The following is a 230,686-nucleotide window of genomic DNA, read 5'->3' as shown; positions in this document are numbered from 1 at the left end:
ATAGTTATTATTACTACAATTACAGTAAAAATACCGATTGGGTAAAAGCAGTTACCCGCAACGGTTATGTAAACGATAATAACTTATCTATTTCGGGTGGTGGCGAAAAAGCCAGGTATTTTGCCTCAGTAGGTTATACCGGGCAGAGAGGAACCATCATCGGTACAGGCTTGGATAGGCTGAATACCCGCGTGAACCTGGATTATATTGTGTCCAGCCGCATACACTTTACTACCTACCTGGCTTATACGCATAGTTCCACACAGGCCAACTTTGCCAGCTCCAAATCAGATAACATCTTGGGCGAGGCTTATTTAAAAATGCCCAACATGAGTATTTACGAATACAATGAAAATGGTGTTTTAACCCCTAATTATTTCTCGCCAGCATCCAACATTCAGGGGCAGTATACTTATTACGGGCTTGGTTCAAGCGGTGTATCTATCTACAACCCGGTAGCTATGGCCAATTCGGCTATCAACAAAACGGTAGATGACCGGGTTACCCCGCACTTTAATTTAAGCTATAGCATTATTCCGAATATACTAACCGCTACATCGGATGTGCAGTTTGATGTGGATAACAGTAAAAACAACCAGTTTCTGCCGCAAACTGCTACAGGTCGGCCTATTACGGAAACGTCAGTGAACCGGGCTTATAACTATGATTACGATGTTTTTAATGTACAATCGAAAACCAACTTTATTTATACCCCAAGACTGAATGAAAAACATACTTTCCAGGGTTTATTATCACTTCAAACGTATGATAATAAGATTGTAACCCAATCGGTACAAACGGCTAATACGGCATCTACTACGTTGCAAGACCCTTCAACTCCTTCACGTATTCAAAACAGTGATTTGGGTATAGCTTCCGGTACTACCGAAACCCGTTCGGTTGCAGCATTGATTAACGGTCAATATAGCTTTTTGGACCGTTACATTCTTAATGTAGGTTTACGTGGTGACGGTAACTCACGTTTTGGCGCCAACCACCGGTATGGTCTTTTCCCTTCTGTATCAGCCCGGTACCGGTTTTCAGGCGAGCCTTTCATGAAAAGATTTGATAACTGGCTGGATGATTTAAGTTTCAGGGCCAGTTACGGGCAAAGCGGCAACGCACCGAAGTACGATTACCTGTTTTACAATACCTATACTAACTATGCTTATAACTACATGGGACTGTCGGGTGTGTATCCGGCAAACATCCAGCTGGATAACCTGCGTTGGGAAACTATAGTAGGTACCAACCTGGGTTTTAACCTGATTATGTTCAAAAACCGGGTGAACATTGATATGGAATTTTACCGAAACCGTACCAAAAACTTGTTTACAGATAACTTACAGATATCATCGTTTAATGGTTATAACTCCGTAAGCCTTAACGTGGGCACTATGGATAACCAAGGCTTTGAGTTCAGCATTTTCACCACGCCGTACAAATCCAAGAAGCTGGTTATTGATTTCAACTTTAACATTGCGCACAACTACAATGTGTTGCGTTCTATTTCGCCCTATTATCCTAACTCAAGCGGCAACACAACCCTTAATGGTAATTACCTAAGCTTGTTACAAGTGGGCAACCCGTTGGGCTCTTTTTACGGTTACAAATATAAAGGTGTATATAAAGATGCAGCAGCCACTATTGCTAAAGACAAAAATGGCAATCCAATTATCAGCCCGGATGGTACGCCGGTGCAGATGCGTTTCAATTATCCATCAACCAATTACATTTTCCAGCCTGGCGATGCTCAGTATGAAGACATTAACCACGATGGTAATATTGATGCTAAAGACGTAGTGTACTTAGGTAATGGTAACCCTAAAGTTACCGGTGGTTTTGGTCCAACCTTTACTTACAATGGCAACCTGAAGTTAACAGCTTTCTTTAACTACCGATTGGGCGGACAAATTATCAATCAAACTAAAATGCAAACAACCAACATGTACAGTTTCAATAACCAAAGTACGGCTGTTTTACGCAGGTGGCAAAACATAGGCGATGTAACCGATATGCCGCGAGCTTTATACAACAGTGGTTATAACTGGTTGGGATCAGACCGCTATGTGGAAGACGGTTCATTTTTGCGGGTGCGTTCCATTACCCTGCGCTATACGCTGGCCCAAAGGGTAGCCCGCCAATTAGGGTTGAAAAACATAAGCGCTTATGTAACTGCCGAAAACTTGTACACTTTCACTAAGTACACTGGGCAGGACCCGGAAGTAGCTTCCAGAGGTAACGGCATATTCTCATTGGTGCAGGATAACTCAACAACCCCACCTGCCAAAATATTCACTTTGGGTTTAACGGCAACACTTTAATCACGGAGGAGTAACTATGCAAATACATAAACTTTTTAAAACGATACTGATAACCGTACTGGCTCTATCATTCTGCTCCTGCAACAAATACCTGGATTTAAAGCCTCAGGATGGACTTACCCGGCAGGATTTCTGGCAATCAAAAGAGCAGATACAATCGGCAGTGATTGGTATTTATTCTTCAATGCTTTCAGCACAAGGGGATAGGGCTTTGCCCGAATACTTATTCATGTGGGGTGAGCTACGTGCCGACATGATTGCGCCTTATCAGGGTGGAACCTCCAATGATGAGCTGAATATCATCAGTGATAATGTTTTGGCGAGTAATGGTATTACCAACTGGCGGGTATTTTACCGAATCATCAATTATTGTAACACCGTGCTTGATTACGCACCGGGCGTATTAAAGGTTGATAATACCTTAACTCAAGCACAATTAAACGCCTATTTATCGGAAGCATTGGCTATTCGTAGCCTGATGTACTTTTATTTGGTGCGCACTTTTGGCGATGTTCCGCTAAAGCTGAAATCCACTTCATCTGATAATGATTTGGTGCAGCTTGCCAAAACATCACAGCAGGATGTACTTAAGCAAGTTGTTACCGATTTGAATACGGCCGAAGGTTACGCTTTACCTACTTACGGCAACAGCATTACTGACCGTGGGCGTATCACCAAGTTTACCATCAATACCTTACAGGCCGATGTGTACTTGTGGATGGATCAGTACGAGAACTGCATTACTGCTTGTGATAAAGTTATTAATTCAGGGCGATATGGTTTAATTACGGGTGATGCCGGCTGGTTTGTGAACTTGTTTGTAAACGGTAACTCTAACGAAGGCATTTTTGAGTTGCAGTACGATTCCCAAGTGCTGAACCCTTTTTACAACATGTTCCTAACTACCAAGCGCCGCTACCTGGCAGAACCGAACATTATAGAAGATTTTTATGGGGTGGATTTAAGCGACGACAACAACCGCGACATCAGAGGTGTTGACGTAGCCGTACATATTGCCGATTTAACGATATGGAAATATGTGGGCCTTACTGCTACTACATTGCGCACGCAAGATATATCATACGCGCACTGGATGGTGTACCGGTATGCCGATGTTCTATTGATGAAGGCCGAAGCTTGTGCCAACTCCGGCAAAGGCCAAACTACGCTTGATATTATCAGTCAGATCCGGAGAAGAGCTCATGCTTTAGATAACTCGGCCGTGAACAGTAGCATTTCAGGCACCTCCATGAATGTGGATCCTACGGATGTAGGTGGCTTAACCGATTATATTCTGGCCGAGCGGGCACGGGAGTTTGCTTTTGAAGGTAAACGCTGGTTTGATGTTTTGCGCAATGCCAAACGTAATAATTATGCACGGCTGGATTTATTGCTGAACATGGCTGCCCGCAGTGTACCTGCCGATAACCAGCAGGCCGCTATCAATAAGTTTAAAGATGCCAGGAGCCATTACCTGCCTATTTATCAATACGAACTAACTACTGACCCTAACTTGGTTCAGAATCCATTCTATAAATAAATAACAATCATAAAATACTTGTTATGATGAAAAAGTTTATTTCAAAATTCTGCTTGTCGGCCATTATAGTGATGGCAGCCGTTGCAGTAACCTGTTTTTACAGCTGTAAGCGCGAGCATTTTGTAACCTCCACAACCAGCGATGTAAACATGTTCTCGTACTTTGATAAGTACCCCGACCAGTTTTCCATGTTTCAGCAAATACTGGATAAGGCGGGCTACAGTGGCTTTCTGAATGCTTACGGAACTTACACCTGCTTTGCCCCTACCAATGACGGGGTTAAAGCATACCTGAAAGCAGCCGGAAAATCATCAGTAGCTGACATTGATGTGAATACCGCCAAAAACATGGTGAAAATAGCGCTGATACAGGATACCATCAGTACCCAGATGTTTACCGACGGTAAACTGCGCACCGCTACCATGTATGGGCAGTATTTGATTACAGGAGCTACGTTTGTTAATGGCGTGGCTAGCACAACGGTTAATAAGCAAGCCAACATTGTACAATCCAACATCAGGGTAGGTAATGGCATTATACACGCCATTGATAATGTACTGTTGCCGGCTTCCTTAACCCTGGCTAAAATGGTGGAGCAAAATCCTAAGTACGCCATTTTTACGCAAGCCTTAAAAAGCACTGGCTTTTATGATACGCTTAATGTAGATGCTTCGGCCAACACCAATATCAATCGTAAATACGTAACGCTTATTGCCCAAACCGATTCCGTGTTTAATGCGGCAGGTATAGGTAGCTATAATGATCTGGTGAAAAAATATTCGACCACCGGCAATCCTAAAAACCCAAGTGATAGTTTGTACCTGTTTGTGGCTTACCGGATTTTGCCGGAACTGAATTACCTAGCCGACATCATCAGTGCACAATCACACATTACATTGGCGCCACAAGAGGTAATTACCGATCAGCTATCGGGTACTACCATTCTGCTAAATAATGATACTTTTAATGGCGTGCTTGAGCCGGGCGTAGCATTAGATAGAGCAATGAGCGATAACTCGGCGACTAACGGGGTACTACATTCGGTAAAGAGCAATTTCCGCATTAAGGTACGTAAGCCATCGCCGGTTTATTTTGATCTAGGCGATCAGCCTGAAATACGCAAACTGACTTCAGTATTCAGAAAAGCAGGTAAAAGCGTACAGTTTACCGCAGGGCAACTGGCCGATGTAACCTGGAATGCCGATGTAATTACCTATACAGCTGTAGCTAGCACTGATGCCAATTTTTATTATTGGGATGACCTGTTAACTTTTAACAGCTTACGAACCGCCGCCACTACCATGAACTACATTGACTTTAAAACGCCTACACTTATTAAAGGTCGGTACAAGGTTTGGGTAGATTTTAGGTCCAGCGCGGGTGGTAGTAATATTCAGGTGCAGTTTGATGGACAGCCTTTGCCTAACATCGTCAACTTCCCGGATAACTTGCCTAGCACAACCGATTCGGGTCCGGTGCTGGAATCAAAAGGATATAAGCGTTATGCTACCGCGCAGGTTAACGGAACCGCTCCAACCAATAACAAAATGGTGGGCAGGTTGGCCGGTGTAATTGATGTAACCTCTACCGACAGGCACCATATCAAATTTGTAGCCATCGGCAATACCAAAGGCGCTGTTACCATTGATATGGTAGAATTCCGGCCAATTGATATGGATCAGGAAAAGCCCACCTTCGGTCGTGATGGTACCATTACTCCATAAATATTATTCTACCTGTACAACATCTGATTAATACATCAATGAGCAAACTATTTAAATATACCATACTGATTACCGTACTGTCTGTAGCGTTTACCGCATGTAAAAAGCAGTGGGACAAGCGCGACACGGTAACCGACCCGCAACTTAATGTATCGCTAATGGAGCAAATACAAGCTCACACTGATTTGAGTGTATTTGCCGGATATTTAACCAAAACAGGATACGATAAGCTGTTAAATTCAACTAAAACCTTTACTGTTTGGGCACCCAACAACCAAGCTATGCAAGCGGTTGACCAATCTCTGCTGACCGATACAGCCAAGCTGCGCCAGTTTGTGGCCAACCACATCACCACCCAAATTTACTTAACCAATGCGCCGCAGCCATCATTGCGCATTCATACTTTGATTGGTAAAAACGTAACCTTTACTGCCTCAAAGGTGGAGGATGCCAATATTGTGAAAGCCAACCAATATGTGCGGAATGGAGTGCTGCACATTATTGATAAGGGGCTAATACCCAAACAAAGCATCTGGGAGTTCATTAATGGGCTTACTTCGATAGGTTTAAAACAAAAAGCTTACCTGCAATCGCAAAATTATACCGTTGTAGATACCAGCCAAGCTACCATAACCGGTGTTGATCCTGTTACCGGTAAGCCGGTGCTTAAACCCGGCACAGGTGTAATTAGCAAAAACCATTATTTTGACAATGTAGCCGATTTAAGTAATGAGGATAAGCTGTACACCTACATTGTATTAACTGATAATGCTTATGATACAGAACGCAGCAAAGTAACTAAGTATTTTGCCACCAGTACAGCCGATAGTACTTACAACCTGTCATCATTTAACGTACTGAAAGATTTAACGTTTAATAACGCATTAACTACAGCACAGCTTACTGATACCGTACTCTCGGTAAATAATGTAAAAGTGCCGGTTAATAAAAGCAATATTGTACAAACTTATAATGCCAGCAACGGCATTGTATATGTTATGAATAATGTGCCTTTCCGGGTACAGGATAAAATTACACCCATTTACATTCAGGGCGAAAACCCAAGCTACTTTTCACGTACCGATAAGGCCGGTGATATATTCTATCGCATTAAAAAAGATAACAAAGGGGTAACGTTTAATGATATATACATTTTTGGCGGTGGTGCCAACGGGACTTTACCAGCACAGTTTTATGCTGCTTATCTGCCTAAAAACTTGTACTCATGCCAGTATAAGGTGTATTGGCGAGCTATAAACGATGTGCAGACTACAGCTATTTCACAGCAGTTGGCCTTTAATACTGTAACGGCAGCAACCTTTCCCTATACCAACGTGAACCCGCTGGTTTATGATGATGTTTTGCTGGGTAACTATACCCTGAGCAAATTTGGTACTATACCCATGTATTTGATTGGGGCGAATGCTACCGCTTCGGGTACCAACAGTCTGATACTTGATTATATTAAACTGGTACCGGTATTATAACAACTTAAACCTTCATTATGCTAATTTTTACCAATAAGACTTTTCTTTTACTGCTTTTTGGCCTGCTGATAGGTAGCACGGTAAAGGCGCAGGTACCAGATAGCGTGGCCCGGTACAAGGCCGATTCTTTGCAGAAAGCCAGAGGTCCTAAAGTATCAGGTATCATCAGAGATGCAGCAACCGGTAAACCTGTATCAGGTATCAATATTAATATATTTGAGTACACGGCTGCCATCAGTGATGAACGCGGACGATTTACCATCGGCGTGCCCGATTACAACGCAGTGCTGATGGTATCAGGGCAGGGGTATCAACAAAAGGAGGTACCTGTAAAAGGGCAGGAAACGTTACCCGATATTTGGTTGTATGAAGATACTTATAACTCGGTTTACGATGTTGCTACTTTGCCGCTGAAAACAACCCCCATCAACCAGTTAGTTAATTCTGTTTCTACCATTAACACCCAGGGTGCATGGGAAACCGCAGCCGAAATACCCGATACCTATTTACAAGGTAAAGTGGCCGGTTTGAACGCTATACGCCGGTCGGGTACACCTAACATTGGCGCTAATTTATTTTTGCGTGGCTATAATTCTTTATATGGTACCAACATGCCTTTGGTGGTGGTAGATGGGATGATCTATGATGTAACACACTACGGTCGTTCGCTTATTGGCGGGCATATCACCAATCCGTTAGGGGATATTGATATACACGATGTAGATAACATCACTGTAATCAAAGATGCTGCTTCGGTATATGGTACTAAAGCCGCTAACGGTGTAATAGTAATTACCACCGGCCACAGCCAAGACTTAGCCACTAAAATTGATTTGGGGATATACAGCAGCTATAATTATGTGCCGCATACTATGTTTTACCCTGTGATGCAGGCAAGCGATTACCGCACGTATCTATCTGAAGTGCTGAATACCAGTGGTATGTCGCCTACTCAAATTGCTGCTCAGCCTTACATGAACGATAACCTGAGCAATCCTGATTATTACACCTATCACAATAATACTAACTGGCAAAAACAAGTATTTAAAAACGGTTATAACCAGAACTATAACTTGCGTGTAGCTGGTGGTGATAACATAGCCAAGTACGTGTTATCAGTAGGGTATGGTAATAACAAAGGTATTAGCCAGGCTACCGATTTGAGCCGCTACACTACACGGTTTAACGCCGATTTGAACATTAGCCGGCATTTTACCGTGAACACCAATTTATCATTCAGTTATAACGAGCAAAACCTGCGCGATCAAGGCGTATACCCGAAAACTAACCCTTTATATGTAGGACTTATTAAATCGCCGCTGCTCAGGGCTAACGAGGTGAACAATCAGGGAATTGAATCGCCGAACATTAGTGATTCGGATATTTTTGGGGTGAGCAATCCTATTGCTATTAATGATAATGTACAGGCACTAAGCAAAAACTATCGCTTTTTTGGTAACATCAACTTCCGGTATCAGATTAACAAATATCTGGTAGCCCAAACACTGATTGGTGTAACATCCGACAAGATTCGTGAAAATACCTTTATACCCCGCGCTGGTATTGTAAATGATACATTAAACAATGCCATTGCCGATAGTCGCTTAGGCAGCCGGGTACAACGGTTGTACACTTTGTATAATGATACCCGTGTAACTTACGATCGGGTGTTCAGTCGCATTCATCATTTAACAGCCAGTGTGGGCAGCCGCTTTAATCAAACCAGCAGTAATGAACTGTATGCGCTGGGGTATAATTCAGCCATCGATCAGTTGGTAACCGTAGGTACCGGAGCTCCATCTTTGCGGGCAGCCGGAGGCGATATTGGTAAGTACCGCTGGTTCAATAATTATCTGAGTGCTGATTACCAGTTATTGGGCAAATACTTCCTTAACTACAGTATGGCGGTTGATGCCTCCTCCCGGTTTGGCTCTACCGTAGCTAACGCACTTACTATTGATGGGGTGAAAATGGCGGTGTTGCCTTCGGTTGCGGCAGGCTGGCTGATTTCATCTGAAAAATTTATGTCGAACGTCAGGTTTATTGAGCTGCTTAAACTGCGCGCCAGCTATGGCTTAACCGGTAATGATGATATTGGCAATTATGCCGCACGGCAGTTTTATGTGTCACAAAACCTGTTAGGGTTACAAGGCTTGGTAAGAGGTAATATCGGCAACTCCAGTTTGCAATGGGAGGTAAACCGGAAACTGGATATTGGTTTAGATGCTTCTCTTTTAAAGGAACGGTTAACCATTACAGCCGATGTATTCAGGAACACTACTTCTAAAATGATTACGTATGACCCTACAGCGGCGGCTACCGGCTTCACTTATGCGGTATATAACAATGGTAACATGCAGAATACTGGTGTTGAACTGAGCGTGAATGGACGATTAATTAACAAAAATAGCTTCAAGTGGGATTTAGGTGTTAACCTGGCTACTTACCGTAATAAAGTCACTAAGTTTCCGGGTACCAGCATGCAAACTACTTACGCAGGTGCTAACATACTTACCCAAGTGGGCATGCCAGCCAACGTATTTTATGGTTATAAAACCAACGGTGTGTACCAGTCGGATGCGGAAGCTGCGGGTGCAGGGCTTTCGGTGCGTACTTCTACCGGCAGCTTAATTGCGCTGAAAGGTGGTGATATGCGCTTTGTGGACATGAATGGCGACAAGGTAATTGACAGTCAGGATATGCAGGTAATTGGTAATCCAAACCCAAAACTTACCGGAGGCTTATCTACCGATGTAACTTATAAACGTTTTACCCTAAGTGCTTTAGTAACCTTTGTGAGCGGCAACCAAATCTATAATTATACCCGTCGCATACTGGAATCAGAAAATGGTACACAAAACCAAACGTTGGCCGTACTGAACCGCTGGCGTGCCGATGGGCAGGTAACCAACATGCCTAAAGCCGTTTACGGCGACCCAGCAGGGAACTCCCGTTTCTCCGACCGGTGGATTGAAAACGGTTCATACATCCGTCTCAGAACAGTTTCTTTGATGTATAACGTGCCGGTTAAAGCTAAAACTTTCAAATACATTAAAATATATGCCACCGGCAACAACCTGCTCACCTTTACCAAATACCTAGGCTATGATCCAGAATTCAGTGCTGGCGATAGTCCGCTAATGCAAGGTATTGATGCCGGTTTCGAGCCTCAAATCAGAACGGTACAGTTAGGCGCACGCCTGGGGATATAATGTTTTGACCACTAGACACAACGTAATGAAAAAATATATACCAAAACTATACTTGAAAATAGGCCTGTTAAGTTTGGGCTTGTTCACTTTTTCCTGCAAAAAGGCGCTTGATGTAAAGCCTGAAGATCAGGTAGATGTCACTAACCACTACCGCAACGTTTACGATGCCAATGCTGCTGTAATTGGTATCTACGGCAAGCTGTTAAATATTGCCGAACAATACGTGGTTTTAAATGAACTACGTGCCGATTTAATGGATGTAACTACCAATGCCGACCGGTACTTGCAGGAAATAAATACCCACACCGTATCGGCCGATAACCCCTGGGCTGATCCTCGTCCGTTTTACAACGTCATCATCAACTGTAATGATGCGCTGAAAAATTTCGACATCATGTTGGCGGATAAGAAAATGACGACCAATGATTATGCGCAACGCTACGCTGATGTAGGGGCTATCCGTTCATGGTTGTATTTGCAGCTGGGCATTCATTATGGTACAGTACCTTATGTTACCGATGCCTTAACCAGTGTTGATGATTTAAAAGACCAAAGCAAGTTTCCGCGTATTACTTTTGATCAGTTGCTGGATAAGTTAATCACCTTTACTGCTGGCTTGCCTTATCTGGACCCTTATACCAGTACTACCGCCGTAACTGGTGCTACCAATACTTCATTGGTAACTACCGTTGATGGTTATAATACCAGCTACTTTTTTATCAATAAGCGTTGCTTGCTGGGCGATTTATACCTGTGGAAAGGTAATTACACGCAGGCGGCTACCAATTACCGCAATGTGCTGGAAACCGGTACCCGTAATGCAACATCGGGCAGTGTAGGGTATTATTCTATTTTTAAAATACCGTTTTCGGATGTAGTAACCAACAATGATAATAGTGTGGGTTATTTACGTTACCGTGAGCAAGATATTAATGCACTAGTAGATAATAATTCGCAAGGTTGGCGGGCTATGTTTGCCCGCTCGCAGGATGCTATATTTGGTTACGAATGGATATGGACTCTGTATTTTGATAAGAATTTTGTTCCCCAAGATCCTTTTATTGATTTGTTTTCCAACCAAGGCGGCCGTTATCTGGTAAAACCATCACAACTGGCATTGGATAACTGGAATGCGCAAACGCAGCTTAATGGTTTTCCTTACGATCAGCGTGGCAAATTCACTGTCAGGAGTATAAACGGCCAGCCGGTAATTATGAAATACTTGTACACCTATCTGGATCCTTTAAGCTTTGTGCCTACCAAAGTGCTGGAAAAAAACGGGCGCTGGTTTTTATACCGGGCTGCTACCTTAAACCTGCGTTTTGCCGAAGCTGCTAATCGTGATAACTATTCGAAACTGGCTTATGCTTTTGTGAATACCGGCATCCAGGCCACTTATACACCTGCCGGAACAGTACCAACTGATGTAACGAACATTATGCAAACCATGCTTCCGGCACCGTATGATTTTGACGCACGCTTTGGAAATGCACCGTCGTACCGGGCGCCATGGTATCAGCAGGTGGGTACCCGTACCCGGGCCTATCTGCAACCGTTACCGGCTACGCTGCAAACTGATATGATAGGAATGGAAAATGCCATTATTGATGAAGCTGGATTAGAACTGGCTTATGAAGGTAACCGCTGGCCCGACCTGCTCCGCATAGCCCGCCGTCGCAACGACCCTTCTTTTCTGGCCGAAAAGGTATATCAGAAACTTTTAAAAGACGGCAATCCGGCTGCGGGTACTGTACGGGCAAAGTTGATGAATCCGGCCAACTGGTATTTGCCACTAAACTTTTAATTGAACGTTGAAATGCTTTACACAATACCGGTTTTAAACTTAAAAAAGTATTTGGCAGCAGCTGTAGTAACCACAACGCTGGTAAGCAGCTGTTTGGTTAGCTCCGCCCAAAAACAGATGGAAAATCTGGATCGCGGTTTAATTGCCGTTAACGAGGGACAAGGCAAGGTGTTTTTAAGCTGGCGTATGCTGGGAACTGAGCTTGATAATATAGCTTACAACCTATATCACCAAACCGGCAACCGGCAAGCGATAAAATTAAATCCGCAACCACTTACCGGTGGTACCAACTTTACGGAAGCCGGTGTGGATAGCACCCAAAGCAACACTTGGTTTGTAAAGGCTGTGGTGAACGGGCATGAAGAAGCCGCTGGTAAGCCTTGCATGTTGAAGGCCAATGCTACAGCGCAGCCTTACCTCAGCGTGCCTTTGCGCACACCGCAAGGCTACACACCTAATGATGCTTCAGTAGGTGACCTGGATGGTGATGGTGAGTACGAGATTGTAATTCATCAAACTGGCAGGGGTAGAGATAATTCACAATCGGGGTTAACCGATCCGTCTATTTTACAGGCTTACAAGCTGGATGGTACTTTTTTGTGGCAGATTAATTTGGGGCACAACATTCGCGAAGGCGCACACTATACGCAGTTTATGGTATATGATCTGGATGGTGATGGTATTGCTGAAATTGCCTGTAAAACAGCCGACGGAACTATAGATGGCCGGGGCAAAGTGATAGGTGATTCCACCAAGCGTTATGCCAATAACCAAGGGCGAATTTTAGAGGGGCCTGAATACTTTACCATATTTGATGGCCGTACAGGTGCTGCATTGGCTACTACCGATTATATCCCAGCCCGGGGCGATATCAGCAAATGGGGTGGCAAGGGGGGTAACGGCGGTAATGATAGTTACGGCAATCGTGTTGACCGATTTTTGGCTTGCATCGCTTATCTGGATGGCATACACCCCAGCGTGGTGATGTGCCGGGGCTATTACGGTCGTACTGTTTTAGCCGCCTGGGATTGGCAAAACCATAAATTAACTTCAAGGTGGGTGTTTGATACGCACGATATGGATAATCCTTACTCAGGTATGGGGAACCATAACCTGACGGTGGCTGATGTGGATGGCGATGGCAAAGACGAAATTGTTTACGGCTCTATGTGTGTGGATGATAATGGCAAAGGTTTATACACTACCGGCTTAAGGCATGGTGATGCCGTGCATGTAAGTGATCTGGATCCATCGCGCCCTGGTTTGGAAGTGTTTGGCGTACATGAACTGGAGGATGGTGCTAAGGGTATAGGTACTGCGTTTTTTGATGCTAAAACCGGTGAGATTTTGTGGAAAGGCGATATGGATATGGATGTAGGCCGCGGTCTTTCGGCTGATATCGACCCACGATATGCAGGCGTTGAAAACTGGGGTGGTACAGAAGGATTAAAAACCTGTAAAGGTGAAAAAATAGGCATATCACCACGGTCGGTGAACTTTGCCGTATGGTGGGATGGTGATTTGTTGCGTGAATTGCTGGATGGCAATAAAGTTTACAAATGGGATTATACCACCAGTGTAATGAACCCGCTTTTAACCGCCACAGGCTGTTTAGCCAACAATGGCAGTAAATCTACCCCAGCTTTAAGTGCCGATTTATTTGGCGACTGGCGCGAAGAAGTAGTACTCAGAACTCAGGACAATCAGGCTTTGCATATTTACACCACTACTATACCCACCACCTATCGCTTTCGTACCCTCATGCACGATCCGCAATACCGGGTAAGTATTGCCTGGCAAAATGTTGGCTACAACCAGCCGCCTTACACCAGTTTCTTTTTGGGCGATGGCATGAAAAAGCCTGCCAAACCTAACATCACCTTGGTTAAGAAAAAATAACAACAAAATAAAAGTTGAATAAACAAGCGCTTGTCTGCGTACATTACCTGTACTTTCATCAGTAAGCCAGTTTAGGATGCTTAAACAATAACTTCGTCATTTACTTATGATAAAAATACCATACAAACTGCTGGCTTTAGCAGCCATCGTTGGCATTTGGGCATTTGCTGCTCAGCCTAAGCCCACCCTGTTTCTGATTGGCGATTCAACGGTGCACAATAACGATAAGGTGCAGTGGGGCTGGGGCACCATGATTAAATCGTTGTTCGATACTTCCAGAATCAATATCAGCAATAATGCTATGGCCGGGCGCAGTACCCGAACCTTTGTTAAAGAGGGGCGATGGCACAAGGTAGATTCACTGCTAAAACCCGGCGATTTTGTGATGATGCAGTTTGGCCATAATGAAGGCAGTGTACCCGATACTACCAAAGCTGGTTACCGCGGCGTGTTGAAAGGTACTGGTGATGAGGTTAAAGAGTTAACTTGGCCCAATGGTACGCATGAGACGGTGCATAGTTATGGCTGGTACATCCGCCAGTTTATTCGTGATGTGAAAGCTAAGCATGCCACGCCAGTAGTGCTCTCCATGATACCGAGAAATGAGTTTAGAGAAGGCAAAGTGTTGCGAGCCGATAAAGATTATGGTTTGTGGGCCAGAGAAGTAGCTCAGCAGGAAGGTGCTTACTTTGTTGATTTAAATCAAATTACTGCCGATAAGTACGACCAATGGGGAGCCGATTCGGTGAAAAGGTTTTTCCCTGGCGATCATACGCATACCAACCAAGCCGGTGCTTTAGTTAATGCCGAATCGGTAGTGGCGGGATTAAAGGCAAATACCAAAATTGATTTAGTCAAATACTTGAAAAAATAATACCATGAATAAACTTCGTAATTACATTAGCTGGCCTGCCTTGCTTTTAGCTTTAGTTATAGGCTCCTCTTTCGTTTTGTTAAAACCCAAACCTAAGCCTACTTTGTATTTGATAGGCGATTCAACCGTAAAAAACGGCAAAGGTAAAGGTGATGGCGGTTTATGGGGATGGGGCAGTTACTTGGTTAATTATTTCGATACCACCAAAATCGCGGTTGAAAATGATGCACTGGGAGGTACCAGCAGTCGTACGTTCCAAACTCAAGGCTTGTGGGATAAGGTGCTGGTAAAAGTTAAACCTGGCGATTACGTGATAATGCAGTTCGGGCACAATGATTCCAGTCCGCTGGATGATACGGCTCGTGCTCGCGGCACCATTAGAGGCGTTGGCGAAGAACAGAAAGAAATTTATAACCCCATTCGTAAAATTCAGGAAGTGGTACACAGCTATGGCTGGTACATGCGCAAATTTGTAAATGATGCCAAGGAGAAAGGCGCTACGGTAATTATCTGTTCGCCTATACCACGCAATAGCTGGAAAGAAGGTAAGATTAACCGTAACAATGTGGATAGCTACGGCCAATGGTCAGCTCAGGTAGCACAGCAAACCGGCGTTTACTTTATCGACCTTAACCAGCTCATAGCCGACACTTACGACAAAGAAGGTGAAGATAAGGTAAAGTCTGCTTATTTCGGCTCTAAAGATGCTACTCATACTATTGAAGCCGGTGCTATATTAAATGCCCAAAGCGTGGTAGCAGGCATTGTAAAAACGAAAGGATTGAAATTAGCTAAATACTTAAAAGATTAAAGTAACTAGCTGAAAATATTAGTTAGTTATTTTATATAGTGCTATAACCTGCTTAATAGGTTATAGCACTGCTGTTATTAACAACGTACTGAGGTTTATTGCCGGTTGCTGATTTTACATCAGTGAATTTCACTTGTTCGGCATTGTTAATTTTAACCTTTGCATTTTCCGGAACAGTAATGTTGGTAAACGTTACATTTCGTAATTGATGACCAGGATCTGTAAACCCGTTGATATCAATAACTGGTTCTTTTACTACTGCTTTTGATAAATCGATATTTCTAAAAATAAAGTTTTCAAAAGTAGGAGCTTCCGGCGCTGGTGCACCATCGTTATTATAGTTTACTGCCGAAAAGACGGTGATTTGAAGCAACTGGCAATCCGTAACAGTTATATTTTTAACATAGCCGCCACGTTCTTTAGTGCCTTTAATCTGCAAGCCATGCAATAAGGCGCCTGCATGGCAATCCTGCACTAAAACATTACTTACTCCGCCCGACATTTCACTGCCGATAGAAATACCATGACCTTTGGTAAAATCGCAATCCATAATTCTCACATTTCTGGTGGGTTTTCCAATTACATTTCCTTCCGGGTTCTTGCCCGATTTGATGGCAATACAATCATCGCCGGTAGAGAAGGTGCAATTCAGTATATAACTGTCGTCAGATGAATCTGGATCCAATCCGTCGCCATTACGGGCAGTACTTACTATGTTTAGGTCATGGCAGGTTACGCCTTTGCTGTAAATGTAATGTATAGTCCAGCAGGGAGAATCCTGTATCTGCAAGCCTTGTATTTCTACATTATGGCAGTTCATTAAGCAAATTAAACGCCCCCGGCTGCGGATGCCGTTCTTTTCAATCATGGCTCTACCTAACGCGCTTCCACCACCACTAATGGTACCTTCACCTTTAACAGAAAGCTGTTCTACCGCGTATCCACCTTTGTTATTCATCACCCCCGCGTTAAGCAAGCTAGCATAAGTCTTCATTTCCCAACCTTCAAAACGGTTGTTGTAAAAAGGGAGATAATCCGCTTCATTAACGCTGCCTTTTAATACGCCACCCTTAGCTATTTCGAGAGTCATATGGCTTTTTAAAAATAAGGCTCCGCTCAAAAAAGTACCTTGCGGTATCAAAACCGTACCACCCTTGGGGCAGGCATCAATAGCTTTTTGAATAGACTGGGTGTTGATGGTGGTGCCATCGCCTTTAGCATCAAAATCTGTTACGTTTAATATCTTTCCTGTAAATGCTGTTTTAAACTTAACTGTACTACCAAAAGATAGTAGCTTCCCCTGGTTATCTTCAAACCGAATAATGCAGTTGTAAGCTTTGGTAGGTTGCAGGTCATGAAGCGTATAATTGCATTGGGTAGATGTTGCAACCTCTTTTCCATTCAATATAATGTGATATTGGCTGATGTTTAACTGACGTTCAGGTTTATCCCAAATCAGCGTGGCTGAGGTTGCTGATAACGTTCCGGGAGCTACCAGAAGCTGTTTGGTCTTGATTGCTGCCGAAGCAGAACTCAAGGCATGGATAAGTATAGCAACAAGAGCAAGCTTTTTTCTCATCGTTTTCAGTAAGGTTGAGTAATGATAAAGGAATATTTAATTGCCATCGGGCTTTATGGCAGTGCTTTTAGGGCTTAAGGGTAAACTAAAAGTTTCTACCGGATCGGGTTGTGATGGGTTGAAAGTAGGTGCATTAATAATGTACTTTTCAATACCCAAATGGTTAGCTTTGATGCCTTCCAACACGCATTTAGCCAGTTCATAAGCACCATACCCGTTAAAGTGCGTATCATCAGCCAATGGTTTATCTTGACCTGGAAAAGTATAAGCTGGATAATATACAAAGGCTTTTGTAGATTTTTCAACCCCCAAGGCATCATAAAATTGGGTAGACATAGCATTTAAATCAATTAAAGCCACCTTTTCTTCGCTGGCTACTTTACGGGCCGCCGCCGGGTAGTCGCCTAAGGTGTTTATGGTTTTACCTTCTGGACTGAAAGACCGGCGTGCCGTTGAAGTCACAATAACCGGAATACCCTGGCGTTCGCGTACTTTGTTGATAAACAGTTTGAACCTTTGTGTATAAGAACCATAGGCTCCATCTTCGGGGCCTTTTTCTTTTTGATCGTTATGGCCAAACTCAATAAATAGGTAATCGCCGGGTTTAATTAAGCTTAGAATTTTATCTAAACGATGGCTACCTAAAAAGCTGCCTAGTGATAAACCAGATTCGGCATGGTCGGCAATGGCTACACCTGGTTTAAAAAAGCGGGTAATCATTTGCCCCCATGAAGCCCAGGGTTCGTCATCCTGATCAACCACGGTAGAATTACCAGCCAGGTATATTGTAGTTTGGTTATCGGCTTTTTCTATTTCAATAGCATCTACACAGGGTTTGGTATCGCTAAATTCTAATGTTAGTTTATCATCCCAATCCAGCTTACCTATTTCACGAGGTTTGAGGCTTACACGGCCTCCGGTACTAATTTGCGGCTTACGAATGTTAACAATAAAGCTTACCTTTTTAATCTGCTCTTTTTGTGTAGCTACCTTCTCCAGCATCAGCCGGCGCGATTCAGCTTTTACCGTAGTTAAACTGGTTCCATTAATATCTCCTAAAGTTAAAGTGACTCGGTAATTACCCTCTGGTACATTAACCGAAAAATAGAACGGCTTATCTGAGGTTACAAAATCAGTTGTTAATTCTGCTTTACCTTTCCGGTTCACCGCAGTAGGTTTGGTATCAAAATCATACCCATAACCAGTGGTGTTGTTGTATGCAGTAGTGGTTGTAACCTGTTTATAACCTTTAGGTGCTTGCTGGTTGCTCAAATTGAATTTTATAGGAAATTCAGATTGTACCTGAGCTATGGCAGTACCTACGGCAAAAGCTAATCCTAAACTGGCGGCGACAAACTTTTTGTAAAAGCAAATCATGTTTATTTAGTAATAATTAAGGTTAAAAGCATTTTACGTGCAGGGTATAATTGGGTTCGGAAGCATTTAAAGGTAGGCAGGTTGTCTTGTAATAGTATCCTGCACCATCCTGCGTAAATAGTTATCCTACTTATGGTTGAGCATCAAGCCCAACTATTATTGCTGGGCATAAGTATTGCTTTAAATACTGGCAATAAGTTTGTTAAAGTCGGTAGCGGTAACTTTAAAAACAGTACCGTGGCGAATGCCTTGTGGTAAAGAAAGCTGGTCGGAGATGTCAGTCCAGGTCTTTAAATCATCCGAAGTTAAAGCCCCGTAACGATGATCGCGGTAACGATCAAAATACACAATCCACTTTCCTTTTATTTGAATAGCCGTAGGGCCTTCAGCCCAGTAGTTGCCGGTTATTGCTTTTTCGGGTTTGTTGTAAGGCCCGGTTAGTTTATTGGCATAAGCCAGTTTGATGTTTTTCTGTACCGGTGTGCGGGTTTCATCCTTGAAAAACATCACAAATTGTTTTTTATCAGACACAATGGTGGCATCAATCACGTTGTAACCTGGTTCGTAAAGTAGTTGGGCCTGGCTGTACGTTTTAAAGTCTTTGGTGGTAACATAATAAAGTCGGTGGTTGTATTTAGCTTCGGCGGTGGTATCAACCAGCGGGAACCGGCCGGTTATGGTAGTGGCCCAATAAATTATGTAGGTTTTTGAACCGGCATCGTAATTAATTTCGGGTGCCCAGCAGTTACGTGCCTGAGGCTCATGTGCCATTACAGGTAGAAACTGCTGTTCCGACCAGTGTACCAAATCCGGCGAACTGGCATAGCCAATACCTTTATCGTTCCAGCTTACAGTCCAAACCATATGATAAAGCCCGTCTGCACCTTTCATAATGCAAGGGTCGCGCATCAGTTTATCTTTAGCTACTGCGGGCTGTAAAAAAGAGCTATCATTTTTTAAAGTTTCCCACTTTAGCCCGTCATAACTGTAAGCTAAATGCAGTCCGTCAGTTCCACCACCTTTAAAGTAGCCAAACAAATACACATCGTGGGTAGCTTTGGGTTGGGCATGGGGGGTAAGCCCGGTTAAAATTAGTAGTAAAATGACAAGTATATTTTTCGCCATAAATGGGTTGGTTAGGTATTAACAACTAGATACAGTTACCGCAAGTAATAAAAGGCTACTGCTGCTCAAAGCAGGTGCTGCATTTTATTCTTTTGAATAACAATAAATTTTAAGAATACTTTAGTATAACTGGTTAGGTAAAGATCAATTATTTCAATTAATCAAGTGTCCTGCTGTATCCTGTAAGGGCAGAGAATGGCTAATTAGAAATCAGCTATATCGAAATAAAATCGTGTAGTAGGAAGGGAGCTTGTAAACTTTATTGGTAGATTGTTATCTAGTACTATTTTGCTTCTTATGATTAATACTAAAAGGTGTGTAATTATCATCAAAGATTCTTTTTTGATGAAGCACTTGAACTTTTTGATCTGGAATGTATGGTAAATTGAGGTTTGAGATCTATAAAAAAGAGAGGCATAGTATTTATACCAATTGATACAATTATCCTTGTTGAGAATTGTCACTTGCAGCATCAACTATTTTTCTGATTTCGACATCAAGCTTTTTAGCACTTTCCTGCAGCATTGCAGTTAGTTGCTTTATCTCCTTATCCGATTCCATATCCTGCAACAATGCAGCCAATCCGAGTATATTAGCTAATGGTGCTCGTACCAAATGAGATTGTGCGAGCGCTACTATTCGAAGTCTTTCTTGACTTAACAGCCTTTCAGCATCTGATTTTGCTTTCTTCAGCAGCAACTCTGCTTCATACTTCTTCCGGTCAACTACTTTGTAGATAACCGCACAAACCTGCATTTCTTTACTATTACCTGCAGTGAAAACAGATGCGCTGAACAAGCAGGAAAAATTCACATCTTCTTTTTGTATTTGGAAGCTGATTTCATTAACTTCATGATGCATTCTGAGCAAAGGCAGCACAAAAAGCTGATAGTAAAATCGGCCTCCATTGTCTAGTAAGCTGACAAATGTGGTAGTTGTCAGCTCCTCCTGCGTTATCTTCAGCCAGTTTAGTAGGGTTTTATTACCGTGCAAGATAGTTCCATCTATTCTAAAGGTTAGCAATCCGCATGGAGCATGGTTACATAAAGAATCATTATGTTCTAAAAAACGGTTATCCCCCATAGTAATAAGAACTCTTTCGGATTAGTTAAGACCAATATACTTGCCGAGCAATTCTATTGTTTCTTCCGGCTCACTTAGATGCGGACAATGACCAGTTGCCTTCATGATATATAACGTATTAAGAGGGATATTTTTGTGCATGTATTCGCCTATGGTCAATGGTGCCAAGATATCGTCAGAGCACTGCAACGTAAGGCTCGGGATAGTAATTTTGGGCAGGTCTTCGCGACTGTCAGAAAGAAACGTAACGCGGGCAAACTCACGTGCAATGTCAGGATCGGTGGCACAGAAGTTAGCGGTTAATTCTTCGCCCAATTCTGGCCGGTCAGCATTAGCCATAACTTGCGGAGCTAATGCACTTGACCATCCTAAGTAATTGCTATCCATTATTGCCAAAAGAGCTTCCAGATCCGCCCTTTCCATGCCGCCGGTATATTCACCATCGTTAATATAGCAGGGTGATGGTGCTACAAAAATCAGCTTGTCAAAATAATCCGGACACTTAATAGCTGCTCTAATACCGATCATTCCGGCTACGGAGTGTCCTACAAAAATAATATTCTTAAGGTTGAGTACTTCAAATATCTCTAATATGTCTTTTGCATATCCATCCAGAGATGCATATCGTTCTGAATCATATGCAGACAGATCAGAATTTCCGCAGCCTACAAAATCGAACAAGATAAGCTTGTAATTTGATTCAAAAGGCTTCATTACATGTCGCCATACGTTTTGATCACATCCAAAACCATGAGCAAAAACTATTACTTTCTCTCCTTGCCCAGTTATACGGACATTATTTCGCTGTACTATGTTTATCATTATGATGCCAATGCTGTTTACGGATAACATTCGAAATAGTTCTCTTCAATTAATAGTCACGTGGATTCAGATGAAATTATATTTCTATTTTTTGCCAAATTAAAGTGACAAATTAGCAGTAAAGAAAATAGCAACTTAGCAATAAAGTTCATAAGTTGCTGATACATATTAACTTCCATTTTGTATCGGCTTAGCTAATAAAATCAAAGCTGATTTGTATATAAGTTCATGGTCATGAAAGCAGATGCCCCATGATGGATAACCAATAACCTGCTGATATTAACTAAAAGTCTTTTACGATATGAATGATATTAAGCGCCTGCTCTGGCCAACTCTTGTTGTGCTGTTACTGGGTTCGGGTATGATAAAAGCCGAGCCATTTACCATAATTAACGCACAAACTAAAGTTTCTATCATTTATGCTGTAGATGATGGTAAAATAGATTCGATAGCAGCGCACTTATTGGCAGCAGATATCCAACGCGTTTCAGGCTATTTGCCTAGGGTGTACACTGATGTAACTAAGGCCCAAGGACAGGTAATTATTATTGGCAGTGTGCATTCCGCACTCATCCGTTCCCTGCACGATAGCTATTTTGACCAACTGAAAGGCCGATGGGAATGTTACAGCCTGAAAGTAAAAGCAAAACCTTTTAAGAACATCACAAATGCACTGGTTATTGTTGGTAGCGATTACCGGGGCACGGCCTACGGCGTGTTTGATATTTCAAGCCGTATTGGAGTTACGCCCTGGTACTGGTGGGCTGATGTACAACCGGAACGTAAAAGGACTGTTCTATTAAACATTAACCCTTACACATCACAGCCACCATCGGTAAAATACCGTGGCATATTTATTAACGATGAAGATTGGGGGCTGCAACCCTGGGCCGCTAAAACCTTTGAACCTGAAACCGGCGATATTGGCCCAAAAACTTATGCTAAAGTATTTGAGTTGCTGTTGCGTTTAAGGGCTAACCTGATTTGGCCGGCTATGCACCCCAGCACCAAGCCTTTTTATTACTATCCTGAAAATTTAAAAGTGGCCGAAGATTATCAGATTGTTATTGGCTCCTCACATGCTGAACCAATGCTGCGCAACAATGTAGGGGAGTGGAATGAAAAAACAATGGGTAGTTTCAATTATGTAACCAATCAGCAAAAGGTAGATGATTACTGGGCCTCGCGGGTAAAAGAAAGTAGCCACCTAAATGCTATTTACACCATAGGTATGAGGGGCGTGCATGATAGTGGCATAGAAGGCGTAAAAACCATAGCCGAAACGGTGCCCTTGCTGGAACGTATTATGAAAAACCAGCGCATGATGCTAAAAACTTATATTAACCCAGATATAAAGCAGGTGCCTCAGGCTTTTACAGCTTACAAAGAAGTGCTGGATGTGTATGACGGCGGTTTGCAGGTACCGGAAGACGTTACTTTGGTTTGGCCCGATGATAATTATGGCTACATACAAAGGTTAGATAATGAAGCGGAAAGCAGGCGCACTGGTGGCTCGGGCGTGTACTATCACTTATCCTATTGGGGCCGTCCACACGATTATTTATGGCTGAGTACCACCAGTCCGGCTTTGATACAAGAAGAAATGACTAAAGCGTATACCTTACAAGCCCGCAACATTTGGGTAGCTAACGTGGGGGATATTAAACCTGCCGAATATAATATTCAACTTTTTATGGATATGGCTTATCATATACAGCCTTTTTACCAAAGTGAATATACGAAAACGCATTTGCAGCAATGGGTAGCAGCTAACATTGATCGGCCCAATGCCGCTACCGTAACAAATATTTTATGGAAATACTACCAACTGGCGTTTGAACGTAAGCCCGAGTTTATGGGCTGGAGCCAAACCGAACCTACTACACCAGTAAAATTTACGGCTTATAATGCCACTGCTTTTAGTGACCAAGCTCAACAGAGAATAGCCGCTTACACCAAGCTGGAAGAAAGCGTAAAGGCTATAAAACCCCATATTTCTGTTGATAGGCAAGATAGCTATTATCAGTTGGTTTACTACCCGGTTGTTGCCGCTTCATGTATGAATAAAAAGTTTTTGTACCGTGACAAAGCTTATTTATATGCACAACAAGGCAGACTAAGTACCCGAACTTATGATTCTTTATCAAAAGCGGCTTACCAGCAAATTGTTAACGAAACTGCATATTATAATACGCAACTGGCTGTCGGTAAATGGGCTCATATCATGTCCATGAACCCCAGAAACCTGCCGGTTTACCAAATGCCGGAGTTGAATCATACTATAGTCCATCATTCTACAGCGTTGCAAGTACTGCCTGAGGGTGCAAATACTGATTCGTTAAATCACCATCAACCCGCCTCATTGCCGATGTTTGATAAATGGGTAAAGCAAGTACACTTTATCGATTTGTTTTTGAGTAAGGATACCATCGTTAACTATACAGTAAAAACTTCTGCACCGTGGATTAAAGTTTCAAAACGCAATGGTACTTTACTGCCACAAGGCAACGCTAGCGAGTGCCACTTATGGGTGGATGTGGATTGGCAAGCTGTACCAGCGGCAGCAAATCTGAACGGTACAATCACCATTAGTGATAGCAGGCAAGTGGTATCAACAATAGCTGTTCAGGCCCGTAATTTGCAAACGCCCGAATTAAGTAATTACAAGGGCTTTGCAGAACATGATGGCTATATTTCCATTTATGCTAAAAATTACCAAGCCATACAGCAAAGCGGTAATCAACATTGGAAACTGATAACCAGCCCGAGTGCTACCGAACAATCGGTACAAGCTTTGCCCTTGCAGTTCAATGCAGCTGGGATGGAGAATATGAGTGAGGCAGCTATCAAAAGCAGGCCAGTAGTGGCTTACAACTTCTATACGTTTGATAGTTCACCAGCCGAAGTAAAGGTATATACCTTACCAACTTTTCCGCTTAACAAAAACTTTAAAATGCGTTATGCTGTAAGTGTAGATGATGGCCCGGTATCAATTTTTGATTTTAAAACAGTAGGGCGTAGTGAGGAGTGGAAACAGAATGTGCTGAGTAACTCTACTATGCGTTCAATGCACATATCTGCCTTAAAGCTCGGTAAACACGTGCTGCGTATTTATATGATAGATCCCGGTGTTGTTTTGGATCGTATACTGATCAATCTAAATAATTCTAAACCGTTTTATGGCCTGCTTCCGGAAACCAGATTGAAGTAGCGGATAACAAAGTTTACCTTCTTCTATGGGTTACCCTGGCAGGACGGAGCAGGATGCTATTGGCTTAGTCATCTGCTAACTTAGCCATCCTGTTAACGCCACTTAGTTTGTGGCACCGATTATAAACCAATAGTTGATTCATTTTTTACGGATTACTGCATTGTGCAGTTAAGATGTGACGAGACAGTGTTTTGCTGGCTGGTTTACGTGCGTGTTTTTTGTTGAAGTGCTATGGCTATGGAAAAACATCGGGCATAATAAGGCATAAACCAAATTGAACCACAATACACTTATGGGAAAAATAGTAAGGATATTGCCAATGCTGTTGCTCATGCTGAGAATAACAGTCTTGGCCCAGCCAATAATGGAAACCGGCGGTCAGAAAATGCCTGATGAATGGATTGATAAAGATACCGGTCATAAAATAATGCGTTTGGTACGGCGCGAGGGTACTAACGGTAGCTTTTATTTTAACAACAATCCTTTCTTCCCGCAAAAAGGTGGCAAAGGCGATTTAATGGCTTTTTATGGTAGTACAGCCAACGGTAACCAACTATTCACGGTAAACTTAAAAACGCTGAAAACACACCAGCTCAGTAACAAAGCCAGAATATTTGGTGAGATGGCTTGCCCTAAAACGCGTGAAGCTTTTTACCAAAGCGGAGATAGCGTATTTGCCGTGAATGTAGATAATTATAAAACCCGGTTTATTTACGCATTTGCTCCTGATTTTAAAGGACGTGTAGGTACGGTAAATGCAGATGGTACTTACCTGGCTTGCGTAAAATCTACCGGCAACCAGGAACGTGAAATATTGGCTAAATATCCTGAAAAGCGTGATTTTTTCGATCGGATTTATGATGCTCATATTCAGCACACGCTTTATATATTGAGTGTAAAAGACAAAGGCCTGAAGCAAATACATCAGGAGAATGAATGGACCAACCACTTGTTGTTTTCACCCACCAACCCTGATCTGTTATCATACTGCCATGAGGGGCCTTGGGAAAAGGTAGACCGGATCTGGAATATCAATATCAAAACCGGCCAAAATGAACTACTGCATAAACGCACTATGGTGAACGAAATAGCCGGTCATGAGTTTTTCTCTCCTTTGGGTAATACAGAATGGTTTGATTTGCAGAAACCTAAAGGGCAAACCTTCTTTTTGGCTGGTATTAACCTGAAAACTCATCAGGAGAACCGGGTGTATGAAATGGACAGGAATGAGTGGTCGATACATTTTAATGTAAGCAAAGATGAGCAAACCTTTTGTGGCGATGGTGGCGATCCTGGCCAGGTAGCTAAAGCACCTGATGGCAGGTGGATATACCTCTTCAAACCCGATGGCAGCCGCTTTAAATCGGAAAAGTTAGTGAATATGAAAAATCATAACTACAAAATGGAACCCAACGTGCATTTCTCACCCGATGAGAAATGGATCATTTTCAGGGCTAACTTTGAAGGCAGTGGGCAGGTATATGCGGTAGAAGTGGCTAAACACCAGTAAGAATTAAACTATGTCGGTACTCATTAATAAATTAAAACTTGCTTCTGTAACGCTGCTGTCTGTTTACAGTTTCAGTGCATCTGCGCAAATAGTATGGCCTACTGCCACACACCAAACCAAACCTTGGGCACGCTGGTGGTGGGAAGGTAGTGCTGTAAACAAAAAAGATTTAACCTGGAATATGGAAAGCTACCGGGCTGCTGGTTTAGGGGGCTTGGAAATTACTCCTATTTACGGTGTTAAAGGGCACGAAAGCGAGTTTATTCCATTTTTGTCATCACAGTGGATGGATATGCTGCAATATACCTTACAAGAAGGTAAAAGATTGGATATGGGCATTGACTTGGCCAATGCAACCGGCTGGCCTTTTGGTGGCCCCTGGGTAACCGATGAAGATGCTAGTAAAGAGCTGTTTTGGAAAACTTACGATCTGAAAAGCGGAGAGCGGTTGCAAGAAGATATAACGTTTGTGCAGCAACCCCTCATACGATCAGACGGTGTTGCGCCTAAAATTACTGATTTAGTAGAGCCTATTAGCGCTAATAAAAACCTACAACTGATGGCGCTAGATCAGGTACGGTTTGAGAAGCGTTTGCCGCTCAATATTCTGATGGCCTATAATGATAAAGGCGAAGCCATAAACTTAACTGATAAAGTAAATACCAATGGTACTTTAGATTGGACTGCACCTGCCGGAAGCAATTGGCATCTGTATGCGCTATTCATGGGTTGGCATGGTAAAATGGTGGAGCGCGCTGCACCGGGTGGAGAAGGCTATGTAATCGACCACTTTTCTAAACCTGCTTTAAACCGGTATCTGAACCGTTTTGATGAGGCATTTAAAGGTAGAAACATCAATGGTATACGCGCATTCTTCAATGATTCTTACGAAGTGGATGATGCTCGTGGTCAATCTAACTTTACGCCCGAATTTTTTAACGAGTTTTTGAAGCGGAGGGGGTATGATTTGCGTAACCATCTGCCTGCCTTGTTTGGCAAAGCTGATAAAGAAATCAACAACCGAGTACTGTGTGACTACCGCGAAACAGTATCTGAGCTGTTGCTGGATAACTTTACTAAACCATGGCAGGCTTGGGGTAAATCTAAAGGTGCTCTCATTCGCAATCAATCGCATGGTTCACCATCCAATATACTGGATTTGTATGCCGCTATTGATATTCCTGAGACAGAAGGTACCGATATACTTCGGTTTAAGTTTGCTACCTCAGCAGCTCACGTGAACGGTAAACCGCTGGCCTCTTCCGAGTCGGCAACTTGGCTTAATGACCATTTCTTATCTTCCTTGGGTGATGTAAAGCAGGTAATTGATAAATATTTTATTGGTGGCGTAAACCACATCTTTTATCATGGAGTAAGCTATTCGCCACAAAATGCACCCTGGCCGGGTTGGCTATTTTATGCAGCGGTGCATTTTAACCAAACCAATCCTTTCTGGCCACAGTTTTCTACTTTGAATAATTACATCACTCGTTGCCAATCCTTCTTGCAGCAAGGTAAACCCAACAACGATGTACTGATTTATTACCCATTGTTTGATAGTTTCTCGGAGGCAGGCCCGGCTTTGCTGAAACACTACGATGCCTTGAAGCCAGATTTTAACGGCACGGGCTTCGCTGATGTATCTGATGAAATGCTGCAAAAAGGTTATACGTTCGATTTTATATCTGATAAGCAACTGTTAGCTACCCAGCTCTCCGGCAACCAATTGCTTACTGGCGGCGTAAGTTACAAAACTGTGCTGCTGCCCGACTGCGAATATATTCCCTTAGCTACGTTTACCAAACTAATGGATATGGCTAAAGCGGGTGCCACTATAGCCTTTTATAAAAAGCTGCCTTCAGATGTTCCGGGCTATAACCAACTGACCGAACGAAGAAAATCACTGCAAGCCTTCTTATTAGCTTTAAATTTTAATGCATCAGGTAATGGGGTAAAAACTGCTGTAATAGGTAAAGGCCGCATAGTAATGGCTGATAATGCAACGGCGCTGCTTAATGCAGCGAATATCAAGCGTGAAAGCATGACGGATAACGGTTTGCAGTTTGTGCGCCGCCAATATCCGAAAGGTTACTACTATTTTATAGCCAACCAGAGCGACAAAGCGGTAGAAAGTTGGGTGCCTTTAGCGGTAAAGGCTACTAGCATAGCGTTGTTTGATCCAATGCAAAAACAGTATGGTTTAGCAAAAGCCCGCACCCATGCAGGTGGTGGTACTGAGGTGTATCTGCAACTGCAACCCGGAGAAAGCTGTATACTGCAAACATCAAACAGTACTGTAACAGGTAACCAGTTTGTGTATTATAAGCCAACTGGTAATTCAACCGAGCTAAACGGTAGCTGGATTATTCAGTTCATGAGTGGCGGGCCAACATTGCCGCCAGTTGTCAAAACCAATAATTTAAAATCGTGGACGGAACTGGGCGGTGAAGAAACTAAAATCTTTTCAGGTATGGCTAGCTACACCACTACGTTTGCCAAGCCTAAACAGAATGCTGCTATGTGGCAGCTGGATTTGGGCAAAGTACATGAAAGTGCCGATGTGTACTTGAATGGTGTTAAGCTAGCAACATTGTTAGGTCCAAAATATGCAGTTAATGTACCTGCTGCACTATTGAAATCAGTGAACCGGTTAGAGATTAAAGTAACTAACTTAATGGCTAACCGCATTATTGATATGGATAAAAAGAAAATATCTTATAAAATTTTCTACAACACCAACTTTCAAGCACACTTTAAAGAAAATCGTGGCGATGATGGGCTATTTACCGCTGCCAAGTGGGAGCCTCAACCATCAGGCTTGGTTGGTAAAGTAACCTTAACACCTTTGGCTCAGGTAGCGGTGCGTTAATGTGGATAGAAAAACTTTTAAAATCAAGCAGCCTATAAAGTAGTAAATGCTGCTTTACAGGTTGTTGTGTAAGATACAATATTATGAAACTATCAATAGGCTTATTTTTAATGGGGTGCTTAGTGGCGCAAAGCTTACAAGCACAGTTTAAGGCTGATTGGGTGCAAAAAGTAGGTGCTCATGCTATTCCTGAAAAAACTAAGTTGTATTATGTGAATGATAACGGCATTAAAGCTGATGATAGCACAATCGTAAACACGCAAGCTATACAAAAAACAATTGATCGTTGTGCGACCAATGGCGGAGGTATAGTTACTTTCAAGCCGGGCAAATACCTGACTGGTTCGCTGTTTGTAAAAAGCAATGTAACGCTTGATATACCTGAACAGGTAACTTTATTGGGTAGTCAGAACTTGGCTGATTATCCGGAAATAAATACCCGAGTGGCTGGTATTGAGATGAAATGGCCGGCGGCTTTAATCAATATTGCAGGGCAAAAAAATGCTGCCATTACGGGCAAAGGGTTAGTTAATGCACAAGGCAAACCGTTTTGGGATAAGTACTGGAACATGCGCAAAGAATATGATGCCAAAGGCTTACGCTGGATTGTAGATTATGATGCCCAGCGTCCGCGCACGTTGCTGGTATCTAATTCCAGTAATATCACCATTAAAAATATCACCCTACAGCAAGCTGGTTTCTGGACAGTGCAACTGCTGTACTCCAGCTATGTTACGGTAGATGGTATTACCATACGCAACAATATTGGCGGGCATGGGCCTAGTACGGATGGGGTAGATATTGATTCATCTACTTATATACTGGTGCAAAACTGCGATATAGATTGTAACGATGATGATTTCTGCTTGAAGGCTGGTCGTGATTGGGATGGCTTGCGGGTAAATAAGCCTACCGAATACGTGGTAATTCGTAAATGCATATCTCGCGCCGGGGCCGGGCTGGTAACTTTAGGTAGTGAAACTTCGGGCGGTATCAGGCACGTACTGGCTACCGATCTGGTAAGTAACGGAACCAGTAACGGGTTAAATATCAAGTCGGCTACTACGCGTGGCGGTACTATCGAAGATATTCACTTTCAAAATGTCACGATGAATGGGGTAGGCACCGCCTTTCAGATTACCATGAACTGGAACCCAAGCTATAGCTATTCCAAGTTGCCCGAAGGTTATAACGAAGCCACCATGCCTGAACACTGGAAAAAAATGTTGCACCCGGTTGAACCTCCTGAGAGAGGCATTCCGCATTTTAAAGATGTTTACGTCAGCAATGTCAAAGTTAACGGTGCTAAAAAAGCGGTAAATGCTATCGGCTTGCAGCAATCGCCATTAACAGGATTTCACTTTAATAATGTAGACATTGAAGCAGCTACTGCTGGGGATATTCAACAAGCTAATGGCTGGACGTGGCAGCAGGTAACTATTAAAGCTAAAGATAATTCACTGCTCAAAGTACCATATTAGCTTAAAGCCGGAAGTAAGATACATAATGTTGTTGATAATGAATTATACTGAAAAATACTTTTATTAGAAAGAGTCTGCTGAGCAGGATACTACAGGATGCAGAAGTTAGCCCTATTGTTTAACATAGCGAATCGGATTCTTTCCACTGCTTTCCGGTCACCAATTATTACTGAAGTTAAAGTATTGCTAATGTTTTACCGGCTTACGGTAGGTACCCAGCTTTGTTACGCAGCTAATAGGCTACTGTACAAAAATGGTAAGCTTGCAGGTAGGCAAAGCTAGAGCAACGCTGAAATTATCACAAAGGCTAATATAAAATTGATGAAGAAACTTGTTACCCGTACTCTCGTAGGTTTACTGTTGTTGGCTGTTGCTATATCTACTAATGCACAGCAAAAGTTGCCATCTAAAGCTAAAGTACTAAAAGCTATGGAGCAGGCCAATGAATACTTTATGAAAAAGTGGCCTGATCCAGGTATGCCCGTAACGGTTAAAGGCGTTACCCGCACTAGCAACTTATGGACGCGAGCTGTATATTATGAAGGGTTGATGGCTTTGTACAAAGTTGACAAGCAACAACAATTTTATGATTATGCGGTATATTGGGGAACTAAGCATCAATGGAACCCCCGCGATAAAGTAGAAACCCGGAATGCTGATAACCAGTGCTGCGGCCAAACGTACATTGATTTATACTTGCTTGATAAGCAGCCCGAGCGTATTAAAGGCATTAAGCAGAGTATTGACAATATGGTGAACAGCGATAAAAAGGATGATTGGAACTGGATTGATGCCCTGCAAATGGCCATGCCAGTTTATGCACAATTAGGCGAGGTGTATCATGATAATCGTTATTATGAAAAAATGTACGACATCTATAGCTATTCTAAAAACAGTCATGGTAGTAATGGTTTGTACAACACGACTGAACATTTATGGTGGCGCGATAAGGACTTTGTTCCACCTTACAAGGAGCCTAACGGACAAAGCTGTTACTGGTCGAGAGGGAATGGCTGGGTAGTAGCTGCAATGGTGCGCGTGCTGGAAATTATGCCTAAAGATGCACCACACCGTGAGGAATACCTGAAAACATATAAGGAGATGGTTGATGCGCTCATCCCGTTACAACGTAATGATGGATACTGGAATGTAAGCCTGAAAGATTCAACACATTTTGGCGGTAAAGAATTATCAGGTACGGCTCTGTTTACTTATGGCATAGCTTGGGGTATTAATCATCATGTGCTGAATAAAAAGACGTATCTACCGGTAGTTACCCAAGCTTGGAATGCTATGGTGAAAGATTGTTTGCACCCGGATGGTATGCTGGGCTATGTGCAGGGAACCGGCAAAGAACCTAAAGATGGGCAACCTGTAAGTTATGATAATGTTCCTGATTTTGAAGATTATGGCTTAGGGTGCTTTTTACTGGCCGGTAGCGAAATTTATTCATTAAGTAAATAATGTATAAAAGATTTTATATCGCCCTGCTACTGTTATTGGCTGTTGAAATTACCGGACAAGCCAAAGTAGTAGAAACGAAAGATAACCAGGTATTCACTTTCAGTACAGGTTCGGAAAAGGTAAAGCTTGAGTTTTGTTCAGATGTGATGTTCAGGGTACGGGTGAGCCGTAATGGCAATTTTGAGCTGGATGAACACCTAATGCAGGAACAATACAATTGGCCTATAGTAGCTGTTAAAGCGAATAATCAAAAGGGTACTACTACGCTCACTACAGCTAAGCTACAAGTAAAAGTTACGCAGGCGCCTTTTAAAATCAATGTTTTCACTCTAACCGGGCAGCTCATATCGGCAGATAAAGCCGGGTACCTGCGCAAAGGCGATACCGTAGGTTGCAGTAAGCAGCTATTAGCTGACGAACATTTTTTTGGATTTGGTGAACGTATGGATTTCATCGACCAGCGTAATAAATTGCTGAAATTAAATGTAGGTCGGGGTAAAAGTAAAAACAACCAGTTAGGGGCGTACGATATAAACCAGGCTAATTACTGTCCGGTACCCTTTTTTATGAGTACCAAAGGATATGGTATATTTCTGCACAATTCATTTGCAACCGAGTGGGATATGGGCAATAGCAGTGATAATACCTACAGCTTTAAAGCGGTTGATGGGGAACTGGACTACTATTTTATTTATGGTCCTGATTTTCCTGCTGTGCTGAAAAGTTATTTATCAGTAACTGGAAAATCCCCGTTAATACCACGTTTTGCTTTTGGTTTACATATGGGTACCTACAGTGGCGGCACCTGGGGGCATGAAGAGCAAACTTCCGACCGGTATGTGATTGCATTAGCTCGCAGGATGCGAGAAATGGGCATTCCGGTTGATCTGCTTTTTTTGGATTCAACCTGGCGGCTATTTGGCAAAACCGGTGGTAAAGGCGCTACCTCGTTCGAGTGGCGAGAAACCTTTAAAAACCCTAAAGGTATGTTTGATAGCTTGTATGCCATGCATTACAAAATGGTAGGTTTGCACATTAGGGGGCGCTTTGATAATGCAAGAAATCTGAACTTGCTGGAGCAAGCTCAGGCTAAAGGTTTTACTTATCCTGAAGGTAACCATCCTGGCGAGTTTGTTAATTTTTTTGATCAAAAAGCGGTTGATTGGTGGTGGAGTAATGGCGTAATGCGGGTAGGAGAAGTAGGTGCCAAGTTTTTGAAAACTGATGAGGGCAGTGCTTTTGGTGCATTAGCCAACGAGAGTGAGAAGGTTGGGCCCACTGGTAAAACCGTGGAAAAGCTACATAATGTATTCCCTATAGCTTACGCGAAAGCTCCATTTCTAAAATTTCAACAGTTTAACGGTTTTCGCGGACTAAATCAAACCCGGGAGGGCTATGCCGGCATACAACGGTACCCTTACATATTCGCCGGCGACTGGCCCAGTGAATGGCAATACTTTGCCCCGGTTATTAAAGCTGGCATTAACATTGGCTTATCGGGCGTAGGTTATTGGGGGCATTGCATGGGCGGCTTTGAACATCAGGCCGATCCGGAGCTGTATATCCGCTGGGTGCAATTTGGTATGTTCAGCCCCATAGCTATGGTTTTCGGTATGGATCATCCTGGCTATAAAGAGCCCTGGAACTATGGCGATAGTGCATTGGTAAACTTTAAAATGTACGATAGATTACGTTACCAGTTGGTGCCATACATTTATAGTGCTGCCTTTAAGCAATATCAAACTGGTGTGCCTTTAATGCGCGCCTTGGTAATGGATTATCAGCATAACCCCAATGTTTATGATATTGGCGATCAATATTTATTTGGCGATAACCTAATGATATGCCCGGTTACGGTAAAAGGGGCGCAAACCCGTATCATTTACCTGCCCGAAGGTAATTGGTATAACTATTGGACTGGCGAGCAGTACACCGGCAAACAGTATATTCATATTCTAACCCCTTTGCTGCAACTGCCCGTTTTTGTTAAAGCAGGTAGTATTATCCCGATGCAGCCCGAAATGAACTACATGAATGAAAAGCCTGTTGATGTAATTACGTTGGATATATTTCCTGGCCCATCAGGCAATTTTAAGTTGTATGAAGATGATGGCTTAAGCTTGAACTACCAGCAAGGTAACTATGCAATAACTAACATAACACAGTTGTCGAACAGCAAACAAGTCTTTACACTTCGTGTTTCGAAACCTGTAGGAGCATTTGTTCCAGAAAAGCATCAGTATATAGCTAAAATACATTGGACGGGTAAGCTGCCCACAATTATAGCTGAGAATGGAGAGAGTCTCAACAAACTATCTTCCCAAAACTTAGCTGGCAGTGCCGGTTGGTATTACGATGAAGATATGCATGTGCTGTATGTTAGAACTAAATACACTAACCAGCAGGATATAGTAATACAGTGTACTATGTAAGAAGAGTTAAAATTAATAATTATACGTTGGTTACTTTATAAATGAAGTTGAGCAAAGACAGTACGAAGTCCTTTTTAAAAGAGGGCTTCCTTTTTTAATAAGCATGTTTATGAAAGAATCAAACTAAGGCTCGGCTAAGTATTAGATTAAGTGAATTTCATTCTGTGAAACTATTCTTTAACTATATAGAAATATTGTATGGTAATAAAAAAAATACATCACATTTTGTAACTTATTTAGCTGCAAATCAGTAAATAGGCCTATTTTAGTCTGACTTTAACTTGTGTAAGCACAATAAATATGTTGTTTAAATAAATCTTTTCAACAAATCGTGTTTGCATCAACCTGAACTTTATTACTGAATGAAGCGACTTTTACTTACCTGTTTGATTTGTGCTTACTATGTGCTGGCCTTAGCACAAACAGCTCCTAAAATTTTTTATACAACTCCGCAAACCTTAACTATTGGAACCAATGTAACGATCTCACCTACTAATTCTGGTGGTACTATCCCTACAGTTACTTATGGTAGTACTACTACCTTTGCTGGTAATAGTTCCGGATATTCTTCTGATGGAACAAGTACCGGAGCAGGATTTTATAATCCGGCAGGTATAGCTGCAGATGCAAACGGAAACATTTATGTAACTGACCAAGGGAGTAATCGTATTCGGAAAATTACGCCTGCTGGTGTAGTGAGTACTATTGCTGGTGGAAGTTATAACGGATTTGCCGATGGTACAGGTACAGCAGCCCTTTTTAATAATCCATGTGGTATTGCCGTTGATGGTAATGGTAACTTGTTTGTGGCTGACCGATATAATAACCGTATTCGTAAAGTTACACCGGCGGGTGTAGTAAGTACGTTTGCTGGTAATGGTAATTCAGTATCAGCTGATGGTACAGGTACAGCTGCGGGCTTATATTATCCTTACGGTATTACTGTTGATGCTAATAACAATCTTTTTGTAACTGAACAGTTAGGAAGCAAAATCAGGAAAATTACGCCGGCAGGCGTAGTAACAACAATTGCGGGTTCTGGTAGTACAGCCAGCATCAATGGTACCGGAACCAGTGCCAGTTTCTACTATCCTACAGGTATAGCTATTGATGGTAATGGTAATTTATTTGTAGCCGACAATGGAAGCAACCAAATTCGTAAAGTTACACCTGCAGGTGTAGTTACCACTTTAGCAGGTTCTGGAACATATGGCTTTGCCAATGGTACAGGTACAGCCGCTAACTTTTCATCTCCAACAGGCATTTCAATAGATGGAACTGGAAATTTGTATGTGGCTGATCAGTGGAATTACATGATTCGGATGATTACACCTGCTGGTGTAGTAAGTACATTAGCAGGTAGTACCACAGCAGGTTATATTAACGGAGTAGGAGGGGGCGCAAGTTTTTATCGGCCTATGGGGGTTGCTGTTTTGGGAGATAAGCTTTATGTTGCCGATTACAGCAATAACCTTATCAGGGCTGTAGCTATCACCGGGTATGCTATTGATCAAACTTTGCCTCAGGGCCTAAGCTTTGATAACCAAACCGGAATCATAAATGGATCTCCCACAGTTGTTTCTGCAGCTGCCAATTACACGATTACTGGGCTAAATGCCTATGGTAGCAGCAGTGCAAAAATTAGCATTGCTAGTGTTATTCCGACGGTAGCCCCAACTGCTATTGCATTTACGCCAACATCGGCCCCAATTGGTTATACACTTACTATCACTGGTACTAATTTGTTGGGTGTTACAGCCGTAAATATCGGTGGTAAACCAGCCACAACGTTTGCAGCCCAATCATCAACAACAATCGTTGCAACAGTGCCAAGCGGGGCAACGTCAGGCAATATTACCATTACTAATTCTTATGGTACTGCTACGTTAACCGGGTTTACTAGCGTTGCAGCTCCCGCTATCAGCTACGAAAGTCCGCAAAGTTATATCACAGGAACAACAATAATACCATTAAAGCCTACCAGTAGTGGTAGTGATGTGCCAAATGGGTTTTATGGGCAGGTATCTACTTTTGCCGGCAGTGGCAATGTAGGTTCGAGTAATGGCATTGGAGCTGCTGCTAGTTTTAATTACCCCGCAGGGCTAGCTAAAGATGCCAGTGGTAATATTTATGTGGCAGATCAAAGTAATAATTATATTCGAAAAATAACCCCTGACGGTCTAGTAAGTACTTTTGCAACAGGTTTTAATAATCCTGCTGGTTTAACCTTTGATGCAGCAGGAAATTTGTATGTTGCTGAAAGTGGTAGTCATCAAATCCGTAAGGTAACATCGACAGGTGTAGTTTCTGTCTTCGCCGGAAAAGGTTATCAAGGTAATAACAACGGAACGGGTACAGGTGCAGGTTTCAATTATCCTTCGGGTATTGTTGCTGATGCATCCGGTAACTTGTATGTGGCTGACGCAAGTAATTATTTAATACGTAAAATAACCCCAGCCGGTATAGTTACTACTTTTGCGGGTTCGGGAACCTATGGTTCAGTTGATGGTACAGGTACCAGTGCGAGTTTTTCTAATCCTTCAAGTATAGCTATTGATGGTTCTGGAAACTTGTATGTTGCTGACAATGGAACCCGTAATATTAGAAAAATAACGCCTGATGGTGTAGTGAGTACTATTGTAAAAAGCATAATCTCTTCAGGATACTCCAATGCGCCAATTAGCCTAACGGCAGATGCAGCAGGCAACTTATACATCACCAATACAACAGTAGTTCAAAAGATTGCATCAGATGGTGCATTAACCGTTATAGCAGGAAATATAACTAGTTCTATTGTTTCTTCGGCAGATGGGGTAGGTAGTGCAGCTAATTTTAGTTATGCATCGGGTATTACAATTGATGGTTTAGGTAATTTATATGTTGCTGATCGGTATGCACAAAAAATTAAAAAAGTTAATATAGTTGGCTACACAATATCGTCTGATTTACCTGATGGCTTAACAATGGATAATACAGGAACGATAACCGGCATACCTGTTAAACCATCAGTAGCTAGAGATTATGTTGTAACCGCTACCAACTTAGCGGGTAATAGTAATAGCAATATTAATATTGCTATTACTATACCACCAGTAGCACCAACAATCAGCAGTGTTACGCCTTCATCGCCGGCATCGGGTAGTGCCATCATTATAAATGGTAATAATTTTTTAGGATCAACAGGAGTAACTATAGGTGCAGCATCGGTGCCTTTTAATATTATATCGCCTAATAAGTTATCGGCTGTTGTGAATACTACTATAGCAGGAGACATTAAAGTAACTAATTCTTATGGCTCAGCAAACTATACCGACTTTAGCATTGCCTCTAGCCCTATTATCAGTTATACGACACCGCAAACTTATACAGTTGGTACAGCTATTAATAAGTTAATACCCAATAATAGTGGCAGCGTTATACCCAATACTGCTTATTCACAAACTACAACTTTAGCAGGTAGTGGGGCAACAGGAAATGCTAATGGTGCTGGAACTGCAGCAACATTTAATAATGTACGAAATGCTGTAGCTGATGTTGATGGCAATGTTTATGTAACTGATGCCGGCAATAACCTAATCCGGAAAATTACGCCTGCAGGCGTGGTTTCTACTTTTGCTGGTAGTGGCAGTCAGGGTATGTTTAATGGACAAGGTACATCGGCTAGCTTTAATGGTCCGCAAGGTATAGCTATTGATGGTGGCGGTAATTTGTATGTAGCCGATCAGTCCAATAGAGTTATTCGCAAAATTACAGCTGCGGGAAAAGTTACTACATTCGTGGGATCTGGTAATTACAATTCAACTGATGGCGTAGGAACTGCTGCCAGCTTTGCAGGTCCGATAGGATTATCTATAGATGGATTGGGGAATTTATATGTTACTGAAGAAGCTTTTTACAATAAAATTCGGAAAATTACGCCCGATGGTGTAGTTACAACGCTTGCTGGTGGAAATACAGGATCAACAAACGGTAAAGGTACTGCTGCCAGCTTTTATGGCCCACTTGGTCTTGCTTGCGATGCTTCAGGCAACATATATGTTGCTGATAGCTATAATAACCAAATACGTAAAATTACACCAACAGGTGAGGTTACCACTTTTGCCGGTAGTACAACATCAGGTAAAGTAGATGGTGCCGGTGCTACTGCTAGCTTTAATCATCCTGCTGGGGTAAGTTGTGATAGTTATGGAAACGTTTATGTGGCTGATCAATACAATAACCTAATCCGTAAAATAACACCTACTGGAGATGTTTCTACATTGGCAGGCTCGGGTGGAACCAAGCTGGTAGATGGTGTTGGCAGTGAAGCTGGCTTTAGTAGCCCAGCTGGTTTAGTAGCTGATGGGCAAGGAAATTTAATTATAGTAGATGCCGGTCATAACGTTATTCGTAAAGTAGCTATTACCGGTTACACAATTAAGCCGGCTTTACCCAAAGGGTTAAATTTTGATGGTGCTACAGGTACTATTAGCGGTACACCAACAGTTTCGTCATCAGCAATCACTTACACAGCTAGTGGAATAAATACAGCTGGCATAAGTAATAGTGATATTGCTATAGAAATAAAAATACCGGAACAGGCACCAGCTGTTACTGCATTTAGCCCTGTTGCTGCTGGTACTGGTAATATTCTGACTATAACTGGAACTAATTTTACTGATGCTACTGCTGTGGAAATTGGTGGGATTGCGGCAACTAATTACTATGTAGTTTCACCAACCATTATTAAAGCTATAGTAGCACCAGGTTCAACCGGTACTTCTGTAAAGGTAACAAATGCCTATGGTAATAATGGTTTAACGGGCTTTACCTTTAATAGTGCACCTAATATTTCCTATAAAGGGCCACAAACCTACCAAGCAGGTGTGGCTATAACACCATTAACTGTAACCAACAATGGAAGTATTGTTCCTGAGGCATTATATAGGCAAACCACTACTTTTGCCGGCAGTACAGAAACGTCATCTTCATCAATCATTAATCAGCCATCTGCTGTAGTGCAGGATGCATCAGGTAATTTGTATTCGGCAGATAATTACGTAATCCATAAAATAACGCCAGCAGGAGTTGTAACTGTCTTTGCTGGAAGTGGTGCATACGGTAATACTAATGGTACGGGTACATCTGCCAGCTTTGGTTCAATACAAGGAATGACTATAGATAAAGATGGAAATATTTATGTGTCTGATCAAAGCTATAATCAAATCAGAAAAATAACTCCTACAGGCGTAGTTACCACATTAACTAATAATACCAATTATGGATCAGATGACGGCAAACTTGTAAATGCCAGTTTCAATTATCCACAAGGAATGGCTATCGATGATGCCGGTAATTTGTATATAGCTGATGGTTATAATAACAAAATTCGTAAAATAAGTACAGATGGTATAGTATCAACCTTTGCAGGTACAGGTAGTGCCGGTGCAGCTAATGGTCCAGCTAATGCAGCTACCTTTAATTATCCGCAAAGTGTAGCTATTGATAATTACGGTAACTTCTATATAGCTGATAAGAGTAACCACTTAATTCGTAAAATTACACCAGCGAGTATTGTATCAACTTTGGCAGGATCTGGTTTAACTGGTAAAGCTGATGGCAAAGGTACAGCAGCCAGCTTTAATAATCCAACAGGTATAACTATAGATTTTACCGGCAATATTTATGTAGCTGATGCCGGCAATCACTTAATTCGAAAAATTACCCCAGCAGGTGAAGTAACAACTTTGGCTGGAACTGGTGTTGCTGCTCTGGTTAACAGAACAGGAACAGAGGCTAGCTTTAATAATCCGGTTAACGTTTTGGCTAATGCTGCAGGCAACCTGTATGTAGCTGATAAAGGCAATAATGCCATCCGCAAAATTTCATTAACAGGGTATGCAGTATCGCCTGCATTGCCAGCTGGTTTAGCTTTAAATGGTCTAGGTACCATCAGCGGCACACCAACAACTATCTCAGCTGCTGTTAACTATTCCATAACTGCGAGCAATATGATTGGCACCAGTACAGCACAGCTGAATATTGAAGTAGGTGTGCCACCTACAGCTCCAACCATAGCCTGCATATTGCCAACAAAAGCGAATGCAGGTACTGTTATCACTTTTACCGGAACAAGCTTTGCTGGTGTAACTGGTGTTAGCATAGGTGGTGTATCAGCATTGTCATATACTGTGCTGTCACCAACTAGTATAATAGCTGTTCCGGCACCAACGGCTACATCAGGTAGTGTTAGTGTAACAAATGCTTATGGAAGTGCTACAGCAGATGGGTTTACTTTTATTGGACCGCCGCAAATTAGTTATAGCAGTATTCCTGCACTTACCGCCGGTACAACAATAAAGCCAATAACACCTACCAATAATGGTACTGTTATACCTGCCAATAGCTTTGGAAAGGTAAACACTGTAGCTGGTACAGGCAGTTCAGGTTCATTAAATGGATTAGCTAGTGCAGCTACGTTCTATTATCCTTTTGGTGTGACAACAGATGTTTCGGGTAATATTTATGTAACTGATAGAAATAACAGTCTGATTAGGAAAATTGATGCTAATGGTAATGTTACTACATTGGCAGGTACTGGTAGTACAGGAGCCGTTAATGGAACAGGTACAGCCGCTAGCTTTAATTTTCCTAATGGCATAGTAAGTGATTATGTTGGCAACTTATATGTAGCTGATGGTAATAATAATTTAATACGTAAAATTACCTTAGCAGGTGTAGTTACCACTTTTGCTGGTAATGGAGCCGCAACATCAATAGATGGAGTAGGTCTAGCAGCAAGCTTCTATAACCCAACAGGTATTACAATAGATGTGGCAGGTAATTTATACGTTACTGATTCAGGTTCTGGAAAAATTCGTAAAATAACTCCAGATGGTACTGTTACTACTGTAACTGGTAATGGTAGTTCAGGGTTAATTAATAATACAGGTAGTAGTAGCTTTAACGGTCTGAGTGGTATTGCCACAGATATCAAAGGCAACCTTTATGTTGCTGATACTTATAACAACTTAATACGTAAAGTTAGTGCAACTGGCGTAGTTACTGTTTTTGCTGGTAGTGGAACCTATAGTCATGTAGATGGCGTCGGTACGTCAGCCGGTTTAGCCTATCCAAGAGGTGTAGTTGTTGACGCTTCTGGTAATCTTTTTATAACTGAGTTGAATAATTATGTAAGGATGATTACTCCCGATGGTGTGGTAAGTACCATTGCTGGTAACGGTCAAGAAGGAACAAAAGATGGTGTTGGTAATGCTGCCTCGTTTTACTTTCCTGCATTATTATGTTTGGATCAGACTGTAATGTGATTGTAGCAGATAACGCATCTCATTTAATTAGGAAAGTATCTGTAAGTGGTTATACTATAACTCCGGCACTGCCAGCAGGTTTAAACTTTGACAGTGCAACAGGAACTATTAGTGGTACACCAACTATTATTACTCCGGCGGCTAACTATACCATTACTGCAAACAACTATGCTGGTACCAGTACCACAACCGTTAGTATAGGTGTAAAGGCACTAAGCTTACCTAATATTGCTTACAATATTCCACAGCAATATGTTGTAAATAAAGTCATAACGCCATTAGTGCCAGCTAATACAGGTGGTACAATACCTGCTAACTCGTATGGTGAGGTAAGTACTTTTATGACTAATACAACAGTAAACCTAGATAATATAGGTAACATGGTTGTTGATACTTATGGTAACTTTTATGCAATAGATAACACCGGAAATGCAATTAAGAAAATTACACCTAATGGTGCAGTTTCTACTTTTGCTTCAATCAATAACTTATTAGACATTGCTATTGATCCATCTAATAATATCTATGTAGCTGCTGGAAGCTACTCTATTCAGAAAATTACGCCAGCAGGGGCAATAACTAAGTTAACTGAAAGTTACGGGACAGTTGTAAACGGAGTCGCTAAATTTAAAATTGTTCATGCTATTACTGTGGATAAAAATGGTAATGTTTATGTAAGTGACCCAGGTAATAAAATTATCTGGAAAGTAACATCATCAGGTATAATGAGTGCATTAGCTGGCAACTCAACTAACACAGGTGCTGATGCAGATGGAGTTGGCAGTGCAGCTAATTTTAATAATCCTCAAGCTATCACTGTAGATAATGCCGGAAATGTATATGTAGCAGAGGGATACACTAATGCAATCAGAAAAATTACACCTGATGGTGGGGTAACAACTTTGGTCGATAAAATATCAGGAGTTTATAAAACTGGAGTTTACTATTCTGTTAACGACATGACTATCGATCAACTTGGTAATTTGTATGTTGTAGATAATAGTTATCACATCGTTAGAAAGATTACTCCAGATGGCAAAGTTAGCACTTTGGTTGGTAGTGGTAACGCAAGCTATGTAGATGGAGTGGGTACAGCTGCAAGTTTTAAAGGTGCATACGGACTGACAATAGACATTTCTGGAAACTTGTTTGTTATTGATAGTTATCCTAATAATGGAAGTACAATAGAACGCAGGTTAAGAAAAATAACGTTAGGTGGTTATGTAATCAACCCAGCCTTACCAGCGGGCTTAAGCTTTGAGGGCACTACTGGTACCATTAGTGGTACACCAACTACGTTTACCTCGGCTCAAGATTATACAGTAACGGCTTACAATCTTGCAGGTAGTAATTCGGCTAAAGTTAATATTGCTGTAACTAATCCAAATATCAACTTTGCTGCCCTGCTCCCAGCAACGTATGGAGATGCAGATATAGCATTAACCGCAAAGAGCGATAATGCTGCTGCACCAATTACCTACGTTGCTGATAATACCCAAGTAGCCACTATTGTAAACGGTAATTTGCATATTATGGGAGCTGGAACCGTGAATGTTACAGCCTCACAAATCGGAACCGCAGATGTTACACAAAGCTTAACTATAGCTAAAAAAGAGCTTATAGTAACAGCTAACGATCAAACGCGTGCTTATGGTAAGTCCGACCCTGACTTTACAGTAGGCTATAGCGGTTTTGTAAATAATGATGATGTTAGCCAGTTAGCAACGTTGCCATCAGTAACTACAACGGCTACCGCAACCAGCGATGCTGGTACATACAGCCTGGTGCCAAGTGGAGCAAGTGCTAACAACTACAGCTTTGTTTACCATAACGGTACGCTTACCATTATGCCTGCTGTTACCAACTTCAAAGTATCGGCTACTAGTGTTACCTGTAAAGGTGAAAATAATGGTATAATTAATATCAATGCCATACAAACTGCTGCTTACACAGCCATATTAACCGGAAATGGAAATAATAAATCTTACTCATTTAACACAGATTTAAGTATTGATAAACTATCACCTGGAACGTATAATGTATGTATCACGAACGCGGCTTTGAATGCTTACCAGCAATGTTTTAATCTAACCATTACTGAGCCTAAAGATTTAACTGTTTATTCAACCGTTAACAAGCTAACTAACACTATTAATTTAATTTTGAATGGTAGCTCATCATATACTGTGCAACTGAACGGTACTGTGTACAGAACATCTAACAGTTCACTAACCTTACCATTAGATAAAGGAAATAACAAAATATCTGTAAGTACCGACAAGCCATGTCAGGGCATTATCGAACAAATCATCAATCCATCTGATAACACAACACCTTATCCAAATCCTTTCCAGAACGTGCTTTACATTAATCTGGGTGAAAATACAGTAGCCAACTGTGCAGTGAAAATTTACAATGTAGCGAATGGTTCATTACAGTCGGCAGCACAATTCAATAATCAATCAGGGGTAATCAGTTTAGATGTATCCAGATTAATGCTGGGCATATATTCGCTGCACTTGATGATGGATGGAAAAGAAACCGTTTACAAGATTATTAAACAATGAAAAGAATATTAGCTACAATAAGCATAATGACCTTATTGACCGGATATGGGTGCAGTGGAGGAGGCGGTAAGGATAATCCCGAACCTATTGTTGTTGCAGTACCCGAAAAAGCCGTTTTGATCTCGCCTATACAGAATGAGCTACGTCAGCAAGGTACAGTTATTTCCGCATCGCAAAGTACAGTTACCTTAAAGTGGAATAGTGCAGCTAACACGGATACTTATGAAGTGAGTTTAAAAAATCTGGAAACTGGAAGTAGCAGTACGCAAACAACAAATAATACGCAACTGGACATGACATTGCAACGTAATGCGCCTTACTCATGGTCGGTGAAATCCAAATCAACTAAGAGTACCTCAACTGCGCAAAGTGACACCTGGAAGTTTTATAATTCTGGCCTTGGAACTCTAAGTTATGCACCTTTTCCGGCTGAACTGGTTAGCCCTAGCCTGAATAGTAGTATAACTGCAACGGATGGTAAAATCACCTTGACTTGGAGTGGTAGCGACGTTGACAACGACATTGTAGGATATGACGTGTATCTGGATATTAAAGCAAGCCCCAACTTGTTAAAAAGTAATGTGTCTGATACCATTATTGGTAATATAGTGGTAACTTCGGGCACTATTTATTACTGGAAGGTAGTTACTAAAGATAGCAAAGGCAATACCTCGCAATCGGCCACTTATACATTTACGGTGAAGTAAGTTAGTACCCTTGAAAGCCTAAGTTTAAAGATATTTTCAATAACATGTAATAAAAGCGTTACTCTGTAAGCTGCTTAGTTTGGTTTACTTAATATAAGGTTAACCTTAATCTATCTTAAAATAAACATAACTAGGCTTATTTTGCTGGTACGATGGAATCAGCAAGCATGTCTCAACCAGTGACATTGGATAGGGTAGAAGTTATATTCAAAGAGAACTATACGCCTTTACTTAGTTACGTAAACTCCATAGTAAAAGATCAGGAACAATCAAAAGATGTGATTTCTGATCTTTTTCTGCATTTATGGCAACAAAAGGATCAGCTTCAGATTAATCACATTAAACCTTACTTATTTCGTGCTGCCCGTAATGGTGCCTTGAAAATGGTAACTTTATCCAATAGGTCTTTACAATTATCAGAAGATACATTTAATGTACCTGCCGACATTTATAATCCTTTAGAAAAGATCGTTGTCAAGCAATCCATAAAAATAGTTGAAAGCTTGATTAACCAACTATCTCCTTTACGCAAGGAAATGATTGAGTTGAGACTATTGGGCTTGAAGAATCAGGAGATTGCCAGAGTACTGGATATTACAGAAAAAAAGGTAGAGTATAATATGCGTGAAGCTATTGAACAACTGGGGCATGCTATTCATCATAGCCGTTTGGATAAGGCTACGGTAGCAGGTGGTTTAATGGTGCTTAACCTATTGTTTACAATAATGTAATAATTTCTTTTGGTGTAAAAGGCTGTGCTATTACTCTTGAGTAAAACTATATTTCAGCATAGCCATACTATGACCAACAGACGAAACTTTATTAAAGAACTAGGATTTACGAGTGCTGCTATAGCCATACCTGGCAGCCTATTGCAAGCAGCACCCGAAACACATACCGAAAAGCAGGATTTAACCAATCTCACCCTCAAAGGCCGGGTGCACTACAATGGAAAAGGGATTAAAGGAGTAGCTGTAACAGATGGTATTAACATTACCCAAACCGACAGCAACGGGCATTATAGCTTGTTAAGTAATAAAACAGCTGAGTTTGTTTATATCAGTTTGCCGGCAGGTTACGCTTTTTCGCAACAAAATGGGTTAGTGCAGTTTTTTAAACGCATTGATAAGCAGCAAGGTATTTTTAATGCCGATTTTCAATTAGAAAAACTGAGTACAAGTGATAATAAACATGTGTTCATTGTATGGTCCGATCCGCAAATAATCTCTAAAAAGGATGCAGCTGTTTTAGTAGAGCAAGCCGCACCCGACCTGCGCGATTTAGCTAAATCATACCCGGCAGGTACACCCATTCATGCAGTAGGCTGTGGCGATTTGGTTTGGGATCATTTTGAACTCCTCGATGATTATAAGCATGCGGTAGAAATTAGTGGCATACCGTTTTTTAACCTTATTGGTAATCATGACATGGACCTGGATGCGCGCACCGATGATTACTCAGCCAAAACCTTCAAAAGCAATTTCGGGCCTACTTACTATTCCTACAATCGTGGTAATGTTCATTATGTAGTGCTGGATGATGTTTTCTTCATCGGAACAGCCAAAAAATATATTGGTTATATTACCGAAACACAGTTGCAATGGCTGGAGCAGGATTTAGCATACGTAAAGCCAGGTAGTACCGTAATTGTATCGTTACATATACCGACTAACACTGGCAGTCAGCGCCGGAACAAAGAGAAGGAAGAAGAACTGGGTGGTGTAGTATCTAACCGCGAGCAATTGTATAAAATACTAGCTCCTTACAAAGTTCACATCATGTCTGGCCATACGCACATGAACGAAAAATGGGAACGTGATAATATGATAGAGCACGTACATGGTACAGTATGCGGTGCCTGGTGGACAGGACCCATCTGCAGTGATGGTACACCCGAAGGTTACGCTGTGTACGAAGTAAATGGTGATGAAGTACAATGGTACTATAAATCAACAGGAAAGCCTAAAGATTACCAGTTGAAAGTGTATGAAAAAGGGCGACTTAAAAATGCGCCCGATGCTGTAGTAGCCAATGTATGGAACTGGGACCCGCAATGGAAAATACAGTGGTATGAAGATGGTGCTTTAAAAGGTACTATGCAGCAAAAAGCTGAATTTGACCCTTGGGCCTTGGAATTGTACGAAGGGCCTGAATTGCCTAAAAAACACAAGTTTGTTGATCCAACTTTGACGGACCATCTGTTTTTTGCCACACCATCAGCAGGTGCAAAAAAAGTTAAGGTGACTGCTACCGACCGCTTTGGTAAAAATTACAGTCAGGAAATAGACGTTTAAAGAGGTACTACTTTGATGAAAAAGCCGGAATGTATCCGGCTTTTTGCATTCATAAGGTCTTTAATAAAATCTTAACAAATACTTAATCATTTCTTTTGGTGAAAACCGGCTCATGTTGCTCTTCTCTATAAAATAAAGCACGTGAACTGGGAAATACTTTTAAAGTATATTAATAAAGAAGCTACTGCTGCCGAATACAAGCAGGTAGAACGTTGGCTTCAGGCACAAACCGAAAATCAGCATTTATTACAATACCTAAGTCGCCGGCAGGAACAGTTAAATGCCCCATTGAAGCAAGAACATATTCATGAACAATGGGTACGTTTGGTAGACAGGATACTGGAAGTTTCGCCAAGCAATAACAGAGTAAAATCGATAAAGCCTTATCGTTTCATTGGTTTAGCAGCTAGCTTGCTGCTCTTGTCTGTACTGGGTTTGCTGTATGTTCAACAGCCGCCTGTAAAATCAAAGCTTGAAAACTTTACTTTACAAACACCGGCTTACCAACGCGGGCAGGTTACCTTACCTGATGGTACACAGATTTATCTGGCGCCTAATACCCATATAGCATATAATAGTGATTTTGGTAAAGCTAAGCGCGAGTTACACTTAGTAGGCGAAGCCTTCTTTAAGGTAAAGCATAATCCCCACAAACCTTTCATTGTTTACACCGGAAGTAAGGTTTCGGTAACTGTGCTGGGTACTGCATTTAACGTTTATGCACGCCAGTCCGCTGCTGCTGAGGTTAAAGTGGCAACTGGGTTGGTAGGTGTTAAATATCGTAACCGAACACAACTTTTAAAGCCAGGTCAGCAGTTAAGTTTTACAGCCAATAGTTCAGTTGCCACCATTCAACCTGTGCTTGTAAAAGATGCTAGTTCTCTCCAGAGCGAAACCCTGATTTTCAATAACAGCAATGCTACTGAAATTGCTGAAAAGCTGCAACGGTGGTACAATGTTCAGGTTACGCTATCAGCTTCGGCACACAACGCTTCGCGCTTCAGTGGTGAAATTAAAGATGATGGCATTGGCAGTACACTGCAAGCTATCAGCTATGCCACTGGTCTGCACTACCACTATAAAAACTCACATACGCTCACACTTTTCTAATTTAAAATGAACTATTCGAAAACTTTACTGCATTTATTGGCAGTATGCTTTTTTGCGCTGATAATGGCGGGCTCCTCGCGAATACAGGCACAAAGTCGTGTAAACACACAGCTTAACTTTAACCAGAGGCAGTTAACCCTGCAAGCCATTATTGATCGGCTTAAAACCAGTTATGGTTATAAAGTATCGTTTGATGCTGGTGTAAACCGTGCTAAAACCATAACCCTTTCATCCGAAAATATTTCTTTTGATGAATTGATACTCATCCTGCAACAGCAGGCAGGAGTGGGCCTCAGAAACATGGATGGTAATCTGGTAATCAAACAACTGGATATGATTACGGCCAGTGGTACTCTAGTATCAGCAGATGATAAGTTGCCCTTAGCCGGTGTAAATATTACGGATGCAAGCAAGAAATTTCTGGGTTCAACTAATGCTGGTGGTAAGTTTTCTATCGTAGTACCTCGCGGAAGCAAAGTGAATTTTGCCATGATTGGCTTTGAGCAACAGGGCGTAACTTTTGATAAGAATACCGCAGGTATCACCCTGTCATTAACTGCATCCAATACCGGATTGAATGAGGTAGTAGTTACTGCATTAGGTATTAAACGTGAGGAGAAAGCCTTAGGCTATGCTACTACGGTGGTAAAGGGTGAACAGCTTACCCAAGCCTTATCCAACAACTGGACCGATGCCTTGTCTGGAAAAGTAGCAGGTTTAAATATAATCCGTTCTAACGGCGGACCAACCGGCTCGAATCGTATTGTGTTACGCGGTGAAAGTAACTTGACCGGTGCTAATGAAGCTTTGATTGTGGTAGATGGTGTAGTCATTAATAATGGCAGCGGGCGCTCAACAGGTTCGGGTAGCGGTGGGTATCTGGATTCAGATTCTCCGGTTGATTTTGGCAGCGGACTAAGTGACATCAACCCCGAAGATATTGAAAGCGTATCGGTACTGAAAGGCCCAGGTGCAGCCGCCTTGTACGGGCAGCGTGGTGCTAACGGAGCCATCATTATTACGACCAAGTCGGGCAAATCTAAAGATGGCAAAATTAGTGTGACTATCAACTCCAATACTGCTTTTGAGCAAATTAACCGCTGGCCTGATTACCAGTATGAATATGGCCAGGGTACAGATGGCGCCAATTATTATTCGTTTGGTGCTACGGCTGATGGTGCCAGTACACGCAGTACCAGTTCGGCCTGGGGGCCTAAATTTAACGGACAAAGCTTTTTTCAGTATGATCCGGTTACGCATACCGGCGGCACAACCCGTACACCTTGGGTAACTTATCCGAATGCACGCAAAGATTTTTTCAATACCGGAAGAACGTTTACCAATAGTGTAAGCTTAAGTGGCGGTACCGAAAAAACATCGGTACGCTTCTCAGCCACTAATGTGAATAACACCTGGATTATTCCGAATACGGGTTACAAACGTAATACGGTTGCCTTGGCAGTTGATCAGAAGGTAAGTGAGAAGCTGCAAATATCTACCCGCATTAACTACACCAGCAAAACCAGCGATAACTTACCGGCAACGGGTTATAATAATCAGTCGTTGATGTACTGGAATATGTTTTGGGAACCCAATGCTGATATCAATTGGTTGAAAGATTATTGGTTACCAGGGCAAACCAATGTAAAGCAGAGCTATCCTTTCAGTAGCTACCCAGATAATCCGTATTTGATTGCTTATGAAATGTTAAACAAATTGAATCGGAACGGTTTGACGGGCAACATACAAGCTACCTACAATTTTACCAAGCACCTGAACCTGATGGTGCGTACCTCGCTTGATTTTGGTTATCAGCAAACTTCTATACAAAGGCCGTATGATACCGAAAAGTTTTTGAAGGGTATGTACCGCACACAAAACACATTTTCACAAGAAATTACCAACGACTTTTTGCTGCGCTACAATAACAAAATCGGCAAAGATGTAACGGTAACTGTAACCGCCGGTGGCAGTATGTTGAAAAATCGCTACAATCGTGACGAATTGCGTGCCGATTCTTTATTGTATCCGGGGATTTACACCTTGGCTAATAAGGCTGGTGTACTCAATGCATTGCCTTACAAAAGCCAGTATGCACTCAATAGCTTTTATGGGGTGTTATCTGCCAGTTATAAAGACAAATTATTTGTGGATGTAACCGGCCGTAACGATTGGAACAGCGTACTGGCGTCTCCAACATCGTCAGATAATGTTTCTTTCTTTTATCCGTCGGTAAGTGCCAGTGCTATTTTATCTGAAATATTCAGTTTGCCAAAAAGTATTTCATATGCTAAAATACGAGGATCAATCGCTGGGGTAGGTAGTGGCGGAACTGACCCTTATCGCACGGCCTACTCTTACTCGCCCATTAGTAGTTTTCCAGGTGGCTTAGCCAACCCTACTACTTTGGCCAATACCAATCTGAAATCGTTATTTACCACTAGTTATGAAATAGGTACCGAATGGCGATTGTTTGGTAGTCGGTTAGGTTTCGATATTGCTCTGTATCAGAATAATACTAAAGATCAGATATTAACCGCCACGGTCGATCGTTCGTCGGGTGTTAATTCGGCCTACGTAAATGCCGGTGCGGTACAGAATAAAGGTATTGAGATTGCTGCCAATGGTACGCCTGTTAAAACCAGAAACTTTACTTGGAGCATCAACGGAACCTTTACTGCTAACCGTAATAAAGTAAAATCACTAACCGATAGTTTAACCAGTTTAACCCTTCAGCAAGGCCCGGGTGGACGGGGCTCTATCATCGCTATGGTAGGCGGTTCTATGGGCGATTTATATGGTCGTAGTTACCAGTGTGCGCCTGATGGACAAATCATTTACCAGAATGGGTATCCTTTACTAACTACCGATCTACAGTATATAGGCAACATATACCCGAAGTTTAAACCTAGTTTAAACAACCAGTTTACGTATAAAAACTTCAGTTTAGGTATTTTGGTTGATGCACAATTTGGTGCAGTTGCCTATTCGCTAACTTCAGCTGTATTGGCTGAACAAGGTAAAACCAAGAACACGTTGCCCGGGCGCTATAATGGTATAATAGGCAATGGTGTTATTCGTAATGCTGATGGTACCTATCGGCCTAATGATGTAGTGGCTCAGGATTTAACTAACTATTATACTACGCACTACGGTCGTGATAACGTTGAAGGAACTACCTATTCAACTGATTTTGTTAAACTGCGTGAAGTCCATTTTAATTACACCTTTACACCCAAAAAGCTACGCCGAATAGGCCTAACCCGTTTAACGGTTGGTGTTTATGGCCGCGATTTGCTCATGTTCACCAAATGGCCAGCCTTCGATCCTGAATTTGGTACCCTTAGTGATAATTACGGAACGCCCGGCGCTCAAGGCACATCTTATGTTACTCAAGGTTTTGAACTGGGGCAACTTCCTTCTACCCGAACCTTTGGCTTTAACCTAACCGTAGGCATTTAATCAAATAATGATGAAAAAGTATATTTATAGTTTACTAGTGTTGATAGCGGCTGTTTCCATGAGCTCGTGCAAAAAAAATTTTCAGGAAATCAACACTAATCCTAACACCAGCGATCATGCCTTGCCACAGGCGTTATTGGCTCCGGCTATTACGAACGTAGTGTCGGCTAATATGAGCCGTAGCCGTACCATTACTAATGAACTTATGCAGGTAACCATTGATCAGGGTGATACCGAAGGTAAAATATTCAGGTATGATATTTTGCCTTCACAAGCCGACTATTTATGGAACAGCTGGTATTTGCAACTACCTAATTTCAATGATGTGTACACTGGCGGAGTGGCTACCTTAAGTCCAACTTATCAGGGTATCGCACTTATTTGCCAGGCTTGGGTGTTTTCCATGTTAACAGACACTTACGGCGATGTGCCTTACTTCAATGCCAGCCAGGCCAAAGATGGCAACTTCACACCTGCGTTTGATAAGCAGAAAGATATTTATACCGATATTTTCAACAAACTGGAGCAAGCCAACAAATTATTAACCGGCAGTGCTAATGTACTATCCTCAAGTGACCCGATTTACCAGGGTAATGCAGCTAACTGGCGCAAGTTTGGAAATTCATTATATCTGCGCTTGCTACTTCGTGTATCAGCAAAAGCGGAGATGAATGCCCCGGCTAAAATCAAACAAATGGTGGATACTAGCCCGTCTACTTATCCGATCATGACCAGTAATGCTGAATCAGCTATATTAAAATGGACAGGTACAGCTCCTTATGTATCTCCTTTTGCTACCCTACGTAATGCCGACTGGTACACGCCTAAGTTAACCAGCTTTTTTGTGGATAATTTGAATGACTGGAGCGATCCGCGCATTGGTAAGTGGGCTACCCAATATCAGGGCGATTATGCAGGTATTCCAAGCGGATATCCGGTAGGGCAGGCACCCGAAGGCAAATCAACCCTGCCTACTTCATTGCAGCCTGAAGCTTTGTTAGGTAATATCTTAAATTATCCCGAGTTGCAATTTGCTCTGGCCGAAGCAGCCGCTAAAGGCTGGATTACTTCTAAATCGGCACAAAGCTACTACGAAACAGGAGCCACTAATGCCATTACCTTGTGGGGCTATACGCCACCTACCGGATACCTGGGCTTTCAGCTGATTAAGTGGAACGATAGTTATTCTTTAGAACAGAAAATGGAACTTATTCACCTGCAAAAATACTACACACTGTTTTTTACGGATCTGGAATCTTGGTTTGAGTATCGCCGTACCGGACACCCTTATTTACCTAAGGGAGCAGGTTTAAGGAACAATGGTATAATGCCGGCTCGTTTAAATTACCCAGTTTACATACAATCAACCAATGCGGTAAACTACAACGCCGCTGTAGCCTTGCAAGGACCAGATGTAATCAGCACACAGGTATGGTGGCAAAAACCATAATTACCAACATTTTGAATAACTTTTTATGAAAACAAAAATATACCCAATCCTATTGGTGTTGCTACTGGCAGTAATTAGTGCGTGTAAAAAACATGATTTTGCCGAAGGTGCTTTAAGTCCAATTATAGCCGTAAGCGATATGCGTAGTTTGTACAAAGGCACCGATGTAACCTTAACAAAGGAAAACATGCAGGGGGCTCATCAAATTGTAGGCATCGTAATTTCTAACCCAGATTCAGGCAACGTACCGCAGGGTATTGTTGTGTTGCAAAACTTCAGAAGACAAGTAATACGTGGAATTTCTATTCCGTTGGGCGACAAAGCGGCTAGCTATCATTCTGGTGATTCGCTGATGATTGATGTGGAAGGTGCTGTATTAAAAAAAGTAAGTGGCGCTATGCAACTTACCGGCTTAACAGAAGCTAATATTCATAAAATATCATCGGCCAATACGGTTACTGTACAAGCGGTATCCAGCTATACTATTAAAAGTAATCCTGATTCTTATGAAAATACTTTGGTGCAAATCAAATCAGCAACAGTATCACCTGCACCTAAAGTTGGTGATACTGTTGCGGGTGAAAGATACCTGGTAAATGGTGCGGATAGTGTTGTGTTACATACCGAAGCTGCAGCAAGTTTTGCTAAGGCGGCTTTACCTAGCAGCGCTACCTTTGCTGGCATTTTGTTAGTTAATCAGGATGCAACAGGCAATGCTATTTTACAGGTGTGGCCACGTACGGGTGCCGATATCACCAACAAAACGGTACCGATTGATCCGACTGATTTGGGTAAAGCTCCGGTAGTTATTACCGGCTATATCAACGATACTAAAGGTGCCGATGGTAATTATGAGTACTTCCAGTTCAGAGCTACCCGCACCATTGATTTTTCAAAAACGCCCATGGCGGTAGTAACCTGTACTAATGCGGGCACGGCAACCCCTAACGCTGGCGATGCGCCTGGTGCCGGATGGGCAACCGGCGGTGGCCGAACTTACAAGTTTAATCTGACCACAGGTGTAGTAAACAAAGGCGACTTCTTTTATGTAGGCGGTAGCAACAAAAAAATTAACGGGCCTAATACAACAGATATTAGCTCAGCTAAGTGGATACGATCTATCGCTTACGTAACTAATGATGGTGACGGCTTTGGTAGCATGAGCTCCGGTTTATTGCCGAATAGTGGTAACGCTGGTGGTATTGCCATATTTGCCGGTACCAGTGTTACTGAAGCTTCGATACCAGTTGATGTGGTGTTTTTTGGTGGCACAGGAGCAACTACCATTTACAATGCTACAACCAATAAAGGTTATCGCATACCCGACAATGATCATTATCATCCGGTTGACCCAACTACTAATGGAGCACAGCCGTTCGCTTACCAGGGTTCCAATACCTATGTAATTCCACATAGTACGCCTGCAGATGCCGGTATCTTTGTAAAACTGGGTGGGGCCTTTGATGCCACTACAAAAAACTGGACTACAGCCAGAAAATATACTTTTTTAACCCTTTCATCTACATCAGCGTTGACTGATATTGAAACAGGGAGCGATGTGACTACTGTAAAATAAAGTTATACATCGCGCAATCAGATATATTCACAAAGCCGTGAAGCCAATGCCCTAAGGTGCTGGCTTTACGGCTTTGTGGTATTTATTGCATTTGTAAAAATTATACTACTGTATAGTAAAGGAGTAAAGGTTAACCTGGTTATAACAATTCCGTAACATGTACTTTCCACTTTTACCGATACGCTGCTCATTACCCAAGTGCACGATTTATCATGAGAATAAACATTGGTACGTTTATAATAGCTGTTTTGGCAAGCATAACCATGCAGGCGCAAACTGTTGCTCCTAAAACCAGCTATGCTATACCAGCAAGCGAGGCTGCACAGCCTTTTTTATTTTCGGTAAACACTTTAACTGCAAGTGCACCGTTTTGGAACCTGAACTATTCGGGAAGTTGCGGAGAGCGCGTTGCCGGGCCATTTGGTTATGATGGTACTACCCAGCAATTTGCTTTGAAAGGATATATGGGTGATCGGTTTACCTTGTATGCCAATGCTGCATTGGGGTTTTCACGTTCAGGAAATGCTGCCAGCGCACAGCAAGCTGAGGTCATGCGTGATTTTATTGGTGGCAAACAGATTTTCGGTCCTCGTGTAGGTTTAAGTTTTGGGGTAAGCCGAGATTGGTCGAATGTAAAAGCTATTTTTAGCCGCATTACTACCTCTTTTGATGCTGCTTCGTGGCGCTTTATTGGCAATGCACGTTTTGAAAAAGCATTTGCCAGCAATCGGGACGATATTGATTTAGTAAGTAGCATAGGCTTCCATCATCGGTTGGTGGGTACGCTATATGGCGGGTTAGAGGCGGTGGGTGAAGACCTGGAAGGCTTTTGGGAAGCTGACGAGGCAGAAGGTGGCGCTAAGTTGTTGATTGGCCCGTCGTTAAATCTGGTGCCGGCTTATTCCAGGTTCTCTTTTTCCGTTTGTGGCGGACCTGTATTTTATGCTACCCACAGCCAGGTAGTACCTTCCGACGCTATCCGCGATGTGGGTACACCGGCTGCACAAAACGGATTTACTTTAAGAGCGGCAGTTAATTTTAATCTGCATTAAACAGTGTTAAAGCACTACATTAGAAAAGGTTTATGAAAGTTTACAGAATATCTATTATCCTAATAGGGCTTATTATTAACTGCCATGTGTTTGCACAGCTACCTGGTAAGCAAAAGCAAACCGGGCAGGTACTGCTACCCAATGGCTGGAAGCTTAGCCCGGCTGGAAGGTCGTTGCCTTTAGGCGATTTGCCATTGAACTTGCAGCTAAGTCCATCGGGCAAGTTGCTAGCTGTTACCAACAATGGGCAGAGCACGCAATCCATTCAGCTAATTGATCCGCAACATGAAAAAGTACTGGATGAAAAAGAAATTGGCAAAGCGTGGTATGGTTTAGCCTTTAGCCATGATGAAAAGCACTTATATGCCTCTGGGGGCAATGATAACTGCATTTTAGATTATGATTTAAGAAATAATAAGCTCAAAAATCCTGATACTATAAGCTTAGGGTTGCCCTGGCCTCAAAACAAAATATGTCCAACCGGTATAGCTATCACTCATGATGATAGCCGTTTGTACACGGTTACTAAAGAGGATAGTAGCATTTATATTATTGACCTGCCAGCACGTAAAGTTCTGAATAAAATTCAGTTGCCTACTATAGCTTACAGCTGTGTTTTGTCTCCTGATGAGCAAACTTTATATGTATCGTTATGGGGAGGTAATCAGGTAATCGTATTGAATACTTCATCACAAGAGATTACTTCTGCGGTTAATGTAGGGAGCCATCCTAACGAACTGTTGTTGAACAAAAAAGGTTTGTTGTTATACGTAGCTAATGCAAATGACAATTCGGTTTCTATTATCAATACAGCTACGAATAAGGTGATCGAAACTTTGTCAACCACTTTGTATCCTACAGTACTTACCGGCTCAACCACAAACGGGCTAGCGCTGTCAGCTAATGAAAAAACACTTTATATTGCCAATGCCGATAATAATTGCTTGGCTGTTTTTGATGTATCACAAGTTGGCAACAGTAAAAGTCAGGGTTTTATTCCCGTAGGATGGTATCCAACCAACGTGAAGGTATTAGGTAATAAAATTATGGTTAGTAATGGAAAAGGAATGTCTTCGTTACCTAATCCTGAAGGACCACAACCTATATCGAAAGCCGATAATAGTGGCTACCAGACAGGCAGTACAGCCAACAACCGTTTGCAATATATTGCTGGTTTGTTTAAAGGGTCGTTATCCTTTATTGATGCGCCTAACGCCGATCAGTTGAAAGACTACACGAAACAGGTTTATGCCAATACCCCATTTAATGACCGGAAAGCTGCCCAGGCAGAAGGCGAGGCGGGTAATCCCATACCCCGTCGGCAGGGGGAGAAATCACCCATCAAGCATGTGTTTTACATTATCAAAGAAAATCGTACTTACGATCAGGTGCTTGGAGATATGAAAAAAGGCAATGGCGATAAATCCTTATGCTTGTTTGGCGATGAAGTAACACCAAATCATCATGCTATAGCAAATGAGTTTGTGCTGATGGATAACTTTTATGTAAATGCTGAAGTAAGTGCCGACGGGCATAACTGGAGCATGGCCGCCTACGCTACGGATGTGGTAGAGAAAACTTGGCCTACCAGTTATGGCAAGCGTGGTGGTACAACTGACTTTGAAGGAGGCCGTAAGGCTACCTACCCGCGAGATGGATTTATTTGGGATTACTGTAAGCGGGCTGGTGTAACTTACCGTAGCTATGGTGAGTTTGCTGATTATGGTAAAGCCCATTTAAAATCACTGCAAGGCCATGTATGTGCCCAATCGCCGGGCTTTGATCTGGATATCAAAGATCAGGTGAGGGTAGATGCCTGGCAGCATGATTTTGATTCGTTGGTGAATGTTAATGCTGTTCCGCAGTTCAGCACCTTACGTATCTCTAACGATCATACCAGCGGACAAAGAAAAGGTAAGTACACCCCAACTGCTGCAGTAGCTGATAATGATTTGGCTATCGGGCGTATTCTGGAACACTTGGCGCAGAGCCCTGTATGGAAAGAAACAGTGGTGTTCATTTTAGAAGATGATGCGCAGAATGGTCCCGATCATATAGATGCTCACCGTTCGCCGGTATTTGTAGCAGGCCCTTATGTAAAGCGCAATGCCGTAGTACATAGCATGTACTCTACATCAGGCGTACTCAGAACCATTGAGTTGATACTGGGTTTGCCCCCTATGAGCCAGTATGATGCTGCAGCACTACCACTATATGAGTGCTTTACCAGCAAAGCCGATTATACGCCGTACAAATGCAAGCCAGCGCGAATAGATTTGGATTTCCGCAACGTGGCTGTTAACAAAAGTAGTAAGCGTTCAGAATTGTTTAATTTCAATAAAGAGGATGCAGCGCCTGATTTAGATTTAAATGAGGTGATCTGGAAATCGGTTAAGGGCGAAAGTTCAGTAATGCCAGCTCCTAAGCGCAGTGCATTTGTGTTATTGGAAAAGAAGAAAAAAGATGATGACGATTAATAGCTATACACTTTTAAACACCAGTACAATTTCTTCTAACAGTATGGTTCAGGATTAAGCCTTTATTTAAATTATTTCTGATTTCCGGCAGTGGTGTTTAGATATATCTCTGCCGGAAATTAAGTGAGTTAAGCTGATTTATATTCTGCGGAAAGCTCGTTAATTAGCCTGGTGATAATTTGCTCTGTTGTACCCCGGCTGGCTCTTCCGGCAGATTGACCTGCCCACATGGCAATCATATCTTTTAATTGATGTTGTTGTGCGTAGGTTCTGATGGGCCCTATCAGTTGGTTTTGGAAAGTATAGTAGGGAATAGAAAGCCCTTTTGCTTCCATTCGTCGCATAAATTCATTGTGTATGCCCCGCGCCCATCGACCAGAAAAAGCCTGTGTAAGTATTGTAGAAGTCTCTTGAGATTGAAGCACCGCCTTTTTATAGGTTTCGCTGGCAGCACTTTCATCGGCTGTAATAAACAAACTACCTACCTGTACACCCGATGCACCCAGTGTAAAAGCAGCTTTTATAGTTCGTGCATCATAAATGCCGCCCGCCGCCAATAATGGTAAGCTTACTTGATCGGCTACTTGGGGTAAAAGCGATAATAAGCCTACCTGTGGTACAGGTTCGTTAATCAAGAAGGTGCCCCGGTGCCCACCGGCTTCTAAACCTTGTACGGTAATAATATCAATGCCATCTTGCATCAGTTGTTGTGCTTCTGCAACGCTGGTTGCCGTACCAATCAGGATGGTGCCTTTGTTTTTAAAAGCAGTTATAGTATCGCTATTTAACTGCCCGAATGTAAAACTTACTACCTTGATATCTTCATCAAGCAATACTTGAAACAAATCCTCATAGTAGTAAAACTGAAAGCTGTCTACATCTTTCCGCTCAAACGGAATGCTATATTCTTGGCACAGCTCGGCAAGAAAGTTTTGCATAAGGTCCAGCTCTTCTTTATTTACAGTTTCGGCAGGAGGATGAGCAAATAGGTTAACAGCAAAGGAATGTCTGGTTAAAGATTTGGTAGTTTTAATAAGTTCCAATGTACGTTCGGGTGATAACCCGCCTACGGGTAATGAACCCAACGCGCCAGTATTAGCAACAGCCGCCACCATAGCAGGTGTGGTAACCCCCAGCATAGGAGCCTGTACAATTGGGTAGCTGATATTGAGCAAACGTTTTAAATTTTCCATAGGTAATCTGTATGAAGCACAAGTTCGGTTCTTTTCATGACATTAAGTATATTCAGTATAGGTAATGTATGGCTAAGTACATTGAAAAGCAGTAGAGGGTTATAACACTATGCCTTAAAAAGGTCGTTATTGCTTATGCGGGAATGTCTGGTTGATACTTTCTAATAATTATCATTGAACATAGGCAAAAAAGCCTCAACTATCTGCATAAAGGTATTGATTTACATATACTTTATATTTTAACTGCGGCCAAGCTCAATTTAAGTTGATTTTGGTCGCTGTTTAAAATAAGATAGGTTGTTTGTTGTTGAAGGAGGCATAGTGGTCAGCTAAATCTATTGAAGAAGAAGTGTTACTTTTGCAGAATAAACGATAGAAATACTTGCGCAACAATACTCTAAATAGAATTACTTATTTTTCGGATAAATCGGTAAATGATATTCCCTTACCTGAGCGCTTTACTTTTCCTTTTTATTACGAACCGCATCCGTTAACAAAGATAGCTGCTGCCGAACTACAAGATTATCTGGAAAGCCAAACTGATCTTGATCATAACTTCGGCCTTGTCAGCAATCAGGAAGGAATAGTTATCGGGAAGATGTTCGGTGTTTTGGTGGTGCAGGACATGAAAGGAAAATTAGGTTATCTAACAGCTTTCTCGGGCAAGCTGGCTGGCTCAAATGATCATCCTAGGTTTGTTCCGCCAGTGTTTGATATGCTGGTTGAAAATAGCTTTTTCCTTAAAGAGCAAGAGGTCATCAGTGCCATCAACACGCAGTTAGAAAAGATAGAGGCAGACGAAAACTACAGGCGTCTTAAGCTTGATTTTGAACAACTTTCGGTTCAATCCTTAAAGGAAATATCAGCTTTTAAAAAACAATTAAAAAGTAATAAAAACAACCGAAAGAAGCTCCGTGAAGAGCAGAAGAATAACATGGGGCACTCTGAATATGCTCAGTTTGAGGCCTATCTGATTAAACATAGTTTGCACGATAAACACCAGCTTAATGTTTTAACTAACCAGTGGGCTCAACTTTTAGAAGAAACGCAAGTACAATTAGTGCAAGTTGAAGCCAGCATAGAAGCATTAAAGGATGAGCGAAAACAAAGATCTGCCGCATTACAGAAGCAACTTTTTGAGCAATATGTATTTTTAAATAAAGAAGGTAAAAGCAAAAGTTTACAAGAAATTTTTAGTGTAACCGCTTTTGGTAAACCCCCAGCAGGGGCGGGCGAATGTGCAACGCCCAAGCTGTTGCAATTTGCATTTGCTAATGGGTATAAGCCGCTGGCTATGGCCGAATTTTGGTGGGGAGAGTCACCTAAATCTGAGATCAGGAAGCATAAACAATTTTACCCGGCCTGTACCGGTAAATGCAAACCTATTTTGGGGCATATGCTGGAAGGTATGCTTGTGGATGAAAATCCATTTTTACAAAATCCGGCAGAAAACTGCAGGTTGGAAGTTGTTTATGAAGATGAATGTTTAGTGTTAGTCAACAAACCTGCTGGTTTACGTTCTGTTCCGGGTATTGATATTCAAGATTCGGTATATATCAGGCTGAAATATGCATGGAAAAATATTGAGCCGCTTATTATTCATCGGCTGGATATGGGTACTTCAGGATTGTTAATAGTAGCTAAAACCCCGGAAGTACACAAGCATATTCAAAGGCAGTTTCTGCAACGTACCGTAAGTAAACGTTACACCGCACTACTTTCTAAAATATTAGATCAGGAAGAAGGAGAAGTTAAGCTTCCTTTACGGACTGATTTATATAACCGTCCACGACAACTGGTTTGTTTTGAACACGGAAAAAATAGTATCACGAAGTGGAAAGTAGTTGAAAGGAATGAAGGTATAATCAAAATTCACTTTTGGCCACTTACAGGCAGAACACATCAGTTGCGTATGCACTCGGCACATGAGCTAGGACTTAATGCACCAATTGTTGGAGATGATCTTTATGGTACGCCTTCTGAGCGGTTGTACCTGCATGCTGCCCAGATTGAATTTGTGCACCCCAAAACCAAAGAAAGAATCAGCTTTGAAGTCGTGGAAAACTTTTAATAGTTGACCTGTTTTACTGGCCAGTAACTACCACACCCTTTAGCTGTAACAAGGTAAGCTCCAGTATTACGTTATCTATTTGAATGGCTTTTATGGGTATAACAACTATTTGCATAGTGTTGACCACATTCGAGAAACTAGGTACTGAGCCTTTGATTTTTAAATGTTCTAGTAGAGATGTTGTTAGGGGTATTTAGTACCTTAATAGTTACATCTGTACTTTACTTATAAATGAACCATCGTTACTAATGAGCAAACAAGCTTTCTTGAAGCTGTGATGTGAGAATTTTGCTGGCCGATGAACCTTGTTTTAGAGAGGAGATTATGGTCAGAAATCATTAGCATTCAATTGGAATTCAAGCCTAATTGATATCGTGCATTCTATTTTTTAGTATAAGATATGCAGTAGTAATTTAAAATCATACAGGTTTTAAAGCATTACTTGAACATACTGTATTTGGGTATTTTGACCGAATTGTATATGAAGAAGGCACATGTATTCTTATAAGTGGAGAAGAGTGTAAGTCAAAGTAACAGAAGCAGTGAGCTATAAGAACCAACATTACCATACTGTGATTTTTATAATACAATTTGCTCCCCCAACAAGTTGAGTAAAGCAGAGCTTTTTTACAGGTTAAAGTTGATTTTGTGTGCTCTATTATTAAATATAGCTTCGCGTACAAGGAGTCACATTTACATAATAATATTATAACTTTATGATAAATGTAGGCTGTTTGTTATAGCCAGTTGCAAGTTGAGAAAAACTAAAAAGAGCTAGACATATAAATTAATGTGCCTTCTTTATTCTTAAAAGGAGAGTGTCTGAAAATAAGAACTTTAAAGAATAAATTATTGCTTATAAAATAATGATAAAAGTATCTTTTATCTTTTTTATGCGTACAAGTAGCAATACAAATAAGCTTTAGTAAGGTTTGTTTAATTATAAAAACGTTTAGTATTTCTCTTATTGCAATTCTTAGCCTAAATGAAAATAATATTTTTTACCAATCAGCTAGCGGCTTTGCCTTTGCTGAGTTATTTTCATACTAAAGGGTGGCTCAAAGCTGTGATACATCCTCATAGACAAAAAGCTTCTGATTTCCAGATTGAAGATTTCTGCTGTTCTGCTGCTATCCCTTTTCACTATGTAGGAAAGGCTGAATTCCACGAATTGATTACAGATTTATTTGATGTAATAGCACCTGATCTGGCTGTTATGTTTGGCTTTTCTTACCATATACCGGAGTGTCTGTTTACACGTCCGCGCTTAGGCTTTTACAATATACATTTCAGTATGTTACCTGCTTATAGAGGGCCTAATCCTATTTTTTGGCAAATTAAGAACGGGGAAACTGTAGGTGGGGTAAGCATTCACCAGGTTGATAGCGGATGGGATACTGGGCCAATTGTTATGCAGCAGCAAGTATCCTTTATACCAGGCGAAACCTGGGGTATTTGCAATAGCAGACATAGTGCTGTTGCCTATAATTTAATGGTGCAACTGGCAGATCAGTTGCAGTACGGCCTACCGCTGCCGCAAATTAGTATTCCTGAGCAGCAGGCCACCTACTACAGCAAACCTGCGGTTGAAGAGTTCGCAATTGACTGGCAAACAAGCACAGCTACACAAATTGAAAATTTAGTGAATGCCTGTAATCCGAACGTGGGTGGAGCCATAGCTTCTTTAAAGCACCAGATGGTACGCATATTGGAAGTATCGCCAGTGGATGCTGTTGCCGATGCAGCAACCCCACCGGGTACCGTTGTGCATTCTGATCAGAGTGGCATGTATGTGTCTTGTGTAGATCGTAAAATATTACGCATCAATATATTGAAGCTTAATGAGGGCTTCATGACAGGCTTTAAGTTAGCCGCGTTGGGCATACAACCGGGCGACGTTTTCGAAAATGCCCGTCTTGTTTTAACTGCCAAAGAGCAAATTATTTAACCAATTATATAACAAAACTAATTCTAATTATCTATGGATGTTGAAGCTTATATTGGAGAAATCAGGATGTTTGCAGGTAATTATGCACCCGAAGGGTGGGCATTCTGTAATGGACAAATAATGTCTATTTCGAGTAACGATATTTTGTTTACTCTACTCGGCACAACTTATGGAGGGGATGGCGTGAGTACCTTTGCTCTGCCTGATTTACAAGGCCGTGTGCCGGTACACAATGGCACAGGTGTGGGTTTGAATCCTATCGCTTTGGGAGAAGCAGGCGGTGTAACATCAGTAAGCATTACTACAGCGAACGTGCCGCCCCATACACACCTTGTGAACGCTGCAAATGAAGCAGGAACAACGAGTACGCCGGGTTCTAACTTAATTTCTAATTCAGCAGGCCGGGCTGTGTATGTACAGGGTTCATCATCGCCGGATCTCTCGGCTATGAGTAGCCAATCAGTAAGCCCGGCAGGTGTGACTAACATCAATGAATCGATCATGCAGCCGTACCGGGCAATATCGTTCATCATTGCTTTGACTGGCGTATTCCCTACTAACAATAGCTAATTAAACCAACATTTAACAACATATTATCATGGGTGATAATTTTCTTGGTGAAATCAGAATATTTCCATACAACAAAATTCCAAGGGGTTGGGCTGCCTGCGATGGCACGATCATGCCTATACAAAATAATCAGGCATTATTTTCATTAATAACTGCCCAATTTGGCGGCGACGGAAGGGTGAATTTTGCCCTACCCGATTTACGCGGACGTGTTCCGTTGTGCGCAGGAGCGGTACCCAATACCAATTCGGCACTTACTTATACACAGGGTAACCCGGGTGGAGCCAACAGTACTACATTAACTATTAATAACATGCCAGCTCATTCACATAATGTTTATGTAGTAAATAATCCCGCAAATCAATCGGCTGTAGAAGGTAATTTCTTATCAGAGCCAGCTGGTTCTGATAACGAGTTTTTACCTGTTTCCAGTGTACAAGGTTCGTTAGTAGCTATGTCTTCAAGCATGATATCACCTTCCCCTGGGGGCGGCAACCCGGTAAGTAATATGCAACCTTACCGTGGCCTTGTGTTCGCTATTGCAGTAGTTGGTATTTACCCTCCGCAACCTTAATTAATGCTTAACCTAACTGTAAATATTAAAAAAGATACAAACTTTCTATGGATGCTTATATAGGAGAAATCAGAATATTTTGTGGAACATTTGCGCCTCGAGGATGGCAATTTTGCTGGGGGCAGCAAATGAATATCCAGCAAAATGCAGCATTGTATGCCGTTATTGGCTTTGTTTATGGTGGTAATGGACAAACCACTTTTAACTTACCTGATTTAAGGGGCAGTGTACCTCTAGGAACAGGCACAGGAGCTGGTTTGCCTACTTTTAACATTGGGGCAGCTGGTGGGAACACTAATTATACCCTATACAATGTTCCGGTTCACACCCACACCCTAAATGGAGCTAACGTGCCGGGTTCAGAAACTGATGTGGAAGGTAATCTACTCGGTAATAGCTCACCCAGGTCAAATACTTGGAAGTATTCTAATCAGGTACCATCTGCAACGCTGGCTCCAAATACTTTGAGCCCAGCTGGCAGCTCGCAGCCCACTCCGGTAAGCAATATGCAACCTTACCTAGCTATGAATTACATCATTTGTGTGTCAGACGGGATATTTCCTGTAAGGTCATAATTATTTGGCACAAAAAGCTATCGTTATGGCGGATAGCTTTTCGTGCTTTCTACTTATCCTGGTTCCGCTATAAATGTGATTTACTGTAATTACAATATATGAAGATAAAGCTTTACTTATTTTTGTTTTCCGTTCTGTTATCTGTTTCGGCAGTTGCCCAAAGTATAATTTATAAAGATTGCTACGAAGGCACTAGTGCAGGAGGATATCCAAATGGGGCAACACTGACCTATAGTAGTACAACAAAAGATTATACCAGTACTAATGTTAAAGATCCAATTACTGCAACTAGTTATCATTACCGTCTTTATTATAGTGTAGATAGGTGGTATTTGGATTATATTCCTGCTAACGGGAGTCAAAATTTTTATTACAACGTCACTACTAATTCTACTACACCGCCAATTTCCTCACCTACAGCACCCAACGGCTGGATTGAAACAAACGCGGGTTGTGGTACGGCTAAAAAACCAGCTACCAACTTAACTTTAGGTAGCGGCGCAACAGTAGTAACGCCCACTGTTACTACAACGGCAGTTACTATTTATGCCAGTACAACCGCAACGTTAGGGGGTAACGTAACAGTAGATGGCGGCGCTACCGTAAAAGGGCGTGGCGTTGTGTATGGCACTTCAGCCAATCCTGTAATTGGTGGTTCCGGCGTTACGCAGATTGCTGATGCAAGCGGAGGTACCGGAACGTTTTCAGCATCTGCAACAGGCCTTATCAGCGCAACCACTTACCATGTACGTGCTTACGCCATAAATAGTGCTGGAACAAGTTACGGCAGCGATGTAACGTTTACTACTCAATCTGTAGATGCTACCTTGTCTAATTTAGCCATAGGCGCAACTACAATCTCACCGACGTTTACATCAGGTACCACGAGTTATACAGCCATGGTTAGCAATTCAGTTGATTATGTTACCATAACGCCAACAGCAACCAATGCTAATGCAACAATAAAAGTTAACGGATCAACCACAAAATCAGGCTATTCATCCAGCTATATGCCAGTGGCTGTAGGGTCTAATTCTATTCCTGTAGTGGTAACCGCACAAGATGGTTCTACTACTAAAACTTATACGCTGACTGTGATCCGCGCTGGCAGTTCAGTGGCAACGCTGAATGCCTTGTCAATCAGCTCTGGAACTTTATCGCCAACGTTTAGCTCCGGCACGCAAAGCTATGCCGCTTCGGTTGTTAATGCTACAACATCTATAACACTAACGCCAACTACAACTAATGCTAATGCCACTGTATCTGTTAATGGTACAACTGTAGCATCAGGAACAGCTTCAGGTGCTATTCCACTGGCAGTAGGAGCAAACACTATTCAAGTAACTACTATTGCTCAAGATAATGTAACCAGCCAAACTTATACGGTTACGGTAACCCGTGCTGGCAGTTCAGTAGCTACTTTGTCAAACTTATCTATAAATCCGGGCACGCTCTCTCCAATATTTGCCTCCAGCACGACCAACTATACGGCCGGTGTGAACAATTCGGTAAACAGTGTTACCGTAACACCCACCACAACCGATGCAAATGCAACTGTATCGGTAAATGGGATAGCAGTAACTTCTGGTACTGCTTCAAGTGCAATCCCTCTGGCTGTAGGAGCCAACACTATCCAAGCTGTAACTACCGCACAGGATGGATCTACTACCCAAACTTATAACCTGACCGTTACAAGAGCATCGGCATCAGCAATTACAACCTCAGTAACAACGCTGCCAGGTTTCAATTCATGCTATGGCAATGCCTCCGCAGCACAATCTTTTACGGTAAAGGGTAGCAATTTAACCTCGGATGTCACCGTTACATCTCCCGCAGGTTTCGAGGTAGCTCAAACTTCGGGTGGTCCGTATCAAACTAGTTTAACGCTAACGCAAAGTAATGGTGCAATAAGCACAACACTGTATGTTCGTATGGCTGCTGTAGCCAGCAGTCCTGCACCTGGCAATATTATGCTGAGTGCAACTAGTGCAACCACACAGAATGTAGCCGTGAGCGGGGCGCAGAATGCCCGGCCAACTATCAATTTGAGTTCAGTAACACGGGTAACCAGCGCATCTACATCCTTTAGTCTGCCTTATACCGCTACAACCGGTTCTCCTGATCTGTACTCGATATTTACCGGTAAAAGTAATCCCATGAGCGGCTTTATGACGATTAATAATGCCAAGTTAACCAGTTCGCCAATCACGATTGCCATGCCAGCCGGAACGGTAGAAGGTAAGTATGATTTTTACTTAACCGCAACAAACAGCAGTACAGGTTGTATCTCGTACAGTAATAGCTTTATTGTTACTGTAACCAGCAGCGACGCTACTTTAGCCTCGTTGACCACTAGCCAGGGTACTTTGTCTCCAACATTTGCTTCCGGTACCACTAGCTATACGACTAGTGTAGATAATTCGGTAAGCAGTATTACCTTAAAGCCATCCACAACAAATGCCAATGCTACAGTAACTATTAATGGTACAACAGTGCAATCAGGAACAGCATCAAGCGCTATTCCGCTAGCAGTAGGGGCAAATACTATTCAGACAAAAGTAACCGCACAGGATGGCTCTACCAACCAAACGTACAATCTAACTGTAAACAGGGCAGCGGCGTCAGTAATTACCACATCGGTAGCAACGTTGCCGGCTTTCGGTTCATGTTACGCCAATGCCTCTACAGCGCAATTTTTTACGGTAAAGGGCGGTAATCTAGTTTCTGATATTACCGTTACGCCTCCTGCCGGTTTTGAGATATCTCAAACTTCGGGTGGTCCGTATCAGACCAGTTTAATACTTACGCAAACTAACGGTACGGTAAGTGCAACGCTGTATACCCGTATGGCTGCTTCAGCTAGCAGCCCTTCGCCTGGCAATATTACTTTATCTGCAACTGGCGCAACAACGCAAAACGTAGCGTTAAGTGGTACACAAAATCCTCGGCCTACTATAGATTTTGGTTCGATAAGCTCGGTTAACAGATCAGCTACTTCCTTTAGTGTACCATATACGGCTACTACCGGTTCACCGGACTTATATTCAATTATTACAGGCAGCAAAGCTATGAGCGGCTTTACAGCTGTCAGCAATGCCAAGTTAGGTTCTTCACCTATTGTAGTTGCCATGCCTGCCGGAACTGCGGCTGGAGTGTATGATTTTTATTTAACGGTAACTAACAGTAGTACCGATTGTATTTCGTACAGTAATTATTTTTCGATTGCTGTGGTAAGTTCAGACGCTACCTTGTCTAGCCTGAACTCTCCTCAACTTACACTTTCACCTGCATTTAACGCTGCTACCACCAGCTATACCTCATCAGTGAGTAATTCAACTAGTCTGATCGGCCTCATCGCAGGACTCAATGATGGTAATGCAACGATGAAAGTAAACGGTTCAACCGCAAAATCACAAGCAGCAAACTATATTTCATTAGCGGTAGGTACCAATACTATTCCTATAGTGGTAACCGCGCAGGATGGTGTGACTACCAAAACTTATACGCTGACGATTAATCGTGCGGCTAGTTCAGTGGCAACGCTGAATGCCTTGTCAATCAGCTCGGGTAATTTGTCTCCAGTTTTTAATTCAAACACACAAAGCTATGCGGCTTCGGTTAGTAACGCGACGACCTCAATAGCAATCAAACCTACAGCAACTGATGCTACTGCCACTATATCTGTTAATAGTACACCAGTAATCTCTGGTACGGCGTCAAGCGCCATTCCGCTGGCTGTTGGTTCCAACACCATCCAAGTTGTAGTAACGGCACAAGACGGTAGTACGCAGAAAGCTTATACATTGACTGTGATGCGTGCTGGCAGTTCAGTGGCAACGCTGAATGCCTTGTCAATCAGCTCTGGAACTTTATCGCCAACGTTTAACTCCGGCACGCAAAGCTATGCCGCTTCGGTTGTTAATGCTACAACATCTGTAACATTAACACCGACCACAACTGATGCCAATGCCACTGTATCTGTTAATGGTACAACTGTAACATTAGGAACAGCTTCAGGTGCCATTCCACTGGCTGTTGGCAACAATACCATTCAGGTAGTTGTAACTGCACAGGATGGAATTACGCAGCAGGCTTACACGGTGAATGTAACCCGCATCGGCAGCTCGGTAGCTACTTTATCTAATTTATCGATCAGCTCAGGTACACTGTCTCCGACATTTGCTTCAGGCACTACCAGCTATAATGCTAATGTGGAAAATTCGGTAAGCAGTATTACTTTGAAGCCAAATACAACCGATGACAATGCTATAGTAACTGTTAACGGTACAACAGTGCAGTCTGGAACAGCATCAGGTGCTATCCCATTGGCTGTAGGGGCGAATACTATACAGGTAGTAACCACCGCGCAAGATGGTGCAACCAGTAAAACCTATACGTTAAATGTAACCAGGAATACCGCAACACCTGTAATTACATTTTTTGCTTTGCGGATACAACAGTATGGCGATGCGCCGGACTTTGCCTTAGCAGCCACGAGTACGAACACGTCAACACCAATCACGTACACCAGCAGCAACCCTGCCGTAGCAACGATTACCCCCGACAATAAGTTGCACACTGTAGGTGCCGGATCGGCCGTAATTACGGCTTCGCAGGCAGCCGATGCTACACATGCCGCCGCTGCAAGCGTGCAACAAACCTATATTGCTGTTCCACTTTCTGTTACAGTAACGGTCAACCCGCAGACGAAAGTATATGGTCAGGCAGATCCTGCCTTAACTTATCAGCTTACCAGTGGCAAGCTAGTGGGTGAGGATACCTTCACGGGCTCATTAACGCGCAACGCTGGAGAGAATGTTGCTGCTTATGCTATTCATCAAGGAACGCTGACGCTGGGCAGTAACTATAACTTAACTTTCAAAGAGGCTAATTTAACCATCACGCCGGCTGCCATCACTATAGCCGCCAACCCACAAGCCAAAGTTTACGGCCAGGCAGATCCTTCCCTAACGTATCAGATTACCAGTGGTAAACTGGTGAGCAGCCAGGATGCTTTCATCGGTTCATTAACGCGTGATGCGGGTGAGAATGCAGGCACTTATGCTATCCAACAAGGTACGTTAGTTCTTAATAATAACTATACGCTGAGCTACAATAGTGCTAACCTGATTATCAATAAGGCCGGTTTAATCATCACTGCCGATAATCAGACTAAAGTTTATGGTGCAGCCAACCCAACGCTGACGGCGAACTATCTGGGTTTTGTAGGTGGTGATGATGCATCAATCGTAACTACGCAGCCCGTACTAGCTACAACGGCAACCACTACATCACCAGTAGGCACGTATCCAATCACTGTAAGCGGTGCTATTGCAGCTAACTATACGCCTATCTATCATGCAGGCACGCTGACTATAACTGCAGGCCAACCCGCCATCACCTTTGCTACTTTGCCAGTTAAAAATTACGGCGATGCTGATTTTGCAGCAGGTGCTACAAGTACGGGTAGTACGGCTTTAACTTACAGTAGTGATAACACGGCTGTAGCCACTGTTGTAGATGGCAATATCCATATTGTAGGCGCAGGTACAGCTAATATTACGGCTATGCAGGTTGCTGATGCTAACAACAGTGCTGCTAAAAGTGTGGTACAAACGTTAACTGTAAACAAAGCAGCTATCACTTTAACAGCGAATGCACAAAATAAAAATTATGGTGATGCAGACCCAGCATTAACTTACAAAATTACATCAGGTGCACTTATAGGTCAAGATGCTTTCACTGGTAGTTTAACCCGTAATGCAGGTGAGAACATAGGCACTTATGCTATTCAGCAAGGAACACTGGGCCTGAGCAGCAACTATAACTTAACGTACAACACTGCTAACTTAACCATCACCCCGGCTGCTATCACGATAACTGCTAATCCGCAGACGAAAGTATATGGTCAGGCAGATCCGTCTTTAACCTACAATATTACCTCAGGTACTTTAGTAGGCCAGGATAAGTTTACAGGTTCACTGGTTCGTGATGCTGGTGAAAATGCAGGTACTTATGCAATTAAGCAAGGTACGTTAGCGCTGAATAATAACTACACGCTAAACTATAGAGGTGCTAACCTGACAATTGATAAGGCTAGTTTAACTATCGTAGCGGACAACCAGACTAAAGTTTACGGCGCAATCAATCCAACCTTAACTACCAGCTATCAGGGTTTTGTAGGTGGTGATGACGCATCAATCGTGACTACACAGCCTGTGTTGTCTACAACGGCAATTACTACGTCACCATTGGGTACGTACCCGATTAGTGTAAGCGGTGTAGTTATTCCTAATTATACGCCTATTTACCAGGCAGGTACCTTAACGGTTACTGCAGGGCAGCCAACCATCACGTTTGCCGCATTGCCAACTAAAACATATGGCGATGCAGACTTTACAGCGAATGCTACGAGCACTGGTAGTGCAGCTCTGACTTACAGTAGTGATAACGTGGCTGTAGCGACTGTTACAGACGGTAATATCCACATCGTAGGTGCAGGTACAGCTAACATTACTGCAACACAAGCTGCTGATGCTAATAACAGTGCCGCTAAAAGTGTAACACAAGCATTAACTGTAACTAAAGCAGCAATTACTTTAACAGCCAATGCACAAAGTAAAACTTATGGCGATGCAGATCCAAGCTTGACTTACCAGGTGACTTCGGGAAGTCTGATTGGCTCAGATGCTTTCAGCGGTTCATTAACCCGTAGTGCTGGAGAGAATGTAGGTTCTTATGCTATTCAGCAAGGTACCTTAGCATTAAGCAATAATTATAAGCTGACTTATACCGGAGCAAATCTGAATATTGGTGCTAAAGCCATAACGATTACTGCTGATGTAAAAGCTAAAACCTACGGTGATACTGATCCGGCATTAACTTATAAAACCACTCTGGGTACACTAGTAGGTAGTGACACCTTTACTGGCAGCTTAACCCGTGCAGCTGGTGAAAATACAGGTACGTACGCTATAAGCCAGGGAACTTTAGCTGTTAGCACAAATTATGTATTAACCTATGTAGGGGCTGGTTTAACAATTAATAAAGCTGGCTTAACTATTACAGCAGAAAATAAGACCAAAATTTATGGTCAAGCTAATCCGAATCTGACAGTAAGTTACAATGGTTTTGTAAATGGCGACGATGCCTCAAAGCTTACTACTCAACCTATGGCTACCACAACAGCAGTCAACAGTTCGCCAGCAGGTACTTATGCTATCACTGCAAATGGTGCTGCTTCCACTAACTATGTAGTTACTTATGTGCCAGGTACATTAACTGTACAAGCTGCTCAACCTGCTATCACACTGGCCACGTTGCCTGCTAAAACCTATGGAGATGGCGATTTTAGTGCAGGCGCAACAAGTACCAATGCAGTAACACCAATTACTTACACCAGCACCAATACTGCGGTAGCTACTATTGTAAGTGGTAAGGTTCATATTATCAGTGCCGGTACAACAACCATAACGGCTTCACAAGCAACTGATGCTAACCACGTAGCAGCTGCAGACGTAAGTCAGTTATTAACAGTAAGTCCAGCGGCTATTACTGTAACAGCTAATGCGCAAAGCAAAACTTACGGTACAACCGATCCGACTTTAACTTACAAAATTACTTCCGGTACGCTGGTAGGTTCAGATGCCTTTAGCGGTTCACTAACCCGTGATGCTGGAGAGAGTGTAGGCAGCTACGCCATTAAACAAGGCTCGCTGGCATTGAATGGAAATTATGCATTAACCTATACAGGTGCAAACCTGATTATCGGTAAAGCAATTCTGACTATTGCAGCAGATAATAAAACCAAAGTTTATGGTGAGGCTAATCCGGCACTGACCGTAACTTATAATGGTTTCATTAACGGCGACAATGCAAGCCAGTTAGCATCTGCGGCAACTGCATCAACTATAGCCACTACAGCATCAGGTGCTGGTACGTATGATATCCAGGTAAACGGGGCGGTAAGTAACAACTATACCATTGTGTACAATAAAGGTACACTAACCGTAACACCTGCTCTATTAACGGTAACCGCAAATAACCAAACCAAATTATACGGAACGGCTAACCCTGCGTTAACTGTAAGTTATAGCGGTTTTGTAAATGGCGATGATGCAAGCAAATTGTCTGTTCAGCCTGTAGCAAATACTTTAGCTACAACCAACTCAATTGCAGGTACCTATGCTATTACACCATCAAGTGGAGTAAGCGCTAATTACAGCTTTATGTATGTGAACGGTATATTGACAGTTATGCCAACCGAACGTACGTTAACCTTCAATTCATTAAGTGAAAAAACTTATGGAGATAGCGATTTCAATCCTGGTGCCACTGCTAATACAGGTGAAGTTGTACTGTATAGCAGCAGTAATACTTCAGTAGCTACCATAGTAAATGGTAAAATTCATATTGTAGGTGCGGGTGTTTCTACTATAACGGCAACCTTGGCTGCTAATGGTAATTACACTAACATGCCATCAGTAACACACACCTTGATAGTGAACAAAGCGCCGCAAATTATCAATTTTGCTATTATACCTAACCAGTTAAAGGGTGTACAATACAGTCTGTCGGCAGTAACAGCCAGTTCAGGATTACCAGTAACTTTGGTTACTTCAGATCCGGTAATTGCATCTGTTAACGGTCAAACCTTAAGTGCAAACAGATTAGGCAGTATAACCATTACGGCCACCCAGGAGGGTAATGCCAATTACCTGCCGGCAACTACTGTAAAGCAAACCTTCGAAGTGGTAGATGCTTCGGGTAGTGAGGTGCTTGTTCGTCAGGCAGTATCACCTAATGGCGACGGTATTAATGATGTGCTTTACATAGAAGGTATTAATGAGCACCCTGTTAATCGGGTAACAGTTATCAACCGCAATGGCGTAAAAATATTTGATACCCAGAATTACAATAATGCAAGCAATGCATTTGATGGGCATTCAAATATAACCGGAGCCATGCAGCAGGCTGGTACCTACTTCTATCTGCTGGAGTATACGGTAAATGGAGAAGGCAGAAGAAAAACAGGTTGGTTTATACTTAAATACTAAAGGCAGCTACAGAATTAAGGAAAACAAAAACAATGACAAAAAAACAAAGCGTCATAAAAGTAATGACTACAATTAACAATATATTCAATTGGAAGGTTGCCGGCCTTGTGCTTGTTCTGCTGAGCTGTATGCTTCAGTCGAAAGCTCAGCAACTGTTTACCTATACGCAATATATGAACAACCTGACCCCGATTAACCATACTTATTCGTTGCTGGATGAGCAGGGTTCGGTTTCAGCTATATACCGCAAGCAATGGGCGGGGATCGAAGGATCCCCATCTACCTTTCTTTTCAGCAGTGCCTTTCCACTACAACGTATTGGAGCAGCCGCAGGTATAACTGTTATGGACGATAAGTTTGCTGTTGAGCATCAAACAGAGATTAATGCTTACTTTGCCAAATCAGTGCGGTTATCAGAAAAGGGCTATCTGGCTGTATCCATGGATGCAGGAGTGCGGAGATATGTAGCTAGTTATTCGTCTGTAGCTCCTGATGATCCGATGTTTTTGTATAGTGACGTTCGGGAGACACGGCCAAACTTGGGTTTTGGTGTAATGTACTACAGCGATAACTATTACTTAGGCGTTTCGGTACCGCAATTCAATTTACGTTCATTAGGTGTAGCTTCAGCGGAAAAGAATACCTACTTCCGTAATCATTATTATGTCCAGGGCGCCTATCTTTCGGGGCAGCAAGGTGATGATTTTCGGGTTAAACCAGCCTTTTTGTTTCAGGCTACTAAAGGCGTTCCGGCAACCGCAGATGTTTCTACAACGGTTTACATAAAAAGTATATTAGGAATAGGCGCCAATTACCGAACCAACAACGAGATGGCTGGGATATTAAGCGTTCAGGTAGATGGCTTGCGTTTAGGTTATGCTTATCAATTTGGTACGGCTAACAACAACATTAGTCAGTTTACCTTTGCCACCCACGAAATTATGCTTACGTATAGTTTTGGATCAAGAGGTAATAATAGCCATAAACTACTTTAAAGAGAAACAAAGACTTCTTAGGATAGACAATTGTCTATCCTAAGAAGTTGTTCTCGAACTTGCAAAGCTGCCTTCTGTCTTCGTGGCTTTATTAAGAAAATAGACCTCTTCTCTATGGCAAGGAAGCAACCTTATTTTCCCTCTGTCTTCGTGCTAAAAAGTTTTAGAATCCTGAATATGCAAGATATTATAAATAGCTTGCCTTGCTTTTATCCAGTGCCTGTTCGTAGTAACACTTACAAAACTGATCTCTTATCCAATAGTCCTAATCCGATAGGTTATTTGGTGTTGCTTGTTGTGAATTAGCTAACCAGTTATTGTACCAGGTGTAATATATATCTTTGGTGAATCTGCTTCAAATTTGTTTTTATCTTCACATAGGGTGCCGAAAAAGCAATGTTGTATTGCTCCACTTTTAGATAGCACTATAAAATTCCGGAGCTGATCTGATATGCTGGACAAAAAAGTCGGTACGGCTTACTTTATGTATCTTATGATTATTCATGTTTCTGTTGGCTTTGTTCAAAGTAACCAGCTTTCATGACTTGCTTGAAACGCGCCGTATCAGCCATGACACTATCATAATTGGTACAGAAGTGATGGATGTCAGTAGTAAAAAGCGAGCTTTAACCGGATATACATTGAGTTCCTTTTTACTTTCGTCAGGAGTCTCTAAGCCTCCAATGGATGTAAAGGCGTCAATCTGCATCATTAAGCAAATGAAGCGTGCCTTAAAATAATGAGTGCGGAATCTGTATGCTCTTCCAAGCTTAGGTAACAGGCCATATTGTAGTAAGCAGCAGTCTTTTTATCCAGAAAGTCGTTTAGTATATAAATTTATATTTGAGAGTAGTTGAATTTTATTTCATTTCAGTCTTACATTATTTTGATTAAAATATTCACTATTTTAATCACCTAATATGAATACCTTAACTTTATCTGCGGCAAAGGTTAACTTTGCTTATATTCCGGCGATTAACTTTGCATTTCAACAAAACCATGTTCCTGTTATTCGAGAATTTACGCTTCAGAACCAAAGCGATCAGAACGGGACGAATGTAGGCATTGAAATTACTACAGAACATGATTTTGCCGATGTATGGAAATATAACATTGACTTTTTGAGTCGTGGTGAGACTTATGAATTTAAATCAATACTCTTAAACGTTTCATCTAAATACCTTGCTTACCTTACTGAACGTATAGCTAGCAGAATCACTATTACTATTAATACGGAAGATGATTTGGTTTTTCAGGAAAGCTATCCGGTTGATTTGCTAGCCTACGATCAATGGAGTGGCATTAGTTTGCTGCCTCAAATGTTGGCATGTAACCCCTCCTAAAAACCGGACTGCTTAGAGGACGAAAAGTCTTAACTTTAAACAGTCAATAATGAAGAACTCTATTATCACCGAAGCACAGACCCCGCAAGGCCATCAAAGAGTATGAAGGAGGCCGTGAGCTAACTGATATCTGCCGGGAACTCGGCATTCACAAATCGACCTTTTATAACTGGCGAAAGAAGTATGCCGGCATGGACAGCCAGGAACTGAAACGGCTCAAAGAGCTGGAAGAAGAGAACCGTAAGCTGAAACACATGTATGCAGAACTGGCGCTGGATAATAAGATGCTGAAGGACGTGCTCTCAAAAAAGTTCTAAAGCCCTGCCAGCGCAAGGACATGGTTGCTTACTTACTGGAAGGTTACAGCGTAAGCATCAGCAGGGCTTGCCGGGTAGTCAAGCTGCCCAAATCCATGTTTTATTACAGAAACGTTCGTGATGATTCTGAAACTATAAATAAGTTAGTGGAACTCGCTGAAAAGCACCCTACCGAAGGCCAAGACCTGTATTACAGCCGCATTCGCCAGCAAGGTTTTCAGTGGAATTACAAGCGCGTGCGCAGAGTATATTTGCTTTTGGGCATGAATAAGCGCCGTAAGGTACGCAGACGTGTACCGGCAAGAGTCAGGGTACCGCTGATAGTGCCTGAGCAAGCCGGTCAAACTTGGTCAATGGATTTTATGTGTGATGTACTGGTGAACAAAAGAAGGTTCCGTACGCTCAACATTATCGATGATTACAATAGAGAGGTTATCGCGATTGAAGCTGCCCATACAATGCCAGCAACCAGGGTAACACAGATATTGGAGCGAAGCATTCATGAGCAAGGTAAACCCAGTTGCATCAGGGTAGATAATGGCCCTGAATTCATCAGTAAAGAGTTCAAAGACTGGTGTGCGAGTAAAGGCATTGAGGTACAATATACGCAGCCGGGCAAGCCTATGCAAAATGGATACATCGAACGCTTTAACCGAACCTTTCGGGAGAATATACTCGATGCTTACTTATTTGAAGACATCAACCAGGTACAGATTTTAGCCGATGAATGGATGGAAGATTACAATTACAGCAGGCCGCATGAAGCACTGGGAGGTATAACGCCAGACCTGTACAAGCGGCTAAACTGTGGGGATATTGAAAACTCTGGCGAGTTTCCAACATCCCCACAGTTACAACAACAATAAAACTATTTTTGAATCATTAAGTCTATAAAACACCAGTCCGAACTAAGGGAGGGTTACAATAATGGTTTATGGTTTAAAGGAATTATATAGTTAGCTTGTATATCGTCATTCTAATACAAGTTCTTAAATATTATTATTTATAGAGATAAAACAAATTGTTATCATAATTTAGCGTTATGCGTAAACACGATTTATACCTGGCGTAACTACGAGTGGCAATGACCGGACAAAGATTTTAATATTTAAACTGTAGCTGTCGTTAAATTTTTGTCTGGTATGTGCAAACGTGGATAACATTTTACAACACATTTGACGAATTGTATGAAAAAAATTTAAAACGGAAGAATTAGAAAAGTTTTCCAAGGGGCTAAATATTTACGTATTGAAAAGGATTTTGAGCACCTTTCTTAATATAATTTTCTAGTGATTTATTATTATATTTCATTCTAATGTCAATGGGAGCAACTTGATCAAAGAATTCAAATCTCCCATCATCACACTTTGTCCACCCCTCTATAGTATAAACCTCTCTTACTAATCCTTTGTATGCTGCTATTGCGTATTTAACTTTTTTTCGGTTCAAACCTACTTTCCATTTATGCCGTGTAGCGTAGTATAAATCAATCTCACTCATATTTCTCACATAAAGTCGATTAATCTTAATGATGATTGCAGGCTCATCAATAGTGATCGGTTTTGCATCATAGTGTTGAACCATCTCGTCAATACTTTTTAAGCCACGTTCCCAAGCATCATGCCCCAACACTTTGTTACTTAAGTTTTCTAACCCTAATAGGTCAATGCAAGCTGATTCAATTTCAAATGCTTGCTCTTCGGTTAAATTATGTCTTAAAATGTAACGCTCAACATTATCGTTACCAATATCTTTGATTAACGTTAGCTTATCATTGTTCGTTGCATCTTCTATTTCGCAATTTATGTGATTAAATACACGATTTCCTTTGCCTTTTCCAATATAGAAAATAGTGTTGTTTCTTGGGTCTTTTAAAAGATAGACGTAATAACCAATTTTTTCGGCTACTGCTTGAGAAAATTCTTTATGCATTTGATTAATCATTGATTGAGAATTATTAAACTGTTTTTTTCTTAAGAGTTACCACCAATCAATCAATTGATATACAAGTTGTCCAACTAATCAGCAGCTTTAAGTATTTCAATATGGCAGCATTTACATCATCGTAAACCTGCTTAGTTTAACGGACTTTTGATATTGAATAGATCATAATAACGGATAGCATATACTTTACCTACCGCGTTGCTGCTTCTTATTCCTTTGCGTTTGTTTAATCTTTAGTTGCTGCTGGATTAGCGTTTCTTTCTTCTGCTGCCGCTGTCCCATCGCCATGTAGTTAACAAAATCACTTTGCTTATTGGCATCGGTGGTTATTTTTTCAAGTAATTGCGGTTCATGTTGTTGTAACGTGTAGCCAGCGTTGAATGCTGCCGCTACCCGTTTTTCTTCTTCCTGCTCGGTCATATCAAAATGTCTTCTTAGCGTGTTTCTCCAAGTAACGGTCAATGGAATGAGTGTTGTACAAGATATGCTTTTCGGAAAGCTTGGTAAACTCAATGCTGCCATCATCTCGCAAATTTTGTAAAGTGGTGCGGCTGCTAATGCGTAGTTTTTTCATCGCCTCGGAAGCGTCAATCCATTTATCTTCCTTGTTGTCCGTTTGGGCTTTAACCTGCGCAACAACCCTTTTGATTAATTCTTCAAAGGCGGTGTCTTCAAGGCAGATGAATTTGGTTTCGATTGCCATACTCTGGTTTAAGTAATGGCAAGATACAATTTTTACCGATTGGTACAACAAAGTGAAATGTTGTACCATTGTTGTACCAATAAAAGAAAAAGGCTCTTAGATTTTCATCTAAAAGCCTGATCTTCTGAGTGGTATCAGCTGGAATCGAACCAGCGACACAAGGATTTTCAGTCCTTTGCTCTACCAACTGAGCTATGATACCGTTCCCGTGTTTTGGGACTGCAAATGTAGTGTGTTTTTTGAATAATGGAAATTTATTTTGAAAAAATGTTAGGGATTAAAATGGTATTAAGCTTAACTAGTTGATATACAATTTAAAATATTTTGCTATTAAAGCATTTTTAATTGTAGTAAAGCTTGACGTAGACTGTCCAGCCGTTCGGGCTCCATATTTTTAGCTGGAATGCTTAGCACGGTAGTCATAGAATCAATATTGCCTTTCGGGTCATTATAGGTTTGTACAATAATGTCATTTGCCTGTGTTTTGATGCGTAGTAGGCCAGAATGGGCAGTGCCCCAATAATCTAAATCAGAAAACCGGTTGAGTTTAAAAGAGTAATATTCTTGCTTGCCGTTGTTATAGGTTTTGCGAAAACGTAAAAAACAATCATTAGTAATGCTGATGTCCCACTTTTTCAGTTGGGCTTCGGTGGAGTAGTCATAAGCCTGATCTAAGCAACCATTGCTCCACGTTAAGCATTGCTGTTTGTCGGTATAGCATTGAAAAGCATAGCTACTGATACCACCGGTAATCAAAAATAGTATAATACCGACAGAACGGATGGAAGTGAAAGCTGATTTTAACATGACAAGCAAAGTGGAACCCTAAATTAAAAAATCATAAATTTGTTTATGCAATTTTCTAAAAATTCAAGGATTTGGATTTATCAGTCAGGTTGTGAGTTAACGCCTGCCGAAACCAGCCAGATACAGCAGCAGTTAGATAGCTTTACCCAAGATTGGACTGCACATAACCATCAATTGAAAGCTACAGGTATCGTGCATTACAATCGCTTTATTATTTTAGTGGTTGATGAAAGTCAGGCGGACGCCAGTGGCTGTTCTATCGATAAATCTGTCCGCTTCTTGAAAGAATTGGAGCAGAAATACAATACAAATTTGTTTGATCGTTTTGATATGGCTTATCGTGACGGCGATCGCATTTTGTCGGCCTCACGTGCTAAGTTCGAGAACTTGATTAAAGAAGGTAAAATAACGCCTGATACCATCGTTTTTAACAATACTATACAAACCTTGAGTGAACTGGAGAACAAGTGGGAGGTGCCCTTTAAAGAAAGCTGGCATGCCCAATTGTTTGGCAGCCTGATGCCTGCTTAAGTAGTGTTAATAAAAAAAGCCGGTTAATACATAATAACCGGCTTTTTTTAATGCAAAATAATTCAGCTTTATGCAATATAGCTTTCCAACATTTTAAAGCCTTGCTGCGTGGTTAATTCTACTTGGTTAATAGTATTGGGTAATAAAACGCAGTCTCCCATTTTTACATTACAGCTGGTGTCATTATAATTAATAGTGAATTCACCTTCCAGGCAAACGTAAATTACAAATGAATCCAGTGTTGAATAGTTTTTAGTAGTGTTTTCGGTAAAGTCCAGTACGTTAGTAGTAAAGTATGGGCATTGTACCAGTGGCACATCCTGATTTTTTTGTGGCTGGTAATCGGTACGATAGTTCGGGTACTTTTTGTAGTCGATGGCTGCTAAAGCTTCTTCGGTATGCAGTTCACGCTTTTGGCCTTTATCATCTACACGGTCAAAATCATAAATCCGGTAAGTTATATCTGAAGTTTGCTGTATCTCTGCAATTAGTAATCCTTTACCAATAGTATGTACGCGGCCTGCTGGTAAAAAGAATACATCCCCAGCTTTTACCTGTTCACGGTTTAAAATATCGGTTAGATGTCCGCTGTTCAGTTTATCTACATAAATCTGCTCGCTTACTTCCTGGTTGAAACCTGCAATTAATGAAGAGCCCGGATCGGCTTCAATCACGTACCACATCTCTGTTTTACCCATCGAGTTATGACGTTTTTTAGCCAACTCGTCATTAGGGTGTACCTGTATAGATAAATCTTCGGCAGCATCAATAAACTTAACCAATAGGGGGAAGGTATTGCCAAAGCGCTCATAATTGGCTTCACCCACCAGTTCGCCTTTATATTGTTCTACCAAATCAGCTAAAGATTGGCCAGCCAATGGTCCATCAGCTACTACCGATACATCTGATTTAACACCAGAAATTTCCCAGGTTTCGCCGCAGTTCGGCAGATCGCCAAAATCTTTATGCAAATAGGTTTTGATCTTCTGACCACCCCATATTTTATCTTTATAAATGGTTTTGAATTTGAAAGGATAAAGTGTTGACATGACTTATTTGTATTGTAGCGGAAGCTAAATTATGGTTAATGCATCAGGTAAACAAAAAAAGCGCATTCTTGTTGAAGAATGCGCTTTTTTATTAAGGTTAAAACAATACTTATTTACCCAGCTTTGCTTTCAGATTTTCATTGATAGCTTCTAAAAACTCTTCAGTGTACAGGTAATCGGTACCGTGTTCTACTTTAGGTTTAATAGTAATCGCTAAGTCTTTAGTCATTTTGCCGCTTTCTACAGTTTCAATACAAACCTGCTCTAAAGCATGGCAAAAATCAATCAACTCTTGGTTGCCGTCTAATTTGCCACGGAACTCTAAACCACGGGTCCAGGCAAAGATAGAGGCAATTGGGTTAGTTGAGGTTGGACGACCAGCTTGGTGCTCGCGGTAGTGGCGGGTTACCGTACCGTGTGCAGCTTCAGCTTCCATTACAGTACCATCAGGAGTAACCAGGGTAGAAGTCATTAAACCTAATGAACCAAAGCCTTGGGCTACAGTATCTGATTGTACGTCGCCATCATAGTTTTTACAAGCCCATACAAAGTTACCATTCCATTTCAAGGCACTAGCTACCATGTCGTCAATCAAACGGTGCTCATAAGTGATACCTGCTTCATCGAACTTAGTTTTGTACTCAGTTTGGTATAATTCTTCAAAGATATCTTTAAAGCGGCCATCATACTTTTTCAGGATGGTGTTTTTGGTGGATAGGTATAAAGGCCAGCCTTTCATCAGGGCTTGGTTAAAGCAGGCATGTGCAAAACCGCGGATAGATTCATCAGTATTGTACATAGCTAATGCTACGCCATCGCCTTTAAAATTATACACGTCAAAAGATTGTGCTTCGCCGCCATCTTCAGGTGTAAAGGTAATAGTCAGTTTGCCTTTGCCTTTAGTTACGAAATCAGTAGCACGGTACTGGTCGCCGAAAGCATGGCGGCCAATGCAGATAGGTGCAGTCCAATTAGGCACCAGGCGGGGTACGTTGCTCATTACAATCGGTTCGCGAAAAACAGTACCATCCAGAATGTTACGGATAGTGCCGTTTGGCGATTTCCACATTTGCTTCAGGTTAAATTCTTTTACCCGGGCCTCGTCAGGAGTAATGGTAGCACATTTAATACCTACACCATATTGTTTAATGGCGTTAGCGGCATCAATAGTTACCTGGTCATTGGTTTCATCACGGTACTCAATACCTAAATCGTAGTACTTAACATCCAGATCCAGGTACGGAAAAATCAATTTATCTTTGATAAATTGCCAGATGATGCGGGTCATCTCATCGCCATCCAGCTCAACTACCGGATTTTCTACTTTAATTTTTGACATATCGGGTTTATTGTAGTTCGATTATAAAACTTTCAAATATATAAAATTTGGCTATTGTGAAATTTAATTAATCATTGCGCAGCTATTTTACAAAAAAGAAAATAACAGACAAACAAGTTAAAAATTACAACGTACAAAATGGTTTTAAAAACAATACATTATTGCAATTAAAACAGCAGAAAGTTTCATCTATACTATTGCCGTATTGGTCGAGCCTTCCGCTATTTTAATTGTGAACGTATAAGCAAAAGTATATCTTTAGGGCGGTTGATATGATGAAAAAAGTACACATTTTTTTATTTATTGGTTTAATTGGAATTCTTAGCAGTTGCAAGCAAGATCCGGCGGTAATACCGGCCAACCTGCAAAATGCAGATTTAGTAGGTAAGTGGTATTTAAAGAGCATTGATGTGCAAAGCGTAACTGGCGTTAATGTGCCATCAACCGTTAGCTATTCTACTGGTTTAACTACTGATGATTATTTTGAGTTTAAATCTACTAACAATGCGGCTACTTATTCCTCAAGCATCATTGGTAAATCATACCAGGGTTATTACTCAGCTAACTCAAGCGTATCACCGCAGAAATTAACTTTTAAAAGCGGTGATTTTTTAGTTAGCTTCAATATTAAAACGCTGACTAAAGATTCATTGATTATTTATCAGGCATCATCTTCTACATCAGATACGGTAACTACTACAGTAACCAATTATTATAACTACGCCCATTAACATTAATAAACGTTTTTAAGCTGATTGTCTCTTGAAAAAAATAAGTATAACGTTAATCATTTGTTTGGTATCCGTACTGGCCAAAGCCCAGCTGGGGTTCAATTACGCGCAGTATGATTTGGGTATTTCGGGTACCTTTAATCGGGCTTATACCGATGCAGAAACTATAAAAAGCACCCATTCGGCCAATCTGCATTTTACTTACAATTATACGCCCTATTTAAATTACATCGCTGAAGTACAATTGGGTAAGCTGGCTGGTGGCGATTCTGTGAATACCTTATCGGGCAGGCAGTTTAATAATCATTATGTATCAGTTACCTTCAGGGCGCAGTTACAGGCTGGCGAAATCATGGATTACTCGAACAGCCGTTTCCTCAACGCTTTGAAAAGTTTGTATGTAAGTTCAGGGGTAGGAGTTATTTACAATAACATGCATGATATTCACCGCAGTTCATTGTATATTGATGGCTACACCACTACTGGCTTAAACACCAGCAGTGAGTTATTGATTCCGGCTAAAATAGGTTATGAATTTAAATTGTACAACAGCTATAATGAGCCTGCTATTAAGCTAGATATTGGTTATCAGTACAATTTTATAATGGGCGACCAGCTGGATGGTATGAAGGTTGGCGTGCGTAATGATGGTTTTGGGCAGTTCGTAATTGGTTTAAAGTTTGGTGTAGGCGGTATTACTTCCTACCGAAAAGATATTCCTTACATGCAATAATACAGCTAAGCTTAGTTGAAAAACGGCAGGGTTAAAACTTTGGCAAGGTTTTGTATGTATTTATAATACAAAACACATGCTCATGAAAAACGACGATACTTTCTATCCAGGTTTTAATGATGAAAATCTGGACAGAGATAAAAAAATGAAAGATGATTTGGACGGCAACCCTGCTGCTCATGATTTAAAATATGACCCGGATACCGATAGCTACGAAATACAGGTAGAAAGTGATGATCCAGATTATGATCCACCAGCATTATTTGATACGGCAGCGCCAAGTGGCAGCGATTTTGATTCCAGCTATGATGAGGCCAACCCTTACGATACTTTAGGCGAATACGATAAAAATCGATCGTTGGAAACAGATGCTGACCAGTTAGGTATGCACATTGACGATGGTAAAATTACCGAACTGGATCCGGTTGATGAAATGCTGGCTCGTACTCCCGAAGATGATCGCGATGACTTGGATGAAGAAGGTTATCCTAAAAACGACAGCGACATTAATGGTGCCGATAAGGATGTTAACGGATCTGACGATAACGAATATCTGAAATAATTTAAGTGCCTATCATTAATACTTATAACGTAATCTTTAATGATAAGCATTGTTCTTTTAAAAAGCGGTTTAATCCAATTCCAGGTTAAATCGCTTTTTTAATTCTACCAGTTGCGGGTTTTTAGCAGCCATATGCTGAAACTTTTCTAAAGCAGTATAAGGCTTTCTAACTACCGTTTGTTCGTCAATGCGGGTGTTTACCTCAATGCTAAAGTTGCGTAACTTGGTGCGCAAATGGTTCATTAATCCCGGCTTTTCATCTCTGAATACAGTTTCCTGTGTGCGGTTGCTTACTATAATTTCAAAAATATGAGGTTGTAGCATCACCGGCGTACTGGAAGTTAAGATGGTTACTAAAGTGGCTTTTCCATCTGCTTTAACCTGTGCCGCATATTCTTGCCAAAGTTTCAGGAAGCTATCTAGAGTATAGGTTTCCTGGTCATTACCCCTAATGTATGGGTCTTCTTCCTCCGCTTCAGCAATTAAAGCCCCAAAGGCGCCACCCTTTAATGAGGGGCTTTGCGATGGACTGGATAATGATATTTTAGGTACTACTGGTGGAGCTGGCTTAGCTGCAACAGGTTGTGGAGACGCCGATGGTAGTGTAGTGCCATGATAAGAAATGGCATGCTCATTAACTACCAAGTTGGCTGCTTCGTTAGTAGGTTGCGAAGCTGCCGCGTAAGTACCATTCGTTACTACTGGAGTTGCTGGTGTGGTTAGCTTCGGAATATCTATACTAACCGGTGGTGTTTTAACCAGTTCAGGAGTAGGCGGAGCTACTGGCTGTGGCTCAGTTTTTTTTTTTACCTCATCTTTGGGTATATTGTCGGTGTTAGTTGACAGTGCAGCTAAATTCAAGGCTGATTGTAAATGGCATATTTTCAATAAAGCCAATTCAACCTGCAAACGCTGGTTTTTACTTAAGCGATAATTCAAATCACACTGGTTGGCAATATTCATGGCCGATAGTAAAAACGACATAGTAGCCTGCTGCGCTTGTTGCATATACTTTTGCCGAATACCCTCACTTACTTCCAGTAATTTCAGGGTAGCAGTATCTTTACCTACCAATAAGTTGCGCAAGTGACCTGATAAACCTGTAATAAAATGGCTGCCATCAAAGCCCTTAGCTAAAATTTCATCAAATAGCAGCAGGGTTTTAGCTGTATTTTCATTTAGCAGGCTGTCGGTGATGTTAAAGTAATAATCGTAATCTAAAATGTTCAGGTTGTCAATTACTGACCGATAAGTTACCTTACCGCCCGAAAAGCTTACAATTTGGTCGAACATCGACAAGGCATCACGCAAGCCACCATCAGCCTTTTGGGCGATAATGTGTAGCCCATCCGGTTCGTAGCTGATATTTTCTTTTTGCGCTATAGAGGCTAGATGATTAGCCATATCATCTACCTTAATGCGGTTAAAATCAAAAATCTGACAGCGCGATAAAATAGTAGGTAGTATTTTATGTTTTTCGGTAGTAGCCAGAATGAAAATGGTATAGTGTGGTGGTTCTTCCAGCGTTTTCAAAAAAGCGTTAAAAGCTGCCTGCGATAGCATGTGTACCTCATCAATGATATAAACCTTGTAGCGGCCAGCTTGTGGCGGTATGCGCACTTGGTCAATCAGGCTACGAATATCATCAACCGAGTTGTTAGAAGCCGCATCCAGTTCATGAACATTAAAAGAGTTGCCATTCTGAAAAGCACGACATGAATCACACTGGCCACATGCTTCACCATTAGGCTGCAAATTTTGACAGTTGATGGTTTTAGCCAGAATACGCGCACATGTTGTTTTACCCACCCCGCGTGGCCCGCAGAACAAAAATGCCTGCGCCAATTGATTATTTTTAATAGCGTTTTTTAGGGTATTAGTCACATGTTGCTGACCAACAACGCTTTCAAAAGTAACCGGGCGGTATTTACGAGCCGAAACAATAAAATTATCCACAGCAACTAAGTTAGGTAAAAACGGCGAAAGGGTAAAGGCTTGGTGTGGAAACTTGCAGTGAAATGATGTGCCTAATTGGGTATTAGTAATTTAAAAATTATAAGCTATTTATAAATAAATAGCTTATAATTTTTAAGTGTGATTTACATTAGCTTATTCCCGAAGTTGGTACTGTTTTTCTGTACGGACCATCAATACCAAATTTAAAGTTGAACTCTTTTACATCGTTATTACCAAAGCTGAATAGCAAAGAGGCTTATACAAACACTGATGATAAAAAGAATATTATTGTGAAGAATTTGAATATATAATAAACTTTTTAAATCAATAAAAAAAATTTCGAAAAGAACCCCCAGGACTTTCATAATTATGAGTATAGCTCCTTATATTTTAACTTGATTTTGCTCCATGTATGAAGTAATGTAGCTTTTTACTTCAGCTTTTTTAACAGGATCAACAATCATATCATACAGTGGAGTTAGCCTTATAATATCTATAAACAAAGCCTTATCTTCCGTGCAGGTTGGAAACCAATCATTAGATCTAATAAGTGTTCTTTTATCAGTTACCACTTTGTTAACTTTTGATGGGTCACCACCTATAGCTTCGTAAACGAGCTTTGGTTCAGAAATAGCGTTTACTTCTGCCGGTTTAAGCGGATCTGCATAGCCAGACATAAAGCCAAAAACTTGTTTCAATGCGTAGGTAAACCCTACTATTGATGAATGTAGCTTGTCGTTATCAGATGATTTTGCCTGAAAATAAACATTGAGCTTTTCTCCTAGTACAATGCCGGATAAGATGTGAGTACCATATTTTTTTACCAGGTTTTCGGGTGTTAAATTCTGTACATCAACGCTGAATTCAGATGTTAAATAGCCTTCACCATTATCCCAATAAGTTCTAATACTTTTCCAGTTCATTGCGTAAACGTTCTGTGCATAGATATATTTATTTGAAATAGCGTCCTGGCCTGGAAATACTGTAGTAATTGAATTCTTAAAAAGCTTCATGCCTTCGGTCTCCTTTAAATTCATAGAAATTTTTCTTGAATAGTCTTCAGCATTTTCTGCATACAATGATGTAAAGCCACTTGAAGTAGAGCTGCTAAAATCGATGCGTCCGGGGTAAGCTGTGGCGTAGGCTGAGGTATTAATTACCTGCGCCCTAACTGAGCTCGTATCAGCATATTTACCGATTATATTATATCCATATCCTAAAAAATTAAACTTGCCAGTTCCTTGCTGAACAGGTGCAGAAGAAAAGGACTTTGGCCCTGTAATGGTAAAGTTCATTTCTTTAATAGTTTCCGGAACAGGATTTTCAGGATTCGAATTATTGGATTTTTTGCAAGATGCAAATAGTCCTATCGCAGCTAGCAAAAGTAGTTTTTTACTCATGGTTTAAGTTAAGATGTGCTAAGTTATGTAAAAGCCGTTAATGAATTAACCCATAGTTGTAATTAGGTAACTTTTAGTTAGGAAGTAGTTTTAAGGAGAGATTTAATGATTGCAGAACTCTGTTCCGTCATTTTCTTCTGCCTTCTTCAACGACATTCTTCTTATTGACTTCTTAAGAATGAATCCTTATGTACTATTCCATTGCAATTGAATTGCATTTGAGAGGTTATAACGGATTGTTCCTGCTGCGCGAGATTTGGGCACAATATGCCGTTATAGCGATCATCTCTACTTTGCTAGCCATAAGTAAGTAGCATTGGAATACCTCATCTTGGATGCTAAACTATTTATCACGGCGTTCATTTGCGGTTTACATCTTTCGCCTCTTGGCACTTATTGCTGGTATTTCGCAATTGTACTGCTGATTAGCTTTGGAACTGTTGTTGGTGGCTTCCGCTAGGCGTAGGCTTTGCATTCCTAATCTTAATGCTACCTAGAGCAAACGGATTGTACGAGTAAAATCAATAACCTGCAATTAAATGAACTCACCAAGCTCGGTTGCACTACTATCTATTAGGAAAAGGTGTCGAGCAAAAACATAGAGAAACCAGAGCTCAAAAAAAGTATTAGAGAATGTTATTGAAGTGATAATATAGTAATAAAGGAGAATGGCCTCTTGTAAATAAAGTTCAAAGTCAAGTGTTGAAAATAATTAAATATAGGCATTCTGGTGGATAAATAAGATGTATATGTAATTGTAAGATAGTTTTTGGTGAGATGATTGGCCTTGTGGTTTATTTTATTAAAATAATGGCTTTGTTTGTCTAGAAAATGCCTGGTAATTATATTTTATATTAAAATATTGTAAGTTATTGAAAATAATTTAGGTAATTAGGTTTATAATGGCAATGTTCTTAATCTATTAAGGTTTTAAAATAATTGCTACTTGAAACTATACTCCCTTACCCTATAAACTATGAAATATTTTATACCCATCACTGCGGCTATGCTGACCGTATCAGGCATGGCTACAGCACAAAACAGGCCATTAAACGGCGAAGGTCATAATTCCGACACCCACCCATCAGCTACTATTACTTCCTTTACACAAAACTTAAAGAAGTTTGAAGGTTATTTTAACTTTTACTACGATGAACGTAGCGGCAAGGTTTATTTAGAAGTGAATAACTTTGACAAAGACTTTCTGTATTTCAGTTCACTGGTGGATGGGGTGGGTAATGGTGGTCCCGAACGCGGGCAGGCATCATCGGTAATTACCCGGTTTGTAAAAGTTGGCCCTAAAATATTTTTAGTGCAGCCGGTAGAAAACTATCGAGCTGTGAAGGGCAACGAGGACGAGAAAAAAGCAGTAGACAATGCTTTTGCGAAATCAGTAGTTTTTGGTTTTGCACCCGTAGCTATTGAAGGTGATCATGTACTATTAGATTTAACTCCTTTTTTGCTGCGCGATAGCCAGCATATTGGCGAGGGTTTAGGCTCAGGTCGTGGTAACCTGGGCAGTGCCATTGCTGCGGGTAGCCGAGGCAATGCCAGTGTAGCAGCAGGTGGTGGTTACCGGTTTGATGAAACACGGTCGGCCGTTTATATGGGTAATACTAAAAACTTTCCTAAAAACTCAGAATTTGAAGCGCTGATTACTTTTGCGGGTAATGGTGGTGGAGGTAGCCGCCGGGGTGGGGGCATTGCGCCCGACCCAAGTTCGGTAACGGTACGTATGCACCAGGCTTTTGTAGAGCTACCAGATGATAACTTTAAACCACGCAAATTTGATCCGCGGTCAGGTTTCAACCAGTTTTCTTATTATGATTTTTCGGCACCCATGTCGGAGCCTTTAATGAAGCGTTTTACTGCCCGGCACCGTCTGCAAAAAAAGAACCCCGGCGCAGCTATGAGCGAACCGGTAGAACCTATTGTGTATTATATTGACCGGGGGGCGCCACCGCTCATTAAAAAGGCGTTGATTGAAGGTGGTTCCTGGTGGAACCAGGCTTTTGAATCTGCCGGTTATAAAAATGCTTTTCAGGTAAAAGAGCTACCCGAAGGTGCCGACCCGATGGATATTCGTTACAACGTAGTGAACTGGGTAAACCGATCGGGCAGTCCGGAGCGGGCTTTCTCTTATGGTTCATCCTATACAGACCCACGTACCGGCGAAATTATTAAAGGTGTAGTGACCTTAGGTTCTGACCGGCACCGGCAGGATTACCTAATTGCCGAGGGTTTGCTGCAACCATATGAAGATGGCAAACCAGTAACCGACAAAATGGAAAAGATGGCACTGGCCCGAATCCGGCAGTTATCGGCTCACGAAATTGGTCATACGTTGGGGTTATACCATAACTTTACTTCCAGTACGCATGAACGGGCTTCAGTAATGGATTACCCTTTCCCGCGGTTTTCCTTAAAAGCTGACGGAACTATCGATGTATCTAATGCTTATGCTACTGGTATAGGTGCCTGGGATAAGCGGGCCATTACGTGGGGATATGCTGAATTTCCAAAAGGGACTGATGAGAATACTGCTCTAGACCAAATCATGAAAGAAACCTTGGCACAAGGTCATATCTTTATTCCCGATATTGGTGGAGGTGTGCATCCGATGTCGCACCAGTGGGATGATGGCGTAAATGCGGTTGACCAGATGAATAAATTAATGGCCGTTCGCCGGCACGTACTGGATAACTTCTCAGAAAAAGCTATTAGGCAAGATGCACCTATGGCTACGTTGGAAGAAGTGTTGGTGCCAATGTATTTGCTGCACCGTTACCAGATTGAAGCCGTATCCAACTCATTGGGTGGTTTATACTTTACCCATGCCTTGAAAAACGATGGTGAAATTGTAACCAAAATGGTGGAGCCTGCCGAACAATGGCGAGCATTTGACGCACTCATGAGCACCATTACACCTGAAGCATTAGCTTTGCCTGAAGCGCTGATTGCCAAAATTCCGCCGAGGCCAGTAGGTTACCCAGCATCGGTAGAAACCTTTGGGGGCCATACGGGCGTAACGTTCGATCCAATTAGTGCTGCCGAAACTGCAGCGGGTACTACTTTATCATATATGCTGGATGCTAATCGTGCAGCTCGCCTGATTGAGTACAACGCGCGCGACAGCCGTCAGCCGGGTTTATTAGCCGTATTGGATAAACTGATTGACCAAACCTGGAAAGCGCCATTGCAGCCCGGTTATAAAGGAGAATTGCAGATTTTGGTGGATAATATAACCTTAAAGTATCTGCTAGAGCTGGCCGCAAATACCCGCGCTGGTGAGAATGTGCGTGGCGAGACTTTGCTAAAGATTAATGATTTGCAGCAATGGATGAACAGCCGCTTGGCTAGTTCGGCACCAAAACAAAAAGCAGCCATGTATTTTGCTTTATCGCAAATAGAGGAGTTTCACAAAAATCCAGAAAAGTTTCAACCTGCTGAACCGTTGGAAATGCCACCTGGCGCACCAATTGGTATGCCAAGTAATGAATTTGAGTTTTAAGATACAAATTAAACAAGAAAGTGTCTTTTGTTTAGTAAAAAGGCACTTTCTTGTTAATAGGTTACCCAATTAGTGAACTTTAACTTGTTGTGCAATCAGGTAAGAAGTGATATAATTTTTTACTTCTAATTTCTTAGTGGGATCGCTAATGAGCTCATACAAAGGGACTAATCCATTTTCGCCAATATCAATAAAGACTGAATTGTCTATAGTAGTGCTTGAATGCCAATCAACAATACTTACATTGGTATTATCATCAAGCTTGTTTACTTTTATTTTAGTAACATCTGCTCCTAAAGCTTCATAAACAACTTTAGGAGAGGAAATAGTTTTTAATCTCTCATCAGTTACAGCATCAATACTGCCCGAAAACAGGCCAAATACTTTTTGAAGTGCATAAGTAAAGCCTGCTGTTTCTGATATTTTGCGATCAGAGGCAGTGGATACAGCCTGATAATAGACATTGAACTTAGCGCCAAGTATAACATCTGACAAAACATGTGTGCCGTACTTTTTAATTAAGCTAGCAGCACTCAACGTGCTTAGATCTCGACTGAAATCAAGTGTTAGATAGTTCTTTAATAGGTCGTAATTTTCCATGTACCTCAGCCTTTTTCTTTGAATGACTTGCGAGAAGCTGCCATAAACGTACTTTCGAGATAAGGCATCTGAATCAGGAAAAGGAATCGTAATAGAGCCTTTAAACAACTTTAAGCCTTTGGTAGCTGTTAGCCAATAAGATGTTTGTTGTGCAAAGTTTTCCGCATTTTCAGTATGAAAAGCTTCCGCATACGATGACGAGGCAAGATTGATTATAAAACGATCTGGATTGTTAGTGATATAAGCATCTACATTAAGTGCTTGGTGACGTACAGCGCTGGTATCTGCATATTTTCCGGTTACATCATATCCGTAACCTAGTAGATTGTAGGTGCTGCTGCCTTGTATGCCAGGATAGTTTGCAAGAACCTTTGGGCCAATAACGGTTATTTTAGATTCAGGAATACTAGTAGTGGTGGTAGGTAAAAGTGTTTTCAATGGGTTTATTACAAGCGTAGCATGAGCATAGCAGTAGTAATGCAGTTAAATTTCTTTTCATTGTATTGCTCAAAGGTTAATTGAGGACTAATGTAGTTAAAACCTTAATAAAGCTTTGCAACAAACTAGATTAGTTTTCCTGAGTATTAAATACAACGCGGAAAGTACTGCCGTTACCAGGCTGGCTATCCACGGTAATTTGTCCTCCTTGCGATTCAATTTGGGTTTTAATCAGGTATAAACCAACACCTCTTGCACTTAAGGATGGATGAAAGGTGGCATACAAGCCAAATACTTTATGGCCATACAGTTCTAAATCCATTCCAAGTCCGTTGTCTTGACATTCTAAAACAATCCTGCCATCTTCGTTGCGGTACGATCTGAATTGTACCTGCAAATTTTTTGCTGGATCACGGTATCGGATAGCATTGGATAGTAGGTGCTGAAAAATGCTATTCATGTACAACTGTGAAAAGTAAACAGCCGGAACTTCAAAGTGCTGCATAACTTCTGCTTGTATTTGCTGAAGTTGAAAATTTTGCGCTTCTGTAACTTGGTCGGCAACCGTGGCAAAGCTCACCAGCTCCTGACTGATACTTTGTTCCTGTGCTTCCATTACGTTGGCCAAATCATCAAGCGTAATGGTAAGTGCTTGCGTTACACGTTTGCTTTTCAGCATCAAGTCTTTGTTGTCATGATCTATATGGTCAACCTCAATCATTTCTGCTAGTGCAGACAGGTTGCTGGTATGATTGCGGATGTTATGAGAAAGCACATAACTGAAATTTTGCAACTGCCGGGTTTTTTCTTGCGTAGCTTTTAAGGCGCGGCTCAGTTCAAGCTCATGCTTTTTATACTGATCAATATCCATCAGCGTTCCTCTAAGCTTTACTACTTTGCCCTGCTGATTATAAACCGGTTCGCCGATGTGTCTTATCCATAAAGTTTTATTTTGTGCCGTAATGGCAATCGCTTCTAAATCCCATTTGCAGCCGTTTTCTAAAGCATTTTCTACAGCCTGGCTGAGCAAATGATTATAGGGTTCCGGATAGTAAGAAAAAACGTTTTTTATATTAACGTCGGCATCAGTAGGTACTTCTAAAATATCATACACTGTTTTTGACCAGCTACGCTTTCCGGTAACTACATCCCATTCCCAGCCGCCCACACAGGCAATACGGCCCGCTTCTGTAAGCAAAAACTCGCTGGCCAATAAACGTTCTTCGGTTCTTTTACGTTTGGCAATTTCAATTTTTAAATCTTTAACTGAACGTAAGTTTAAGAGCAGCGGGAAAACGCGGTTTAGAGCATAGGCTGCAAAAACAGAGACAATAGCTGTTGCTAAACGCAATATGGCGCTTAGCCGGTAGGCTGGCCACCAAAAAATAACTGCATCTATCAGGTGTGTAAGGCCGCACAACAAAACAAAAGCCAGAAAAAGAAGCGTAATACCTTGAAAAGGTACATCCTTTCTTCTAATTATGAGCCGTACAAGCAAAATCGGAATAGCAAAATAGGCAGCCCAAATACCCAGATCAGACAAGATGTACAACCAGCCATGAAAGTCGGTCCAATTTCCGCAATGCCAGCGCGCCGGGAAATCATGAGTGTCAAATAGCTTACTGAAAAAGTCGGTAATCTGCTGTGCAACGGGCTGTGCAGCACCAGTACCCGCTTGCCGGCTTTGGCATAGCGGTCCGCATGTTGAAGGCGATATAGAGGTATTAGTATGAAGTAATACCGGTTGAGTACTGGCTGAAAACGACATAAGTAGAGTGCAATTATACTAAAGCAATTCAATCACTTTTTCCCGGCTCGGTACATCACTTTCCTGTTTCATAAAGTGTTGAAAACGTAATTAGTGTAATTAACAAGATGTAAGCATAGGTTTATACTGCTATAACAAGCTATTTGTTACCTGTAGTATATTCCTAAAAGTTGTTTTTGTGTTTGTTGATAGATGTAAGTGCAATAGGGACAATTAAAAATGAAGCCCTAAACCGGTTTGTGCTAAAAACTCATGAAACTTTTGATACAATAATTTAAACTCCTGAATAACTTCTAAACCGGCTGGGGTTACCTCTGCCCAACCGCCGCCCTTACCACCTCGGTGCGAAATCACAACTGGTGCTTTTAGGTGGGTATTCATGTGGTCAATAAGTTGCCAAGCCTGCCGGTATGACATGCCCATCTGCATAGCTGCTTGCCGTATAGAACCGCTTTGTTGTATGCGTTCTAATAATTCAATACGGCCAGGGCCCAAAGTAGGGCCACCCTCTGTTTCCACCCAAATTCTGCCGTTCAGTTTTAATTCCATAATAGCGTTTGTAAATAGGCATTTACAGGTGTGCAATATTATTATAACTAAAGCACTATTAACAATTAAATACAGATTAGTTTAAAAGCATGTTGATTTAATGTTTCTGAGGTAGTAAGCAGATCTGGTCCATAATGTTTACAACTAAAAAAGAATAGTAATGAGTTGTTTTATAAGGTAAATCAATTACCTTCGTTACATACTTGCACGGGGTGCTTTTAACTGCTGGTTAAAGGCTGAGATAATACCCGATAAACCTGATACGGATAATACCGGCGTAGGGATGCATGGGCTTTATGGTTTTTCAGCATTGCTGTTTATGCATAATAGGCCTTGTTTCTGTACCAGTATTGGCGGGCAGAGGCAAGGCTTTTTTCATGTTTAATTTAAAAGCATATGCTACCTGAAAGAAACAACTTCGGCCTGATTACCGAAAACCTGGCCAACTGGCAAGGCCGCAAAGAATGGTTTTTTAACCGCGAACACACCGATACTTACGAACAATGGTACGAAGGACGCTATAAACGCGCTGAAGTATGGCAAAAAAAGGTAATGGCTCAACTGTTGGGTAAAGACCCGCGAGTTAAAGAACTGCTGGAGTTTGGCTGTGGTACTACTCGCTTTACACGGTGGTGGCATGAAATAGGTATCGAAGCTACAGGCGGCGACCTATCGCCTTTTATGCTGGGCCAGGCTGTTCACTTGTTTAAAGGCGATTTGGTGAATGCCGATTCGCACTTTATGCCTTTTAAAGATCATACGTTTGATGCTGTAGCCTTTATTACCACGTTTGAGTATTACCGTAACCCCGTACAGGTAATACGTGAGGCTGCCCGCGTGGGTAAACATGGTATTGCCTTTGGCATGATGAACCGAAATTCGCCTAAGGTGCTACGCAGGCGTGTTCAGCAGGTGTTTGGTAAAAACCCTTTCTATGTAACAGCTACTTTTTATACCCCGGCTATGCTGATTGAAAAGATTGACGAAGCGCTGAAAGGGCGGCAGTATAGCTTGGAGTGGACTTGCACCGGCTTGCCGGAGTGGTTTCCGGTGCAGCAATGGAGCGTACCCGTGGGCGATTTTTTTGGTTTATATGTTAAACTGCTCGACTAAGGTTTATTTATGTCATTATCCGGAAAAATAAACAATGGTGGTTTTGAGCAAATTATTCTGCCACGCTGCGGGTATGAACGCCAGTTGGTAAAAAGTGGACCAGCCTTTGGGGTAGATGTATCAGTAATTGATTTAGGTAGTGGCATGGGGCTGGCCCTCACCAGCGATCCACTGTCATTAATCCCGTCTTTAGGTTTGCAGGAATCAGCCTGGCTATCTGTACACCTGATGGCTAATGATATGGCCACTACGGGTTTTGCGCCTATGTACGCGCAAATGGTACTGAACCTGCCACCTACCTTAAGTGAGCAGGATTTCGAGGTTTATTGGAATTACATTCACCAGTATTGCGTAGGGATTGGTGTGGCTATTACAGGCGGGCATACGGGCAGTATTGAAGGGCAAAACTCTACCATTGCCGGTGGCGGAACCATGTTGCTTACTGCGCCCATTCAACAAATATTATTAAGTAAAAAGGCAGAAGCCGGTAACGTAATTATTGTAACCAAAACCTGCGCATTATCATCGTCAGCCATACTAGCTATGAGTTTTCATGAAACCGTAAAAAATAAGCTGGGTGCCGAAGTTTATAATAGTGGTTGTGAGCTGTTTTATCAAACCTCATCTCTACCCGATGCACGAGTTGCTGCAGGAACAGAAATTCGCTATGCTGAAGTAATAGCCATGCATGATGTAACCGAAGGTGGCGTATTAGGTGCTATTTACGAAATGGCTATAGCTTCAGAACTAGGTGTTCGGGTTGATAATGAGCGTTTACCCATGAGTGCTATATCACAACAAATCTGTAATTTATTTGAAATTGATGCTCGGTTCTGCGTGGGGGCAGGTGCTATGGTGATGGCAGTGAAGAAAGAATACGGCGAAATAGTTGTGCAGCGCTTACAGAGCAATAGTATTCAGGCTACCATAGTAGGCGAGTTTACCGAAAAAGAACAAAGTCATAAATTGGTAGAAGAAGGAGTAGAAAACGATATGCCTTACCTGAGTACAGACCCTTACTGGGCGGCATTTTTTACTGCTTACAAAAATGGATGGAAATAATGGATAGTAGTTATCAAATATCTGGTGGCATTTACCTGGTACTTAATCCTGCTATGGAAAGCAAGCTGCTATTAGCCAAGCTTAAATCTGCCTTAAGTGTTGGTTTGCAAGTGGTGCAAATCTGGAATAACTGGCAGCCCGGTACCGATAAATTGGCATTAGTTAAGGCTATCGGCGAGTTGTGCAATAGCCACCGAGTCCCGGTATTAATTAATGAGGAATGGCAACTGGTTATGCAATCTCCCTTTCTGCAAGGTGTACATTTTGACGATGTTCCGGCAGATTATGCAGCCATACAGCAAGCCATTAATAAGCCCTTTTTGGCGGGTATCACCTGTTCTTCCAACTTGAATAAAGTACTTTGGGCTGATGAACATCAGTTAAATTATGTGTCTTTTTGCTCCATGTTTCCTTCACCTTCTGCCGGGAGTTGCGACATCGTAATGCCATCCATCGTGAAAAAGGCACGTACACTAACTACCCTCCCCATTTTTGTTTCCGGAGGCATTACACCCGAAAACTTACTAGCACTTAAAAAAGAAACGCCGTTTAATGGCGTAGCCGTTATCTCCGGTATATTAAGCGCCGATGATCCTGCACAACAAGTTAAACATTATCAAAATGCTTTAAGCATGTAACATTAATATATTATGCGATTAAAAACCATTGAAAAACTTTGCTGCCCATTTGATAAAAATGATCTGAGTTTACAGATACTGGCTAAAGATACTGAGCAAAATATTTTGGAAGGCATATTAAGCTGTACCCAGTGCCTGCGTAAATACCCTATTGTGTATGGAGTGCCTATTATGTCGCCGGATGAATACCGGCAAATTAAACTGGAACAACCTGTTCTGGAAAGATGGAAGCTGGAATATGGTATTACCGATACTCAGTTGCTGCCCAGCCATTGATAATAGCTGAAGCATTATAGAGCTACATACCGCCATTATGCTTATTATTGGCGGTTAATTTGGATATATGTTTTTTCAAAACATCGTATTAGCTATCAGGAAAAACAAGCTGCTGTATTATGCTAAAAACTTTTTACAGCAGCGCATTCCAGCTATGGGGTACGAAAAAGCTGTGCAAAAAAAGCAAGCAGTCATTCAGCTTTACGATGAAGCGTATATAACTGACCGCGTTAACTACTATAACAAGCTAAACCAGTTTATGCTGCTGGGTAAACAGGCTGTTGCTTTGCGTGAAATATGGAAGATTAAAAGTCCCAAAGCGTACCGTTTTGATACAATGGCATATACGCGTTACTTCAATCCAAGCCTTAAAGCGAACTTTACTTTTGGTGATGTAATTACCACACCTACTATACCTACGTTGCAAAAGAGCAGACCCGTTGCAAGTAATAACCAGAATGCAATTTTGTTAAAGCTGGATAAAAAGCGACACTTCTTTTTCATACATGATCGTAAAACTTTTGTAGAAAAGAAAAACATGATGATTGGTCGGGCTTCGGTGGTGCAACCACACCGGATTAGGTTTATGGAGATGTACTATAATCATCCGTTGTGCGATTTGGGGCAGGTAAACCGCGAAGGAGGGAATGCAGAATGGCTGAAACCTAAAATCTCTATTACTGCACACTTAGATTACAAGTTTATTTTAAGTTTGGAAGGACATGATGTAGCCACTAACCTGAAATGGATTATGTCGTCTAATTCCATTGCCGTAATGCCTAAACCTAAGTACGAAACCTGGTTTATGGAAGGAAGGCTGATCGGCAATCATCATTATATCCAGATTAAAGATGATTATTCAGATTTGGAGGAACGATTACAATATTATTTAAATCACCCGAATGAAGCTGAAGCTATTATAGTAAATGCACATCAGTATATAGAGCAGTTTTTCAATACCACACAGGAGGATTTAATTTCACTGCTAGTATTACAAAAGTATTTTAAGCTTACCGGACAAGTGGAATAACAGATTAGCAAAGCCGCTTTATAGATTAATTACTGATGCACTTACAGCATCGCTTGCACTAAATTATCAATGTTCATGAGTGTTCGCACTTATAAAATTACTACCTTAATTGGATAAGTAGAAATACTTAAGTTAAGCTAACGGCCATTTGAATGTTACAGCGTTCGTAAGGCGTAGCATGACCAACTACTTTTTGGAAGCCTAATTTATGATATAAGCTGATGGCTGGCTTTAAAATGGTATTACTTTCCAAATATATTTTTGTAGCTCCCAACACTCGCGCTTTGCTTAATGCAGCTTGACCTAGCAGCCAGCCAATGTTTTTGCCTTGTGCTTTGGGCGATACCGCCATTTTTACCAATTCAAAATCATAAGTCGGATCGTCCATTTTTAGTAAGGCGCATACACCTACAGGTTCATCATGGTACAAAGCCACAAAAATGTACCCGCCTGGTTGCAAAATGTAGCTCTCCGGATTATCCAAAGCTTTGTAATCTGCGGCCTCCATTTTAAAGTATTGAGATATCCATTCTTCATTTAAACTTTTAAAAGCCTGTGCATAGCGAGGCTCATAGTTTACAATTTGAACGTGCTGGCTTTCGCGCTGCTTTTGCTGTTCTTTTACCCGCTGTAATAAGCTTTTCTGTTCCAATAAAAATTCCCACTCTTCAATAGCCTTCCACAAGTTATGGGTAGCCTGTGCCGAAACTTCTTCTACGGCATTATTTACATCAGTATACTGGTTTTGGATTTTTTCGGTAATTGCCAAGCCCTTTTCCGATAAACAAACCAGATTACGCCGGCCATCGGCAATGTCTTTCTTTTCTATAATTAATTGTTGTTTCACCATTTCGCCTACAATTTTACTTACCGAAGGGTGGGAGTGCCTTATTTCTTTGGCAATAGTAGTAATGGTTTTTTCTTCTCCTTGCGACAGTGCATAAAAAACCGGAAACCATTTGGGCTGCATTTCAATGTTATAAAGTTTATAAATCTGAGCAGCATCTTCTGTGATGGTTTCAGTCAGCATTCTTAATCGGCTACCTATAGCTACCTTACCTACTTTCTCGAAAAAAGACATATGAAGCAAATTACGTAATTAATTACACAATTATATACATTAAGAATTTATAAAGCAAATAAAAGACGGTTAAGGACTGGCATTTAAGACATTTATATTATTTACTGTAAAAATGTATCTTACGGAAGTATAATTTTTAATACATGATTCCTGCTTCTGTACACGATCAAAAACCAGCTATCCGCAACCACATTAAATCGGTAATAGGAGGATCTATAGGTAATTTGGTAGAATGGTATGATTGGTACGTGTACTCGGTATTTGCCTTATATTTTGCTGGTACATTTTTTCCGAAGGAAGATGAAACGGCACAACTGCTTAATACAGCCGGCATTTTTGCCATTGGTTTTTTAATGCGACCGGTAGGTGGCTGGCTGATGGGTACTTATGCTGATCGTAAAGGGCGTAAGGCTGCTCTTACTCTATCTGTATTCATGATGAGTGGAGGCTCGTTGCTGATTACACTAGTGCCTGGATATAACCATATTGGTATTGCTGCACCTGTTATTTTAGTACTGGCCCGTATGCTGCAAGGTTTAAGTATAGGGGGAGAATATGGTACAGCCGCTACCTATTTGAGCGAAATAGCGCCACCCAACCGACGCGGACTGTACTCCAGTTTTCAATACGTTACTTCTATCATGGGGCAGTTGGTAGCTTTGGGTATTTTACTGGTGTTACAACGCTGGCTACTTACCCCGCAGCAGCTTGCCGATTGGGGCTGGCGTATTCCGTTTGGGCTGGGAGCAGTGCTGGCTTTATCAGCAATTTACCTGCGGCGTAGTATGATAGAAACAGAATCTTTTACTCACGAAACGGTAGCCGAACAAGCGCGAGGTACCCTTCGCGAGTTGCGGAAATACAAGCGTGAGGTAGCTATTATCATCGGCTTTACTATCGGGCTAACAGTTTCTTTTTATACCCTGACTACTTACGTGCAAAAGTTCTTGGTAAATACGGCCGGTTTTAGTAAAAATGAATCAACTCTAATCACTATAGTGAGCTTGTTAGTTTTTATGCTAGCTCAGCCACTGGCCGGTTTGCTGGGTGATTATATAGGTCGTAAACGCCTCATGATTATTTATGGTGTGCTGGCTCTGGTTACCACATTTCCTATTCTGAATACGTTAAGCCATACCCATCAGGTCTGGATAGCTACTATACTCATTATAGCTGCACTTTTAATATTAAGCCTGAGTACCTCTATATCGGCTATTATCAAAGCTGAGCTGTTTCCGGTTAACGTACGTTCATTAGGTGTTAGTTTCCCGTATGCGCTGGCAGTAGCCTTGTTTGGTGGTACTGCCGAATATGTGGCTTTATGGTTTAAAAAACTGGAATACAGCTCCGGGTTTTACTGGTATATAACAGGTTGTATTGCGGTGTCATTGCTGGTAAGTATCATAATGCCGAATACCGAAAAGCACTCAAAAATGCAGGAGTAGTGGGTAGCTGAACTTTATTTTGAGCAAACAATATAACCGATTAAGCGCTTTTATTATAAAACATTGATTTTATGGCTTCAGAACAAACCACTCCTATTAATGAGGAAGAAAACGAAAAAGCAGCAACACGCAACCCTAATGATACTAACTTAGGGCCTACAAATGATAATAAAGATGCAGGTGAAATGGAGGCTTGGCAAAGAGCCTATGATGCTTCAGTGCCTTCATCAGAACTGAACCTGGACAGCGGCGACTTTGCTGGTGGCCCTGTTGGTGAAGACGATAAAGACAAGCAGGACAGGCCAAATTTAAAACAATAGTTGTTTTGAAAAGCCCACAAAAAAAGCTTAGTGCATTGCACTAAGCTTTTTTTATAAAACTAATTACAGTAAGGTTATACACTAAGCCATGAACTTCTTGACAACAGCAAAAAGCTCACTAAGCTCAAAGGGTTTTTTTAAGTAGGCGTCAGCCATGCCAGCTTCTGCAACTTCTTTAATGTTACTTACAGCCGATACAATAACTACCGGAATGTGACTGGTTGCAGGATTAGTTTTAAGTTCTTTACTCAATTGCTGGCCATTAGCATCACTTTTCCAATCGGTAAGCCAGTTATCCAACAAAATTAAATCAGGCTTAATTTCATCCAAACTCTTTAAAATTCTGGCATTATCTGAGGCTACAACCTCAATTTTTTCATGCTGTAAAGCATAAACAATGGTATCTCTAATATCTTTATCGTCCTCAACCAGTAAAACTTTCTTAGCCATAACGCTGTCAACGCAATAAAATGTATCTTCAAACTACTACTATTCAGTCAATTGTTATATACCTTTTGGTTTTATAATTGACTGGATTTAAAGCATAACAAACAATAAGGGCGCTTTTGTTTTACAAATTCTATTAAAAAATAGCAGTCAGCTAAAGTATAAGTGAATTTAGGCTGCTTATCTGGCTTGCTAAACCAAGCGGGTTAGCTTTTTAATTTTTGCCGGTTTGGAAAGTAATACGGGCGAGATGCGGACAAAATACCGATAATGTACGGCTTCCTGGTGCTTTTGCCAGCTTTCTTCATCTTTCCATTCTTCAATAATCAAATATCGGCAACGTTCATTGTTATATTGGTAAAGTTCATATTTCAAGCAGCCTTCTTCCAGCAAAGAGGTTTCTACCAGCTTTTTTAACTCCTGCTCAAATGTTTCCTCTGCATCTAAATTACAATGTAATATGCCCACCAACTTGATACTCATAACACCAATATTATATGTTGATATATAACCTTGTGTTCAGGCAATTGTTCAAAAATCTTGTTCGAATTACCAGGTTATTAGGGCAACTGGTAACAAGCTCGGCAACGGGGTTCGTAAGTATCCATTTCGCCCAGTAAAACACGGCTGTTATCAGATACCAACCGATAGGAATATAAAGCAGGGTTGCCACATTTTACACACACGGCATGTACCTTGGTTACTGATTCAGCCATGGCAATAATAGCCGGCATTGGGCCAAAGGGTTTACCCAAATAGTCCATGTCCAGGCCAGCTACAATTACTCGCACACCTTTGTTGGCTAGGGTATTGCAAACATAAGGTAACTCATCATCAAAAAACTGAGCTTCATCAATACCTACTACCTGCACATGGCTACCTAGCAGCAAAATAGCCGATGCGTTATCAACTGGTGTAGAAGGGATACTAATTTGATTGTGCGATACAATGTCAGTTTCGTGGTAACGGGTATCAGTTTGCGGTTTGAAAATTTCTACAGCCAGTTTGGCAATTTGGGCACGTCGTAGCCTGCGAATTAATTCTTCGGTTTTACCCGAAAACATAGATCCGCAAATAACTTCGATACTTCCACCATGTTCGCTTTTCCGCTTAAATACATCTTCACTAAACAGCATGCACAAAAAATTAACAGCCGACTAATATCAGAATTATATCTTACTTTTGAATAGGGACATTTTCAACAACCGAGTGTATGAAACAACAGGAGATACTAAAAAAGATAGGTGATATTATCAAAGATCTGAACGAGCAATACGAATTTCTGCAATCTCAGGAAGGGATGTTTAATGAGCTGGAACTAGAGTTGTTTTCGGCTAATGCTCATTTTTTAGTTGATCATACCAAGATATTGAAAAGGCTGAACGTAGGTGTCGAACCTGCGTTAGTCGCAAATAAGGAAGAAACTGTACAGCAACCAGCCCCTGAACCTTTTCAGGCACCAGCAGAACCGGAAGTACAAGAATCTGAGCCGGAAGCAGAATCGGTTGAGCCTTTTAGTGCACCATTGCCTTTCATAATGGAGCCTGCAGTTACCTTTGATCCAGAACCTGTACCTGAGTTGACTATAAACGAGCAACCTCCGGCAGAAGATCCTATTTCTGCTGCACCAGAGCCTCTAGAAAAACCTGTATTAGCAGAGGTCATAGCACCTCAGGAAGTTTCAACACCTGAAGAAGTACCAGTAACTTCTGCATCGCCAGCACCTCAGGAAGCAGTAATGCCTGAAGAAACACCTGCACCTGAAATTGCTGTAGCGCAAAACCAACCTGATACTTTCTCATACATCAGGCAAACGCCCGAAGTAAGTTCGGCTGAGCATACTTTTAGTATCAGCAGCCATAGTGAAGATGCTTATGAAGAACCTGCTGCCTTAACTGCACCTGAACCGGCATCTGCAACCGCTTCAGAATCCACAACGTCTGGTGAAGAAGCCGAACAGCCTGTATTAACTTTAAATCAGAAGCTTTCAGCTCAGCTACGCCCATCGGTTAGCAAACCCGAAAGTCAGAGTACAAGCGCACAGCCTGCTATAAGCGATATTAAATCGGCTATCAACCTGAATGATAAAATGTTGTTTGTGAAAGATCTATTCAATGGCTATAGTTTATCGTATAGCGAGGCCGTTGACTTGGTTAACCGTTGTAAAAGTTTTGATGATGCCGATCGCTTTCTGAAAACCAACTATGCTGTAAAAAATCATTGGGCTGATAAGCCGGCTACTACTGATAAGTTTTACGCCATACTGCGTAGACGGTTCCCTCAATAAAATAAGAGTAAATACTTGAAATTGCGTTTATGTTAACACCTTATCAGTTTTAAATAGTTGTGTGTAACTGATGATTGTTAACTATACTGAACAAGGCTGGGAAATTATAACGCAACGTGCTCATGGCTTGTTGGCTGCTCAGGTAGCTATGCACTGGTCGGTAGCCGAACGCCCCCAACGCTGGACGGAAACCCTGCTGGCTATAGCCGAGCACGATGATGCCCAGACTGAATTGCAATCCGATGATTTGCTGACGCCGCAAGGTGGACCGGTAAATTTCAGCATGAAGTTGTTTGAACCGGAGCATTGCCAACGGCTGGCCGATTTTGCTTTATCCAAAAGCCGGTATATTGCCCTGTTAACCTCTATGCACATGGTGTTTTTGTATAAAAAGGAAGGAAACACTAACCCTTTAGTAAAGCCTTTTTTGCAAGAACAACAACGTTTACAAAAACAATGGTGTAAGGAATTAAAGATTGGTAAACCCGAAGCCGAACGCGTTTATCATTTACTGGAATGGTGTGATGCATTTTCTTTGTTATTGTGTCAGCATGAAGTACAGCCTGAGCAGCGTACTATTGAGGTAAGCCAGGGGCCATCACAAAAGCATTATCAACTACAGCAAACTTCTACAGGTAACTTAACTGTACAACCATGGCCGTTTGAGGAGGATACTTTTGAGCTACATATAGAAAAAAGGCTGATTAAGCAGCTACAGTTTAAAAGCAATGAGGAATTTAAGCAGTTGTTTTTAGAAGCTGAGGTTCAGGAAAAAACGTGGCAATTAGCCAAGAAGTAGAGCTGCTGTTATAAGCCCAGTACTTGCTTTAACTTCATATAGCCCGCTTTGCTTACCGGCACTTTAGCTCCAGATTTTAGCGTGGCCAGATGCGAGTCTTTCTCATAAGGATCAATACGGGTAATTTGTGGTACACTGATAATGAAGGAACGATGCACGCGTACAAACTGCCTGGCATCCAGTGTTTGTTCAAAAAAGCTCATCGTTTTATTCTTCAGAAACGAGCCTTCGGGCGTATGGATGTTTACATAATCATCATCAGCAGCTAAGTACTCAACATCCTGCACCGGAATAATTTTTACTTTGGTGCCGGTTTTTACCACAATCCGTTCATGCTGTGCCGGTGATTGTGCTACGGCTTCCAATAAATTTTCAGTTTGATTTTGCGGTGATGTTGCTGCAGTTTGGGCCAGGTACTTTTCAATAGCTTTATTAAAGCGCTCGCGGCTAAAAGGCTTTAATAAATAATCTACCGCATGGGTTTCAAAAGCTTTAATAGCATATTCATCAAAAGCAGTAGTAAATATTACCTGCGGAGGCTGTTCTACCAATTCCAGCATTTCAAATCCATTAATTTTGGGCATTTGTACATCTAGAAAAATTAGGTCGGGCTGATGTTGCATGATGGCTTTTATCCCTTCAAACCCATCGCCGCATTCCTGTAAAACCTGTATTTGGCTAAAAGGCATTAGGTATTCTTGTACTACCATTCGGGCTAAAGGTTCGTCATCAATAATTAGTATGCGTTTCATGCCTGTGGAATCTTAATCAGGATGGTAAATATATCATCATTTATGAAAGTTTCCACTAAATCATTACGTCCAAAAAGTAAATACAGGCGGCGCTGTATGCCGCTTAAACCAAAACCAGTACCCTGCCGAGGGCGAGCCGTTTGCGGATCGTAAGGGTTTTGCACCATTACAACCAAATAGTTATCTTCTGTTTCCGCGCGTATGCTGACTGTTACTTCTCCAGTGGTATCATACAAGCCAAATTTGATAGCGTTCTCCACTAAGGGCTGTAATAAAAGCGGCGGCAGCATAGCTTGCTTGCATTTATCATCACAGCTAACTTCAGTTTTAAGTCGGTGGCCAAAACGTACCTTTTCAATATCCAAATATAAGTTCAAGTGTTGCAATTCTTCCTGTAAGCTCACTTGTTGCTGATCGTCTTTTTTCAACGTGCCCCGCAAAAAGTCAGAAAGCTGATGGATCATCTTACGGGCTTCGTCGGGCTTAAAACCAATTAGCGCATTAATGGAGTTTAGGCTGTTAAATAAAAAGTGGGGTTGCAGTTGCTGGCGCAGATTATATAGTTCTGCGTCGCGGGCTAAACGTTCCGCTTCCGCTTTACGTTTTTCCTGCTCTTTTTGGTCTTTTTGCGCATACCATAGTACACTCAGCATGGCCATCCAGCCTATAGCCAAAAAGTCGGTGAAAAAGCGGAGAGAGAGTGATTGTATCACAAACGTTCGGTAAGCATCGCCTATGCCAAACATAGGTAAGCTGTAGCGTACAGCAACAGTACATAAACCAGCTAGGGTAATACACCCAATCAGCAGGTTTAAATAACTGCCTTTGCCCGGCTGATAATACCGTAAATTGTTGTTGATAAGCCAGCAGGCTGCAGCTAAGGGGATGGTGCTAGAAACACTATCAATAATAGCCACATACCATATAAACCCAAAACTATGTATAACATACACCTGTAGTATAGCCCAAGCTAACCCTCCAATTAAAAAGGCTAAGCCAAGTTTGGAAAATACAGTGTTTGATGATGCAGCCATAACGGTCAGTCGGGTAATGGTTGGGTTGAGCGGTTGAATACGGATGATTATAAAAGCCGGGTGTGACGTTCAACGGGTAAGATTGATACGTTTGCCAGATTTTATAAGTAGTGTAATATCAGCTTAACAAAAGTGATAATACTCATGATGATTAATGACCAGTTCATAATCAGGTGGTTTTGAGGTTAAAAGCTACGTATATCAATACCAGCGAATACAGAAATACCTTTCAGGATCAAAATTTTATCGCTGTTGTGTGCTGCCGGGTTGGGCAAGCGTTTATCATCAATGCTGGCAAATACAGCAGCAATATCTGAAGTTACCTGCCAGTGTGAGGGTACCAGCATTTTAACACCGCCAAACAACTGGGTGATATCTATGATGACACTGCCATTGATGTCGGCTTTGGTAAAATCTAGCTCACAGCCACCAAAAATGTTAGTAATTACTCCACCTTTAAAATCTTTAGAGAGAATCACTTTTTTTACACTACCAAATACAGCAGTAGCCTCAATATAATCATCGCCGGGGTGGGAGGCCGGAGGTACGGTAAAGTTTTCTTCCTTAGTATCTGACGCAGTAAAGTTTTCATCTTTTACCACGTAATCGGCTTGTATAGGGTCGGGAGCATACTTGATGTTTTTTGATTTACCGAATTTTGTGGGATGATTTCGACGTAAAATAACCCATATTCCTACAGCTATAATTCCAATCGGCCACATGAAATCACTTACATCAATGCTAGGGAAAATGTCATCTAATAAGTTAGCACTACCAATGAGTACTAAAACAAACCAGCTGACATTCCTGAAGTTATTCTTTGCGCCTATATATATACCTAACACAATCAGGAACACAGGCCAGGTAAATAGCCAGTGTGGAAAAAAGAATAAGTCTAACTGCCGAAGCAATAAAATACCGCCTACAGCCACTAAGATAAGTCCGGCCAGTGCTTTGCTATTTTGGCGCGGAGGGGTAGAGTATGATGGAATGCTCATGATGTACGTGCGAATTAATAAGTCAAATCTAATATAATGTGGAGCTTGCGCCTACAGTAATCAGGTGGCCGGAACGGAGAAGTCGGTAAACGAAGGAATTTTTTCGGTGAAAAAGTTGTGTAGGTGAGTAGTTGTGTGCTATACGGCATTTGCCGATATTGAACGCACCTTTTACTTTTATCACTATGGCAGCTAAACAAAATGCTCCGGGCAAAGCCGTAATTGCAGTTATACTACTTTTAATTACTATTACCATATCGGGTTTAGTATACCTGCGTTTTTTGCAGCCAAACGTTGGGCCAGCTCCTCAAATACATATAGTAAGTAATGCTGCTATGCTGGAGCGTGGCAGGTATCTGGCTAACCATGTTATGGTTTGTATGGATTGCCATAGTACCAGAAATTTTGATGAATTTGCCGGACCCATGGTGGCTGGCACATTGGGGCAGGGCGGGGGCGAGTTCGGGCATGCTATGGGTTTTCCCGGAACCTTTTTTGCACCTAACATTACACCGTTCAATTTGAAAAATTGGTCAGATGGTGAAATTTTCAGAACAATAACTACCGGAGTTACCAAGCTGGGAGAGCCTATTTTTCCCGTGATGCCTTACCATTCATACGGGCAGGTAGATTCTTGTGATGTAATTGCGGTAATTGCTTATCTGCGTCGACTGGCTTCTATTGATAATTTGGTGCCGGTATCAAAAGCTGATTTTCCAGTTAGCCTTTTAGTTCGGGCTGAACCGCAAACAGCGCACCTACACCCAAAGCCAGATTCAACTAATCGTGTAACTTATGGTAAATATTTGGTAACAGCTGCTGGCTGCCAAGATTGCCACACTCAGGTAAACGATATTGGAAAGCCCATTGTTGGATTGGAATTTGCCGGCGGACGGCAGTTTAACATATCGGGTGGTAGTATTTGTTCAAGTAACCTTACTCCAGACGAAAATACAGGTTTAGGTTTGTGGACAGAACAAACTTTTATCAATCGGTTTATACAATACAGAAGTTCTGCTATTGCTTATCGGCCGGTAGCTCCCGGAGATTTTAACACCGTAATGCCTTGGACAATGTATGCTGGAATGAAGGATGATGACCTAAAGGCAATTTTTGCTTTTCTGAAAACTTTAAGGCCGAAACAAAATCAAATAAGAAAATTCAGGCCTAAGGAAGCTGGCATGTAAATAAAAAAGCCTGCTTCAGGAAGCAGGCTTTTTTATTAAACTTCTGGTTCTTGCTGGCTTAAACAATGAAAGCTGCCTAAACCCCAGATAATATCGGTAGAATCAATGCCTACTACTTTACGGTGTGGAAAGCATTGCTGTAATATTTCTAAAGCTTTATCATCATGAGAGCAACGGTAGGTGGGGACAATTACGGCTGCGTTGCTGATGTAGAAATTAGCATAGGATGCCGGCAAGCGCTGATCTTCATGAATCACCGGATCTGGCATAGGTAACTCCACAACATTCAACTGCTTGCCGTTTAGCAAACGCATAGTTTTCAGCGCTTGCAGGTTCTCTTGCAGGATATGGTAATTTTCATCGTTCTTGTTTTCTTCAACTACGGTTACTACAGTATCCTCGTTTATAAAGCGGGTAATATCATCAATGTGCCCGTCAGTATCATCACCTACAATACCATCACCCAGCCAAAGCACTTGTTCAATGCCATAGAAATTTTGCAAATACTGCTCAATCTGCTGCTGGTTAAGGTGCGGATTACGGTTGGGGTTCAGTAAGCAAGCCGTAGTGGTAAGTACGGTGCCTTTTCCGTTAAAATCAACGGAGCCGCCTTCCATTACAATGCCCGGATGGTAGACGGGTAAGTTAAACTGTTGGGCAATACGGGTAGGTATTACATCATCCAAATCAAACGGTGGATACTTGCCACCCCAAGCGTTATAACCCCAATCAACCACTACCTTCTTTTTGTCTTTCTCATTCAATAAAAATGCCGGGCCATGATCGCGGCACCAAGCATCATTAGTTGGAAATTCAAAAAACTGAATGTTGTGCAGGTTAGCACCAGCCTCATGTAAATGCTGTTCGGCAAAAGCCTGCATTTGCTTATCGGCTATGTTAATACGCACCAGTTCGCCTTTGGCTACTTCTTTAATAAACTCACAGTAGCGGGCATAAATAGTTTCAATTTTACCCGGCCATGAAGCTTCTTTATGCGGCCAACTTAGCCAAGTGGCCGTATGCGGCGCCCACTCAGCCGGAAAGGTATAACCTTGCTGAGCCGGCGTATGATCAAAATTAGTCATTATCAATCAGGCGTTTAGTAACAGGAGCATAGGAGTCAATTCTTCTGTCGCGCAGAAAAGGCCAATGGGTACGGTAATGGTCGGTTTTATCCAGATCCAGTTCTACAACGGTAGTTTGCTCATCATGATGATCGCCCTGGAACATCACTTTGCCAAACGGGTTAGACACAAATGAACCACCCCAGAATTTTAATCCAGCTTCTTCACCCACACGGTTTACACTTACTACATGCACACCGTTAGCTACAGCATGTGAACGTTGTATGGTTTGCCAAGCATTGTACTGTTCGGTATTCGTATCTACATCTTGCGTAGAGGCCCAACCAATAGCAGTAGGATAGAATAAAATTTCAGCGCCCATTAAAGCTGTAATGCGAGATGCTTCAGGGTACCATTGGTCCCAACAAATTAATACGCCTATAGTGGCAAATTTAGTTTTGAATACTTTGTAGCCTAAATCGCCTGGGGTAAAGTAAAATTTCTCGTAAAAGCCCGGATCGTCCGGAATGTGCATTTTGCGGTATTTGCCCAGGTAAGTACCATCAGCATCCAATATGGCGGTAGTATTATGATAAACACCTTGTGTGCGCTTTTCAAAAAGCGAAGCGATAATAACTACGCCTAACTCGGCCGCTACTTTCGAAAGCTCATCTGTTGACAGGCCCGGAATAGTTTCAGCCAGCTTGAAATTGTCATAATCTTCTACATCGCAAAAATACAGGGAAGTAAATAGCTCCTGTAAACAAATAATTTGTGCGCCTTGCTGTGCAGCCTCACGCACTTTGCTTATAGCTTTTTGTAAATTTTGCTGTTTATCAGCTGTACAGCTCATCTGTACCAAACCTACTTGTACTTTACTCATCCGTTTAAAATTTGCGCAAAAATATGTATTTTAAATGAGTACCAAAGTGCTGCAAGCAGTATAGTTAATCACTGGAAAGTCAGTAATTAATACTATCCATCAGGTTGTTTCTCAAGCGTGCTCAAAGGTGCTAGATAACATAATATTACCTCTTTCATTTACTGTTCTGTGGTAGTATCAAATCGGCATAATTGTTAACTGCTTTATTAACATCCTTACTCACTCTAAACTTTTTCATTTCCTCATCAGGGTAGGTATCTAATAATGGCAGTAGTTCTTTGGCAGGTACATCTTGTGCCAGCCAAAGCTTTTCTTCTTCCGGACTTAGGATAACCGGCATGCGGTTGTGTAACTCGCCTACAGTTTGATTAGGAGTGGTGGTAATAATACTGAAACTCCTGTACCATTGCTGATCTTGCGGGTTATGCCAATGGCTATACAGGCCGGCAAAAGCAAATACATCACGGTCGGTGAGTTCAAAACGGTAAGGCTGTTTTTGACCTGCTTCTGTTTTCCATTCGTAAAAGCCATCTACCAATACCAGGCAGCGTTTACCTTTATTCATTAGCGGCTTAAAGCTGGGAAGTTCAGTAATAGTTTCAGCTTTGGCGTTAAACATTTTGTAGCCTATTTTTACATCCTTGGCCCAATGCGGAACCAAACCAAAGTGGTATTGCTGAATACCTTGAGGCTGGTCGGCTGTAATAATAGCCGAGTTCATGCCCGGTGCCGTATTGTATGATGGTGCAAACGGGTCAATTACTTTCACTTCATATGTTTTGGCTATTTCTTGGTCTGCTTTGCTAAGGGAAAATCGGGCGCACATAGATATTTGTAGTTAGAGCTTGATCAAATAACAAGAATGCAGGTTTATTGATTGCACTTTTTGCTGTACAACTAACATATAGTACTACACGGGCACGTTCCTTACAATTAAGCATTTGCTAAAATTGCATTAAAAAAGTGCTGAAAACCATAGGGTAGCTGCACACCTTGTGCTTACATTGCTCCTGTAATTACCTTTCGGTGTTCCATTCCCCAATCTGTAAGATTGTCAATAATGGTCTGCAATGTTCGGCCATATTCCGTTAGTTGATATTGAACCGTTACAGGTTGAGTATCTAAAACCGTTCGCTTTACCAGCTTATTCATCTCCAGTTCTTTTAATTCCTTACTCAACATTTTGTTAGATATGCCATTCACATCGTTCAAAATATCAGAGAATCTTCTTTGATTATAGTAGCAAATAGACGAAATAATAGAAATTTTCCATTTTCCGCTCAGTACGTCCATGGCATCGTGAACAGCCATAATCTCTTTTTTATGTTCTTTGTGACATCCGTTTTCAACCATAAGTTACTTAGTTACTCAAATGTTACTGTTACTTTTCGTTACAAAGTTACTAAAATTAATAACTCTGTTTTAAGTTTGCTTCGTAAATGATAAACAATAGAACAATGAATTTTACAAACAAAAATGTAGTAATAACAGGCGGCAGCACCGGAATTGGATTAGCAACTGCCAAAGCATTTATTGACGCAGGAGCAAATGTTTGGATTACAGGCAGAAGTGCTGACAACTTGCAAAAAGCAGCCGAAGAAATTAATAGTCCGAAATTAACAACGGTTGTTTCTGACACTTCAAATTTGGCAGGCATTGCAGTTTTAGAAAAAGCAATTGCAGACAGCGGAAACACATTAGATGTTCTTTTCCTGAATGCAGGAACATTTGTATTTTCACCGATTGGACAAACAACAGAGGCAGATTTTGATGTTCAGTTCAATACCAATGTAAAGGGGGCTTACTTCACTCTACAAAAATTACTTCCGCATTTGGCAAACGCATCTGCCGTGGTATTTAATTCATCCGTTGTAGCAACCGCCTCGAATGCAGGAGCCAGTGTATATTCTGCTACCAAAGGCGCATTAAATAAAATAGCCCAAATTGCAGCAAACGAATTAGCAGACAGAAAAATCCGTGTAAACATTGTTAGTCCCGGGCCAACTGCAACACCAGGTTTTGACAAAGCTGTTCCGGTAGGCGCCAAAGAAATGGCTACTGCCGCTACAGCGCTACAAAGAATGGGCAACCCTGATGAAATTGCAAAAGCAGTATTATTTTTGGCTTCTGATGATGCAAGCTTTATTACCGGAACAGAACTTTTGGTTGATGGCGGTTACATCAATTATGCGTTGAAATAAGTTATCGAAAGTTTGATAATCAAATAGTAGTCGATTCATAAAACTACATTGCTCAACTTCTGAAAAAATAGAAGCCGCCTAAACCATTTTAGGCGGCTTCTATTTTTTTAATGGTTCCGATGGGATAACACTCGAACCACTTGTTGGAGGATTTGAAGCTCCTGAGTGATTTAATAGCCACTTAGTTAGGCGCAAATCAGATGGACAAATGTTTTTATCTTTACACTAGAACTCAACACGAGATGAAATTCACAATAACTTTTGCTACAAAAATATTTAAAGTAGAAAGTAAAAAATTATAAAAGACTGGCATACCATATTTCAGATTATTTCACTTTAGGTTAATATCAAGCGAAAGGAACTAGACGGTTATTTAAGATAGAGGACATTTCGGGTTATGGCTTTTTATTTTTTCATATGAGGAAGATGATCCAGATCTTGAATGCATAGAGATGGGCCTGAATACAAAACCAAAACGAGGTGATTGGGCAAAAGCCATTATTAGTATTTGTTGAATTTCACAATCGACTAATTATGTAGATTTTTAATTTAGCAGCCGGTACTCCTGCGGTGTATAACCCACGCGCTGTTTGAACAACCTTGTAAAATGTTGCGGGTACTTAAAGCCCAGTTCGTAGGCAATTTCACTCACAGATTTATTCATGTCAAACACTCTCTCTTTGGCCACATCTATCACTTTTAATTGAATGTATTCCTGAGTAGATCTGCCGGTTTCTTTCTTCACCAAGTCACCAAAATAGTTCGGTGATAAGTGTAGGGCTTCGGCGCAATAAGCTACGGAAGGCAAGCCTTCGTTCTGCGGTTTATCAGATGCGAAATAGCCATTCAATAAGTATTCAAACCGTTCCAGAATCCCTTTGTTGGCATTGTCGCGCGTAATGAACTGGCGGTCGTAAAAACGGATGCAATAATTAAGCAGCAACTCGATGTTGGATGCGATCAGTCTTTTGCTGTGCCTGTCTATATTTTGGTCGAGCTCATACTCGATCTTTGAGAAACAGTCAGTCACCATAATCTTCTCTTTATCCGACAGATGAAGCGCTTCATTTACATCATACGAAAAGAATGAATAATCATGCATGTGTTTGCCCAGCGGCGTGCCATTGGTCAGGTCGGGATGAAAGAGCAATACCCAGCCTTTCGGAGCAAATACGTCTACGCCGGATTGCACACCTAACACCTGCCCGGGTGCTACAAATATAAGACTTCCTTCCTGGTAGTCATAGTGACTTCTTCCATAACGCAACTGACCATAGTTTAATTCTTTCAAACCCACCGCATACAAACCAAAGTTGAATGCCCCCGCGGGCATCGGTTGCGCTTTCGAGAGGTCGATCACTGTAACCAATGGATGTTTAGTAGTTACGCCCCGCAGGGTATTATATTGCGCGATGCTATCAATCTTTACAATCTCTTCCATACCCTATTTTTTAACACTACGAAATTACAAATTCAGACAAGCCTTTTGGATATCGGCCTTCCCCATCAGTAATATTGGTAGGAAAACCCGTAATCTGTATACAAAATGGCTTGCCCTTTCTCTCCAATTTTGCAACATAAAATTTATCTATAATGAAAACACGACAATTAGGAACCTCAAGATTAGCAGTGTCCGAACTGGGTTTCGGCTGCATGGGATTAAGCCATGGTTATGGTCCGGCAACCAATGAAAACGATGCCATTGCACTCATTCAGAAAGCTTATGAATCTGGCATTACTTTTTTTGATACCGCAGAAGTGTATGGACAAGGCGCCAATGAACAGTTGGTAGGAAAAGCATTGCACGACATACGTGATCAGGTCATCATCGCTACCAAGTTTGGCTTTAAGAACGGCAGGAATACAGATGGTTTGAATAGCCGGCCGGAACGTATCAGGCAGGTGGCGGAAAACTCGCTCCGGTATCTGCAAACCGATTACATCGACTTGTTTTACCAGCACCGCGTAGACCCGGATGTGCCTGTCGAAGACGTTGCCGGAACCGTAAAGGATCTGATTGCCGAAGGCAAAGTAAAGCACTTTGGTATGAGTGAAGCCGGCGTGCAAAGTATACGCAGAGCGCATGCCGTACAACCCGTAGCAGCCTTGCAAAGCGAGTACTCTATGTTCTGGCGCGAACCGGAAAAAGAAATAATGCCGTTGCTTGAAGAATTGGGCATTGGCTTCGTTCCGTTTAGCCCGTTGGGCAAAGGGTTCTTGACAGGTAAGATGAATGCGGATACGGAATTTGACAAAACCGATTGGAGAAACGTGATGCCTCGTTTTAGTAAAGAAAACCGCAAAGCGAATCAAACCATTGTTGAACTGGTAACAAAGATTGCGGCAGAACATAATGCAACGCCAGCGCAGATTGCACTAGCATGGCTGTTGGCGCAAAAGCCATGGATTGCACCGATTCCGGGAACTACAAAAATGACTCGCCTGGAAGAAAATATAGGCGGTGTAAACGTTGCCTTAAGCGATGATGATTTAACCCATATCCATAAGGCTTTGGGCAATATAAGCCTTCAGGGAGAACGCTATCCCGCAAGCCTGGCAAATTTGCAAGGCAAATAACAAGTCATAATCCCAGCATAAATTTGTAAAAAAACTGCAATCAAATTGATATAAAGTGACGAACATAACATTAAATAACAGCATAAAAATGCCGCTGCTTGGTTTTGGCACTTATTTGCTTCGAGATGGTGTTGAGTGTGAGCAGTCTGTGCTGCATGCTTTGAATGTTGGCTACAGACTGATCGATACCGCTGCAGCATATAACAATGAGGAATCGGTGGGCAGAGCGATTAGAAAAAGCAAAACGCGACTGTGAAGCAGCGCTAAAGAAATTGGGGCTCGACTATATTGATCTGTACTTGAGCCATCTCCCGCAGGGAGACATATATTCCTCTTGGACAGCCATGGAAGCATTATATCAAGAAGGTAAAGTACGCGCTATAGGTGTAAGTAATTTCAATATGAATCAGATTCAGAATTTACTTAAGCAGCATAGTGTGATACCAGCAGTCAATCAAGTGGAGACACATCCATTTTTCCAAAAAACAGAAATGCAGAAAGCTTTGAAATCTCAAGGCATCCAGTTGGAGTCATGGGCTCCCTTTGCTCAGGGTAAAAACAATCTTTTTAATCATGAACTTTTAAAAGTGCTTTCAAGCAAATATAATAGGAGTATTGCCCAGGTGGTCTTGCGATGGTTAATTCAAAAAGAAGTCGTGGTTATTCCGAAATCAGCAAGTAGGAAAAGGATAAATGAAAATTTCGATGTAGTTGATTTTGAGTTGTCTTCCGATGACATGACAACTATCAAATCGCTAGATAAGGGTAGTGGACTAATTCATCATGTATAAAACTTGAACCAACATGAATTAAAAATTAGCACAGTATGCATATACAAACTCAGACTGTTAATAAAGAACAAAAGCCCTTGAAAATCAATGATTTTCAAGGGCTTTTCCATCTGTGATCCCGCTGGGACTCGAACCCAGGACCCCAACATTAAAAGTGTTATGCTCTACCGGCTGAGCTACGGAATCATTCAATTTTTAATTTTGTATTTAACCTGCCGTGTGGTTAAACATGTTTACTTTATCGCTCAGCGCTGCTCTCTACTTTTAAAGTGAAAAGCCTTCCGTTGCCAGAAGGCTTTCTGATCTTTCAGTGATCCCGCTGGGACTCGAACCCAGGACCCCAACATTAAAAGTGTTATGCTCTACCGGCTGAGCTACGGAATCAACTTATTCGTTTCCGATAAAGTGGTGCAAATATAGAGTTTATTGTATTTGACTGCAAAAGTTTTTCAATAATTTTTTCAATAATCAGTAATCTATTGGCTATCAATGACCTATTGTTGTAGGATGGCTATCCGGCCTTTATCGCCAGCTAAAAGCACTAATTTGCCGCGCTTAGCTTTCTGGCAAGTATTGTAGCTTTCTTGGTCTATCTGCCGCCATGTTTGACCGTTATCAGTACTCCAGTTAGTGCCTGAGGTACCGGTAGCCAGAAAGGTTTCCTGACCCAAGTATTCAACACCCGACTGGTAACCAGCAGGTACTGACTTGGCTAAACTTATCTGTGTAACTGCTGGTAGTGAAATGTAACAAGCTACCGAATCTGTAAGTTTAGGGCTGGCGTAATTGCCTCCTACAATTATAGCGGAACGGCTGCCAAATGCAACAGAAAATGCTCCGGTGCTGGCTTGGCCATGTGTAATAGGTAAGTTGGTGTACGTCCATTTAGCGGTATTTAGTGGAGTGGCAAGCAGGCGTGCTGTAGCGCCACCTGTTACTACGTACAAGTTGTTCTTGTTAACCCTGATGCAGGTTCCACTCGCGGCAAAAGCAGCTTCGTTGGGCATGGCGGTAGGCTGAACGGCAAAGGGTGCCCAGCTTTGACCACCGTTAATGGTTTGTAGCAGCAGGAATTTGCCGTTAATTGGATCGCCTAGTATGTAGCCATGTTGGGGATCGGCAAAGGTCATGGCATCCAGGAAGTAGGCTTTATCTGGGTTACGATAACAAACGTTCCAGCTTTCGCCACCATCAATAGTTTTTAATATTACGGCAGGCGTACCTGAGCTCATAATAATAGCTTCACGGGCCGAAAAAGCTTCTATATCTCGAAAGTCGCTTTGTTCAAAGCCTTTTACCTGACGCCACTGCCAGGTTTGACCACCATTGGTACTAATAGCTACATGGCCTTTACTACCGCTTGCCCAAGCAACCCGATCATCAACAACCGAAAGCCCCCTAATGCTGCAAGGCTGGCCTTGTTCTACAACCCGGATCGATTGTGCTAAGGCCAGCTGCATACTCAGCAGCAGAATTAGCCATACAAAAGCATGTTTCATTTCCCTTTTATTTAACCCGGGTGAAAACTTCAGTTCGGCCTAGTAGAGATACGCCGATGTAGCCGCGTATTTTAAGCTGGTTGCCATTCAGCGTCATTTTGCAGCTGTAAGTTTTGCCGCTTTTAGGGTCGTAAATGGTGCCGTCTTCGTAGGTGTTATCGTTGTCGGCCTTGAAGCTTTTTAGTATTTCCAGGTTGAGTATAGGGCGTGAGCGTAAACTGGCATTCGGGTTTTTGATATCGGTTTTAGGCTTGCCGGTTTCATCATTCGGTACTTTAATCCAAGCTAATTTACCGAAATACAAGTTGCCTTTTTTGTAGATAAGTATCTGACCCTCACCACTAGGGTTAATCCATTTACCCAGAATATCATCTGCACGTTGAGCATAGGTAGCTTTAAGCATGAACAGACTGCAAAGCAGCAGCAAAATACCTGATTTTTTAAGCATAAGTAGTTGTTATAAATCGTTTATATGCCGAAAGTATCAGGTAATAAGCACTATAGCAAATGGCTGTACAATTTTATTTTTTTATTTGATGACATTTACAGCAAACTACTATATTTGCAGCCTCAATCAAGCTGCTTGAAATTTTAAGCAGTTTTGATAAGAGCCCAGGTGGCGAAATTGGTAAACGTTGCGGTCTCAGAAGCCGTTGAGAATTGTCTCTTGAGAGTTCGAGTCTCTCCCTGGGCACACCACCACTTAAAAAAATATAGATCTTGGTTGACAGGATTTCAAAATAAAATAGCACTTGTGAATAGTGCTATTTTATTTTGCATACAGCGGTAGTAAATAACCTTACTGCCAGTCCTGCATCCATATCCTGTAAAAGCCCAGGTGGCGAAATTGGTAGACGCACCATCTTGAGGGGGTGGTATCCGTAAGGTTGTACGAGTTCGAATCTCGTCCTGGGCACAAATCCAAATATCTATTATTGAAATACTGCACGTTCAGCTGAGCCGGATAGTATGAATTGCGCTTATTAGGACTTAAAGACGTTGTGATGTGGCTTGTAAGAAGTTAATAAATGGCGGAGTACTAATAATCTTTTGCACTGTTATGTTCGCACCATATTTGGTAAAATGATTTTCATCTAGCATATAAGGATCATTATTAATGGATAAGCTAGGTACAGATTTGTAATTGTAAATATCTATATAAGAGTTAGTCAGCTTATGAAGCAGAAGTTTATTTGTTTTTAAAGCATTAGCATCTAGGTATTGAGTACGATTAATTATATTGTACTCACATTCTCTAGCAACAATAACCGAGTAGGGTATTCTGTACGTTTCGTTTTGACCAACTATCACTGTGGGAATGTGATAATTTTTAAATACTTGAATTGTCTTTTTTAAGTCTGAAATTAATGCTTCTTGTTGATCTTCTGGCACTTTAACCCAATTGGCTGATATAATGACACCATCAATTTTTTTATAATGCAAAGGAAAATATTCATTAAATATGAAATTCATCATATCACTGCATTGTGTTTCCCCATTTGGTTTGTATATCGGTAAGCACCCACTTGAAGCTGCTTTCATAATGTGAATACCCATTTTAGAAAGGCTAGCTTCTAATGATTGAGCTATATCAGCCGCATGACTATCTCCTAGTAGCATTACATTCCTTTTATTTGAATCAATTTTTAAGCAGTCTGATTGGTTGTAATCTTTGGAAAAAGTTGATTGTTTACTAATAAAGCATTTTCCCAAATAGAACAAATCAACTGTTTCCTTCGAATGTGCTCTTTTATAGTTTGACAATGCAAGGGTTTTTGCCTTGTACATTGATTTGTTTGCCGGAACAATTGATAAAAATCTTGTCCCTAACACTAAGATTGAAAGAGCTACTAGAACAACTTTGCTAGTATTAAAATTAACAGTTTCAACATATTTATAAGAAATATATGCTGCTATAAGTGATATTAATACCATTAAACTGATTGAAGTTACAGTCATTTCAACACCCAAATATTGAGCTATGACAAATACAGGCCAATGCCATAAGTATAAGGAGTAGGATACTTTGCCAATAAACTGTATTAGCTTAGTTTTAAGAACAAGTATATCATTTGAGTTAGCAGAAATTATTAAAAAAGTAGCTATAACTGGAATCAAGGTGTACGGGCCTGGCCAAAGTAATTCGCTCTTTAATAAGTAAAAGCAAAAAAATATAGTAATATACCCCAATATTGCAACATAACGTTTGTATTAAAGCCTTGAAATTTTTCTTCAGCAAAAAAGGCAATTCCGCCAAACATCATTTCCCACGATCTACTTGGTAATAAATAAAACGATGCTGTAGCCTTATGTTGCGTATATAAAAATGATAATACTATAATGCTAATTGTAGATAAAATAAAGAATGTCCAGTATTGAGGCTTTTTCTTGAAAAGTTTACTTAGGATTAGTAACGCTATAGGATAAAGCATGTAGAATTGCCATTCTACAGATAAAGACCAAGTATGTAAAAAAATATTAGTGTTTGAAGCAGGATCAAAGTAGCCAGAACTCTTCCAATATAATATGTTTGATAAGAATATTAGACTAGCTGTTCCATACTTTTCATTTAATTTATAATCTTCAGGAAAATAGAAAAAGAAGCATATTATAGTAATAGTAAGTATTACTATTAATAGTGCAGGTACAATTCTTTTTATTCGTTTACTATAAAAATCTATAAAAGAGAAAGTACTTTTATCTATGCTGTTAATTATGATTCGGCTCATTAAGTAACCAGAAATGACAAAAAAAACATCAACTCCTGAAAAGCCTCCGGCAAAAAAAGGAACATTATAATGAAACAATAATACACCTAAAATTGCGACAGCTCTTAGTGCGTTGATGTCATATCTGAAATTATTGGAAACTTTAACCTTATCTAGAACTTCAACCGTCTGCATATTTTAAAAGCTTAGAGTAAATTTGCTTTTAAATGGCTTATACGGATGACTTACTTTATCTGTTCAACATATCTATAACAAATCTGGATCAGTGCCGCCTGTATTAGGGCGGGTTATTTTGCTCAAATCGTATTGCAAGCCGTCACTTTGTTCGTGACCTTTAATTAAACCTTTTTTGTATAAACCTTGCAATACTTCTTCTGCATGCTGGTTTAATGCCGTTGCGTTTTCCTGCGTTTCAAATTCGGCAAGCTTAGTGGCTACTTCCGGTGCGTTACCTGCACCCAGTTGTGATAGGGCAAATAATACTTTATCCTGCCAGCTGGCTTCAGCATGGTAAGCCTCGGGTGGAAATACCGGTTTAAATTCTTCGTTAAATGCTTGGTCTGCTTTGTTCATGGTTAATAGCATAACCCAGAACCCGGATGAAATGTTTACGATATCAGGCAGCTAAGTATTTGCCTGTATTTTGCAGAGGAGAGTAGAAGGAGTATCGTGCGCGCAGAAACGCTATTGCACATCCTGTGCTTTGAAACGTTGCTGGTAGTACCATTCTACCACACAAGCTGTGTCTTGCCAGGTTAATTGGCCATCAGCAGCTACCTGGGCTATCATTACTGCTAAGCTGTGCAGAAAGGCATTCTTAATATTACCATCCAGCGCTTGCAGGGTTTGGGTTGCACAAGTAACAATCTCGTCAGAAGTTTGAGCACCGGCGCAGTTATCGGCTAATTTAAGTTGGGTAAGCAGGGTAGGTAAGGCTTGGCGCAGGGCGGTTTTGATCTTGTCGTCGAGGTTGCCGGGGATGAGGGCAGTCAAAATATCTGCAGCAGGCGAATCTACAAAGGTTTTAATGTTTTCAGTTACGGTAACGCCAGTGTGAATGGCAGCTTGTAATTCGGCCGGAATATGGCTGAAGAAGTTTTGAATGAATTTGACAATTTTTTGAAGCCAATTAGGTAAGCGCATATTATTTTTTGAATTTAAGTTTGAGTGTTTGATAGAATTTCATGGCCCAAATGGATGCCCGGAACAGCCACGACAAAGCCGTAGCACAGCCCACAATGCAGCCGGCGCAGGATGAAATGGCCGCGATGAGTTTAAGCGTTTCATCGGTGAGCAGCATGCCCCTTACCGCAATCAGGTAGCTGGTAACGGCAGACAGGATGCCTACATGAGGCTTGTAGTTGAAATAATTGTACAAATACTTAATGGTATGTTGCATAGGATATATGTTTAATAGGAAAATGCACCAGAAACGGCAACAGCGTAGATGCTATTAGATTGCCGACATAGAACAGCAGGAGTTGTTTTTAAGAAGAACAGAATAAAGAAGGCGTTAGCTAAAATTTAGCTTTGTTAGAGAAAGTAATGATAAACGTTACTCTTAAAGTATAGAGTTAGGCAGAATAGATAGAAAACACGTATGTACAACTGCAATAATATGCAAAATTTTGAAAGGCTATCTGGAGCAGAAAGGTAATTGACTGTTGGTAAGAGTCTTTAGAAATATGTTAGTGTAGCATTTACAAAAGAAAAGCGTGTTATATAGAACTTTTATAATAAATTGTTTAATTGATTAGCCCATACTACATAGCCATTATAAGATAGGTGAACATGGTCGCCACAGTCATACAAAGGGTTCAATCTATTGGATTGTAGGAAAAGACTATAAAGATCAATAAAGGTATGGTTGTTGTTTAGGCAATATTGCTTAAGTATCTTGTTAAGTTGCTCATCTTTTTCCAACATAGACTTACCATGTTTGCTTTTGGTGCTGCTTGGAAAGATACTTGTGATGTACACTTTAGAACAGGTAAATTTTTCAGCTATTTGAATAATATGATTTGCTACTTCCTTAGGCGACTTATCTCTGCTCAAATCGTTATGTCCAATTTCAATAAACACTTTAGCAGGGTTACATTCACTTACCTTTTCTACTCGTTGTAAAACACCTTCGGTGGTGTCACCAGCAATACCTTCTTTTACTACTGGCTTATTTAAAAGGGATAAAGGGAAAAAATCAGTGTGGCTATCACCAATTATTACAGTTGAGCCTGCTTTTACCGGGAGTAATCTGTACAAACTGGCTTTAATTTCTTTATCGGTTATTTTAGGCTGGCTATTAGTTGTTTTGGAAACCCGAGCACTTTGTAATTTATAATATAGTTTTATAGTAACTATAGCTAATACAAGGTTAATAATCAAAGAAGCAGTTAGTACGTATTTGCTCATTTTAAAATAATGTAGTAAGGAATGTATCTGCTTAAGAAAACTTTCTTGCTAAGTAAGCTTAGTTTGACATAGCTAAAAAAGTATAACATCCGCTTTATTTACGAATTATACAAGCAGTATGTTACTATCGATAATGTTTAACTTTGATAGCACTGCCTGGCATCGTAGCCCATAGTGCAATACCTTTAAAGCCAACTTGAGGTTCGATGTATTGCTTCCCACCACCAATTATAGTAATGCCTTTAAAAGCTCGAGGGGGGCGGGTTGTATTAGCAGCTAATACGCCCGGTGTAAGGGTAATGCTATTCATCAGGCGTAAGCATTGGTTAAAATAACTTTAAATTGTACCCATTGTGCCGATACGGCATAAGCTACTGCTGGGTTAAAAGCCGGATTACCATTCCCATATCCGCTATTATCAACCAAGGGCTGGGTGTTTATTTCAAAATGCACAAAGTTGCCGGTTGTAGTTAAATAGCCATTAATCCAATCGCTATCGGTAGTAGGTTGGTTATCATTGTCAGTCCATCGCATTTGTATGCTGAGCCGGTCGGGATTACTACCGCCCGAACCATCACTCACTATAAAACTATCCGGCACATTTTTGTTGGTAGCACTACCGCCCGCTTGGCTTTTGTTAAATAGCGTAAACCCAATGTAATCAATTTTATTAATTACATTAGCATTCGGGAATGCCCTTACCGGAGCCGAAGTTACAGAGCCAGAAGTGTATCCGCTGGATATAATTACATCGGTTCCGCTCAGTTCCAGTCCCGAAAATACTGCACCATTCTCTTTTTTCCAGCAGTCGGCTACATTGGTAACCAAAGGTATGGCATAGGCCGTTCCGCCAATATTACTGCCATCGCTGGCGGCGCTGATATGCGGACTGCCTGCTTGCAGCGTAAAATCGTATTTAGCACTATTGTTGAACAATGGCGATGCATTAATACTATGCTGGTTGTAGTTGGGGTAATTGGTCTGATGAGTACTCAATGTTTGCGCCGTACCACTACCTATTTTAATAGGTCCCATCAGATTGTTATAGTCGAATGTTATTGGACTAGCAACTGTATTTACCTGAGTAGAGGCATTTGTATAGCAGTTTTGAAAATTGGTTACAGCACCTACTGTAGCCACATTTATATAAATAGATCCATATGAATTATAAATGTTTGAGGCTGTTGTATCAGATACCTGGCAGTTATTTAAACTTCCTTGTGTTGGAATGCTTATTGTATTGTTATATCTAATCTTGCAGTTATAAATAGCATGATTGATGGTCAAGTTAGAATAGTTTTCAAACCTTAGACTATATATGGAAAAGTTGTAGTTAGTATATGTAAGTACAAAACTATTAGAACCATTTCCCCTAAGTACTACTTCACCATCACCTACAATTTTGGAATAACCTGATGAGTTAATGCCTCTTAGGGATGCGCTTATGGCTTCTTCATAAGTACCCGTACCAATAATTATAGTACAGGCCGATGTAGTGTATGAGTTTGCTGCCAGGGTTAAGCCTGCTTGCACGGTTGCTTTAGGTAAATCGGGTGTTAAGCCGCTATTACTATCGTTACCGGCTTTAGAAATGTAAATGGATTGTCCAACGATGGCGTTGTACCTGAAATTATTGGCCATGTTTAAAAAGTGATAAGGTTTAAGCTAATTTGATATAAGCCGACGCCAGGGTAGCTCCGGTGCTATAAGTTATGCGCCAACTTACCCAGGTTCCCGCCGGTATGCTAATGTTTTTTGAGCCATCGGTGGGTAGCGGTAAAGTCGGTGTTGTATAATGTGCCCCACCATCTAAACTATACTGAATAGCGCTAGCTCCTGATAAAATGATGGATTGCACCTGTGTAGCGGCTTCGTAATAATCGTTATACTCTCGGACCGGGGTGGTAAAGCTCAAGGTAAAAGCTCGGGCAGCCGTGAGTTGCTGTTGTACATAATCCCAAGTGGCTATAAAAGTCCAAGCGCCCCAATTGGCTTGGGTATCATCTTTCGCTCGTTCAACCTTGTAAACCATTTTGCCGCTTTCAATGTCCCACTGCGTAGCTTCCATGCGGCCGGTGCCCAGTGTGCGGTCAACAATGGCAGTACCAATCCAGAATGCACCCGGATCATGTGCCGTGTTACTCACCACCTGCGGGAAGTCCGAATGTTTGTACATCAGGTTAAACATATTTACGCCGCGTTCTTTCCACAGGTTGCTAGTGTAAGATACATCACTATCCGATTGCAGTTCAACAAAATTGGGTGCATTAGCAGTAATCTGCTTTTGCAGAGGGGAGAGGTCGACGGTAGGTGCCAGCGGAAACGGACAGATGATAGCCTCATCCAAATAAAAGGTAGCTGGTGTAGCTATTGTAGTACTTGACGGATTGATACGGAATTCATAATGAAAACCTTTTTCTGCTGTAAATGGCAGTAAAAAGTATTGCAGTTGGTTAGCAACCGTAAAATCGGTGGCTCTAACAGTTAAACCAGCCTGGGTTATCTGTTTGTCACCTACGTCTTTTACTATTTCAATATACAATCCGCTATCTGCTTTTGAGGTATTATCCGACACTTTCATCCCGATCACGATAGTGCAAGGGCCATTTTCCAGATAAACGTAAGGCCCGTAAACATAAAAACCGCCGTTTTGAATAAGACCAGCCGGAAAAACCATATAGCAATCTTTATTGGCCGTACTATCAGTAACTACCTGTACTTCCGACCGAAAGAATAAGCGTTTGAAGTTCATTCGGTAGCCAACCCGGCCAGGGGTATCTATACTGGTGCCAAACTGTACAGCATCCCCTTCCGAATACCATTTGCCGTTCATTACCTTATCGGCATAAATTTTATCAATGTTCACGTTGCTAATAAAAGCAACACTGTACGTAGAATACACCTTGCTGGTACCATCCAAGTTGCGCTGTACATCGGCCAGGCGGTAAGTGTCAATCGGTATGATAGCAGGGTCCCAATTGGTGTTACCATTGCCGGTTACTTTACCATACGTTTGCCTAACCGGATCATAATAAATTGCATCCATTCGGGTGAACTGGCCTGTTACCGGTGGCCCATCTAATGAAATTTGACCCATAGGTAAGTTGACGGCTAAAGCGTTGTAGTTAATTACAAAACCATCAATATAAGCTATATTGCCATCTGTCCGTATGTGGCCTATTTCAGTTACCCCATCGGGCAGCGTAGCTTTGGCTGTCAAGGCTGTGTACACTCCGCCCGATTGTACCGGATTAACGCTGTTCAGCGTTGGCATAGTGTCCGACTGCACTGTAATAGCTTTCCAACCTCTGGCCAGATTGCCTATGTTAACAATACTTTTCAGCAGGTAAAAGGCCGCTTCGCTAATGACATATACTTGGGTAACATTCTCTTTAAGCTGATCGGTTAAGGTAACAAAATCGGTAAGCAGCGTGCTTAGGTTGGTTGTAACCCGACCACCACCCCGCATAAAATTGGCATCAACGGCAGATAAGGTTTTATTTGCGTGTTCCCAGATGTCTGGAGTTTCTCTCATGATAAAAAGTTAGCTAAATGATAAGGTTCTGTTGTTAAAGGCGTTGGTCGCGTTAGAACGCATTACGGTAATGGTGTCGGCGTAGCCCGCTGCATTTGTAATTGTTACTTCATCCAAAAACTGGAAGGCCCCGAAGACAGCATCTACCCCATCTTGCGCAACTGCTGTAGGCCGGCCCAAACTGCTACTCAGTAAATAGTAAGTGTAGCCCGTGGCGGTTACGCCGTTGAAGCTGCGTGCTTTGCTGGTTTGAAACTCGCTATTACCCGAAGTGCCGGTATTTAAAACCGATTGTATCTGGGCTGCTGTTAAGCTGGTATCAGCAAAAAACGCTAAACACCCGCGCCCCTGAAAGCTGATGCTAATGTTATCACTAATCGTATCATTACCCGTCGGAAAAACCACTTGCGAGCCTGAAATAACCAATCCGCTTTTAGGCTTTTGCAGAGTTACGTAATCTGATCTATTAGCAGCAATATTATTAACGCTTTGTGTATCAGAAAAAATATCTGCGCCGGGCAGTACCGTACTAAAAATACTGCTGGTAACACCTTGCGGCAAAGTTTGTGAAGCATTAGGTGTAGGATATTTGTATTTGGCAGCCATTTGCGCTTTGACACCTTTGTCTACTACTAAACCCTTGCTGGTTGAGGTGGGAGCGAGGTAAGGCGTACTGCCATTAGTTTGAAATAAAGTCCATTGTACGCTGATGGTAGGGCCTACTAATAATTTGCTGTCCAAGTCCAAGGTGAGTTTTTTATCGTTATCTATAATCAAGCCTTTACCTATATCTTTCGGCTGGATACCTGATCGATTAAAAACCTCATTAATAGCTGCAACCAAGTTACTCTTATCAGTAGTTTGCAGATTATTTAGGTTACCCAGGGTTTCTTCATCCGGAATCATGGATGTGCCTATGCCCCAATCGCCATTTGCTTTGGGCCCGAATATGTACCAGGAATTGATATTAATATAAAAGTCGCCGTCGGTACCTGTATTTTGGTTAGAGGGGTTGGATGGACCACTGAGTACGCTTTTGCCATTAGTTCCGGCTGCGCCAGTATCACCTCTGGGGCCAGGGCCACCAGCCGGCCCATTCAGCATCGTAAAAGCTGGCTGCCAGCCTGATTCAGTTTTCTGGTAGAAAGTACCGTTTAAGGTGTTGATGTAAGTATCACCAATATCGCCAGCATTGGTTAAGGGTTGCCCCTTACCATACAGTACACTATTTGCCGTTGTGCTGCTGGCGGTGGCAGTAATTTGATAGGGTATTATCCAAGTGCCATTTACCTTTTGATAAAACACCTGCTTAACCGGGTCAATTATTACATCGCCATTATTACCCTGATTAGCTTGTGGTACACTGCTGGAAAAATTCAGCGTACTGCCTAGTGCGCTACTATCAGTAAGGCTTTTGGTAATAAACTGTAGCAGTGTGGCAAAAGAATACCGGTAATCGGCCCCATTGCTGACGAGTACGGAAACATTATCAGCGCTTATACTGAAGATTTCGTTGAGTTCACTTATTTTTAAATCAGTAGGCATCAGTCAGGAAGTTGTTAAGTGTGTTTAGGTTTACCGCATCATTATTGCCAGATGGATAATTAAAATCAGTACGGTCAATGCCGCGAATGCGTGGGCCAGCTTGGCGGGCGCTTTTGTTTTTACTGTTAAAAAACCATAAAGGGTAGTCGGCCTGCTTATCAAGCAGAAACTTCTCTACTTCGTTTACATGGGCATTGGCTATACTGCGTTGTTGCTGTACCAGCTTTACAATGGCAGAAGCACTTAAAGGCTCTGCATTATCATATCGCTTTATTACTGGTCCGGTTGGCGTATAGTGCACGGCATTGCTTTCAATAAAGCGGGCGAAAGTGAAGTAAACCATTGCCGGTGTTAAACCTTCATAGATAATTTCATAACCTTGCGGATCGGTATAGGTGCAGCCTTTATACAGGTCCTGATACTTGGGTGGCATGTTATCACTTAATATACCATCGGCTGTAAACCATTTAATTAATTCGTAATATAAAGCGTGGCCCAAAAAGGGTTTCAGGTCAAGTTCCTGTGCTTTTTTAATGAATACTTTAAGTCGCTCTGGTTTAATGTTGACAGAAATATCTTCATATTGCTGAAAGATAGAAGGCGCAATGATTCCCCACCCGCTCGCAGGAGTAACGTTGTTGTTTAACTCAATCATGATAGTTGATTATTAAAGGATAGCTATAGAACGCTGACCATCGCCTCGGCTTCAGCTTGTTTAAAGCCATAGGCATGTACCAGAATAGCCATTTTGTTAGCAGGCGGAATGCTGGATAGCAAAATTTGGTTGATACTGGTGCCGGCACTTATACCTGCGCTGTCATCTGCTACATTGCTGGGTACGGGTACAATGTTCCAATTGTTGGATGGATTTAAGTTTTGATAGAAGTTGCTGAACAGTTCAGCAAAAACCTCACTGAGTTCTAAACGGTCGGCTTGTGTATTGTCATTAAACTCGCATATCGCTTCTTTCTTTTCACCGCCATTACTTAAGCCAGATGATTTTTCGGCATTCACTAATTCTTTAGGTACTGAAAAGCCTTTGATAATGCGTGCTTCTACTGATTTTTCGGTTGTTTCAAATAGCTTATCATTGTTTTGAATGCTGTAGGGTTTAAACTCAGGTTTTGATGCTTCATCTTCATACTCAATAACGATGATTTTCTGCGAACTTTTAGCACCTTGAAACGTACCTAAGTCTTTTTCTAACTGTGATGGTACGTTTGCACTTTTATTAGCATCACTGTCAGGCGAACTGTTGTCGGCTTCTTCCCGGCGAGCTTGCATGAACAACATGGTAGAGGGCAGGAAACCGGTGGTTACTTCACGGTTGTTAAAAGTTTTGATGCCGGCTTCAGTTTCAAAATCTTCCCACACACTGTCAGCTTCTATCAAGGGGTAATCGTCCACTTCAGGGTTAAAGTAGTAAAGCTGACCTTTGTATTTGTCCCAGCCGCCAGCTTTTAGTACTTGGGCATCAATTACCTCCGGATCAGGGTTGTATTTATCCAGAAAGGTGATTTTGGAACGCATAATGCTTTTCCAGGTTTTACGGCTCCAGTCAGAATACAAGGCAAATTGCTCAGCTGTGTCGGCACAATCGGTATTGCCCATCCGTATGTCCTCAAACTTTACGTAGTTGGCTGAAGCTATCTGGTAGTTTGCATTGTAATTGACATGAATGCCAAATCCGCTGAATAAAGCTTTATCAGTAGCTACGGCTTTCAATAATTTAGCCAAGGTTAAACCTTGAGGGTTGATAACTTGTCTGCCCAGATTACTTTCTTCAAAACCATTGCCGCCTATAAATTTAGCTCTTTTACTCCAGCAATCTTTAGCCGTGGGGGAACCGCCCACCAGTTCCAGCATACGTTGCGGATAGGCATTATCCACATCGTAATTCAGTATGCCGTAAGTTTGGTTCGGCCTTACTTTAATACGACGTTCAATTTGTGGTAAGTAGGTTTTCATTTAATGTGCTTGGTGTTTTGTGTAACGGGTTGCGGGAATTAATTCAATGCGGGTAAGTAAGATGATTAGTTCGTAATTGTTGATGGATATACCCGCAACCCGTTGCACAAAACCCGCTACTAATTTAAACTGCTAAAGCTTCTAAAGCAGCCAGTGTACTGGCGTAAGTAACAGGGCCGGATTCATGAGCAATAGCTAAGGCACGTGGCGGGTAAGGTTCGCGCAATTTATCCGGGTTGGTAAGTTTAAGTTTGTAACCGCCTTCTACGGTTTCATCAGCTGCATTACGCTCGGCATCGGTAAGTACCAGGCCGTTTACGGCACCGAACAACTCTATTGCCGAATCTCCTGATTTGTAGTTGTTAATAACAATAGCTTTAACTCGCCCGTAGCCCATAGCACGCAGTTGTGCCTTTACAGCTACAGACAAACCGGCAATGTTAAAATCAATTTCTTCGGTATAACGTGGACCTACCTGCGTTTTAGCCAGTTTGGAAGTAGCATTGAAGCTGTTGTTGGTACCTTCAAATTTGTAGACTTTAGCACTGCTGGTAGCTGTTAAGTCGGTAATGACAAGCGGATTGTTAGTGTCATAAGTAAGTGCAATATCATCAGCGTTAAAAATGTAGATAACATCTTCAATACCTGAAGTAACCGGCTCAGCAGCACTCAGGCTAAAGCCCGCAGTAATTTTGTTGTATATAGACATGAAAATTAATAATTGAATAAGAGATGATTGGAGTGATTGATTCTTTATTTAGAAAAGGGATGGTATAAGTGAAAGAAAGCAGAATGGTAGGTTTAGGCTGATAGATTATTTCAATCAATCTTTCCTTCACTTATTTTACATCGGCTTATCAGGCAGATAGATAAAACAGCTCGTTAGCGAATTTGAAGTTTACAGCGGCTTTCATACGGGCTTTCATGCGTACTACGTTATCATTGGTATAAGGCTTCATGTACACGGTTGATAGCTCAGATGTATCACCCAATAAATCTACACCCAGAAAAAGGTTGGAACTACGGGCACCTAAAATGGTATTGGCCTGCCAGTGGTTCATGAGTTGTAATGGAATACCCAAGTAATCCATTTTCTTTTTATCGGTGAAGGCATTTAATACATTAGTAGCTTTGTTAGCCTGTGCCTGCGCGTAAGCATAACCTACGTGTAAAGGAATTTGCAGGTTAAAATCATCCTGAATACGATCGGCTGGGTCCAGTTGCGAAAAAACGCCGCTCAGTACATCCAGCACGTTGCTGGCATTGATGTAGCTTACTGTAGCTGCAGTTGAAGTACCGGTAAATGCTGCTGCTTTGCGGGTGTTTACCTCATTGTAGTTGCGTATCAGCTTAAAACTAGTGGCACTGACTACTTTTATAAAGTAAGATTGTCCTGCCACATCAATAGCTGGCGTACTGTTGGTAATATCTTTGCTGGTGCCGGTTATATTGGTTAGGGTAACTACATCGCCATCAGCTAGTGTAGCGGTGCTAGATACGGTAACTACACCATTGCTATCAATAGAAGTTGCCGACATAGAGGTGGACGATTTACCTAAGCCTACTTTGTAAACTCCTGATGCGCCTGCAATGCTGGGCAGCAAGCCGGTAAACGCGGCACTGAACGAAGCTTCTTTCGTAGCCGATTTGCCTAGCCAGTATAAGCGCTCATTAGCAATTTGTATTTTGGTTAGGTAGCGTTGCACCATAAAGTCTGAAAGGTCAACTACGCCTTCATAATCGCCGAAGGCACCTGGGGCCAGGCTTTGGGCTTCCCAGCTTTGCACCAGTTTGTCCCATTGTTCCTGTTTCATAAATTCGTATGCCACCGGGTCAAGATAGCTTTCGTTTTGCAGAGCGGTAGTTCCCTGATCGTTAAACATGCCTGAGGGATCTTGCAGTTTAACATCATCATCCACATCCAGAATGATTTTGCGCGATTTTACATCATTGATAACCGTGAGTAATCCGCGTTTTACAGAATCGGCTTCCAGCAGGGTGCTGGCCATAAATCCGGCTAAAGCTTCGCCGGCATAAGTGTTGTTGGTAAAGGTGAATTGAGGCATTTAGATTGGGTTGCGTGTGTGCTATGGCCAAAGGCCGGTATAAGTTTTATTGGATAAGGTTTTAGGTTGAAGTGTTCAGGTTGAAATATAGGTTACAGGCTGATTATTTTGCCGCTTGATATAAAGGCTTATTTTTTACCATGAACTGCATGTTTTACCGCATTTTTGGCTAAGTCAGATTGTGGCGCGAAAAAAGGCTGAGCTTCAGCTTTGGCCTTATTGCTGCGTTTGGAGCCTTCGGGCGTAAAGGTAGATTTGATTTCGTTTTTAATTTCATGACGGGTTTGCTTTAAGTGTGCGTTGGCTGTTTCCAATGCAGTTCGTGCTTCATTAAGCAGCGCATTTTGCGCATGTATTTTTGCTCGTAAAGCAGCTATGCTATTTTTTACCTCGTGCGATTTTACTTTGCCTTTCAGCTTACTTTCAGGCATATCTTCATCGTCGTCTTCAGCAGCCAGTTTGGCAGGAGCTACCGTTTGTACTTTGCCTGCTTGTGTAGTTAATTGTTGGCCGTCGGCTGTGGTGTACACATCGTCAACTGCGGGTTCGGTCATGTCTTCATCCTGGTAAACTTCGGTGCCGGCATCCAAATCGCCGGTGTGGTGAATAGGGCCTTTGTCGGTCATGGTTTGTTTGTTCATTACTTTTTTAAAAAAGTTCATCATCTTATCCAGCACAGTGGTGGTTTTCTGAATAAGGTCGGTGTTGTGCATGTTCATTGCTTGTTGAGGTGAATTATGAGGAGAAATTAAAATTTTATTAATGCAGCGCTGGTAAACAGCCGGAGCGGTGCTGGTACATTTTTTAAGTTGTGCGCTGTTGGTAACTGTGGCTTGATAATCTTCTATCTGATCAATAAAGCCTAAGGCAAGTGCCTGGTCGGCCGTCATCCAGGTGACGGCGTTGATGAGGCTGTGAATGGTTACTTCATCCAGCCCGGTTTTGTCTATATAAATTTGTGCCAGGCGCGATTGTACGGTGTTGAGCATCTGAATATCTTTCAGCAACTCATCGGCATTACCACCGCTATCAACCAGTGGTTTGTGTATCATGAGTAGCGCGTATTTGCTCATTACAATGGTATGCCCACCCATGGCTACAATAGAGGCAGCCGATGCAGCCAGCGCATCAATGTAAGTAGTAACATGACCTGTATATTTTTTAAGCAAATCGTAAATAGCAATGGCATCAAATGCGGAGCCTCCGGCCGAGCTGATATGCAGCTCTACATCCTGACCGCCGGCTGCTTCAAGCTGTTGCCGAATGCTGGCTGATGACAGGCTGCCGGAGCCTATAGCATCCTGATCGGTATCATAAAGATAAATGGGATAGGGCATGTGAAAGTTTTTATAAATTATTAGGTTACTGGTAATTAGGTTGTAGAATGATTTTACCAATATGGTTAATGAAAAATGCGATAAGGTTTAGATTATACTTAGTATGGAAGGAAATCTTTTGCCGATGTAATTTGCCGGATGGCTTTGGTTTGAAAGAACAATTCAAATATCAGAACTCTTTTTGAATGTTTTGGTGGCGCTGATTTGTCAGTAGTTTTTCAATGCTATCACTGATGTTGAAAGTTATGCTGATTGGCATAGTTCAAAGTTGCAAAAAGGTTTTTATATTAATGGTGACACTGGTTTGTCAGTATCCAGAGAAAAGCTGTTGAGGGCGCGCCAAATGGTGCGTTCATCTTTCCCGAACTTAACTTCAGCCTCCAACACGGCTTTGTTTTTATTAAGATTTCGGGTTTGCATCTGGGCTTGTATCCACAAATAAATTTCGCGGTAAACAAAAACTTTTTCGGTAATGAAGCCGGCTTTATACATTTCCATAAAGGTGCCGTTATCAAACAAGGTATTAGCGAGTTGAATGTTCATAAAATGTGCTTTATACTTTTGCAGTTCTTTGTGAGAATTAGGTTGAGTGTTTTATTTACGTTAGTGGATGTTCTTTCTTTTTGTATAAGAAGAAATGAACCAAAGAAAAACTTGAGGCTACGTTATGTTGCTATGTAAAGCTGTGCTGTAGCTAATTTCTACTACCCGCAACATTCCTGATGCCGCGGAAGAAAGGGTATTGGTGGTTCTGTGTTTAAAAATTTAGTTCCAACAATCATGCGTCATTGCAAGCGCTAGCGTGGCAATCTCTGAACTATGCCTGAACAGTTGACCTAATCCGCGCAGAGATGGCTTCGTACCTCGCCATGACGCGGTGGGAAGACTAGTAAGAAAGCAAACAGTGCGTAGGGCTGGCAGAAAAGCGGGCTAGCGTAGGGCTGGTGGGTAGAAGCTTTTTCTGCCTTGGCCTTTTTGGTTCTTTTGTGACTAAGACAAAAGTAACTAGGCCACTGCGGCCATGAGCAGACGAACATTAATATAAGTACAGCCTGAAATTACAGGAGTCACACAACACAAAAGAACTCTTGGCTCCTGGACTCTTGTTTCTTGGCTCTATAAACCTACAGATTCACTCTATTAACTGTTTGCGCCAGGATATTTTGTTGGTTGTTGATGTCTTTTACATCTACATAAATAGGAGGGAAGTTGTTGAGCATCTGGTAAGCCAGGGTATTAGCCAGATCTTTCTGGTCATTTACGGGTTGACTGTAATAGCGGTTAGCATTGCCGCCATCGGTAAAAATACCACCTATGGCATACCCCCGGCTTGGATTAGGGATGGAAAAATCGCGGCCACCATAAGCTACGTTAATGGCGCTAACCAAATTACGGGCCCAGGGGTTGCGCATGGCTTCTGAAACCACAACAGCTTCGCCCGAACGCAAGTAAGCATTGGTATTATCATGCCGGCTGTAACCAGACAGTAAAGCGCCACGCCCGTCAGACAGGTACTGGCCGCCCTGGGCAAAGCCTGGTTTTTGTTTCAGGATAGAAGCCAGGTTGCTGGCGCCGGCTGCAGCTACAATGGCTGTTTCGGCAATAGCTTTAGGTACGCCTATAATAGGAAGTCTGGCATCAGAACTCCAAATGCCCATAATAGCTTGTTTGGTATCAATAATAACCTGCGCAGCCGCGGCGGCTTGGTGGGCTTTAAAGGCAGCTTTGGCCGCCACCGTGTTTTTGCCGAAAATATTACCTACTGCACCGGATAGTTTATCTAACGTTTGCAGGTATTGCTTCTGATTAGCTGCTTCGGCTGCCATGCGGTCTTTATCAAGCTTGCCTTGTTTTACTTTGGCGTCCTGATCAAGCTTTAACTTCTTTTGACTGTATTCTTCTTCAACTTTAGCGGTACTCTCGCCTTTTTCTTTGGCAGCTGCTACAGCCTGATCGTATTCCATTTTAAGCAGTGCAGCTCTGTCCTGATATTCTTGCTGCCAGTTACCGGAGTCTTTGTCCTTTTGTACGGCTTCTTCCAGCGGTTTTTTATCGAAAGTATTGTTAGTGTCACTCTTGCTTTTATCATATTGTGCTTTGAGTTGTTCAATAACCGTTTTGGCTTTATCAACTGTTTCCTGCGCTTTATCTTGCTTATTCTTTAAATCATTAATTAAATTTTGTGTTTCAGCTGTTTGTTTTTGCTTTTGCAATGCGGCAATCTCCTCACCATAGCTGGCTACAAAGTTTGTATTATCTTGTTGAATTTTTTCCAGATCTTTTGCTTGCTTGCTATAATCCTCTTGCAGTTGTTGCAAGGCTAAGGCACGCGCATCCATACTGGCTTTATTCAACTCTTTCTGATAATCATCGAGCTTTTTAAGGTCCTCATTTTGAAATTTCTCATTAATGGCTGCCAGCGTAGCTGCATGTTCGCGTTCTAGTTGTTCAACCGTAGTAGCTGATGCCTGGTATTTCTTTTTTAGTTCTTTAAAATGAGCATTTGTATCTGCAATTTCCTTAGCATAGCCTTCCAGTACGGTTTGGCTCATGCGGGTTTGCGAGGCTATACGTTCTTCATTGGCTTGTGCCAGTATATTCGTTGTTTCATTAACTTGTTTTATGCGTGTTTGGTGAATTTGAGTTTGTTGCTGCTGTGTTTTCTTTTCATCGTTTTGTTGATTTTTAGCGTTATCCCGTCCTGCATTATAAGCATTAATTGCTTCATTTTTTAAATTTATTATACCTTGTTTTGCAGAAATGAATGCTTTGCTCATCTTATCACTGACATGGGTAACACCTGTAAAAGCTTGTAAAACCCCATCACCGATTTTTTTAAAATCTAGATGAACAATACCATCCAGTATTACCTTTACTGAATTAAGGCGGTTAATAACATTCTCCTTAATTGCATTCGATAATGCTTTTAAACTATCTACCGGGTGCAGAAAAGCATTAAATATACTCTCTCCAAAACCGGCAAGAGTATTTCGAATCATATCTACTACTTTGCCAACTGCAGAGATGGCGCCTTTAAGTTTAGTGATACCCTCCTTATTTTTTGTAAAATACTCAACCAATGATTCCAGCACGAGTAATAGCAGACCAAAGCCAGTAGTTTTAATAGCACCGCCCACACTGGTAAAGCCGGTTTTAACAGCGGTTAATCCTTGCTTCATCATGTTAAAGCCTGTTGTTGCATCTTGCAGGGTGGAACCGAAGTCGCCTGAAACAGGTGCCAGCCTTTCAAACGAACCTTTTAAGGCATCAACACTCCCCTTATGCAAATCAAATACTTCCCGGCTATTGGCCACTTTCTTTTCCTGCCGTTCAACCGATTGCGATACTGTTTGGAGCAGTGTGTTTAGCTGGGTTAGTTCTTTACTGTGATCGCCTTCGGCCTGCGATAAGGCGGTGTACTGGTTTTGTAGAGATTGCAGTAATGCTTTGTTCTGCTCTAACGAGCCTTTAGATAAGTTCAGCGCTTTGATGTTGCTGTCAATCTGTGCCGTATTTTCTTTAATTGCATCTTTAGCGATACGCACCTGAGTGGCCACATCCTGATAGGCCTTGGTGTTCTTTTCACCACTTGTAGTAAGCTCGTTCTGTCTTTGCAGTAACTTCTCCAGTTCTGCATTCAAAGCAATTACATCATTTTTAAGCTTGTCGGTATTAATATTTACCTCATTAACAGCCTGATTTTGTAAATTCTTATTCATAATAGACTATATGTTTGTTGTGCCATTTGGCATAATTTATAACTAAAAAAATAGCAGTGTTCACAACTGCTTTTTACTTTTTCTTTTTAAAGCCTGGATATTCTGTTAATAACACATCTGAAATCATCACGTAATATAAACTATCCGCAAAAGTGTAATGTTCAGGATTGTATCCTACATCCTTGGGGTTTATTGAACTCGTTTTAGGATTGGGTTTAAAACTATACCATTTAGCATTGTCAGCGCCCCATGTTGTTGTGCTGTCTTTACCTATATATTCACCAATACAGGCTGTATTTGCTTTGTAAAAGCTGTCTCGTGTAAAAGTTAGTGCTACAAAGTCCATGTTCAACTTTAGAGTTGTATCTAACTGGTCTTTCATCTTTCTTTTCTGCCATTCCTCAATGTTCATTTTGTCAATATCAGCAGCTCCGATGGGCCTGAACTTCCTATAAATTGTCATCTTATTCCACATCGTATCTTTGTCATTCATGTATTCTGTTAAGGCATACAACTTATCGCCTGGTTTAACATAGTTCCAGGTGTTATTTGAGTCCCATGTACATAAGTTTCCAAAAAACCACGCTAGAATAAAAATTCCAATGATAACAGAAAGAAGCGTAAAAAACATTCGGTTAAAACCATCTCCAGAGCTGAAAAAGCCGGTTACAATTTCATAAAAGGCGCGCTTTTCTGCATAATCTTTAATTTCTCTAAAATCTGCCATATTGTAACAAGGTGCTAGTATAGTTGATGAATATAAAATGAGTACTCTAGAAAAGCAGGTATTATTCTTAGCAAATTTTGAGCTATGGTACAAAATCTTACCCCAGCTTCACCAGTTCTACTTTGGTGGGCTGACCTTTGCGCCAGCTGTCAATTTTGTTAATGTAATAGTATGCGCTATCTTGCTGCAGGTATACGGGAATAAGCAGATTAAGTTCCAGTATATCGCGTGGAGTAAGCAGAAAATAGCGCACTACTTTTTTGCTGCGTTGCAGTACTTTTTCCAGTTCGGGGTAGTACGTGAGGCGCAGCTTATCAAACAGCAAGCTGTACGCTCCGCCGGTTTTATCAAAGTAGGGAGTACACAACGTATCATTATATACCTGGCTGGTGGTGCCATCGGTAAACTTTACATTGCGGTTCAGTTTTAATAAGTCAACGGTATCATGTATCAGGATGCGCGGCTGCGTATTGATGCTGAAATCTGAGGCATTGACATCGGTACTGGTATCCACCTTCAAAATCTGGGCTATAGTGCCACCTATGTATGGCCGGTTTAGGGTAGGGGCGAACTGGCTTTCAAACAAATCGGCCGATGCGGCCAGAGTTTTATCTTTAACCAATATCTGGGCGTCAGCAAAGGTTTGGGGGAGCACGTTATCATCCTGCTTATACTTCAGGTTGTTTACTTGTGCATAACCTCCCAACTGAAAGCTAATCGTCTTGCCCTGGTTCAGGCACTTACTGGTCCAGTCGCGGGCAAGCGGAATATGGTTAACAATATCGCGCAGTGAGGCTAGCGTAACCGTACGAGTGGTGTTATCGGTTTGGCAGATAATACCGAAGCGCTGCAAAGTGTCTTTCAGTAAATCTTTCTGACCAATGTCGGGGAAGATGCGCTCACATTGCACCAGATCGCCGTATTGCACCTCGTTGGTATTTTTTACGGTTATGGTAAAGGTTGAGCCGGCTTCAATAGTGGCCGTAGTGGTTTTCTTATCATCCAGCTCATACCACATTTTAACACTTTGGCCAGCGGCCAAGTCAACATCGCCAGATATTTTTACGTTTTCAAAACGCTGATAATAGGCGTTGCCGCTTACCTTGGTGGCCGTATCATCAAAAGTTAAGTTGTGTGTTACCAGGTGGGTATCTTCATTTTTAACCGGATCATACCGCACAATATGAATACTGATGGTAGCCGGGTCATGCCACTTGCCGATTGTATTTACCACCAATACCGCCGACACGTTTACCTGAATAGCCGTTTTAGCCTTTGCCGGATTGCTATAGCTGGAATTGGGCACGTTGCTGTAACGCTTGCCCATATCGCTCACCACATTATCAAATTGGATAATGCCCGTACGGTCGGTACGACTATTCCCCACTACCTGGTTGCTGCTCTTTTTAACGCTTACATTATTGCTACCAGCCGATGCCAGGTATTCTGCACTATGCTCAAAACTATCATTAGCAAACTGTACAATCAGCTTTTTGTACAAACATTCGTTAACCAGAAAGCTGCTTGGGTTAATGGTATAACCAGTAGGTTGCACCATCATCTCGATAGCCGTTTTCAGAAAAAAGCCCGGCCTGAGGTGGCGTACATCAATAGTAGGGGTATCGCTAAAATTAGCATCTATTTTCCCGTAATCTACAATGGGCCAAATCCAGCCATCCAGCTTGGTTTGCGATTGCATAACGTTCTGTAAGCTCCATTCATGCTCGTACTTGTTTTTCCAATTGGCATTGTACCATAGCGTGGAAGTGGTATCACCCACATCGTACAGCTTGCCATCAATGCTGTCAAAAAAATCAACGTTGCCCGATAAAATGGTAACACTGGCTGTATCCTGATCTATGCTGTTCAGTTCGCCAATGCCATACGGAATGATTTCTAAGCCATCTTGCACCAGCTTGGCGGCATATTGGGTATAAGGTAGGCAGTTCGTAAAAGCTACATCGTCGGGGTAGCCTAAAATCTGACGGTTGTTTTGGGTAAGAGGCAGCTTAAACTGGTTGCTGGTGTTACCTTGTTGGTTTTTTACTTCGGCCAGGTTATTAATTTGAAACGATAACGCTATCAAGCTGTCATCGCTCAAATCAACCAATTGGTCGTTCAGGTAAAGTTGAAGAGATTGCATGAGGAATGGCTAAGGGTAGAAGGATGAATGGACTGAATAATGGCACTGCTAAACCTAGTTGTAAATTTAAAAGCACTAACAAGTACAAAAGTCTTGGTTCTTGATTCTTAATTCTAGAATTACTGTGTTTGTATATTTAAACTTGGCAGGTTGAAAGTTACACTAAAAGGCGCCTGACCATTGCGGGTTTCGTACTCGGCAAAGGTGGCGGTGTTCAGCACCACAGTTTGCCATTGCACCGGACTCTTGCTCACGAGCATTTGTAATTTAGGCGAGTATTTGAGCGACTGTAAACCTTTAATATCAGCTACAGATAGATCCTCAGCCATGACCTTCATCTTTTGCCCGGCACTTTTGCTGATCACTTCTTCAATGCTATCCTGAACGGCCCAATCCTGCACATAGTTTTTAACAATAACAGCATTCTGCACATCCAGCGTCACTTCCTGATTGTATATAAAACGATAATAGTTCCAGCAACCTGTCAGTCCAATCCACCGCAGGTAAACCGATTGGTCATCCACCGCATTATCAATCCTGATGGTTTGCGTTTGCGTGATGGTATGAACGCCCTCCGCATTATTATACTTCAGCACTAAATTGAAATAGTAAACCTGATTGGTAAAAGGTATGTTAATCAGCAAACGGTTCAAGCCAATATATTCAGCCACCGGCAAAGTAATAGGCTGACTAGGCTCCGGCTGTCTGTAAATAACTAACCGACTGCCATCCTGATTTAGTAAAAAGGAGCTGTCTTCATTCAATAAGTTGATAGTTCGTACACCGCTTGGTAAAGGGTTGCGGTTAATATCCAAAGGCGTAATTTCAGCGTAAATGGCTAAGCCGGCTAAATCTTCACTGTAAATAAAACCAATATCAAAAGGGTAGCTGTTGCTGTAAGCAGGTTCAGTAAAATCGGTAACCCAACGTGCACGCATACTAGCAGATAGTACCCTTTTAAAAGGAACATAAGCAGCCAAATTACCACCATAAACATCGCCCAGTTGTTTAGCTGCATACACTACATAAAAAGGGTTATCCAAGCTAATATATTACTGATTGGTTTGCCCGTCCCATTCTTCGGCATAGCTAACGGTATAGCTGGCGCTCAGGTTATCATCCCTGAAGTTGGTTTGGGTAAAATCACTATCATCTTTGGCCCGCAGCAAGCTTTGTAAAAAGCTGGATAAATCAGCCCTCACCAAACCCTTGTTGTTCGGGCGGTGGGTGCAGGTAATGGCTTCTGTTAGACTGGTTAGCTTGCTTTGATAAGTGATTCGGGTTTTGACTTTGTAATAAGGCCGCAGCTTATCAATATTCATAAAGCCGCTTATATTAATGCCTGTACTATTTAAATAAGGCTGATTTAATACCAAAGTGCCATTGGCATTTATAAGTAAAACCTGATAAACGTTGTTGTATGGTCCGGCATTTAAATATACCAGATCGCCTTTAGCTAAGCTGACCGTTTGGCCGTTGATAATGGTGCTTAAAACACCATTAATAGTTACCGTAATGTTGAGCGTTGCCGGATTGGGTGTAATGCTGGTTACTTCAAAATCTTTACGTTGGTAAGTAAACACTACCGGGTTAAAAGCAGCATTCCACCGGCTACTGTTACCATCGTTCAGCGCAACTGTTGGATCATCAGTAAGCAGGCTGTTTGTAATACCGAGGTTAAAAGCTAAAATATCAGTACAGCCGGTTGCATCTTCAATATAAGCCGTGTATGCTCCTCCGGCTAGTTGACTGAAGGTAGAGCTGCTTTGATAAGTACTACCATCTAAGCTGTACTGTAGCGGCAAATGAGTGGAACTGGCCGATATGGTAATCTGACCATCGTGCGCACCTGCCGTACTTTCCTTTTTATTAATGCTGATGGTGCTGATTTTGGCATCGCAAATACCAGGTGGCGTATAAGTGCTTATATTGGGTGTTACGGTGCCTACAATATGTATATCGTAGGTAAAAAAGCTGTCCTCGGTAGTATCTTCAATAAGCATCTCCTCACCAATAAGATACAATGATCCAGGTATCTGCACCATTTTTACAGGCTGAGCCATGCCGTTTATAGATTCTTGGTATGATACTGATGCGTAGTTGCCTGCAACTTCATATCCATTTTCATCTGTTAGCTTTATATAAACGTCAGCGTACTGGCGAGTGCCAATAATGTCCAAACTAGAAGGTAGACTTTGTGACTGGTCGTTGGTTGCCCAATCTGTACGAGGAACGGATATAGTTTTAAGATTGTCTTTAAAAATTTGTGGAATGATAGACATACAAAGTGGGAAAGAAGAAAGTGATAGAAGATGAGGAAACAAACGATAATAGCAGCAAGCCAGAAATTGATGCAGTGTATACAAACAGTTTAAAACCGGTCAAAATACATGGTGTTTAAGTTAAGCGTAATACTGACGCCTGTAGTATTGACATCGTACTTGTTGTAAACTGGTAAGCATTTGGCTTTAGTGCCTGCTTTTATTTTGAAATAACGCCCCTCTCCTTCACGGTAGGTGGACGCTTTTACTAAAAATTCGTTGGCTAATTGTAGCGCCTGCGTTATGTAGGTTTCATTATCGGCCGTGTACTGGTCAAAATCGGTTTTGAACAGAAATTCCAGGTAAAGTGTGAAAATGTTATCGACAGAGCCATTCAGTGCCGGCGTGAGTTCGATAGATTGCAGCGGGTACATAAACACGCACGGAAACTGTTGATCGTCGGCTAATTGATTTAGCTCGTTAGCGGTACCATAGGCAAATGCCGGGTTGCCGCTCAGGTTTTTCACAACAGCCTCGATAGAATTGCGAATAGGCATAGGGTTAGTAATTAAAGGAATTGAGTAGAAGATTAAATAATAGCAAGTACACCAGCCTGCCAATAATTGAGTACGAACCAAAAATTTACTTTTGTGCTTGTAGCAACTCAGCATAACGTTTCTGGAAAGCCGCTTCTGTTTTATTGAGCAGCAACTTGGTGAGTACCGTATTGTAAGGCAGATTAAGTACCGTATTCCAGCGGGTTACATCACCACTGGCCAGGGCATTGACGGCATTGACGTATCGGAATTTTTCAAACTCGCGGATGCCTGCTTTTTGTTCAAGCGCTGTAGCAGGTGTTGCCAAAAGCCGGTTTTCGGTTTCGATAAGTTGGGATAGCTCAAAAAAAAATATCGGGCAATAGGTAGTGCATCAGTAACCGGTAATTGCTCTACCTGTTCGGTAAAGGCTGCGGCCTGGTACTCATCATAAGGCATACCAGTGGCCCGGGTGTAAAAGTAATGCGCTAAAATCTGGCTGCACAGTTTTAAAGATGGGTTGAACTGATCTTTCCAATCAGCTTCACCGTATTGATTGATGTGAGCGTTTATTTCATCAGCAATCAAATCGCGTGCTGCCAGGAAAGCACCGGCTGGCTCAACCGATAGGTTTTTAATAACCTGAACGGTGCGGGGTTTGCCCTCTATCAAAAAAGTAATCTGTTTGGGAATAGCCTCGGCATTGTAAAGGTATTTTATCTCATGTGCCAGCGTAGCTATCGGTTCACTAAATTGTTGCAAGTCCATAAAGCTGCTCACATTTTTTAACTCCTGTAAGGGCACACCCGATAGGATATGAATAGCATCCAAGTCAGTTAAATTAGACGTATCCTGCATTTGCATCAGTTGCCCTAGCCGTAGCTCATTCAATTGGGTAGGAATCTGAATAGTTAATTTGCCACCGTTAACGGGTATAGTTTTTTTAATCATTTTTTATAAAATAGTAATTAATGAAAAGCGGTTACTAAAAGATGAATGGTAGTTATACTACAGCTATAGATGTTGTCTATAAATAGCAGTAATTATTATAAGAAGTCTGAAACTTCGCTCATTTGAGGTTTAGTAACTACCAGTGGAAGCTTGGATTGGGTTTTAGCCGAACCTGCTACTTTTAATTTGTTCAAAGCTATATAGCGTAATGGGTCAATCAGGTGGTTCCAACTATCAGCCGGTTCATTAGTGGGGCGACCGGAAGTATCAGTTTTCCATTGGTATCTTTCTAGTTCACGGCGCAGGTTAATGCTGCTGCGGGTTACATTAATAGGGTAACGTTTTAAAATATCAATTGAGTTTTTTACACTATCGGGCCCTTTGCGGGCACCAACAATGTTCCACCCTAAGCGGCGTAATTCTTCAATTGATTTGGGTTCGGCACTATCAGCAATAATTTCGGTATGTTGGCTAATACCTGCTATCTTTAACTTTACTGAGATATCCGGATTGGTCAGATTGGTTTCATAAAGAATTTCGTTTACCCAGAGTTCGCCATTTTGCATGAACACTTCAATAACGCCGGTCTGGTCGTTAGTAAAGCCAAAATCTAATCCGCAAGCCAGGCGTTTAGCTGTGTTAGGTATAGGGTCACAAACTAACCAGTTGGTGAGTACCAAGCCGGTAATCTTTCCTGTTAAACCACGGGCATATACCTTCCACTGCTCGGTATCAATTTGTTGTAAACTCTCAATTTTGGTGCGCATCTGCTCACTCAAAAAAGGGTTATGCCGATGGTCGGAGATAATGAGTTGCACTTCAGGGCGGCCCAATAATTTGTCGTGCACCCAAAAAGCGGCATTAGGGTTGTAATCTAAAAAAATACGCTTGCGGGTACGCAAGGCCAGTTCGGTGTAAATATCATAATCTATACCGTTAGCTTCGTTTACAAACAAATAATCGCGTTTGCCCGATTTGGCGTCTTGAGCATTGCCATAGCTTTTAAACTCCATTAAAGAACCGTTTGCAAACTCATAAATCCGGTCGGTTTTGTTAAATAGTTTAACCATCCGCTGCAACGTTACCGATTGACTAAAAATAGTTTGAGCATCGCGCAGAGCGCCAGCTTTCAGATTAGGTATGTCTTGACCGACTATGGTGATAATTTGCTTTTCCTGCTCACAGGCTAATGCAAAAAGTACCTGCAAAATGGCATAAGTTTTACCTGAACTGGTACCGCCTTGATTAACCACAACCTGAGCTGTGGCTGCATAGTTATGTTTAAATAAAATGGAAGTCTGCATTTATGATAATTATAGCGTAATAAAGTGATTATAAATGAGGTGTAGGAAACCTGCAATTGTACGGTGTTGCATTATATTCAACAGTTCTGCTGGCAGAGGAAGGAATTTGTTAAGAATATATATTGCGGATGGCTGTGTGCTGAATGGCCCTTTGTAGAGTAGGGGAGCAAGACTATAAAGTCACCTCTTTTTCGCTTCCTGCTGGTATAGGACCGGTTACCTGTATTTCTACTTTAAGGTTAGCGGCCAAGTTGCTGTAGTCATCAGTTTCACTTTTATCGGTCCAGCCTATGCTTTTTAAGGCAAAAATGGCTCCGGTAGCCGAAGTAAAGTGTAGCTTTTTTTCGTACTCTGATTCAATTTGAAGTCGTGCTCGTTTTAATATGGCAGCAAAGCGGCCACTGGTTTCGTATTGTTCAAAAGCTTGCCGGCTCTCAAACCCCAGATAAAGAGCCAAGCCACTTAAAGTAGCTGGTTGTGGTTCGCGATCCCAAACCTTTTGTTGTATGGTTTCTGTAATGCTTTTTGCTGTGGTTTTTACTGGAGTATCTTCCAGGTGGTATTCACCCTCTATCCAGTTAAAATATTTAGTGATAAGGTGTGTTAATTCATTAGTAGAATTAAACAGTAAGAATTTACGTTTCATTTATGATAAGTGTGCCGAATGGCATATAGGTTTTGTAAAAGTAAAACATTGATTTGAGAAATGCAAATATTTTTAGCATTTTATTGATAGCGATTGAGTTGGTAGTGTTAACGATTTGATTTTACGTTGTAGCGCTAATGATTGTATCACTGTAACAACAAAGCTGCAATTATAATTACAGGTATTATAAAACATATTGAAATGTTATTTGCTATAAAAAGCTTTTGCAGGCCTGTTAAAAACTGCTAACTAATGCTCAACTTTGTAATATTATGAAACCCGGAGATAAAGTAATTTGCATCAACGATAAGATTGACCCTGATAAAGCGGAAGAAATACGCCGCGACTTTGAAATCTGGATAACTAGAGATAAAGAATATACCATACGCGAAATATTGGATAATGATGGTATTGCCACAGGCATATTGTTGGAAGAAGTACATAATTTTCCTAAATTTTTCCGGTTAATTAACCGTTACCAAGAGCCGGCTTTTGCTATCTGGCGTTTCCGTAAGCTTAGCTATGCTACTACCGAACAAGCCGAAGAGGTTAGCGAAGAGTTGGTAGAAGTGGGTAGTCCGGGTAAAGAACGTAAGCAAGAGTCTTAACTATCATTATCTTCATCTTTCATATACTTATAATATTATGATTATTCGTCAGGCAGTATTGGCTGATTTAGTGCCTTTAATGCAAACCATACGTGAGGTGGTTGCGGCCATGCAGGCCTGCGGCAATACTCAATGGGATGATACTTACCCCAATACCGAAGTTTTTACCCAAGATATAGCACAAAACTACTTGTGGATAGCTGATGTGGATGGTGCCATAGGTGGTGTATTAGCTATTACCGACCAAAAAGAACCTGAATACGCCCAAATACCCGAATGGAATACTCCTGAACCGGCCATTGTATTACACCGGCTGGCTGTAAACCCTAATTACCAGGGTATGGGTATAGCCGCCGCTTTATTGCAACAAGCCGAAGCCGAAGCTGCCAAACACCAGATTCAACGTATATTTTTAGATACTAATTCGGTGAACCGTGCTATGCAAAACCTATCCATGAAACTAGGTTATCATCTGGCTGGTGAAATTACGCTGGCTTTCCGGCCGGGGTTGCGCTTTATGTGCTATGAAAAGCGCTTAGCAGGTCTGGTTTAAACAGAGCTTTGTATTGCCAAGCTGTGTAACTAATTATAGTTAAACCAAAGCTATCATAAATAAATTCGCCTGATGCATGCCACCTCGCCTAAGCCATCTAAAACTGTAGCATTGGTTATTAGCCTGCTTATTCCTTTAGCTATAGGTATAACGGCTTCGATGGTTACCCGTCCGCAAATTGCTGGCTGGTATGCTGCTTTGCACAAACCTGCATTCAATCCGCCTAATTGGTTGTTTGGCCCGGTATGGACTATCATTTACATTTTAATGGGCATAGCAGCCTGGCTGGTTTGGCAAAAGCGAAGTTCAAGTCAGCTGTATAGTTCGGCAATGTTCATTTATGTTGTGCAACTCGTGCTTAACTTTTCATGGTCAATGGTGTTTTTCGGTTTGCATCAAATAGCTGGCGCATTGGCTGTTATTACTCTGCTATGGATGAGTATAGGCATCGCTATTTACTACTTTTCTAAATTCAGCCGTGTGGCTGGTTGGTTGTTGGTGCCGTATTTATTATGGGTTAGTTATGCCTCTGCACTAAATCTGTATATTTACCTGCTGAACCGGTAATGCTAATTGATGTAATGTTGCCGGTAACAGACTAATATTGTTGTTATGCTGAAGAAAATCTGGCTTTCTGCTGCCTTGTTACTAATTAACCTGATGATCTGCCGGGCTGATACTATCCCCATCCGTCATTTTGTAATTAAGGAAAATCCTTTTGCACAGGAGCAAATTGCCATAGTAGCTACCGATTCGCTGGAACGTATTCAAGAAAACGTGAATGGCTTATACAACTTTACCATTAATGGTTTTGAAAGCGAACTGAATTTTCAACAGGGTACCGCATTTTACCGGCATAAAATTGAGCGTTCTACGTTCATGTTTGTCCGCCATCAGGATACTACTGGTACGCATTCAATCTTATACTACGTATTTAAGCATGGCGATAAACTGAGCCCTTGGCATATCAGCTGGATGTTGCTGCTGGCTATACCTTTAATTATCATTTTTGCCGGATATTTGTTTAAGCGGTTCCTGATTATCGCAGCTATTGTATTGGTTATTTTCCTGTATTTCAACCATCATAACGGCTTGAGCATTCCCAACTTTTTCGAAAGCATTTTTGATGGGCTAAAATCGCTTTTTGCTAAAGCTTAGCCAAAGCGATAGTATTTCAATTTTATGTCATATATGTTGATTGGCATACATGAATGTTAAAAATCCAGGTCACAATCGTACAATTCATTCTCTACCAATTGCGTCAGTATGTGCTTTAACAATGCCTCACGTGCCCAGCGTTGTTCGGTAGGAGTGGCGTCTTGCTGGTACCAGGGTAAAGGCTCGCTGATTGAAATTTCAGCTGTATATACATATTTTTTCTGCGGGTGCATACGGGCACCTTTATAACTGTTAAATTTTTTCGATTTAATGAATTTGGCAAACTGTTTTACCGGAATATGCAGCTGCAAACATTCATCTAAGGTGTTCTTGTAATCCTGTTTATCTTCCAGCCACAAAATTAGGTGCTGACCATTAAGCTCGTGGTCAGCAATGGCAATGCGGCCATAATTATAATCTACAGAAATAATAAGCCACCATAGCTCATTACGGGTTTTGGTATTTAACTTAATCATTAGAATATTTTATTAAAAAGTGATTGTTGGTGTAATGGAAATTTAGTCTTTGAAAGAGGTATAGCTATAATTTATAGCTGCAAGGGTAATTGGCAGGAGTAAAACTTGTTGCTGCCTGCCGTTATAAAAAAATTACTAAAGCAAGGTTCCTGAATCAGAACTGAGGTTGCCAGTTTGGAAGATATTCCCGAATAGCAGCTAATTCATGCCGGTATTTATGGCAAGCCGCTTGATAACCTTGGTAGCGTAATTTTTCTTGATGTGTTCTGTGTTTAGATGAACGGGTACAAGGTTTGGTTGAGCTTTGATGGTTCTCTTTCCTGAAGGCAGAATAAGCGAGATACATATAAGTAAGTGATTGATCTTAGTGTAATAAAAGGGTTTAGATATAAGCAGTGATTGAGTGAGTAAAATGCCTAGTATTAAGCTGAGTTGAAAAATATATTTGATGGTTTCATGAATTTTGTATTTCTTTGAATTGTTACAGAACAAAAATAAAGAAATTTCTTTATTAATGTCAAGGGGAAGTTATTAACATTTTTGTTTTTTATGGAAATTGCAACCAAGCCCAACAAGATCAAAACCGTTCGACCGGAAACATTAGAGTTTATCATTCTTTATAATCAGCTTAAAGGAAAGGCTTTTAACGGTAATGCTGAGCTTGCTGAAGCTTTAGGGTTTAACTCGCCCAGCTCGATTACAGAAATTATAAAGAGTAGGCAGAATATAGATACAGAAAAGCTGCGCACCTTTAAAGAGAAGTATAAAGCATTTCTGGATGGTACCGCTGTTGTACCTGCCGCACCTGCCAAACCTTTTCTAGGTATCCCAATGTATGAAGTTACGGCAACGGCATCGGGGGTGGAGGTGTACAATGATATTAATGATACACAACCCGTAGGGCACATGTATTTTCCGGGTATTGAAGATTGTGATTTTGCCTTACCTGTTTGGGGGCACTCCATGTACCCTTATCTGGAAAATGGCTGCTGGGTGGCGCTCAAAATTATTCACGATAAAAAAATACTGCCTGGCGAGGTGTATTACATTGAATGGGGCGACTACCGGATGTACAAACGCTTGCTTATTGGCGATAAGGAAGATGAAGTAATAGCCCATTCGGACAATACTACCGAAATGGTAGCCGGCCGATTGAAATATGCTCCGTTTACTATCAAGCGCTCCGAAATCAAGAAGCTTTGCTTGGTTAAAGATATTCATAAAAAGCACAACCACTGAGGAGCGTGATTTTGTAACCAGCCCTTGCTGTATTCGGTAGCGAAAGCGTTATATTTGGTTATAAACCATCTAACTATGAAACCTGTACAGCCATTATCAAGGCGCAAGTTTTTGCATAACGTTGCCGTAGGCGCCGGTGCATTAACTATTGGCCCGTCTTTACTTTCATTAGCCGCTGGTAAGCCAGCCAAAAAGTTAGGCATAGCCTTGGTTGGCTTGGGTATGTACAGCACCGGGCAACTGGCGCCAGCCTTACAACATACCGAGCATTGCTACTTGGCAGGTATTGTAACCGGTACGCCTGCTAAAGCTGAAACTTGGAGCCAGAAATATAATATACCTGCCAAAAACATCTACAACTATCAGAATTTTGATAGCATTAAAGATAATCCTGATATCGATATTGTATATGTGGTGCTGCCTGTAGCGCTGCATAAAGAATATACCATCAGAGCGGCTAAAGCTGGTAAGCATGTCATTTGTGAAAAGCCTATGGCTATAAGTGCGCAGGAATGCCGGGATATGATTGCAGCTTGTAAGCAAGCTAACCGGATGCTGTCTATCGGTTATCGGTTGCATTTTGACCCATATCACCAAGAAACTATGAGGCTAGGGCAAAAACAAGTATTTGGAAAGCTTACAGCATTTGAGGCCGCTAACGGCTTTGTTTGGGGAAGTGACCCGAATGCCTGGCGTTTGAAAAAAGCACTGGCTGGTGGCGGCGGATTAATGGATATGGGTATTTATACCATACAGGCGGCACGCTATACTACCGGTATGGAGCCCCTAGCAGTTACAGCCCGGCAGGAAAAAACCAAGCCTGAACTATTTAAAGAGGTTGACGAAACTGTGTTTTTTGAACTGGAGTTTCCCAACGGTTTAAAGGCGCAATGTAAAAGCAGCTATAATAATAATTGGAGCAGCCTGAAAGCCACAGCGCAACATGGTGGTTTTGAACTGAACCCGGCTTTTCCGTACAATGGCATAAAAGGCAAATCAACTCAAGGTACTTTCAACTATCCGCCCATGATACAGCAGGCAGCACAAATGGATAATTTTGCGCAATGTGTTCTATCTGGACAGGCCACCAGCGTTCCGGGTGAGGAAGGTTTGAAAGATATGAAGGTAATTGAAGCCATTTACCGTAGTTTGGATCATGGAGGCCGGCGTGAGCTGGTATAAATGAGAATTAATAAAATCTATTCAGTAATCATGGGTAGGGTGAAGTAAAAGTTAGATCCTTCACCTTCCGTACTTTGAACGCCAATATAGCCATCATGACGGGTAATAATATCATGGCAAATGTATAAACCCATACCAGTTCCTTTCACTGCCGAATCATAATCAACCCGGTAGGCTTTTTTGAATAGGTTGCCCAGGTTTTGGGTGGCTATGCCCATGCCATAATCACGTATGCTTAACGTGGCAGTAGCTTCGGCAAGCATTAAATCTACCTTAACTATCTGCCGGCCGGGAGAATATTTAATAGCATTGATAAGCAAGTTATTGATTACCTGTCCTAAATCCTGCCGGTCGCCATTGATCCATACAGTAGGCAAACTTTCAGGAAGTTGTACTTCATGACTAGAGGTAATAGCTTGTACATGGTCGGTAATTTCATTAAGCAACTCATCTAATCTGAAAATTTGCATACGCAAGCTCGGTTGGTAAATGGTGCTTTGCGTATGGATAAAATAATCATGAATGATGTTTTTAAGTCTCTCGGCCGATTGCATTGTGCGCTGAATAATTTGTCCCATCTTGGCTGATTGGTCAGTTGTTTTAATCATGCGGTCCAGCAGTTGTAAGTAGCCTTGTATGCTGGTTAGTGGCGTATTCACTTCATGAGTAACAATGCTGAGTAGCTCATCTTTGCGTAAGTCTGATAATTTGCGTGGGGTAATGTCTAACGTGGTGCCGGCAAGCTTTACGGGGGTATCTTGTTCTGTTATCAATAAGCCTTCTGCCTGTATCCAGTGCAGGGTACCATCAGGATGGTTAATACGGTACTCGGCGTAATAAAATTCTTTTTGCCGGCTGATAACTTGCGCCAAATTTTGCTGCATCAATGGCAAATCTTCTTCATAAATGATGGATTGTAAGCGTTCGTAGCTCAAGTCAGCATACGGGTGTAATCCGAAGTTTTGCTTACAACTGGCCGTGCAGGTTAAATGCAAAGTTTTTAAATCCAGCTCCCAAAAACCTAAATGAATATGGTTCATGGCGGCTTGTAAATGCGAATCAACAACCAACTGCGGAGGTGGTAAATTTGAAGTATCAGAAAAGCCAAGCAACTGCATAGGTGTAATTAGTTTAGGTAAAATAAACTTAGTATATTTTTCTTACCAAACCAATTAATTATTCGAATAAGGAGTAAGATGTGGGATTAAACTGGTAATACAACTTACTGATGCACAGGGTTGTGCTAAGTGATGGTCCAGTACTTCTACAAACAGTTTAATTGTTGCAGAAAAATTATAATCAATTACCGTTTAACGGAGCGTATTTTCTGATCAGTTCAACCAGTGCGCTAATGTTAAATGGCTTTTCCAGATAACCATCTGCGCCGCATTTTTCTGCCAACTTATCCAGGTGGGGCATGGTAGAAACCAGTACTACCGGAATATGGCGTGTTTGCTCATCAGATTTAATTTGTTGACATAATTGACTGCCACGCGGGCCGGGCAGCAATTCGTCCATTAATACCAAGTCAGGATTAACTTCACTGAATTGATTGACAACGCTACCATCAACAGAGGATATTACTTCATAACCATCATCTTTTAAAATGTAGTCAATAATATCACGAATGTCTGGGTTGTCTTCAACTACTACAATTTTCACCAGGTTTGTATTATTGGTTAAATTAATTTTATAATAAACAAAAGTAAGTATATTATTAATACAATACTTCGCTACGCTTTAGAATAATTACTACTTATAGCTTGCCGATTTAGCTGCAAAGTTGCAAATATTTATCATTTAATAATTATAGCTGCTTTATTAATATCTGTGTGTCAGGCTTTTTTTACAATGCAGCGCATTTTAATTTGTTATTAAGAATATTGGCGGTTAAACGTTTTTCCTAAAATATAGTTCGCGATAAATTTTCCACTTGCAGTCAGGCTTCAAAGATTCTCTTTCCAGAATCATGAGCCGGTCGGCTATAAATTTTTCCTGAAATAATTCATTGGTAAATATAGGCCATAGCAGTAAAAATTGATCAATAGAAATATTTTTAGCCACGGTAACATGTGGGGTAATTACCTCACCTACATTTAAATGCTGTTTGAATAAGGCCAGCCAGTTATCTGTTTTATAAGTAGGCTTTATGGCTGCATAAAGGGTTCTGCTTTCCTCACCATGTTTAAAACTCGAAAAATTATCAATCTGGAAAGTAATGGGTGGCATATTATTAATTTTAGGATACAGCTGTTGAACAAACTCCTGAATATGGCCAGGGTTTTTGCGTGAAAACTCATGTATAGTTAAATGAGCCTGCGTTTGCATACCCTTATAAGGACCTATAATATGGCCGGCCAACTGTTTAAAGCAGCTAACTTTAAACTTTAGCGAATTGGTAGGAGGCAGCAAAAACAAATAATCACAGCAATGCATAACAGGTAAATGTTGAGCAAACAAAAATGCTAAAATAATTAGCAAAAAAGCAAATGCATTTTTAAATTTGTTGCTTATGCTTAAGCGTTACATCGTTCACATTGATTTGGATTCTTTTTTTGTATCGGTAGAACGGTTGTTTAATCCGGCGCTTGTGGGTAAACCGGTCATCATCGGCGGTTCGGCAGAACGGGGCGTGGTAGCTGCCTGTAGTTATGAGGCGCGGCAGTATGGCATACACTCGGCAATGCCATCCAGGCAAGCCGCTCAATTATGTCCGCACGCTATTTTTATACGTGGCACTTATGAGCGTTATGCGGATGCTTCACGCAAGGTAACGCGTATTATACATGATGCTGTGCCGCTGTACCAGAAAACCTCAGTTGATGAATTTTATATTGACCTAACCGGTATGGACCGATACTATGACCCTTATCAAATGGCTACTGAACTGCGGCAACGGGTAATTCATGAAACTGGTCTGCCTATATCATTCGGAATGGCTTCGGGTAAAACAGTGGCTAAAATGGCTACCAACAAGGCTAAGCCTAACGGGCAATTGTGGGTAAAGCATGGAGAGGAAAAAGCGTTTATGGCGCCATTCAACATTAGTACTATACCTATGTTGGGTGAAAAAACCTGTCAAAAACTGTATGGCTATGGTATTGAAAAAATCAGTGATTTACAACGAGTGGATGTACGCTTTCTGGAAAGTTTGTTAGGTAAGTGGGGGCGTGCTATTTGGGAAAAGGCGCAAGGTATAGATGATAGTGAAATTATACCGCACAGCGATCGGAAATCTATTTCAACCGAGCATACCTTTGATGCTGATACGGCTAACAAACGTACTTTGGAAACGCTGCTGATTTCTATGACAGAAGAGTTAGCTTTTAAACTGCGTAGTGAAAATAAGCTGTCCGCATGCTTAGCGATCAAAATTAGGTATGCAAATTTTGAAACGCATACCTTGCAGGAAAAAATACCTTATACTTCGGCCGAGCACATTTTGATACCGGCTATTAAAAAGCTGCTAAAACAAGCCTGGAACCAGCACCGACCTATTCGCTTAATAGGTGTGAAGCTCAGTCAGCTTTGCAGTGGCAATTATCAGATTAACCTATTTGAAGATAGTGAAGAGCAAATTAAGCTATATAGAGCTATGGATGATATTAACTTTAAATACGGTAATAAAACTATTTGCCGTGCGGCCGGTATGGAAATTGAACAACGTAATTTTAATCCCTTTCATCCCGGAAAGTAATGATTAACCTTTTATTCTATATCTTCTGCCACTAAACCGCCTCTGATATGCATTTCTTCCGGCTTGGTAGAGATCATCACAATAACTGCTTTCGGGAAGGTAGTTTTAAAATAAGGGGTTTCGTTAGCCTTTACTACTTTAACGTTTTTAACATAGTTTGATGGAATGCGTATGCCTGAAGTATCTGTCAGCATTTTATTATCTACCAAATAGATAATTTGCTTTTTTTGACCAGGCATATTTTTTTCAGTAATATCAGCTAAGGTTAATAGTTTATCCTTGAGTAACTTATCCAATAAGCTATGATCTTTCAGGGTAATGTAGATAGAACCTTGTGGATATTTGGGATTGTTACCAATTTGTAATGAGGCAATTTCTTGAGGAGCAATGTGTTCAACCAAAGGCATGTTAGCCTCATTAATCTGCACAGAGTCAACAAAATAAACAGGCTGATCGCCGGGGGCGGCAACTGCTGTTTTATTTTGTGCTAAGCTGGCTGCGCCTATGATCAGCAACATGGCTGTTATCGCTCTTCTCATTTCTTTAACTTTAGGTTATAGCAATTGGTTATTGCCCTGGGTTAAGTAAAGATATAGTGTAAAACTTACATTTACAAATATGTTTGTAATCCAAAGCTTTCTTCGGCCAGCACAGGTCTCCAAACTTCAATTAGTTTCTTATAAGCCTCACCAACCGGGCGTATTTTCCGGTCTAAGTCATATAAACCCAAAGCATTAACACGGCCCGCATCATCTCGCAATGCCGAATCCCAATCTACTTGATCAATTAAACTGAACCAGGTAAAACCTACAATCGGGAAACCGTCTTGCTTAAACCGGTACAGGTTGGCCCATTCTTTTTTTAGCCAGGCTACAGCCTGGGGCTCAGCAATGTTGGTTTCTGTGTGCATAACTGGTAACTTGTAGCGGTTATAATATTGCTGTGTAATAATGTAGTAACCAAATATTTCGCCCGATGCTGATGTGCTGCCATCCGCATGTACCAGGTGCTCATTGGTGACATAATAATCATTACCCATAATGCATTTGGCTTTTACTTGGTTTTGATGAAACCAGGTGTATTCCTGATCGGTCATGCCATTATCAAGCAAATACTTGTACATAGTTACACTTACCGGATGTCCGTAGGATAAATCAAGCGATAAGAAGCGTTTTTCATTCAAGAAATGAGTCAAATGACGGCAGCTTGGGTCTTCCGGGTGAAAGTACTCTGACGATTCACTTTGAATAAAGCTAGCCTCAGGCTGTACAGATAATATGGCATGCATGGCCATTACATTGGCTTTGCACAAATTTTTGAGTGCAGTTACAAATGAACGGTCGCTGCTTAAGCACTCGTTCCACCAGCCATACTGACCCGAAAACATGGCCGCCACGAAAATTTCATTCACGGGCGTGTACAACATAATGTAAGGGTAGCGTTCGGCAAAAGCCTTGGCATACTCAGCAAAATACTGCGGAAAATCCGTATTCTGAAAATCACCTAGCCAATCGGGTACGCCAAAGTGGCAAAGGTCAACAATCGGGCAAATGTCTAGTCGCTTCAGTTCTGCAAAAGCTTCGTCAGCCAGGCTCCAGTCATATTGTCCAGGGCCGGTATGTACTTTGTAGTAGGGAGGGCCATAGCGCAGGTAATCAATCCCCATTTCTTTAACTAAGGCAAAATCTTCTTTCCAGCGTTCGTAATGGCCGGTTTTTTCCAGTTCATCAACCCGTACTTTTTTGCCGTTTATATTTATTGTTGGGTAACTGTTTTCAATACCCGTGCTGAACATGAATGTACTTCTCATTGTATAAGTTTAGCCTTTGTGTTGTACAAAGGCAATTCAAAATAGGCTGAATGGTAAAGCAGGTGCCTTAATAAAGGCTAATCTCTAATTACAACCGGTCTAAACGGCCACCATCTACCACCAGGGTAGTGCCATTTACATAGGCAGCTTCATCTGAAGCTAAAAAGCATATAGCCGCTGCCAGGTTTTCGGGTGTACCTACTTCTCCTTCAATTTTTTCTTTTCCGCTTTTTACGTTCGGATTGCTCCAGAGCATAGGTGTGTTTACCGCACCAGGCGCTACGCAGTTAAACCGGGCTTGGCTGGAAGGATATTCTAAACAAAGGCCGCGGGTAAATGCTTCGGTGCCACCTTTGCTGGCAGCATAAGGCAATACATTCGGCGTAGTTTCATGCCCGTGTACCGAACTTACGTTAACCACTGAACCTTTATTCATGTGCGGCAGGCAGTATTTGCAAAATAAAAAGGTAGAACGCAGATTCACATTCATCAAGTTATCCCAGTCTTCGATAGATAAATCTACAATGGGCGTAAAGGTCATCATGGCAGCATTGTTCACTAATACATCCACTCTGCCGTATTTTTCAATCACTGTATCTACGCATTGCTTAACCTGGTCGGCGTTGCCGATATCAGTTTTAATAAACTGCGCTTCAGCGCCGCTTTGTTCAATTTGAGTTACAGTTTGTGCGCCTTCTTCATCATTCCGGCCAATTACAATTACAATGGCCCCTTCACGACCTAGTTGAAAACAGGTAGCCTGACCTATGCCTGATGTGCCGCCGGTTACTAGGCAAACTTTATTGGTAAATCGCATCTTGAGAAATAGTTTGATGTATAACCATAAATTATACCAGCGGTTTTTAATTACAAATTAAAAATGTTTTTAGCAGGATTAAGTACAGGCAAATGCTTGCCTAAATAACTAATGTCTTATTGGCATAAGCCCTGACGAAATTGCGGAATGCTTAAGAGATTTGAAGGCTTGGACTTAATATTGTTAAACTTTCTTGAACAATTTAAATCAAATACTAAATTGCAAATGTATTTAAGAGGTAAAACACGCGTTAAATACTTGTTAAAACGCCTTTAAATTGCATTTGAGGAAGGCAGACACGGAGATTACAATTAATTAACAATTTAAATAGGCACATTGTACAACTTGGCAATATTGTTGATAATATAAAGTATCTCTGTATTCATCATTTTCTGTTGTATATAGTTGTTATCAAAAATCTTTAGAAAGGTACTATATGGAAGCTAAATTTTCGCCCCGTGTTAAAGATGTGATCTCGTATAGCCGGGAAGAGGCCCTTCGCCTTGGCCACGACTATATCGGTACTGAACATCTTTTACTGGGACTTATTCGCGACGGTGATGGCATAGCTATCAAGTTGCTGAAAGGTTTGCAGGTGGATACTGCAAAACTTCGCCGCGCCGTTGAAGATGCCGTAAAAGGCACAACTGGAACCAATGTACATATCGGTAGCATACCATTAACCAAGCAAGCCGAAAAAGTACTTAAAATCACTTATCTGGAAGCAAAAATATTTAAAAGCGATATCATAGGCACTGAACATTTACTATTGTCTATTTTACGTGATGAAGATAATATTGCCTCACAACTGCTGATGCAGTTTAATGTGAACTATGAAGTATTTAAACATGAAGTAGAATCACACAAAAATATTACTGATGAAATGCCGGGTTCATCTACTGGTGGTGATGATGACTTTAAAGAAGAAGAATCATTCAGCCAGCCTAAAAAGGTATCTGATATTAAATCAAAAACTCCGGTACTTGACAACTTTGGCCGCGATTTAACGAAAGCTGCTGAAGAAGGCCGTTTAGATCCTATTGTAGGTCGGGAGAAAGAAATTGAGCGTGTATCGCAAATTCTTTCCCGTCGTAAAAAGAACAATCCAATCCTGATTGGTGAGCCGGGTGTGGGTAAATCAGCTATTGCTGAAGGCTTGGCACTGCGCATTGTACAACGTAAAGTATCACGTGTACTGTTTAACAAAAGAGTAGTAACACTTGATCTGGCTTCATTGGTGGCAGGTACTAAATACCGTGGCCAGTTTGAAGAGCGTATGAAAGCCGTAATGAACGAGCTGGAAAAATCTCCGGATGTAATTCTGTTCATTGATGAGATTCATACCATTGTGGGTGCTGGTGGCGCTTCAGGTTCACTGGATGCCTCTAACATGTTTAAACCAGCTTTAGCTCGCGGTGAAATTCAATGCATTGGTGCTACTACGTTGGATGAATACCGTCAATATATTGAAAAAGATGGCGCTTTAGACCGTCGTTTTCAAAAAGTAATGGTTGAACCAGCTTCGCCTGATGAAACCATTGAGATATTGACCCGCATTAAAGATAAATATGAAGAGCACCACGGTGTAACTTATACACCGGAAGCTATTCAGGCTTGTGTGGCTTTAACTTCACGCTACATTACCGACCGCTTTTTACCAGATAAGGCAATTGATGCTTTAGATGAAGCCGGTTCACGCGTTCACCTAACCAATATCCATGTGCCTCAAAACATTCTGGATATTGAGCAAAAGATTGAGCAGATTAAGGTTGAGAAAAACCGGGTAGTACGCAGCCAGAAATATGAAGAAGCTGCTAAACTGCGTGATACTGAAAAACATTTGCTGGAAGAGCTGGAACAAGCTAAAGCTGCTTGGGAAGCGGAAACCAAATCAAAACGTTACACCGTATCTGAAGATAACGTAGCTGAAGTAGTAGCTATGATGACCGGTATTCCGGTACAGAAAGTAGGACAAGGCGACAGTCAGAAACTGTTGAACATGAGCACTGCTATCCAAGGCAAAATCATCGGCCAGGATGATGCTGTGAAAAAGCTGACTAAAGCTATACAGCGTACCCGTGCCGGTTTGAAAGACCCGAAGAAACCAATTGGTTCATTCATCTTCTTAGGTCCTACAGGGGTTGGTAAAACCGAGCTGGCTAAAGAGCTTGCCCGTTTTATGTTCGACACTGAGGATGCGTTGATACAGATTGATATGAGCGAATACATGGAAAAATTTGCCGTATCACGTTTAGTAGGTGCGCCTCCGGGCTACGTAGGTTATGAAGAAGGCGGACAGTTAACTGAAAAGGTACGTCGTAAACCGTATGCAGTGGTATTGCTGGATGAGATTGAAAAAGCTCACCCGGATGTATTCAACATTCTGTTACAGGTGCTTGACGAAGGTCAATTAACTGACTCATTAGGTCGTAAGGTGGATTTCAGAAATACCATCATCATCATGACCTCAAACATTGGTGCACGGCAGTTGAAAGATTTCGGTCAGGGTGTTGGTTTCAACACAGCTGCTAAACTGAACCAGGCTGATGCACACTCCAGAGGTGTGATCGAAAATGCGTTGAAGCGTGCTTTTGCTCCTGAGTTCTTGAACCGTATTGATGACGTGATTGTGTTCAACTCTTTAACCAAAGAGGACATCTTCAAAATTATCGATATTGAGTTGGCTTCATTGTTCGGCCGTGTAAATGGCTTAGGCTATACTATCGAGCTGACTGATAATGCTAAGGAAGTAATTGCCGACCGCGGTTATGACCAGAACTTCGGTGCCCGTCCGTTAAAACGAGCTATCCAGAAATACCTGGAAGATCCTATTGCAGAAGAGATTCTGAAAGGTGAACTAGCCGAAGGTGACGTAATGGAAGTTGACTTTGACAAAGAAGCCGACAAAATTGTAATCACTGCCAAAAAGAGCGGTGAAAGCAAAACACCAGAAACTGAAGAGCAAGAATAAACGCTTGCTTACTATAATAATAAAAAAGCCGCTATAACTTAGCGGCTTTTTTATTTCATGGCTTTTTAACAGGTGGTTCATAATCAACCGGAAGTAAATCGGCTACTCGCCTTGCTGCCCAGTCACCTTCATAAACAAAGCCGTGAAGGTTGGCTACTACACCGTTTGTGTCAAAAAATAAGTAGGGGTCGGTAAGGGTAACAATAGAAGTTAAATTATCAGGCGCGTTCATCGGCAGGTTAGACATGGTAGTGGTATTATGCTTTTTAGTGTACAGCACATATAAGCAATCTTTAAAGCTTAGTGCATACAATCCGGTTACATCCGTGCGATGAAGCAAACTGTCAGTATGCTGTGGCGTGGTAATCAGGTACTGTACAATTTTAGGTATTGCTGATTGGTTAGCCCAGTAGGTCAATGAGTCATTAGCTACTATTTTACCATGAACTTTATGAGCACTTTGTACAAGCATAAAGTGATGCATTTTCGCTTTAATCAGGCTGTCTGTAGGCCGTTTAGGATTATCTTTTCTAATTAGTCTGAGCGTTTTAAATCCTTCTTTTTCTGTCTGATGGTTCAGGACCGAGCGGTAATAATGTTCGCTGGAACCTAAATAAGCATTAATCCGGTTCTTATTCCATCTACGTTGCTGCGATTTGCTGCCTTTCAGGTCCTCAAACAGCACCGACCATTGATGATAATAACTATTATCCCGATAGTCGCGCTCAAAATCTTCCAGCTTATAATGCAGTTTGTAGCCAAGTGCGCGGTTCTCAATTTCCAGGTAATCATAAGATTTTGCCAGCAGACGATTATGTACCTTGTCATAAGTCAGGTCCAGCATTTCGGGATTCAGAATTTTACACTCCTGGGCAGCAGGTGAGGGACCAAAGAGCTCGTTTTTGAAAGCTGCATAATTTTGTTCCCATTCCTTATCAGGCTTTATCACTACATCTTTCAACTCGATAGATGTGGGTTTTAATTCAATGTTCAAAGCTGTAACATTGGCATTAGCTGCTAGGTTATAGTTGTAGGTTTCGTAGCCCACTGCTGATACAACCAAGGTGTACTGACCTGGTTTTACATTAACCATACTGTAATTACCGTTATCTGCCGAAGTAGTACCAACGGTAGTGTTACTTAAAAATATACTGGCTTTAGCTACAGGCTGCTTATCGGCAGCATTGATAATCTTGCCCGATACGGTTAATTGTGCTTGGCAAAATAAGGGCAGCAGAGCCAAAAAAAAGAGGATGGACTTATACATATTCAAACATAACTAAATTTTTAGTTATGTTTGTTTTAGTTCAGTAGACTGGAAGAAAATTATTCACTAAAAAAGGGTTCGTGTTTTACGGGAACCCTCTTTTAGTATTATGGTTAAGTAGCCTTATTCTTTGCTCATGCTTTCAATCACCTCTGGCGTAACACCAGTGTAAGAGAAACCACCATCATGGAAAAGGTTTTGCATAGTTACCATTTTGGTTAAATCAGAGAACATAGTAACGCAGTAATCAGCGCAGTTATCGGCATTGGCATTACCCAGCGGACTCATCTTTTCTGCAAAGTTGATAAAGCCATCAATTCCTTTAACGCCTGAACCAGCTGTGGTTAGGGTAGGAGATTGGGAAATGGTATTTACCCTTACTTTTTTCTGAACACCATAGTAGTAGCCAAAGTTACGGGCAATGCTTTCCAGCATAGCTTTACCATCAGCCATATCATTGTAGTTCGGGAATACGCGTTGTGCAGCAATGTAAGTTAAAGCTACTACCGAACCCCACTCGTTAATGGCATCCAGTTTCATGGCAGCTTGTAATACGCGGTGTAAACTAACGGCCGATATATCTAAACCTTTGTGCGTAAACTCCAGGTTGTTTTCGGTGTATGGAATGTTTTTACGCACATTGATGCTCATACCTATAGAGTGTAGCACAAAATCAACCCCACCATTGAAATGTTCCATGGTTTTTTCAAAAAGGTTGGTTACATCAGCTTCGCTGGTTACGTCGGCCGGAATAACCGGTGCGTTTACCTCTTCGGCCAGTTTATTGATGGTTCCCATGCGCAGAGCAATAGGAGCGTTGGTCAGTACCAGTTCAGCGCCTTCGGCTTTGCAGCGCTGGGCGGTTTTCCAGGCAATTGATTTTTCATCCAGGGCGCCAAAAATAATGCCCTTTTTACCTTTCAGTAAATTATAAGCCATAATTTAAATATTGTTAATTGGGGGGTAAAGGTAAAAATTATTTATCAGTTAGTTGAAAATCAAATACAACAGATTCGAGTGGGTTTGCAGTTGAGTAAAGCGTTACCCTATAGCTATAAAATAAAAAAGCAACCGCTATGTTGGTAATACATAACGGGTGCTTTTTTATAAAGAGTATTTAAATTAAAAAGGAACTCTGCAAAAGCTTATGCCTCTTTGTTTAATAAAGGACCTTTCTTTTTGCTTTCGGCATAACCTACGCCTACTAACAGCAGTACCAGAGCTGCAGAACCAGCTAATGAAATGCCTTCGCCAGTGTAGTATGATGTTGGGTGGAAAACAAATTCAATCTTGTGGTTACCTACCGGAATTTCAGCAGCACGCAGCACGTAGTCAGCTCTGAAATAAGGTTTTTCAACGCCGTCAATTAGCATTTTCCAGCCTTTATCATAATAGATTTCTGAAAACACAGCTACCTGGTTGGTGGTTGAACCGGTTTCATAAACTAAATGATCAGGGTTATAGCTAAGAAGTTTAATGGTAGCTGCTTCATCTAATGAGGTAATTTTATTGTTCAGCAGGTTATGGTAACGCTCGTCAACAATGGCTTCGTTTTTAGGGTCAAAGCTACTGATGGCTTGCATTTCTTCATCAGCATTTTTAGCGTACTTAACGCTTTTTACAAACCATGCATGGCCACAAGCGGTTTGATTTACCTGCATACCTACTGCTTGTGTTTTCGGATCGGCAGTAATAATGTATTTGGTATTCAGCATATCCAGCACATCCTGGTTAACGCTTTTTGAAAATTGGCTTTCAATCAGCTCCTGGAAACGCTTTAACTTGGCCGCATGGTAACCACCTACGGTTTTGTGAAAGTAAGAAGCCGTAGCATTAGAGAATGGGGTAGGTGATAAAGTCGCATCAAATACGCGGTAATCGGGGTCGGTATCACGCAGAATGAACTGGTCAACCTCACGTTGCTGAAAGCTTTGCTGTAAATCTTCTTTATCTACAAAGTTGCTGTCTTTCAAGTAACGTTTATCTACAGTCCACATGTCTACTAGCGTAAGCAGTAAAAAGGCAATAGATAGTACCGTAACATTTACTTTTTGCTTTACAAAGGCCCACAGCAAGCCAAAGGCTATCAGGATAAAAATTAAGGAACGTATAGCATCAGCACGCTCTAACGAGATACGATCTTGCACCAGCGCATTAGCCAGATTGTTAGCAAAAGCACTATCGCCGCCAGCCATTTGGGTTAATTGAGCAACAAAGTTTTGATGCTCCGGCGATTTAAAGCTTAACAGCACGCTTGGCACCACAATCATTAACAAGGTTAAACCGCCGGTGATGTACAAGGCCAGTTTAACTTTTTTGAAAATAAAGCTTTTGTCGGTAGAAGAAATAACTTCCTGTATGGCCATAAAGGCCAGCACCGGAAAACACAAGGCCGCAATAACCAGTATAGATTCAACTGTACGGAACTTGTTATATAATGGGAAATAGTTAAAGAATAAGTCGGATATAAACGTTAAGTGCTGACCGAAAGATAGCAGTAAGCTCAATAAAGTAGCGCCTAACAACCACCATTTAAGTCGGTTTTTCACAATCAGCAAGCCCAGTACAAATAAAAAGCATACGGCTGCACCAAAATACCACGGACCGCCAATAATAGGCTTATCACCCCAATACAACGGGAACTGTTGTGCTAAGCTTTGTGCCTGGTTAGGGTCAATGCCTTTGTCAGTTAATACTTTCAATACGTTTGAATCGCTGTTGGTTGGGCCACTGCTGGTACCACCATAAGCATTCGGAATTAAAAAGGTAAAGCATTCGCCTATACCCTGGCTGTATTGGTAAGCATAATCTTTATCCAGGCCGTTCGATGGTTCGGTAGTATGCTGAGTCAGGTTTGATTTACCACGGATAGATTCGTTACCATATTCATAAGTAGTCCATAGCATAGCTGCGTTTACTACTACTGCCAGCACGGTAGCTGCTGCTAAATAACCAATAGCTTTAAAGAACGGCTTGGTTTGATTCTCTTTAATGGCATGATACAATTCAATACCTACCCAGATTAAGATAGCCAACATCAGATAATAAGTCATCTGAATGTGGTTGGTACGGATTTCCATTGCCAAAAAGAACGCTGTTAATGTAGCGCCTAATAATGGCCGACCACGAAATGCCAGCAGAATACTAGCGATAATAGGGGCAAAAAAGGCTATAGCATAAGCTTGGTTAGCATGCCCCGCATCAATAATGATAAAGTTGTACGATGAAAATGCGTAGGCTATAGCGCCTGCTGCTGCCAGCCAAGGGTTTAAACGTAATACACACAATAAAAAGTAAGCGCCAACCAGATACAGTAAAATGGTATCAACCGGATTAGGGAAAACGGCTTTTAGCGTTGAAATAACATACGTAGTTACGTTAGTAGGGTAAGGAACCCAAATTTGGTAGGCAGGCATACCACCAAACATGCTATTGGTCCATAAAGGTGCTTTGCCTGTTTTTTCCTTTACCGACATGATTTCTCTTTGCATGCCTTGGGCCTGCATCACATCGCTTTGAAACAAAGCTTTGCCCTGAAAAACCGGGGCGCAGTAAAAGAAACCGAGTGCTATGAAAACTCCGATAATGGCCAGATGGATGCCATTGCGTTTAAACCAGTTGCTCATTTATTTTTTGAAAAGATAAAAATCTCCCAAAAATATAAATTTAAGCGATAATCAGAACGATTACTTTGCCGGAACCGAAACCTGGCAATGCTGTGCTGCAAAAGCCAGCAGGTAGTAAATAATGCCTAAGCCTACAAGGCTGATTACGTAAATAATTTTAGTGCGCTTTTCGGCAAATTCATCCTCGTTGCGGCGTATGGTAAAGTAGTTGTATACTGCCAAACCAGCCAGTACTATCCAGAAAAACCAGTTAACCGATGTGCACGATACAAATATTTCTACGGCCAGGGCAAAAACAATGTAGTTGGCAGTAATTAGGCCAATAATCGCTTGCGAGCTATAGTGACGGTCTTTAAAAATGTTTTCAGGTACCATAAAAGCTATTTTACTTCTTCGTAATCTATAAAATCACCTTCTGAATCGGGTACGGTATTCTTTTTAGCCGGAGGAATATAATCTACCTTAATTCTACCTTCAGGGCGGTTAGGCTGCTGCTGATAGTTTTGTTTGTGCTGTTGTTGCTGGGCTTTGTTAATCATGCCCTGAAACAGCATTGGTAAAAAGATACGTGCCAAACTGCGTACAATGTACAGTACACAAATAGCCACCAGTAAAAAGCGTAATAGTATCATGAACAATGAAATTGCAGTACAAATATAAGTACTTAACGCTAAAAAAGTTTTTTTATGCTGATGGGTAAGGTTAGCGGGTTGTCAAAAAGGCATATAAAATTATAAGTCAAAGGATAGTTATCAGAGTTTTAGATCGAGCTATAATAAACCAAGAACAGCAATCATATTCATGCGTAACGCTACTTACAAGGATGAAATAAAGGGCAAAATAGCTATTACAATTACCTGAAAAGCTTTGTAACTTTATAATGACCAATATATAAATCGCTATGAAAGTGCTTGCTAAAATTCAAAGCTGGGGCGATCAGCATCACCCCAAATGGCTGGATGTTTTCAGAATTATTTTAGGAGTTGTTTTAGTCTGGAAAGGCGTTTCTTTCATCTTAAACCTGCATGCATTAAGGTTTTTCCTGATAGAAAGCCATATAGATGACAAGCTGGGTTTGGCCATCTCTATCAGCTTGTTAGCTCACCTGATTATTGCTTTGCATCTTATTGGCGGGGTTTGTATAGCCTTGGGTACTAATACCCGTTTATGTTGTCTGCTGAATTTACCAGTGCTTATCGGTGCAGTCTTTTTAGTTAACCTGCAACTAACCTTATTCAGGCCTTATGCTGAATTCGGGTTGTCAGTGGTCGTGCTATTAGGCCTTATTTGCTTTTTAGTTGAGGGCAATGGCGTGTTGCTGGTAAAAGCCCCCAAGCAAAAGGCCATTTAATTGTATATTCCATACTGTTGCTTATGCATGCACAGGCAACAGTATGGAACTATGTTAAAGTTACTACATTTTAACTCTTACTTCTCGTTCAGCATTTTTTCAAGCGCAAACATTTCGTCGCGTAGTTTGGCCGCTTGCAGGAAGTCCATGTCTTTGGCGGCCGCCAGCATTTCTTTTTTGGTATTGTCAATAGCTTTCTTCAGGTCGGCTTTGCTCATGTACTGCACAATTGGGTCGGCAGCTATGCTTATTTCTTCGCTTTCCATGTAAGGCTGTTGCACACCGCCTTTAAAGTCAATTACCGAAGTTTGTTCAATAATAGCTTCTTTAGATTTGCCTACGGTTTTAGGTACAATACCATGATCGGTATTGTAAGCAATCTGTTTTTCGCGGCGGCGGGTGGTTTCATCAATGGTGACGCGCATACTCTCGGTAATATTATCCGCATACATAATTACCCGGCCGCGGTCGTTACGGGCCGCACGACCAATAGTTTGTATCAACGAACGTTCCGAACGCAGGAAACCCTCCTTATCGGCATCCAGAATGGCTACTAAAGATACCTCGGGTAAATCCAAACCTTCCCGCAATAGGTTAATACCAATCAATACATCAAATTCGCCCAGGCGCAAGCCGCGTAAAATCTCTACCCGATCTAACGTTTTCACTTCCGAGTGGATGTACCGGCACTTAATACCCAGTCGGTCCATGTATTTGGCCAGCTCTTCCGACATACGCTTGGTTAAGGTAGTCACCAGTACGCGATCTCCTTGTTTAATGGTTTTATCTACCTCATCCAACAAGTCGTCTACCTGGTTAATTATCGGACGAATCTCAATCAGCGGGTCAAGCAATCCGGTTGGACGTATAACCTGTTCAATTACTACACCGTCTGATTTTTCCAGTTCAAAATCGCCGGGTGTAGCACTTACGTAGATGGTTTGCGGCGCTAAACGTTCAAATTCCTGAAAGTTAAGCGGACGGTTGTCCATAGCTGCCGGCAAACGGAAGCCATATTCTACCAGCGATATCTTGCGCGAACGGTCGCCGCCATACATGGCGCGTATCTGTGGTACAGTAACGTGACTCTCATCAATCACCATCAGGTAATCATCCGGGAAATAATCCAGCAAGCAGAATGGGCGCATACCCGGTTTACGGCCATCAAAAAAGCGCGAGTAGTTCTCAATACCCGAACAGTAGCCCAGTTCGCGTATCATCTCCAAATCGTAGTTCACTCTTTCTTCCAATCGCTTGGCTTCCAGAAAGCGTTTTTCATCAATAAACTGTTGCTTGCGGATTTCCAGTTCTTCCTGTATAGCCCAAATGGATTTAGTAAATCGGTCGCGCGGTGCTACGTACAGGTTGGCCGGGAATACCACCATGTTCGGGAACTTCTCAATAGTTTTACCGTTGGAGGGGTCGAAGCTGCTGAGCTCTTCAATATCATCGCCATAAAAGGATACACGGTAAGCATAATCCAAATAAGCCGGATAGATATCTACCGTATCACCTTTTACCCGGAAGGTACCGCGCTTAAACTCGGCAGTAGTGCGGGCATACAGAATTTCTACCAGGCGGTGCAAAAAAGCATTGCGGCTGATGCGGGTACCTACACCAAAACGGAAAACTGAATTGGCAAAATCTTCCGGGTTACCCATACCGTAAATGCATGAAATGGAAGATACCACAATTACATCCCGTCGGCCCGACATTAAAGCCGAGGTGGTACGTAAACGTAGTTTCTCAATCTCGTCATTAATCTGTAAGTCCTTTTCAATATAAGTATTGGTGGTGGGTATGAACGCCTCAGGCTGATAATAATCGTAGTAGGATACGAAGTAGTTTACCGCATTTTCCGGAAAAAACTGTTTAAACTCGCCGTACAACTGAGCAGCTAGTGTTTTATTATGGCTCAGCACCAGGGTAGGGCGCTGGGTTTGTTCAATCACGTTGGCTATGCTAAATGTTTTACCCGAGCCGGTAACACCCAGCAGGGTTTGGTACAGCTCCCCGCTTTGTACGCCATCTACCAATTGCTTTATGGCCCCGGGCTGGTCGCCAGTGGGTTTGTAATGTGAATTAATTTTAAAATCCATGTAGTATAAATATACGCAAATAATTGCAAAACCCGAAAGCTATTGCTAAAATTGATAGCAACGTTTTCAAGTGCACAAAAATTAATGTGAAGGATAAAACGTTTGTAAATAATAAATAGTTTATTTACAATGTGTTTTAATCGGGTGTTTAGGTTCCGGTGCTTTTTCTAACTTGTATTTTGTTATGCTATTTATTTTAAACAACAGTAACACTATCTGTAACCGTTTTTTGGCCGAAATGCGCGATGTGCAACTACAGCAAGATCGTATGCGTTTCCGGCGCAATCAGGAACGGATAGGTGAGGTGCTGGCGTATGAAATTAGTAAACAGTTAACGTATCAGCCTTCGGAAGTGCAAACGCCGTTGGGCATAGCGCAAATTAATACCCCTGCTGAGCAACCCGTATTGGGTACCATCTTGCGGGCTGGTTTGCCGCTGCACCAAGGGTTTATGAATTTCTTCGATCAGGCGACATCTGCATTTATTACGGCTTATCGTAAAACGCATAAAAACGGTAGCTTTACTATCCAGATTGAACATATTGCCGCTCCTGATCTGGGAGGTAAAACTCTTATTTTGTGCGATACCATGCTGGCTACCGGGCAAAGCGTAGTAGAAGTATGTAAAGAGCTTTTAGGGCAATATCAGCTCAAAGCCCTACACATAGCTGCTGTTATAGCCAGTACCGAAGGTGTGGAACATGTACGGGCCCATCTGCCTATGGCCAATTTATGGATAGGCGCTATTGATGAAGAAATGACCACCAAATCTTTTATCGTTCCTGGCTTAGGTGATGCTGGCGATTTAGCTTTTGGGGATAAGATGTAAGTTGAGGATGTGGAGCTTGATTTTAAGAAGATAGGAGGGGTACATACATGTCGTTGATTGTTGCATTTTAACAAACAATGTTAAAAATCTTCCTTACCTAATAAATTGTGTTGTCTGTGTCCTCACAGACAACGGCGACGTGCTTTCACCTATTCACAATTTCCATCCGCATCACAAGCCGGACCTTCGGTAGCCGATGTGGTGGTTTCCTGCTGTTGATCAAGGTAAGCTGTTTGCAAGGTATTTAGAAAAACTTCGGCTGGTTGAGCACCCGACACGGCATATTTATCATCAAGTACAAAAAAAGGAACTCCTCTGATGTTCAAGGTTTCAGCCTCGTAAATGTCTTGATGAACCGCATTAGTGTAAGCGTCGGATTGTAAGGCTTGCTTTACCTCTTCGGCATCTAAGCCGATACGCAAACCAATATCAAGCAATGTATCTTGGTCGTCAATGTTTTTGCCATCAGTAAAGTAAGCTCTGAACAGTTGTTCTTCAGCAGCATCGCTCAAGTTATGCTTTTTAGCGAGCTGACTAAGCCGATGTGCATTAAAGCTATTGGCTACTACGGCAAAATCAAAATTATAGGTGAGGCCAACCTGCGCTGCCAACTCGGTTACCTGTTCCGTTACCTGGCGGGCATACTCTGGTTGCCAACCTTTGCTATCAGCTAATGATTGATATACGCTGATGCTGGTATCCGTTTTTAACAGCGGATTTAGCTGAAAGCTTTTCCATTCTACCTGCACTTCATCTTGATGATCAAAGTGAGATAAAGCTTCTTCAAAACGCCGTTTACCAATATAGCAGAACGGGCACATGACATCCGACCAGATTTCAACTTTCATTACACTTACCTATTTATTGACGTAAAGTTAACAGATGCAACGCTTCAACTCATGCCAGCTACTGATTTGTTGCTGCCAAATGACAGAGCATGAGTTAACGTGTGGTAGATAACTGATAATGATAAATAGGCGACTTTTTGCCCTCACTTACCGTATAGTAGCTATGCCCATCTGTAGCAAAGCCTATCGCTTCGCCCTGGTGTTCCTGTTCGTAAGATAACTCTTGTGGAGGCCGTTGCATGGTTTGCCAAACCGGTTCGTTGCCTTGACGTTTCCAGTAGTACACGCGGGTATAACTTTTTAACAGCACCTGACTGCCATCGTGTGATATATCGCCTGCTACAATCCACTTAAACGGACGAATGCCCTTAAAATGAATTTGACAACGGCGCGTCATAGTGACCGTATCATTATCATGATAAGAAAGTGGAGCCGTATATATAGCTACCTGACTTTCGCGTTTTGATACTACGTAAATCAGTTTTTCTACTGGGTCAACCATCAGGGTTTCTGCATCACGTGCTCCATCCGGATATTTTAAGTTTAAGGCAGAGGCGGCGACTTCCTGTTTGCTGCCCTCGGTTGCGGGTAGCTCGGGTTCGGCCATACGGTACACGGTGATGAACTTACGGTATGAGCCATTATCGCCAATATCACCCAGGTAAATGTAACTTTGACCGTTTACCGGGCCTGGCCCCATAGCAATATCTTCACAATCATAAGCACGAACATTGCCGGTATTGGTTTGATAATAATAAGTGCCTTTAAGTTTGCCATTGCTGCTAATGGCAAAAAAGCGGTTCGTATCGCCACTATCATTATGGATATAGTACGTATCAGGATGCTGAGTGGATGCTGCAATGCCCGAAGTTTCGCCTAGTTCATCTGCCTGTAAATAGCCAGCTATTAAACCTTTGTCGCCACCCTTTTTTTGGGCGTACGCGGCCAACTCTAATATCAATATCATAATAGGCAGCAAGAGCCTTTTTTTGCGTAGCTTGTGAATCAGATTTAACTTCTGCATTTATCAACTAAACTAATAAATACTATGTTTATTGTTGATATGGTATAAAATGTATGGTAATCATGCTATTTTGTTAAGCAATGAAGAGTGTGCCTGTAATATATGATATGGAACACTTTATTTTAAAAGATGTATATTTATCTTGCACATGAAAAAGCATATGACTGCGTTTTAATATAGAAGGTATGATTCATGCTTTTATTTTTATTAAAGCCTAGTAACGCATTTGATTACCGGATGTATTCAGGTAGTTGCAGGTAGCACTTGTTAAAAACGTTTAAACCAACTCATTAAACTATATAAATTATGGAAAGGGCTGTAAAACATTATAAGTTTATTAATAGCGGAACAGAGAATGCTATTTTCTATTACACTTTGGAGGAAGATATAAATCCTGCAACTGTTAAAGAGAAGTTGGAATCTATAAAAGCACAAGTTGCCATTAAGTATGGCTTATTCTTGGAAACGGTATATTATCAGGAAATACTGGACGAGGAATAACTTTATTTGGTGAATTATAGCAGGATGATTTCTTTTGTGGCATGGTGATTAGACCATTGTACCACAAATTGCTGGTTATAGCCGCATTAAGTATAGTGCTAATTATGCTGGTTATAGCTGGTCATTATCCCGATTGGATTGAAAAGTATTATGCAGGAAGTGCATACGTATTGGTTAGTTCTTTTTGGCACCCGATATTCAATCTATTTCCTTTCAGCGTAGGTGATGTATTCTATTTGATAGCCATCATCGGTATACTGTATGCACTTTTTCAAATAGTAGTATTAACCCTTAGAAAACAGTTCAGACTGCTAGGGTGGTTTGTGCTTCGATTGATTATTATCCTCCAGATAGCTATTACCGCTTTTTACTTGTTGTGGGGATTGAACTATTTCAGGCCCCCATTGGCTAAGCGCCTGAATTTGCAGGATAGCACCTATAGCCTAAATAACCTCAATACCATCACTACCTTGTTAATTGATAGTGCTAATGCCCATCGTAGTAGGATAACTGTTGCTGATACCTCGACCAATAATTCCGTACTACAGCAAACTGCTGTTCAGGCTATTAATCAACTCAGCCGAATTAACACCGCTTTTTACACGGTTTATCCTCATGTAAAGTCATCTTTGTTTACCCCTTTGCTAAACTACCAGGCTACCTCCGGCTATTATAATCCGTTTACCGGCGAGGCGCAAATCAATAGCCAAATGCCTTGGTTTGACCGGCCTTTTACCTGCTGCCATGAAATGGGGCACCAAATGGGCTATGGGCGTGAGGATGAAGCTAACTTTATCGGTTTTCTGGCTGGCATCGGTTCTCACAATCGTGCACTGTGTTATTCAGCTTATTATCTGGCGGCAGATGAGTTTTTGTACCACATCCGCCGGCGCGATTCGGTAGCTTACTACCAGCTCAAACAAAGGCTTTCAGTACAGGTAAGACAGGACATGCGGACAGATAGCTTATACTGGACTTCTTATGCTGGTAAGCTGGATAAAATTACGGCAGTGTTTTATAATCAATTTTTAAAAGCCAACAACCAACCCGAAGGCTTACGCACTTACAACCGCATGATTCGGTTAACCATGGCTTATTACCAACAAAAGCAGGCCACCAAGGCTCGCAGACCGGAGCGTAATAACTAAAGCTTTGAAAGGTTAATTTGGGTTAACTGCTTTGAGTATGGTTAGCTATTCTTAATTAAAATGCTTTCAATTACATAGGTAGCATGTTCGCATTTGTCAGTCGTTTTTTCCAGAGCAGAAAATATTTCACTGTACTTTAAAACCTGAAAAATGTTAGTTTCATCGTGGTTTAAAGCAGCTAAAGCTTTGTCATACACTTGGTCAGCATGGTATTCCAACAACTTAACTTGGTTACAACCCGCTTCAATAATATCGTTTTGGCGAAGGTTATTCATGGCTCTAATGCAACCTTCAAGCGCTACACTAGCTTCTACAATCAGGTTGCATAATTCTTTCAGCGGCGGCGTAATTACGTCGATGGCATACAGGTTAATACGGCGGGCAGCATTATCAATATAGTCGGCTACATTGTAAATAGCAGATACCAGGCTGTACATATCATTACGTTCAAAAGGCGAAACAAAGGCTTTGCCTGATACGGCATATACCTGACGTTTAAGCTCATGAGCTTTGTTTTTTAGCCGGCTAATTTGGTTAAATTGATTTTTCTGCTCCTGCGTTGAGCTGGAACTCACAGCTTCATACAGTAATTTAGCCATAGCAGTACTGTTGGCCGAAGCTTCATTGAATAAGTTATAGAATACTTGATTATTATCGGGAAGAAACTGGCCGAGCAGAGTTGTTTTCATAATGAATATGTATATATCAATACAATGTTAAATTACTTTGGTTCTGTTAACAGAATGTTAATGTATGGTTATGCTTGCGTTAACTTATTTTTGCGCCATGCCGAAAGATGACTTACCCACATACCCCATTGTTGAAATCTTAATCCGTTTATCTGACTCTGACCATCATATCGGCTCCTATAAAGATCATACCATACATGATCAGGGCGTTATTGTAAAAACTACGCAGGGTATAATTGATGTGCCTCTTAGCCTAATATTGCAACAATTTCATCAACCTGAACTGATTACCGATTCAGAACTGGCAGTCATTGCTACCAGCTTTCGGAAAATTTAATGTATGTATTAAAATTTTAAGCCGTATTAATGTTCTGGTTTAGAGCTAGAGTGTATGAAAAAGAACTAAACTTTTTGAATGTATATCAGGTTAACAGCAGTATGAAAAACATCATCTGCCTTTTAACTTCTGTAGCTGTTGCCGGTATGGTAGCTGTTACAAAACCTGCTCAGGCACAACAGCCTAAATTACAGCAGGTGTATGCCGATAATACTTACCAGTTTACCGGCGTAGCTGTATCGGCCAAAAACCGGTTGTTTGTAACTTATCCGCGTTGGTCAACCACGTACAAATATGCCGTGGTGGAAGTCATGCCCGATGGTACGGCCAAACCTTTCCCGGACGCTGCCATGAACGAGTGGAAAACCGGCGAAGACGGTCAGAACAAATGGGTGTGCGTACAAACCGCCTACGTGGATGATGACGACTACCTGTACATTGTTGACCCTGCCGCACCATTTTTGAACAAAGTAGTCGGCAATGGCGCTAAGGTGGTGAAGTTTAACCTGAATACCAACAAAATTGAAAAGGTTTATCGCTTCGGTACTACTATTGATAATAGCAGCTACCTGAATGATATCCGAGTAGATACTAAAAAGCAAATGGCTTATATTACCAACTCAGGTACGGGCGGTATTGTGATATTGGATTTGAAAACCGGCAAATCTCGCCAGGTATTGCAAATGCATAAATCAGTACACCCTGATCCGAATGCCAAGTTTGTAATTGATGGTCACCAGTTGTTGAAACAAGGTCAGCCGGTAGTATTTAACTCAGATGGTATTGCCTTGACACCAGATAACAACTGGTTGTACTATAAAACCATTACCGACAAAAAGTTATATCGTATTAAAACAGCCTCTTTACTAAATGAGAAATTGACCCCTAACCAATTAAGCGGCGAAGTTCAAAATTTGGGTGATGTAGTTAGTACGGATGGTATGATATTCGACAAGAAAGGCAACCTGTACCTAGGTGATATGGTAAACTACCGTATGGTGGTGTTAGACCCACAGCTGAAAGCCCATACCTGGTTCAAAAGCAAAAGCTTGATCTGGCCGGATACTTACTCCATTTCTAAAGATGGTTATATCTACATAACCACCTCACAGATTCACAAGCAACCGGATTTCAACAACCATGTAAACAAGCGTACCGAGCCTTACCATGTATTTAAAGTGAAGCTGCCCCAATAATCATAAATGCACTACAAATAAAAGCGCCTGCAACCTAAAATTGCAGGCGCTTTTATTTATACCGGAATACGACAGCCTTTATACAAGTTCCATTCATTTACCCGATATTTGCCCGAACTTATTAAAACTTAGATGGCCGACGAAAAAATTATATTCTCGATGGCGGGAGTGAGTAAAATCTATCCGCCTCAAAAACAAGTACTCAAAAACGTTTACCTGTCGTTTTTCTATGGCGCCAAAATTGGGGTTATTGGTTTAAATGGTTCAGGTAAATCATCTTTATTAAAAGTTATAGCCGGGCTGGATAAATCTTATCAGGGTGAGGTGGTTTTTTCGCCGGGTTATTCGGTAGGCTACCTAGCTCAGGAACCTGAACTCGATCCCAATAAAACGGTGCTCGAGGTGGTACAAGAAGGTGTAGCCGAAATTACCGCCATTTTGAAAGAGTATGAGGAAATCAATGAAAAATTTGGTTTGCCGGAGTATTACGAAGATATGGATGCCATGGATAAGCTAATGGCACGCCAAGGTGAATTGCAGGATAAAATTGATGCCGTAAACGCTTGGGAAATTGACACCAAGCTGGAACGTGCTATGGATGCCCTGCGTTGCCCTGATCCGGAAGCTAAAATTGGCGTACTATCAGGTGGTGAGCGCCGCCGGGTGGCGTTGTGCCGTTTGCTGTTGCAGGAACCGGATGTTTTGTTGCTGGATGAGCCGACCAACCACTTGGATGCCGAAAGTATTGACTGGTTGGAGCAACACCTGAAACAATACAAAGGCACCGTTATAGCCGTAACCCACGACCGCTACTTCCTGGATAACGTAGCCGGCTGGATTTTAGAGCTGGACCGTGGCGAAGGCATTCCGTGGAAGGGTAACTATTCTTCCTGGTTAGACCAGAAATCAAAACGTTTGGTGCAGGAAGAGAAAACCGAAAGCAAACGCCAGAAAACTTTGGAGCGCGAGTTGGAATGGGTGCGTATGGCTCCGAAAGCCCGCCATGCTAAAGGCAAGGCGCGTTTGGCTAACTACGAGAAACTGGCTTCTGAAGAAACCAAGGAGCGCGAAGAAAAACTGGAGCTGTTCATCCCGCCAGGTCCAAGATTGGGTAATGTGGTGATTGAGGTGAATAACGTTACCAAAACCTATGGTGATCGGGTATTATTTGAAAACTTGACCTTCTCGTTGCCGCCTGCGGGTATTGTGGGTATTATTGGTCCGAATGGTGCGGGTAAAACGACCTTGTTCCGTTTGATTACCGGGCAGGAGCAGCCCGATGCCGGTACCTTCCGGGTGGGCGAAACGGTAGCATTGGGTTATGTTGACCAGATGCACAACGATTTGGACCCTAAAAAATCGGTTTGGGAGAACATTACTGATGGTCAGGAAACCATGATGCTGGGCAACCGCAGCACCAACTCACGTGCTTATGTATCGCGCTTTAACTTCAACGGTGGCGATCAGCAGAAGAAAGTGGAAGTACTGTCGGGTGGTGAGCGTAACCGGGTGCATTTGGCTATTACGCTGAAAAAAGGTTCGAACGTGTTGCTGCTGGATGAGCCGACTAACGATATCGATGTGAACACGCTGCGTTCATTGGAAGAAGCCTTGGAGAACTTTGGTGGCTGTGCCGTGGTAATTAGTCACGACCGCTGGTTCCTGGACCGTATCTGTACACACATTCTGGCTTTCGAGGGCGACTCACAGGTTTACTTCTTTGAAGGTAATTATTCCGATTATGAAGAAAACCGCAAAAAACGCTTGGGCGATGTAGCACCCAAACGTATTAAATATAAAAAACTGGTAGGTTAAATCTAGCTGTTACAGGTGTTACATGTTTCAGTGTGTAACACCTGTAACACTGACAAACCATTGGCAGTGGTGGCACTGTTCTGTCAGTACTGGCAAAACAGTGCCACCATGCTGTTAAAAGTTTATGCTGATTTTCGGCATAAACTTTTTTATTATGTATGATTCTATCCCGCTAAGTGCTTTGCGGCCGTTGGAAATTGAGATGCTCCGTTCGGAGATACGGGAGAACACCACGCAAAGGCTAAATTACACACCAGCTGGTGTGGTACTGACGGTAAAAACCGGCGACGAATGGCTGAAACAGGAATGCAATACGCCAATGCCTAAACGGCTTTTCGGCGAGTTTTGGTACGAGCACGAGCTTTGTGTTTTGTTTGCCGATACGAACATGGGTAAATCCATGCTGGCGGTACAACTGGCTAACAGTTTGGCCCGTGCTGAACGCATTGAGCCTTTCGGGTTGGATATGGACCGCCGGCAGGTAGTGCTGTATATTGATTTTGAACTAACAGCCAAGCAGTTTGAACAACGCTACCGCGACCCGGCTACAGGCAACCCGCACACCTTCGGCGCACGCTTTTTCCGGGCGGAGTTTAACCCCATGTCTGAACTGACACCTGGATTTAAAGATCGTGAACATCAGCTTAATAGTGCTATAGAAAGCGCCATTAACAAAACACAGGCAACGGTACTGATTATTGATAACCTAACCTGTCTGCGCAGCGGTACGGAAAAGGCCGCTGATGCCTTGCCGCTCATGAAACACCTGAAATATCTGAAAGCTAAATTTAACCTTTCTATCCTGGTGCTGGCGCATACGCCTAAGCGCAATCCACTCAAACCCATTACCCGTAATGATTTACAAGGTAGCAAAATGCTCATTAACTTTTGTGATAGTGCTTTTGCAATCGGCGAAAGTTATCAGGAAAAAGGCTTACGCTACCTGAAGCAAATTAAGCAACGCAACACGCACGAAGTGTATGTGTAACCCCTCCTAAAAGTCGGACTGCTTAGAGGACGAAAAGTCTTAACTTTAAACAGTCAATAATGAAGAACTCTATTATCACCGAAGCACAGATTGTCAAAGCCATCAAGGAATATGAAGGTGGCCGTGAGCTAACTGATATCTGCCGTGAACTCGGCATTCACAAATCCACCTTTTATAACTGGCGAAAGAAGTATGCTGGCATGGACAGCCAGGAGCTAAAGCGTCTGAAGGAGTTGGAAGAAGAAAACCGCAAGCTTAAACACATGTATGCAGAACTAGCGCTAGACAATAAGATGCTAAAGGACGTTCTTTCAAAAAAGTTCTGAAGCCCTGCCAGCGCAAAGACATGGTTGCTTACTTACTGGAAAGTTACAGCGTAAGCATTAGCAGGGCTTGTCGGGTAGTAAAGCTGCCCAAATCCATGTATTACTATAAGAATGTCCGGGATGATTCTGGGACCATTGATAAACTAATTGAATTATCTGAACGCCATCCAACCGAAGGCCAGGATCTATATTACAGCAGGATTCGCCAGCAAGGATTGCTATGGAACTACAAGCGTGTAAGACGAGTTTACTTACTACTGGGCATGAATAAGCGCCGTAAGGTACGCCGGCGTGTACCGGCAAGGGTCAAAGTCCCACTGATCGTGCCTGAGCAGGCTGGAGATACGTGGTCAATGGATTTCATGTGTGATGTGCTGATGAACAAAAGAAGGTTCCGAACGCTGAACATTATTGACGATTATAACCAGGAAGCTATTGCCGTAGAAGCTGCTTATACCATACCAGCCGTGCGGGTCACTCAGATTCTGGAGCGAACCATTCATGAGCAAGGTAAACCAAACTGTATCAGGGTAGATAACGGGCCAGAGTTTAACAGCAAGGAGTTTAAGGATTGGTGTGAAAGCAAAGATATAACCGTGCAATTCACACAACCGGGCAAGCCTATGCAAAACGGCTATATCGAACGCTTTAATAGAACTTTCAGGGAAAACATCTTGGACGCTTACCTATTTGAGGACATTGATCAGGTACAGATTTTAGCCGATGAGTGGATGGAAGATTACAATTTCAGCAGGCCACATGAAGCATTGGGAGGTATAACGCCAGACCTGTATAAGCGGCGAAACTGTGGAGATACCAGAAACTCTACCGAGTTTCCAACATCCCCACAGTTACAACAATAATAATTATATTTTTGAATCAATAAGTCTATATGATACCAGTCCGAACTAAGGGAGGGTTACATATGGCGTTGATAACGTTTGTCTGTGCAAACTGGTTAGGAAAAGCTGGTTTCTACAATATGAATTTACCGGCTACGCCGCAGAGCAGATGCACTTGGATCATATTAGCCATTTAGAACCCCGGATTGCAGAACTGGCTAAGCAAGGCATGAGTCAGCGACAAATCGCCGCCACCTTACAAATTTCCGTAGCTACCGTAAACCGCAAGTTGCATAAGGTAATGCCGCCGGTAGTTTGATGATTAGGAGTACAAGGAGAAGGCAGAGGTAGTAAACTGTATGTGCATAACACCTTAGTTCTTATCTTTCTCTCCGCCATTGTCTGTGTCCTCACAGACAATTATAACTGCTTTTATGGTGGGCTAGTTAGCTATACTAATAACTTAGCCTTAACTCAGATTCCTCTAACGAGAAAACCTGCTAAGACAAAAGTTTATTCTTTTATACTTATAACGTCTAAGAGTACAGATGTGTAATGATGTGATGTATGTGCACCCCAAAATTTTCCTTTAATTATGACTGTTTTACCCTCAAATTTCTTTAAATCAGATTTATAATACCCTAATGCTAATTGAACTCTTTGGATGTCATACTGTGAAGAATTATAGCCTCCAGATTCTGCAATAGCTGTTTCTTGATGAACATTGATAGGTGTTTCCAAATTTAACATCCAGACCGTTTCTTGCAATTCTTCATTCAAAAGTTCGTTATTTGAATCGCCTATGCTATTGTAATAAATGCCACTAAAATAATTTAAAGAGACCTTACCTTTTATTTCAGATATTGATGGATCAAAAAAGAAGTTTCTTTTTTTAATAATTTCTTTCAATTCATTTCTAACGAAATCGGATTTTTTGACGGCACTCGACAATTCATCTTTGTCAATATTGTTTGAATGAACTACTTTGTTCCTTAATAATTGTAGTTCAGTAATCTGAAAGACCAAGTCGTAGTATAATAATCCTTCATGAACAGCCTCTTCCCACTTGTAGGTTCCACCATTACGTAAGCCAGCAAAGATTTCAGACAAATACTCCTCAATCTGATTCCAGGTTTCAATTACTCTTTCTAATGACAAACCTTCAAATTTTGAGGTGTAATTAACATTGAAAAGTTTCTCTAATAAAATTTTTACGATTCTGTAGTAGGCATTTAATTGTTCTTCATCAACACTCAGTCCTGTTCCTTCATGATATAGCTTATTTCTTATCCTATGAAAGAACTCAATATCAGCAATCTCAATACCTACTAACTTTTTACTTGCATATTTTTCCAATAGCAGAAGATATTTACTAAAACTATTGTTACATTCATCAACCTCTCTTTTGGAAGGTCCAGAAGTTCCCCCAAAGTTAGGTAGCGATAGATAAATTTTGATGCTTGTTTCAACGGCATTATCAATACTTATAAAAGCTATGCGTTTATCAAATGCAGTAGTTAGATTAATATGTCCATCTGCATGTTCAAGTAACTCAATTGCGCCTGAAGCCCAAGTTGCATTCATATTAGTATAAAATTCTATGTATCAATTTAAGTATATGCAATATACCTTTTAAATAGCAATTATTTATAAGAGATTCTCCGCAGTTGTTTGTGTCCTCACAGACAACTACAAGCAGATTAATGAACAGATTACTTAGCCAAATAAGTAATTGAGTTGTCTGTGAAGACACAGACAACGGCGAGCGAGGATACAGCCAACCACGATAATAGTAAAGACAAATGCTAAGGCTTTACAGATCATCCCTATAATGAGTTAACCAGGAATATCGCTGATCTTCTTTTTCGTAAAAGGAGCAGGAAGAGTACACATAATCGTTTGGGTCGGTAGCCAAGTTCCAGTGCTGCTGCAAAGGGTTAGTATGAATGTAATCCAATTTTTGTTCTAATACTTGGCGTGTATATAGCTCGATAGGCAACGCATTTCGTTGCCAAAACTGGTATGTTCTGCTGTTGCGTTCCACTTTAAATTGTTCTAGTAAGAATGAGTTGGTTAACCGTAACTCTTTTTGAAAAGCATGTCCGGTAAACTTCATGAAACTGGCATGAGGCATTTCTTTGCCATTTACAGCAAGATTTGACCATATTAAATGAATGTGATTAGGCATAATTACGAAACCATACACTTTCATTTTCTTTTGTTCAACCAAATGGATTAAGCTACTTAAAATGATGTGTTTGAACTTGTCGGCTTGTAGCAATGGAATCCAGTTCAGAATAGAAGCGGTATAGAAATAAATAGTATTAAGCTGCACGATGTAGGTTTATTGTCGTGAAGATAGTTGTTTATGAGAATATTAGCAAAAAGATCGAATGGACTATATTAAAAGACCTTTTTGTGTCTCCGCAGGGTCTTCCGGAGGAGACCCTGCGTTGCTTGCACTATCTTATCCTAAACGCAGGGTCCTCTAACGAGAGACCCTGCTACGACAAAGTAGTAAAGGGTAAATTAAGCAGTCTGTGAGGACACAGACTGCGGCGGTAAGGAAGAAAATAGTTATACTAAGTAAATCTTAGCTAGCACATTACTCTTTCAGGTTGCTTTAGCTGCTTTTCGCCAGGTTAAGGAGCGATGATTGTCCTCAAAAAGCAAATCGGGCTCTTGCAACCACTGCTCCATTCGTTCAATCATCTTTTGCAGTTGGGTTTCATTGAGCTGACTGATAGCCGTTTTTGAACTATCCAGATGCCGGTACCATACATCCTGAAACAGCCAATCTAATACAATCCGGTTAAAACAATGGTTATACCGAACCGGTCTGGTAAATGATGATGGCAGTGTTTCGTTTAGCAGTTGTTTATATCTGATGATACCAGCAGTCATATCTTTCATAAAGTAAACATGTTGAATTCCGATTATGGTTTACTAAGCATTATTTCTATATCAGATGATATAAACTGTATGCTGACCGCTTCTGGCCCTCCGCAAGGTATTCCAGAGGAAACCCTGTTTTGCTGGTTGCATCTCAGCCTTAACACAAGGTTCTCTAACGATAGACCCTGCTAAAACAAAAAACGTCATGGCGAGGAACGAAGCCACCTCTGCGCTAAAATAAGTTATAGTTCAGAGATAGCCATGCTATCGCTCGCCATGACGTGATAAAACTAAGTTTGTTAAACCCCAAACAACTTTTTAATAAATTATAGAATCGCCGCCAATCCTATCACTTCGCCAATATCTCTTTCGATATGTTTCTCACTTCCTTAATCAGCAGTGGAAAGGCAGGTTCGGGCATGTTCCCGTGGTCAAAGCCATCGAGTTCGTACAGACGGGTTCTTTTGTGGCCGGCTAGTTTCATCATGCGAGCCATATAAGCATTTTCCTCATAACGGCCCAGCATTTCCAATTCACGGTCGCCGGTAATGAGCAATACGGGTGGCGCATCTGCCCGAACATGGTAAAGTGGAGCGTACTCATCAATAATGGGCTGCGTATCTTTAATGCCTCTTTCCTGACGGATGGTGAAATGCGTAATCACCTGCGGACTAAAAGGAATTAAAGCCGCTATACGGTTGGCATCAATATCGTATTTCTGTAAATACCGTTTATCCAGCGTAACCATAGAAACCAGGTAGCCGCCTGCCGAATGACCCGAAACAAAAATGAGTTTGTTGTTACCGCCATATTGAGCAATGTGTTTGAACGTCCAGGCAATGGCCGCAGCTGCATCTTCAATATAAGTAGGCGCTTTTACCTTGGGCGATAAGCGGTAACCTACGCCGATCACCGCAAAGCCTTTTTCCATTAAAGCCTTAGGTATTTCTTTATTGCCAGCTGTAATGCCACCACCATGAAACCAGACTACCGTAGCATAGTTCTTTGCGCCTTTCGGGTAGTACAAATCTAACCGGCAACGGCTGGTTTTGTATTCGTCGGTTTTATCGAGCGAATCGGCGTAATAGGGTAGGTTTTTCAGGGTAACATATTGTTGTTGCGCTTGTACCTGTAAACCGCCTACCAGCAACAGTAAAAAAATAAAAAGCTGTTTCATATCAAAAGTAGATGTATGATGAAATGATTGATGTGTACAAATATAAACTTGCTGCTGAGACAACGACAGTAAATCTGTTTAAGTTGAACGAATGTTCTTATCTTATTAGTCTTAAAATGCAGATAATGAAAATACAGCTTACTGATTAGGTTTTAAAACTTGGTCTGCTGTGTGGCCTAACCGCTGATCGGCGGGCATTTGCATAAACTTGCGGTAGCAGGTATTAATGTAAACCAGCAGGTTAAAATCACGAGACTGAAAAGCATCTACCGATGGGGTGTATAAAGCGATGAAGTTATCCATTTCCGTACCGGTTAGCGGTACATAGTCTAACATTTTTTTGCTGTTAAAAATAGCATCAATCTGCCGGGTAACCCTGTCGTATCTTTCCTGATCTTCCAGCTTCAGCCTTTTTCTTTCTGTAGCCCGGTTCGACCATATCCTGAAGTTCAAGCCACCTTTGTAATTACCATTGGCATCGGTTTGGTAGTTTACACTTTGTCCATGAAAATTAGGGTCATGGTAGGTAATGGCTTCACCTTCCGAAGTAGAAATTTTTACTTCTTTAAGCAGGTGGGTTTCAGGCAGTAAAAAGACTTCACACTCGCTCAAGCTAGTTACTACCAGCGTATCATTCTGGTAAGCAAAGCCTTTAAAAATCAGCATATCATTCACCTTTGCCTTAATGCTGAACTTGCCATTGTTATCAGTAGTAGCCGTTTGTTTGCTGCTCAGGTTCTGAACGTTAATGCCCGGCAGGGTAATGCGGGTTTTACTTTCAAATACACGTCCGCGTAATTCCTGGCTATGGGCGTAGCAAGTGGTTAGGCAAAGTATAATAGCTATAAGCCATACACGATACATCATGATATGAAAGTACAAATAGCCGGCTTAATAATTAAGGAGAAGTATGTTAAAACCTGTTAAATTACTTACGAACCATTCTGCTGCGCACAGCCGCTATAATAGGAGGAATGATAGAAACCAGGATAATAGCCAGCGCAATCAATGAAAAATGTTGTTTGAAGAAAGGGATATTCCCCAGCAGGTAACCCGCAAACAGGAAAACAATAATCCACGCTGTGCCACCCACAATGTTGTATAAACTGTATTTAGATAGTGGCATACGGCCTACACCAGCCACAAAGGGAGCAATGGTACGGATGATCGGCATAAAGCGGCTTAAAATAACTGCCAGCGGACCATGTTTATCAAAAAATGCCTGCGTTTTTAAATAGTAATCGAGCTTGAGGACTTTGTTTTCGGGTTTAAATACTTTGGCACCAAAGTATTTGCCTAGTTCGTAATTAACGGTATTGCCTAAAAAGGCAGCCGCAATCAGCAGCGTGGTTAACAAGTAAATATTCAAACCTGTATTACCGGCAGCAACAAGAGCACCTGCGGCAAACAGCAGCGAATCGCCGGGTAAGAAGGGGGTAACCACAAAACCGGTTTCTGCAAAAATGATGAAGAACAGAATCAGGTACGTCCAGCCCTGATAATTGCTGATAATTTCGGCCAGGTGCTTATCAATGTGCAGGATAAAGTCGATTAGGGAATGCAGAAAGTCCAAAGTATAAGAGTTTGCCTCAAAAATAAGAATATACTTTTAAGTTAAGGTATGTCACACGGTAATGTACAACAAATTGAGCCGACTAGGCTTGAATATGCCGGTGCAAAGGCGAAGTTACTGATTGGTAATTACCCCCAAGCTCAAAGCGGCTGAATCGGTACGGCTGGATAAGCCTTGTGCAAACAAGGTGTACAAATGCCCATCCTGAATGGTAAAGCTGCTCATAGTGGTTAAAGCATCCGTACTATTGCCGGTAGCAAATGCTTTAAAAATGTAATTACCGGCTGGCAGCGTTACGTAAGCAGATTTTTTTTTGAATAAGACGTTAGTGAACTCATTAACCTTAATGCCATTGGCATAAATATCATACGCTGAACTAGCCGTGCGAGGCGATAAGTTAATGTACCGAACTTTTCCACCCTTGCCTATGCTGGGCAAAGGTTCTGCATTATCATTGGTGGTTACTGAGGTAAGCGTATTATCAGCATCTAAACCGACTACGTACACGGTGTATTTAGTATAAGAGTTTAGCGCAGTGGTGTCGTCAGTAGAAATAACGCGGTTTAAGGTTTTGGTAGAACGAATTTGCAGTGGATACTGGGCAGAGCTTAGATAGAAATAATCAGACGATGTGGTACCCGTACGTGATGCGTAAGAGTAGTACGTTTTAACGCTAGTGATACCCGTTGCAGCTGTGCGGTTTTGCTGTACATCGTTCAGGAAAAAAGCTACCGGGTACGCATCCGGACTGAAATTAAGTATTTGCAATTGTACACTGGTGGCAGCGGGTGTAGTATCATTTGATTTTTTGCAGGCTGCCAAAAACAGGAGCAAACTGAAGGCTACACCTGCTATACGCCAATAAACTGATTTATATGTTTGCATTATTCAATCAACAGGTTGTTTACTGATTAGTTAATAATCCTACTCTGAACGCTGAAGTACCTGTGCCTTTTAACGTACCTAGTGCAACTAAAGTATATATACTGCTTGATGTTAAAGAAACAGTGGTGGTGTAAATAGTGCCACCAGTAGCCGTGTTAATAACTGTAATTACTTTGTCGCCACTGCTGGCCAGCGTCTGAAACGTACTAACTGATTTGTAGGCATTGCTGGTAAACAGTACTGTACCATCTAACTTTATTTGTAAGTTAGGTACAGTTGGAGCAGCATTAATAAATCTCATTTCAGGTAGAGATGAAGAATTTGCAGTCAGCGTATCTTTAGTTAAAAAAGTATCACTGCGGGTATTGCCGGTTACAAATAACGAGTAAGCGTAACTGGTTGTAATATCTGATACTGTAACCGGTGCTACATAAGGTAAAGTTAGAGGCAGGGTAAATAAAGTATCGGTGTTGGAAAAATCTACGTTGTTGAAGTTATGCTTAAAGGCAAAAGTTTCGGTTCCTGCAGCAATAGTAAGATAGCCGGTTGAGCCACCTGTATAAATACCGCTGGTACTGTTTTGCCGAGTGCCATTTAAATAAATGTTGATAGGATCAGTAGTGGCATTAATTACTGATAGCCTGGTATTATCTACCGTTGCAACAACATCATTGTTTTTTTTGCAGGCAGTTAGGCAAGCTATGGCAGCTACTATCAGTAAAATACAGTATTTAAATTTTCTCATATCACCTGAGCTTATAACTCGTTGTTTGCGGCTTTGGTATCGGCTATAATTAAAAAAAGCCCGGCATGTTAACCGGACCTCTTTTAACTTTTCGGTTGCATTACTATTTGCAGCAACCGTTATCTTGTTGATAGTATGGGGCAATGTCAATCAGTCCTTAGATTTTTTGCCCTTTTACTTACTTAGGCGTAGCTGTTTAGCATTACCGGCATTACCAGCATCAGTACGTCTTCGTTCTCATCACTACCTTGAGGCAACAACAAGCCGGCGCGGTTCGGGGTTGACATTTGTAAAGCTACTTCTTCACTACCCAGATTTTTCAGCATCTCAATCAGGAAACGGGCGTTAAAGCCAATTTCCAAATCCTCACCTTCATACTGGCAGCTTAAGCGTTCGTGTGCCTCATTAGCAAAATCAATATCTTCTGATGATATATTCAGTTCGTTGCCGCTCAATTTCAAACGTACCTGGTGGGTGGTTTTATTGGCATAAATGGCTACACGCTGCAACGTACCCAAAAACGACAAGCGATCAATCAGCATACGGTTAGGGTTATTTTGCGGAATAACAGCTTCATAGTCCGGGTAACGCTCGTCAATCAGGCGGCATACCAGGTTAATGTTGCCGAACTTGAAGAAAGCACTGGTGTTGTTGTACTCTACCGAAACAGTTACATCCTCAGCTGGTAAAGCTGATTTTAAAAGGTTAAGCGCCTTTTTAGGTAGAATAAACGAAGTATTGGTGGCGCCCTGTGCATCATTACGGCGGTAACGTACCAGTTTGTGCGCGTCAGTAGCTACAAAAGTTAAGTTTTGGGTAGATAACTGGCAGAATACGCCGGTCATGGCCGGGCGCAACTCATCATTACTTACGGCAAACAGGGTTTTATTGATCGCCTCGCCCAATACGGATGCCGGCAAGTTGACAGATGAAGGATTTTCAACCACCGGAATTTTAGGGAAGTCGTCGCCGTTTTCGCCGCTCAGTTTATATTTTCCATCGCCGGCACTGATCTCGATAGCAAAAGTTTTATCATCTACTGAAAATGAGATCGGCTGCTCTGGTAATGATTTCAGCGTATCCAGCAATATGCGTGATGGAATAGCAATACGGCCGTTCTCTTTAGCCTCAACCGCCAGCGAAGTGGTCATGCTGGTTTGCAAATCGGTGGCAGATATGGTCAGGTTACCATCCTTAATTTCAAACAGGAAATTTTCCAGGATAGGTAGTACCGTGCTGCTGCTTAATGCACCACTTACCGACTGCAATTGCTTCAGTAAGGTTAATGTTGAAACAATAAATCTCATAACTCAATTTTAATCAATCAAAAGTATGAAAATTAACGCGCATACTGTTGTTTGCGGTAATAATGTTGAAAAAATGCAAATAATAATACTATGCCCAATGGTACCAAGGTATTTACCAGTTGCCAGTACAACTTTTCATTACGAATGCGTGCCCGGTTCAGCAATCGAATCTGTATTTCTTTAGTACGCAAGGCAATCAGTCCCGAATCATCAGTCAGGTAATCTACCATGTTCAGCAACAAATTTTTATTGCCGAAGGTTTGCTGCGTGTAACGATCGTAGCCCAGCGGAAAAGGTGATCCATCAGTACTTACCTGGTTTTTCAAGATATCGCCATCACTCAAAACTATCATCTTGGCTGGCTGACTTTGGTTTAGTACCGGAACCTGCTCCATCATACCTTCAGGTACTGGCCGGTTCTGGAAGTTCGAGGGGAAACGTCCTTCCAGTAACACGCCTACCTTTTTGGGCGTACTCTGAAATTCGCGCGGATTGGGTTCCTGTTCCAATGCCTGTAAAGATAAGGTTTTAGGTGCCGTCAGGCTTTTGTTATAAGGGGATGAAGTAAGCAGGACCGTTTTTCGAGTACCTTTTACAGTCAGCGTATCTATCGTGCTGGCAAACTGGCTGTAAATGCCATCCAGGTTCTTGACTACCGGGTGTTTGGCGGTGGGAATAAAGATTGGGTAAAACAGCCAGGGTACCATTTGTATTTGCGGTTGTCCGCCTATGTTGCCGGTAGTTACCGGTATCTGCGCGCAGTTTAAATCAGCAATCAGATCATAGTTGATGCGTACGCCATAGCGGAAAAGCTGGTCGTCCAGGTTCAGTTGTTTCGGGAAAGCCAATTGCTCGCCACCATGTCCGCGTAAGCTGTCTAATTCGGCGCTTACCTGGTCAATGGCCCATAAAATACGACCGCCACGCATGAGGTACTGGTCCATCTTAAACTTTTCCAGTTCGGTAAAAGGCTGTTCAGGTTTGGGTATAACCAGCAGTTTCAACTTTTGCATACCCGCAAACGGAATGGTTTGCAGGTTTACCCGGCCTACCTCAAAGCCATCAGCCAGAGTATGTAAGGCATCATTCAGTTGCAGATCGGCTAATTCATGGTGCCCTTCGGTAAAGCCAATACGCGGGCGGCCACCCGTAGTTGCCTTTTTTATGGACGAAGTAAAAGCATACTCCAGGTTTTGCACCGAGTTGTTGAGTACCTGATCGGGGTCAAGCCCCATACGGGTTTGCAACAATTTAACGGCTATCTGTCGTTGACCGGCAGTAACCACAGCCGCCGGGAAAATAATTTTTTGCGATAAACCATTATCGGTTTTTACGCTCAGGTTAGTTGGCTCGATGCCTTGCGCCTGCATGTTTTGCAAGGTTTGTTCCTGCTGTTGCTGCGATTGACCTTCCAGCGGGTTTACCAGCTCGTATTGTAATTTACGGTGACTGTAAGCCTGTAAATCGTTCAGCATATCCATGGTTTCGCGTTGCAGGCGTTTCATGCCACCGGGCAAATCTTTGCCTTGCAAGTATACCGTTACTTTAACCGGCTGTGCCAGGCTATCCATCACATTGCGACTGATGGGCGATAGGGTAAAGCGCTTTTCTTTGGTAAAATCAATACGGGTAAATATAAACTGTGTTAGCAGCACAATGGCAAAATATAAGGTTATCAGACCCAGAACCGAGCGGTTAAATACCGGCTTTTGCTGTTGCCGGGCAACCACAATTAAAGTTAAAGCCAGGAAGAATAAAATAAGTAAAACAAAGTAAGCCAGATCGCGCGTATCCAGTACGCCACGACTTACCGACTCATAATGTTGGGTAATCCCCAGTCGTTGCACATCCCAGTTTTGTAAGGATAACAGCTGGCTGATTGAATCAAATCCGCTGTAAAAAAAGTAGCAAATAAAAACCGCTATGGTAAAAGCAATAATCTGGTTTTTGCTAATGGATGATGCAAACAGACCAATGGCTGTAAAGGCGGCGCCTAACAAAAATAAACCAATGTAGGAGCCGGTAATAGCTCCGGTATCCAGGTTGCCTTGCGGGTTGCCCAGTACACTTACCGAATAGGCATACACCAGTGTAGGCAGCAGCGCAAACAATACCAATACTACACAGGCCAGGTATTTGCCCCCAACAATTTGCCATTCAGTAAGCGGGCGCGTAGCCAGCAGTTCATAAGTACCTTCGCGCCGTTCTTCGGCTAACGACCGCATGGTAATGGCGGGTATCAGAAACATAAACAGGTAAGGCGCGGTATTAAACAGGCTTTCTAATCCGGCATAGCCATACTCCAGTATGCTGGATTCGGGGAATACCCACAAAAATAAACCCAGCACCAGCAGGAACACGCCAATGGTAACATAAGCTACTAAGGAACTGAGGTAAGATGTAATTTCTTTTTTTAATATCGTGAACATGAATATCTGTTATCAACGTCATTGCGAGCGATAGCGTGGCAATCTTTGCATAGGTATTAGCGCCCGTGCCTGTCAGCGCAGCGATTGCTTCGTTCCTCGCAATGACGAACGGTTTAATGTTATTCTTTTATTAATTCATCGTACAATTCTTTCCAGTCAGGATTCATACGTTGAATTAGGTTTACCTTGTTTTGTCGGTTTCCTGCTTTAATTTGCTTTTCTGCTGCAATAGCTTCTTCTATATGCAAATAAGCAAAATAATACACTAATTTCTCACAGTTGTATTTAGCTGTAAAGCTATCAGGATAAACTTTGTTTTTATGTTCCCAAATTCTGCTAGTAATGTCAGCAGTAACGCTTGTGTAGAGTACTGTATGGCACTTATTAGTCAGGATATAAACACAGCCCCCTCTTTGCATAAATTAATTAATTTATTTTAACAAACGTCATTGCGAGGAACGAAGCAATCGCTACGCTGATAGGCGCGGCACTAATATCCATGCACAGATTGCTTCGTTCCTCGCAATGACGACTTTTCTCTTACCAAGCTAACCTATATGCCACCCGAATAGCAAACTGCTGTAAACGATTGCGCGACCAGCTTTCGTAACGCAAACCCACATCCACCGCTTGGTGGCTTTCGGGTTGAAAGGGTATGATGAAGCCTGTACCTAATGAGTAGGTAGCCAGATTTTTTTGTCCGGCATTGTTATCCAGCACAGCGCCGGCCTCTCCCTCAAAATACACTTTGGTATCAGGGTAATATTTAATACCTGCTTTAAGGGGTATGTAATGGTCGTTGGAAGGTGTAGCAAAAGCTTCCGCATAAGCTCGGCGATAATGCATTTGGGTATAGCCGCCGGTTAAACTCAGGCTAAAAGCCTTAATCAGATGGGCTTCAAGTTTACCTGTTGCGCCATAGCCAATAGTATAACCGCTATGCTGCGGAATGTTCAGTTCCGGCCCAATGCTGACGGCTATATGCGGGTTATTAAATGTAGGGTTTTGTGCCGCGGCTATTGTAATCAAACCGAAGGTAGAAATAAACAGAAAAAGTTTTTTCATGTAAGAAGTTTACCGAAATGTGTCCGTTTAGCTCGTTATGCTTGTGGTTGAGGATTAGTTAAACGGATAAAAACAGACTCCAATGATTGCTCCTGGTGAGCTTGCTTAAGTCCCTGCAAAGTATCATCAGCCACAATTTGGCCTTTGTTAATAATGATAACGCGATTGCATACGGCTTCTACCTCCTGCATAATATGGGTGGAAAGAATAACGGTTTTGGTTGTACCCAAATCTTTGATCAGTTGCCGGATGCCAATTAACTGGTTCGGGTCAAGTCCTGAAGTGGGTTCATCCAGAATCAAAACATCGGGGTTGTGCAAAATAGCTTGTGCCAAACCCACCCGTTGGCGATAACCTTTAGATAGCTGGCCGATTTTTTTGTGTTGCTCTGGACCTAACCCGGTTTGCTCAATTGCTTCAGTTATGCGCTGGGCTGGGTTATGCAGCTGGTGTACACCGGCTATAAAGGCTAACGATTCTTTAACGTACATATCCGTGTACAGCGGGTTGTTTTCGGGCAGGTAGCCAATGCAACGCCGTACTGCTAACGATTCTTTTACGGTATCATACCCGCACACACTGGCAGTGCCCGATGTTTGCGGTACAAAGCCGGTCAGCATTTTCATGGTGGTTGATTTGCCTGCACCATTAGGCCCTAAAAAACCCAGTACGCCTGGTGTGGCGTTAAAGCTAATACTATCTACCGCCTTTTGGGGGCCATACCACTTGGTTAAAGCGTTAACCTGAATGCTCATGGGGGTAAAGTTAGTTAGCAGAAGTGTGATATTGGTGAAAATGTTTGAATTTATAAGCGGGCATTTATTTGTACGTACCAAGGTTTTAAGCGTTGCATAAAAGCTTTGGCGTACCTGATAAGGTGAGTTAACACAAACTTTACAGAAGTACTGGCGTTAAATTAGCTATAATGTCTTTGCATTCACACTTAAAGGTTTTCTTATGCTTGCTGAGCGCGCTTATGGTTCAGGCTAAAAGTGCCTCGGCGCAGTTTGATACCACTTCGGTGATTCAGAAGTTTGATAACCGTGTCATGATTCACCTTTCCGAGCATCGTACGCCAGCACAAACCAAGTATTTCCTCTTTGTATCACACATGAATTTATACGGAAATGCCTTGGTTCCGGCCGGATTGCTGGCGGGTGGTGTGTTCGGTCATGATAAAGAAATGCGGCAGAATGCTTTGTTTGTAGCCAGTAGTTCGGTTATATCTTACGGTGCGGTATTGCTGATTAAAAACCTGTTTAAACGCCCGCGTCCGTTTCGCAGCAATACCCGCATTATCGCGGTTTACCAAGCTGGCGGTTTCGCTTTTCCTTCCGGCCACGCTTCATCATCAGTCAGTACGGCTACTGCGATTTCTATGGCTTATCCGAAATGGTATGTGATCGCACCGGCTGCTGTTTGGGCTTCATCCATTACCTACTCGCGTATGTATTTAGGTTTGCATTACCCTAGTGATGTAACTACCGGCGCTTTGTTCGGCGCAGGTACTGCCGTGTATTTCAATACTGTACGCAAGCGGGTGGAAAATAAATAAAAGCTTAGCGTTGTACAGTATCATGCAGGTACTGCGGTTATTTTATAGCATTCAGTAAGTTTTTCACCAAGTCATCCATTTCTTTGTTTTCAATCCAGCGCACTACCATTACCAAGTCGTGTTCCGGGTCGCAGTAAATAATATTATTGCCATTACCTATGTGCACCCATACATTGGCTGGTGCCGATGGCAATAGTTTGTGGTCGGTATTCAAAAACCAGTTCATGTAACCATAACCAGTATTGGCGGTAGTAGGGGTGAGGGCTTGCTTAACCCACTGCTGACTGATCAACTGGCGGCCATTCCAGTTGCCGTGATTTAGGGTGAGTAAACCGAAGCGGGCCATATCATAAGCGCTGATGTACATGCCGCCGCCCCAATGCCCGCCGCCGCTTACCGATTGTACCGGTTGCCCATCCAGCACAATCCACGCATTGCGGTAGCCTGTCCACCGCCAGGTAGTAGAAGCACCAATCGGATCCATGATGGTTTCTTTTAAAACCTGCGGCAGAGGTTTGCGCCAAACGGAGGTAGCTGCCAAAGCCAAAGCATTTACCCGTACATCGTTGTATTTCCATGTTACCCCAGGTTCATTGCGCTGGCGTATTTTGTATTGTTCAATATCACCTTGCGGACGGTCGGCCCAATCAGGTTTGCCCCATAGGGTGCCTTCCCAATCGCTGGTTTGGCGCAGCATCACTTCCCATGTAAGTCGCCGGTTGTGAGCCGAAGCAAAAGGGTAGATGATATTGTTCTGCTCGTATTCGTGTCCGGTAGTGTTGATACTGGGGTTGTACAATTCCACAAAGGGTACATAGTTAGCTACAGTATCTTGCGTACTGTGAATCAAGCCCCGGTCAACCGCAATGCCTACCAGGCTGGAAAGAAAGCTTTTGGTAACACTGTTGGTTATATCCACCCGGTTGGGCGTACCCCAGTCGGCTACTACATAGCCTTTGTAAACAATTACACCGGATGAACCACCACGATCTACCAACGGACCCACTGCATCACTGAAAGGCTCCTTGCCAAAACTTTGGTATTGTGCCAGTTCCTGGTTGCGTGATGATTTACTTTCATGGGCTTGGGCAAAGGCGATAGTTTGCTGTATGGCGGCTTCGTTCAAACCCATTTGTGCTGGCGTTTTATGTGCCCAGCTACCTACAGGCGGAAAGTAGTCGGCTGTTTTACTCTTTTTCTGACTGTAAGCCGAAGTCATAATCAAGCACACGAAAGCGAAGGCAGACAGATGGTGTTTCATGAAAGCAAGATAGAAAGGAAATTTAGAAAATTAAGTTGACCTAAGTAATAAGCACGCAAAACAATGTTAAATAAAAATCCCCCTAAAAAGGGGGATTAATGTATTGACGTATTCAAATTTATACCGCGTCTGAAAGTGACGTAAACGTAAAGTCTCTGATCTTCATCGGCGGAATCATGTAGCCCCGGTAGCTTTCCACGCTGATGGCGCGTTCCGGCTTGCCTAATGTTTCTACGTTGTTCAGCATAATCACCGGACTTTCATTAAAGCGCATGTTCTTGATCGGGAACTTAATTTTACCGTTCTCAATGTAGAAAGTACCATCGCGGGTAAGGCCGGTTAAAGCCAATACTTGCGGGTCAACCATCCGAATGTACCACAGGCGCGATACCAGAATGCCACGTTCAGTGCTTTTAATCATATCTTCCAGGCTGGCGGTGCCACCTTCCATAATAATGTTGCTTGGGCCAGGTACGGGTTTTACACCTTTCTTTTGCGCCCAGTAACGGTCGTAATCCAGGTTTTTTACCACCCCGTTTTGTATCCAATAAGTTTTTTCGTGCGGTAAACCTTCGCGGCTCCAGGTGCTGGCCGGCAGGTCGGCATTAAAGGGATCGGAGTAGATGGTTACTTTATCATCCATCAGCTTTTCGCCCAAGCGGGTACCACCGCCTTTTTTGCTCAGGTAGCTACGGCCTTCTTCGGCGCTGCGGGCATCAAACCTGAACATGTTTTCCAGCATATACACAGCGGCCGTAGGTTCCAGAATTACCGTGTATTTACCCGGCTCAATCGCTTTAGCACCTACCGAAGCTGACGCTTTCTGGGCCGCTATTTTAGTAGCACCGTAAGTGTCCAGTTTGCTTACATCAGTAAAACCTCGGGCAGCATAGCCTGAACCGGTACCGGCCTCATTACGGGTGGTTACGGTAAAGGTGACGTTAGTAGCTTTGTTGTAGGCAAACAAACCTTTTGAGTTCATGACTGCGTTGAAGTCAGTTCCATTTTCCAGGTAACCGGCAGCTACCAGGTTGGCGGCTTTGGTTACTTCCAAACTTTTGGCCATCATATCGGCGCGTTGCTCGGGCGTAATGGCAGCTGTTTTGTCGTTATAGGTGATGGATTCGGCAAACGTTTGCGGGCCAAGTGGGGGCATGTGCTCTGAGTTTTCGGGCGCTAGTTGAGCTAGCTCTTCCGAACGGCGTACCACTTTTTCCAGCGAAGCATCATCAAACTCATTGATGCTGGCGGTGCCGGTTTTTTTACCATAAGTTGAACTTACCGACAGGCTCAAAGTGCCTATATCGCCAGCGGTAGAAACCTGGTTTAATGCGGTACGAATGTTGCCGCCTTCCTCACCGCTCAAACCAATTATACATTCATCGGCTTTTGAATAGCTAAGCACTTTCTTTAACAAGGTTTGTGCTTCTTCTTTACTCAGTAATGGCATAATATCTTGATTATCCGATTCTTCTTTTAGTGTTAATTACATTTACTCCGTTAAAACGTGAGGTGGCCGAGCCATGCGATACTGCGTTAGACTGGCTAGGCTGGCCTTTACCATCGTTGAACGCACCGCCCAGGCGGTAATCGCGTTTGTCGCACACGGCAACCAACGAATTCCAGAATTCCTGGTTGGTAGCCTGATAAGCCACATCGTTCAGCATACCTATAATTTTACCGTTCTTGATTTCATAAAACAGCTGACCGCCAAACTGGAAGTTGTAACGTTGCTGGTCGATAGAGAAAGAGCCGTTACCAACAATGTAAATGCCTTTTTCTACGCCTTTAATCATCTCATCCACACTCAAAGGGGTTTTGCCGGGTTGTAGTGATACGTTCGGCATGCGCTGAAACTGTACGTCGCTCCAAGTTTGCGCATAGCAACATCCCTGTGAATGATCCAGCCCTAAAATATGAGCCTGATCGCGAATGGCCTGGAAGTTCACCAGTACGCCATCTTTCACCAAATCCCACTGTCCGCATTTTACGCCTTCGTCATCATAACCTACAGCGCCTAATGAACCGGCTTGTAGTTTATCAGCTACTACGTTCATGTTTTTGCTGCCGAAGTGGAAGTTGCCGGAATGTAATTTATCCAGGGTCAGGAAGCTGGTGCCTGCATAATTGGCCTCGTAGCCCAGTACCCGGTCCAGCTCGGTAGGGTGAGCTACCGATTCGTGAATGGTGAGCCAAAGATGCGAAGGGTCAAGCACTAAATCATACTTGCCGGGTTCAACCGATTTGGCGGTGATTTTTTCAGTAGTATTTTTGGTGGCATTTTTAATATCCTCCAGCATGTCATAACGCTGTTTATAGCGGGTTACTATGCCATGTACCTTTTCACTTTCTGATGGGGTTAAGTATTCATAACCCATGCCGCAAGGTACGCTCAAGGCTGCACGGCTTTCAAAGCTATTCGTGGCAGGGTCTGTTTTGGTTACGGTGAAGTTCGGGTACAGGCGATGAATATCCTGATCGATGTACGAGCCATCGGTTGAAGCAAAGTATTTCTGCTCATTAATAGCTAGAATGCTTGAGTTTACAAAAGTAGCACCTCCGGTTAATGCAGCGCCATTGCAGGCCAGTAGTAAATCAACTTTCTCTTTAATGGGTACCTCGAAAGCGTTTTTTTCAATAGGGGTTTTCCAGCTTACTTCACCGTAGCCTTGCTGCGGTGCCAGTTCAACAGGTTTGGTGCTGATTCTAGCATTGGCTTTTGCTACAGCTACCGCACGGTTGGCTACTTTAGCCATACCATCTTTGGTAACATCATTGGTAGCGGCAAAACCCCAACAGCCATTAACCAATACACGCACACCCACACCATACGATTCGGAGTTGCCTACGTTCAGTACTCGTCTTTCGCGGGTAATAACAGCTTGGTTCAGGTAGCGGCCAATACGCACATCGGCATAAGATGCACCTTTAGATTTGGCAGTGTTCAGGGCGGCGTCGGCCAGTTCTTTTTTAATGCGTGTGTCCACCTGCTTCAGCGCCTCAGCCGGGTCAATCGGCGTTCCGAATGAGGGCAGGTTTGGCAGCATCATTGCGCCGGCGCCAACACCAGTTAAGTAAATAAAATTTCTACGTTTCAAGGTTTAATCCTCCTTAGCGGTTAATTATAGTTGTTAAAATAACTTGGTTAAGCAATTAACTTGCGTTCAATCCACAAAAAAGTGCAGGTTGTTAATAAAAGCAAATAAAAATACATTTTCGGTAGTTCAATTTGTGTGTTTTGCTGTATCTGTTTTGTTACAGTTGCATTTTTACCACTATTTGCTACAGATTTTTGTGTGATTGCTATTTTTTGCTGTGCTTTTAAACTATTCCACCGTTTATTTTCATAAACGTAGCACCAGGAAGGTGTTCCGTTGCTAGTGTTAATTTGTTGCCAGCCAGCATGAGTAGGCCAATAGTTGACCGTCCACAAATAGGGGATGGAAGCGTTTTGTACCGGTGCCACGTGTATACCATTTACCTGAACCTGCGCCGGTGTTGAGGCGCTTTGTAATTGAAGTTGTACGGGTTCATTCAACATAGGTAAGGCTGAGGCTACCATCCATCCGGGTACAGACGGGAGTTTGCGGGCTGCTTTGCCAATCAGCAACGACCATAATGCGGCATAATCTTTATTATTGCCAGCCATCAGCCAAGCGAAGGTATGATTTAGCGTGGTAAACACGCGCTGACCTGAACCGGTTAACGCCGTAGCCGCCAGTACATGGTTTTGACTATCGTAAACGAGGTTTTGCGTATTACCCTGTGCCGAAACGTAAGAAGGATCAATGAGCAGGCGTGCTGTTTTGGCTTTTTGATTTTGCAGAGTCAATACCTCGTTCAACTGTGCTTTGGCAGTTGCTGCGTTTGCCTGAAAACCAGTTTGCAGCCAGGATGCGGCGTTGCCGGCGCTATCTGCCCGTACAATTACGCCTAAGCCTTTTTGCAGCACCTCTTGTTTCAAGGCACCACTTTCAGAAGCGTTCAAAGCTTTTAAGGTTGATAAATCGCCCAGTACAACGTCAAATTTGCTAAGCAGGGCAGGCGTAAGGTGTTCCAGCGATAGCTTGTCGATGTTCACATAATCCTGGCTGATTTTATCTTTACTGATGACGGAACGTACCGCCACGCTGTAACCATTCTCCGAAAGCCAGTTTTTCAGGAAACGGGTTTCAAAATCGGGCGAGGAGGTGAGCATGAGCAGCTTGATGGGTTTCACCGCTTCTACCTGAACCGGTAAACTTTCATGCGCAAGCGTATCATTGCCCGACAAAGTTAACAGGCTATACACTGCACGACCTGTATTTTTAGGTATGGCTGATAACTCGAAATCTGTTGAGGCATGAGCCGGTAAAGTAATTGAATCCAATCCGGTGTTTAAACCTTTTAACAGCACTTTAACCGGCTTGTCGGCTGCTGATTGGTAATGGCCTTGTACTTGTAATGCTTCGCCTGCTTTTAAGTTTTCTGGCCAGCTTAAACGCTGCAAGCCTGCCGGTGTAACAGGTGCCTGGTAGCTTAACGGAATAGTAGTGAGTTGCTGTAATTCATACTCGTTTAAGCCATAACCTAAAATGTGCAACTGCTTAATGGCCGGATGATGATAAATAATATCACTTAAACTGCTTACCCAAGTGGCTTTAGGGTATTGTTTTTTAATGTTCTTGTCTGTCGTGAAAATAACCGGATAATGATGGTTGCTGATGCTGTCGGCCGAGTAGCCTTCAGTTAATAAAACGGCATCGCTGCCATCAGTTGCTTTTCGCTGACTGGAGTAGGTTAAGGGTAAGGCAATGCAGGCCAGCGCAGTAACCGCCAACAAAATAGCCAGTACACGCCAGCCTAAGCGGCTACGGTTGGTACGGCGATATTCCTGCCAAAGTGTAAGCAGTAGTACAACTACACAGATGATGATAACGGTGATGTTCCAGTGAGTAGCAGCCATTATCGGTTCAAGTGGTTTAAGTTGTTATAATAACCTTTGGCCAAACCTAAATCGGCCGTAGTAGCTGTAGCATCAGGCATCGTTTTTACCGCAGGCAGGCTTTTCTGAATGGCTTTTTCTACGATAGCAATATCTGCCGGATTTATTTTTTTGCCGGCTGATAACATGCGTTGCATGGCGCTTACCGCACGCAAATAAATACCCGGCTCGGCTGATGCCCGACTGCTAAGTTGCTGTCCGGCTAGTTGCAAGGTGCGCAAGCTGGTGGTAGTAAGGGCAGGGTTTTGCTTGAGTTGTTCCAATACCGTTACGGCTTGTTTTAGCGTGATAAAGCGGTCGGCAGCTGGCTTGATTTCCTGCTGGTTTACAGGCTGGCCGATTTTGCTTAAGTCGCCACTTAATCGTTTTTCCGGTTTCAGTGGAGGCGGATTGTAAGCTGTTTTGGCTACATACGAGCGTGATTTTTCCTGCAAGTCTTTCAATAGCCGTAATGCTTTATATTCGAAAGGTAAAGCTTCTTGCGGTTTGTATAGGCGCAGGTGCAGTTCAGCTTTCCACATTTCGCTTAGGGTAGCTTTCAATTGCGCTTTCACAGCTGGTTCTAAAAAGGTAGCATCTTCGGCGTTATCATGCTTATCGGTATAAGCATCCATAATCATGTTGGTATTGCCGAAGTTTTCGGCTTTGCTCAGTTCTTTATGGTCTTCACCTTCATTACCGCTTTCGTCTTCTTCACCCAAAAACTTACCGTAGCGCAGGCGCAGTAGTTTCTGGTCCATGCCCATATCGTTGCAACGGGTTTTAAAAGCATCCTGGCTAATGCTGTCGCGCTCTTTCAAAAGTTTTTCGGTATCCAGAATAATTTGGCGTTCGCTCCGGAAGTATTCAGGTTTGATGTTAGCGGCAGTTACTAAACCATCCATACTTAGCAAAGCTGCGGTATCTTGTATCGAAACAATCAGTACATCGGTGCGGCTTAGTTGCTGATGCGTATCACGGGCCTGAATATAAAAATACAATTCATCACCGGGTTCCATGTTCAGGGCGGGTAAATCCAATACCTTTTGTAAGTTGTATTGCCGGCTATGCTGCTGAAATGAAGTGCTAAAGCTGAACTGATATTGTTTAAACTTTACGGCTTCGCCGCTGCCTTTGGCTACGGTGGCAAAAATGCGGGCATCACTTACCCCGTAGTCGTCGTTTACTGCCGCGTTTAAGGTTACCCGAGGTGCCTCGCCGGCATCAATATGGGTGTATTGTTTAGGCATTTTGATATGGATAACCGGTACGCCATCTTTAATTACCTGAATTTGGTAAAGGTCTGATAGTTTGCCATCAATGCTCACCTGGTAAAAGCCGGGTTGGATGATGGCACGTTGGGCTTTCCACTGGGTGTGCTCGCTATTGGTACTACTTAGCAGTAGCTTTTCATGTTCGTTAAAGAGCAGCCAAACCTTTTTAACTGTTATATTGGTATTGATTTGCCAGTTTATTGTAGCACCTTCTTCGGCCTGTAAAGTAAATTTATCCTGCTCGTGCGAAGGTTTACCAGTATAAGCAGGTGGTGTAATTTTAATGTTGACTTCATCAATTTGGGGCAATACCTTTTCAGGTGGCAGTGATGTGCCTGTGCTGGTTTGATCGGTACCCAACCCATAGCTGCCGGCATGAGTCCGTACGTGTATTTTTGAGCAAGCAAAGCTGATGGCTAAAGCCAGCACCAATAGTAATCCGGCTGTTTTAAGCCGTTTGGTAAATTGTTCAGGTTGGGTAGGTACGTGTTGCAATGCATTTTCCACTTTACTGCATTGCAGGCGCTCCAGCAGGTTCAGGCTGTCGGCAGGTTTGAGTACCAAATCAGTGCTTTCTTCCAATTCAGGGTAAGAGCCATTTAGGAATGTGCAAATGGCTTGTAATGTAATTTGCCACGGGCGACGGTAAGCTTCCAGCCCTAGCCATACAATGATAAAAACAAGCACGCCCCACCACGCCGACCAGCCCGCTAAAAAATGTAATAGACTGCCTAAAACTAAAGCGCAACCTAAAGCCAGAAGTGCGTCGGCCAGGATTTGGTAGGCAATCCAGCGTTGTTGCAGAGTTTTTACCTTATACAATCCGTTATGCTCAGTCATGGGTTGCAGTTTTAGGTGTACGGTTAGCTAGCCAGCGTTCTGCCAAAAACAGCAGAATTAAGACCAGCCAGCAATAATGAGTTAAATCCTGATAGCCGGTGATTTTGGTAACCGTTTCATGCGTTTCGGTACTAATAAGAGGCATTAATTGTTCGTGCGTAAGCACCCGCTTATCAAAGCGCTTATTTACCGGAACAGTATTGCCGGTTAATAATTGAAGGAGCCAGTTCGGAAACTCGCTGCTCCAAACCAAATCATTCCAGGCTGGGTTAAAGCGGCTATAAAAGTGATAAGCTTGATGTGTACCTTGTAATTTTAAGCCCAAAACTGCATGGCCATATCCATCTCGCCAGATAGGTGACTCCCTGCGGTTGCTACTTACCATTTTAAACAAAGCAACTTTTTGTACCTGCTGCGATGCGGTAGAAAACTCATTGCTGTTATCCATCCATGAACGTACCGTCATGATTTTGCCTTTTTCGTAAGTCAGCACGTTTTTGCTTTGTTGTAGCAAGCGGCTGCTTATTGGCTTTTCAGACAACCAGAACAACCAGGTTTGCCCTGCCGGAATAGCTTGTGCATTGCTGTACAACTTGACCATAGATTTTTGCTGTGTAAATTGACTTACGGCTTTTAGTGCGGCTTGCAGGTAAGCGGCATCAGTAGTATAATTATCGGTATAAACCGCAATGCGCAGGGTAGTGGTGTCGATAGCGGCGGCGGTGTTCGCTTGATCTTTAAGGCTAACGGTAGGTTGCCCATTATTAACATTAACGGAATAAGCTGAGTTAGCCTGATTGCCCTGTTGAATGTTGGCATACCGGTAAGTAATGCCCGTTGTTGTACCGTTGCCTTGTACTACCCTGATGTTTTTGTTGCCGGTAAAATAAGCCTGTTGTACCCAGGTGCTTGCCGAATCGGCAGGCGTATAAGTTTGCCAGTGCAGGTTTAAGGCTACCTGTGGCTTGTTGCCCGTGAAATAGCTGGCCCGATTAGGTGTAAATACATACAAAGGCAATGAGGACGCTACTTTAGTATCCAATTGGCGAAGCATGTTCCAATAATCGGGTGTGTAGGCGGCGGTATCTTTGCGAATAGAATCTTGCGGATGCAACAAGATTTGCTGCAAGTTAGATTTGGAGAAGTTTCGGTCGAAATAATGAAACTCATACCCGGCTTTGGTGAGCGAATCAATGCGCGGTTTAAATTGCCGGTAAGTAGCGGTAAAAGTTTCTTTCGGGAACAGTATCCAGCCTTTGGCTTTTGTTAGCGTAAGGTGTTTTTGCCATACGGGTAAGGCCAGCAACAGGGCTAAGGTGATAAGCAGCAGGCAGCGTAATATAAACAACGGTATATCCAACAGTTTAAAGCTGCGACTACTTTTGCGCGAGGCGGCATCTATTAACGAGATACTGCCTACTTTAAGCACTTTACCCGGACGAATATTCCACAGGTGAATCACTACCGGGATAATTACCGCGGTACCTGCCAACAACCATATGGGATTTAAAAACTGAAACAACTTCCTTTAAAATAAATTACCTCAATAACCAATAACCAATAACCAATAACCAATAACCAATAACCAATAACCAATAACCAATAACTACCCCTTATTTCGCTGCACCAAGAAATCGCGTAAAGCTTTATCCAGTGGCTCGGCGGTGCTGATTACGCGGTGTACAATATGTTTGCCTAGCAACTCCATCCTGATGTTTTCCTGATGTTGCCGTAACTTTTCCTGATATTGCTCACGGGCTTGCGGACCAATCTGGATGATCTCGCCGGTTTCCAGGTCTTCCAAAGCTGAGTAACCTTTGAAATCAAAATCTAATTCGTTTTGTCCCATTAATTGGAATACAATAATTTCATGCTTCAAGGCTGCCAGTGTGTCCAGCAGGTTCATAATTTCGCCATCTTGCTGGTACATATCGGTTACAAATACCAGTAGCTCTTTGCGGCCTGTTCCGGCAAACAGCTCTTTGTAATGCATAGGCTGTGTAAAGTTGCCGGCTGGCTGCATATTTTCAAGCTGATAATATACCCGTTGCAAATGTTGCGGATCAGGCTTGGAGGCCAATGAGAATAAATCTCCTTCCTTAAATACGTATAAGCCTACGGCATCACCCTGCAAGTTGGCCAGATAAGCCAGCGAGGCGGCCAGAAATTTAGCATATTCAATTTTTTTCAGCGTACCATCAAAATGATTCATGGAGGCGCTGGCATCAATCATCAGCTTAACCGAAATGCTGGTTTCCACTTCCGATTCGCGGATGTAATACCGGTCTGAGCGGGCGTACATGCGCCAATCCAGCCAACGCAAATCATCACCCGGCTGGTAGCTTCGATACTGGCTAAACTCCAATCCCGGCCCCTTAACGGTACTTTTGTTAAAGCCGTTCATAAAGCCATCAATCACCGTTTTAGCCAATAGCGGCAGGTTCTTGATGGTCATTAATACTTTTGGGTCGAGCAGCATTTTGGGTTGCGGGTTTTTTGTTGCGAGTTGTGCGTGTTGTGTTGCGAGTTTTGTGTTTTAGTATATTTGTTGGAGATACTTTTATCTCGCAACTTGCAACACAAAACCCGCAACCGACTATATTCCTTTCGGTCTTTCTACTAGCTTAATTAATTCGGCGGTGGCTTTATCGGCGGTAATGCCTTCGGCCTCGGCTTTAAAGTTCATGAGCACGCGATGGCGAAGTACCGGGGTGGCCATTGCGTGAATGTCTTCCATTAGTACGGCATAGCGGCCTTTTAGCAAAGCGCAGGCTTTGGCAGTTAAAATAAGTGCCTGCCCGGCACGCGGACCAGCGCCCCAGCGAACCCACTCTTTTACATAAGCCAAATCGGTAGTATCAGGGCGGGTGGCACGAATGATGAGGCTTACATAGCGTACCAAATCTTCGCTGATGCTTACCTGTCTCACCAGTGCTTGTGCCTGTGTAATTTCTTCAGCTGAGATAACCGCATTCAGTTCAACCTTGCGGGTACCGGTGGTGCGGTTCAATACTTCAAACTCCTCCTGCGCAGTAGGGTAGCCTATGCGAATGAGCAGTAAAAAACGGTCGAGTTGTGCTTCGGGCAACGGGTAGGTGCCAGCTTGCTCAATTGGGTTCTGGGTAGCCAGAATAAAAAAGGGCCGGTCAAGCGGATAGGTTTGCCCGCCGTAAGTTACCTCGAACTCCTGCATAGCCTCCAGTAAGGCTGATTGGGTTTTGGGCGGTGTACGGTTTATCTCGTCGGCTAGTACAATGTTGGCAAATAAGGGACCTTTGTTAAATTTGAAAAAGCGTTTGCCGGTAGCATGGTCTTCTTCCAGTATTTCAGTACCGATAATATCGGTCGGCATCAAATCGGGCGTAAATTGTATACGTCGGAACGATAGCTGCAACGCCTGCGACATGGTTTTTACCAGTAACGTTTTAGCCAATCCCGGTACGCCTTCCAGCAGGCAATGCCCGCCAGCAAAAAAGGCCACCAGTAATTCATCCAGAATGTGTTCCTGGCCTACAATAACCTTTTGTATTTCGGTTTTCAGCAACGGCAGCTTGGCCAGCAGTGATTTAATGTTATTTTCGGTAAGTTCCAAAACAGTATAGGGTTTAGAAAGTGTATAACCAGCTAAATGGCATCACAATATATCGTGCTTTCGGCAAAATGCGATAAAGTATTGCAAAAAATTAAAGGAAGTATCTAAAAAATTACAGGCGCCGTAAATTAAAAGGCAGTTTAGATAAAATTTTGTACTTACTTTAGAGTTTTAATCCTAAATGTCTCTAAATTCTAAATTTACATTTACCCGTTTCAGCTACCACTCCGGCGATTGGGATACCGACCAGCGCATGCCGTCAAATATCCTGAACTCGCTGCTGGAATATACTACTATTCCTATTGAGCAGAAAGAAAAGGTGGTGGCCTTAAGCAGTCCGGATGTGTTTGCCTCGCCGTTTAGTTACCTGAGCGGGCATAAGCTGGTGCAGTTTGATGCGCAGGAAAGGGCTAACTTTAAAAAGTATGTAGAAAATGGCGGCTTTGTATTTGTTGACGATTGCAACCATGACATTGACGGACTGTTTGCCAAATCATTCGAAACGCAAATGGGGAGTTTGTTCGGGCATGAGGCTTTGAAAAAAATCCCCAATAATCATGAAATTTATAATGCCTTTTTCAAATTTGAGAAAGGTCCGCCCAATACCTCGTTTGAGCTGAATGGCTGGGGTGATGATTTGGTGCATGATTATTTGAAGGCCATTACCATTAACGGTCGTATTGCCGTTTTGTACAGTAATAAAGATTATGGTTGCGAATGGGATTATGATTTCAGGAACAAGCGCTTTCTGGCGGAAGATAATACCAAGTTCGGCATAAACATTATTGTGTATGCCATGAGTTCGTGAGCAGCGTTAGTAAGTACTGCTAAAAAACAACTACTTTTGTATGCTGTTTATCCAGCATTACAACATGGATAATTTTTATATTCAGGAGAATGGTGAACAACTAGGGCCATTTTCTTTTGATGAGTTAACCGACCGTGGTTTAGAACCGGATACCCCGGTTCGTATCAATGAGGGCAAATGGGAAAAAGCGGCAGATATGTCTGACTTTCTGGAATACTTCCGCTACTATGGTTATTACTTTCCTACCGAGGCTAATTTAGCTGGTTTTGGCATTCGTTTGCTGGCTTACATAATTGACTACTTTACCATGGTAGTAATTCTGATTATCGGAATAACCATTTATGCCAGCATTACTGCTCCTAATGTTCAGCTAGATGATTTTATTGTTAAAAATCAGCAGTTTTTTCAGGTGGCCGTAGCGCCAATTTTCATGATTGTTTATTTTACCTTGACCGCAGCTTCACCTTTAAGCAGCAGTTTGGGGCAGGCTGCATTTAAGTTGATAATTGTAGATCAGAATGGTCGGAAAGTTACCTTTTTGCGGGCATTAGGGCGAGGGTTTGGTAAGTTTTTGTCTGGCTTTTTCTTTGGTGTAGGCTTTCTGGGCATTTTCTTTAGCCAATACAAACAGGCTTTTCATGATGTGATGGCTAAAACCTACGTAATACGCAAAGACGTTTATTAAGAAAGAAGCAAAGCTTTTAAATGAAAATACATGTTTTGGGCGCATCCTGCTCAGGTACCACAACCTTGGGGATGGTGCTTTCTGAACATGTAGGTTGTCCTTACTTTGATAGTGACCAGTATTTCTGGAAGCCTTCTGAACCTCCCTTTACCATCAGGCGTGAGCCTCATGAAAGGAATGCTATGCTTCATGAAGATTTGTTATTGCATGATAACTGGATTATAGGCGGATCGGTAATTAACTGGGGTGAAGAATGGTTAACCGCGTTTGATCTGGTTGTTTTCCTATACATCCCGCCAGCTATAAGGCTGCAACGATTAAAAAACCGCGAATTGGAACGCTATGGCGATGTGATCTTTACCAACCCGGAACGAGCCTTACAATATCAACAGTTTTTGGAATGGGCTACGGCTTACGATACTGATGCCATAAGTGGGCGAACCTTAAAAGCGCATGAAGCCTGGTTGTCAAAACTATCCTGTTCAGTGTTGGAAATAAGGGGAGACACTTCGGTACAAGAAAGGCTTAATCTGGTATTGGGTAAGTTGTAATGAATGTTAAGCGTTTGTTATTTTAACACGCTATTGAAATAAGGATAACTGGATAAACCTTATCTTTGTTAATTAAATAAAAGCTATACCGTTGCCCATGAATGCTGATGCTGTGAAAGTGCTGCCTGGCCGTTACTGTAATTCATTAACCGAATATTCTCGTTTTATTACCCGCGAAGTAACCATTGGTGATGTACCGATGGGCGGTCACAACCCCATTCGTATACAGAGCATGACTACTACCGATACGATGGATACCCAGGGTACGGTAGAGCAAACCATCCGGATGGTAGAGGCAGGCTGCGAATATGTACGCATTACAGCACCCAGCATTAAAGAAGCACAAAACTTAGCTGAAATTAAGAAGCAATTACGTGCCCGTGGCTATACAGTGCCGCTGGTAGCCGATATACATTTTACCCCTAACGCTGCCGAGGTGGCTGCCCGCATTGTTGAAAAAGTGCGTGTTAACCCCGGTAACTACGCTGATAAAAAGAAATTTGACCAACTGGATTATACCGATTCAGAATACCAAAACGAGTTAGACCGTATTTTTCAAAAGTTCACTCCACTGGTCAATATTTGTAAAGAGTATGGTACGGCTATGCGTATCGGTACTAATCATGGCTCCTTATCCGACCGGATTATGAGCCGTTATGGCGATACCCCACAAGGCATGGTGGAATCAGCTATGGAGTTTATCCGTATGTGCGAAGCGCTGAATTACTATAATCTGGTAATTTCCATGAAATCCAGCAATCCGCAGGTGATGGTGCAAGCTTACCGTCTGCTGGTAGATACCATGGTGGCCGAAGGAATGAACTATCCTTTGCACTTGGGCGTAACTGAGGCCGGCGATGGCGAAGATGGTCGTATCAAATCTGCCGTAGGTATTGGTACTTTGTTGGAAGATGGTTTGGGCGATACCGTACGGGTATCCTTAACTGAAGAGCCAGAAGCCGAAGCCCCAGTAGCTATGGCTTTGGTGAACCGTTATTCTTTAAGGAACCAGAAGTCTGGAACCCAGAATTTAGAGTCTAGAATCCAGAATCAAGACGGGTTTGCAAAACGTGAGGGACAACTGGTAAACCAAGATTTTGTTCAACCCGTAACCCACAACCCTTACGAATATCAAAAACGTATAACCAATGAGGCTAATGCTTTTATTGGTGGCCACATGGTGCCTCGTGTAGTGCTTGATTTATCTAACCGCAACCTGAAAGACCCATCTGTACTGAATGATGCAGGTTACCTGTACTCGCCAGTGCTGGATAAATACAATATGGCTGACCAATCGGTTGATTTTGTTTATTTGGCCGATCAACTGCCTTCATTTACTTTTCCAGGCAATTTAAAACAGTTATATAATTACGCTACCTGGAAAAACTTAGTTAACAAAAAAAATTGTCATCCGGTATTTACTTTAGCCGAATACCTGGCGGCCGATGATCTTTCATCTGCTTTAAACTTGGTTAAGGTAAAAGCTAATAATTTTGACGTTACCCAGTTTCAGCAATTAGCTGCCGACCCAGGCTTAGTATGGGTGCTGGAAACGGATGCTCTGCATGGGATGGCCGAGCAGCGAAGTTTCTTTTTTAAATTAACTGAGGCCAATATTGCTACACCCGTAATTATCAAACGCAGTTATGACTTCAACGATCAGTTACCAGATGCTCAATCAGAGTTGTTGGTAAACAGTGGCCAATCCATCGTGAATAGTGATAATTCTGCAATTTTAATTCCAGCAACTCCACACACGCCACCTGCAACCGAGTTACAGTTGTATGCTGCTACCGATATGGGTGCCTTGCTGGTAGATGGTTTTGGGGATGGTGTCTGGATTGATGCGCCCGGCATGTCTCCTGTGGTAGTTACTTCAACCGCTTTCGGTATTTTACAGGCTACCCGTTCACGTATTTCTAAAACCGAATACATATCCTGCCCAAGCTGTGGTCGTACACTATTCGATTTGCAGGAAACCACACAAATGATCCGCAGCCGAACCAGTCACTTAAAAGGCTTAAAAATCGGTATTATGGGCTGTATTGTAAACGGTCCCGGCGAAATGGCCGATGCCGATTATGGCTACGTAGGTGCAGGTCCGGGTAAAATTACACTGTACCGAGGTAAAGAAGTAGTGAAGAAAAACGTCAATACCGCCAACGCACTGGATGAACTGATTGGCATTATCCAAGAAGATGGTAATTGGGTAGAGCCTGTGGCTGCGTTGTAAGTGATATTGGTATATTTTAATTGATTATCTGCTACACACAATATTAACAGGTGTACGATAACGGTTATATCCTATAATCTTCATTTTAGTTAAAGATGTTAATACACTATTTTGTATTCGGATAGGTTTTACATTGAACATATCTGGTTTCTATTTCAAGGAAAGCTTCATTGTTCATTCTTAATAATAATCATAGTTACTGCTGTATCAGTTATCAAGTTTTTCTTCTAACATTAAACTAATAATTGCTTAAGCTACTTTACCAAGATTATTTAAGTGTTTTGCTATCGGTTTTTACCTTATTAACAGGTGTGTTTTTGATAGAATCATTAAGCTGAATAGTTGAGTCTGTAGGAGCAATCCTGACAGTATCACCAAGTAAAGGTTGACTACTGTTACTTTTGCAATTAGTTAAATTAATCCCAAGTATCACCATAGCGGCCGATAACCACTTTTTCCAAAAAGGTAATATTACAGGTTGAACATGCATTTGTTGGCGCGTAAAGCGGCCACATACATTATGGTTATTTTCGGCTAGTATGCGCTGAAAATCAGCTACCTTGCTATCTGTAAAATCATAAACCTTTTTCTGGCATTTGTCACAGTAGCGGCCACCTTCTGCTTTAGGCATTTCATTCCAGTTTTCTGAGCAAGAAAACCGAAGTTGGACATTTTTGATTTCTTCCTTCATAAAAAGGGCTTTGATAAATAGTGTTAGCCTAATCAGAACATTTAGTATTCTATGCTAAAAGCATTAACAGGATAATCTACCTATTAAATGCTCATGAATTTGTTCCACCAGCCCGAGTTATAATTTGTGCCGGTAACCTCAGTAGGTTTGCCGGGTTCGGGTATAAACAAGCTTTGCGGTTGCTTTTTTACCAGTTCTAATAAAATTTCTATGGGTTCATACCACGCGTGTAATGCCAAATTGAAAGTACCCCAATGTATAGGCATCATCTGTTTGCCTTTTAAAGCCAGGTGGGCATTGAAAGCGCTTAGCGGACCCATGTGTATATCAGGCCAGTTTTTACCATAAGCACCAATTTCCAACATCGTCAAATCAAACGGACCATACGCTTTCCCAATTTCTTCAAATCCTTCAAACCAACCGGAATCTGCACCAAAAAATATATTGTGTTTAACGCCTTTAATTACAAAAGCTAACCATAAAGTTTCCATCCGGTTGGATAAGCTTCGGCCTGAAAAGTGGCGAGTAGGGGTAGTCGTAATCGTGCAATCATCACCGATACGGGCTGTATCGCCCCAGTCCATTTCAGTAATTAAATGTTCGGACACACCCCAAGCTTTTAAGTATTGCCCTACGCCTAATGAGCAGTAAAAAGGAATGTTTTTAGGTGCTAAAGCGCGTATAGTGGCTTCGTCAAAATGGTCATAATGATCGTGCGAAATCAATACTGCATCCAGCGGCGGCAGCTCGGCCAAAGGTAGAGGTGCTGCAAAAAAACGTTTAGGACCCAGATATTGTGAAAAGGAAGCCCGCTGGCTCCAAACCGGATCAGTCAGGATGCGTTTGCCGTCAATTTCAATCAGCAAACTGGAATGCCCTATCCAGGTAACACGTAAACCACTGACTGGGGGGCTAGCATAAATGGAAGCATCAGTTTTAAAAGGGCCTAACGTTTTCTTGGGTGTATTTTCAGATTTGTTAGTGAGGTACTCCCACAAAATGGGAAAAAAGTGGTCAAAGCCAGCCGTATCGGTTGGTACGGGGTTTAAATATTTCTTGCCCTCTTTGCGGGCACCTTTAAGTTGTATCATGTATGATGGAGTAGTGAATAGTTTAGTGAGTACTGGAACTCAAAAATTTTAACGCCAGCTTGCATACTTCCTGTAAATGCGCTGGCAACTCATGACCAGTAAAAGGGTGTGTGGCACCAAAAACATGATCGGCATTAGCCATAACCATTACTTGGGCATTAGGCTGCATGGCTTTTAAATCATGTGCCTGGCTAATGTTGACGGTAGGGTCGGCTGTTCCATGAACCAGCAACCAAGGTTGCTTTACATCAGCCGCGCGTGCGGTTACATTCAGCCTGCCGGGATGTCGGTCTAAATCATCCAATAACGAAACTTTGATAGGCATCTGCTGCCCGATGCGGTGGTTCGGGAAGTACATCACTCCTGCGGTGCGCCACTGCTGCTCAGCTTGTGCCGGCCATAGGTTTCGGAAGGTACCTACCGAGGCCAGCGTAATTAAGCGACTTACCCGGCTATCTTCGGCAGCTTTAATAATGCTGATACCACCGCCCATGCTGTGCCCCATTAAAATAACTGATGGTGCCGCCGGTATAACCGAGCCACTGCAAGCAAAATCAATCACATATTTTAAATCGTCAAGTTCTATCGAAAAGGTGTTCTCACTAAAAGCAATCAAATCAGCAAAATCAACCGGCTGCTCAGGCGTGGTGCCGTTGTGCGAAAAGTTAAATTTCAACAACCTATAACCGTTCTGGGCAAAATAACGGGCTACCAGATGGTGTGTCCCCCAGTCTTTAAAGCCTTTAAATCCGTGTACGAATATAATTAGCGGAGCATCAGGCTGGGTATCGTCAAACGTCAGGTCAGCCAGCATCAAGCGGCCTTTTGAGCCTGCCAGGGTAAATTTTTCTGTTTTAATCATTTTCCGGGAGGTAGCCACAGCTACAGCTAATATCTATTAATAAGTGTGAGGCTTTGATTTTGTTTGTATATGCCAGCCTACCCATAACATCAAAATAGGTTGCAGTAAAAGCCGTATCCAGGCCAGCAAAGGGGTAACATACAGCTTACCCAACTGGAAAGGCGCTTGTTGCAGCATGGTAATATGTACCGGTAAAAAAGCAGCCAGCATTAATATAATCAGCCATGCACCCCAGTTACGGGTAGCCGGGAAAATAAGCAGTACGGCAAACGTAATTTCGCAGATACCAGCCAGCAAATTTAGTAGTACCGGATAGGGCAGATAGTCTGGAATAATTTTAATGTACCCATTAGGGTGTACAAAATGGTTAATACCAGCCAGTATATAGCCTGTAATTAAAATAAAAAGGCTGATTTTTTTTAACGTTTTCATAAGTAGTTCTTGCTTAATTAGCTATCCATCTTTACTGCGTAAGTAGTTGTAAATGATTAGTATGCTAGCATGATGAGGTGAATGTAATTTGTACTCTCTGTGTTTATAGCTTGATCAATAATTACAAATAAAGCTATATTCGGGGAAGATAAATATAACATATCGCTATATTCTGCGTTTAGGTTGAACTAATTCTAATGGAATTCTAATCTTAAACTATCAAAAATATTACAATATGCTCCGGCGCGTAAAAGAAGAACGATCATTAAAAGAAAATCTGATGCTGGCCTCGTCAACGGCCTTGGTAAGTGGCGGCATCAATGTGGCCGGTGTAATGGCCTTTTTGGCATTTACCACTAACGTAACCGGGCACGTAGCTACTCTGGCCCGGCATGTGGTTGAGCAAAACATTCGCGAAATACTCGTATTCTTTGCCTGGTTATTTATGTTCTTTTTTGGCGCATTCGTGAGCAGCTTTTTAATCCGGTCGTTTGAGCCTAAAAGCCGTTACCGTGCACATGCTACGCCTATATTGTTTGAAATTGTTATTTTACTGCTGGTAGCTATTTACGGGCACCATTTTTATGATGAAAACCGTACTGAGCGTGAAATCATTATAGGTGCCATTCTGTTTTCAATGGGCTTGCAAAATAGCATGGTTTCCAACATATCGGGTGGTTTGATAAAGGTAACTCACCTGAGCGGTTTGCTGACTGACTTTGGCAGCGAGGTAGGCGAGTGGCTGCATCCTAATCGTAAAAATGATACGGTACTACGTAATAAGCTGTTTATCCGTATGACTATTCTGACTTGTTATTTTATTGGTGGTATATTAGGTGGCTACCTGTTTACTATACTTGATTTTCAGGTATTTTACTTTATACCCGCCCTGTTGATGCTTATTATCAGTTATGATATACTGCCATTAATGCGCTACAAAACACAACAGTTCTTTTCTATATTCTCCTCCCGTAAAAAATCAACCCAATATTAATTTCCTTAAAAACACTAAAATTTATGTGTGCACACACCCACATGCATGACACTAGCCACATTACTTATGAAAGTTTGCTGGAAGGCAATAAGCAATTTGTAGAAGAAACGCTGGCCGAAGATCCGGAATACTTTACTAAGCTGGCCAATGGCCAGAAGCCACCGGTGTTATGGATTGGCTGCGCTGATAGCCGCGTACCGGCCAACCAAATTACCGGCACTAACCCAGGCGAAATATTTGTACACCGCAATATTGCCAACATGGTTATCCATACCGATATGAACATGTTATCGGTGCTTGACTATGCCGTAAACGTATTAAAAGTACAACACGTAATTGTATGCGGCCACTATCGCTGCGGTGGTGTAATAGCAGCTTTAACCAGCAACCAGCATGGCATTATTGATAACTGGCTTCGCCATATTAAAGATGTGTACCGCTTGCACTCTTATGAACTGGACCTGATTAGTGACGAAAAAGAGCGTGCTAACCGCTTGGTTGAGTTCAATGTAATTGAAAACGTACATAACCTGTGCAAAACTTCTATTCTGCAAAATGCCTGGAAAACAGGTCAGGAAGTAAGCGTACATGGTTGGGTGTACGATGTGGCCAATGGTTACATTAAAGATCTAAAAGTAAGCAGCAGCGCTAATACCAACCTGGCTGATGTTTTCAAACTAGATTAAACAAATCGTTACTCGCTTAAATCAAAAGCGCTGTTACTATATAGTAATGGCGCTTTTGATTTACGATACTTTGACTATCTTCTGTGCCGGCGATGTCTACTTTCTGAATGCCTGCTGTGAGAAGAAGACTGGTGACGTCTGGATGATTCATGCCGCCTTGAGGTGTGTTGTTCCTGATGGTGACGTCGTGATGATGACCGTTCTTCCCGGTGTGAACGCGAGGAATGTGTGGTGTTTTGATGAGTGCTTGTAGCTGGTTTTTCTTCCGTTTTCGGCTTTTCTGTTGTTGCCGTTTGCGGCTGTGAAGTGGTAGCTGCTTTCTGCGTAGTGTCTTGCTTAACTTCTGTAACGCTTAGTTCGTTGCCGTGTAAGTTGTAAACTAATACACGCTTTTGCGTAGTGGCTTTACCGTCTTCATCGGTGTTGTTAGCTGTAAACTCACGCATCAGCTTATCATCTTTAATATAAAAATTATCATTACCCCGATAACCCTTGCGTTGTGATTTGGTTAACTTCGGAAAGTCCAGCTTGTGGGCCTGTGCGTCGTTATACTCGTAAGCATATACTACACTGGTATGCAAGCTATCGGTAGCCTGAGTTTGGATAAAGAGTTCGGGATTACCATCCGTATCCATATCTGAATTGAGCACATCCACAATTTTGCCTTCCAAATCGGCGGTAGTAGTGGTGTAATTTTTACCAGTCGAATCAGACCTTAATATCTCATAAGCTCCTACCGAATCTGAACCCCGACCCCAGCTTAGTACGTCGTACGTTAGTCCGGGTGCTACCTCAATGCTTTTGTGAAAGCGGAAAGGAGCCATCACCTTAGCCGATTTAGTTACTACGGTAGTAGTTTCGGTGGCAGTTGCAGTTTGCTTGTTTTCTGAATGATTACAACCTGCCAGGGCTATACCACTAAGCAGCAGGAAGGTGTAATGTTTTACTGTCATTTTGTAACTAGAGATAGTATTTTTTTTTAGTTATATAATGAATCGGCTGAAAACTCTCCTTTAGGTTTGCCGGGCATAGTCAGGTACACCCGTAAGTTACTGAATGCGCCGGCTTTAAAGTATTTAAGTGTAAACTGATGATAGCCTTTTTGCAGCAGCACTTCGCCGGGCTGCTCATACAAACTATGCTTACCATCATTGTCAACAATCAGCTGATCGTCAATATACAACGTTGAACCATCGCCAGATTGTGTAGCGAAGATATACTTTCCGTCGGTATCAACCTTAATATAACCTGTAAAAATAAGTCCGAAGTTGGTGTTGGTTTTGGCAAAAGCCGAGGTGTTAAAGGTTTTTACCGTACCCGTATCCAATACATGAGCATTATCCAGTTGGCCGGTGTTGGTAAAGTTGCCGGTTACCAGTTGGTATTTAGCACCCGTAGTAGTACCGCTGTAGGGTACTGCTGGCAGTAAGGTACGGTTATAAACTACAGTTCGGGTAATTAAACTTCGATGCCCTGCTGGCGTAATCACCATGGTTTGCAACTCACGGTACTCATTGGTTGGAATGTTCAAGGTAAACGGATGATCGTAAATCAGGGTCGTTTCGCCCGGTGTGTAACCATCAATGGTATAATATACTTTGGCACCTTCTACTGGTGATTTTAAGTTAACCGTTAACTGGCTGCCGGTGTAGCTGGTATCTTTAGCACCAATAGCTATGGGTACACGATAATTATATTGGTTTTTGTCCAACCTGGCCAGTTGGTGTGGCAGGCGGTTTTCGGTAAAATCAGTATAGTTCTTGTTAGCCAGTGGGCTCCACGCTACTTCAGACAGGGCCAGCATACGCGGCAAGAGCATATACTCGGCTTTAGCTTCTGTAGCAATGTATTCGGTCCACATGTTGGCTTGCACCCCTAAAATATGCTTTTGCTGATCGGCCGTTAACTCGGCTGGCATAGGGTTATAGTTGTACGTTTTAGAGAGCGGGGTATAGCTGCCAATGCTTAAAGGTTCCAGATCAGACCGTGCTTGGGCATGGTCAAAATACAAACCACTACCACCGGGCGACATAATTACGTTATGGTTTTGGCGAGCCGCAGTAATACCACCAGCTTCGCCGCGCCAGCTCATTACCGTAGCATTGGGAGCCAAACCGCCTTGCAGTATTTCATCCCAGCCAATAATGCTGCGACCTTTGCTGTTTACAAACTTTTCAATACGTTGTATAAAGTAGCTTTGCAGGCCATGTTCGTCTTTCAGCTTTAGTCTTTTAATGAGTTGCTGGCAAAATGGAGAGTTATGCCAGGCCGATTTAGTCACCTCATCGCCCCCCACATGAATGTACTTGCTCGGGAACAAGTTCATGATTTCGGTCAGTACATCTTCCAGAAAGCTAAAAGTTTGATCGGTGGGGCAGTATACACCATTAAAACCACCCCAGGTTTGGGCTACCTGGTACGGGCCACTATCGCAGCCCAGTTCAGGGTAGGCAGCTAAGGCTGCCATAGAGTGGCCAGGCATATCCAATTCCGGAATAACGGTGATGTAACGAGCCGCAGCATACTGCACAACCTCCCGAACCTGGTCTTGCGTGTAGTAACCACCATAAGGCGTATTGTCGTATTGCTGAGGATTATGGTCGTGGTAGTTGCCAATTACAGTTTGTGCACGCTGACTGCCTATGCTGGTTAGTTTTGGATATTTCTTGATCTCAATGCGCCAGCCTTGATCGTCAGTCAAGTGCCAATGAAAAGTGTTGAGCTTGTAAGAAGCCATTAAATCCAGATACTTTTTAACAAACTCTACCGAAAAAAAGTGGCGTGATACATCCAGGTGCATACCCCGATAGCCAAAACGCGGATAATCTTCAATTTGCAACGCCGGTAGTTTAGCCGTAGCGCTACGATCTAAAGGCATTAATTGGATCAACGTTTGAATACCATAAAACAACCCGGCGCCTTTACCGGCAATGGTGATTTGCTGTGGGGTGATAGTCAGGCGGTAGCCTTCGGCAGGTAAGCCTTCGGTGCCGGTTGCTGTAAGCACCAGCGCATTGCTGATGGTCTGACCCGTATAGAGTTTTACCGAATTATTCAACATCATTTTGTTTTGCAGGTAGCCTGCAAGAAACTCTACGGCCTTATTATCCGTACTATCGGCCAGTATTGCGGTTTGCTGGCTTAATACAAAGTTGCCAACTATAGTTTTTACCGATACTGGTGCAGGTATCAATCCTAAATTGTTCGCTGTGTTTTGCGCAGAAGCAGCGCTTGTAAGAACAATAAGAAAGAACAGGAATAAACGAAATTTACAATACATATAAAAGTTAGTACGCGTCAAAAGAATAAAAGGCGTGAAAATAGAAGATTTTTAGAGGATAGCAGTTAATGACATTGAAAAAAATGTGTGCGAGAACGGTAAACAATATAATTACTGCCAAACAGATAGGAGCAGTATCAGGTATGGCACACAGCTATACAGAACATCACAATATTTCTTATAATTGTACAGTGTTAAGTGTGTACCTGTCATCCGGCCTTAAAAAAGCCGCTGGTGTTTTGTTTTGCATATTGATGGCCTATGGTGCACTGGCACAGCAAAAAGAAGACCCTGGCACTATTACCGATAGTGTGGTTACACCCAAAATGGTTGAACCAATGCGCAAACCCGAACCTGGTTCGGATGTGGATCGTTTGTGGGTGTTGTACCGTGATACCGACGTGGTCATGATTCCGCTAGATGGTAGAGCGGTAAAAGCGCATGTACAAATTTTGTACAATGCTGATAAAAAGCCTTATTCGGTGATTGCTTATGGCGAAGCCGATGCCGACTCCACACACGCGCTTGATAAACTGGTGCATGAGTTGATAACTGAGAAGCTGAAAGTGGGTTACCATCAAATTCCGGGGCGTTTTTCAGTTGCTTTCAATCCAGGTGGCACGTTTGAAAATAAGTTTGAAGTAGTTTTATACCAAAAAGGCAGTCAGTTTGCCAAGTATGGCACCAAGAAGATTATCTACAATCCTTCGGTACACGAAAGCGTTCCCCAATACGTGGGCGATTCCTTTTACTTTGAGGTAGTTGATGAAAGCCGCCGGCCTGTTGCTGGGGGAGCTAAAAAGTTTGTATTCTAAGCATTCACAGTTTTATTATTTGTAAGTATGGTACAGATTATCTGGGTTAAGTTCATGAAAAAAGTGGGTTGCTTAGTGTGGATTTTATTGCTGGGTTATGGGGCTTTGGCACAGAAAAAAGCAAACCTTGCCCGCTTAGATGTGGATCGGCTTTATGAAATATACCATGATAAGCAAGAGGTTACTTTTCGTACCAATACCGGCAATGTTACGGCCAATGTGCTTATCTACTATAACGCTTACCGCCAGCCTTGTGCCATCATTTTATATGGTGATGCTGTAGGCCTGGCTAATATTGAAGAGGTAAAGCAACAATTAGGCGCAGCCAAGCTGCACGATGGCTACGTTAAGGATAATGGCAAACTTAACACCATTGACTTTGACCGCCCCGGTGCTTATGAAAATAATGTAGAGGTAACCGTTTACCATAAAGGTACGCAGTATGCCAAATATGGCATCAAAAAAATGGAGGAGCGTAACCCTGTTGATACCCTGAACAACGACAATATGCCCACCAACATCAGCGATTTCTTTTACTTCGAGGTAGGTGATACAGCCCGCAAGCAAGCCATCCGGCCAGGTAAGCTGGTATTTTAGGCGATAAGGCCCTAGGCTAAGCCGTTTTCCACTCCTGGTTCCGTCTGAAAAGTGATATCAAAAAGCCGAGTATCATGATGATGGTACCTGTCCATAAAAAGATAATGTATGGAAACTCAATCGCTTTCATGACTATAAACTTTTTATCACTTTCTTTTTGTTGATAAACTGTGATCTCTACCTGTCCTTTTTCAGGAATGATTTTGGATAGTCGCAATTTCAGTCCGGCAGCATCTATAATCTTTGGAAAATCGAAGACACTGTTATTTTTAATTAAATACACGGGTTCTGCATTGTAAGCTTTGCCATGTGTATAAATGTTTAACTGGGCACCAACGGCAATGTCGTTTTTATCTAACGGTATGTTTTGTACCCGGGCATTCTTATTCAATCCTTTAAAAATAACATAACCTTCGCGGTAATGGATAGTGTCTCCTGCAGAAACGTTATAGGTGGCAGGCGGATCATATTTTTTGCTGTTTTCCCCACTGCCATGATCTGCATCTTGTGTTTGAGGCTCAGTATTGACCAGGTTCGACATAGTGATGTGGGTGTACAAGTCATGCAATAAGTAATGCTTGGTATCTGGCGATGAAGAAAGCCCACTGGTGCTGCCTTCGCCCTGAACGTTGGGCCGCAGCGTGAAATCTTCATTAATCTTTCCTCTATCGTCAATCAATTTATAATTGACATTAAAATAGTGGTTGAGCCCTTCTGTGGTATCCCCTAGAAAGGTAACGGTATAGTTACCCATTTTTACAGGCTGATTTTTATACAACAGTAAATTTTCACGCGGATTTTGTTCTTTGGCAAAATCAGCACTGAATTGCTCGCCAGTTGTGTTTTCTGATACTACTTTATGCGTTCCTGCTGCAATTAAAGCTCCAACCAGCAATAAGCCAAAACCCAGGTGAGCAATAGCTGAACCTGCCAGTTTGAATTTACCTTTTATTGATTCAGACAAAATATTGGCATTCGCAATAATGGAATATATAGAGCAGACCATAACCAGGCAAAAAACAAAATGCAGCTTGTACAAGCCGGTTGCATAAATAACCAAAGCAGTTAATACAATAGCAAGCGTCATGAAAACACCATTGGTGATAAAGAACCGGCCTACATCGGTTTTCTTGTATTTTAAAAACTGTGTTAAGCCACTTAAAAGGGTAATGACAACAGCAAAGGCTGCCTGTATAATGTTGTAATGTTTTACCGGATCTAACGGCGGTGCCAATTTGGTGCCGAACATGGCGTTCCATACCGGTATAGAAGTAACCAGAATTAGGTGGAAGCAAGACAACCCCAAAAAAGCGGAACCTACAAAAATCCAAAACTCTCTTGAATAGGTTTCCTCATCTTTTTGCGAAAAGGGAAGTTCTTTCCAGCGTGTAATCAGAAAGTAAGCAGAAATTAATACGAATGCAACAATAGCGAGTACCAGATGCCAGAACATGCCTAAATCGGTAAAGGCGTGTACGGAAGTTTCACCCAGAATGCCGCTTCTGGCTAAAAAGGAAGAATACCAAACCAGAATAAAGCTAATCAGAACCAGGAAAATAGCAGTGAAAAAAGAATGCTTGGTGTTTTTGAAAACAATAAGCACATGCAGGGCTGCAACTAAGGTAAGCCATGGGAATACAGAAGCGTTTTCTACCGGGTCCCAGGCCCAAAAGCCACCGAAGTTTAAGGCTTCGTAGGCCCAGGCTGCGCCCATCATTACCCCAGTGCCTAAAAGCATGGCACCAAACAGTGCATAAGAAATAGCGGGCTGTATCCAGTCATGATAGCGTCTTTGCCAAAGGCCGGCTATGGCGTAGGCAAAGGGAACGACCACCGAGGCAAACCCTAGAAACACTACCGGTGGGTGTATAATCATCCAGTAGTTTTGCAAAGAGGGGTTCATGCCTTTGCCATCTTTAATGAACGATAAATAATCAGGATTAGAAAAAATAGGGCCTGCTATAGCATTTCTTAAAAGCAGGAACGGTGAACTACCTACGCGAGCGCCGAAAATCTCTACACCCAAAATCATGGAAGTGAGAATCACTTGCGAAAAGGCGACAACCGTCATGACGGGTTTTTCCCAAGTTCCGGCTTTTTTAATGAGAATCAGGCCGATAACGGCTTGCCAAAACATCCAAAGCAGAAAACCACCTTCCTGGCCGTTCCAGAATCCGGAAACTAAAAAGTAAACTGGTAAAGCCCTGGAAGTGTACGACCAAGCATAATGAAACTCAAAATAATGATTGTAAAGAATGCAGAATAAACAAATACCTACACCCAATATGGCTAAGAAATTGGTGATGTAAGCTATGCGGCCCAACCGTAACCAGGATGTATTCTCTTTTGGAGCTTTATCCTGAGTGGCAAAAAAGTAACTGATGCAGGATAGGATCGCCATGCCAAATGACAGTACGACTAAGAATTGTCCTATATTTCCCCAAGCCAGGTGTTCACCTTTAAATTGTGTAGTCATTCAATCAATATAATTACAGGCTAAATCTCCTGATGTTGATGTACTTAAATTAGCCTTCAAAGTTACCAAATAGGTAATTGAATAAACTTACAAATAGTAGTTGAACTAATTTAGAATTATTATGAATAGAGAAGCTTTGATGATTGTAATACTTTGATTGATGGAGACGTACTTTACAGCTACTAGCGTTTATTAAAAAATGATAGGTACCGTGTTTTGAACTTCGGACCGATTGCCTATTCTACCCGGCTTCCATTTTGGGGAAGCCCTGAATATTCTTATCAATTGTTGATTGATGTTATCACTTACTTGGCTTCTGAGTATTTTGACATCAGCTACCGAACCATCCGCTTTTACTAAAAAAGTAACTATAACACGTTTACCGGTATAATCAGCGTCTAACGTGAGGTTGCTTTTTACATATGCCCGAAACTTTTCTATTCCACCAGGATACTCCGGAGCAACTTCATCAACCATACCAAATACGAGTTGCTGATTGGCTATAGGTTCCTTACGTATTAAAACACTGTCTTTATGAAAAGGACGTTGTGCAAAAATCGTTTGAGGTAATCCGGTTAATCCTAAAGCCATAATGCTGGCAGATAACCATTTTTGCCACCTGTGCTGGTGCGGCTTTATTGTAATACAGTCGGTTTCAAATAAACCGCATATTCTTTGCGGACTTTGAGCAACAATTTGCCGTAGCTCAGACTCTGAAGTGCCTCTGAAATCCTGTACCAATTTCTGACAGCCCTCACAATACCAGCCATCCTGACAAGGTATCAATTTATCAAAAGCTTTGGGGCATTTGAAAGATAATTGTATGGTTTGCAAAGGTTTCATAGGTGTTGATTAACAAATATAACTATCAGCCAAAAGGTTTTGCTTGCATTTTGCAAAGTTTTCAGCACGCGGTTTCTTATCTTTGGATGTTACATGAAATACCTGCGCTGGCTGCTTTTTCCTTTTTCGTTGCTGTATGGCTTAGTGGTGCTCATCCGCAATTGGTGTTATGACGCGGGTATTTATAAAAGCCGGCAATTTGATCTGCCAGTCATCTCGGTAGGCAATCTGGATGTAGGCGGCGCGGGTAAAAGTCCCATGACCGAATATTCGATTAGGCTGTTGAAAAATGAACTTCACCTAGCCACACTAAGCCGGGGTTATGGCCGTAAAACTAAGGGCTATTTGGTAGCTACCCCATTTACTACAGCCGCCCAAGTGGGTGATGAGCCTGCTCAGTTTAAACAGAAGTTTCCGGAGATTACCGTTGCCGTTTGCGAAAAGCGGGTAATCGGGATTGAAAATCTGCAAGCCAGCGGTTTCGAGGCAGTTATTCTGGATGATGCCTACCAGCATCGTGCCGTAAAACCGGGTTTTAGTATTTTGCTGTTTGATTATAACCGCTTGCAAGAGCCTCACTTGCTTTTGCCGGCCGGTAACCTGCGCGAACCTTTTAGCGGACGGCGTCGGGCCGATGTGCTGGTGGTTAGCAAATGCCCGGCACAGCTTACCGAAACGCAGCAAAAAGCCGCTATAAAGCGCATCAGTCCATACCCGAACCAGCAGGTTTATTTCACTACCATCAGCTATTTGCCTTTGGCTAATATAAATGGGCAACCGGTACTAACCGTTTTGGATGAAAATACGTATATCTTCCTGTTAACAGGTATAGCCAACCCAAAGCCTATGTTACAGTATCTTCAAGGGTTTAGCTCGCACATTACGCATCACAATTATCCCGACCATCATCCGTTTAGCTTAAAAAATATTGCTAAACTTGCCGATGGTTTTAACCGGTGCACAGCATCTCGCAAGGTAATTATTACTACCGAAAAGGATGCCCAGCGGTTGCGCGAACCGGACTTAGCAGCAGCTATGAGTCAGTTACCAGTTTTGGTGCTGCCTATAGGCATACAATTTTTAAACAACGGCGAAGAGCCGTTTAAGCAAACGATAGTTAACTATGTTAGAAAATATACAACGCACCACGGCTTACATTAAAAGCCGCATTGGTGATTTTGAACCCGAAGTAGGTATCATTTTAGGTACCGGATTGGGCGGATTAGTACGTGAAATTGAGGTAGAAAAGCAATTACTATATGCCAACATTCCGGGCTTCCCGATTTCAACATTGGAGTTTCATTCCGGTAAGTTGATTTTTGGGCAACTGGCCGGTAAAAGGGTAGTAGCCATGCAAGGTCGTTTGCATTACTACGAAGGGTATGATATGCAGCAAATTACTTTTCCGGTACGGGTAATGAAAATGCTCGGTATTCAAACATTGCTGGTATCAAATGCCAGCGGTGCGCTAAACCCTTCTTTCCAGAAAGGCGATTTAATGATTATTGAAGATCATATCAATTTGCAACCCAGCAACCCGCTGGTGGGCACCAACTATGATGAACTGGGACCTCGTTTTCCGGATATGAGCGAGCCTTATCGCCTAAATTTGATTTCAAAAGCGTTAGATATTGCATCAGAACACAATATTACCTGCCATAAAGGAGTTTATGTGGCTGTAAGCGGCCCTAACCTGGAAACCCGCGCCGAATACAAGTATTTGCGCATTATTGGCGGCGATGCTGTGGGCATGAGTACGGCGCCGGAAGTAATTGTGGCCAACCACATGGGGTTGCCGGTATTTGCCATATCCGTGTTAACTGATGAAGGGTTCCCGGAAACGCTGAAGCCGGTATCGGTTGAAGAAATATTGGAAGTGGCCCGGCAGGCCGAACCAAACATGACGCTGATTTTAAAAGAACTGATTGCACAATTATAAGTACCCCCGCTTTTTAGAACAGAAGCTGATTTATACAACAGGAATGGCTGGTAAGCTGCGTTATATATTATTCACCTGGATACTGGCTTTGGCTTCGCATACAGCTATGGCACAAATACCTAACCGGCCTTACATGTCGACGGATACGCTGCGCACTCCTCCTAAAAAGCTATCTGACGATCAGTTAATAGATTCTACCCGCAAGCGGTTAGAAAACAAGAAAGACTCGGTTATTTATACATCCAAGTTTATTAAAGTAACTAATGAACATTTACTAAACGATAGTACTCAGGTTTTTCCGTTAGATACCGGGCTTAATAATTTTGAAAATTACAGTCCGCTATATCAGCCCAAGCACCCCTATATTGGGTTGGGTAATCTGGGCTTGGCTGCACGGCCTTTATTGTTTGAACCGCAAAAAAGCATCGGCTTTGATGTAGGCGAACATTTTCTGGATCAGTACATGCTCAACCCGCAGGATATAACTTATTATCGATCTAAGGTAGCTTATACTAACCTGTCTTACGTAGCCGGAGGCTTAACCGAACAGGTGTTCAGGGGTACGCATACGCAAAATATCAAACCGAATTTAAACATAGGTGCTGATTTTAATACTATTGGTTCAAAAGGCTTTTATACAAGGCAAAACGTGAGCGATATTAATGCGGCGCTTTTTGGCTGGTACGAATCTAAAAACAAGCGGTATAATTTACTAGCGAATATTACTTTCAACAACATGAAAACGCCCGAAAACGGGTCGGTTGTGAATGATAATATTTTTACGCCCACTACCACCATCAGCGATCCGCTGAATGCAACTGTAAGGCTCAATAGTTCCAGAGATTACCAGCGTAATAGCGGTTTGTATATAAAGCAGTTTTATTACCTGGGTCGCATTGATACTATTAAGCAGAAGGGCGCCGCTAAAATATTACCTACCCAGCGCGTAGCTTACACTTTTTATTACAATACCCGTAGTTATAGCTTTTCGCAAAATGAGTCGGATACCTACAAAGTCTTCCCCGATTACTTTTTCAGTCCTACGCTTTCGCGAGATTCGTTATCGCTTAAGCACCTGCAAAATGATTTCTCATACAGCTTTTATCTGCGCGGCAAACCTACCAGCTTTGTTAAAAACGAGCTAAAACTGGATTTGGGCGTAACCAGTGATATTTATCATTACAGCCAGTTTATTAATGATTCGTTGCAGGCTTATACAAACCTGACCAACCAGCTGCGCAAGGTGCAGAATGCTACTATTCAAAACATAAAACTGCATGCTGCGCTAAGCTATCGTTTTAGTGACCGCATCAGTCTGGAAGGTGATTTGCAGCAAATAGCCGAAGGTTACAATTTTGGTGATTACCTGTATGATGCCAAATTAACCCTGGCTGGTGGTGATAAAGCCGGTAAAATTATTTTGGGTGCCTATGCGCAAAACAATAAAGCGCCACTGTTATACAGCAACTGGATATCCAACCACTACATTTATCTGAATACAGGTATTAATAACCAGAAAATCAACAACCTGTCATTTAACTATATCAACAATAAACTGCAACTGGATTTAAAGGCTGAATACTTCCTGATTAATGGTTATCAGTATTTTGCAGCTTTATCGTCTGGCGGTAATGATGCAGCTCCGGCGCAGTTAAGTTCACCACTTAACCTGCTTAAAATTAGCGTAGGTAAATCTATTACCTGGCGACATTTGCATTTTGAAGATTATCTGGTTTATCAAAAATCTGACTACCAAAATACCATACGTACGCCGCAGGTGTATAACTATGCCAATCTGTATGTAACTAAGCTGTTGTTTAATGTGCTGAATACCACATTGGGGGTTAATGTACGTTACAATACATCTTACGTAGCGCCATCATATGCGGTTGGCATCGGGCAGTTTTATAACGGACCTAACGTGACCTTCTCGTCCTATCCGCTAATTACTCCTTATGTAAAAGCTACCCTGTACCGTACCAACCTGTTGGTGCAGTATGATTATGCTAACCAAGGCTTATTCAGCGATGGCTTTTATACCGTAAATCGTTATCCTATGCAAAGCCGCTTACTAAAGATAGGCGTATCCTGGTCGTTTTATAACTAAGGGTAAAAGCTGGCTTTTGCAGAATGTGCGCAATTAACAGCGAGCGTTCACAACAATTATAAATTTAAAAAGTGAATACCAATTAAAGCTTGATGAGGTAATGGTCTTTTCTGCTTCATAAGTCCTGTATGGTTAGTTGAAGCCTGCTATTGTCAGCTACCTTTCACAAACTGGCTGCTATGTTGGAGCTGATTGGTACTTCTGCCTGCTAACACCTATCTTTACAGCATCAAAATAAAGAACCGATGTTGAAAGGATTTTTTAATGTGCCGGAACCGTTAAACGAACCGGTGTTAAACTATGGCCCTCGTAGTGTAGAGCGTGCCGCCTTGAAAGCAGCGCTGGATGAAGCCCGTGCGCAGCAACTGGATATACCTATGTACATTGGCGGCCAGGAAGTACGCACCGGCAAAACGCTGGAAGTACGTCCTCCGCATGATCATAAACACTTATTGGCTACTTACCATGAAGGTGATGCCAGCCACGTGCAGCAAGCTATTGATGCCGCCTTGGCTGCCAAAGCAGATTGGGAAAACCTGCCTTGGGAACAGCGTGCCGCTATATTTTTAAAAGCAGCCGACTTGGTAGCTGGCCCATACCGGGCTAAAATTAACGCCGCTACTATGCTGGGGCAGTCAAAGAATGCTTTTCAAGCCGAAATTGATGCGGCTTGTGAATTGATTGACTTTTTGCGTTTCAACGTAAAATACATGACCGAAATTTATGCACAGCAGCCGCAATCGGGCAAAGGCGTTTGGAATCGGTTAGAACAGCGTCCGCTTGAAGGTTTTGTATTTGCTATTACCCCATTCAACTTTACGGCTATTGCCTGTAACCTGTGCGCTGCACCAGCCATGATGGGTAATGTGGTGGTATGGAAACCCGCACCAACACAAATTTATGCTGCCAACGTGGTTATGCAAGTATTGAACGAAGCAGGTTTGCCTCCAGGTGTAATTAACATGATTACAGTAGATGGCCCGGTAGCTGGCGATGTAATTTTTAGTCACCCAGATTTTGCCGGCCTGCACTTTACCGGTTCTACTCATGTGTTCCAGAACTTATGGAAAATTATTGGTAACAATATTCATTTATACCGCAGCTATCCACGCATTGTAGGCGAAACTGGCGGTAAAGATTTTGTGCTGGTTCACGCCAGTGCTGATGCTGATGTGGTAAACACGGCTTTAGTACGTGGTGCATTTGAATACCAGGGGCAAAAATGTTCGGCGGCTTCTCGTGCTTACATCCCAAAATCATTGTGGCCGGCGGTGAAAGAAAAAATGCAGCGTGATATTGCTTCGTTTAAAGTAGGCCCGGTTGAAGATTTTGGCAACTTTGTGAATGCCGTAATTGACGAACGTTCGTTTGATAAATTGGCTAAATACATTGACGAAGCGAAAGCCAATCCTGATGTAGAAATTATAGCTGGCGGAATTTACGATAAATCGGTAGGGTATTTTGTTGAACCTACTGTTATTGAGGTGAAAGATCCTTATTACCGTACCATGTGCGAAGAATTATTTGGGCCGGTATTAACCGTTTACGTGTATGAAGACGATCAGTTTGAAGCCATTATGGATATCATTGATAAAACATCGCCTTATGCTTTAACAGGTTCTATACTGTCGCAAGACCGGTATGCTATTGCTTTGGCAACACAACGTTTACGTAATGCAGCTGGTAACTTCTATATTAATGATAAGCCAACTGGCGCCGTAGTAGGGCAGCAGCCTTTTGGTGGTGCTCGTGGTTCAGGTACTAACGATAAGGCCGGTTCGTTGCTGAACCTGCTGCGCTGGGTATCGCCTCGTACTATCAAAGAAACTTTTGATCCACCAAAGGATTATCGCTATCCTTTCTTAAATAAAGAAATACAATAATTAAAAAGGCCCGAGTCATTCGGGCCTTTTTAATTTAATCTACTAGTTGTAGTTCGTTAAGCTGTTTATTGATGAAGTCAATTTCATCAGTACTCAGTTTTACCTCAATGGCTTTGGCGTTTTGCGTAGCTTGTTCGGCGTTACGGGCACCAACCAAAGCAACAGTAATGCCAGGGTGCTCAATCGTCCAACGAATAACCAATTGGCCTAATGTTGCATTTTTCTCATCAGCCAATGGCTTGATTTTTTCTAAGAAAGCATTCGTACGACGGATGTTCTCGTCTTTGAAAAACTTCAACCCAGCGCGGTGGTCGCCTTCCCCAAATTGCTGACCGGGCTTCATTTTTCCGGTTAGTAAGCCACGTTCCATAGGGCTGTATGCCAAAATAGATTTATGGTTCTCTATACAATAAGGTATCACATCCTGCTCAATATCGCGCTTCACCATGCTAAAGGGTACTTGGTTGGAGGCCAGTTTGATGGTTTGCTCGGCTTCCTGCATTTGCTGAACATTATAGTTGCTCACGCCAGCCTCGCGCACTTTACCTTGTTCCTGTAACCGTATAATAGCTTCCATCGTTTCGGCAATAGGCGTACTTGCATCAGGCCAGTGTATTTGGTACAAATCGATATAATCAGTGCCCAGGCGTTTTAAGCTGTCTTCACATTCTTTAATTATGCTGTCTTTACCGGCAAACTTATAAACGTCCAGGTCATGCCCGTCGTTATCCTTACTCTTGAAGCCAAAGGTGCCTTGAGTCGTATCCCAACGCATACCATATTTGGTGAGTATCTGTACCTTATCGCGCGGTATGCCTTTGATGGCCTGGCCTACCAGTTCCTCACTTTTGCCTTGGCCGTATATAGGGGCAGTATCAATAGTAGTAATGCCTAAATCGTAAGCTGCTTTCATGGCCTCGATGGCGGCTTGGTCATCATTTCCACCCCACATCCAACCACCCGCTGCCCAAGCTCCGAAGGTAATAGCTGAAACCGATAAATCAGTTTCGCCTAATTTTCTATATTCCATAAATCAGTTTAATGTTTATTTAATGCATCTAACAGGTTAATGATTATATTGTTGCACCTGGAATATACTATTGCTCTAGCCGCAGCTAGTTAAATAGAACTGTATTACGGTTTGAATAATTACAACTTAAAGCGATATGTTTTTTTGTAATAAGAACAACGTTTTAGTAGTAGCCAACGTAAAAGGAATTGATAATAGGGTATAAAGACTTTCTATAATAAAGTGTTATTATGACAATTATAAAACTTTCTATTAAGTTACGTATCTGCTTATTTACCAATTATTAAACTTACACTCGGTTAATCATGCCCCTAAATACCGTAAGCAAAAAGTATTTTTTAGTAGTAATATTACTGCTAAGTCGGTTTGCTTATGCGCAAACTGAGTCTACTACAGTCACAGTTGATTCTCTAAACCGCAAAGCCAATGAGCTTATTCGGGAAGATGTAGCCAGTGCCTTTGTTTTGCTTAC

General features: G+C 42.0%; 191 protein-coding genes, 5 tRNA genes and 1 riboswitch (2 of these 197 running past the window's edge). Of the genes, 91 read left to right on the top strand and 105 right to left on the bottom strand.

Annotation, left to right across the window (positions count from 1 at the left end; translation table 11 throughout):
• The 9 genes from HH214_RS04845 to HH214_RS21910 form a co-directional block, all read left to right on the top strand.
• Nucleotides 1-2,324 carry the 3' portion of a SusC/RagA family TonB-linked outer membrane protein gene (locus HH214_RS04845; RefSeq protein ID WP_169606267.1) on the top strand. Its footprint begins 979 nt before the window's first position, so the window shows 2,324 of its 3,303 coding nt (coding positions 980-3,303); the start codon falls outside the window, past its left edge; its stop codon occupies nt 2,322-2,324.
• A 16-nt stretch (nt 2,325-2,340) separates the two neighbouring features.
• Nucleotides 2,341-3,864, top strand: a complete 1,524-nt coding sequence (locus HH214_RS04840; protein ID WP_169606266.1) for a RagB/SusD family nutrient uptake outer membrane protein — start codon at nt 2,341-2,343, stop codon at nt 3,862-3,864.
• Nucleotides 3,865-3,887: 23 nt separating this feature from the next.
• Nucleotides 3,888-5,588 carry a fasciclin domain-containing protein gene (locus HH214_RS04835; protein ID WP_169606265.1) on the top strand — a complete coding sequence of 567 codons (1,701 nt, stop codon included), beginning with the start codon at nt 3,888-3,890 and terminating at the stop codon, nt 5,586-5,588.
• A 38-nt stretch (nt 5,589-5,626) separates the two neighbouring features.
• Entirely contained in the window at nt 5,627-7,075 is a 1,449-nt protein-coding gene (locus tag HH214_RS04830) for a fasciclin domain-containing protein (protein ID WP_169606264.1), read from the top strand.
• Nucleotides 7,076-7,092: 17 nt separating this feature from the next.
• Entirely contained in the window at nt 7,093-10,287 is a 3,195-nt protein-coding gene (locus HH214_RS04825; RefSeq protein ID WP_169606263.1) for a SusC/RagA family TonB-linked outer membrane protein, read from the top strand.
• Between the two features lie 25 nt (nt 10,288-10,312).
• Complete coding sequence (locus HH214_RS04820; RefSeq protein WP_169606262.1) at nt 10,313-12,091, top strand: RagB/SusD family nutrient uptake outer membrane protein; 1,779 nt, start codon at nt 10,313-10,315, stop codon at nt 12,089-12,091.
• 12 nt (nt 12,092-12,103) lie between these two features.
• Nucleotides 12,104-13,990: a rhamnogalacturonan lyase gene (locus HH214_RS04815; RefSeq protein ID WP_169606261.1), complete on the top strand. Its 1,887-nt coding sequence runs from the start codon at nt 12,104-12,106 to the stop codon at nt 13,988-13,990.
• Nucleotides 13,991-14,096: 106 nt separating this feature from the next.
• On the top strand, nt 14,097-14,864 hold the full coding sequence (locus HH214_RS21915) for a rhamnogalacturonan acetylesterase (RefSeq protein ID WP_211166309.1): 768 nt from the start codon (nt 14,097-14,099) through the stop codon (nt 14,862-14,864).
• A gap of 4 nt (nt 14,865-14,868) precedes the next feature.
• Nucleotides 14,869-15,675 (top strand): rhamnogalacturonan acetylesterase, encoded by an 807-nt coding sequence (locus HH214_RS21910; RefSeq protein WP_211166308.1) that lies wholly within the window; start codon nt 14,869-14,871, stop codon nt 15,673-15,675.
• 52 nt (nt 15,676-15,727) lie between these two features.
• Here the strand turns inward: HH214_RS21910 and HH214_RS04805 are convergent, their stop codons facing one another.
• The 5 genes from HH214_RS04805 to HH214_RS04785 form a co-directional block, all read right to left on the bottom strand.
• Entirely contained in the window at nt 15,728-17,254 is a 1,527-nt protein-coding gene (locus HH214_RS04805) for a glycoside hydrolase family 28 protein (protein ID WP_169606260.1), read from the bottom strand.
• A 36-nt stretch (nt 17,255-17,290) separates the two neighbouring features.
• Complete coding sequence (locus HH214_RS04800) at nt 17,291-18,631, bottom strand: rhamnogalacturonan acetylesterase (RefSeq protein WP_169606259.1); 1,341 nt, start codon at nt 18,629-18,631, stop codon at nt 17,291-17,293.
• 180 nt (nt 18,632-18,811) lie between these two features.
• A complete protein-coding gene (locus HH214_RS04795) occupies nt 18,812-19,756 on the bottom strand; it encodes a glycoside hydrolase family 43 protein (protein ID WP_169606258.1) in 945 nt (314 codons plus the stop codon).
• A 441-nt stretch (nt 19,757-20,197) separates the two neighbouring features.
• A complete protein-coding gene (locus tag HH214_RS04790; protein WP_169606257.1) occupies nt 20,198-20,839 on the bottom strand; it encodes a nitrogen regulation protein NR(II) in 642 nt (213 codons plus the stop codon).
• A gap of 21 nt (nt 20,840-20,860) precedes the next feature.
• On the bottom strand, nt 20,861-21,553 hold the full coding sequence (locus HH214_RS04785) for an alpha/beta fold hydrolase (protein WP_248282204.1): 693 nt from the start codon (nt 21,551-21,553) through the stop codon (nt 20,861-20,863).
• A gap of 409 nt (nt 21,554-21,962) precedes the next feature.
• Between HH214_RS04785 and HH214_RS04780 the strand changes: the two genes are divergently transcribed.
• From HH214_RS04780 to HH214_RS04700, 17 genes are all read left to right on the top strand, one after another.
• Nucleotides 21,963-24,872, top strand: a complete 2,910-nt coding sequence (locus HH214_RS04780) for a glycosyl hydrolase 115 family protein (protein ID WP_169606256.1) — start codon at nt 21,963-21,965, stop codon at nt 24,870-24,872.
• Between the two features lie 292 nt (nt 24,873-25,164).
• The gene (locus tag HH214_RS04775; RefSeq protein ID WP_169606255.1) at nt 25,165-26,382 is read left to right on the top strand and encodes an oligogalacturonate lyase family protein; all 1,218 of its coding nucleotides are present in this window, start codon (nt 25,165-25,167) and stop codon (nt 26,380-26,382) included.
• A gap of 10 nt (nt 26,383-26,392) precedes the next feature.
• Nucleotides 26,393-29,251, top strand: a complete 2,859-nt coding sequence (locus HH214_RS04770; RefSeq protein ID WP_169606254.1) for a glycosyl hydrolase — start codon at nt 26,393-26,395, stop codon at nt 29,249-29,251.
• A gap of 83 nt (nt 29,252-29,334) precedes the next feature.
• Complete coding sequence (locus HH214_RS04765; protein ID WP_169606253.1) at nt 29,335-30,732, top strand: glycoside hydrolase family 28 protein; 1,398 nt, start codon at nt 29,335-29,337, stop codon at nt 30,730-30,732.
• Nucleotides 30,733-31,053: 321 nt separating this feature from the next.
• Nucleotides 31,054-32,196 carry a glycoside hydrolase family 88/105 protein gene (locus tag HH214_RS04760; RefSeq protein ID WP_169606252.1) on the top strand — a complete coding sequence of 381 codons (1,143 nt, stop codon included), beginning with the start codon at nt 31,054-31,056 and terminating at the stop codon, nt 32,194-32,196.
• Nucleotides 32,196-34,628, top strand: a complete 2,433-nt coding sequence (locus HH214_RS04755; protein WP_169606251.1) for a glycoside hydrolase family 31 protein — start codon at nt 32,196-32,198, stop codon at nt 34,626-34,628. The genes HH214_RS04760 and HH214_RS04755 overlap by 1 nt, the downstream gene beginning before the upstream one ends.
• Nucleotides 34,629-34,990: 362 nt before the next feature.
• The gene (locus tag HH214_RS04750) at nt 34,991-41,935 is read left to right on the top strand and encodes an NHL domain-containing protein (RefSeq protein ID WP_169606250.1); all 6,945 of its coding nucleotides are present in this window, start codon (nt 34,991-34,993) and stop codon (nt 41,933-41,935) included.
• The gene (locus HH214_RS04745; RefSeq protein ID WP_169606249.1) at nt 41,911-44,502 is read left to right on the top strand and encodes an MBG domain-containing protein; all 2,592 of its coding nucleotides are present in this window, start codon (nt 41,911-41,913) and stop codon (nt 44,500-44,502) included. Before HH214_RS04750 ends, HH214_RS04745 begins: the two co-directional genes overlap by 25 nt.
• The gene (locus tag HH214_RS04740; RefSeq protein ID WP_169606248.1) at nt 44,499-45,209 is read left to right on the top strand and encodes a hypothetical protein; all 711 of its coding nucleotides are present in this window, start codon (nt 44,499-44,501) and stop codon (nt 45,207-45,209) included. The genes HH214_RS04745 and HH214_RS04740 overlap by 4 nt, the downstream gene beginning before the upstream one ends.
• 167 nt (nt 45,210-45,376) lie before the next feature.
• Complete coding sequence (locus HH214_RS04735; RefSeq protein ID WP_169606247.1) at nt 45,377-45,940, top strand: sigma-70 family RNA polymerase sigma factor; 564 nt, start codon at nt 45,377-45,379, stop codon at nt 45,938-45,940.
• 69 nt (nt 45,941-46,009) lie between these two features.
• The gene (locus HH214_RS04730) at nt 46,010-47,503 is read left to right on the top strand and encodes a calcineurin-like phosphoesterase C-terminal domain-containing protein (protein WP_169606246.1); all 1,494 of its coding nucleotides are present in this window, start codon (nt 46,010-46,012) and stop codon (nt 47,501-47,503) included.
• Between the two features lie 141 nt (nt 47,504-47,644).
• On the top strand, nt 47,645-48,613 hold the full coding sequence (locus HH214_RS04725) for a FecR family protein (protein ID WP_169606245.1): 969 nt from the start codon (nt 47,645-47,647) through the stop codon (nt 48,611-48,613).
• A gap of 6 nt (nt 48,614-48,619) precedes the next feature.
• Nucleotides 48,620-52,075, top strand: a complete 3,456-nt coding sequence (locus tag HH214_RS04720) for a SusC/RagA family TonB-linked outer membrane protein (RefSeq protein ID WP_248282203.1) — start codon at nt 48,620-48,622, stop codon at nt 52,073-52,075.
• 58 nt (nt 52,076-52,133) lie between these two features.
• Nucleotides 52,134-53,525, top strand: coding sequence for a SusD/RagB family nutrient-binding outer membrane lipoprotein (locus tag HH214_RS04715; protein WP_248282202.1), 1,392 nt, complete (start codon nt 52,134-52,136; stop codon nt 53,523-53,525).
• 25 nt (nt 53,526-53,550) lie between these two features.
• Nucleotides 53,551-55,101, top strand: coding sequence for a DUF5689 domain-containing protein (locus tag HH214_RS04710; RefSeq protein WP_169606244.1), 1,551 nt, complete (start codon nt 53,551-53,553; stop codon nt 55,099-55,101).
• A gap of 212 nt (nt 55,102-55,313) precedes the next feature.
• Nucleotides 55,314-56,153 carry a hypothetical protein gene (locus tag HH214_RS04705; RefSeq protein ID WP_211166307.1) on the top strand — a complete coding sequence of 280 codons (840 nt, stop codon included), beginning with the start codon at nt 55,314-55,316 and terminating at the stop codon, nt 56,151-56,153.
• Between the two features lie 32 nt (nt 56,154-56,185).
• Nucleotides 56,186-58,630: a bifunctional YncE family protein/alkaline phosphatase family protein gene (locus tag HH214_RS04700; protein ID WP_169606243.1), complete on the top strand. Its 2,445-nt coding sequence runs from the start codon at nt 56,186-56,188 to the stop codon at nt 58,628-58,630.
• Nucleotides 58,631-58,758: 128 nt separating this feature from the next.
• On the opposite strand, the gene HH214_RS04695 is transcribed toward HH214_RS04700, so the two are convergent.
• Nucleotides 58,759-59,823 carry an NAD(P)H-dependent flavin oxidoreductase gene (locus HH214_RS04695; protein WP_169606242.1) on the bottom strand — a complete coding sequence of 355 codons (1,065 nt, stop codon included), beginning with the start codon at nt 59,821-59,823 and terminating at the stop codon, nt 58,759-58,761.
• Between the two features lie 382 nt (nt 59,824-60,205).
• Between HH214_RS04695 and HH214_RS04690 the strand changes: the two genes are divergently transcribed.
• From HH214_RS04690 to HH214_RS04645, 11 genes are all read left to right on the top strand, one after another.
• Nucleotides 60,206-61,894, top strand: a complete 1,689-nt coding sequence (locus HH214_RS04690; RefSeq protein ID WP_169606241.1) for an RluA family pseudouridine synthase — start codon at nt 60,206-60,208, stop codon at nt 61,892-61,894.
• A 985-nt stretch (nt 61,895-62,879) separates the two neighbouring features.
• Nucleotides 62,880-63,842: a methionyl-tRNA formyltransferase gene (locus HH214_RS04685; protein WP_169606240.1), complete on the top strand. Its 963-nt coding sequence runs from the start codon at nt 62,880-62,882 to the stop codon at nt 63,840-63,842.
• 33 nt (nt 63,843-63,875) lie between these two features.
• Entirely contained in the window at nt 63,876-64,412 is a 537-nt protein-coding gene (locus HH214_RS04680; RefSeq protein WP_169606239.1) for a phage tail protein, read from the top strand.
• Between the two features lie 28 nt (nt 64,413-64,440).
• Entirely contained in the window at nt 64,441-64,986 is a 546-nt protein-coding gene (locus HH214_RS04675) for a phage tail protein (protein WP_169606238.1), read from the top strand.
• A 47-nt stretch (nt 64,987-65,033) separates the two neighbouring features.
• Complete coding sequence (locus tag HH214_RS04670) at nt 65,034-65,561, top strand: phage tail protein (protein ID WP_169606237.1); 528 nt, start codon at nt 65,034-65,036, stop codon at nt 65,559-65,561.
• A gap of 98 nt (nt 65,562-65,659) precedes the next feature.
• Nucleotides 65,660-74,617: an MBG domain-containing protein gene (locus HH214_RS04665; RefSeq protein WP_169606236.1), complete on the top strand. Its 8,958-nt coding sequence runs from the start codon at nt 65,660-65,662 to the stop codon at nt 74,615-74,617.
• Nucleotides 74,618-74,649: 32 nt separating this feature from the next.
• Nucleotides 74,650-75,612: a PorP/SprF family type IX secretion system membrane protein gene (locus tag HH214_RS04660; protein WP_315853187.1), complete on the top strand. Its 963-nt coding sequence runs from the start codon at nt 74,650-74,652 to the stop codon at nt 75,610-75,612.
• Between the two features lie 503 nt (nt 75,613-76,115).
• A complete protein-coding gene (locus tag HH214_RS04655; protein WP_169606234.1) occupies nt 76,116-76,352 on the top strand; it encodes a hypothetical protein in 237 nt (78 codons plus the stop codon).
• A gap of 180 nt (nt 76,353-76,532) precedes the next feature.
• Nucleotides 76,533-76,955: a hypothetical protein gene (locus tag HH214_RS04650; RefSeq protein ID WP_169606233.1), complete on the top strand. Its 423-nt coding sequence runs from the start codon at nt 76,533-76,535 to the stop codon at nt 76,953-76,955.
• 92 nt (nt 76,956-77,047) lie between these two features.
• Nucleotides 77,048-77,272: a transposase gene (locus tag HH214_RS21905; protein ID WP_211166373.1), complete on the top strand. Its 225-nt coding sequence runs from the start codon at nt 77,048-77,050 to the stop codon at nt 77,270-77,272.
• Nucleotides 77,273-77,292: 20 nt separating this feature from the next.
• On the top strand, nt 77,293-78,138 hold the full coding sequence (locus HH214_RS04645; protein ID WP_211166306.1) for an IS3 family transposase: 846 nt from the start codon (nt 77,293-77,295) through the stop codon (nt 78,136-78,138).
• Between the two features lie 367 nt (nt 78,139-78,505).
• Here HH214_RS04645 and HH214_RS04640 read toward each other — a convergent pair whose 3' ends face one another.
• The 5 genes from HH214_RS04640 to HH214_RS04620 all read right to left on the bottom strand — a co-directional run bounded on the left by HH214_RS04640 (nt 78,506) and on the right by HH214_RS04620 (nt 80,726).
• Entirely contained in the window at nt 78,506-79,204 is a 699-nt protein-coding gene (locus tag HH214_RS04640; protein WP_169606232.1) for an LEM-3-like GIY-YIG domain-containing protein, read from the bottom strand.
• Between the two features lie 198 nt (nt 79,205-79,402).
• Entirely contained in the window at nt 79,403-79,636 is a 234-nt protein-coding gene (locus HH214_RS04635) for a hypothetical protein (protein WP_169606231.1), read from the bottom strand.
• A gap of 1 nt (nt 79,637) precedes the next feature.
• Nucleotides 79,638-79,919, bottom strand: a complete 282-nt coding sequence (locus HH214_RS04630) for a helix-turn-helix domain-containing protein (RefSeq protein WP_169606230.1) — start codon at nt 79,917-79,919, stop codon at nt 79,638-79,640.
• Nucleotides 79,920-80,048: 129 nt separating this feature from the next.
• Nucleotides 80,049-80,121, bottom strand: a tRNA-Phe gene (locus HH214_RS04625).
• A gap of 128 nt (nt 80,122-80,249) precedes the next feature.
• Complete coding sequence (locus HH214_RS04620) at nt 80,250-80,726, bottom strand: hypothetical protein (RefSeq protein WP_169606229.1); 477 nt, start codon at nt 80,724-80,726, stop codon at nt 80,250-80,252.
• Between the two features lie 45 nt (nt 80,727-80,771).
• On the opposite strand from HH214_RS04620, the gene HH214_RS04615 reads away from it, so the two are divergent.
• The gene (locus HH214_RS04615; RefSeq protein ID WP_169606228.1) at nt 80,772-81,257 is read left to right on the top strand and encodes an ABC transporter ATPase; all 486 of its coding nucleotides are present in this window, start codon (nt 80,772-80,774) and stop codon (nt 81,255-81,257) included.
• Nucleotides 81,258-81,325: 68 nt separating this feature from the next.
• On the opposite strand, the gene HH214_RS04610 is transcribed toward HH214_RS04615, so the two are convergent.
• Together HH214_RS04610 and HH214_RS04605 are read right to left on the bottom strand one after the other, a co-directional pair.
• Nucleotides 81,326-82,306 (bottom strand): type I phosphomannose isomerase catalytic subunit, encoded by a 981-nt coding sequence (locus HH214_RS04610; protein WP_169606227.1) that lies wholly within the window; start codon nt 82,304-82,306, stop codon nt 81,326-81,328.
• Between the two features lie 109 nt (nt 82,307-82,415).
• Entirely contained in the window at nt 82,416-83,645 is a 1,230-nt protein-coding gene (locus tag HH214_RS04605; protein WP_169606226.1) for an NADP-dependent isocitrate dehydrogenase, read from the bottom strand.
• 272 nt (nt 83,646-83,917) lie between these two features.
• Here HH214_RS04605 and HH214_RS04600 point away from each other — a divergent pair, with 272 nt between their 5' ends.
• The 3 genes from HH214_RS04600 to HH214_RS04590 all read left to right on the top strand — a co-directional run bounded on the left by HH214_RS04600 (nt 83,918) and on the right by HH214_RS04590 (nt 85,671).
• Nucleotides 83,918-84,376: a hypothetical protein gene (locus tag HH214_RS04600; RefSeq protein ID WP_169606225.1), complete on the top strand. Its 459-nt coding sequence runs from the start codon at nt 83,918-83,920 to the stop codon at nt 84,374-84,376.
• A 31-nt stretch (nt 84,377-84,407) separates the two neighbouring features.
• The gene (locus HH214_RS04595) at nt 84,408-85,109 is read left to right on the top strand and encodes a hypothetical protein (protein WP_169606224.1); all 702 of its coding nucleotides are present in this window, start codon (nt 84,408-84,410) and stop codon (nt 85,107-85,109) included.
• 82 nt (nt 85,110-85,191) lie between these two features.
• Nucleotides 85,192-85,671 (top strand): hypothetical protein, encoded by a 480-nt coding sequence (locus tag HH214_RS04590; RefSeq protein WP_169606223.1) that lies wholly within the window; start codon nt 85,192-85,194, stop codon nt 85,669-85,671.
• 69 nt (nt 85,672-85,740) lie between these two features.
• Here the strand turns inward: HH214_RS04590 and HH214_RS04585 are convergent, their stop codons facing one another.
• Together HH214_RS04585 and HH214_RS04580 are read right to left on the bottom strand one after the other, a co-directional pair.
• Nucleotides 85,741-87,627: a DNA polymerase III subunit gamma/tau gene (locus HH214_RS04585; protein ID WP_169606222.1), complete on the bottom strand. Its 1,887-nt coding sequence runs from the start codon at nt 87,625-87,627 to the stop codon at nt 85,741-85,743.
• Nucleotides 87,628-88,010: 383 nt separating this feature from the next.
• Nucleotides 88,011-89,027, bottom strand: coding sequence for a hypothetical protein (locus HH214_RS04580; RefSeq protein WP_169606221.1), 1,017 nt, complete (start codon nt 89,025-89,027; stop codon nt 88,011-88,013).
• Between the two features lie 976 nt (nt 89,028-90,003).
• Between HH214_RS04580 and HH214_RS04575 the strand changes: the two genes are divergently transcribed.
• Complete coding sequence (locus HH214_RS04575; RefSeq protein ID WP_169606220.1) at nt 90,004-92,538, top strand: zinc-dependent metalloprotease; 2,535 nt, start codon at nt 90,004-90,006, stop codon at nt 92,536-92,538.
• Between the two features lie 69 nt (nt 92,539-92,607).
• Here the strand turns inward: HH214_RS04575 and HH214_RS04570 are convergent, their stop codons facing one another.
• The 3 genes from HH214_RS04570 to HH214_RS04560 form a co-directional block, all read right to left on the bottom strand.
• On the bottom strand, nt 92,608-93,576 hold the full coding sequence (locus tag HH214_RS04570; RefSeq protein WP_169606219.1) for an MAC/perforin domain-containing protein: 969 nt from the start codon (nt 93,574-93,576) through the stop codon (nt 92,608-92,610).
• A 130-nt stretch (nt 93,577-93,706) separates the two neighbouring features.
• Entirely contained in the window at nt 93,707-95,344 is a 1,638-nt protein-coding gene (locus HH214_RS04565; RefSeq protein WP_169606218.1) for a sensor histidine kinase, read from the bottom strand.
• Nucleotides 95,345-95,557: 213 nt separating this feature from the next.
• Nucleotides 95,558-95,893, bottom strand: a complete 336-nt coding sequence (locus HH214_RS04560; protein ID WP_169606217.1) for a winged helix-turn-helix domain-containing protein — start codon at nt 95,891-95,893, stop codon at nt 95,558-95,560.
• 198 nt (nt 95,894-96,091) lie between these two features.
• Nucleotides 96,092-96,194, top strand: a riboswitch (TPP riboswitch).
• Nucleotides 96,195-96,289: 95 nt separating this feature from the next.
• Here HH214_RS04560 and HH214_RS04555 point away from each other — a divergent pair.
• The 5 genes from HH214_RS04555 to HH214_RS04535 all read left to right on the top strand — a co-directional run bounded on the left by HH214_RS04555 (nt 96,290) and on the right by HH214_RS04535 (nt 100,012).
• On the top strand, nt 96,290-97,006 hold the full coding sequence (locus HH214_RS04555) for a class I SAM-dependent methyltransferase (protein ID WP_169606216.1): 717 nt from the start codon (nt 96,290-96,292) through the stop codon (nt 97,004-97,006).
• Between the two features lie 9 nt (nt 97,007-97,015).
• Nucleotides 97,016-98,068: an AIR synthase-related protein gene (locus tag HH214_RS04550; protein WP_169606215.1), complete on the top strand. Its 1,053-nt coding sequence runs from the start codon at nt 97,016-97,018 to the stop codon at nt 98,066-98,068.
• Complete coding sequence (locus HH214_RS04545; protein WP_248282201.1) at nt 98,059-98,706, top strand: thiamine phosphate synthase; 648 nt, start codon at nt 98,059-98,061, stop codon at nt 98,704-98,706. The genes HH214_RS04550 and HH214_RS04545 overlap by 10 nt, the downstream gene beginning before the upstream one ends.
• 12 nt (nt 98,707-98,718) lie before the next feature.
• Nucleotides 98,719-98,982 (top strand): Trm112 family protein, encoded by a 264-nt coding sequence (locus HH214_RS04540; protein ID WP_169606214.1) that lies wholly within the window; start codon nt 98,719-98,721, stop codon nt 98,980-98,982.
• Between the two features lie 67 nt (nt 98,983-99,049).
• The gene (locus HH214_RS04535) at nt 99,050-100,012 is read left to right on the top strand and encodes a glycosyl transferase family 90 (RefSeq protein WP_169606213.1); all 963 of its coding nucleotides are present in this window, start codon (nt 99,050-99,052) and stop codon (nt 100,010-100,012) included.
• Between the two features lie 127 nt (nt 100,013-100,139).
• Here HH214_RS04535 and HH214_RS04530 read toward each other — a convergent pair whose 3' ends face one another.
• Nucleotides 100,140-101,093: a bifunctional helix-turn-helix transcriptional regulator/GNAT family N-acetyltransferase gene (locus tag HH214_RS04530; protein ID WP_169606212.1), complete on the bottom strand. Its 954-nt coding sequence runs from the start codon at nt 101,091-101,093 to the stop codon at nt 100,140-100,142.
• Nucleotides 101,094-101,236: 143 nt separating this feature from the next.
• Here HH214_RS04530 and HH214_RS04525 point away from each other — a divergent pair, with 143 nt between their 5' ends.
• Both HH214_RS04525 and HH214_RS04520 read left to right on the top strand, forming a co-directional pair.
• A complete protein-coding gene (locus HH214_RS04525) occupies nt 101,237-102,538 on the top strand; it encodes an MFS transporter (protein WP_169606211.1) in 1,302 nt (433 codons plus the stop codon).
• Between the two features lie 71 nt (nt 102,539-102,609).
• A complete protein-coding gene (locus HH214_RS04520; RefSeq protein WP_169606210.1) occupies nt 102,610-102,858 on the top strand; it encodes a hypothetical protein in 249 nt (82 codons plus the stop codon).
• 81 nt (nt 102,859-102,939) lie between these two features.
• On the opposite strand, the gene HH214_RS04515 is transcribed toward HH214_RS04520, so the two are convergent.
• The 3 genes from HH214_RS04515 to HH214_RS04505 all read right to left on the bottom strand — a co-directional run bounded on the left by HH214_RS04515 (nt 102,940) and on the right by HH214_RS04505 (nt 104,441).
• Nucleotides 102,940-103,308: a response regulator gene (locus HH214_RS04515; RefSeq protein ID WP_169606209.1), complete on the bottom strand. Its 369-nt coding sequence runs from the start codon at nt 103,306-103,308 to the stop codon at nt 102,940-102,942.
• Between the two features lie 189 nt (nt 103,309-103,497).
• On the bottom strand, nt 103,498-103,788 hold the full coding sequence (locus tag HH214_RS04510; RefSeq protein WP_169606208.1) for a putative quinol monooxygenase: 291 nt from the start codon (nt 103,786-103,788) through the stop codon (nt 103,498-103,500).
• A 77-nt stretch (nt 103,789-103,865) separates the two neighbouring features.
• Nucleotides 103,866-104,441, bottom strand: coding sequence for a thymidine kinase (locus HH214_RS04505; protein WP_169606207.1), 576 nt, complete (start codon nt 104,439-104,441; stop codon nt 103,866-103,868).
• Between the two features lie 77 nt (nt 104,442-104,518).
• On the opposite strand from HH214_RS04505, the gene HH214_RS04500 reads away from it, so the two are divergent.
• Together HH214_RS04500 and HH214_RS04495 are read left to right on the top strand one after the other, a co-directional pair.
• Nucleotides 104,519-105,592 carry a hypothetical protein gene (locus HH214_RS04500; protein ID WP_169606206.1) on the top strand — a complete coding sequence of 358 codons (1,074 nt, stop codon included), beginning with the start codon at nt 104,519-104,521 and terminating at the stop codon, nt 105,590-105,592.
• Nucleotides 105,593-105,662: 70 nt separating this feature from the next.
• On the top strand, nt 105,663-106,391 hold the full coding sequence (locus HH214_RS04495) for a DUF3891 family protein (protein ID WP_169606205.1): 729 nt from the start codon (nt 105,663-105,665) through the stop codon (nt 106,389-106,391).
• A gap of 8 nt (nt 106,392-106,399) precedes the next feature.
• On the opposite strand, the gene HH214_RS04490 is transcribed toward HH214_RS04495, so the two are convergent.
• The 3 genes from HH214_RS04490 to HH214_RS04480 all read right to left on the bottom strand — a co-directional run bounded on the left by HH214_RS04490 (nt 106,400) and on the right by HH214_RS04480 (nt 109,175).
• Nucleotides 106,400-107,143 (bottom strand): LytR/AlgR family response regulator transcription factor, encoded by a 744-nt coding sequence (locus HH214_RS04490; RefSeq protein ID WP_169606204.1) that lies wholly within the window; start codon nt 107,141-107,143, stop codon nt 106,400-106,402.
• Entirely contained in the window at nt 107,140-108,177 is a 1,038-nt protein-coding gene (locus HH214_RS04485) for a sensor histidine kinase (RefSeq protein ID WP_169606203.1), read from the bottom strand. Before HH214_RS04485 ends, HH214_RS04490 begins: the two co-directional genes overlap by 4 nt.
• A gap of 185 nt (nt 108,178-108,362) precedes the next feature.
• Nucleotides 108,363-109,175, bottom strand: a complete 813-nt coding sequence (locus HH214_RS04480; protein WP_169606202.1) for a LiaF transmembrane domain-containing protein — start codon at nt 109,173-109,175, stop codon at nt 108,363-108,365.
• Nucleotides 109,176-109,360: 185 nt separating this feature from the next.
• Here HH214_RS04480 and HH214_RS04475 point away from each other — a divergent pair, with 185 nt between their 5' ends.
• Nucleotides 109,361-110,362: a c-type cytochrome gene (locus HH214_RS04475; RefSeq protein ID WP_169606201.1), complete on the top strand. Its 1,002-nt coding sequence runs from the start codon at nt 109,361-109,363 to the stop codon at nt 110,360-110,362.
• A 35-nt stretch (nt 110,363-110,397) separates the two neighbouring features.
• Here the strand turns inward: HH214_RS04475 and HH214_RS04470 are convergent, their stop codons facing one another.
• From HH214_RS04470 to HH214_RS04455, 4 genes are all read right to left on the bottom strand, one after another.
• Nucleotides 110,398-111,447 carry an agmatine deiminase family protein gene (locus HH214_RS04470; RefSeq protein ID WP_169606200.1) on the bottom strand — a complete coding sequence of 350 codons (1,050 nt, stop codon included), beginning with the start codon at nt 111,445-111,447 and terminating at the stop codon, nt 110,398-110,400.
• On the bottom strand, nt 111,440-112,309 hold the full coding sequence (locus HH214_RS04465; RefSeq protein WP_169606199.1) for a carbon-nitrogen hydrolase: 870 nt from the start codon (nt 112,307-112,309) through the stop codon (nt 111,440-111,442). Before HH214_RS04465 ends, HH214_RS04470 begins: the two co-directional genes overlap by 8 nt.
• A 154-nt stretch (nt 112,310-112,463) precedes the next feature.
• Nucleotides 112,464-113,135, bottom strand: coding sequence for an SOS response-associated peptidase (locus HH214_RS04460; RefSeq protein ID WP_169606198.1), 672 nt, complete (start codon nt 113,133-113,135; stop codon nt 112,464-112,466).
• A 173-nt stretch (nt 113,136-113,308) separates the two neighbouring features.
• Nucleotides 113,309-113,662, bottom strand: a complete 354-nt coding sequence (locus HH214_RS04455) for a winged helix-turn-helix transcriptional regulator (protein WP_169606197.1) — start codon at nt 113,660-113,662, stop codon at nt 113,309-113,311.
• 104 nt (nt 113,663-113,766) lie between these two features.
• Here HH214_RS04455 and HH214_RS04450 point away from each other — a divergent pair, with 104 nt between their 5' ends.
• Nucleotides 113,767-114,510: an SDR family oxidoreductase gene (locus tag HH214_RS04450; protein WP_169606196.1), complete on the top strand. Its 744-nt coding sequence runs from the start codon at nt 113,767-113,769 to the stop codon at nt 114,508-114,510.
• A gap of 544 nt (nt 114,511-115,054) precedes the next feature.
• Here the strand turns inward: HH214_RS04450 and HH214_RS04445 are convergent.
• On the bottom strand, nt 115,055-115,843 hold the full coding sequence (locus HH214_RS04445; protein ID WP_315853186.1) for a helix-turn-helix domain-containing protein: 789 nt from the start codon (nt 115,841-115,843) through the stop codon (nt 115,055-115,057).
• 260 nt (nt 115,844-116,103) lie between these two features.
• Here HH214_RS04445 and HH214_RS04440 point away from each other — a divergent pair, with 260 nt between their 5' ends.
• The 3 genes from HH214_RS04440 (at nt 116,104) to HH214_RS04435 (ending at nt 117,878) form a co-directional block, all read left to right on the top strand.
• Entirely contained in the window at nt 116,104-117,087 is a 984-nt protein-coding gene (locus HH214_RS04440) for an aldo/keto reductase (protein WP_169606194.1), read from the top strand.
• Nucleotides 117,088-117,175: 88 nt separating this feature from the next.
• Nucleotides 117,176-117,343, top strand: coding sequence for an aldo/keto reductase (locus HH214_RS22295; protein ID WP_390622380.1), 168 nt, complete (start codon nt 117,176-117,178; stop codon nt 117,341-117,343).
• Nucleotides 117,294-117,878, top strand: a complete 585-nt coding sequence (locus tag HH214_RS04435) for an aldo/keto reductase (RefSeq protein ID WP_211166304.1) — start codon at nt 117,294-117,296, stop codon at nt 117,876-117,878. Before HH214_RS22295 ends, HH214_RS04435 begins: the two co-directional genes overlap by 50 nt.
• Nucleotides 117,879-117,991: 113 nt before the next feature.
• On the opposite strand, the gene HH214_RS04430 is transcribed toward HH214_RS04435, so the two are convergent.
• From HH214_RS04430 to HH214_RS04415, 4 genes are all read right to left on the bottom strand, one after another.
• A tRNA-Lys gene (locus HH214_RS04430) sits at nt 117,992-118,064 on the bottom strand.
• 125 nt (nt 118,065-118,189) lie between these two features.
• Nucleotides 118,190-118,262: transfer RNA gene (locus tag HH214_RS04425), tRNA-Lys, on the bottom strand.
• A 110-nt stretch (nt 118,263-118,372) separates the two neighbouring features.
• Complete coding sequence (locus HH214_RS04420) at nt 118,373-119,377, bottom strand: WD40/YVTN/BNR-like repeat-containing protein (protein WP_169606193.1); 1,005 nt, start codon at nt 119,375-119,377, stop codon at nt 118,373-118,375.
• Between the two features lie 7 nt (nt 119,378-119,384).
• A complete protein-coding gene (locus HH214_RS04415) occupies nt 119,385-119,825 on the bottom strand; it encodes a DUF2147 domain-containing protein (protein WP_169606192.1) in 441 nt (146 codons plus the stop codon).
• Nucleotides 119,826-119,987: 162 nt separating this feature from the next.
• On the opposite strand from HH214_RS04415, the gene HH214_RS04410 reads away from it, so the two are divergent.
• Nucleotides 119,988-120,071: transfer RNA gene (locus HH214_RS04410), tRNA-Leu, on the top strand.
• Between the two features lie 138 nt (nt 120,072-120,209).
• Nucleotides 120,210-120,293 (top strand) — tRNA-Leu (locus HH214_RS04405).
• A 74-nt stretch (nt 120,294-120,367) separates the two neighbouring features.
• Here the strand turns inward: HH214_RS04405 and HH214_RS04400 are convergent.
• From HH214_RS04400 to HH214_RS04280, 25 genes are all read right to left on the bottom strand, one after another.
• Nucleotides 120,368-121,495 (bottom strand): acyltransferase family protein, encoded by a 1,128-nt coding sequence (locus HH214_RS04400; protein WP_169606191.1) that lies wholly within the window; start codon nt 121,493-121,495, stop codon nt 120,368-120,370.
• 32 nt (nt 121,496-121,527) lie between these two features.
• Nucleotides 121,528-122,280, bottom strand: coding sequence for an acyltransferase family protein (locus HH214_RS04395; protein ID WP_169606190.1), 753 nt, complete (start codon nt 122,278-122,280; stop codon nt 121,528-121,530).
• A 72-nt stretch (nt 122,281-122,352) separates the two neighbouring features.
• Nucleotides 122,353-122,679, bottom strand: a complete 327-nt coding sequence (locus HH214_RS04390; protein WP_169606189.1) for a hypothetical protein — start codon at nt 122,677-122,679, stop codon at nt 122,353-122,355.
• A gap of 111 nt (nt 122,680-122,790) precedes the next feature.
• On the bottom strand, nt 122,791-123,249 hold the full coding sequence (locus HH214_RS04385) for a lysozyme inhibitor LprI family protein (RefSeq protein ID WP_169606188.1): 459 nt from the start codon (nt 123,247-123,249) through the stop codon (nt 122,791-122,793).
• 1 nt (nt 123,250) lies between these two features.
• Nucleotides 123,251-123,505, bottom strand: coding sequence for a hypothetical protein (locus HH214_RS04380; RefSeq protein WP_169606187.1), 255 nt, complete (start codon nt 123,503-123,505; stop codon nt 123,251-123,253).
• A 332-nt stretch (nt 123,506-123,837) separates the two neighbouring features.
• A complete protein-coding gene (locus tag HH214_RS04375; protein WP_169606186.1) occupies nt 123,838-124,488 on the bottom strand; it encodes a GDSL-type esterase/lipase family protein in 651 nt (216 codons plus the stop codon).
• A gap of 151 nt (nt 124,489-124,639) precedes the next feature.
• Nucleotides 124,640-124,825, bottom strand: a complete 186-nt coding sequence (locus tag HH214_RS04370) for a hypothetical protein (protein ID WP_169606185.1) — start codon at nt 124,823-124,825, stop codon at nt 124,640-124,642.
• Nucleotides 124,825-126,156, bottom strand: coding sequence for a hypothetical protein (locus tag HH214_RS04365; RefSeq protein WP_169606184.1), 1,332 nt, complete (start codon nt 126,154-126,156; stop codon nt 124,825-124,827). Before HH214_RS04365 ends, HH214_RS04370 begins: the two co-directional genes overlap by 1 nt.
• Nucleotides 126,157-126,175: 19 nt before the next feature.
• Nucleotides 126,176-128,050 (bottom strand): hypothetical protein, encoded by a 1,875-nt coding sequence (locus HH214_RS04360; RefSeq protein ID WP_169606183.1) that lies wholly within the window; start codon nt 128,048-128,050, stop codon nt 126,176-126,178.
• Between the two features lie 9 nt (nt 128,051-128,059).
• Nucleotides 128,060-129,595 (bottom strand): hypothetical protein, encoded by a 1,536-nt coding sequence (locus tag HH214_RS04355; protein ID WP_169606182.1) that lies wholly within the window; start codon nt 129,593-129,595, stop codon nt 128,060-128,062.
• The gene (locus tag HH214_RS04350; protein ID WP_169606181.1) at nt 129,585-130,250 is read right to left on the bottom strand and encodes a DUF6712 family protein; all 666 of its coding nucleotides are present in this window, start codon (nt 130,248-130,250) and stop codon (nt 129,585-129,587) included. The genes HH214_RS04355 and HH214_RS04350 overlap by 11 nt, the downstream gene beginning before the upstream one ends.
• Nucleotides 130,251-130,273: 23 nt before the next feature.
• A complete protein-coding gene (locus tag HH214_RS04345) occupies nt 130,274-131,563 on the bottom strand; it encodes a hypothetical protein (RefSeq protein WP_169606180.1) in 1,290 nt (429 codons plus the stop codon).
• 124 nt (nt 131,564-131,687) lie between these two features.
• The gene (locus HH214_RS04340; protein ID WP_169606179.1) at nt 131,688-132,272 is read right to left on the bottom strand and encodes a hypothetical protein; all 585 of its coding nucleotides are present in this window, start codon (nt 132,270-132,272) and stop codon (nt 131,688-131,690) included.
• A 148-nt stretch (nt 132,273-132,420) separates the two neighbouring features.
• Nucleotides 132,421-133,629: a hypothetical protein gene (locus HH214_RS04335; protein WP_169606178.1), complete on the bottom strand. Its 1,209-nt coding sequence runs from the start codon at nt 133,627-133,629 to the stop codon at nt 132,421-132,423.
• Nucleotides 133,630-133,757: 128 nt separating this feature from the next.
• Nucleotides 133,758-134,966 carry a head maturation protease, ClpP-related gene (locus HH214_RS04330; RefSeq protein ID WP_169606177.1) on the bottom strand — a complete coding sequence of 403 codons (1,209 nt, stop codon included), beginning with the start codon at nt 134,964-134,966 and terminating at the stop codon, nt 133,758-133,760.
• 282 nt (nt 134,967-135,248) lie between these two features.
• Nucleotides 135,249-135,509, bottom strand: coding sequence for a hypothetical protein (locus tag HH214_RS04325; protein ID WP_169606176.1), 261 nt, complete (start codon nt 135,507-135,509; stop codon nt 135,249-135,251).
• A 581-nt stretch (nt 135,510-136,090) separates the two neighbouring features.
• Nucleotides 136,091-138,685 (bottom strand): coiled-coil domain-containing protein, encoded by a 2,595-nt coding sequence (locus tag HH214_RS04320; protein WP_169606175.1) that lies wholly within the window; start codon nt 138,683-138,685, stop codon nt 136,091-136,093.
• A 73-nt stretch (nt 138,686-138,758) separates the two neighbouring features.
• Nucleotides 138,759-139,412, bottom strand: a complete 654-nt coding sequence (locus HH214_RS04315) for a hypothetical protein (protein WP_169606174.1) — start codon at nt 139,410-139,412, stop codon at nt 138,759-138,761.
• Nucleotides 139,413-139,509: 97 nt separating this feature from the next.
• Nucleotides 139,510-141,555 (bottom strand): hypothetical protein, encoded by a 2,046-nt coding sequence (locus HH214_RS04310; RefSeq protein ID WP_169606173.1) that lies wholly within the window; start codon nt 141,553-141,555, stop codon nt 139,510-139,512.
• A 119-nt stretch (nt 141,556-141,674) separates the two neighbouring features.
• A complete protein-coding gene (locus HH214_RS04305; protein ID WP_169606172.1) occupies nt 141,675-142,598 on the bottom strand; it encodes a hypothetical protein in 924 nt (307 codons plus the stop codon).
• Nucleotides 142,599-142,607: 9 nt separating this feature from the next.
• On the bottom strand, nt 142,608-143,837 hold the full coding sequence (locus HH214_RS04300) for a hypothetical protein (RefSeq protein WP_169606171.1): 1,230 nt from the start codon (nt 143,835-143,837) through the stop codon (nt 142,608-142,610).
• Between the two features lie 89 nt (nt 143,838-143,926).
• Entirely contained in the window at nt 143,927-144,373 is a 447-nt protein-coding gene (locus HH214_RS04295; RefSeq protein ID WP_169606170.1) for a hypothetical protein, read from the bottom strand.
• A gap of 204 nt (nt 144,374-144,577) precedes the next feature.
• Entirely contained in the window at nt 144,578-145,303 is a 726-nt protein-coding gene (locus HH214_RS04290; RefSeq protein ID WP_169606169.1) for a hypothetical protein, read from the bottom strand.
• A gap of 95 nt (nt 145,304-145,398) precedes the next feature.
• Complete coding sequence (locus HH214_RS04285; protein WP_169606168.1) at nt 145,399-146,607, bottom strand: PBSX family phage terminase large subunit; 1,209 nt, start codon at nt 146,605-146,607, stop codon at nt 145,399-145,401.
• 172 nt (nt 146,608-146,779) lie between these two features.
• A complete protein-coding gene (locus HH214_RS04280; protein ID WP_169606167.1) occupies nt 146,780-147,253 on the bottom strand; it encodes a terminase small subunit in 474 nt (157 codons plus the stop codon).
• 272 nt (nt 147,254-147,525) lie between these two features.
• Here HH214_RS04280 and HH214_RS04275 point away from each other — a divergent pair, with 272 nt between their 5' ends.
• The 4 genes from HH214_RS04275 (at nt 147,526) to HH214_RS04260 (ending at nt 149,572) form a co-directional block, all read left to right on the top strand.
• The gene (locus HH214_RS04275; protein ID WP_169606166.1) at nt 147,526-147,861 is read left to right on the top strand and encodes a hypothetical protein; all 336 of its coding nucleotides are present in this window, start codon (nt 147,526-147,528) and stop codon (nt 147,859-147,861) included.
• 37 nt (nt 147,862-147,898) lie between these two features.
• A complete protein-coding gene (locus tag HH214_RS04270) occupies nt 147,899-148,414 on the top strand; it encodes a GNAT family N-acetyltransferase (protein WP_169606165.1) in 516 nt (171 codons plus the stop codon).
• Between the two features lie 72 nt (nt 148,415-148,486).
• Nucleotides 148,487-148,981, top strand: a complete 495-nt coding sequence (locus tag HH214_RS04265; protein WP_169606164.1) for a TspO/MBR family protein — start codon at nt 148,487-148,489, stop codon at nt 148,979-148,981.
• A gap of 45 nt (nt 148,982-149,026) precedes the next feature.
• Nucleotides 149,027-149,572 carry a hypothetical protein gene (locus tag HH214_RS04260; protein WP_169606163.1) on the top strand — a complete coding sequence of 182 codons (546 nt, stop codon included), beginning with the start codon at nt 149,027-149,029 and terminating at the stop codon, nt 149,570-149,572.
• Between the two features lie 56 nt (nt 149,573-149,628).
• On the opposite strand, the gene HH214_RS04255 is transcribed toward HH214_RS04260, so the two are convergent.
• Nucleotides 149,629-150,048, bottom strand: coding sequence for a hypothetical protein (locus HH214_RS04255; protein WP_169606162.1), 420 nt, complete (start codon nt 150,046-150,048; stop codon nt 149,629-149,631).
• A gap of 549 nt (nt 150,049-150,597) precedes the next feature.
• On the opposite strand from HH214_RS04255, the gene HH214_RS04250 reads away from it, so the two are divergent.
• Both HH214_RS04250 and HH214_RS04245 read left to right on the top strand, forming a co-directional pair.
• Nucleotides 150,598-151,287, top strand: a complete 690-nt coding sequence (locus tag HH214_RS04250) for a S24 family peptidase (protein ID WP_169606161.1) — start codon at nt 150,598-150,600, stop codon at nt 151,285-151,287.
• 75 nt (nt 151,288-151,362) lie between these two features.
• A complete protein-coding gene (locus HH214_RS04245) occupies nt 151,363-152,469 on the top strand; it encodes a Gfo/Idh/MocA family protein (RefSeq protein WP_169606160.1) in 1,107 nt (368 codons plus the stop codon).
• Between the two features lie 17 nt (nt 152,470-152,486).
• Here HH214_RS04245 and HH214_RS04240 read toward each other — a convergent pair whose 3' ends face one another.
• The 3 genes from HH214_RS04240 to HH214_RS04230 form a co-directional block, all read right to left on the bottom strand.
• Nucleotides 152,487-153,587, bottom strand: a complete 1,101-nt coding sequence (locus HH214_RS04240) for a PAS domain-containing sensor histidine kinase (protein ID WP_169606159.1) — start codon at nt 153,585-153,587, stop codon at nt 152,487-152,489.
• A 181-nt stretch (nt 153,588-153,768) separates the two neighbouring features.
• Nucleotides 153,769-154,131, bottom strand: coding sequence for a response regulator (locus tag HH214_RS04235; protein WP_169606158.1), 363 nt, complete (start codon nt 154,129-154,131; stop codon nt 153,769-153,771).
• 228 nt (nt 154,132-154,359) lie between these two features.
• Entirely contained in the window at nt 154,360-154,797 is a 438-nt protein-coding gene (locus HH214_RS04230) for a 2'-5' RNA ligase family protein (RefSeq protein ID WP_169606157.1), read from the bottom strand.
• A gap of 184 nt (nt 154,798-154,981) precedes the next feature.
• On the opposite strand from HH214_RS04230, the gene dinB reads away from it, so the two are divergent.
• A complete protein-coding gene (gene dinB, locus HH214_RS04225) occupies nt 154,982-156,166 on the top strand; it encodes a DNA polymerase IV (RefSeq protein WP_169606156.1) in 1,185 nt (394 codons plus the stop codon).
• An 11-nt stretch (nt 156,167-156,177) separates the two neighbouring features.
• On the opposite strand, the gene HH214_RS04220 is transcribed toward dinB, so the two are convergent.
• The 3 genes from HH214_RS04220 to HH214_RS04210 form a co-directional block, all read right to left on the bottom strand.
• A complete protein-coding gene (locus tag HH214_RS04220) occupies nt 156,178-156,705 on the bottom strand; it encodes a hypothetical protein (protein ID WP_169606155.1) in 528 nt (175 codons plus the stop codon).
• A 71-nt stretch (nt 156,706-156,776) separates the two neighbouring features.
• Nucleotides 156,777-157,976 carry a family 1 glycosylhydrolase gene (locus HH214_RS04215; RefSeq protein WP_211166303.1) on the bottom strand — a complete coding sequence of 400 codons (1,200 nt, stop codon included), beginning with the start codon at nt 157,974-157,976 and terminating at the stop codon, nt 156,777-156,779.
• Between the two features lie 88 nt (nt 157,977-158,064).
• Complete coding sequence (locus HH214_RS04210; RefSeq protein WP_169606154.1) at nt 158,065-158,793, bottom strand: SDR family NAD(P)-dependent oxidoreductase; 729 nt, start codon at nt 158,791-158,793, stop codon at nt 158,065-158,067.
• A gap of 436 nt (nt 158,794-159,229) precedes the next feature.
• Between HH214_RS04210 and HH214_RS04205 the strand changes: the two genes are divergently transcribed.
• Nucleotides 159,230-161,764, top strand: a complete 2,535-nt coding sequence (locus tag HH214_RS04205) for an ATP-dependent Clp protease ATP-binding subunit (RefSeq protein WP_169606153.1) — start codon at nt 159,230-159,232, stop codon at nt 161,762-161,764.
• 55 nt (nt 161,765-161,819) lie between these two features.
• Here the strand turns inward: HH214_RS04205 and HH214_RS04200 are convergent, their stop codons facing one another.
• From HH214_RS04200 to HH214_RS04180, 5 genes are all read right to left on the bottom strand, one after another.
• On the bottom strand, nt 161,820-163,031 hold the full coding sequence (locus HH214_RS04200) for a carboxypeptidase-like regulatory domain-containing protein (RefSeq protein ID WP_169606152.1): 1,212 nt from the start codon (nt 163,029-163,031) through the stop codon (nt 161,820-161,822).
• 123 nt (nt 163,032-163,154) lie between these two features.
• Nucleotides 163,155-163,970: an enoyl-ACP reductase FabI gene (locus HH214_RS04195; protein WP_169606151.1), complete on the bottom strand. Its 816-nt coding sequence runs from the start codon at nt 163,968-163,970 to the stop codon at nt 163,155-163,157.
• A gap of 206 nt (nt 163,971-164,176) precedes the next feature.
• On the bottom strand, nt 164,177-166,657 hold the full coding sequence (locus HH214_RS04190) for a YfhO family protein (RefSeq protein ID WP_169606150.1): 2,481 nt from the start codon (nt 166,655-166,657) through the stop codon (nt 164,177-164,179).
• Between the two features lie 60 nt (nt 166,658-166,717).
• Nucleotides 166,718-167,032, bottom strand: a complete 315-nt coding sequence (locus HH214_RS04185; RefSeq protein WP_169606149.1) for a hypothetical protein — start codon at nt 167,030-167,032, stop codon at nt 166,718-166,720.
• Between the two features lie 5 nt (nt 167,033-167,037).
• Entirely contained in the window at nt 167,038-167,289 is a 252-nt protein-coding gene (locus HH214_RS04180) for a DUF4834 family protein (RefSeq protein WP_169606148.1), read from the bottom strand.
• Nucleotides 167,290-167,558: 269 nt separating this feature from the next.
• Between HH214_RS04180 and HH214_RS04175 the strand changes: the two genes are divergently transcribed.
• Entirely contained in the window at nt 167,559-168,008 is a 450-nt protein-coding gene (locus HH214_RS04175; RefSeq protein ID WP_169606147.1) for a DoxX family protein, read from the top strand.
• A gap of 77 nt (nt 168,009-168,085) precedes the next feature.
• Here the strand turns inward: HH214_RS04175 and uvrB are convergent, their stop codons facing one another.
• Nucleotides 168,086-170,107, bottom strand: coding sequence for an excinuclease ABC subunit UvrB (uvrB, locus tag HH214_RS04170; protein WP_169606146.1), 2,022 nt, complete (start codon nt 170,105-170,107; stop codon nt 168,086-168,088).
• A 184-nt stretch (nt 170,108-170,291) separates the two neighbouring features.
• On the opposite strand from uvrB, the gene upp reads away from it, so the two are divergent.
• Nucleotides 170,292-170,936, top strand: a complete 645-nt coding sequence (upp, locus tag HH214_RS04165) for a uracil phosphoribosyltransferase (protein ID WP_169606145.1) — start codon at nt 170,292-170,294, stop codon at nt 170,934-170,936.
• Between the two features lie 149 nt (nt 170,937-171,085).
• Here the strand turns inward: upp and HH214_RS04160 are convergent, their stop codons facing one another.
• On the bottom strand, nt 171,086-171,784 hold the full coding sequence (locus HH214_RS04160; protein WP_169606144.1) for a DsbA family oxidoreductase: 699 nt from the start codon (nt 171,782-171,784) through the stop codon (nt 171,086-171,088).
• 94 nt (nt 171,785-171,878) lie between these two features.
• Entirely contained in the window at nt 171,879-172,751 is an 873-nt protein-coding gene (locus tag HH214_RS04155; protein ID WP_169606143.1) for a hypothetical protein, read from the bottom strand.
• A 363-nt stretch (nt 172,752-173,114) separates the two neighbouring features.
• Here HH214_RS04155 and HH214_RS04150 point away from each other — a divergent pair, with 363 nt between their 5' ends.
• Both HH214_RS04150 and HH214_RS04145 read left to right on the top strand, forming a co-directional pair.
• Nucleotides 173,115-173,309, top strand: a complete 195-nt coding sequence (locus tag HH214_RS04150; protein ID WP_169606142.1) for a hypothetical protein — start codon at nt 173,115-173,117, stop codon at nt 173,307-173,309.
• 41 nt (nt 173,310-173,350) lie between these two features.
• The gene (locus HH214_RS04145; RefSeq protein WP_169606141.1) at nt 173,351-174,457 is read left to right on the top strand and encodes a DUF3810 domain-containing protein; all 1,107 of its coding nucleotides are present in this window, start codon (nt 173,351-173,353) and stop codon (nt 174,455-174,457) included.
• A 41-nt stretch (nt 174,458-174,498) separates the two neighbouring features.
• Here the strand turns inward: HH214_RS04145 and HH214_RS04140 are convergent, their stop codons facing one another.
• The gene (locus HH214_RS04140) at nt 174,499-175,146 is read right to left on the bottom strand and encodes a DUF47 domain-containing protein (protein ID WP_169606140.1); all 648 of its coding nucleotides are present in this window, start codon (nt 175,144-175,146) and stop codon (nt 174,499-174,501) included.
• A 97-nt stretch (nt 175,147-175,243) separates the two neighbouring features.
• On the opposite strand from HH214_RS04140, the gene HH214_RS04135 reads away from it, so the two are divergent.
• The 7 genes from HH214_RS04135 to HH214_RS04110 all read left to right on the top strand — a co-directional run bounded on the left by HH214_RS04135 (nt 175,244) and on the right by HH214_RS04110 (nt 180,969).
• Nucleotides 175,244-175,483, top strand: a complete 240-nt coding sequence (locus tag HH214_RS04135) for a hypothetical protein (protein WP_169606139.1) — start codon at nt 175,244-175,246, stop codon at nt 175,481-175,483.
• A 29-nt stretch (nt 175,484-175,512) separates the two neighbouring features.
• Entirely contained in the window at nt 175,513-176,679 is a 1,167-nt protein-coding gene (locus HH214_RS04130) for an L-dopachrome tautomerase-related protein (protein ID WP_211166302.1), read from the top strand.
• A 132-nt stretch (nt 176,680-176,811) separates the two neighbouring features.
• Nucleotides 176,812-178,494: an energy-dependent translational throttle protein EttA gene (gene ettA / locus HH214_RS04125; protein ID WP_169606138.1), complete on the top strand. Its 1,683-nt coding sequence runs from the start codon at nt 176,812-176,814 to the stop codon at nt 178,492-178,494.
• Between the two features lie 154 nt (nt 178,495-178,648).
• Nucleotides 178,649-179,482, top strand: a complete 834-nt coding sequence (locus HH214_RS04120) for an AAA family ATPase (RefSeq protein WP_169606137.1) — start codon at nt 178,649-178,651, stop codon at nt 179,480-179,482.
• Nucleotides 179,483-179,541: 59 nt separating this feature from the next.
• Nucleotides 179,542-179,808 carry a transposase gene (locus tag HH214_RS22290; protein ID WP_390622374.1) on the top strand — a complete coding sequence of 89 codons (267 nt, stop codon included), beginning with the start codon at nt 179,542-179,544 and terminating at the stop codon, nt 179,806-179,808.
• A gap of 20 nt (nt 179,809-179,828) precedes the next feature.
• On the top strand, nt 179,829-180,671 hold the full coding sequence (locus tag HH214_RS04115; protein ID WP_390622373.1) for an IS3 family transposase: 843 nt from the start codon (nt 179,829-179,831) through the stop codon (nt 180,669-180,671).
• A 148-nt stretch (nt 180,672-180,819) separates the two neighbouring features.
• Nucleotides 180,820-180,969, top strand: coding sequence for a helix-turn-helix domain-containing protein (locus HH214_RS04110; protein ID WP_169606136.1), 150 nt, complete (start codon nt 180,820-180,822; stop codon nt 180,967-180,969).
• Nucleotides 180,970-181,163: 194 nt separating this feature from the next.
• Here the strand turns inward: HH214_RS04110 and HH214_RS04105 are convergent, their stop codons facing one another.
• The 13 genes from HH214_RS04105 to HH214_RS04045 form a co-directional block, all read right to left on the bottom strand.
• Nucleotides 181,164-182,234, bottom strand: a complete 1,071-nt coding sequence (locus HH214_RS04105; protein WP_169606135.1) for a DUF4431 domain-containing protein — start codon at nt 182,232-182,234, stop codon at nt 181,164-181,166.
• Between the two features lie 229 nt (nt 182,235-182,463).
• Nucleotides 182,464-182,985, bottom strand: a complete 522-nt coding sequence (locus HH214_RS04100; protein WP_169606134.1) for a transposase — start codon at nt 182,983-182,985, stop codon at nt 182,464-182,466.
• 278 nt (nt 182,986-183,263) lie between these two features.
• The gene (locus HH214_RS04095) at nt 183,264-183,563 is read right to left on the bottom strand and encodes a hypothetical protein (protein ID WP_169606133.1); all 300 of its coding nucleotides are present in this window, start codon (nt 183,561-183,563) and stop codon (nt 183,264-183,266) included.
• A 331-nt stretch (nt 183,564-183,894) separates the two neighbouring features.
• Nucleotides 183,895-184,722, bottom strand: coding sequence for an alpha/beta hydrolase (locus HH214_RS04090; RefSeq protein WP_169606132.1), 828 nt, complete (start codon nt 184,720-184,722; stop codon nt 183,895-183,897).
• Nucleotides 184,723-184,860: 138 nt separating this feature from the next.
• Nucleotides 184,861-185,589, bottom strand: coding sequence for a carboxypeptidase-like regulatory domain-containing protein (locus HH214_RS04085; protein ID WP_169606131.1), 729 nt, complete (start codon nt 185,587-185,589; stop codon nt 184,861-184,863).
• 61 nt (nt 185,590-185,650) lie between these two features.
• Nucleotides 185,651-186,295, bottom strand: a complete 645-nt coding sequence (locus HH214_RS04080) for a DedA family protein (protein ID WP_169606130.1) — start codon at nt 186,293-186,295, stop codon at nt 185,651-185,653.
• 114 nt (nt 186,296-186,409) lie between these two features.
• A complete protein-coding gene (locus HH214_RS04075; protein WP_169606129.1) occupies nt 186,410-187,180 on the bottom strand; it encodes a DUF4397 domain-containing protein in 771 nt (256 codons plus the stop codon).
• Nucleotides 187,181-187,199: 19 nt separating this feature from the next.
• A complete protein-coding gene (locus HH214_RS04070) occupies nt 187,200-187,925 on the bottom strand; it encodes a DUF4397 domain-containing protein (RefSeq protein WP_169606128.1) in 726 nt (241 codons plus the stop codon).
• 182 nt (nt 187,926-188,107) lie between these two features.
• Nucleotides 188,108-189,232 carry a DNA polymerase III subunit beta gene (dnaN, locus tag HH214_RS04065; protein ID WP_169606127.1) on the bottom strand — a complete coding sequence of 375 codons (1,125 nt, stop codon included), beginning with the start codon at nt 189,230-189,232 and terminating at the stop codon, nt 188,108-188,110.
• A 32-nt stretch (nt 189,233-189,264) separates the two neighbouring features.
• The gene (gldG, locus tag HH214_RS04060) at nt 189,265-191,661 is read right to left on the bottom strand and encodes a gliding motility-associated ABC transporter substrate-binding protein GldG (protein ID WP_169606126.1); all 2,397 of its coding nucleotides are present in this window, start codon (nt 191,659-191,661) and stop codon (nt 189,265-189,267) included.
• Between the two features lie 119 nt (nt 191,662-191,780).
• Nucleotides 191,781-192,080 (bottom strand): GIY-YIG nuclease family protein, encoded by a 300-nt coding sequence (locus tag HH214_RS04055; RefSeq protein WP_169606125.1) that lies wholly within the window; start codon nt 192,078-192,080, stop codon nt 191,781-191,783.
• A gap of 121 nt (nt 192,081-192,201) precedes the next feature.
• Nucleotides 192,202-192,726 (bottom strand): hypothetical protein, encoded by a 525-nt coding sequence (locus HH214_RS04050; protein WP_169606124.1) that lies wholly within the window; start codon nt 192,724-192,726, stop codon nt 192,202-192,204.
• A gap of 35 nt (nt 192,727-192,761) precedes the next feature.
• A complete protein-coding gene (locus HH214_RS04045) occupies nt 192,762-193,481 on the bottom strand; it encodes an ATP-binding cassette domain-containing protein (RefSeq protein ID WP_169606123.1) in 720 nt (239 codons plus the stop codon).
• Nucleotides 193,482-193,651: 170 nt separating this feature from the next.
• Here HH214_RS04045 and HH214_RS04040 point away from each other — a divergent pair, with 170 nt between their 5' ends.
• Nucleotides 193,652-194,281 carry a phosphatase PAP2 family protein gene (locus tag HH214_RS04040; protein ID WP_248282200.1) on the top strand — a complete coding sequence of 210 codons (630 nt, stop codon included), beginning with the start codon at nt 193,652-193,654 and terminating at the stop codon, nt 194,279-194,281.
• Nucleotides 194,282-194,318: 37 nt separating this feature from the next.
• Here the strand turns inward: HH214_RS04040 and HH214_RS04035 are convergent, their stop codons facing one another.
• The 8 genes from HH214_RS04035 to HH214_RS04000 all read right to left on the bottom strand — a co-directional run bounded on the left by HH214_RS04035 (nt 194,319) and on the right by HH214_RS04000 (nt 206,211).
• Nucleotides 194,319-195,542 (bottom strand): serine hydrolase domain-containing protein, encoded by a 1,224-nt coding sequence (locus HH214_RS04035; RefSeq protein WP_169606122.1) that lies wholly within the window; start codon nt 195,540-195,542, stop codon nt 194,319-194,321.
• Between the two features lie 118 nt (nt 195,543-195,660).
• Nucleotides 195,661-196,992 (bottom strand): TldD/PmbA family protein, encoded by a 1,332-nt coding sequence (locus HH214_RS04030; protein WP_169606121.1) that lies wholly within the window; start codon nt 196,990-196,992, stop codon nt 195,661-195,663.
• A gap of 10 nt (nt 196,993-197,002) precedes the next feature.
• Nucleotides 197,003-198,640, bottom strand: coding sequence for a TldD/PmbA family protein (locus tag HH214_RS04025; protein ID WP_169606120.1), 1,638 nt, complete (start codon nt 198,638-198,640; stop codon nt 197,003-197,005).
• Between the two features lie 47 nt (nt 198,641-198,687).
• Nucleotides 198,688-200,487 (bottom strand): hypothetical protein, encoded by a 1,800-nt coding sequence (locus HH214_RS04020; protein WP_169606119.1) that lies wholly within the window; start codon nt 200,485-200,487, stop codon nt 198,688-198,690.
• Nucleotides 200,487-202,619: a hypothetical protein gene (locus HH214_RS04015; RefSeq protein ID WP_169606118.1), complete on the bottom strand. Its 2,133-nt coding sequence runs from the start codon at nt 202,617-202,619 to the stop codon at nt 200,487-200,489. The genes HH214_RS04020 and HH214_RS04015 overlap by 1 nt, the downstream gene beginning before the upstream one ends.
• Nucleotides 202,612-204,141 (bottom strand): BatA domain-containing protein, encoded by a 1,530-nt coding sequence (locus tag HH214_RS04010; RefSeq protein WP_169606117.1) that lies wholly within the window; start codon nt 204,139-204,141, stop codon nt 202,612-202,614. The genes HH214_RS04015 and HH214_RS04010 overlap by 8 nt, the downstream gene beginning before the upstream one ends.
• Nucleotides 204,142-204,225: 84 nt before the next feature.
• Nucleotides 204,226-205,098 (bottom strand): DUF58 domain-containing protein, encoded by an 873-nt coding sequence (locus HH214_RS04005; RefSeq protein ID WP_248282199.1) that lies wholly within the window; start codon nt 205,096-205,098, stop codon nt 204,226-204,228.
• A 117-nt stretch (nt 205,099-205,215) separates the two neighbouring features.
• Nucleotides 205,216-206,211: an AAA family ATPase gene (locus HH214_RS04000; RefSeq protein WP_169606116.1), complete on the bottom strand. Its 996-nt coding sequence runs from the start codon at nt 206,209-206,211 to the stop codon at nt 205,216-205,218.
• Between the two features lie 181 nt (nt 206,212-206,392).
• On the opposite strand from HH214_RS04000, the gene HH214_RS03995 reads away from it, so the two are divergent.
• From HH214_RS03995 to ispG, 4 genes are all read left to right on the top strand, one after another.
• Nucleotides 206,393-207,019: a DUF4159 domain-containing protein gene (locus HH214_RS03995; protein ID WP_169606115.1), complete on the top strand. Its 627-nt coding sequence runs from the start codon at nt 206,393-206,395 to the stop codon at nt 207,017-207,019.
• A gap of 64 nt (nt 207,020-207,083) precedes the next feature.
• Nucleotides 207,084-207,704 carry an RDD family protein gene (locus HH214_RS03990; protein ID WP_169606114.1) on the top strand — a complete coding sequence of 207 codons (621 nt, stop codon included), beginning with the start codon at nt 207,084-207,086 and terminating at the stop codon, nt 207,702-207,704.
• Between the two features lie 20 nt (nt 207,705-207,724).
• Nucleotides 207,725-208,255: an AAA family ATPase gene (locus tag HH214_RS03985; protein WP_169606113.1), complete on the top strand. Its 531-nt coding sequence runs from the start codon at nt 207,725-207,727 to the stop codon at nt 208,253-208,255.
• A gap of 97 nt (nt 208,256-208,352) precedes the next feature.
• Entirely contained in the window at nt 208,353-210,488 is a 2,136-nt protein-coding gene (gene ispG / locus HH214_RS03980) for a (E)-4-hydroxy-3-methylbut-2-enyl-diphosphate synthase (protein ID WP_169606112.1), read from the top strand.
• A gap of 268 nt (nt 210,489-210,756) precedes the next feature.
• On the opposite strand, the gene HH214_RS03975 is transcribed toward ispG, so the two are convergent.
• The 4 genes from HH214_RS03975 to HH214_RS03960 form a co-directional block, all read right to left on the bottom strand.
• The gene (locus HH214_RS03975) at nt 210,757-211,179 is read right to left on the bottom strand and encodes a hypothetical protein (RefSeq protein WP_169606111.1); all 423 of its coding nucleotides are present in this window, start codon (nt 211,177-211,179) and stop codon (nt 210,757-210,759) included.
• Between the two features lie 83 nt (nt 211,180-211,262).
• A complete protein-coding gene (locus tag HH214_RS03970) occupies nt 211,263-212,270 on the bottom strand; it encodes an MBL fold metallo-hydrolase (protein ID WP_169606110.1) in 1,008 nt (335 codons plus the stop codon).
• A 22-nt stretch (nt 212,271-212,292) separates the two neighbouring features.
• Nucleotides 212,293-213,132 (bottom strand): alpha/beta hydrolase family protein, encoded by an 840-nt coding sequence (locus HH214_RS03965; protein ID WP_169606109.1) that lies wholly within the window; start codon nt 213,130-213,132, stop codon nt 212,293-212,295.
• A gap of 36 nt (nt 213,133-213,168) precedes the next feature.
• On the bottom strand, nt 213,169-213,564 hold the full coding sequence (locus HH214_RS03960; RefSeq protein WP_169606108.1) for a DoxX family protein: 396 nt from the start codon (nt 213,562-213,564) through the stop codon (nt 213,169-213,171).
• 235 nt (nt 213,565-213,799) lie between these two features.
• On the opposite strand from HH214_RS03960, the gene HH214_RS03955 reads away from it, so the two are divergent.
• Both HH214_RS03955 and can read left to right on the top strand, forming a co-directional pair.
• Nucleotides 213,800-214,558: a YoaK family protein gene (locus HH214_RS03955; protein ID WP_169606107.1), complete on the top strand. Its 759-nt coding sequence runs from the start codon at nt 213,800-213,802 to the stop codon at nt 214,556-214,558.
• 23 nt (nt 214,559-214,581) lie between these two features.
• Nucleotides 214,582-215,244: a carbonate dehydratase gene (gene can / locus HH214_RS03950; RefSeq protein ID WP_169606106.1), complete on the top strand. Its 663-nt coding sequence runs from the start codon at nt 214,582-214,584 to the stop codon at nt 215,242-215,244.
• A 74-nt stretch (nt 215,245-215,318) separates the two neighbouring features.
• Here can and HH214_RS03945 read toward each other — a convergent pair whose 3' ends face one another.
• Nucleotides 215,319-216,197: a hypothetical protein gene (locus tag HH214_RS03945; RefSeq protein WP_169606105.1), complete on the bottom strand. Its 879-nt coding sequence runs from the start codon at nt 216,195-216,197 to the stop codon at nt 215,319-215,321.
• A 26-nt stretch (nt 216,198-216,223) separates the two neighbouring features.
• The gene (locus tag HH214_RS03940; protein WP_315853185.1) at nt 216,224-218,437 is read right to left on the bottom strand and encodes a family 20 glycosylhydrolase; all 2,214 of its coding nucleotides are present in this window, start codon (nt 218,435-218,437) and stop codon (nt 216,224-216,226) included.
• Between the two features lie 155 nt (nt 218,438-218,592).
• Between HH214_RS03940 and HH214_RS03935 the strand changes: the two genes are divergently transcribed.
• Both HH214_RS03935 and HH214_RS03930 read left to right on the top strand, forming a co-directional pair.
• A complete protein-coding gene (locus tag HH214_RS03935; RefSeq protein WP_169606103.1) occupies nt 218,593-219,339 on the top strand; it encodes a hypothetical protein in 747 nt (248 codons plus the stop codon).
• A gap of 27 nt (nt 219,340-219,366) precedes the next feature.
• Nucleotides 219,367-219,936, top strand: a complete 570-nt coding sequence (locus HH214_RS03930) for a hypothetical protein (RefSeq protein WP_169606102.1) — start codon at nt 219,367-219,369, stop codon at nt 219,934-219,936.
• 16 nt (nt 219,937-219,952) lie between these two features.
• On the opposite strand, the gene ccsA is transcribed toward HH214_RS03930, so the two are convergent.
• Nucleotides 219,953-222,412: a cytochrome c biogenesis protein CcsA gene (gene ccsA / locus HH214_RS03925; RefSeq protein WP_169606101.1), complete on the bottom strand. Its 2,460-nt coding sequence runs from the start codon at nt 222,410-222,412 to the stop codon at nt 219,953-219,955.
• A gap of 192 nt (nt 222,413-222,604) precedes the next feature.
• Nucleotides 222,605-223,255: an energy transducer TonB gene (locus HH214_RS03920; RefSeq protein ID WP_169606100.1), complete on the bottom strand. Its 651-nt coding sequence runs from the start codon at nt 223,253-223,255 to the stop codon at nt 222,605-222,607.
• A 93-nt stretch (nt 223,256-223,348) separates the two neighbouring features.
• Between HH214_RS03920 and lpxK the strand changes: the two genes are divergently transcribed.
• The 4 genes from lpxK to pruA all read left to right on the top strand — a co-directional run bounded on the left by lpxK (nt 223,349) and on the right by pruA (nt 229,184).
• The gene (gene lpxK, locus HH214_RS03915; protein WP_169606099.1) at nt 223,349-224,416 is read left to right on the top strand and encodes a tetraacyldisaccharide 4'-kinase; all 1,068 of its coding nucleotides are present in this window, start codon (nt 223,349-223,351) and stop codon (nt 224,414-224,416) included.
• Entirely contained in the window at nt 224,379-225,194 is an 816-nt protein-coding gene (locus HH214_RS03910) for a purine-nucleoside phosphorylase (RefSeq protein ID WP_169606098.1), read from the top strand. Before lpxK ends, HH214_RS03910 begins: the two co-directional genes overlap by 38 nt.
• Before the next feature lie 43 nt (nt 225,195-225,237).
• Nucleotides 225,238-227,301 carry a putative porin gene (locus tag HH214_RS03905; protein ID WP_248282198.1) on the top strand — a complete coding sequence of 688 codons (2,064 nt, stop codon included), beginning with the start codon at nt 225,238-225,240 and terminating at the stop codon, nt 227,299-227,301.
• Nucleotides 227,302-227,546: 245 nt separating this feature from the next.
• A complete protein-coding gene (gene pruA, locus HH214_RS03900; RefSeq protein WP_169606097.1) occupies nt 227,547-229,184 on the top strand; it encodes an L-glutamate gamma-semialdehyde dehydrogenase in 1,638 nt (545 codons plus the stop codon).
• A gap of 34 nt (nt 229,185-229,218) precedes the next feature.
• On the opposite strand, the gene HH214_RS03895 is transcribed toward pruA, so the two are convergent.
• Nucleotides 229,219-230,214: an aldo/keto reductase gene (locus HH214_RS03895; protein WP_169606096.1), complete on the bottom strand. Its 996-nt coding sequence runs from the start codon at nt 230,212-230,214 to the stop codon at nt 229,219-229,221.
• Nucleotides 230,215-230,519: 305 nt separating this feature from the next.
• On the opposite strand from HH214_RS03895, the gene HH214_RS03890 reads away from it, so the two are divergent.
• Nucleotides 230,520-230,686, top strand: partial view of a sensor histidine kinase gene (locus tag HH214_RS03890; RefSeq protein ID WP_169606095.1) — the 5' end (the start) only. 1,771 nt of this gene lie beyond the right edge of the window; only the first 167 of its 1,938 coding nucleotides appear in the window; the start codon lies at nt 230,520-230,522; its stop codon lies off the right edge, out of view.

Source organism: Mucilaginibacter robiniae, from assembly GCF_012849215.1.
Lineage (GTDB): Bacteria > Bacteroidota > Bacteroidia > Sphingobacteriales > Sphingobacteriaceae > Mucilaginibacter > Mucilaginibacter robiniae.
Note: the sequence above shows the minus strand (reverse complement) of the source record. Positions and strands in the feature narration are given on the sequence as shown.

Coding starts and splice junctions, on each gene's coding strand:
- HH214_RS04840 (WP_169606266.1), top strand. CDS start 2,341: ATGCAAATACATAAACTTTTTAAAACGATACTGATAACCGTACTGGCT.
- HH214_RS04835 (WP_169606265.1), top strand. CDS start 3,888: ATGATGAAAAAGTTTATTTCAAAATTCTGCTTGTCGGCCATTATAGTG.
- HH214_RS04830 (WP_169606264.1), top strand. CDS start 5,627: ATGAGCAAACTATTTAAATATACCATACTGATTACCGTACTGTCTGTA.
- HH214_RS04825 (WP_169606263.1), top strand. CDS start 7,093: ATGCTAATTTTTACCAATAAGACTTTTCTTTTACTGCTTTTTGGCCTG.
- HH214_RS04820 (WP_169606262.1), top strand. CDS start 10,313: ATGAAAAAATATATACCAAAACTATACTTGAAAATAGGCCTGTTAAGT.
- HH214_RS04815 (WP_169606261.1), top strand. CDS start 12,104: ATGCTTTACACAATACCGGTTTTAAACTTAAAAAAGTATTTGGCAGCA.
- HH214_RS21915 (WP_211166309.1), top strand. CDS start 14,097: ATGATAAAAATACCATACAAACTGCTGGCTTTAGCAGCCATCGTTGGC.
- HH214_RS21910 (WP_211166308.1), top strand. CDS start 14,869: ATGAATAAACTTCGTAATTACATTAGCTGGCCTGCCTTGCTTTTAGCT.
- HH214_RS04805 (WP_169606260.1), bottom strand. CDS start 17,254: ATGAGAAAAAAGCTTGCTCTTGTTGCTATACTTATCCATGCCTTGAGT.
- HH214_RS04800 (WP_169606259.1), bottom strand. CDS start 18,631: ATGATTTGCTTTTACAAAAAGTTTGTCGCCGCCAGTTTAGGATTAGCT.
- HH214_RS04795 (WP_169606258.1), bottom strand. CDS start 19,756: ATGGCGAAAAATATACTTGTCATTTTACTACTAATTTTAACCGGGCTT.
- HH214_RS04790 (WP_169606257.1), bottom strand. CDS start 20,839: ATGGGGGATAACCGTTTTTTAGAACATAATGATTCTTTATGTAACCAT.
- HH214_RS04785 (WP_248282204.1), bottom strand. CDS start 21,553: ATGAAGCCTTTTGAATCAAATTACAAGCTTATCTTGTTCGATTTTGTA.
- HH214_RS04780 (WP_169606256.1), top strand. CDS start 21,963: ATGAATGATATTAAGCGCCTGCTCTGGCCAACTCTTGTTGTGCTGTTA.
- HH214_RS04775 (WP_169606255.1), top strand. CDS start 25,165: ATGGGAAAAATAGTAAGGATATTGCCAATGCTGTTGCTCATGCTGAGA.
- HH214_RS04770 (WP_169606254.1), top strand. CDS start 26,393: ATGTCGGTACTCATTAATAAATTAAAACTTGCTTCTGTAACGCTGCTG.
- HH214_RS04765 (WP_169606253.1), top strand. CDS start 29,335: ATGAAACTATCAATAGGCTTATTTTTAATGGGGTGCTTAGTGGCGCAA.
- HH214_RS04760 (WP_169606252.1), top strand. CDS start 31,054: ATGAAGAAACTTGTTACCCGTACTCTCGTAGGTTTACTGTTGTTGGCT.
- HH214_RS04755 (WP_169606251.1), top strand. CDS start 32,196: ATGTATAAAAGATTTTATATCGCCCTGCTACTGTTATTGGCTGTTGAA.
- HH214_RS04750 (WP_169606250.1), top strand. CDS start 34,991: ATGAAGCGACTTTTACTTACCTGTTTGATTTGTGCTTACTATGTGCTG.
- HH214_RS04745 (WP_169606249.1), top strand. CDS start 41,911: ATGTTTGGATCAGACTGTAATGTGATTGTAGCAGATAACGCATCTCAT.
- HH214_RS04740 (WP_169606248.1), top strand. CDS start 44,499: ATGAAAAGAATATTAGCTACAATAAGCATAATGACCTTATTGACCGGA.
- HH214_RS04735 (WP_169606247.1), top strand. CDS start 45,377: ATGTCTCAACCAGTGACATTGGATAGGGTAGAAGTTATATTCAAAGAG.
- HH214_RS04730 (WP_169606246.1), top strand. CDS start 46,010: ATGACCAACAGACGAAACTTTATTAAAGAACTAGGATTTACGAGTGCT.
- HH214_RS04720 (WP_248282203.1), top strand. CDS start 48,620: ATGAACTATTCGAAAACTTTACTGCATTTATTGGCAGTATGCTTTTTT.
- HH214_RS04715 (WP_248282202.1), top strand. CDS start 52,134: ATGAGCTCGTGCAAAAAAAATTTTCAGGAAATCAACACTAATCCTAAC.
- HH214_RS04710 (WP_169606244.1), top strand. CDS start 53,551: ATGAAAACAAAAATATACCCAATCCTATTGGTGTTGCTACTGGCAGTA.
- HH214_RS04705 (WP_211166307.1), top strand. CDS start 55,314: ATGAGAATAAACATTGGTACGTTTATAATAGCTGTTTTGGCAAGCATA.
- HH214_RS04700 (WP_169606243.1), top strand. CDS start 56,186: ATGAAAGTTTACAGAATATCTATTATCCTAATAGGGCTTATTATTAAC.
- HH214_RS04695 (WP_169606242.1), bottom strand. CDS start 59,823: ATGGAAAATTTAAAACGTTTGCTCAATATCAGCTACCCAATTGTACAG.
- HH214_RS04685 (WP_169606240.1), top strand. CDS start 62,880: ATGAAAATAATATTTTTTACCAATCAGCTAGCGGCTTTGCCTTTGCTG.
- HH214_RS04680 (WP_169606239.1), top strand. CDS start 63,876: ATGGATGTTGAAGCTTATATTGGAGAAATCAGGATGTTTGCAGGTAAT.
- HH214_RS04675 (WP_169606238.1), top strand. CDS start 64,441: ATGGGTGATAATTTTCTTGGTGAAATCAGAATATTTCCATACAACAAA.
- HH214_RS04670 (WP_169606237.1), top strand. CDS start 65,034: ATGGATGCTTATATAGGAGAAATCAGAATATTTTGTGGAACATTTGCG.
- HH214_RS04665 (WP_169606236.1), top strand. CDS start 65,660: ATGAAGATAAAGCTTTACTTATTTTTGTTTTCCGTTCTGTTATCTGTT.
- HH214_RS04660 (WP_315853187.1), top strand. CDS start 74,650: ATGACAAAAAAACAAAGCGTCATAAAAGTAATGACTACAATTAACAAT.
- HH214_RS04655 (WP_169606234.1), top strand. CDS start 76,116: ATGTTTCTGTTGGCTTTGTTCAAAGTAACCAGCTTTCATGACTTGCTT.
- HH214_RS04650 (WP_169606233.1), top strand. CDS start 76,533: ATGAATACCTTAACTTTATCTGCGGCAAAGGTTAACTTTGCTTATATT.
- HH214_RS04645 (WP_211166306.1), top strand. CDS start 77,293: ATGGTTGCTTACTTACTGGAAGGTTACAGCGTAAGCATCAGCAGGGCT.
- HH214_RS04640 (WP_169606232.1), bottom strand. CDS start 79,204: ATGCATAAAGAATTTTCTCAAGCAGTAGCCGAAAAAATTGGTTATTAC.
- HH214_RS04635 (WP_169606231.1), bottom strand. CDS start 79,636: ATGACCGAGCAGGAAGAAGAAAAACGGGTAGCGGCAGCATTCAACGCT.
- HH214_RS04630 (WP_169606230.1), bottom strand. CDS start 79,919: ATGGCAATCGAAACCAAATTCATCTGCCTTGAAGACACCGCCTTTGAA.
- HH214_RS04620 (WP_169606229.1), bottom strand. CDS start 80,726: ATGTTAAAATCAGCTTTCACTTCCATCCGTTCTGTCGGTATTATACTA.
- HH214_RS04615 (WP_169606228.1), top strand. CDS start 80,772: ATGCAATTTTCTAAAAATTCAAGGATTTGGATTTATCAGTCAGGTTGT.
- HH214_RS04610 (WP_169606227.1), bottom strand. CDS start 82,306: ATGTCAACACTTTATCCTTTCAAATTCAAAACCATTTATAAAGATAAA.
- HH214_RS04605 (WP_169606226.1), bottom strand. CDS start 83,645: ATGTCAAAAATTAAAGTAGAAAATCCGGTAGTTGAGCTGGATGGCGAT.
- HH214_RS04600 (WP_169606225.1), top strand. CDS start 83,918: ATGATGAAAAAAGTACACATTTTTTTATTTATTGGTTTAATTGGAATT.
- HH214_RS04590 (WP_169606223.1), top strand. CDS start 85,192: ATGAAAAACGACGATACTTTCTATCCAGGTTTTAATGATGAAAATCTG.
- HH214_RS04580 (WP_169606221.1), bottom strand. CDS start 89,027: ATGAGTAAAAAACTACTTTTGCTAGCTGCGATAGGACTATTTGCATCT.
- HH214_RS04575 (WP_169606220.1), top strand. CDS start 90,004: ATGAAATATTTTATACCCATCACTGCGGCTATGCTGACCGTATCAGGC.
- HH214_RS04565 (WP_169606218.1), bottom strand. CDS start 95,344: ATGTCGTTTTCAGCCAGTACTCAACCGGTATTACTTCATACTAATACC.
- HH214_RS04560 (WP_169606217.1), bottom strand. CDS start 95,893: ATGGAATTAAAACTGAACGGCAGAATTTGGGTGGAAACAGAGGGTGGC.
- HH214_RS04555 (WP_169606216.1), top strand. CDS start 96,290: ATGCTACCTGAAAGAAACAACTTCGGCCTGATTACCGAAAACCTGGCC.
- HH214_RS04550 (WP_169606215.1), top strand. CDS start 97,016: ATGTCATTATCCGGAAAAATAAACAATGGTGGTTTTGAGCAAATTATT.
- HH214_RS04545 (WP_248282201.1), top strand. CDS start 98,059: ATGGAAATAATGGATAGTAGTTATCAAATATCTGGTGGCATTTACCTG.
- HH214_RS04540 (WP_169606214.1), top strand. CDS start 98,719: ATGCGATTAAAAACCATTGAAAAACTTTGCTGCCCATTTGATAAAAAT.
- HH214_RS04535 (WP_169606213.1), top strand. CDS start 99,050: ATGTTTTTTCAAAACATCGTATTAGCTATCAGGAAAAACAAGCTGCTG.
- HH214_RS04530 (WP_169606212.1), bottom strand. CDS start 101,093: ATGTCTTTTTTCGAGAAAGTAGGTAAGGTAGCTATAGGTAGCCGATTA.
- HH214_RS04525 (WP_169606211.1), top strand. CDS start 101,237: ATGATTCCTGCTTCTGTACACGATCAAAAACCAGCTATCCGCAACCAC.
- HH214_RS04520 (WP_169606210.1), top strand. CDS start 102,610: ATGGCTTCAGAACAAACCACTCCTATTAATGAGGAAGAAAACGAAAAA.
- HH214_RS04515 (WP_169606209.1), bottom strand. CDS start 103,308: ATGGCTAAGAAAGTTTTACTGGTTGAGGACGATAAAGATATTAGAGAT.
- HH214_RS04510 (WP_169606208.1), bottom strand. CDS start 103,788: ATGAGTATCAAGTTGGTGGGCATATTACATTGTAATTTAGATGCAGAG.
- HH214_RS04505 (WP_169606207.1), bottom strand. CDS start 104,441: ATGCTGTTTAGTGAAGATGTATTTAAGCGGAAAAGCGAACATGGTGGA.
- HH214_RS04500 (WP_169606206.1), top strand. CDS start 104,519: ATGAAACAACAGGAGATACTAAAAAAGATAGGTGATATTATCAAAGAT.
- HH214_RS04495 (WP_169606205.1), top strand. CDS start 105,663: ATGATTGTTAACTATACTGAACAAGGCTGGGAAATTATAACGCAACGT.
- HH214_RS04490 (WP_169606204.1), bottom strand. CDS start 107,143: ATGAAACGCATACTAATTATTGATGACGAACCTTTAGCCCGAATGGTA.
- HH214_RS04485 (WP_169606203.1), bottom strand. CDS start 108,177: ATGGCTGCATCATCAAACACTGTATTTTCCAAACTTGGCTTAGCCTTT.
- HH214_RS04480 (WP_169606202.1), bottom strand. CDS start 109,175: ATGAGCATTCCATCATACTCTACCCCTCCGCGCCAAAATAGCAAAGCA.
- HH214_RS04475 (WP_169606201.1), top strand. CDS start 109,361: ATGGCAGCTAAACAAAATGCTCCGGGCAAAGCCGTAATTGCAGTTATA.
- HH214_RS04470 (WP_169606200.1), bottom strand. CDS start 111,447: ATGACTAATTTTGATCATACGCCGGCTCAGCAAGGTTATACCTTTCCG.
- HH214_RS04465 (WP_169606199.1), bottom strand. CDS start 112,309: ATGAGTAAAGTACAAGTAGGTTTGGTACAGATGAGCTGTACAGCTGAT.
- HH214_RS04460 (WP_169606198.1), bottom strand. CDS start 113,135: ATGTGCGCCCGATTTTCCCTTAGCAAAGCAGACCAAGAAATAGCCAAA.
- HH214_RS04455 (WP_169606197.1), bottom strand. CDS start 113,662: ATGGTTGAAAACGGATGTCACAAAGAACATAAAAAAGAGATTATGGCT.
- HH214_RS04450 (WP_169606196.1), top strand. CDS start 113,767: ATGAATTTTACAAACAAAAATGTAGTAATAACAGGCGGCAGCACCGGA.
- HH214_RS04445 (WP_315853186.1), bottom strand. CDS start 115,843: ATGCCCGCGGGGGCATTCAACTTTGGTTTGTATGCGGTGGGTTTGAAA.
- HH214_RS04440 (WP_169606194.1), top strand. CDS start 116,104: ATGAAAACACGACAATTAGGAACCTCAAGATTAGCAGTGTCCGAACTG.
- HH214_RS22295 (WP_390622380.1), top strand. CDS start 117,176: ATGCCGCTGCTTGGTTTTGGCACTTATTTGCTTCGAGATGGTGTTGAG.
- HH214_RS04435 (WP_211166304.1), top strand. CDS start 117,294: ATGAGGAATCGGTGGGCAGAGCGATTAGAAAAAGCAAAACGCGACTGT.
- HH214_RS04420 (WP_169606193.1), bottom strand. CDS start 119,377: ATGAAACATGCTTTTGTATGGCTAATTCTGCTGCTGAGTATGCAGCTG.
- HH214_RS04415 (WP_169606192.1), bottom strand. CDS start 119,825: ATGCTTAAAAAATCAGGTATTTTGCTGCTGCTTTGCAGTCTGTTCATG.
- HH214_RS04395 (WP_169606190.1), bottom strand. CDS start 122,280: ATGCAGACGGTTGAAGTTCTAGATAAGGTTAAAGTTTCCAATAATTTC.
- HH214_RS04390 (WP_169606189.1), bottom strand. CDS start 122,679: ATGAACAAAGCAGACCAAGCATTTAACGAAGAATTTAAACCGGTATTT.
- HH214_RS04385 (WP_169606188.1), bottom strand. CDS start 123,249: ATGCGCTTACCTAATTGGCTTCAAAAAATTGTCAAATTCATTCAAAAC.
- HH214_RS04380 (WP_169606187.1), bottom strand. CDS start 123,505: ATGCAACATACCATTAAGTATTTGTACAATTATTTCAACTACAAGCCT.
- HH214_RS04370 (WP_169606185.1), bottom strand. CDS start 124,825: ATGAATAGCATTACCCTTACACCGGGCGTATTAGCTGCTAATACAACC.
- HH214_RS04365 (WP_169606184.1), bottom strand. CDS start 126,156: ATGGCCAATAATTTCAGGTACAACGCCATCGTTGGACAATCCATTTAC.
- HH214_RS04360 (WP_169606183.1), bottom strand. CDS start 128,050: ATGAGAGAAACTCCAGACATCTGGGAACACGCAAATAAAACCTTATCT.
- HH214_RS04355 (WP_169606182.1), bottom strand. CDS start 129,595: ATGCCTACTGATTTAAAAATAAGTGAACTCAACGAAATCTTCAGTATA.
- HH214_RS04350 (WP_169606181.1), bottom strand. CDS start 130,250: ATGATTGAGTTAAACAACAACGTTACTCCTGCGAGCGGGTGGGGAATC.
- HH214_RS04345 (WP_169606180.1), bottom strand. CDS start 131,563: ATGAAAACCTACTTACCACAAATTGAACGTCGTATTAAAGTAAGGCCG.
- HH214_RS04340 (WP_169606179.1), bottom strand. CDS start 132,272: ATGTCTATATACAACAAAATTACTGCGGGCTTTAGCCTGAGTGCTGCT.
- HH214_RS04335 (WP_169606178.1), bottom strand. CDS start 133,629: ATGCCTCAATTCACCTTTACCAACAACACTTATGCCGGCGAAGCTTTA.
- HH214_RS04330 (WP_169606177.1), bottom strand. CDS start 134,966: ATGCCCTATCCCATTTATCTTTATGATACCGATCAGGATGCTATAGGC.
- HH214_RS04325 (WP_169606176.1), bottom strand. CDS start 135,509: ATGAACATTCAACTCGCTAATACCTTGTTTGATAACGGCACCTTTATG.
- HH214_RS04320 (WP_169606175.1), bottom strand. CDS start 138,685: ATGAATAAGAATTTACAAAATCAGGCTGTTAATGAGGTAAATATTAAT.
- HH214_RS04315 (WP_169606174.1), bottom strand. CDS start 139,412: ATGGCAGATTTTAGAGAAATTAAAGATTATGCAGAAAAGCGCGCCTTT.
- HH214_RS04310 (WP_169606173.1), bottom strand. CDS start 141,555: ATGCAATCTCTTCAACTTTACCTGAACGACCAATTGGTTGATTTGAGC.
- HH214_RS04300 (WP_169606171.1), bottom strand. CDS start 143,837: ATGTCTATCATTCCACAAATTTTTAAAGACAATCTTAAAACTATATCC.
- HH214_RS04295 (WP_169606170.1), bottom strand. CDS start 144,373: ATGCCTATTCGCAATTCTATCGAGGCTGTTGTGAAAAACCTGAGCGGC.
- HH214_RS04290 (WP_169606169.1), bottom strand. CDS start 145,303: ATGATTAAAAAAACTATACCCGTTAACGGTGGCAAATTAACTATTCAG.
- HH214_RS04285 (WP_169606168.1), bottom strand. CDS start 146,607: ATGCAGACTTCCATTTTATTTAAACATAACTATGCAGCCACAGCTCAG.
- HH214_RS04280 (WP_169606167.1), bottom strand. CDS start 147,253: ATGAAACGTAAATTCTTACTGTTTAATTCTACTAATGAATTAACACAC.
- HH214_RS04275 (WP_169606166.1), top strand. CDS start 147,526: ATGAAACCCGGAGATAAAGTAATTTGCATCAACGATAAGATTGACCCT.
- HH214_RS04270 (WP_169606165.1), top strand. CDS start 147,899: ATGATTATTCGTCAGGCAGTATTGGCTGATTTAGTGCCTTTAATGCAA.
- HH214_RS04265 (WP_169606164.1), top strand. CDS start 148,487: ATGCATGCCACCTCGCCTAAGCCATCTAAAACTGTAGCATTGGTTATT.
- HH214_RS04260 (WP_169606163.1), top strand. CDS start 149,027: ATGCTGAAGAAAATCTGGCTTTCTGCTGCCTTGTTACTAATTAACCTG.
- HH214_RS04255 (WP_169606162.1), bottom strand. CDS start 150,048: ATGATTAAGTTAAATACCAAAACCCGTAATGAGCTATGGTGGCTTATT.
- HH214_RS04250 (WP_169606161.1), top strand. CDS start 150,598: ATGGAAATTGCAACCAAGCCCAACAAGATCAAAACCGTTCGACCGGAA.
- HH214_RS04245 (WP_169606160.1), top strand. CDS start 151,363: ATGAAACCTGTACAGCCATTATCAAGGCGCAAGTTTTTGCATAACGTT.
- HH214_RS04240 (WP_169606159.1), bottom strand. CDS start 153,587: ATGCAGTTGCTTGGCTTTTCTGATACTTCAAATTTACCACCTCCGCAG.
- HH214_RS04230 (WP_169606157.1), bottom strand. CDS start 154,797: ATGCAAACGCAGGCTCATTTAACTATACATGAGTTTTCACGCAAAAAC.
- dinB (WP_169606156.1), top strand. CDS start 154,982: ATGCTTAAGCGTTACATCGTTCACATTGATTTGGATTCTTTTTTTGTA.
- HH214_RS04220 (WP_169606155.1), bottom strand. CDS start 156,705: ATGAGAAGAGCGATAACAGCCATGTTGCTGATCATAGGCGCAGCCAGC.
- HH214_RS04215 (WP_211166303.1), bottom strand. CDS start 157,976: ATGAGAAGTACATTCATGTTCAGCACGGGTATTGAAAACAGTTACCCA.
- HH214_RS04210 (WP_169606154.1), bottom strand. CDS start 158,793: ATGCGATTTACCAATAAAGTTTGCCTAGTAACCGGCGGCACATCAGGC.
- HH214_RS04205 (WP_169606153.1), top strand. CDS start 159,230: ATGGAAGCTAAATTTTCGCCCCGTGTTAAAGATGTGATCTCGTATAGC.
- HH214_RS04200 (WP_169606152.1), bottom strand. CDS start 163,031: ATGTATAAGTCCATCCTCTTTTTTTTGGCTCTGCTGCCCTTATTTTGC.
- HH214_RS04195 (WP_169606151.1), bottom strand. CDS start 163,970: ATGGCTTATAATTTACTGAAAGGTAAAAAGGGCATTATTTTTGGCGCC.
- HH214_RS04190 (WP_169606150.1), bottom strand. CDS start 166,657: ATGAGCAACTGGTTTAAACGCAATGGCATCCATCTGGCCATTATCGGA.
- HH214_RS04185 (WP_169606149.1), bottom strand. CDS start 167,032: ATGGTACCTGAAAACATTTTTAAAGACCGTCACTATAGCTCGCAAGCG.
- HH214_RS04180 (WP_169606148.1), bottom strand. CDS start 167,289: ATGATACTATTACGCTTTTTACTGGTGGCTATTTGTGTACTGTACATT.
- HH214_RS04175 (WP_169606147.1), top strand. CDS start 167,559: ATGAAAGTGCTTGCTAAAATTCAAAGCTGGGGCGATCAGCATCACCCC.
- uvrB (WP_169606146.1), bottom strand. CDS start 170,107: ATGGATTTTAAAATTAATTCACATTACAAACCCACTGGCGACCAGCCC.
- upp (WP_169606145.1), top strand. CDS start 170,292: ATGCTATTTATTTTAAACAACAGTAACACTATCTGTAACCGTTTTTTG.
- HH214_RS04160 (WP_169606144.1), bottom strand. CDS start 171,784: ATGAAAGTTGAAATCTGGTCGGATGTCATGTGCCCGTTCTGCTATATT.
- HH214_RS04155 (WP_169606143.1), bottom strand. CDS start 172,751: ATGATATTGATATTAGAGTTGGCCGCGTACGCCCAAAAAAAGGGTGGC.
- HH214_RS04150 (WP_169606142.1), top strand. CDS start 173,115: ATGGAAAGGGCTGTAAAACATTATAAGTTTATTAATAGCGGAACAGAG.
- HH214_RS04145 (WP_169606141.1), top strand. CDS start 173,351: ATGGTGATTAGACCATTGTACCACAAATTGCTGGTTATAGCCGCATTA.
- HH214_RS04140 (WP_169606140.1), bottom strand. CDS start 175,146: ATGAAAACAACTCTGCTCGGCCAGTTTCTTCCCGATAATAATCAAGTA.
- HH214_RS04135 (WP_169606139.1), top strand. CDS start 175,244: ATGCCGAAAGATGACTTACCCACATACCCCATTGTTGAAATCTTAATC.
- HH214_RS04130 (WP_211166302.1), top strand. CDS start 175,513: ATGTTCTGGTTTAGAGCTAGAGTGTATGAAAAAGAACTAAACTTTTTG.
- ettA (WP_169606138.1), top strand. CDS start 176,812: ATGGCCGACGAAAAAATTATATTCTCGATGGCGGGAGTGAGTAAAATC.
- HH214_RS04120 (WP_169606137.1), top strand. CDS start 178,649: ATGTATGATTCTATCCCGCTAAGTGCTTTGCGGCCGTTGGAAATTGAG.
- HH214_RS22290 (WP_390622374.1), top strand. CDS start 179,542: ATGAAGAACTCTATTATCACCGAAGCACAGATTGTCAAAGCCATCAAG.
- HH214_RS04115 (WP_390622373.1), top strand. CDS start 179,829: ATGGTTGCTTACTTACTGGAAAGTTACAGCGTAAGCATTAGCAGGGCT.
- HH214_RS04110 (WP_169606136.1), top strand. CDS start 180,820: ATGCACTTGGATCATATTAGCCATTTAGAACCCCGGATTGCAGAACTG.
- HH214_RS04105 (WP_169606135.1), bottom strand. CDS start 182,234: ATGAATGCAACTTGGGCTTCAGGCGCAATTGAGTTACTTGAACATGCA.
- HH214_RS04095 (WP_169606133.1), bottom strand. CDS start 183,563: ATGAAAGATATGACTGCTGGTATCATCAGATATAAACAACTGCTAAAC.
- HH214_RS04090 (WP_169606132.1), bottom strand. CDS start 184,722: ATGAAACAGCTTTTTATTTTTTTACTGTTGCTGGTAGGCGGTTTACAG.
- HH214_RS04085 (WP_169606131.1), bottom strand. CDS start 185,589: ATGATGTATCGTGTATGGCTTATAGCTATTATACTTTGCCTAACCACT.
- HH214_RS04075 (WP_169606129.1), bottom strand. CDS start 187,180: ATGCAAACATATAAATCAGTTTATTGGCGTATAGCAGGTGTAGCCTTC.
- HH214_RS04070 (WP_169606128.1), bottom strand. CDS start 187,925: ATGAGAAAATTTAAATACTGTATTTTACTGATAGTAGCTGCCATAGCT.
- dnaN (WP_169606127.1), bottom strand. CDS start 189,232: ATGAGATTTATTGTTTCAACATTAACCTTACTGAAGCAATTGCAGTCG.
- gldG (WP_169606126.1), bottom strand. CDS start 191,661: ATGTTCACGATATTAAAAAAAGAAATTACATCTTACCTCAGTTCCTTA.
- HH214_RS04055 (WP_169606125.1), bottom strand. CDS start 192,080: ATGCAAAGAGGGGGCTGTGTTTATATCCTGACTAATAAGTGCCATACA.
- HH214_RS04050 (WP_169606124.1), bottom strand. CDS start 192,726: ATGAAAAAACTTTTTCTGTTTATTTCTACCTTCGGTTTGATTACAATA.
- HH214_RS04045 (WP_169606123.1), bottom strand. CDS start 193,481: ATGAGCATTCAGGTTAACGCTTTAACCAAGTGGTATGGCCCCCAAAAG.
- HH214_RS04040 (WP_248282200.1), top strand. CDS start 193,652: ATGTCTTTGCATTCACACTTAAAGGTTTTCTTATGCTTGCTGAGCGCG.
- HH214_RS04035 (WP_169606122.1), bottom strand. CDS start 195,542: ATGAAACACCATCTGTCTGCCTTCGCTTTCGTGTGCTTGATTATGACT.
- HH214_RS04030 (WP_169606121.1), bottom strand. CDS start 196,992: ATGCCATTACTGAGTAAAGAAGAAGCACAAACCTTGTTAAAGAAAGTG.
- HH214_RS04020 (WP_169606119.1), bottom strand. CDS start 200,487: ATGGCTGCTACTCACTGGAACATCACCGTTATCATCATCTGTGTAGTT.
- HH214_RS04015 (WP_169606118.1), bottom strand. CDS start 202,619: ATGACTGAGCATAACGGATTGTATAAGGTAAAAACTCTGCAACAACGC.
- HH214_RS04005 (WP_248282199.1), bottom strand. CDS start 205,098: ATGCTGCTCGACCCAAAAGTATTAATGACCATCAAGAACCTGCCGCTA.
- HH214_RS03995 (WP_169606115.1), top strand. CDS start 206,393: ATGTCTCTAAATTCTAAATTTACATTTACCCGTTTCAGCTACCACTCC.
- HH214_RS03990 (WP_169606114.1), top strand. CDS start 207,084: ATGGATAATTTTTATATTCAGGAGAATGGTGAACAACTAGGGCCATTT.
- HH214_RS03985 (WP_169606113.1), top strand. CDS start 207,725: ATGAAAATACATGTTTTGGGCGCATCCTGCTCAGGTACCACAACCTTG.
- ispG (WP_169606112.1), top strand. CDS start 208,353: ATGAATGCTGATGCTGTGAAAGTGCTGCCTGGCCGTTACTGTAATTCA.
- HH214_RS03975 (WP_169606111.1), bottom strand. CDS start 211,179: ATGAAGGAAGAAATCAAAAATGTCCAACTTCGGTTTTCTTGCTCAGAA.
- HH214_RS03970 (WP_169606110.1), bottom strand. CDS start 212,270: ATGATACAACTTAAAGGTGCCCGCAAAGAGGGCAAGAAATATTTAAAC.
- HH214_RS03965 (WP_169606109.1), bottom strand. CDS start 213,132: ATGATTAAAACAGAAAAATTTACCCTGGCAGGCTCAAAAGGCCGCTTG.
- HH214_RS03960 (WP_169606108.1), bottom strand. CDS start 213,564: ATGAAAACGTTAAAAAAAATCAGCCTTTTTATTTTAATTACAGGCTAT.
- HH214_RS03955 (WP_169606107.1), top strand. CDS start 213,800: ATGCTCCGGCGCGTAAAAGAAGAACGATCATTAAAAGAAAATCTGATG.
- can (WP_169606106.1), top strand. CDS start 214,582: ATGTGTGCACACACCCACATGCATGACACTAGCCACATTACTTATGAA.
- HH214_RS03945 (WP_169606105.1), bottom strand. CDS start 216,197: ATGACAGTAAAACATTACACCTTCCTGCTGCTTAGTGGTATAGCCCTG.
- HH214_RS03935 (WP_169606103.1), top strand. CDS start 218,593: ATGACATTGAAAAAAATGTGTGCGAGAACGGTAAACAATATAATTACT.
- HH214_RS03930 (WP_169606102.1), top strand. CDS start 219,367: ATGGTACAGATTATCTGGGTTAAGTTCATGAAAAAAGTGGGTTGCTTA.
- ccsA (WP_169606101.1), bottom strand. CDS start 222,412: ATGACTACACAATTTAAAGGTGAACACCTGGCTTGGGGAAATATAGGA.
- HH214_RS03920 (WP_169606100.1), bottom strand. CDS start 223,255: ATGAAACCTTTGCAAACCATACAATTATCTTTCAAATGCCCCAAAGCT.
- lpxK (WP_169606099.1), top strand. CDS start 223,349: ATGAAATACCTGCGCTGGCTGCTTTTTCCTTTTTCGTTGCTGTATGGC.
- HH214_RS03910 (WP_169606098.1), top strand. CDS start 224,379: ATGTTAGAAAATATACAACGCACCACGGCTTACATTAAAAGCCGCATT.
- HH214_RS03905 (WP_248282198.1), top strand. CDS start 225,238: ATGGCTGGTAAGCTGCGTTATATATTATTCACCTGGATACTGGCTTTG.
- pruA (WP_169606097.1), top strand. CDS start 227,547: ATGTTGAAAGGATTTTTTAATGTGCCGGAACCGTTAAACGAACCGGTG.
- HH214_RS03895 (WP_169606096.1), bottom strand. CDS start 230,214: ATGGAATATAGAAAATTAGGCGAAACTGATTTATCGGTTTCAGCTATT.